The organism is Microbacterium sp. LEMMJ01 (assembly GCF_002114135.1).
Lineage (GTDB): Bacteria > Actinomycetota > Actinomycetes > Actinomycetales > Microbacteriaceae > Microbacterium.
Genome location: NZ_NCTV01000035.1, coordinates 57,672 through 284,341, shown reverse-complemented (window position 1 = coordinate 284,341; position 226,670 = coordinate 57,672). Strand labels below are relative to the sequence as shown.

210 protein-coding genes, 1 tRNA gene and 2 pseudogenes (2 of these 213 cut by a window edge) are annotated in these 226,670 nt (G+C 71.1%); 84 read left to right on the top strand and 129 right to left on the bottom strand.

Annotated features, from left to right (window positions below; translation table 11 throughout):
* From B7W94_RS14630 to dapA, 5 genes are all read right to left on the bottom strand, one after another.
* Positions 1-145, bottom strand: the beginning of a protein-coding gene (locus tag B7W94_RS14630) for a CinA family protein (RefSeq protein ID WP_085607332.1). The gene continues 344 nt to the left of window position 1, outside the view; the window shows 145 of its 489 coding nt (coding positions 1-145); the start codon lies at positions 143-145; the stop codon falls past the left edge of the window.
* A complete protein-coding gene (gene pgsA / locus B7W94_RS14625) occupies positions 142-717 on the bottom strand; it encodes a CDP-diacylglycerol--glycerol-3-phosphate 3-phosphatidyltransferase (RefSeq protein WP_085607330.1) in 576 nt (191 codons plus the stop codon). The genes B7W94_RS14630 and pgsA overlap by 4 nt, the downstream gene beginning before the upstream one ends.
* Positions 717-3,431 carry an FtsK/SpoIIIE family DNA translocase gene (locus B7W94_RS14620; protein WP_085607328.1) on the bottom strand — a complete coding sequence of 905 codons (2,715 nt, stop codon included), beginning with the start codon at positions 3,429-3,431 and terminating at the stop codon, positions 717-719. The genes pgsA and B7W94_RS14620 overlap by 1 nt, the downstream gene beginning before the upstream one ends.
* Before the next feature lie 91 nt (positions 3,432-3,522).
* Entirely contained in the window at positions 3,523-5,199 is a 1,677-nt protein-coding gene (locus B7W94_RS14615) for a ribonuclease J (protein ID WP_025103223.1), read from the bottom strand.
* A 53-nt stretch (positions 5,200-5,252) separates the two neighbouring features.
* Entirely contained in the window at positions 5,253-6,230 is a 978-nt protein-coding gene (dapA, locus tag B7W94_RS14610; protein ID WP_085607326.1) for a 4-hydroxy-tetrahydrodipicolinate synthase, read from the bottom strand.
* A 78-nt stretch (positions 6,231-6,308) separates the two neighbouring features.
* Here dapA and B7W94_RS14605 point away from each other — a divergent pair, with 78 nt between their 5' ends.
* Positions 6,309-6,848: an NUDIX domain-containing protein gene (locus B7W94_RS14605; protein ID WP_025103221.1), complete on the top strand. Its 540-nt coding sequence runs from the start codon at positions 6,309-6,311 to the stop codon at positions 6,846-6,848.
* A 7-nt stretch (positions 6,849-6,855) separates the two neighbouring features.
* On the opposite strand, the gene B7W94_RS14600 is transcribed toward B7W94_RS14605, so the two are convergent.
* From B7W94_RS14600 to B7W94_RS14590, 3 genes are read right to left on the bottom strand one after another with little or no spacing between them, the layout of a single operon-like run.
* Complete coding sequence (locus tag B7W94_RS14600) at positions 6,856-7,617, bottom strand: SDR family NAD(P)-dependent oxidoreductase (protein ID WP_085607324.1); 762 nt, start codon at positions 7,615-7,617, stop codon at positions 6,856-6,858.
* Entirely contained in the window at positions 7,617-8,093 is a 477-nt protein-coding gene (locus B7W94_RS14595; protein ID WP_062634903.1) for a dihydrofolate reductase, read from the bottom strand. Before B7W94_RS14595 ends, B7W94_RS14600 begins: the two co-directional genes overlap by 1 nt.
* Positions 8,090-8,899, bottom strand: a complete 810-nt coding sequence (locus B7W94_RS14590) for a thymidylate synthase (RefSeq protein ID WP_085607322.1) — start codon at positions 8,897-8,899, stop codon at positions 8,090-8,092. Before B7W94_RS14590 ends, B7W94_RS14595 begins: the two co-directional genes overlap by 4 nt.
* A gap of 113 nt (positions 8,900-9,012) precedes the next feature.
* On the opposite strand from B7W94_RS14590, the gene B7W94_RS14585 reads away from it, so the two are divergent.
* The 3 genes from B7W94_RS14585 (at position 9,013) to B7W94_RS14575 (ending at position 10,529) form a co-directional block, all read left to right on the top strand.
* Positions 9,013-9,426, top strand: coding sequence for a thioredoxin family protein (locus B7W94_RS14585; protein WP_085607320.1), 414 nt, complete (start codon positions 9,013-9,015; stop codon positions 9,424-9,426).
* 20 nt (positions 9,427-9,446) lie between these two features.
* Positions 9,447-10,019 (top strand): DUF4395 domain-containing protein, encoded by a 573-nt coding sequence (locus tag B7W94_RS14580; RefSeq protein ID WP_085607410.1) that lies wholly within the window; start codon positions 9,447-9,449, stop codon positions 10,017-10,019.
* Between the two features lie 84 nt (positions 10,020-10,103).
* Positions 10,104-10,529, top strand: a complete 426-nt coding sequence (locus B7W94_RS14575) for an OsmC family peroxiredoxin (RefSeq protein WP_085607318.1) — start codon at positions 10,104-10,106, stop codon at positions 10,527-10,529.
* Between the two features lie 12 nt (positions 10,530-10,541).
* Here B7W94_RS14575 and B7W94_RS14570 read toward each other — a convergent pair whose 3' ends face one another.
* The 5 genes from B7W94_RS14570 to B7W94_RS14550 all read right to left on the bottom strand — a co-directional run bounded on the left by B7W94_RS14570 (position 10,542) and on the right by B7W94_RS14550 (position 15,964).
* Positions 10,542-10,976, bottom strand: coding sequence for a hypothetical protein (locus tag B7W94_RS14570; protein WP_082749918.1), 435 nt, complete (start codon positions 10,974-10,976; stop codon positions 10,542-10,544).
* Positions 10,976-11,716 carry a 4-hydroxy-tetrahydrodipicolinate reductase gene (dapB, locus tag B7W94_RS14565; protein WP_025103213.1) on the bottom strand — a complete coding sequence of 247 codons (741 nt, stop codon included), beginning with the start codon at positions 11,714-11,716 and terminating at the stop codon, positions 10,976-10,978. The genes B7W94_RS14570 and dapB overlap by 1 nt, the downstream gene beginning before the upstream one ends.
* A 55-nt stretch (positions 11,717-11,771) precedes the next feature.
* The gene (locus B7W94_RS14560; protein ID WP_025103212.1) at positions 11,772-12,374 is read right to left on the bottom strand and encodes a histidine phosphatase family protein; all 603 of its coding nucleotides are present in this window, start codon (positions 12,372-12,374) and stop codon (positions 11,772-11,774) included.
* A 73-nt stretch (positions 12,375-12,447) separates the two neighbouring features.
* Entirely contained in the window at positions 12,448-13,476 is a 1,029-nt protein-coding gene (locus B7W94_RS14555; RefSeq protein WP_025103211.1) for an aldo/keto reductase, read from the bottom strand.
* Between the two features lie 214 nt (positions 13,477-13,690).
* A complete protein-coding gene (locus B7W94_RS14550; RefSeq protein WP_062634912.1) occupies positions 13,691-15,964 on the bottom strand; it encodes a polyribonucleotide nucleotidyltransferase in 2,274 nt (757 codons plus the stop codon).
* Between the two features lie 359 nt (positions 15,965-16,323).
* Here B7W94_RS14550 and B7W94_RS14545 point away from each other — a divergent pair, with 359 nt between their 5' ends.
* The gene (locus B7W94_RS14545; protein ID WP_085607316.1) at positions 16,324-17,634 is read left to right on the top strand and encodes a UDP-glucose dehydrogenase family protein; all 1,311 of its coding nucleotides are present in this window, start codon (positions 16,324-16,326) and stop codon (positions 17,632-17,634) included.
* A 13-nt stretch (positions 17,635-17,647) separates the two neighbouring features.
* On the opposite strand, the gene B7W94_RS14540 is transcribed toward B7W94_RS14545, so the two are convergent.
* A complete protein-coding gene (locus tag B7W94_RS14540) occupies positions 17,648-19,588 on the bottom strand; it encodes a GDSL-type esterase/lipase family protein (protein WP_085607314.1) in 1,941 nt (646 codons plus the stop codon).
* Positions 19,589-19,776: 188 nt separating this feature from the next.
* Between B7W94_RS14540 and B7W94_RS14535 the strand changes: the two genes are divergently transcribed.
* Positions 19,777-19,956, top strand: coding sequence for a DUF5302 domain-containing protein (locus B7W94_RS14535; protein ID WP_025103207.1), 180 nt, complete (start codon positions 19,777-19,779; stop codon positions 19,954-19,956).
* Positions 19,957-20,065: 109 nt separating this feature from the next.
* Here B7W94_RS14535 and B7W94_RS14530 read toward each other — a convergent pair whose 3' ends face one another.
* Positions 20,066-20,710, bottom strand: coding sequence for an FMN reductase (locus tag B7W94_RS14530; protein ID WP_025103206.1), 645 nt, complete (start codon positions 20,708-20,710; stop codon positions 20,066-20,068).
* A 1-nt stretch (position 20,711) separates the two neighbouring features.
* Positions 20,712-21,938 (bottom strand): LLM class flavin-dependent oxidoreductase, encoded by a 1,227-nt coding sequence (locus B7W94_RS14525; protein ID WP_025103205.1) that lies wholly within the window; start codon positions 21,936-21,938, stop codon positions 20,712-20,714.
* Between the two features lie 111 nt (positions 21,939-22,049).
* Here B7W94_RS14525 and B7W94_RS14520 point away from each other — a divergent pair, with 111 nt between their 5' ends.
* Together B7W94_RS14520 and B7W94_RS14515 are read left to right on the top strand one after the other, a co-directional pair.
* On the top strand, positions 22,050-23,180 hold the full coding sequence (locus B7W94_RS14520; RefSeq protein WP_025103204.1) for an acyltransferase family protein: 1,131 nt from the start codon (positions 22,050-22,052) through the stop codon (positions 23,178-23,180).
* The gene (locus B7W94_RS14515) at positions 23,177-24,061 is read left to right on the top strand and encodes a serine hydrolase domain-containing protein (protein WP_085607312.1); all 885 of its coding nucleotides are present in this window, start codon (positions 23,177-23,179) and stop codon (positions 24,059-24,061) included. The genes B7W94_RS14520 and B7W94_RS14515 overlap by 4 nt, the downstream gene beginning before the upstream one ends.
* A 6-nt stretch (positions 24,062-24,067) precedes the next feature.
* Here the strand turns inward: B7W94_RS14515 and efeB are convergent, their stop codons facing one another.
* The 3 genes from efeB to efeU all read right to left on the bottom strand — a co-directional run bounded on the left by efeB (position 24,068) and on the right by efeU (position 27,565).
* On the bottom strand, positions 24,068-25,330 hold the full coding sequence (gene efeB, locus B7W94_RS14510; RefSeq protein ID WP_441338632.1) for an iron uptake transporter deferrochelatase/peroxidase subunit: 1,263 nt from the start codon (positions 25,328-25,330) through the stop codon (positions 24,068-24,070).
* Between the two features lie 67 nt (positions 25,331-25,397).
* Positions 25,398-26,630: an iron uptake system protein EfeO gene (efeO, locus tag B7W94_RS14505; RefSeq protein ID WP_085607308.1), complete on the bottom strand. Its 1,233-nt coding sequence runs from the start codon at positions 26,628-26,630 to the stop codon at positions 25,398-25,400.
* A complete protein-coding gene (gene efeU, locus B7W94_RS14500; RefSeq protein WP_025103200.1) occupies positions 26,627-27,565 on the bottom strand; it encodes an iron uptake transporter permease EfeU in 939 nt (312 codons plus the stop codon). Before efeU ends, efeO begins: the two co-directional genes overlap by 4 nt.
* 150 nt (positions 27,566-27,715) lie before the next feature.
* Between efeU and B7W94_RS14495 the strand changes: the two genes are divergently transcribed.
* On the top strand, positions 27,716-28,720 hold the full coding sequence (locus tag B7W94_RS14495; protein WP_062634929.1) for an isopenicillin N synthase family dioxygenase: 1,005 nt from the start codon (positions 27,716-27,718) through the stop codon (positions 28,718-28,720).
* Between the two features lie 99 nt (positions 28,721-28,819).
* Here the strand turns inward: B7W94_RS14495 and rpsO are convergent, their stop codons facing one another.
* Entirely contained in the window at positions 28,820-29,089 is a 270-nt protein-coding gene (rpsO, locus tag B7W94_RS14490) for a 30S ribosomal protein S15 (RefSeq protein ID WP_017203073.1), read from the bottom strand.
* Between the two features lie 185 nt (positions 29,090-29,274).
* On the opposite strand from rpsO, the gene B7W94_RS14485 reads away from it, so the two are divergent.
* On the top strand, positions 29,275-30,570 hold the full coding sequence (locus tag B7W94_RS14485) for an MFS transporter (protein WP_085607306.1): 1,296 nt from the start codon (positions 29,275-29,277) through the stop codon (positions 30,568-30,570).
* Positions 30,571-30,601: 31 nt separating this feature from the next.
* Here the strand turns inward: B7W94_RS14485 and B7W94_RS14480 are convergent, their stop codons facing one another.
* The 3 genes from B7W94_RS14480 to B7W94_RS14470 all read right to left on the bottom strand — a co-directional run bounded on the left by B7W94_RS14480 (position 30,602) and on the right by B7W94_RS14470 (position 33,215).
* Positions 30,602-31,156 carry a YceI family protein gene (locus B7W94_RS14480; RefSeq protein WP_025103197.1) on the bottom strand — a complete coding sequence of 185 codons (555 nt, stop codon included), beginning with the start codon at positions 31,154-31,156 and terminating at the stop codon, positions 30,602-30,604.
* A gap of 177 nt (positions 31,157-31,333) precedes the next feature.
* Entirely contained in the window at positions 31,334-31,702 is a 369-nt protein-coding gene (locus B7W94_RS14475; RefSeq protein WP_025103196.1) for an FKBP-type peptidyl-prolyl cis-trans isomerase, read from the bottom strand.
* Between the two features lie 211 nt (positions 31,703-31,913).
* Positions 31,914-33,215, bottom strand: coding sequence for a PrsW family intramembrane metalloprotease (locus B7W94_RS14470; RefSeq protein WP_025103195.1), 1,302 nt, complete (start codon positions 33,213-33,215; stop codon positions 31,914-31,916).
* A gap of 89 nt (positions 33,216-33,304) precedes the next feature.
* Here B7W94_RS14470 and B7W94_RS14465 point away from each other — a divergent pair, with 89 nt between their 5' ends.
* Positions 33,305-34,174 carry a fumarylacetoacetate hydrolase family protein gene (locus B7W94_RS14465; protein ID WP_025103194.1) on the top strand — a complete coding sequence of 290 codons (870 nt, stop codon included), beginning with the start codon at positions 33,305-33,307 and terminating at the stop codon, positions 34,172-34,174.
* A gap of 62 nt (positions 34,175-34,236) precedes the next feature.
* Here B7W94_RS14465 and B7W94_RS14460 read toward each other — a convergent pair whose 3' ends face one another.
* From B7W94_RS14460 to B7W94_RS14445, 4 genes are read right to left on the bottom strand one after another with little or no spacing between them, the layout of a single operon-like run.
* Positions 34,237-35,697 carry an aspartate ammonia-lyase gene (locus B7W94_RS14460; RefSeq protein ID WP_025103193.1) on the bottom strand — a complete coding sequence of 487 codons (1,461 nt, stop codon included), beginning with the start codon at positions 35,695-35,697 and terminating at the stop codon, positions 34,237-34,239.
* A 51-nt stretch (positions 35,698-35,748) separates the two neighbouring features.
* Positions 35,749-36,678 carry a phosphodiesterase gene (locus B7W94_RS14455; protein WP_085607304.1) on the bottom strand — a complete coding sequence of 310 codons (930 nt, stop codon included), beginning with the start codon at positions 36,676-36,678 and terminating at the stop codon, positions 35,749-35,751.
* Positions 36,679-36,729: 51 nt separating this feature from the next.
* The gene (locus B7W94_RS14450) at positions 36,730-37,065 is read right to left on the bottom strand and encodes a hypothetical protein (protein ID WP_025103191.1); all 336 of its coding nucleotides are present in this window, start codon (positions 37,063-37,065) and stop codon (positions 36,730-36,732) included.
* Positions 37,062-38,426 (bottom strand): inorganic phosphate transporter, encoded by a 1,365-nt coding sequence (locus B7W94_RS14445; protein ID WP_025103190.1) that lies wholly within the window; start codon positions 38,424-38,426, stop codon positions 37,062-37,064. Before B7W94_RS14445 ends, B7W94_RS14450 begins: the two co-directional genes overlap by 4 nt.
* Positions 38,427-38,580: 154 nt before the next feature.
* Here B7W94_RS14445 and B7W94_RS14440 point away from each other — a divergent pair, with 154 nt between their 5' ends.
* Together B7W94_RS14440 and B7W94_RS14435 are read left to right on the top strand one after the other, a co-directional pair.
* Positions 38,581-40,674, top strand: a complete 2,094-nt coding sequence (locus B7W94_RS14440; RefSeq protein ID WP_085607303.1) for a S9 family peptidase — start codon at positions 38,581-38,583, stop codon at positions 40,672-40,674.
* 520 nt (positions 40,675-41,194) lie between these two features.
* On the top strand, positions 41,195-41,911 hold the full coding sequence (locus B7W94_RS14435; RefSeq protein ID WP_231729435.1) for an endonuclease domain-containing protein: 717 nt from the start codon (positions 41,195-41,197) through the stop codon (positions 41,909-41,911).
* A gap of 130 nt (positions 41,912-42,041) precedes the next feature.
* On the opposite strand, the gene B7W94_RS14430 is transcribed toward B7W94_RS14435, so the two are convergent.
* The 6 genes from B7W94_RS14430 to truB form a co-directional block, all read right to left on the bottom strand.
* Entirely contained in the window at positions 42,042-43,070 is a 1,029-nt protein-coding gene (locus tag B7W94_RS14430; RefSeq protein ID WP_025103187.1) for a 6-phosphofructokinase, read from the bottom strand.
* A 204-nt stretch (positions 43,071-43,274) separates the two neighbouring features.
* Positions 43,275-45,419 carry a DEAD/DEAH box helicase gene (locus B7W94_RS14425; RefSeq protein WP_062766558.1) on the bottom strand — a complete coding sequence of 715 codons (2,145 nt, stop codon included), beginning with the start codon at positions 45,417-45,419 and terminating at the stop codon, positions 43,275-43,277.
* A gap of 201 nt (positions 45,420-45,620) precedes the next feature.
* Complete coding sequence (locus B7W94_RS14420) at positions 45,621-46,571, bottom strand: bifunctional riboflavin kinase/FAD synthetase (RefSeq protein WP_085607301.1); 951 nt, start codon at positions 46,569-46,571, stop codon at positions 45,621-45,623.
* Entirely contained in the window at positions 46,568-47,005 is a 438-nt protein-coding gene (locus B7W94_RS14415) for a hypothetical protein (protein WP_231729434.1), read from the bottom strand. Before B7W94_RS14415 ends, B7W94_RS14420 begins: the two co-directional genes overlap by 4 nt.
* 55 nt (positions 47,006-47,060) lie before the next feature.
* Positions 47,061-47,429: a hypothetical protein gene (locus tag B7W94_RS14410; protein WP_085607299.1), complete on the bottom strand. Its 369-nt coding sequence runs from the start codon at positions 47,427-47,429 to the stop codon at positions 47,061-47,063.
* On the bottom strand, positions 47,426-48,319 hold the full coding sequence (gene truB, locus B7W94_RS14405; RefSeq protein ID WP_085607297.1) for a tRNA pseudouridine(55) synthase TruB: 894 nt from the start codon (positions 48,317-48,319) through the stop codon (positions 47,426-47,428). The genes B7W94_RS14410 and truB overlap by 4 nt, the downstream gene beginning before the upstream one ends.
* A 52-nt stretch (positions 48,320-48,371) precedes the next feature.
* Between truB and B7W94_RS14400 the strand changes: the two genes are divergently transcribed.
* Positions 48,372-49,268, top strand: coding sequence for an A/G-specific adenine glycosylase (locus tag B7W94_RS14400; RefSeq protein WP_441338631.1), 897 nt, complete (start codon positions 48,372-48,374; stop codon positions 49,266-49,268).
* Between the two features lie 4 nt (positions 49,269-49,272).
* On the opposite strand, the gene B7W94_RS14395 is transcribed toward B7W94_RS14400, so the two are convergent.
* The 6 genes from B7W94_RS14395 to B7W94_RS14370 all read right to left on the bottom strand — a co-directional run bounded on the left by B7W94_RS14395 (position 49,273) and on the right by B7W94_RS14370 (position 57,376).
* Positions 49,273-51,378, bottom strand: a complete 2,106-nt coding sequence (locus B7W94_RS14395; protein ID WP_172400130.1) for a helix-turn-helix transcriptional regulator — start codon at positions 51,376-51,378, stop codon at positions 49,273-49,275.
* A 106-nt stretch (positions 51,379-51,484) separates the two neighbouring features.
* A complete protein-coding gene (gene rbfA / locus B7W94_RS14390; RefSeq protein WP_025103179.1) occupies positions 51,485-51,913 on the bottom strand; it encodes a 30S ribosome-binding factor RbfA in 429 nt (142 codons plus the stop codon).
* 105 nt (positions 51,914-52,018) lie between these two features.
* Entirely contained in the window at positions 52,019-54,751 is a 2,733-nt protein-coding gene (gene infB, locus B7W94_RS14385; protein WP_085607291.1) for a translation initiation factor IF-2, read from the bottom strand.
* A 94-nt stretch (positions 54,752-54,845) separates the two neighbouring features.
* Positions 54,846-55,100 carry a YlxR family protein gene (locus tag B7W94_RS14380; protein WP_085607289.1) on the bottom strand — a complete coding sequence of 85 codons (255 nt, stop codon included), beginning with the start codon at positions 55,098-55,100 and terminating at the stop codon, positions 54,846-54,848.
* 62 nt (positions 55,101-55,162) lie between these two features.
* Entirely contained in the window at positions 55,163-56,146 is a 984-nt protein-coding gene (nusA, locus tag B7W94_RS14375; protein WP_062634952.1) for a transcription termination factor NusA, read from the bottom strand.
* A 189-nt stretch (positions 56,147-56,335) separates the two neighbouring features.
* A complete protein-coding gene (locus tag B7W94_RS14370; protein WP_085607287.1) occupies positions 56,336-57,376 on the bottom strand; it encodes a TIGR00730 family Rossman fold protein in 1,041 nt (346 codons plus the stop codon).
* A 134-nt stretch (positions 57,377-57,510) separates the two neighbouring features.
* Between B7W94_RS14370 and B7W94_RS14365 the strand changes: the two genes are divergently transcribed.
* Positions 57,511-58,014: a pyridoxamine 5'-phosphate oxidase family protein gene (locus B7W94_RS14365; RefSeq protein ID WP_062634954.1), complete on the top strand. Its 504-nt coding sequence runs from the start codon at positions 57,511-57,513 to the stop codon at positions 58,012-58,014.
* A gap of 18 nt (positions 58,015-58,032) precedes the next feature.
* Here the strand turns inward: B7W94_RS14365 and B7W94_RS14360 are convergent, their stop codons facing one another.
* Entirely contained in the window at positions 58,033-59,793 is a 1,761-nt protein-coding gene (locus B7W94_RS14360) for a proline--tRNA ligase (RefSeq protein WP_085607285.1), read from the bottom strand.
* Between the two features lie 39 nt (positions 59,794-59,832).
* The gene (locus tag B7W94_RS14355; protein ID WP_025103173.1) at positions 59,833-60,603 is read right to left on the bottom strand and encodes an isocitrate lyase/PEP mutase family protein; all 771 of its coding nucleotides are present in this window, start codon (positions 60,601-60,603) and stop codon (positions 59,833-59,835) included.
* 78 nt (positions 60,604-60,681) lie between these two features.
* Here B7W94_RS14355 and B7W94_RS14350 point away from each other — a divergent pair, with 78 nt between their 5' ends.
* Both B7W94_RS14350 and B7W94_RS14345 read left to right on the top strand, forming a co-directional pair.
* Positions 60,682-62,094: a ribonuclease catalytic domain-containing protein gene (locus tag B7W94_RS14350; RefSeq protein WP_085607283.1), complete on the top strand. Its 1,413-nt coding sequence runs from the start codon at positions 60,682-60,684 to the stop codon at positions 62,092-62,094.
* A 98-nt stretch (positions 62,095-62,192) separates the two neighbouring features.
* Complete coding sequence (locus tag B7W94_RS14345) at positions 62,193-62,885, top strand: nucleotidyltransferase domain-containing protein (RefSeq protein WP_085607281.1); 693 nt, start codon at positions 62,193-62,195, stop codon at positions 62,883-62,885.
* Positions 62,886-62,975: 90 nt separating this feature from the next.
* Here the strand turns inward: B7W94_RS14345 and B7W94_RS14340 are convergent, their stop codons facing one another.
* Genes B7W94_RS14340 through ispG form a run of 3 tightly spaced genes read right to left on the bottom strand, consistent with a single transcriptional unit; the run spans position 62,976 to position 65,370 of the window.
* Entirely contained in the window at positions 62,976-63,842 is an 867-nt protein-coding gene (locus B7W94_RS14340; RefSeq protein WP_085607279.1) for a hypothetical protein, read from the bottom strand.
* Between the two features lie 51 nt (positions 63,843-63,893).
* Positions 63,894-64,226 carry a nuclear transport factor 2 family protein gene (locus B7W94_RS14335; protein ID WP_085607277.1) on the bottom strand — a complete coding sequence of 111 codons (333 nt, stop codon included), beginning with the start codon at positions 64,224-64,226 and terminating at the stop codon, positions 63,894-63,896.
* 13 nt (positions 64,227-64,239) lie between these two features.
* Positions 64,240-65,370, bottom strand: coding sequence for a flavodoxin-dependent (E)-4-hydroxy-3-methylbut-2-enyl-diphosphate synthase (ispG, locus tag B7W94_RS14330; RefSeq protein WP_025103167.1), 1,131 nt, complete (start codon positions 65,368-65,370; stop codon positions 64,240-64,242).
* An 81-nt stretch (positions 65,371-65,451) separates the two neighbouring features.
* Here ispG and B7W94_RS14325 point away from each other — a divergent pair, with 81 nt between their 5' ends.
* Positions 65,452-66,078, top strand: a complete 627-nt coding sequence (locus B7W94_RS14325) for a pyroglutamyl-peptidase I (RefSeq protein WP_085607275.1) — start codon at positions 65,452-65,454, stop codon at positions 66,076-66,078.
* A gap of 172 nt (positions 66,079-66,250) precedes the next feature.
* On the top strand, positions 66,251-68,134 hold the full coding sequence (locus B7W94_RS14320) for a chorismate-binding protein (protein ID WP_085607273.1): 1,884 nt from the start codon (positions 66,251-66,253) through the stop codon (positions 68,132-68,134).
* A 15-nt stretch (positions 68,135-68,149) separates the two neighbouring features.
* On the opposite strand, the gene B7W94_RS14315 is transcribed toward B7W94_RS14320, so the two are convergent.
* Entirely contained in the window at positions 68,150-69,463 is a 1,314-nt protein-coding gene (locus B7W94_RS14315) for a M50 family metallopeptidase (protein ID WP_025103165.1), read from the bottom strand.
* A 66-nt stretch (positions 69,464-69,529) separates the two neighbouring features.
* Between B7W94_RS14315 and B7W94_RS14310 the strand changes: the two genes are divergently transcribed.
* From B7W94_RS14310 to B7W94_RS14300, 3 genes are all read left to right on the top strand, one after another.
* The gene (locus tag B7W94_RS14310) at positions 69,530-70,114 is read left to right on the top strand and encodes a hypothetical protein (protein ID WP_085607408.1); all 585 of its coding nucleotides are present in this window, start codon (positions 69,530-69,532) and stop codon (positions 70,112-70,114) included.
* A gap of 91 nt (positions 70,115-70,205) precedes the next feature.
* Entirely contained in the window at positions 70,206-70,880 is a 675-nt protein-coding gene (locus B7W94_RS14305) for a YcnI family copper-binding membrane protein (RefSeq protein WP_085607271.1), read from the top strand.
* 91 nt (positions 70,881-70,971) lie between these two features.
* Entirely contained in the window at positions 70,972-72,588 is a 1,617-nt protein-coding gene (locus tag B7W94_RS14300) for a Mur ligase family protein (RefSeq protein ID WP_172400133.1), read from the top strand.
* A 12-nt stretch (positions 72,589-72,600) separates the two neighbouring features.
* Here B7W94_RS14300 and dxr read toward each other — a convergent pair whose 3' ends face one another.
* Complete coding sequence (dxr, locus tag B7W94_RS14295) at positions 72,601-73,683, bottom strand: 1-deoxy-D-xylulose-5-phosphate reductoisomerase (protein ID WP_085607269.1); 1,083 nt, start codon at positions 73,681-73,683, stop codon at positions 72,601-72,603.
* A 33-nt stretch (positions 73,684-73,716) separates the two neighbouring features.
* Positions 73,717-74,679 (bottom strand): FKBP-type peptidyl-prolyl cis-trans isomerase, encoded by a 963-nt coding sequence (locus B7W94_RS14290; protein ID WP_085607267.1) that lies wholly within the window; start codon positions 74,677-74,679, stop codon positions 73,717-73,719.
* A gap of 124 nt (positions 74,680-74,803) precedes the next feature.
* On the opposite strand from B7W94_RS14290, the gene B7W94_RS14285 reads away from it, so the two are divergent.
* Complete coding sequence (locus tag B7W94_RS14285; RefSeq protein ID WP_085607265.1) at positions 74,804-75,583, top strand: lysophospholipid acyltransferase family protein; 780 nt, start codon at positions 74,804-74,806, stop codon at positions 75,581-75,583.
* Positions 75,584-75,592: 9 nt separating this feature from the next.
* Here the strand turns inward: B7W94_RS14285 and B7W94_RS14280 are convergent, their stop codons facing one another.
* Positions 75,593-76,090: an OsmC family protein gene (locus B7W94_RS14280; protein ID WP_029989208.1), complete on the bottom strand. Its 498-nt coding sequence runs from the start codon at positions 76,088-76,090 to the stop codon at positions 75,593-75,595.
* An 81-nt stretch (positions 76,091-76,171) separates the two neighbouring features.
* On the opposite strand from B7W94_RS14280, the gene B7W94_RS14275 reads away from it, so the two are divergent.
* Entirely contained in the window at positions 76,172-77,167 is a 996-nt protein-coding gene (locus tag B7W94_RS14275; RefSeq protein ID WP_025103158.1) for an asparaginase, read from the top strand.
* A 43-nt stretch (positions 77,168-77,210) separates the two neighbouring features.
* On the opposite strand, the gene B7W94_RS14270 is transcribed toward B7W94_RS14275, so the two are convergent.
* From B7W94_RS14270 to prmC, 16 genes are all read right to left on the bottom strand, one after another.
* The gene (locus B7W94_RS14270; protein ID WP_085607263.1) at positions 77,211-79,985 is read right to left on the bottom strand and encodes an FtsK/SpoIIIE domain-containing protein; all 2,775 of its coding nucleotides are present in this window, start codon (positions 79,983-79,985) and stop codon (positions 77,211-77,213) included.
* 57 nt (positions 79,986-80,042) lie between these two features.
* The gene (locus B7W94_RS14265) at positions 80,043-80,840 is read right to left on the bottom strand and encodes a PP2C family protein-serine/threonine phosphatase (RefSeq protein WP_025103156.1); all 798 of its coding nucleotides are present in this window, start codon (positions 80,838-80,840) and stop codon (positions 80,043-80,045) included.
* Positions 80,841-81,083: 243 nt separating this feature from the next.
* The gene (locus B7W94_RS17970; RefSeq protein ID WP_025103155.1) at positions 81,084-81,893 is read right to left on the bottom strand and encodes a DUF4794 domain-containing protein; all 810 of its coding nucleotides are present in this window, start codon (positions 81,891-81,893) and stop codon (positions 81,084-81,086) included.
* Between the two features lie 139 nt (positions 81,894-82,032).
* Positions 82,033-82,779 carry a YaaA family protein gene (locus B7W94_RS14260; RefSeq protein ID WP_085607261.1) on the bottom strand — a complete coding sequence of 249 codons (747 nt, stop codon included), beginning with the start codon at positions 82,777-82,779 and terminating at the stop codon, positions 82,033-82,035.
* A gap of 75 nt (positions 82,780-82,854) precedes the next feature.
* Entirely contained in the window at positions 82,855-83,115 is a 261-nt protein-coding gene (locus B7W94_RS14255) for a F0F1 ATP synthase subunit epsilon (protein WP_025103153.1), read from the bottom strand.
* Between the two features lie 2 nt (positions 83,116-83,117).
* Positions 83,118-84,572: a F0F1 ATP synthase subunit beta gene (gene atpD, locus B7W94_RS14250; protein WP_025103152.1), complete on the bottom strand. Its 1,455-nt coding sequence runs from the start codon at positions 84,570-84,572 to the stop codon at positions 83,118-83,120.
* Between the two features lie 26 nt (positions 84,573-84,598).
* A complete protein-coding gene (locus tag B7W94_RS14245; protein WP_025103151.1) occupies positions 84,599-85,495 on the bottom strand; it encodes a F0F1 ATP synthase subunit gamma in 897 nt (298 codons plus the stop codon).
* Between the two features lie 19 nt (positions 85,496-85,514).
* Complete coding sequence (atpA, locus tag B7W94_RS14240) at positions 85,515-87,155, bottom strand: F0F1 ATP synthase subunit alpha (RefSeq protein WP_062634989.1); 1,641 nt, start codon at positions 87,153-87,155, stop codon at positions 85,515-85,517.
* Positions 87,156-87,202: 47 nt separating this feature from the next.
* Positions 87,203-87,994: a F0F1 ATP synthase subunit delta gene (locus B7W94_RS14235; protein WP_025103149.1), complete on the bottom strand. Its 792-nt coding sequence runs from the start codon at positions 87,992-87,994 to the stop codon at positions 87,203-87,205.
* Positions 87,994-88,551 carry a F0F1 ATP synthase subunit B gene (locus B7W94_RS14230; protein WP_025103148.1) on the bottom strand — a complete coding sequence of 186 codons (558 nt, stop codon included), beginning with the start codon at positions 88,549-88,551 and terminating at the stop codon, positions 87,994-87,996. The genes B7W94_RS14235 and B7W94_RS14230 overlap by 1 nt, the downstream gene beginning before the upstream one ends.
* A 27-nt stretch (positions 88,552-88,578) precedes the next feature.
* Positions 88,579-88,815 (bottom strand): ATP synthase F0 subunit C, encoded by a 237-nt coding sequence (atpE, locus tag B7W94_RS14225; protein WP_025103147.1) that lies wholly within the window; start codon positions 88,813-88,815, stop codon positions 88,579-88,581.
* A gap of 43 nt (positions 88,816-88,858) precedes the next feature.
* Positions 88,859-89,647 carry a F0F1 ATP synthase subunit A gene (atpB, locus tag B7W94_RS14220; protein WP_036292497.1) on the bottom strand — a complete coding sequence of 263 codons (789 nt, stop codon included), beginning with the start codon at positions 89,645-89,647 and terminating at the stop codon, positions 88,859-88,861.
* A 144-nt stretch (positions 89,648-89,791) separates the two neighbouring features.
* Entirely contained in the window at positions 89,792-90,310 is a 519-nt protein-coding gene (locus B7W94_RS14215; protein ID WP_025103145.1) for a hypothetical protein, read from the bottom strand.
* On the bottom strand, positions 90,307-91,479 hold the full coding sequence (locus B7W94_RS14210; protein ID WP_025103144.1) for an MraY family glycosyltransferase: 1,173 nt from the start codon (positions 91,477-91,479) through the stop codon (positions 90,307-90,309). The genes B7W94_RS14215 and B7W94_RS14210 overlap by 4 nt, the downstream gene beginning before the upstream one ends.
* The gene (locus B7W94_RS14205) at positions 91,476-92,171 is read right to left on the bottom strand and encodes an L-threonylcarbamoyladenylate synthase (RefSeq protein ID WP_025103143.1); all 696 of its coding nucleotides are present in this window, start codon (positions 92,169-92,171) and stop codon (positions 91,476-91,478) included. The genes B7W94_RS14210 and B7W94_RS14205 overlap by 4 nt, the downstream gene beginning before the upstream one ends.
* 52 nt (positions 92,172-92,223) lie before the next feature.
* On the bottom strand, positions 92,224-93,084 hold the full coding sequence (gene prmC / locus B7W94_RS14200; protein ID WP_025103142.1) for a peptide chain release factor N(5)-glutamine methyltransferase: 861 nt from the start codon (positions 93,082-93,084) through the stop codon (positions 92,224-92,226).
* A gap of 97 nt (positions 93,085-93,181) precedes the next feature.
* On the opposite strand from prmC, the gene cysK reads away from it, so the two are divergent.
* The gene (gene cysK / locus B7W94_RS14195; protein ID WP_025103141.1) at positions 93,182-94,120 is read left to right on the top strand and encodes a cysteine synthase A; all 939 of its coding nucleotides are present in this window, start codon (positions 93,182-93,184) and stop codon (positions 94,118-94,120) included.
* An 8-nt stretch (positions 94,121-94,128) separates the two neighbouring features.
* Positions 94,129-94,698, top strand: a complete 570-nt coding sequence (epsC, locus tag B7W94_RS14190) for a serine O-acetyltransferase EpsC (protein WP_025103140.1) — start codon at positions 94,129-94,131, stop codon at positions 94,696-94,698.
* Here the strand turns inward: epsC and B7W94_RS14185 are convergent.
* On the bottom strand, positions 94,686-95,120 hold the full coding sequence (locus tag B7W94_RS14185) for a phage holin family protein (protein WP_025103139.1): 435 nt from the start codon (positions 95,118-95,120) through the stop codon (positions 94,686-94,688). The genes epsC and B7W94_RS14185 overlap by 13 nt on opposite strands.
* Before the next feature lie 31 nt (positions 95,121-95,151).
* Positions 95,152-96,699, bottom strand: coding sequence for a CitMHS family transporter (locus tag B7W94_RS14180; RefSeq protein ID WP_025103138.1), 1,548 nt, complete (start codon positions 96,697-96,699; stop codon positions 95,152-95,154).
* A 147-nt stretch (positions 96,700-96,846) separates the two neighbouring features.
* Here B7W94_RS14180 and B7W94_RS18410 point away from each other — a divergent pair.
* From B7W94_RS18410 to B7W94_RS14170, 3 genes and pseudogenes are all read left to right on the top strand, one after another.
* Positions 96,847-97,317: pseudogene (locus B7W94_RS18410) on the top strand (sensor histidine kinase); the annotation flags it as partial.
* A 355-nt stretch (positions 97,318-97,672) separates the two neighbouring features.
* The gene (locus tag B7W94_RS18405; RefSeq protein ID WP_253247448.1) at positions 97,673-98,491 is read left to right on the top strand and encodes a sensor histidine kinase; all 819 of its coding nucleotides are present in this window, start codon (positions 97,673-97,675) and stop codon (positions 98,489-98,491) included.
* The gene (locus B7W94_RS14170) at positions 98,488-99,141 is read left to right on the top strand and encodes a response regulator (protein ID WP_025103136.1); all 654 of its coding nucleotides are present in this window, start codon (positions 98,488-98,490) and stop codon (positions 99,139-99,141) included. Before B7W94_RS18405 ends, B7W94_RS14170 begins: the two co-directional genes overlap by 4 nt.
* Before the next feature lie 18 nt (positions 99,142-99,159).
* On the opposite strand, the gene prfA is transcribed toward B7W94_RS14170, so the two are convergent.
* The 5 genes from prfA to lysA all read right to left on the bottom strand — a co-directional run bounded on the left by prfA (position 99,160) and on the right by lysA (position 106,080).
* Positions 99,160-100,239 (bottom strand): peptide chain release factor 1, encoded by a 1,080-nt coding sequence (prfA, locus tag B7W94_RS14165; protein ID WP_025103135.1) that lies wholly within the window; start codon positions 100,237-100,239, stop codon positions 99,160-99,162.
* 8 nt (positions 100,240-100,247) lie between these two features.
* Positions 100,248-102,221: a transcription termination factor Rho gene (gene rho / locus B7W94_RS14160; RefSeq protein ID WP_126893919.1), complete on the bottom strand. Its 1,974-nt coding sequence runs from the start codon at positions 102,219-102,221 to the stop codon at positions 100,248-100,250.
* Positions 102,222-102,364: 143 nt separating this feature from the next.
* Positions 102,365-103,330: a homoserine kinase gene (gene thrB, locus B7W94_RS14155; protein ID WP_231729613.1), complete on the bottom strand. Its 966-nt coding sequence runs from the start codon at positions 103,328-103,330 to the stop codon at positions 102,365-102,367.
* 5 nt (positions 103,331-103,335) lie between these two features.
* Positions 103,336-104,640, bottom strand: a complete 1,305-nt coding sequence (locus B7W94_RS14150) for a homoserine dehydrogenase (protein WP_025103132.1) — start codon at positions 104,638-104,640, stop codon at positions 103,336-103,338.
* A 21-nt stretch (positions 104,641-104,661) separates the two neighbouring features.
* Positions 104,662-106,080 (bottom strand): diaminopimelate decarboxylase, encoded by a 1,419-nt coding sequence (lysA, locus tag B7W94_RS14145; protein WP_231729430.1) that lies wholly within the window; start codon positions 106,078-106,080, stop codon positions 104,662-104,664.
* A gap of 146 nt (positions 106,081-106,226) precedes the next feature.
* Here lysA and B7W94_RS14140 point away from each other — a divergent pair, with 146 nt between their 5' ends.
* Genes B7W94_RS14140 through B7W94_RS14125 form a run of 4 tightly spaced genes read left to right on the top strand, consistent with a single transcriptional unit; the run spans position 106,227 to position 109,552 of the window.
* Positions 106,227-107,300 (top strand): YihY/virulence factor BrkB family protein, encoded by a 1,074-nt coding sequence (locus B7W94_RS14140; protein WP_172400129.1) that lies wholly within the window; start codon positions 106,227-106,229, stop codon positions 107,298-107,300.
* A gap of 51 nt (positions 107,301-107,351) precedes the next feature.
* Positions 107,352-108,242, top strand: coding sequence for an alpha/beta fold hydrolase (locus tag B7W94_RS14135; protein ID WP_085607260.1), 891 nt, complete (start codon positions 107,352-107,354; stop codon positions 108,240-108,242).
* On the top strand, positions 108,235-108,816 hold the full coding sequence (locus B7W94_RS14130; RefSeq protein ID WP_025103128.1) for a TetR/AcrR family transcriptional regulator: 582 nt from the start codon (positions 108,235-108,237) through the stop codon (positions 108,814-108,816). The genes B7W94_RS14135 and B7W94_RS14130 overlap by 8 nt, the downstream gene beginning before the upstream one ends.
* 1 nt (position 108,817) lies before the next feature.
* Positions 108,818-109,552 carry an alpha/beta fold hydrolase gene (locus B7W94_RS14125; RefSeq protein WP_025103127.1) on the top strand — a complete coding sequence of 245 codons (735 nt, stop codon included), beginning with the start codon at positions 108,818-108,820 and terminating at the stop codon, positions 109,550-109,552.
* A gap of 12 nt (positions 109,553-109,564) precedes the next feature.
* On the opposite strand, the gene B7W94_RS14120 is transcribed toward B7W94_RS14125, so the two are convergent.
* Both B7W94_RS14120 and argS read right to left on the bottom strand, forming a co-directional pair.
* Positions 109,565-110,413: an LmeA family phospholipid-binding protein gene (locus B7W94_RS14120; RefSeq protein WP_085607258.1), complete on the bottom strand. Its 849-nt coding sequence runs from the start codon at positions 110,411-110,413 to the stop codon at positions 109,565-109,567.
* Positions 110,414-110,421: 8 nt separating this feature from the next.
* Entirely contained in the window at positions 110,422-112,086 is a 1,665-nt protein-coding gene (gene argS / locus B7W94_RS14115) for an arginine--tRNA ligase (protein WP_085607256.1), read from the bottom strand.
* Positions 112,087-112,179: 93 nt separating this feature from the next.
* Here argS and B7W94_RS14110 point away from each other — a divergent pair, with 93 nt between their 5' ends.
* The 4 genes from B7W94_RS14110 to nhaA all read left to right on the top strand — a co-directional run bounded on the left by B7W94_RS14110 (position 112,180) and on the right by nhaA (position 114,688).
* Positions 112,180-112,989 carry an SGNH/GDSL hydrolase family protein gene (locus B7W94_RS14110; protein WP_085607404.1) on the top strand — a complete coding sequence of 270 codons (810 nt, stop codon included), beginning with the start codon at positions 112,180-112,182 and terminating at the stop codon, positions 112,987-112,989.
* Between the two features lie 16 nt (positions 112,990-113,005).
* A tRNA-Arg gene (locus B7W94_RS14105) sits at positions 113,006-113,078 on the top strand.
* A gap of 97 nt (positions 113,079-113,175) precedes the next feature.
* Positions 113,176-113,349 carry a hypothetical protein gene (locus B7W94_RS18145; protein ID WP_172400128.1) on the top strand — a complete coding sequence of 58 codons (174 nt, stop codon included), beginning with the start codon at positions 113,176-113,178 and terminating at the stop codon, positions 113,347-113,349.
* A gap of 61 nt (positions 113,350-113,410) precedes the next feature.
* Positions 113,411-114,688, top strand: a complete 1,278-nt coding sequence (gene nhaA / locus B7W94_RS14100) for a Na+/H+ antiporter NhaA (protein WP_085607254.1) — start codon at positions 113,411-113,413, stop codon at positions 114,686-114,688.
* A 22-nt stretch (positions 114,689-114,710) separates the two neighbouring features.
* On the opposite strand, the pseudogene B7W94_RS18585 reads toward nhaA, so the two are convergent.
* Positions 114,711-115,001, bottom strand: a pseudogene (locus B7W94_RS18585) (DUF7882 family protein); the annotation flags it as partial.
* A 102-nt stretch (positions 115,002-115,103) separates the two neighbouring features.
* On the opposite strand from B7W94_RS18585, the gene B7W94_RS14090 reads away from it, so the two are divergent.
* Together B7W94_RS14090 and B7W94_RS14085 are read left to right on the top strand one after the other, a co-directional pair.
* Positions 115,104-116,252 carry a zinc-dependent alcohol dehydrogenase gene (locus B7W94_RS14090; RefSeq protein ID WP_085607252.1) on the top strand — a complete coding sequence of 383 codons (1,149 nt, stop codon included), beginning with the start codon at positions 115,104-115,106 and terminating at the stop codon, positions 116,250-116,252.
* 2 nt (positions 116,253-116,254) lie between these two features.
* Positions 116,255-116,821, top strand: coding sequence for a hypothetical protein (locus B7W94_RS14085; RefSeq protein WP_085607250.1), 567 nt, complete (start codon positions 116,255-116,257; stop codon positions 116,819-116,821).
* A gap of 30 nt (positions 116,822-116,851) precedes the next feature.
* On the opposite strand, the gene B7W94_RS14080 is transcribed toward B7W94_RS14085, so the two are convergent.
* The 4 genes from B7W94_RS14080 to B7W94_RS14065 all read right to left on the bottom strand — a co-directional run bounded on the left by B7W94_RS14080 (position 116,852) and on the right by B7W94_RS14065 (position 121,770).
* Positions 116,852-118,954 (bottom strand): heavy metal translocating P-type ATPase, encoded by a 2,103-nt coding sequence (locus tag B7W94_RS14080; protein WP_139833335.1) that lies wholly within the window; start codon positions 118,952-118,954, stop codon positions 116,852-116,854.
* Positions 118,955-119,021: 67 nt separating this feature from the next.
* The gene (locus tag B7W94_RS14075; RefSeq protein WP_085607402.1) at positions 119,022-119,282 is read right to left on the bottom strand and encodes a YHS domain-containing protein; all 261 of its coding nucleotides are present in this window, start codon (positions 119,280-119,282) and stop codon (positions 119,022-119,024) included.
* 23 nt (positions 119,283-119,305) lie between these two features.
* Entirely contained in the window at positions 119,306-121,561 is a 2,256-nt protein-coding gene (locus tag B7W94_RS14070) for a heavy metal translocating P-type ATPase (RefSeq protein ID WP_085607246.1), read from the bottom strand.
* Positions 121,561-121,770 (bottom strand): heavy-metal-associated domain-containing protein, encoded by a 210-nt coding sequence (locus tag B7W94_RS14065; protein ID WP_025103117.1) that lies wholly within the window; start codon positions 121,768-121,770, stop codon positions 121,561-121,563. The genes B7W94_RS14070 and B7W94_RS14065 overlap by 1 nt, the downstream gene beginning before the upstream one ends.
* A 156-nt stretch (positions 121,771-121,926) precedes the next feature.
* Between B7W94_RS14065 and B7W94_RS14060 the strand changes: the two genes are divergently transcribed.
* Positions 121,927-122,859, top strand: a complete 933-nt coding sequence (locus B7W94_RS14060) for an HAD family hydrolase (RefSeq protein WP_025103116.1) — start codon at positions 121,927-121,929, stop codon at positions 122,857-122,859.
* Between the two features lie 15 nt (positions 122,860-122,874).
* On the opposite strand, the gene B7W94_RS14055 is transcribed toward B7W94_RS14060, so the two are convergent.
* From B7W94_RS14055 to B7W94_RS14035, 5 genes are all read right to left on the bottom strand, one after another.
* Positions 122,875-123,759: a formylglycine-generating enzyme family protein gene (locus B7W94_RS14055; RefSeq protein ID WP_425375305.1), complete on the bottom strand. Its 885-nt coding sequence runs from the start codon at positions 123,757-123,759 to the stop codon at positions 122,875-122,877.
* 43 nt (positions 123,760-123,802) lie between these two features.
* Positions 123,803-126,136, bottom strand: a complete 2,334-nt coding sequence (locus tag B7W94_RS14050; RefSeq protein WP_085607244.1) for an arylsulfatase — start codon at positions 126,134-126,136, stop codon at positions 123,803-123,805.
* Positions 126,137-126,216: 80 nt separating this feature from the next.
* Positions 126,217-127,563: a hypothetical protein gene (locus B7W94_RS14045; RefSeq protein ID WP_216353901.1), complete on the bottom strand. Its 1,347-nt coding sequence runs from the start codon at positions 127,561-127,563 to the stop codon at positions 126,217-126,219.
* A gap of 28 nt (positions 127,564-127,591) precedes the next feature.
* Positions 127,592-127,942 (bottom strand): SHOCT domain-containing protein, encoded by a 351-nt coding sequence (locus tag B7W94_RS14040; RefSeq protein ID WP_085607242.1) that lies wholly within the window; start codon positions 127,940-127,942, stop codon positions 127,592-127,594.
* 1 nt (position 127,943) lies between these two features.
* The gene (locus tag B7W94_RS14035) at positions 127,944-128,378 is read right to left on the bottom strand and encodes a DUF6325 family protein (protein ID WP_025103111.1); all 435 of its coding nucleotides are present in this window, start codon (positions 128,376-128,378) and stop codon (positions 127,944-127,946) included.
* Positions 128,379-128,519: 141 nt separating this feature from the next.
* Between B7W94_RS14035 and B7W94_RS14030 the strand changes: the two genes are divergently transcribed.
* A complete protein-coding gene (locus B7W94_RS14030) occupies positions 128,520-128,948 on the top strand; it encodes a DUF6325 family protein (RefSeq protein WP_139833334.1) in 429 nt (142 codons plus the stop codon).
* A 12-nt stretch (positions 128,949-128,960) separates the two neighbouring features.
* Here the strand turns inward: B7W94_RS14030 and B7W94_RS14025 are convergent, their stop codons facing one another.
* Both B7W94_RS14025 and B7W94_RS14020 read right to left on the bottom strand, forming a co-directional pair.
* Positions 128,961-131,507, bottom strand: a complete 2,547-nt coding sequence (locus B7W94_RS14025; RefSeq protein WP_253247447.1) for a LuxR C-terminal-related transcriptional regulator — start codon at positions 131,505-131,507, stop codon at positions 128,961-128,963.
* A gap of 78 nt (positions 131,508-131,585) precedes the next feature.
* Entirely contained in the window at positions 131,586-132,209 is a 624-nt protein-coding gene (locus tag B7W94_RS14020; protein ID WP_085607240.1) for a hypothetical protein, read from the bottom strand.
* A 130-nt stretch (positions 132,210-132,339) separates the two neighbouring features.
* Between B7W94_RS14020 and B7W94_RS14015 the strand changes: the two genes are divergently transcribed.
* From B7W94_RS14015 to B7W94_RS14000, 4 genes are all read left to right on the top strand, one after another.
* Entirely contained in the window at positions 132,340-133,467 is a 1,128-nt protein-coding gene (locus B7W94_RS14015; RefSeq protein ID WP_253247446.1) for an AI-2E family transporter, read from the top strand.
* 120 nt (positions 133,468-133,587) lie between these two features.
* Positions 133,588-135,267 (top strand): SulP family inorganic anion transporter, encoded by a 1,680-nt coding sequence (locus B7W94_RS14010; protein WP_085607236.1) that lies wholly within the window; start codon positions 133,588-133,590, stop codon positions 135,265-135,267.
* Positions 135,268-135,939, top strand: coding sequence for a GAP family protein (locus B7W94_RS14005; protein ID WP_085607234.1), 672 nt, complete (start codon positions 135,268-135,270; stop codon positions 135,937-135,939).
* A 122-nt stretch (positions 135,940-136,061) separates the two neighbouring features.
* Positions 136,062-138,404, top strand: a complete 2,343-nt coding sequence (locus B7W94_RS14000; protein ID WP_085607231.1) for an arylsulfatase — start codon at positions 136,062-136,064, stop codon at positions 138,402-138,404.
* Between the two features lie 23 nt (positions 138,405-138,427).
* On the opposite strand, the gene B7W94_RS13995 is transcribed toward B7W94_RS14000, so the two are convergent.
* The 3 genes from B7W94_RS13995 to B7W94_RS13985 all read right to left on the bottom strand — a co-directional run bounded on the left by B7W94_RS13995 (position 138,428) and on the right by B7W94_RS13985 (position 143,849).
* Positions 138,428-140,959 (bottom strand): LuxR C-terminal-related transcriptional regulator, encoded by a 2,532-nt coding sequence (locus tag B7W94_RS13995; RefSeq protein WP_085607229.1) that lies wholly within the window; start codon positions 140,957-140,959, stop codon positions 138,428-138,430.
* Between the two features lie 132 nt (positions 140,960-141,091).
* Positions 141,092-142,072, bottom strand: a complete 981-nt coding sequence (locus B7W94_RS13990; protein WP_085607227.1) for an FUSC family protein — start codon at positions 142,070-142,072, stop codon at positions 141,092-141,094.
* 106 nt (positions 142,073-142,178) lie between these two features.
* Positions 142,179-143,849, bottom strand: coding sequence for a SulP family inorganic anion transporter (locus B7W94_RS13985; RefSeq protein ID WP_172400127.1), 1,671 nt, complete (start codon positions 143,847-143,849; stop codon positions 142,179-142,181).
* A 183-nt stretch (positions 143,850-144,032) separates the two neighbouring features.
* Between B7W94_RS13985 and B7W94_RS13980 the strand changes: the two genes are divergently transcribed.
* The 3 genes from B7W94_RS13980 to B7W94_RS13970 are packed head-to-tail and all read left to right on the top strand — an operon-like array spanning position 144,033 to position 145,737.
* Positions 144,033-144,419 carry an SHOCT domain-containing protein gene (locus B7W94_RS13980; RefSeq protein WP_025103101.1) on the top strand — a complete coding sequence of 129 codons (387 nt, stop codon included), beginning with the start codon at positions 144,033-144,035 and terminating at the stop codon, positions 144,417-144,419.
* Positions 144,420-144,458: 39 nt separating this feature from the next.
* Complete coding sequence (locus B7W94_RS13975) at positions 144,459-145,292, top strand: mechanosensitive ion channel family protein (protein WP_085607225.1); 834 nt, start codon at positions 144,459-144,461, stop codon at positions 145,290-145,292.
* Positions 145,293-145,335: 43 nt separating this feature from the next.
* A complete protein-coding gene (locus tag B7W94_RS13970) occupies positions 145,336-145,737 on the top strand; it encodes a RidA family protein (protein WP_085607396.1) in 402 nt (133 codons plus the stop codon).
* 1 nt (position 145,738) lies between these two features.
* Here B7W94_RS13970 and B7W94_RS13965 read toward each other — a convergent pair whose 3' ends face one another.
* The 4 genes from B7W94_RS13965 to B7W94_RS13950 are packed head-to-tail and all read right to left on the bottom strand — an operon-like array spanning position 145,739 to position 149,309.
* Positions 145,739-146,815 carry a DNA polymerase IV gene (locus B7W94_RS13965; RefSeq protein WP_085607223.1) on the bottom strand — a complete coding sequence of 359 codons (1,077 nt, stop codon included), beginning with the start codon at positions 146,813-146,815 and terminating at the stop codon, positions 145,739-145,741.
* Positions 146,816-146,854: 39 nt separating this feature from the next.
* Complete coding sequence (locus B7W94_RS13960; RefSeq protein WP_085607221.1) at positions 146,855-147,706, bottom strand: CPBP family intramembrane glutamic endopeptidase; 852 nt, start codon at positions 147,704-147,706, stop codon at positions 146,855-146,857.
* Positions 147,703-148,428: a tRNA (guanosine(46)-N7)-methyltransferase TrmB gene (trmB, locus tag B7W94_RS13955; protein ID WP_085607219.1), complete on the bottom strand. Its 726-nt coding sequence runs from the start codon at positions 148,426-148,428 to the stop codon at positions 147,703-147,705. Before trmB ends, B7W94_RS13960 begins: the two co-directional genes overlap by 4 nt.
* A gap of 41 nt (positions 148,429-148,469) precedes the next feature.
* Entirely contained in the window at positions 148,470-149,309 is an 840-nt protein-coding gene (locus tag B7W94_RS13950; protein ID WP_085607217.1) for a DUF3097 domain-containing protein, read from the bottom strand.
* Between the two features lie 612 nt (positions 149,310-149,921).
* Here B7W94_RS13950 and B7W94_RS17965 point away from each other — a divergent pair.
* The 5 genes from B7W94_RS17965 (at position 149,922) to B7W94_RS13930 (ending at position 154,415) form a co-directional block, all read left to right on the top strand.
* Positions 149,922-150,218, top strand: a complete 297-nt coding sequence (locus B7W94_RS17965; RefSeq protein ID WP_139833332.1) for a hypothetical protein — start codon at positions 149,922-149,924, stop codon at positions 150,216-150,218.
* A gap of 56 nt (positions 150,219-150,274) precedes the next feature.
* A complete protein-coding gene (locus B7W94_RS13945; RefSeq protein ID WP_025103093.1) occupies positions 150,275-152,305 on the top strand; it encodes a TPM domain-containing protein in 2,031 nt (676 codons plus the stop codon).
* A 59-nt stretch (positions 152,306-152,364) separates the two neighbouring features.
* Positions 152,365-153,108, top strand: coding sequence for a PspA/IM30 family protein (locus B7W94_RS13940; RefSeq protein ID WP_025103092.1), 744 nt, complete (start codon positions 152,365-152,367; stop codon positions 153,106-153,108).
* 63 nt (positions 153,109-153,171) lie between these two features.
* Positions 153,172-153,975: an arginase family protein gene (locus B7W94_RS13935; protein ID WP_025103091.1), complete on the top strand. Its 804-nt coding sequence runs from the start codon at positions 153,172-153,174 to the stop codon at positions 153,973-153,975.
* Positions 153,972-154,415, top strand: a complete 444-nt coding sequence (locus B7W94_RS13930) for a hypothetical protein (protein ID WP_025103090.1) — start codon at positions 153,972-153,974, stop codon at positions 154,413-154,415. The genes B7W94_RS13935 and B7W94_RS13930 overlap by 4 nt, the downstream gene beginning before the upstream one ends.
* A gap of 1 nt (position 154,416) precedes the next feature.
* Here the strand turns inward: B7W94_RS13930 and B7W94_RS13925 are convergent, their stop codons facing one another.
* The 3 genes from B7W94_RS13925 to B7W94_RS13915 are packed head-to-tail and all read right to left on the bottom strand — an operon-like array spanning position 154,417 to position 156,125.
* Complete coding sequence (locus B7W94_RS13925; protein ID WP_025103089.1) at positions 154,417-154,887, bottom strand: SIP domain-containing protein; 471 nt, start codon at positions 154,885-154,887, stop codon at positions 154,417-154,419.
* Between the two features lie 33 nt (positions 154,888-154,920).
* Entirely contained in the window at positions 154,921-155,652 is a 732-nt protein-coding gene (locus tag B7W94_RS13920; protein WP_085607215.1) for a tyrosine-protein phosphatase, read from the bottom strand.
* Positions 155,649-156,125 carry a carboxymuconolactone decarboxylase family protein gene (locus B7W94_RS13915; protein ID WP_025103087.1) on the bottom strand — a complete coding sequence of 159 codons (477 nt, stop codon included), beginning with the start codon at positions 156,123-156,125 and terminating at the stop codon, positions 155,649-155,651. Before B7W94_RS13915 ends, B7W94_RS13920 begins: the two co-directional genes overlap by 4 nt.
* 177 nt (positions 156,126-156,302) lie before the next feature.
* On the opposite strand from B7W94_RS13915, the gene B7W94_RS13910 reads away from it, so the two are divergent.
* From B7W94_RS13910 to B7W94_RS13885, 6 genes are all read left to right on the top strand, one after another.
* Positions 156,303-157,220: an alpha/beta fold hydrolase gene (locus B7W94_RS13910; protein ID WP_253247445.1), complete on the top strand. Its 918-nt coding sequence runs from the start codon at positions 156,303-156,305 to the stop codon at positions 157,218-157,220.
* Between the two features lie 92 nt (positions 157,221-157,312).
* Positions 157,313-158,830, top strand: coding sequence for an ABC transporter substrate-binding protein (locus B7W94_RS13905; RefSeq protein ID WP_085607211.1), 1,518 nt, complete (start codon positions 157,313-157,315; stop codon positions 158,828-158,830).
* A gap of 16 nt (positions 158,831-158,846) precedes the next feature.
* Positions 158,847-159,797: an ABC transporter permease gene (locus B7W94_RS13900; RefSeq protein WP_071328318.1), complete on the top strand. Its 951-nt coding sequence runs from the start codon at positions 158,847-158,849 to the stop codon at positions 159,795-159,797.
* Complete coding sequence (locus B7W94_RS13895) at positions 159,794-160,663, top strand: ABC transporter permease (RefSeq protein ID WP_085607209.1); 870 nt, start codon at positions 159,794-159,796, stop codon at positions 160,661-160,663. Before B7W94_RS13900 ends, B7W94_RS13895 begins: the two co-directional genes overlap by 4 nt.
* A complete protein-coding gene (locus tag B7W94_RS13890) occupies positions 160,660-161,451 on the top strand; it encodes an ATP-binding cassette domain-containing protein (protein WP_085607207.1) in 792 nt (263 codons plus the stop codon). Before B7W94_RS13895 ends, B7W94_RS13890 begins: the two co-directional genes overlap by 4 nt.
* Positions 161,448-162,236, top strand: a complete 789-nt coding sequence (locus tag B7W94_RS13885; RefSeq protein WP_085607205.1) for an ABC transporter ATP-binding protein — start codon at positions 161,448-161,450, stop codon at positions 162,234-162,236. Before B7W94_RS13890 ends, B7W94_RS13885 begins: the two co-directional genes overlap by 4 nt.
* A gap of 87 nt (positions 162,237-162,323) precedes the next feature.
* On the opposite strand, the gene B7W94_RS13880 is transcribed toward B7W94_RS13885, so the two are convergent.
* From B7W94_RS13880 to B7W94_RS13870, 3 genes are read right to left on the bottom strand one after another with little or no spacing between them, the layout of a single operon-like run.
* On the bottom strand, positions 162,324-162,938 hold the full coding sequence (locus tag B7W94_RS13880; RefSeq protein ID WP_025103080.1) for a GNAT family N-acetyltransferase: 615 nt from the start codon (positions 162,936-162,938) through the stop codon (positions 162,324-162,326).
* Between the two features lie 4 nt (positions 162,939-162,942).
* Positions 162,943-163,662 (bottom strand): uracil-DNA glycosylase, encoded by a 720-nt coding sequence (locus tag B7W94_RS13875; RefSeq protein WP_025103079.1) that lies wholly within the window; start codon positions 163,660-163,662, stop codon positions 162,943-162,945.
* Positions 163,659-164,441: an SDR family oxidoreductase gene (locus B7W94_RS13870; RefSeq protein WP_172400126.1), complete on the bottom strand. Its 783-nt coding sequence runs from the start codon at positions 164,439-164,441 to the stop codon at positions 163,659-163,661. Before B7W94_RS13870 ends, B7W94_RS13875 begins: the two co-directional genes overlap by 4 nt.
* Positions 164,442-164,601: 160 nt before the next feature.
* Between B7W94_RS13870 and B7W94_RS13865 the strand changes: the two genes are divergently transcribed.
* Together B7W94_RS13865 and metX are read left to right on the top strand one after the other, a co-directional pair.
* Positions 164,602-165,924 carry a bifunctional o-acetylhomoserine/o-acetylserine sulfhydrylase gene (locus tag B7W94_RS13865; RefSeq protein ID WP_085607201.1) on the top strand — a complete coding sequence of 441 codons (1,323 nt, stop codon included), beginning with the start codon at positions 164,602-164,604 and terminating at the stop codon, positions 165,922-165,924.
* 104 nt (positions 165,925-166,028) lie between these two features.
* Positions 166,029-167,234, top strand: coding sequence for a homoserine O-acetyltransferase MetX (gene metX, locus B7W94_RS13860; protein ID WP_085607199.1), 1,206 nt, complete (start codon positions 166,029-166,031; stop codon positions 167,232-167,234).
* A gap of 6 nt (positions 167,235-167,240) precedes the next feature.
* On the opposite strand, the gene B7W94_RS13855 is transcribed toward metX, so the two are convergent.
* From B7W94_RS13855 to B7W94_RS13835, 5 genes are read right to left on the bottom strand one after another with little or no spacing between them, the layout of a single operon-like run.
* The gene (locus B7W94_RS13855; RefSeq protein WP_085607197.1) at positions 167,241-167,846 is read right to left on the bottom strand and encodes an NUDIX domain-containing protein; all 606 of its coding nucleotides are present in this window, start codon (positions 167,844-167,846) and stop codon (positions 167,241-167,243) included.
* Positions 167,847-167,855: 9 nt separating this feature from the next.
* Entirely contained in the window at positions 167,856-169,085 is a 1,230-nt protein-coding gene (locus B7W94_RS13850; RefSeq protein WP_085607195.1) for an MFS transporter, read from the bottom strand.
* Positions 169,086-169,094: 9 nt separating this feature from the next.
* A complete protein-coding gene (locus B7W94_RS13845; protein ID WP_085607193.1) occupies positions 169,095-169,427 on the bottom strand; it encodes a thiamine-binding protein in 333 nt (110 codons plus the stop codon).
* A 4-nt stretch (positions 169,428-169,431) separates the two neighbouring features.
* Positions 169,432-170,670 (bottom strand): hypothetical protein, encoded by a 1,239-nt coding sequence (locus B7W94_RS13840; RefSeq protein ID WP_253247444.1) that lies wholly within the window; start codon positions 170,668-170,670, stop codon positions 169,432-169,434.
* Positions 170,667-171,497 (bottom strand): NAD(P)H-hydrate dehydratase, encoded by an 831-nt coding sequence (locus B7W94_RS13835; protein ID WP_085607191.1) that lies wholly within the window; start codon positions 171,495-171,497, stop codon positions 170,667-170,669. The genes B7W94_RS13840 and B7W94_RS13835 overlap by 4 nt, the downstream gene beginning before the upstream one ends.
* 56 nt (positions 171,498-171,553) lie before the next feature.
* On the opposite strand from B7W94_RS13835, the gene B7W94_RS13830 reads away from it, so the two are divergent.
* Positions 171,554-172,621, top strand: a complete 1,068-nt coding sequence (locus tag B7W94_RS13830; protein WP_085607189.1) for an NADH:flavin oxidoreductase/NADH oxidase — start codon at positions 171,554-171,556, stop codon at positions 172,619-172,621.
* A gap of 59 nt (positions 172,622-172,680) precedes the next feature.
* Here the strand turns inward: B7W94_RS13830 and B7W94_RS13825 are convergent, their stop codons facing one another.
* The 3 genes from B7W94_RS13825 to B7W94_RS13815 all read right to left on the bottom strand — a co-directional run bounded on the left by B7W94_RS13825 (position 172,681) and on the right by B7W94_RS13815 (position 176,626).
* A complete protein-coding gene (locus B7W94_RS13825; protein ID WP_025103069.1) occupies positions 172,681-173,742 on the bottom strand; it encodes a hemolysin family protein in 1,062 nt (353 codons plus the stop codon).
* Positions 173,739-175,058: a hemolysin family protein gene (locus B7W94_RS13820; protein ID WP_085607187.1), complete on the bottom strand. Its 1,320-nt coding sequence runs from the start codon at positions 175,056-175,058 to the stop codon at positions 173,739-173,741. Before B7W94_RS13820 ends, B7W94_RS13825 begins: the two co-directional genes overlap by 4 nt.
* A gap of 113 nt (positions 175,059-175,171) precedes the next feature.
* Positions 175,172-176,626 (bottom strand): GuaB1 family IMP dehydrogenase-related protein, encoded by a 1,455-nt coding sequence (locus B7W94_RS13815; RefSeq protein ID WP_085607185.1) that lies wholly within the window; start codon positions 176,624-176,626, stop codon positions 175,172-175,174.
* Positions 176,627-176,787: 161 nt separating this feature from the next.
* Between B7W94_RS13815 and B7W94_RS13810 the strand changes: the two genes are divergently transcribed.
* Positions 176,788-180,471 carry a multifunctional oxoglutarate decarboxylase/oxoglutarate dehydrogenase thiamine pyrophosphate-binding subunit/dihydrolipoyllysine-residue succinyltransferase subunit gene (locus B7W94_RS13810; protein WP_025103066.1) on the top strand — a complete coding sequence of 1,228 codons (3,684 nt, stop codon included), beginning with the start codon at positions 176,788-176,790 and terminating at the stop codon, positions 180,469-180,471.
* A gap of 62 nt (positions 180,472-180,533) precedes the next feature.
* Here B7W94_RS13810 and B7W94_RS13805 read toward each other — a convergent pair whose 3' ends face one another.
* Genes B7W94_RS13805 through B7W94_RS13795 form a run of 3 tightly spaced genes read right to left on the bottom strand, consistent with a single transcriptional unit; the run spans position 180,534 to position 182,730 of the window.
* Positions 180,534-181,835 (bottom strand): GNAT family N-acetyltransferase, encoded by a 1,302-nt coding sequence (locus B7W94_RS13805; RefSeq protein ID WP_085607183.1) that lies wholly within the window; start codon positions 181,833-181,835, stop codon positions 180,534-180,536.
* Between the two features lie 47 nt (positions 181,836-181,882).
* Positions 181,883-182,128, bottom strand: coding sequence for a zf-HC2 domain-containing protein (locus tag B7W94_RS13800; RefSeq protein ID WP_025103064.1), 246 nt, complete (start codon positions 182,126-182,128; stop codon positions 181,883-181,885).
* Positions 182,125-182,730 (bottom strand): sigma-70 family RNA polymerase sigma factor, encoded by a 606-nt coding sequence (locus tag B7W94_RS13795; protein ID WP_200839056.1) that lies wholly within the window; start codon positions 182,728-182,730, stop codon positions 182,125-182,127. The genes B7W94_RS13800 and B7W94_RS13795 overlap by 4 nt, the downstream gene beginning before the upstream one ends.
* A 123-nt stretch (positions 182,731-182,853) precedes the next feature.
* Here B7W94_RS13795 and aroA point away from each other — a divergent pair, with 123 nt between their 5' ends.
* Genes aroA through bcp form a run of 3 tightly spaced genes read left to right on the top strand, consistent with a single transcriptional unit; the run spans position 182,854 to position 185,727 of the window.
* On the top strand, positions 182,854-184,170 hold the full coding sequence (aroA, locus tag B7W94_RS13790; protein ID WP_085607181.1) for a 3-phosphoshikimate 1-carboxyvinyltransferase: 1,317 nt from the start codon (positions 182,854-182,856) through the stop codon (positions 184,168-184,170).
* 3 nt (positions 184,171-184,173) lie between these two features.
* On the top strand, positions 184,174-185,244 hold the full coding sequence (rsgA, locus tag B7W94_RS13785; RefSeq protein WP_085607179.1) for a ribosome small subunit-dependent GTPase A: 1,071 nt from the start codon (positions 184,174-184,176) through the stop codon (positions 185,242-185,244).
* A 9-nt stretch (positions 185,245-185,253) separates the two neighbouring features.
* Entirely contained in the window at positions 185,254-185,727 is a 474-nt protein-coding gene (bcp, locus tag B7W94_RS13780; protein ID WP_025103060.1) for a thioredoxin-dependent thiol peroxidase, read from the top strand.
* Positions 185,728-185,742: 15 nt separating this feature from the next.
* Here the strand turns inward: bcp and B7W94_RS13775 are convergent, their stop codons facing one another.
* A complete protein-coding gene (locus tag B7W94_RS13775; protein WP_085607177.1) occupies positions 185,743-186,129 on the bottom strand; it encodes a hypothetical protein in 387 nt (128 codons plus the stop codon).
* 230 nt (positions 186,130-186,359) lie between these two features.
* Here B7W94_RS13775 and B7W94_RS13770 point away from each other — a divergent pair, with 230 nt between their 5' ends.
* Positions 186,360-186,608, top strand: a complete 249-nt coding sequence (locus B7W94_RS13770; RefSeq protein ID WP_017203224.1) for a WhiB family transcriptional regulator — start codon at positions 186,360-186,362, stop codon at positions 186,606-186,608.
* Positions 186,609-186,666: 58 nt separating this feature from the next.
* Here the strand turns inward: B7W94_RS13770 and B7W94_RS13765 are convergent, their stop codons facing one another.
* Complete coding sequence (locus B7W94_RS13765) at positions 186,667-188,151, bottom strand: sensor histidine kinase (protein WP_025103058.1); 1,485 nt, start codon at positions 188,149-188,151, stop codon at positions 186,667-186,669.
* 24 nt (positions 188,152-188,175) lie between these two features.
* Positions 188,176-188,562, bottom strand: a complete 387-nt coding sequence (locus tag B7W94_RS13760) for an Rv3235 family protein (protein WP_062766506.1) — start codon at positions 188,560-188,562, stop codon at positions 188,176-188,178.
* A gap of 154 nt (positions 188,563-188,716) precedes the next feature.
* On the opposite strand from B7W94_RS13760, the gene B7W94_RS13755 reads away from it, so the two are divergent.
* On the top strand, positions 188,717-189,328 hold the full coding sequence (locus B7W94_RS13755; protein WP_085607175.1) for a hypothetical protein: 612 nt from the start codon (positions 188,717-188,719) through the stop codon (positions 189,326-189,328).
* Positions 189,329-189,332: 4 nt separating this feature from the next.
* On the opposite strand, the gene B7W94_RS13750 is transcribed toward B7W94_RS13755, so the two are convergent.
* Positions 189,333-189,611, bottom strand: a complete 279-nt coding sequence (locus B7W94_RS13750) for a helix-turn-helix domain-containing protein (RefSeq protein ID WP_085607173.1) — start codon at positions 189,609-189,611, stop codon at positions 189,333-189,335.
* 99 nt (positions 189,612-189,710) lie between these two features.
* Between B7W94_RS13750 and B7W94_RS13745 the strand changes: the two genes are divergently transcribed.
* Positions 189,711-190,334, top strand: coding sequence for an SAF domain-containing protein (locus tag B7W94_RS13745; protein ID WP_085607171.1), 624 nt, complete (start codon positions 189,711-189,713; stop codon positions 190,332-190,334).
* Positions 190,331-191,611 (top strand): AAA family ATPase, encoded by a 1,281-nt coding sequence (locus tag B7W94_RS13740; protein WP_085607169.1) that lies wholly within the window; start codon positions 190,331-190,333, stop codon positions 191,609-191,611. The genes B7W94_RS13745 and B7W94_RS13740 overlap by 4 nt, the downstream gene beginning before the upstream one ends.
* Here B7W94_RS13740 and B7W94_RS13735 read toward each other — a convergent pair.
* Both B7W94_RS13735 and secA read right to left on the bottom strand, forming a co-directional pair.
* Positions 191,502-192,728 carry a pyridoxal phosphate-dependent aminotransferase gene (locus B7W94_RS13735; RefSeq protein ID WP_062635128.1) on the bottom strand — a complete coding sequence of 409 codons (1,227 nt, stop codon included), beginning with the start codon at positions 192,726-192,728 and terminating at the stop codon, positions 191,502-191,504. The genes B7W94_RS13740 and B7W94_RS13735 overlap by 110 nt on opposite strands.
* 67 nt (positions 192,729-192,795) lie before the next feature.
* Positions 192,796-195,600: a preprotein translocase subunit SecA gene (gene secA, locus B7W94_RS13730; protein WP_025103051.1), complete on the bottom strand. Its 2,805-nt coding sequence runs from the start codon at positions 195,598-195,600 to the stop codon at positions 192,796-192,798.
* 188 nt (positions 195,601-195,788) lie between these two features.
* Here secA and B7W94_RS13725 point away from each other — a divergent pair, with 188 nt between their 5' ends.
* Together B7W94_RS13725 and B7W94_RS13720 are read left to right on the top strand one after the other, a co-directional pair.
* On the top strand, positions 195,789-196,403 hold the full coding sequence (locus B7W94_RS13725) for a PadR family transcriptional regulator (RefSeq protein ID WP_085607167.1): 615 nt from the start codon (positions 195,789-195,791) through the stop codon (positions 196,401-196,403).
* Positions 196,404-196,483: 80 nt separating this feature from the next.
* Positions 196,484-197,809: a hypothetical protein gene (locus B7W94_RS13720; protein WP_085607165.1), complete on the top strand. Its 1,326-nt coding sequence runs from the start codon at positions 196,484-196,486 to the stop codon at positions 197,807-197,809.
* Between the two features lie 64 nt (positions 197,810-197,873).
* On the opposite strand, the gene hpf is transcribed toward B7W94_RS13720, so the two are convergent.
* From hpf to mtrA, 5 genes are all read right to left on the bottom strand, one after another.
* Entirely contained in the window at positions 197,874-198,530 is a 657-nt protein-coding gene (gene hpf, locus B7W94_RS13715; RefSeq protein WP_085607163.1) for a ribosome hibernation-promoting factor, HPF/YfiA family, read from the bottom strand.
* A gap of 131 nt (positions 198,531-198,661) precedes the next feature.
* Entirely contained in the window at positions 198,662-199,309 is a 648-nt protein-coding gene (locus B7W94_RS13710; RefSeq protein ID WP_085607161.1) for a ComF family protein, read from the bottom strand.
* Between the two features lie 91 nt (positions 199,310-199,400).
* Positions 199,401-201,119: an LpqB family beta-propeller domain-containing protein gene (locus B7W94_RS13705; RefSeq protein WP_085607159.1), complete on the bottom strand. Its 1,719-nt coding sequence runs from the start codon at positions 201,117-201,119 to the stop codon at positions 199,401-199,403.
* Positions 201,116-202,795: an MtrAB system histidine kinase MtrB gene (gene mtrB / locus B7W94_RS13700; protein ID WP_085607157.1), complete on the bottom strand. Its 1,680-nt coding sequence runs from the start codon at positions 202,793-202,795 to the stop codon at positions 201,116-201,118. The genes B7W94_RS13705 and mtrB overlap by 4 nt, the downstream gene beginning before the upstream one ends.
* A 7-nt stretch (positions 202,796-202,802) precedes the next feature.
* A complete protein-coding gene (gene mtrA, locus B7W94_RS13695) occupies positions 202,803-203,483 on the bottom strand; it encodes an MtrAB system response regulator MtrA (protein WP_025103044.1) in 681 nt (226 codons plus the stop codon).
* A 95-nt stretch (positions 203,484-203,578) separates the two neighbouring features.
* Here mtrA and B7W94_RS13690 point away from each other — a divergent pair, with 95 nt between their 5' ends.
* The 5 genes from B7W94_RS13690 (at position 203,579) to B7W94_RS13670 (ending at position 209,079) form a co-directional block, all read left to right on the top strand.
* The gene (locus B7W94_RS13690; RefSeq protein ID WP_253247443.1) at positions 203,579-204,928 is read left to right on the top strand and encodes a glycerophosphoryl diester phosphodiesterase membrane domain-containing protein; all 1,350 of its coding nucleotides are present in this window, start codon (positions 203,579-203,581) and stop codon (positions 204,926-204,928) included.
* A complete protein-coding gene (locus B7W94_RS13685) occupies positions 204,895-205,566 on the top strand; it encodes a DUF4129 domain-containing protein (RefSeq protein WP_085607153.1) in 672 nt (223 codons plus the stop codon). The genes B7W94_RS13690 and B7W94_RS13685 overlap by 34 nt, the downstream gene beginning before the upstream one ends.
* A complete protein-coding gene (locus tag B7W94_RS13680; protein ID WP_085607151.1) occupies positions 205,563-206,750 on the top strand; it encodes a DUF4350 domain-containing protein in 1,188 nt (395 codons plus the stop codon). The genes B7W94_RS13685 and B7W94_RS13680 overlap by 4 nt, the downstream gene beginning before the upstream one ends.
* Before the next feature lie 97 nt (positions 206,751-206,847).
* Entirely contained in the window at positions 206,848-207,771 is a 924-nt protein-coding gene (locus tag B7W94_RS13675; protein WP_231729611.1) for an AAA family ATPase, read from the top strand.
* Complete coding sequence (locus tag B7W94_RS13670) at positions 207,772-209,079, top strand: DUF58 domain-containing protein (RefSeq protein WP_085607149.1); 1,308 nt, start codon at positions 207,772-207,774, stop codon at positions 209,077-209,079.
* An 18-nt stretch (positions 209,080-209,097) separates the two neighbouring features.
* Here the strand turns inward: B7W94_RS13670 and B7W94_RS13665 are convergent, their stop codons facing one another.
* The gene (locus tag B7W94_RS13665; protein WP_025103038.1) at positions 209,098-210,090 is read right to left on the bottom strand and encodes a stage II sporulation protein M; all 993 of its coding nucleotides are present in this window, start codon (positions 210,088-210,090) and stop codon (positions 209,098-209,100) included.
* A 16-nt stretch (positions 210,091-210,106) separates the two neighbouring features.
* Between B7W94_RS13665 and B7W94_RS13660 the strand changes: the two genes are divergently transcribed.
* A complete protein-coding gene (locus tag B7W94_RS13660; RefSeq protein ID WP_025103037.1) occupies positions 210,107-210,916 on the top strand; it encodes an RDD family protein in 810 nt (269 codons plus the stop codon).
* A gap of 43 nt (positions 210,917-210,959) precedes the next feature.
* Here B7W94_RS13660 and B7W94_RS13655 read toward each other — a convergent pair whose 3' ends face one another.
* Complete coding sequence (locus B7W94_RS13655; RefSeq protein WP_025103036.1) at positions 210,960-211,166, bottom strand: DUF3499 family protein; 207 nt, start codon at positions 211,164-211,166, stop codon at positions 210,960-210,962.
* Positions 211,167-211,243: 77 nt separating this feature from the next.
* Here B7W94_RS13655 and B7W94_RS13650 point away from each other — a divergent pair, with 77 nt between their 5' ends.
* The gene (locus B7W94_RS13650) at positions 211,244-211,669 is read left to right on the top strand and encodes a hypothetical protein (protein ID WP_249521541.1); all 426 of its coding nucleotides are present in this window, start codon (positions 211,244-211,246) and stop codon (positions 211,667-211,669) included.
* Positions 211,670-211,687: 18 nt separating this feature from the next.
* Here B7W94_RS13650 and B7W94_RS13645 read toward each other — a convergent pair whose 3' ends face one another.
* From B7W94_RS13645 to manA, 4 genes are all read right to left on the bottom strand, one after another.
* Entirely contained in the window at positions 211,688-213,070 is a 1,383-nt protein-coding gene (locus tag B7W94_RS13645) for a DUF5719 family protein (protein ID WP_085607147.1), read from the bottom strand.
* The gene (locus tag B7W94_RS13640) at positions 213,067-216,123 is read right to left on the bottom strand and encodes a glycosyltransferase (RefSeq protein WP_085607145.1); all 3,057 of its coding nucleotides are present in this window, start codon (positions 216,121-216,123) and stop codon (positions 213,067-213,069) included. The genes B7W94_RS13645 and B7W94_RS13640 overlap by 4 nt, the downstream gene beginning before the upstream one ends.
* A gap of 82 nt (positions 216,124-216,205) precedes the next feature.
* Entirely contained in the window at positions 216,206-216,523 is a 318-nt protein-coding gene (locus tag B7W94_RS13635) for a WhiB family transcriptional regulator (RefSeq protein WP_025103032.1), read from the bottom strand.
* 154 nt (positions 216,524-216,677) lie between these two features.
* On the bottom strand, positions 216,678-217,805 hold the full coding sequence (gene manA / locus B7W94_RS13630; protein WP_085607143.1) for a mannose-6-phosphate isomerase, class I: 1,128 nt from the start codon (positions 217,803-217,805) through the stop codon (positions 216,678-216,680).
* A gap of 68 nt (positions 217,806-217,873) precedes the next feature.
* Between manA and B7W94_RS13625 the strand changes: the two genes are divergently transcribed.
* Together B7W94_RS13625 and B7W94_RS13620 are read left to right on the top strand one after the other, a co-directional pair.
* Positions 217,874-219,289 (top strand): O-antigen ligase family protein, encoded by a 1,416-nt coding sequence (locus B7W94_RS13625; RefSeq protein ID WP_085607141.1) that lies wholly within the window; start codon positions 217,874-217,876, stop codon positions 219,287-219,289.
* Positions 219,286-220,584, top strand: coding sequence for an O-antigen ligase family protein (locus B7W94_RS13620; protein ID WP_253247442.1), 1,299 nt, complete (start codon positions 219,286-219,288; stop codon positions 220,582-220,584). Before B7W94_RS13625 ends, B7W94_RS13620 begins: the two co-directional genes overlap by 4 nt.
* A 10-nt stretch (positions 220,585-220,594) precedes the next feature.
* Here B7W94_RS13620 and galE read toward each other — a convergent pair whose 3' ends face one another.
* Complete coding sequence (gene galE, locus B7W94_RS13615) at positions 220,595-221,584, bottom strand: UDP-glucose 4-epimerase GalE (RefSeq protein ID WP_085607139.1); 990 nt, start codon at positions 221,582-221,584, stop codon at positions 220,595-220,597.
* 146 nt (positions 221,585-221,730) lie between these two features.
* On the opposite strand from galE, the gene B7W94_RS13610 reads away from it, so the two are divergent.
* The 3 genes from B7W94_RS13610 to B7W94_RS13600 are packed head-to-tail and all read left to right on the top strand — an operon-like array spanning position 221,731 to position 225,201.
* Positions 221,731-223,641, top strand: a complete 1,911-nt coding sequence (locus B7W94_RS13610) for a glycosyltransferase (protein WP_085607137.1) — start codon at positions 221,731-221,733, stop codon at positions 223,639-223,641.
* On the top strand, positions 223,638-224,600 hold the full coding sequence (locus tag B7W94_RS13605) for a glycosyltransferase (protein WP_085607135.1): 963 nt from the start codon (positions 223,638-223,640) through the stop codon (positions 224,598-224,600). Before B7W94_RS13610 ends, B7W94_RS13605 begins: the two co-directional genes overlap by 4 nt.
* Position 224,601: 1 nt before the next feature.
* Positions 224,602-225,201 (top strand): hypothetical protein, encoded by a 600-nt coding sequence (locus tag B7W94_RS13600; RefSeq protein WP_085607133.1) that lies wholly within the window; start codon positions 224,602-224,604, stop codon positions 225,199-225,201.
* Positions 225,202-225,223: 22 nt separating this feature from the next.
* Here the strand turns inward: B7W94_RS13600 and B7W94_RS13595 are convergent, their stop codons facing one another.
* Together B7W94_RS13595 and B7W94_RS13590 are read right to left on the bottom strand one after the other, a co-directional pair.
* On the bottom strand, positions 225,224-225,958 hold the full coding sequence (locus B7W94_RS13595; RefSeq protein WP_085607131.1) for an ABC transporter ATP-binding protein: 735 nt from the start codon (positions 225,956-225,958) through the stop codon (positions 225,224-225,226).
* Positions 225,958-226,670: the 3' portion of an ABC transporter permease gene (locus B7W94_RS13590; protein WP_060921738.1), read on the bottom strand. The gene runs 106 nt beyond the window's last position; only the last 713 of its 819 coding nucleotides appear in the window; its start codon lies off the right edge, out of view — the gene reads right to left on this strand; it ends in the stop codon at positions 225,958-225,960. The genes B7W94_RS13595 and B7W94_RS13590 overlap by 1 nt, the downstream gene beginning before the upstream one ends.

Here is a 226,670-nt window from a genome sequence, read left to right as displayed (position 1 = left end):
TGCCGCCGAGGAGCACCGCGGAGGCGCCGGGAACCGCGACGAGCGCCGCGCACACCGCACCGCCGGTGAGCGACTCCGCGACACCGAGGGTCCAGCCGCGCTCACGCAGAGCTTCCAGAGCCTCGGCCGGCGTCGTGCCGCTCATCGGCTCTGACGCGCGCCGCGCACCTGCGCGACGATGTAGTCGATCCCGCTGACGACGGTGAGCACGAGCACGATGACCATGAGGACGGTCGTCACGACGGTCCACGGGCCGAGCCCGATGAACACGTGCAGCGGCAGGAGAGCCCAGCCGAGGGCGACGCCCTGGAAGGCCGTCTTGATCTTGCCCATCCAGGCGGCCGCGACAACGTGCTCGCTCGCGACGACCAGCCGGTGGATGGTGATCCCCCACTCGCGGACGAGGATGATCACGACGATCCACCAGGAGACCTCGCCCAGGATCGCCAACCCGACGAATCCGGCGCCGGTGAGGAGCTTGTCCGCGATCGGATCCCAGAGCTTGCCGAAGTCGCTGACGATGTCGTAGCGACGTGCGAGGTAGCCGTCGACCCAGTCGGTCGAGATGGCGACGATGAAGAGGACGGCGGCGATCCAGCGCACGGTGAGATCGGCGAGGCCGTACGCCCCGCCGACGAGCAGGAGGACGAAGAACACCACGGCGAGCGGGATGCGCACCACCGTGATGGCGTTGGGGAGCTGCCGAGGGATCGCCATCAATCGCGTCCCGTCAGGCCCCAGGCGTCTTCGTCGCCCTCCGCTTCGACGACCGGCAGGCCGTCGTACTGCGCCTCCAACGGGTCCCGTTCGGCCGGCGGCACCGCTGCGGCGGCGGGCGCAGCCGGAGCCGCAGGAGCCGACGGAACGTCTTCGCCGCGGAGCTTCGCCATGACCTGCGGCAACTGCTCGGGGGTCGCGAGCACATCGCGCGCCTTCGAGCCCTCCGAGGGACCGACGACCTCGCGCGACTCGAGGAGATCCATGAGGCGTCCGGCCTTGGCGAAGCCGACCCGCAGCTTGCGCTGCAGCATCGACGTCGATCCGAACTGCGAGGAGACGATGAGCTCGGCCGCCGCGAGCAGGAGCTCGAGGTCGTCGCCGATGTCCTCGTCGACCTCCTTCTTCTTCGCCGGCTCCATCGCCTCCTGGACGTCGGCACGGTACTCGGGACGCGCCTGACGCGTGACGTGCTTGACGACCGCGTCGATCTCCTTCTCGTCGACCCACGCACCCTGCAGTCGGAACGGCTTCGACGAGCCCATGGGCGAGAAGAGCGCATCACCCTGTCCGATGAGCTTGTCGGCGCCGGGGCTGTCGAGGATCACGCGGCTGTCGGTGACGCTCGTGACCGCGAACGCGAGACGGGACGGCACGTTCGCCTTGATGAGGCCGGTGACGACGTCGACGCTCGGGCGCTGCGTGGCGAGCACCAGGTGGATGCCGGAGGCGCGGGCGAGCTGCGTGATGCGGACGATCGAGTCCTCGACGTCGCGCGGGGCGACCATCATGAGGTCCGCGAGCTCGTCGACCACGACGAGGAGGTACGGGTACGGCTTGAGCACCCGTTCGCTGCCCGGGGGCACCTCCACCTCCCCCGAACGCACGGCGCGGTTGAAGTCGTCGATGTGGCGGAAGCCGAACGACGCGAGGTCGTCGTACCGCATGTCCATCTCCTTCACGACCCACTGCAGCGCCTCGGCGGCCTTCTTCGGGTTCGTGATGATGGGGGTGATCAGGTGCGGGACACCGGCGTAGCTCGTCAGCTCCACACGCTTCGGGTCGATGAGGACCATGCGCACGTCGGACGGGCGCGCCCGCATGAGCAGGCTGGTGATCATCGAGTTCACGAAGCTGGACTTACCGGACCCCGTCGAGCCCGCCACCAGGAGGTGCGGCATCTTCGCGAGGTTGGCGACGACGAAGTTGCCGCCGACGTCCTTGCCGACGCCGATCGTGAGCGGGTGCGTGCTCTTCTGCGCGGCCGCCGACCGCAGCACGTCGCCGAGGGCGACCGTCTCGCGGTCGGTGTTCGGGATCTCGATGCCGATCGCGCTCTTGCCGGGGATCGGCGAGAGGATGCGCACGTCGTTGGAGGCGACCGCATAGGCGAAGTTGTTGCTGAGCTGCAGTATCTTCTCGACCTTGACGCCGTGGCCGACCTCGACCTCGTACTGCGTGACCGTCGGACCGCGGGAGAAGCCGGTGACCTTGGCGTCGACCTTGAACTGGTCGAGGACGCTGGTGATCTGCTCGACGATGCGGTCGTTCGCCTCCGAGCGGGCCACCGAGGGCGGTCCCTCGGACAGCACACCCGGCGACGGGAGGATGTAGGGGGCCACGGGGGCCTGCGGACCGCGGTCGCCGGGGCCCTCGGTGCCGAAGCCGTCCAGTCCGGGCAGCTCCGGCATCTCGCCGGTGTCCGACTCGTCGTCCAGCAGCGCGGTTGTCTGCTGCTCCGCGAGCGCGTCGGTCACGGAGCGCACGTCGCTGAGCACCTCGGTCGCCGCGTCGTACGGGTTCGCCACCGTCACGGCCTGGTCGTATGCGGGGGTGGCCTCCGTGGTCGACAGGAGCGCGGTGATGTCGTCGGACGCGAGCGTGCCCTCGTCGGGGTCTTCCTCGCGACCGGTCTTGTTGCGTCGCCACCAGGGCAGTACGTCCGGGTCGTCGACCTTGTCGGCCTCGTCGACCGCGGCCGAGGAGTCCTTCGCCGGCTTCTCCGGGCGCTCGGCGTCGAACATCCACGCGTAGAGGTCTCCCAGGCGCGCACCGATGCGGTTCGGCGGGGTCTTCGTGAGGATGAGGATGCTGAGGGCGGCGAGCAGCCCGAGGATGATGTAGGCCGGGATGTCGGTCAGGTACGTCAGGGGCTGGCCCACGAGCCACCCGAGCAGGCCACCGGACTCGCTCAGCGCCGGCATGCCCTGGTTCGGGTGGGGACGAGGGCCGGCGACGTGGAAGATCCCCGCCAGAGCGAGCACGAACATCCCGAAGCCGATACCGATGCGCCCGTTGTCGTGCACGGACGACGGATGCCGGAACAGCCATCCCGCCAGGAGGAGCAGCAGCACCGGCATGATGAAGGCCACCCGACCGACGAAGAGCCCCACCGAGTAGGCGCTGATGTTCGCGGCGACCTCGTTGCCGATGAAGAACCACTCGTTGACGGCACCGAGCGCCGCCAGGATCACCAGCAGGAACGGGAATCCGTCCCTGCGGTCGTCCTTCTGCAGCGTCTCCGGCCCGAAGGCCCGGAAGAGTCCGCCGACGCCGTGCGCGAGCCCGTTCCATGCGCGCGCGGCGACGGGCGGCTTGTCCGCCTCGTCGATGTACTTCTTGGGTGCGGGCTGCGCCTTCGGAGCCGCCTGCCGCTTGGGGCGCGACGGGGCGCTCGTCGAGGCGCGCTCGGTCTTGGTGCTGCTCCTGGCCATGCCTCCACGGTACGACCCGCGACCGACATCTCCGCGTCACCACGCGGAACTCGACGATCACGGCGCGCGACGGCACGCCGTGATCGGAGGGTCAGGCCTCGATGACGAGAGGGACGATCATCGGGCGCCGACGCAGCTTCTGGTTCACCCAGCGGCCGATCGTCCGACGGACGACCTGCGACAGCGCGTGCGTGTCGCGCACACCGTTGCCGGACGCCTCCTTCAGCGCGGCGACGATCTTCGGAGCGACGTCGTCAAACACGGCGTCGTCCTCGGCGACGCCGCGCGCGTGGATCTCCGGCCCCGAGATGATGCGCCCGGTCGCGGCATCCACGACGACGATGACCGAGATGAACCCCTCCTCGCCGAGGATGCGGCGGTCCTTGAGATCGGCATCGGTGATCTCGCCGACGGTCGAGCCGTCGACGTAGACGAACCCGAGGTCGAGCTGCCCGGCCACCCGGGCGACGCCGTCTTTCAGGTCGATGACGGTGCCGTTGGAGGCGATGATCGTGTTCTGCTCGGGGATCCCGGTGTCCTGGGCGAGCTTGGCGTTGGCGATCAGGTGCCGGTACTCCCCGTGGACAGGGAGGACGTTCTTCGGCTTGAGGATGTTGTAGCAGTAGAGCAGCTCGCCGGCCGCGGCGTGCCCCGACACGTGCACCCGCGCGTTGGCCTTGTGCACGACGTTCGCGCCCAGCTTCGTGAGCCCGTCGATGACGCGGTAGACGGCGTTCTCGTTGCCCGGGATGAGGCTCGACGCCAGGATCACGGTGTCGCCCTCGCTGACCTCGATGGCGTGGTCCATGTTGGCCATGCGGCTCAGCACGGCCATCGGCTCGCCCTGAGAACCGGTCGACATGTAGACGATCTGCTCGTCCGGGAGGTCGCGTGCCTTCTTGAAGTCGATCAGGACGCCCGCCGGCACCTTGAGGTAGCCGAGCTGCTCCGCGATCGTCATGTTGCGGACCATGCTGCGGCCGAGGAACGCGACCCGACGCCCGTGCGCGTGCGCGGCGTCGATCACCTGCTGCACGCGGTGCACGTGGCTGGAGAAGCTCGCGACGATCACGCGGCGCGGAGCCTTGCCGATGACCTGGTCGAGGACCGGGCCGATGGAGCGCTCCGTGGGCGTGAAGCCGGGGACGTCGGCGTTGGTGGAGTCGACGAGGAAGAGGTCGACGCCCTCCTCCCCCAGGCGCGAGAACGCGCGCAGATCGGTGATGCGGCCGTCCAGGGGCAGCTGGTCCATCTTGAAGTCGCCGGTGGCGAGGGCCATGCCCGCGGGGGTGCGGATCGCGACGGCCAGCGCGTCCGGGATGGAGTGGTTCACCGCGACGAACTCGAGGTCGAACGGCCCGACCTTCTCGTGCTGGCCTTCCTTCACGGTCAGGGTGAAGGCCTTGATGCGGTGCTCCTTCAGCTTCGCCTCGACGAGGGCGAGCGTCAGTCCGGAGCCGATCAGCGGGATGTCGCTCTTCAGCCGCAGCAGGTACGGAACCGCCCCGATGTGGTCCTCGTGCCCGTGCGTCAGCACCACGCCCACGATGTCGTCGAGACGGTCACGGATCGGCTCGAAGTCCGGGAGGATGAGGTCGACGCCGGGCTGGTGCTCCTCCGGGAAGAGCACCCCGCAGTCCACGATGAGGATCTTGCCCGCGTACTCGAACACGGTCATGTTGCGACCGATCTCCCCCAGGCCGCCGATCGGGATGACCCGGAGCGTCCCTTCGTCGAGAGCGGACGGTTCGGCCAGGGGAATGGACATGCTGTCTCCTCAGTCGGACACTCCACGCGTCCGTTCGTTCATGGTGACGCGGCTCAGCGCGTCGTGCCGTGCACCTTCGGCAGGGCGCCGCCCGCGGCCGCGTTGCGGTCGGGCCGGAAGTTCGAGAAGTCCGCCCCCGGCACGCCGCTGACGAGATCGAGCTCGTCCTCGATGAGGGCGGCCTCCCACTCCTCCGGGCCGACGAGGGGAAGGCGGACACGCGGACTGGAGATGCGGCCCAGCCCGTGCAGGATGTACTTCGCGGCGACCGTGCCGGGGACGTGCGTCATGACGGCCCGGACCAGCGGCTCCAGTCGCTTGTGCTCGGCGGTCGCGGTGGCGAGGTCGCCCCGGTTCACCGCGTCGATGATGGTCCGGTACGGAGCGGCGGCGACGTTCGCCGTCACGCCGATGAGGCCGGTCGCGCCGATCGACAGGTGCGGCAGCACGTTCGCGTCGTCACCGGAGAAGTACATGAGGTCGGTCTGGTTGAGCACACGGCTCACCTCGGAGAAGTCGCCCTTCGCATCCTTCACGGCGAGGATGTTCGGGTGCTTGGCGAGCCGGAGGATCGTCTCGTACTTGATCGGGACACCGGTCCGCCCGGGGATGTCGTACAGGATGACCGGCAGGTCGGTCGCATCGGCGACGAGCCGGAAGTGCGTGAGGATGCCCGCCTGCGTCGGCTTGTTGTAGTACGGCGTGACGATCATGATGCCGTCGGCGCCGGCCTTCTCGCTGGCCTTGTACAGCTCGATCGCATGCGCGGTCTCGTTCGATCCGCCACCCGTGATGATCTTCGCGCGTCCCGACGAGACGGACTTGCCGACCTCGACGAGCTTGAGCTTCTCCGGGTCCGTCAGAGTCGAGGTCTCGCCGGTCGTTCCCGTCACGACGATGCCGTCCGCGCCTGCGGTGATCACGTCATCGATGTGCTTCTCGACGGCGGGCCAGTCGACTTCGCCGTCGGCCGTCATCGGAGTGACGAGCGCGACGAGAACCTGTCCGAAGGGGTTGCCCGAGTGCGTCATGCGTCCAGCGTATCGGGTCGGATGCCGCTGTCGCGGACGCGTCCGGTCCTCCTCCCCTGTCGGTCGTAGGCTCGCACCATGGGTTGGATCACGCACGCCTCACGCACGACCTACGAGAACGCCTGGATCCGCGTCCGCGAGGACGACGTCACCGGACCGGGTGGCCGGGGCGTCTACGGCGTCATGACGGTGCGGAACCCGGCGGTGTTCATCGTCGCGATGGACGCCGACGACCGGGTCTGCCTGGTCACCGTCGATCGCTACACGATCGGCCCGTCCGTCGAGGTGCCCGCCGGCGGCACCGACGGCGAGGACCCGCGTGCCGCCGCGGAACGCGAGCTCCTCGAGGAGTCCGGGTACCGGGCGCTCCGGTGGGAGCATCTGGGTACGACGCACGCGCTCGACGGCGTCGCGGAGGCCACGGAGCACGTCTTCCTGGCCCGGGAGATCGAGCGCGTCGACGATGCGGTCGACAGCCGCGCGGAGGAGGGCATCGACACCGTGGAGTGGGTGGCGTTCAGCGAGGTCCTGCGGATGATCGCCGACGGCCGCATCACGGACGGCGAGACGATCGCCGCCATCGCCCTCGCCGGGATCCGTCTCGGGAGGTTCCGCTGACGGCGGGTCAGACCCGACCCCGACGGGCGACCGCCGCGGTGAGGGATCGGGGCAGCACCTTCGTCGCGGCAACGACGGCCTTGTAACGCACGGAGGGGATGGACACGGCCTTGCCGCGCGCCGCGTCGCGAAGCCCCTCGCGCACGACGTCTCGGGCATCAAGCCACAGGAAGGTCGGCACGCCCTCCTCGCCGACCGCGAGACCCATCCGCTCGTGGAAGGACGTGTGCGTGAAACCGGGACAGAGTGCCGTCACGCTCACGCCGTCCGGGCCGTAGGCCGTGTTCGCCCACCGGCTGAAGTCGATGAGCCAGGCCTTGCAGGCGGAGTACGTCGACCGCGAGATGAAACCGGCCACCGAGGCGACGTTGATAATCCGACCGCCCCGCCCCCGCATGGTCTGCAGGGCCGCGTGCATCAGGCGCATGGAGGCCTCGACGTGCACACGCAGATGCCGCACCTCGTCCTCGATGTCGTTGTCGGCGAACTGCAACGGCAATCCGAACCCGGCGTTGTTCACGAGCAGGTCGATCGGATCGTCCCGATCACGGAGCCGAGCCGCGACGAGCTCGACGCCGACCTCCTCGGACAGATCAGCCGGGAGCACCTCGACAGCCACTCCCCACTCGCCGCGCAACTCCCCCGCGAGAGCCGAGAGCGACTCCTCCGAGCGGGCCACGAGCACGAGGTCGGCGCGTCGACGAGCCAGCTGACGAGCGAACTCGGCGCCCAGCCCCGCGCTGGCTCCGGTGATCAGTGCGGTGGGCATCAGCGCTCGTACCTCAGGAAGCGATACCGGACGCCGGTGCGGGACGTCTGCCAGTCCCCCTCGTCCACCACGCGCCACCCGGTCTTAGGCGGAGCGAACGTGTCGCCGTCGACCGTGAGGTCGAGCTCCGTGACCTCGAGCCGGTCGGCGTCCGCGATCACCTGACGGAAGATCTCCGCACCGCCGATGATCCACACCTTCTCCTGGCCGCGCACGGCCTCGGACACCGTGGACGCACGGCGGGCGCCCTCCGCCGTCCAGTCCTGCTGGCGGGTCACGACGATGTTGTCGCGACCGGGCAGGGGGCGGAATCGCTCGGGCAGCGAATCCCAGGTCTTGCGTCCCATGACGACCGGAGCGCCCTGCGTGGTCTCCTTGAAGTGCGCCAGATCCTCCGGCACGTACCAGGGCATGCCGCCCTCGGCGCCGATCACGCCTCCGGCGGCCTCGGCCCAGATGAGCCCCACCCAGGTCATACCGCCACCGCCGCCCTGATCGGTGCGTGGTGCTGGTAGTCCTCGACGACGAAGTCCTCGAACCGGTAGTCGAAGATCGACTCCGGCTTCCGCGCGAAGCGCAGCGTCGGGTACGGGTAGGCCTCTCGCGTGAGCTGCTCGCGCACCTGCTCGACGTGGTTGTCGTAGACGTGGCAGTCCCCGCCGGTCCACACGAAGTCGCCGGGCTCCAGCCCCACCTGCTGCGCGATCATCATCGTCAGCAGCGCGTAGGAGGCGATGTTGAAGGGGACGCCGAGGAACATGTCGGCGCTGCGCTGGTAGAGCTGGCAGGAGAGCTTTCCGTCGGCGACGTAGAACTGGAACAGTGCGTGGCACGGTGCGAGGGCCATGTCCGGGATGTCCGCGGGATTCCAGGCGGAGACGAGCAGGCGCCGCGAGTCGGGTGAGCGCCGGATCTGCTCGATGACCTCGGTCAGCTGATCGATGCTGCCGCCGTCGGGAGTCGGCCAGGACCGCCACTGGACGCCGTACACCGGGCCGAGGTCGCCGTCCTCGTCCGCCCACTCGTCCCAGATCGAGACGCCGTTCTCCTGAAGCCACCGGACGTTGGAGTCGCCACGCAGAAACCAGAGCAGCTCGTACGCGATGGACTTGAAGTGGACGCGCTTCGTGGTGATGAGGGGGAAGCCCTGCGCGAGATCGAAGCGGATCTGCCGCCCGAACACGCTCGTGGTCCCGGTCCCGGTGCGATCGCTCTTGTGCGTGCCCGTCTCGAGCACGTCGCGGAGCAGGTCTTCGTACGGAGTCGGGACAGCGGCGCTCATGGTTGTCAGGATACCCGCCCCGCTCCCGGCGGGGGCGGTGGCCGTGACGCGATCCGCACGTCACGGACCGAAACATCGCGACGCTTCTGCGATCACGGCTCTAGCCTCGAGGGATGTCCCCCGCGCTCGCTTTCGCCGCCCTGGCCGCGTTTCTGGTGCTCGCCACCGTGGTCGGGCTCGTGCTCCGCGGGAGAGAGGGTCGCCGCCGCGACGGCGGCGACCTGCGGTTCGATCCCGCTGATGCGGAGGACGCGGTGCTGGGGGCCACGGCGACGCTCGTGCAGTTCAGCACGGAGACCTGCGCCCGCTGCCCCCAGGTGCGTCGTCTTCTCGGCACATTTGCGTCCGAGGACGCCGGCCTCGCGCACATCGAGGTCGATCTCACGCACCGCCCGGATCTCTCGGCGCGCTACCGTGTGCTGCAGACACCGACCACCTTCGTGCTCGACGCCACCGGGCGCGTCAGGGCCCGGTTCGCGGGCATACCCGCTCGCGAGAGCCTGACCCACGCCCTCGCCGCCGTCTGAGACCCCGTCTGGAGCAGATGATGAACCCTCCCCCCGGAATCGATCCGCGCGGGCCCCGCTTCGCCGCCGGGATCACCGCACTCCTGCTCGCCGTCGCGACGTTCCTGGCCCTCATCGGGATCTCCACCGCGCGGACCACCGATGGCTGGTTCGCGCTCACGGCGTCGTCGGAGTTCGCGTTCATCGGAGGAGGCGGGTGGGCGGTCTCGGCCGCGGGGCCGGTCGCGCGTGTCCTCGACCCGGGCTTCCTCCTCGCCACACTGATCGCGCTCCTGTTCCTCTGGGGCGTCGTCTCTCCCGCCACCGCCCCGTGGGGCGTCCTCTACCGCCGCCTCGTCCGTCCGCGCCTCGCGCCGCCCGCAGAGCTGGAGGATCCGCGTCCCCCGCGGTTCGCCCAGGGCGTTGGTCTCGTCGTCGTGGGATTCGGCCTCCTGCTCCACCTCGCCGGGGTGCCGTGGGCCCTTCCGATCGCCACCGGCGCCGCGTTCCTCGCTGCCTTCCTCAACGCCGTGTTCGGACTGTGCCTCGGGTGCCAGCTCTACCTCCTGCTGCAGCGCGTCGGGCTCACCGGCCGACCGCGCCGCGCCGCCTGACGCCGGTTCCCGAAGGCCCGGTCGCTCGGTAGGCTGACGAGCAAGCGACGCCGCTCCCCCGGTGGCGTCAGAACCGGAGGAACCATGCCCGTCACCAGTGAAGCCGCCGCCACCTGGACCGGATCGCTCACGGAGGGTTCCGGCACGGTCGCCTTCTCCTCCTCGCATCTGGGGACGTTCCCGATCGACTGGAAGTCCCGCAGCGAGGGCAGCGAGACGACCACGACGCCGGAGGAGCTCATCGCCGCGGCCCATGCCTCCTGCTTCAGCATGGCGCTCTCGCACGCGCTCACCGAGAACGGCACGCCCCCGGAGCGCGTCGACACCAGCGCCTCGGTCACCTTCAAGCCGGGCGTCGGCATCACCGGCAGCCACCTCAACGTCAACGCGACCGTGCCGGGTCTGACCGCGGAGAAGTTCCAGGAGATCGCCGAGGGCGCGAAGACCGGTTGCCCGGTGTCCCAGGCTCTCGCGGGCATCGAGATCACGCTCGAGGCGACTCTCGCCTGAGCCGCGTGGACCTCAGGCGCGGGAGAGGCTGATCGCCTGTCGGATGCTCGCCCTGGCGTCCTTGCGGCGTCCCGCCGCGTCCTGCACGACGCCGAGGCGATAGCGCGCCCGCCAGTCGGTGGGCGCCGCCTCCGCCTCCGCCGTGTAGCGCGCGACGAGCGCGTCGGCATCCTTGCGGGCGATGCGTCCGCTGGGCGTGAGCTCGGTCTCCACGGGCGGCATGCCGCCCTCGGCGTCGAGCAGGCGTCCCAGACGGTCGGCACCGAACCCGAAGAGCATCTCGCGCACCAGCGCCCACCCGCCCACGGGTGCGAGCACGAGGAGCGTGATGCCCATCCCGATGGAGACAGGCGTGCCCACGGCGAGGAACATGACGGCGAGCCAGCCCGCCACCACGAGGTAGAGCAGGAGGGCCGCGGCCATCAGCCCGACCCCGATCCGCGACATCACGAGCGGATGCCGATGTCGAGCATGTTCTCCAGGCCCACCACGACGCCGGTGGCGGTGGCCGCATAGGGCACGGCCAGGCGAATCCCCGGCGCATACGCCAGGCCCGGGTCGGTGGTGTCATGCGTGAAGGTCAGCGACTCCCCCGGACCGGACAGGATCACCTCCTGCTTGGCGATCACCCCGGGGCGGCGGAGCGAGTGGATGGGCACGCTGCCGACCTGCTGACCTCGGGCGCGCTGATCGGCATGCGGCGCACTCACCGGACCCTGCGTCGCGCGCGCGGCGGCGATGAGCTCCGCCGTGCGGACGGCAGTCCCGCTGGGCGAGTCCACCTTCGTCTCCCGGTGTGCCTCGACGATCTCGACCGAGCCGAAGTAGGGCGCGGCGGCCGCCGCGAGGGCCGAGCCGAGAACGGAGCCGAGGGAGAAGTTCGGGATGAACACCGCTCCCGTGTCGGCGGCTTCGACGAGCGGCCGGACGAGGGCGATCCGCTCCGCCGACCAGCCGGAGGTGGCCACGAGGATGTTGAGCCCGTGCTCCACGGCCGTGCGCACCACGTCGATGCTGACCTGCGGGGTTGAGGCATCGATCACGAGGTCGGCGCCCGCGAGCTCCGAAAGGTCGCTCGCCGACGTCAGGACCCGGCTCACCTCGAAGCCCTCGAGCTCCTCGATCACCGCAGCGATGATCGTCCCGAGCTTTCCGGTCCCGCCGACGAGGGCTACCTTCGTGGTCATGCGTCCAGTCTATTTCCGGGCGTCGGCCGGGGGTCGCGGCGCGCGGAGGCGTCGATCAGACCAGCAGCGCGTCCGGGATGCCCGTCCGCAGCTCCATCGGAAGATGGCCGGTGTCGTTGTGCGTGAGCAGGGTCCATGGCCGTCCCTGCTTCTGCGCGATCACCGTCAACCCGCAGTGCGACTGGTTCAGGGTCATCCAGCGCCAGTCCGGTGCGGCGAGCACCTCGCGCACGAACCACGAGATCACGAAGTTGTGGGTGATGAGCACCTCGTGCACGTCGCCGGTCTTCCGCACGAGGAACTCGTTGACGGCATCGGACATCTGCGCGCGGCCCGCCTCGATCTCCGCCTCGGTCACGGAGCCGAAGAAGGGCTCGAACACGGCCGGCGTCTCCTCCGTCATCCCCGTCGGCACGCAGTCGAAGAGCAGAGCGGAGGGCTCCGGATCCACGGACGGGAGTCGGCCGGCGATCGCTCGCGCCGTCTCCGCGGCGCGGAGGAGCGGCGAATGCCAGACGGCGTCGAGCGGGAGGCCGGACAGGCGATCCGCGATGAGCTCCGCCTGCCGCTGACCGCGCGGGGAGAGGGGTCCGTCGGCGAGGCCGTGCTCGGCATCCTGATGTTCACCGTGTCTGACCAGATATATGTAGTGCGTCACAACTCGCTCGCTCGCCTCGTCGCCAGCATCCGCCGGTCTTCCTCTTCCACCCTATGTCACGGGCGCCGCGAGCTCAGGCGCCCGCGCGGGTGAGGTCGGCGACCTGTACCCGGGACAGCGTCACGCCCGCGCCCTGCATGAGCTCGTCGACGTGGTCGGTCGCGAACGTGTTCACGATCGGCGCGGCGACCGTGCGCTGCGCGAGCAGCCACGCGATGGACACGGCCGCGACAGGCACGGCAAGCTCCGCCGCGACCTGATCCAGCGCACGCAGCACCTTGGTCCCTCGGCGGTTGAGGTGACCCCGGAGCTGCTCGCCGCGGACGCCTCGTGACGCGACCGCCTTCGTCCGGTGACGGCCGGACAGGAATCCGTGCTCCAGCGCGTGGGACGGCGTCACGGCGAGGTTCTGCGCGCCGGCGACGAGCCGCAGGTCGCCCTCGAACGGCTGCCGACGGACGAGGTTGTACGGCGTGTCGATGACCGTGATGCGCGGATATCCCGCCGACGCGAGGATCCGCGCCTCGACGAGCCTCTCCGGCGTGAAGCCGTACGCGCCGAGCGCCCCGATCTTCCCCGCCTCGACGAGCCACTCGACCGTGGCCAGGGTGTCTTCGAGGTTGGTCGTCGCATCCAGCGTGGCGTCCAGGTACAGCACGTCGATGCGCTCGACGCCGAGCCGGGTCAGCGACCCCTCGACGGCACGGACGAGGTTGACCGATCCCAGGCCGGGGTTGTCGGCGTGCGCTCCGATGCGCACGCTCAGGACCACCCGCTCGCGCTGGTCCCGCGACCGCAGCCACTGCCCGAGGATATGCTCGCTCCGCCCGCCGGAGAACCCGTCCGCGGTATGGATGGCGTTGCCGCCGAACTCCACGTAGCGGTCGAGGATGCCGTGGCTCGTCTCGAGATCGACGTTCCATCCGAACTCCGCGGCGCCGAGCATCAGCGGGAACGTCTCGTACCCGGTCTCGCCGAGGGCGGCGCGGATGGACTCCCCCACGCCGGGCCCGACGATCGGGATGGGGGCGGACGGGTGGTCCTCGTGCTCCTGCGGGGCGCGTTCAGCAGGTGTTCCTGCGCCTACGCTGAACAACCGCATACTCTCACCCCCGCCGTGATCGGCCGCAGCCGATCGACATCACTGCTTCGCTGGCACCCCCCGGTGCGTACTTCGAGGGTATGCGACGTGCGCGAACGTCCCGACCAATCCGGGGAACGGCGCGCAAACTTCCCATAACGTTTCGATCACGGCACAGACGACGGAACCCGGGCCCCTCCGACGGAGAGACCCGGGTTCCGTGTCATCCGTTGTCTTACTCGGCGGCGTCCTCGGCCGGAGTCTCGTCCGCAGCGGGCGCATCGTCGAGCACGGGCTCGAGCGACAGCTTGCCGCGGTCGTCGATCTTCGTGATCTTCACGAGGATCTTCTGGCCGACGGAGAGCACGTCCTCGACGTTCTCCACACGCTTGCCACCGGCGAGCTTGCGCACCTCGGTGACGTGCAGCAGACCGTCCTTGCCCGGCAGCAGCGAGATGAAGGCGCCGAAGGTGGCGATCTTCACGACGGTGCCGAGGAACTGCTCGCCGACCTCCGGGTTGGTCGGGTTGGCGATCGCGTTGACCTGGGCACGGGCGGCCTCGGCCGAGGGGCCGTCGGTCGCGCCGATGTAGACGGTGCCGTCCTCCTCGATGGAGATCTGCGCACCGGTCTCGTCCTGGATCGCGTTGATCGTCTTGCCCTTCGGGCCGATCAGCTCGCCGATCTTGTCGACCGGGATCTGGACGCTGATGACGCGTGGCGCGGTGGGTGCCATCTCGTCGGGAGCGTCGATCGCGGCGTTCAGGACGTTGAGGATCGTCAGACGAGCGTCCTTGGCCTGGGTCAGCGCGCCCGCGAGCACCGACGACGGGATGCCGTCGAGCTTCGTGTCGAGCTGGATGGCGGTGACGAACTCGCTCGTGCCGGCGACCTTGAAGTCCATGTCACCGAGCGCGTCCTCCGCACCCAGGATGTCGGTCAGCGCCGCGTACCGGGTCTCCCCGTTGACCTCGTCGGAGACGAGGCCCATCGCGATGCCGGCGACGGGGGCGCGCAGCGGCACACCCGCGTTGAGGAGCGAGAGGGTCGACGCGCAGACGGAGCCCATCGAGGTGGAGCCGTTGGAGCTCAGCGCCTCGGACACCTGACGGATCGCGTACGGGAACTCCTCGCGGCTCGGCAGAACCGGCACCAGAGCGCGCTCGGCGAGGAAGCCGTGCCCGATCTCGCGACGCTTCGGCGAACCCACGCGGCCGGTCTCACCGGTCGAGTAGGGCGGGAAGTTGTAGTGGTGCATGTAGCGCTTGCTGGTCGTGGGCGACAGCGAGTCGATCTGCTGCTCCATCTTGAGCATGTTCAGCGTGGTGACACCCATGATCTGGGTCTCGCCGCGCTGGAAGATCGCGGAGCCGTGCACGCGCGGGATGACCTGCACCTCGGCGTCGAGCGGACGGATGTCCGCCAGCCCGCGGCCGTCGATGCGGGTGCCCTCGGTGAGGATGCGACCACGCACGATCTTCTTCGTGACGGACTTGTACGCCGCGGAGAACTCCAGCGGGGCCGCAGCCGGGAGCGAGCCCGCCTCGGTGGCCTCGATGAGCTCGGCCTTGACGCGGTCCTTGATCGCGTCGTCGGCGTTCTGGCGCTCGGTCTTGTCGGCGATCTGGTAGACGTCGCTCAGCTCGGCGAACGCGCGCTCGGACACGAAGTCGTAGACCTCGTCGCTGTACGCGGGGAAGACCGGGTACACGCCCGGCTCCTTCGACGCGGTGGCGGCGAGCTCGGCCTGGGCCTTGACGAGCTGGGCGATGAACGGCTTCGAGGCCTCGAGGCCCTGGGCCACGATGGTCTCGTCGGGCTTGGTGGCGCCGGCCTTGATCAGGTTCCAGCTGCCCTCGGTCGCCTCGGCCTCGACCATCATGATCGCGACGTCCTCGGAGCCGTCGGCCTTGGTGACCACGCGGCCGGCGACGATGAGGTCGAACACGGCCTCGGAGACCTGCTCGGCGGTCGGGAACGCGACCCACTGGTCCTCGTGCTGACCGTGACCGGGGATGAACGCGAGGCGCACACCGGCGACGGGACCCGAGAACGGCAGACCCGAGATCTGGGTCGACGCGGACGCGGCGTTGATCGCGAGGGCGTCGTAGAACTCGCCCGGCGCGATCGAGAGGACCGTGATGACGATCTGGACCTCGTTGCGCAGGCCGTCGACGAACGACGGGCGCAGCGGGCGGTCGATCAGACGGCAGACCAGGATCGCCTCGGTCGAGGGACGACCCTCACGACGGAAGAACGAGCCGGGGATCTTGCCGGCGGCGTAGGAGCGCTCCTCGACGTCGACCGTCAGCGGGAAGAAGTCGAAGCCCTCACGCGGGTGCTTGCCCGCGCTCGTGGCCGACAGGAGCATGGTCTCGCCGTCCAGGTAGGCGGCGACGGCGCCCTGAGCCTGCTGCGCGAGGCGGCCGGTCTCGAAGCGGATGGTGCGGGTGCCGAAGCGGCCGTTGTCGAGAACGGCCTCGGTGGCGGTGATTTCAGGACCTTCCAAGAGGTCTCTCCTTCTTTGTTTAGACTCGCGAATCCGTGTGACGCGCGAGCGTGTTCAAAGGAGCGGAACGGAAGGGTTCGGGCGCGCGGGCATTCCCGCGAATCTCGCCTGCGCTGGCCACCAGTAGAAAGCCACCCGACCTGCGCCGAGGAACCCACCACAGGGGACCAGCTTCTCCGCCGATCGCTCCATGAGTCGATGTGAAGTTATCGGATGACCGGGGTCACCCTCGACCACACTACCAGCGTGTGCCCGAAGACCCGAGGGCTCCACGCGCGACCCGGTCCCGACACCCGACCGTCACCCGGTGTTCACCGCGCGTGCGCCGGAGCGAGAGACGGCTCGGCTGTGCTGAGCGCATGCGGATGTCAGTGATCGGATGCGGGTATCTGGGAGCGGTGCACGCCGCGGCGATGGCCTCGCTCGGTCACGATGTCGTGGGGATCGACGTGGACGAGGGCAAGGTCGCCGACCTCACCGCGGGTGCCGCGCCCTTCTTCGAGCCGGGCCTCGCCGAGCTCCTCGAGGAGGGAGTGCGGTCAGGGCGGTTGCGCTTCGCCGCGGATCCGGCGGCCGCTGCCGGGGCGGAGGTGCACTTCCTCGCGGTCGGCACCCCGCAGTCCGCCTCCGGGCCCGCAGCCGACCTCCGCTTCGTCGACGCGGCGATCGACGGGCTGCTCCCGCACCTGCGACCGGGGGCGGTGGTGGCCGGGAAGTCGACGGTGCCCGTGGGCACCGCCGCCCGTCTCGCCCGTCGGATCGCGGAGACCGGCGCGACGCTCGCCTGGAACCCCGAGTTCCTCCGGGAGGGCTGGGCCGTCCACGACACCCTCCGGCCCGACCGTCTGGTGGTCGGGGCCGAGGACACCCGGCAGGGCGTCGCCGCCGTCGACCTGCTCCGCCGCGTGTACGCCGCGGCGATCGACGCGGGCGCGCCCTTCCTCGTCACCGACCTCGCCACCGCTGAGCTCGTGAAGGGTGCCGCCAACGCGTTCCTCGCGACGAAGATCTCGTTCATCAACGCCATGGCCGAGATCGCCGAGGCGGCCGGAGCGGACGTCACCCTCCTCGCCGAAGCACTCGGACACGACTCGCGCATCGGCCGCCGCTACCTCGGCTCGGGGATCGGGTTCGGGGGCGGCTGCCTGCCCAAGGACATCCGCGCGTTCGCGGCGCGCGCCGAGGAGCTCGGACGCGGGGAGGCCGTCGGGTTCCTCCACGAGGTGGACGCCATCAACCTCCGCCGACGGGATCGGGCGGTGCGCCTCGTGGTGGATGCGCTCGGCGGCCTCGTCTTCGGGAGGAGGATCGCCGTCCTCGGCGCGGCCTTCAAGCCCTTCAGCGACGACGTCCGCGATTCCCCCGCCCTGGAGGTGGCCGTGCGGCTGCGCGGACTGGGCGCCGATGTCGTGGTGACCGACCCCGCGGCGATCGAGAACGCCCGCGCACGGCATCCGCAGCTCGGGTACGCCTCGTCCAGGGACGAGGCCCTGCGGGACGCGGATGCGGTCGTCGTCGTCACGGAGTGGGACGAGTACCGCCGGGAGCTCCATCCGCAGCACGCCGGCGGGCTCGTGCGGGGCCGCATCGTGATCGACGGGCGGAACTGTCTGGACGCCGACGCCTGGCGGGCTGCCGGCTGGACCTACCACGGGATGGGGCGACGCTGAGGCCTCGCGCCCGTCAGACCACACTGGCGTCCTGCGGCACGGTGGAGCGCCCGAGGTAGACGTAGTCGTCGTGCTTCGCCCGACGCCCGTCTCCCGCGGCGCGGCCGTGCAGTCGTCGCCACACCCACGGGAGCGCGTACTGCCGCCACCAGGCCGCTCGTCCGATCGGCTCGTTCTCGTGCAACGCCGCATCCAGCGCTCCCAGCGCATCGGCGTGCGGTACCCCGAGCACCTCCGCGACGCGATAGGCGAGCACGCGGTGCCCCCGACTGCCGAGATGCACGAGGTCCTCGCCCCAGTGCTGTCGCTCCCCCAGCGCCGGGAGCAGATCGGTGTCGATGAGGATCGCACCGGTCCGCGCAGCGACCCCGGCGAGCGCCGTGGCGAAAGCGGAGAAGCGCCGCGCGTACAGCGCCGCCGCTCGACGGGCGGGCAGGAACGGCGTGACCAGGATCACGTCGGCACCGGTCGCGCGCAGCCGCCGCACCGCGGTCTCCAGGCTCGCGGCGAGCGCGGGCACGTCGACCCGGTGCCTCACGAGATCGTTGGCACCCACCAGGACGGTGACCAGGTCGGGGCGGAGTTCGCGCGCCCGCTCCAGCTGCGGTCCGCACACGTCGGACACCCGCTTCGACCGGATCGCGAGGTTCGCGTAGTGGAGGCCTCCCCGCGCGGCGAGGAGCAGCGCGAGCCGGTCCGCCCACCCGCGGAGCGCCCCGTCGGGTCCGGGATCGCAGAGACCCTCGGTCACCGAGTCGCCGAGGGCGACGATCCGCCGCCAGCGGCGCGCGGGGGCCGGCAGGGCCGGCTCCGGCCGGACGAGGCGGCGAGCGCGCAGACGACGGTCCACGGCATGCAGCGTCCGCGCCTCCTCGAAATGATCCAGGAGCTGATCTCCGAGGTGCGCCCAGCTCCGGCCCTGCACCGCGATCCAGCCCGCCTCCCCGAACGCCCGACGCCGGCGCTCGTCTCCGGCGAGATCGGTCACGCGACGGCGGAGGTCTGCGAGGTCTCCTGGTCGGTAGAGCCACCCGTCGACGCCGGGCCGGACGAGGTCGAGCGGGCCTCCTCTGCCTGTGGCGACCACGGGGACACCGCTCGCATGGGCCTCCTGGAGTGTCTGCCCGAAGGTCTCGCTCTCCCCCGGATGCACGAAGACGTCGAAGGAGGCCAGCGCCGCCGCGAGCGCCTCCCCGTCGAGCCGCCCGAGGAAGAGGGCGTCGGGAAGCTGCTCCTGCAGCCGCTCCCTCCGGGGGCCGTCTCCGATGATGACGAGACGCGTGCAGGGGATGCCGTGCAGCGCGGCGAGATCCTCCACCTGCTTCTCGGGGGCGAGGCGTCCGACGTAGCCGATGACGGTCTCGGCTCCCCACTCGGCCCGGAGCGCGTCGCTGCGCCGCGAGGGGTGGAAGAGCTCGGCGTCGACACCCCGCCCCCAGGGCCGGATGCGGTCGATGCCGAGCCGGCTCAGCTGCTGTGCCGACTCGGTGGACGGCGCGAGCGTGAGAGTGGCCCTCCTGTGCAGTCGGGCGATGTGGGCATGGGCGATCCCGGTCGTCGCCGCGACGCGATATCTCTCCGTATAGGCGGCCACGTCGGTCTGGTACGCCGCGACCGTTCCGACACCCCCGCGTTCTGCGGCGAGCAGGCCCCGCCACCCGAGCGCGAACGGCGACGCCAGGTGGACGACGTCGGGACGGAAGCGATCGAGCTCCGCGCCGATCCTCCGAATGGTCGCCGCGCCCACCCGGACGTCCCGGTACCCCGGGAGCGGGACGCTGGGAATCGCGGTGACAGGCGCGCCGTGCAGCTCCGCCGGCATTCCGATCGCGGCCGGAGCGAGCACACAGGAGTCATGCCCTCGGCGCTCCAGGTGACGGAGGATCTGCATCACGGATCCGGTCACACCGTTCATGTGCGGAAGGAAGGACTCGGTGACGATCGCGACTCTCACACCCTCAGGATGGCGGCGCTCCCCGTCCCCGCCGAGGGGAATCGGCGTCGGGCACCGGATGTTCACCGGATGCTGGATAACGGGTCACCGGCTATCCGCGCTCTGGTTCCCGCTCACCGCCTCGGGGTCGGTCGCGACCGACGCGGCGACCCTCGCCGCTCGTCCGGCCGTGCTCTAGGCTCGGGAGCATGAGCACCGAAGAAGGCGCCGGCTCCTCCTCCGAGGACATGAAGCGCAAGTTCAAGGAAGCGCTCGAGAAGAAGAACGCGCACCACCGGCAGGGCGAGGCTCACCTCGACGGCGATTCCGCCGTGCACGCCGCCCACGCCCCGCAGACGCGGCGCGAGTTCCGACGCAAGAGCGGTTGACCGCGAGGATGCGGGAGCCGGTCTCCTGCTCCCGCATCCCCCTCCGCAGACACGAACGTGCCCCGCGCCGGAAGGCACGGGGCACGTCGCTGTCGGGCGGCCGTTCCGGTCACTCCCCGGCGAGACCGCCGAGCATGTGACCGAAGGAGCGTCCCTCACCCAGGTAGGTGGCGGGGTCGTACGGGTCGACGACCGCGGCGGCATCCCGGCGTGCGACCGCCTCGGCGAGTTCCCTCGCTCCCTTCTCGACCCGCTTCGCCAGCGGCGCGACGTCGTCCCCCGCGCCGCCCCAGTCGCTCGACGCCGCGAAGACGCCCGTCGAGACGGCCTCGGCATGCAGGTAGGCGAACAGCGGACGGATCGCGTAGTCGATCGCGAGGGAGTGCCGTGGCGTTCCCGCGTTCGCTCCGATCAGCACCGGCTTCCCGGTGAGCGCGTCCGGGTCGAGCACGTCGATGAACGACTTGAACAGCCCCGAGTAGCTCGTCGAGAAGATCGGGGTGACCGCGATCAGCGCGTCGGCCGAGACGACGGTGTTGATCGCCGTCTCGAGCGCCGGGGGCGCGAAGCCGGTGAGCATGTTGTTCGTGATGTCGTGCGCGTGGTCGCGCAGCTCGATCACGTCGACGGTGGCCTCGATGTCGCGCTCCGCGAGCGCCTTCACGGTCTCCGCGGCCAGCCGGTCGGCGAGCATCCGGGTGGACGAGGGGTTGGACAGCCCCGCCGAGACGACGGCGATGCGACGCGTGGTCATGTCAGGCCTCCTTCCGGCCGAGTCCGAAGGCGGCTCCCGCGGGCGCCGGCGTGTCCTGGTAGGGCGAGTCCCCGGTGAGGTTGTCTCCGCGGTTCGCACCGGGGCGCGCCTGCCGGGTGGGCCCGTCGCCGTACGTCGCCTGCACGCGCGCGGCGTGGGTCGGCGCGTCGGGCACCGTGGACGGGCGGTCCTTCGCGAGCTCCTTGCGGAGCACCGGCACGACCTCGGAGCCGAGGATGTCGAGCTGCTCGAGGACCGTCTTCAGCGGCAGACCCGCGTGGTCGATGAGGAACAGCTGGCGCTGGTAGTCGCCGTAGTGCTCGCGCATCGCCGCGTACCGGTCGATCACCTGCTGCGGTGATCCCACGGTCAGCGGGGTCATCTCGGTGAAGTCCTCCATGCTGGGGCCGTGACCGTAGACGGGCGCGTTGTCGAAGTACGGGCGGAACTGGTTCACCGCGTCCTGCGACTTCGCGGCCATGAACACCTGGCCGCCGAGACCGACGATCGCCTGCTCGCGCGTGCCGTGGCCGTAGTGCTCGAAGCGCTGACGGTACAGCTCGATGAGCCGCTGGTAGTGCTCCTTCGGCCAGAAGATGTTGTTCGCGAAGAAGCCGTCGCCGTAGTACGCGGCCTGCTCCGCGATCTCCGGGGTGCGGATCGAACCGTGCCACACGAACGGGGCGATGCCGTCGAGCGGACGGGGCGTGGAGGTGAAGCCCTGCAGCGGCGTGCGGAACTTGCCCTCCCAGTCGACGACGTCCTCGCGCCACAGCTTGTGCAGCAGCGCGTAGTTCTCGATCGCGAGCGGAAGGCCCTGACGGATGTCCTGCCCGAACCACGGGTACACCGGGCCGGTGTTGCCGCGGCCCAGCATGAGGTCCATCCGGCCGTCCGAGACGTGCTGCAGCATCGCGTACTCCTCGGCGATGCGCACCGGGTCGTTCGTCGTGATCAGCGTCGTCGAGGTCGAGACGATGAGGCGTTCCGTCTGGGCGGCGAGCGCGGCGAGGAATGTCGTGGGACTCGACGACCAGAAGGGCGGGTTGTGGTGCTCGCCGATGGCGAAGACGTCGAGGCCCACCTCCTCGGCGTGCGTGGCGATGGCCAGCGTCGCCTTGATCCGCTCCTGCTCGCTGGGGGTGACTCCCGTGGTGGGGTCGCGGGTGATGTCGCTGACCGACATGATGCCGAACTGCATCGCCTGCGCGCCTGACTGCTCGCTCATGATTGCTCCGTGTTCTCCGAATCGGATGCCGGACATCCGGTTCTATTCATTTGAATGTAATTGGGTCAACGCGTGCACGGCAACTTTATTCCCGACCGGTAGCCTCGGAGAATGAGCACCACCGGGGTCGGCACCACAGGACCCAGCACCGGACCGGTTCCCCGCAGACGCCGCCGCGTGCCCTTCTGGGACAACGCCCGCTACGCCTGCATCGTCCTCGTCGTGCTGGGCCATGCCATCCAGCGCCTCAGCTACGACTCGGACATCGCCTTCGCCTTCTATCTGGCGCTCTACGCGTTCCACATGCCGGCGTTCGCCATCATCTCGGGCTACTTCTCCAAGTCGGGCTCCCCCACCCGGACGCAGATGGCCCGCGTCATCACCGACATCATCCTCCCCTACGTCATCTTCGAGGCGCTCTGGACGCTCACGAAGTGGCTCGTGGAGGGAGAGACCACCCCGAACCCGACGCAGCCCAGCTGGACGCTCTGGTTCCTGCTCGCGCTCGGGATCTTCCGTCTCGTCCTCCCCTACCTCGCGCTCCTGCGCTGGCCGCTGCTGTGGACGATCGTGATCTCCATCGGCGCCGGCTATCTGCCGAACGTCGACAGCACGTTCTCACTCTCCCGGACCCTGGGCCTGCTGCCGTTCTTCACCCTGGGCTGGTGGCTCCGGGAGAAGAACGTCGTCGACCGCCTCCGCCTCCTCGACGTCCGCCCGTGGTGGAGCCGCGTCCTCGCGCTCGTCGTCCTCGGCACGGCCGGATGGGCGGCGTGGAACTGGCTGCCGCTGTGGCAGGCGGTCGACCTGCGGCACTGGCTGTTCTACGAGGATTCCTACGTCGACCTCGTCGGCGACCAGTGGTGGGCCGGCGGCATCCGCATCCTGCTCATGCTGCTCGCGGTCGTGCTGTGCGCCGCCTTCTTCGCCCTCATCCCCCGCGGCGCGTACTGGTGGACCACGTTCGGTCAGTACACGATGTACGTCTACCTCCTGCACTCCTTCGTGCTCTACCCGTTCCGCGAGAGCGGCGTGCTGCGCGACCTCGAGCCGACCTGGTTCTGGCTCCCTGCGGTCACGGCGCTCTCGGTGGTCCTCGCACTGCTGCTCGCGACCAAGCCCGTGCGACGGGTGTTCCGTCCGCTCGTGGAGCCGCGGCCGCGGTGGCTGTTCGCCGATCCCGAGCTCGCGTCGCGGGAAGGTCGCCGCAACGATCCGACCGGCTCCCGGCGTCCGCGATGACAGCCGCCCACCCCGCGTCCGAGGTCCGGGACCGGCTCGTCGCCATCGCCGACTCCCAGGGGTTCGCCGCGCACGGGCTCCACGTGCGCATCGGCGACGACACCGCGGATCACCGCTGGACGCCCGACGTCCGTGAGGACGTGCACTCGATCGCGAAGGGCGTCTGCGTGCTTGCGGCCGCCCTCGCCGCCGACGACGGACTGATCGGCCTGGACGACACCGTCGCCACCCTCCTGCCGGAGCACGAACTCGGCGAGGGCGTCGCTCGCGTCACCCTGCGTCATCTGCTGTCGATGTCGAGCGGCATCGACCTGCCGTGGTCCGAGACGCTGATGACGGACTGGCCGGATCTGGCCCGCGAGTTCCTGCGACGGCCGTCGCGCGGGCGTGTGTTCCAGTACTCCAACGCGAGCACCTATACCGCGATGACCGCCCTCGCGACCCGCGTGGGCGACGTCGGCGACTACCTCTCGACGCGCCTCTTCGCCCCGCTCGGCATCGACGACGTGACGTGGTCCCGCTGCCCGAACGGACGCATCGAGGCGGGTGGCGGCCTGCCGCTCCGCACCGAGGAGGTCGCGCGCCTGGGGCTGCTCATCCGTGATCGCGGCTCCTGGCAGGGACGTCGACTCGTCGCCCCGGAGTGGATCGACGCCATGCACGAGGACGGCGTCGTCGCGGGCGTCAACCCTGGCTATGACCGCTATGCGCTCGCGGGCTGGCAGGGTCCGGGGCGGGCGTGGCGGCTGCACGGAGCCCACGGCCAGCTGCTGCTGTTCTTCGGCGACGCGGTGGTGACGGTGACCGCTCACGATCACGCCGGAGCGGATGCGTTCGCCGCGGACGCCGTCGCCGTCCTCGAAGACGTCGTCGCCGGCTGAGTCTGCTCAGGCGAACAGCTCCGCCCCCACGTACGAACCCGGTCGCGCTCCCGGCGGGATGGCCCAGATGCCCGAGCCCACGTGACGGATGTACTCGTTGAGTCGGTCGGTCGACAGGCGGCGCTGCAGGCTGATGAACTGGGCGGGATCACGCTGGTAGGACAGGAAGAACAGCCCGGCGTCGAGTCGTCCCAGGGCGTTGTTGCCGTCGACGTAGTTGTACCCGCGGCGCAGGATGCGGATGCCGTCGTTCTGCTCCGGATGCGCGAGCCGGACGTGACTGTTCTCATCGATCTCCGTGTCGCGGAAGTCGGGGGCCGTGAACTCGTCGCCTCCGGAGAGCGGTGCCCCGACCCCCTTGTCCCGTCCGATGATCGTGTCCTGCTCGGCCAGGCGCACCCGGTCCCAGGTCTCGATGAGCATGGCGATCTTCCGGGCGACCAGATACGAACCGCCGGCCATCCAGGACGGCTCGTCACCCTCGGCGACCCAGACGTGCTCGGCGAGCGCCGCGGTGTCGTCGGCGAGGATGTTGGCCGTGCCGTCCTTGAAGCCGAAGAGGTTCCGGGGCGTGGCCTGACTTGCCGTCGTGCGCGAGGTCTTGCCGAATCCGAGCTGCGACCAGCGCAGGCGGGCCCGCCCGAACGCGATGCGGCTGAGGTTGCGGATCGCGTGCACAGCGACCTGGGGGTCGTCGGCGCAGGCCTGGATGCACAGGTCGCCGTGCGACGCCGCCGGATCGAGGTCGTCCCCGAGGAAGGCGGGGAGCCGTTCGAGGCCGGACGGACGCCGAGCGGCGAGACCGTAGCGATCGCCGTCCTCGTTCTCGAACAGCCCCGGACCGAACCCGAACGTGAGGGTCAGGCCCGCGGCGGGGAGCCCCAGCGCCTCCCCCGTGTCATCCGGGGGCGCTTCGGCGGGACCGTTCACCGCGCCGCTCGCACTCACCTCCAGCCCCTGCGTCATCCGCGCCGCGGCGTACGACCAGTCCTGCAACAGGGAGATGAGGTCGTCCCGATCGGTGCGGGGCATCATGTCGAAGCTCGCGAAGTGCAGGTGGTCCTGCACCGGCGTCGTGATGCCGGCCTGGTGCGCGCCGAAGAACTCGTACCGCGACTCGGCGTCCTCGGCGGCACGCGCACGCCCGAGCGCCATGCCTCCGGCCGTCCCGGCCCCCAGCCCGACGGCCAGGCCGGCGACACCACCGCCGACGGCCAGCCCGAGTAGCCCGCGGCGGCTGAGACCGCCGCCGGAGGGCTCCGACGGCAGGGCCGCCGGCGCCTCCCGGGCGACGGATTCCGACTCGTTCACGTCCGTGCTCCTCCGTGTGCCGCCGTCAGTCGAGCACCGTGCCGGTGAGCTGCGAGAGCGGCTCGGCGAGCGCGTTGATGAGGTCGGTGAACTCGCGCTTGTCGGCTTCGGTCAGCTCGCCGTACCCCACGAAGCCCTCGGCGAGCGAGCCGTGCGCGGCGAGGGACTCCTCGAGGGCGGTGTATCCGGTCTCGATCTCGGAGACGAGGGCCTCGCCGTCGTCGCCCTGCGCCGCGGCGAAGTCCTGCACCAGCGAGAAGGCCATCTTGGAGCCCTCGACGTTCGCGGCGAAGTCGAAGAGATCCGTGCCGGACCACCAGTCCTCCTCCCCGGAGATCTTGCCGGTGGCCACCTCGTCGAGCAGCGCGATCGCGCCGTTCGAGATGCCGCCGATCCCCTGGTCGTCCAGCGCGGTGGTGAAGTCGCCCGAGTGCACGTAGTCGTACAGCTCCTGCACGTCGGCCAGGAGCAGGTCGCCGTAATCGGCGCGCTCCGCGGGCGTGGACGGCGCCCAGTCCTGCCATGCCGGGGTCTCTCCGTCGGCGTTCAGCGCGTCCTTCGCCGGCACCCAGAGGTCCTTCTCGATGCGGTGGAAGCCGGTCCAGTCCAGGCCCTCTGCCACCGCATCGACCTCTCGGTAGTCGATCCGCGGGTCGAGGTCTCCAAGCGCCTCGGCGACGGGCTCGATGCGCTCGTAGAACGCCCTCGTCTGCGGGAAGAGCGTGCGGGCGGTCTCGTCGTCGCCGGACTCGTAGGCGGCCACGAGGTCTTCCACGGCCGGCACGAGCTGCCCGACCTGATCCTTCACGAACGCCCCGTAGAGATCGACGGCCTTCTGCTTCTGCTCGGCGTCGGGGCCGTCCACCGCCACGCGGTCTCCGGTCACCGTGAACGACGCCCGGCCGACACCGTCGCCGACCATGCCCGGCTTGCAGAGCGTGAAGTACTCGCCCGGCTGGGCGACCACCGTGAGGGTGCGGGACGCGGCCGGGGCGATGTTCTCGACCTCGCCGACGATCCGCAGTCCGTCCTCGGCCAGCAGGTAGAACTCGGAGACCTGGTCGGTGTCGTTCGTCACATCGAACGTCAGCGTCCCGCTCTTCGCGGTGGACGCGGAGACGGCGCAGTCCGTGGCGGTGGATGAGACGTCGAACGCCGCCGTCGCCTGGGCATCGCTCTTCGCGACGCAGCCGCTGAGGAGGAGGACGGCGGTACCCGCGGCGGCTGCCGCGGCGAGGACCCGGTGCGAGGTGATCATGCTGCTCCTTGCTGTGTGAGGGAGGACGTCGGGGTGGCGGCGGAGGCGCCGCGCGTCGAAGGGCGTGCCGAGCGCAGGCCGCGGAGGTAGAGCCCGCCCACGACGAGGATGTAGAGACCCCAGGCGAGCACCTGCAGCCAGGTCATGGCGGGCATGAAGCCGACCGTGGCCTGCAGGACGGAGGCCAGCGCGCCGCCGGGAGCGATCGCCGCCGACACGTCGAACGCCCAGCCGAACGGGAAGCCGGCCGCGCCCACGGCGACGGCGCCGGTGACCGGGTCGAGCGGAGCGGCGGCGGTGAACGGGCCAGGAAGGGCGCCCGCCTCCTGCAGATCCATCAGCGCGTAGGCGAGGACGCCGGCCGCGACGATCACGAGGAAGCCGCCCGTCCAGGCGAAGAAGCGGCGCAGGTCCAGGCGCAGCGCCCCGCGGGAGATGAGCCAGCCGAGCACGACGGCCACGGAGAGTCCCAGGAGCGCGCCGACGAGGGCCGAGGGGGCGTCGCCGAAGGACTGCACCATCGACCACAGCAGCAGCGTGGTCTCGATCCCCTCGCGGGCGACGGAGACGAAGCCGATCGCGATGAGCGCCCAGAGACCACCCACCGTCAGCGCGCGATCGATGCCGCCCTCCAGAGTCGCCTTCATGGTGCGGCCGGCGCGCTGCATCCAGAAGATCATCCACGTCACCATCGCCACCGCGACGAGGGACAACCCGCCGCCGATCAGCTCCTGCGCCTGGAAGGTCAGTTCGTAGGCCCCGAAGGTCAGGATCGCGCCGATGCCCAGAGCGAGGGCGATCGCGAGACCGACCCCGGCCCACATCTTCGGCAGCGCGTCCCGGCGACCGAGACGGCGGAGGTAGGCGACGAGGATGCCGACGACGAGCGCGGCTTCGAGACCCTCGCGGAGTCCGATGAGGAAGGTGGCGAGCACGGGAGACACTCTCTGACTGACGACTGAGGTAAGGCATCCCTTACCACCGAGACTCTAGCACCGCGACCGGCGCCGCCCCGACACCACCGCCGGAGGTAATGGAGTGCAACAGAGCGTCCTCCGGCCACATCCCCGACATAGCCTCGGTCCATGGCTGAACTCTCGCTCCCCATCCTCGACCTGTCCCAGCTCGACGACGGCCCCGAGGCCGCGGCGCGCTTCCGCGACGACCTCCGCGCGGCCACTCACGACGTCGGCTTCTTCTATCTCACCGGCACCGGGATCTCACCGGAACTCGAGGCGCGGCTGCACCAGGCGGCCCTCGACTTCTTCGCCCTGCCGGAGGAGGACAAGCTCGCGATCGAGAACGTCAACAGCCCGCACTTCCGCGGCTACACCCGGATCGGCGGGGAACGGACGCAGGGCAAGGTCGACTGGCGCGAGCAGATCGACATCGGCCCCGAGCGCGAGCCGGTGGACGGCGGCCCCGCCTTCAACCGCCTCATCGGCCCCAACCTCTGGCCGGCCGCCCAGCCCGAGCTGAAGCAGGTCGTCACCGAGTGGCACGACGCCCTGACGGAGATCGCCCGCAAGCTCCTGCGCGCCTGGGCCCTCACTCTCGGGGCCGAGGAGACCTACTTCGACGAGACGTTCCGCGATCCGTCCACCCTGATCAAGATCGTGCGGTACCCGGGCACGAACGAGCCGGAACCGCAGCAGGGCGTCGGCGCGCACAAGGACTCCGGGGTGCTGACGCTGCTCTGGGTCGAGCCCGGCAAGGGCGGGCTCCAGGTCGAGCGTGACGGTGAGTGGGTGTCGGCTCCCCCGGTTCCCGGCGCCTTCGTCGTCAACATCGGCGAGCTGCTCGAGTACGCCACCGGCGGCTACCTCAAGGCGACGAACCACCGGGTGATCTCGCCGCGGGCGCCCGAGGAGCGCATCTCGATCCCGTTCTTCTTCAACCCCGCCCTCGACCAGCAACTGCCGTTGCTCGAGCTCCCCGCCGACCTCGCCGCCGAGGCCACCGGAGTCACCGAGGACCCGAGCAATCCGATCCACGCGACCTACGGCGAGAACGCCATGAAGTCCCGCCTGCGGGCGCACCCCGACGTGGCGGCCATCCACCACCCAGACCTGGTGCAGGCGACCGCCTGAGCGGATCCACACCGTCCGGACATGACGAAGGCCGCCCCACACCGTGGGGCGGCCTTCTCAAGAATGTTCTGCGCGATTGAACGCTGGGTCCGTGGTGCCTTATCGGCGAAGACCAAGGCGTGCGATCAGCGAGCGGTACCGCTCGATGTCGACGCTCTGGAGGTAGCCGAGCAGACGACGGCGCTGACCCACGAGCAGGAACAGACCACGACGCGAGTGGTGGTCGTGCTTGTGCTCCTTCAGGTGCTCGGTGAGGTCCTTGATGCGCTGCGTCAGCATCGCGGCCTGCACCTCGGGGGATCCGGTGTCACCGGGGTGCGTCGCGTACTCTTCGATGATCGCCTTCTTGACGTCTGCTTCCAGTGCCATAGATTCGATCCCCTCTCTGCTTGTTGCGCGGCGCCCGACGCCTGATGCGTGAGCTCTCTTTATCCGCGGCCGATCGAACGGCAACCTGACGAGTCTACCAGCCCGAACGACCACGGCGGGACACGGGGTCCGGAGCGAAGCGCACCGGTCAACTAGGCTCGGGATGTGCAGAAGAAGATCGCCCTGTGAGCTCCCGACGCGGCCATCTGATCGACCTCACCCCGCTGAAGGCGAGCCCGGCCTTCGCCCGGATGTGGATCGGCTCGACGCTCGCCGGCATCGGCGGTCAGCTCACCATCGTGACCGTGATGCTGCACGTGTTCGAACTGACCGAGAGCACGTTCGCCGTCTCGATGATCGCCGTCGCCGGTCTCCTCCCGATGATCCTCGCCGGTCTGTACGGCGGCATGCTCGCCGACGCGTTCGACCGCCGGCGGGTCGCACTGATCGCGGCCACCGTGACGTTCGCCTCCACCGCGCTCCTCGCCGCGCTCACGTGGACGGGGACGGAGACGATCTGGTGGCTGTACGCGCTGAGCATCGTGAACTCGGCGGCGAATTCGGTCGGCATGGCCACCCGGACGGCGATCGTCCCCCGACTCATCCCCCGCCGCATGCTCGCCGCCGCGTCCGCGCTCAACGGCGTCGCCTTCGGGCTCACGGTCATGGCCGGCCCCGCGCTGGCCGGACTCCTCGTGGCCCTCACCGGGTACGGCTGGACGTACACGATCGACGTCGTGCTCATGCTGTCGATGTTCCTCGGACTGTGGACCCTCCCCGCCCTGCGCCCCGAAGGCGACACCGTGCGCCCCGGTCTCGCCTCACTCGTCGACGGCTGGCGCTTCCTCCGCCGGGCGGGCAACATCCGGATGCAGTACGTCATGGACATCATCGCGATGACCTTCGGGCAGCCGCTCGTGCTCTTCCCGGCGCTGGGCACCGTGATCCTCGGCGGCGGGGCGTTCACGACCGGCATCCTCACGGCGGCGGTCGCCGTCGGCACCTTCTCCTCGAGCCTGTTCTCCGGCCGCGTGGTGCAGTACCGGTGGCACGGTCGTGGGATCGCCCGTGCCATCGAGGCCTACGGTGCCGCGATCGCTCTTTTCGGCGTCGTCCTCCTGATCGGCGCCTTCTCCGCGACGCCCGCCGGTGAGGGCCGGCCGCACGTCCTGCTCATCGTCGCCGCCTGCGTGGCGCTCGCGCTCTCCGGCGCCTCGGACAATATCAGCTCGATCTATCGGAACACCATGATGCAGGCCGCGGTACCCGACGCCATGCGCGGACGCCTGCAGGGGCTCTTCGTCGTCGTGGTGACCGGCGGCCCCCGCGTCGGCGCCCTCTACGCCGGGACCATCGCGACGCTGACGTCGCTGTGGTTCCCCCCGCTGCTCGGCGGCATCCTCGTGATCGTGCTCGTCGCCCTCCTCGCCCGTCGGCACCCGCGGTTCCGCGCCTACGACGCAGAGAACCCCGAGCCCTGACGGGCCCGGGGTTCTCAGAGGTCTGCGCGCGTCAGTCCTGCTGCAGCGCACCCTGGAGGTCGAGCGTGATCGTGACGTCCTTGCCGACGAGCACGCCGCCGGTCTCCAGCGCGGCGTTCCAGGTGAGGCCGAAGTCCTCGCGGTTGATGACCGTCTTGGCGGAGGCACCGGCCTTGTAGTTGCCCCACGGGTCGCTGCCGAAGCCGCCGAAGTCGAGCTCGAACGTGACGGGCTTGGTGATGCCGCGGATGGTGAGGTCGCCGTCCACGAGGAAGTCGCCGCCCTCGACGCGCGCGCCGGTCGAGACGAAGTCCATGGTCGGGAAGTTCTCGGTGTCGAAGAAGTCGGCGGAGCGGAGGTGCTGGTCACGGCCCTCGTCCTTCGTGTCGACGGAGGTCACGTCGACCGAGGCCTCGACCTTGGCGTCGAGCGGGTTCTCCGGAGCCACGAGCGTCGCGCTCTTCACACCGAAGGTGCCGCGCACCTTCGAGATCATCATGTGGCGGACGCTGAAGGTCACCTCGCTGTGGGACGGGTCCAGGACCCAGGTGCCGGGGCGGTAACCGGGGATGTCGATGCTGCTCATGATTGCTCCTCAGGAGACGTCGGCCGCGGCGGCGGCGAAGGGATGGCACCGCGATCGTCCGCGGCACCCTTCCGACAACATACATTCACTCGCATGTATTCCCGTGTCGAGCAGAAAGTCCGGAGACATCGAAAGCGCCCCGCACCACAGGGTGCGGGGCGCTTCCGAACGAGGATGTCAGCCGACGGCGACGAGATCGATGATGAAGATCAGCGTCTTGCCGGAGAGGAAGTGCCCTCCCCCGGCCGGGCCATAGGCGAGGTGCGGCGGGATGATCAGCTCGCGGCGGCCGCCGACCTTCATGCCGGGGATGCCGTCCTGCCAGCCCTGGATCAGGCCGCGGAGCGGGAACTGGATGGTCTCCCCGCGACCCCACGACGAGTCGAACTCCTCGCCGGACTCGAACTCCACGCCGGCGTAGTGGACGGTCACGGTGTCGCCGGGCTTGGCCTCGGCACCGTCACCCTCGATGATGTCGCGGATGACCAGTTCTGCGGGGGCAGGACCGGTCGGGGCGTCGAACTCGGGCTTTGTGCGATCAGTCATGGCTCCATCCAACCCGACCGCCGCGCGCGCGGTCAACGCGACCGCACCTGCTCACAGCGAACACCTCGTCGAGCCGCCGTGGCCGCCCGTCGCGGAGACCCTTGACACATCCCCGGGGCCGGGTGCACCCTGGTGGCAGATCAACTCAGCGCCCGGGAGACATGCAGGCATCGCCGCAGCACCGGGCGCTGAGTCTGTCCGGAGCGGTCCCTCAGTAGGCCAGCAGCGCGGCGCGTGCCGCCCTCGTGCGGATCAGCAGGGCACGCTCGTCCTCGACCGCGAGCGGGTCGCGACCGGTGATCGCCCGCTGGCGAACCGCCGCCAGAGCCGTCGCGTCCTTGATGAACTCACGCATCAGCGGCCGGCGGTCGCCGCGCAGCTGCGCCGCCCACGCCAGCCCGACCTTGCGCCCGGCGGGCGTGGCGAGCATCGTGACCTCCTCCGGCGTGAACCAGCCGGCGGCCGCGTACTCGGCCAGGCGCGCCCGCGTGAGCCGCGCCTCCTCTCGCCGCAGCGCGACGATCCCGAGGATGAAGCCGATGAACAGCGGCACCTGCAGGGTGAAGTAGAGCCCGAAGAAGTCGGCGAAGGTGGCCGAGCCGTTCCACAGGCCGTGCAGGAGGATCGCCCCGACCATGCCAAGCAGGCCCGCGCCGGCGGCCGCTCCCGCGGAGGCGTGCCGGCGAGCCACGAGGCCGATCGCGAACCCGGTCAGCGAGGTGAACATCGCGTGGGCGAACGGCGACAGCACCGCTCGCACGATGAAGGTGACGCCGAGCTGCTCGCCGCCGCCTTCGATCAGGCTGATCGCGAAGTACTGGATGTTCTCGGTGAACGCGAAGCCCGCGCCGACGAGCGCCCCGTAGACGACGCCGTCCACCGGACCGTCGAAGGAGCGCCGCGCAAGCAGGAAGATGAGGAAGACCCCGAGGCCCTTCCAGAACTCCTCGACGATGGGCGCCTGGATCACCGCGGAGAACTCCTCGGAGCGGATGTCGAACAGCATCGTGAGGCCGATGTCGACGAGGAGCGTGAGGCCGACCGCGGCCACGGCACCCCAGGCGATGGCGAACGCCACGAGACGCTTGGGCTCCGGCTCCCACCGGTCGATCATGCGCACCCCGAGGAAGACGATCGTGAGCGGGATCAACGCCAGGACGAGCCCGATCACCGAGGCGGTCGGTCCGAGCGCCCAGCCGAAGTAGCCGATGAGCGCCAGGAGGAGGAACCCGAGGAAGCCGAACAGCCACAGCGAGATCGTCCGGCCCTTCTTGTTCGGCACCGGGAGAGCCGGCAGCGACTCGGCGGGCGACGGCGCGACGGGAGCCGGTGGCGTGTAGGGCGTCGGCTGCGCGAGGGCCGACGCATAGCCCGGCTGCTGTCCGAACGTCGGCGGCAGATACGGCGACTGTGCGTACTGCGCGGCGGAGTACGCACTCGGCTGCGCGGGCGGCGCGGACGGCGGCGTGTACCGGGCGGGCTGCTGGGGGTCGGACGGTCCTCCGAAGGTCATGCTCAAAGCTTATGGGGCACAAGCATCCGCGCCGGGCTCTGGGGGCTTCCTCCACCCGACCGGCCGCACGCACCCGGTAGCGTAGAACCATGCGGTTCGCTCACCTGCGCCGTCCAGACTCCTCCCAGGCGGTTCTCGCCGTGGTGGAGGGCTCGGACGCCATCCTCGTCTCCGATCTCCTGTCCGACGCGCCTGCCACCCTGCAGCAGCTGATCGAGCGAGGAGACGCCGGACTCGACGAGCTCCGCGCCGCCCTGCGCGACAGCACGGCCCCGCGCCACCCGCTGACCGGCTGGGGGTTCGCCTCCGCCGTGATCGCGCCGCCGGCCGTGCTCGCCGTCGGTCTCAACTACGCCGCGCACTCCAGCGAGCTCGGGCTCAAGACCGACGCCGCGCCGACCGTGTTCACGCTGTGGCCGAACTCGCTGACCGGTCACGACCAGACCACGTCCTGGCCCCGGAGCCTCAGCGAGGCCGTCGACTACGAGGCCGAGCTGGGCGTGCTCATCGGCACGCCCGCGAAGGACGTGCCGGAGGCGGACGCCCTGACGCACGTGTGGGGATACACGGTGGTCAACGACATCACCGCACGGAACATCCAGTTCTCCGAGGCGCAGTGGTCCCGCTGCAAGTCGTTCGACGGCTTCACCCCCACCGGCCCGTTCGCGGTGACCGCCGACGAGATCGCCGACCCGCAGGACCTCCACATCTGGACCGTGGTGGACGGACACACCGTGCAGGACGCCAGCACCGATCAGATGGTGCGCTCGGTGGCGAAGCTCATCGCCCACCTCTCCCAGTCGCTCACCCTGCTCCCCGGCACCCTGATCTCCACGGGCAGCCCCGGCGGCGCCGGCTACTCGCGCGACCCGCAGATCTTCCTCCGCGACCGCTCGACCGTCACGGTCGGCATCGACGGCATCGGCGAGCTCACGACGCACTGCCGCATCCTCGACTGACCGGATACGCGAAGGGAACGGGAGCTGCGAGCTCCCGTCCCCTTCGCGTATCCGGTCGACGCTCAGATCTGGATGAGGTCGTCGGGGGTGACGATCGGGATGGCCGCCGTGACCGCCTCCAGGCCCGACAGACGGGCGGGAGACAGCTGCTTGGTGACCTCGTCGCGGGACATGAGTCCGGCCTCGACCACCAGGTCGGCGACGTTGCGGTTGGTCAGCAGGGCCGTCTTGGCCAGGGCGGCGGCCGCCGCGTAGCCGATGAAGGGCGTGAGCGCCGTGATGACGCCGACCGACGCGCCGACCATCGCGCCCAGACGGTCGCGGTTCGCGGTGATGCCCTCGACGCAGTTCACGCGCAGCGTCCACATGGCCTGACGCATCCAGGTGATCGACTGGAAGATCGAGTGCGCGATGACGGGCTCGAAGGCGTTGAGCTGGAGCTGACCGCCCTCGACGGCCATGGTCACGGTCATGTCGGCGCCGACGACCGCGAACGCCACCTGGTTCACGACCTCCGGGATCACCGGGTTGACCTTGCCCGGCATGATGCTCGAGCCGGCCTGGCGTGCGGGCAGATTGATCTCGCCGAGGCCCGCCTGCGGACCCGACGACAGCAGGCGCAGGTCGTTGCAGATCTTCGAGAGCTTGATGGCGTTCCGCTTGAGCGACGAGGAGAACGACATGAAGGCGCCCGTGTCGCTCGTGGACTCGACGAGGTCGGTGGCCGTCTCCAGGTCGAGTCCGGTGATCTCGCGCAGGTGCTTCAGCACGGCGGGCGCGTAGTCGGGGTGGGTCGTGATGCCGGTGCCGATCGCGGTCGCGCCCATGTTGATCTCGAACATGAGGGAGGCGTTCTCGGTGAGGCGGCTGTGGTCCTCGCCCAGGGTCGTGGCGAAGCCGTGGAACTCCTGGCCGAGCGTCATGGGCACGGCGTCCTGGAGCTGGGTGCGGCCGACCTTGAGGATGTCGTGGAACTCCCCCGCCTTGCCGAGGAAGGCCACGCGCAGGGCGTCCAGCTCGTCGAGCAGCGAGCGCAGCGTCAGCGAGAGGCCGATCTTGACCGCGGTCGGGTAGACGTCGTTGGTCGACTGGCTGCGGTTCGTGTGGTCGATCGGAGAGAGGAAGGCGTAGTCGCCCTTCTCGCGTCCGGCCATCTCGAGCGCGATGTTGGTGATGACCTCGTTCGCGTTCATGTTCGTCGACGTGCCGGCGCCGCCCTGGATGACGCCGACCGTGAACTGGTCGTGGAACTCGCCGTCGATGACGCGCTGTGCCGCGCGGTCGATGAGGTCGGCCCGCTCGGCGTCGAGGACGCCGATCTCCTTGTTGGCCCTGGCGCTGGCCTGCTTCACCATCGCGAGGGCGATCACCAGTTCGGGGTAGACCGAGATGGGGCGCTTCGTGATCGGGAAGTTCGCATCGGCGCGGGCGGTGTGGATCCCCCAGTACGCGTCGGCGGGAATCTCCATGCTCCCCAGCGAATCGGTCTCGGTGCGGGTATGGGCGGGCGCGGCAGAAGCCATGTCACATCCTCGTGGGTCGTGGCGAACGGAAAAGTGGGGGATGCGACCAGTCTACGCCGGTCCCTGCGGGGTTTTCCGGGAGAACGCCTCCAGGCGCTCCTCCGGGGTCAGCGCCGCCATCCGCGCGATCCACTCCTCCGAGAAGTAGTCGTCGGTCGGCGCGTCGACCACGGGGACGACCGTGTGCGTGAGGGTCTCCGGCCGCACGTGCACGAGCTGGAACGCCTGGGCGGCGTCCATGCCGTTCACCTCCGCCGCCGGACGGGCGACGTTCATGGTGTAGCAGGTCGCGGACGCGACACTCACCGGGACACCGGCGAACAGACCGTGTGCGGAGTAATGCAGGTGGCCGGCGAGGATGCCGCGGACGTCGGTGCCGCGGATGACGGCGGCGAGCTCGTCCTGATGACGGAGCTCGAGGATGTCGAACAATGGCAGATGGCTGGGCAGCGGCGGATGGTGCATCGCCAGGATCGTCCCGTGCGGCGCGGGCTCCGCGAGGACGTCGGCCAACCATGCGAGCTGCGCCGGGTCGAGGTCGCCGTGGTGCCATCCCGGGACGCTCGTGTCGAGGGCCACGAGGCGCAGCCCGTCGAGATCCCACACCCCGGTGACCGGCTCCTCGGTGGGCTCGCCGTCCAGGAGCGCCTCGCGGAGCGCCGGGCGCTCGTCATGGTTACCCGCGACCCAGACCACGGGAGCGCCCAGTTCGGCGGCGACCGGCTCGATCGCCGCACGCAGCCGGCGGTACGCGTCCGGCTCGCCGAGATCGGCGAGGTCCCCGGTGATCACGATGGCGGCGGGAGCGGGATGCACGGCGCGGATCGCCTCGAGCGTCCGCGCGAACGTGTGCTCGACGTCGTACCGTCCCCCCAGCGCGGCCCCGCCGGCCAGGAAGTGCGGGTCGCTGACATGGATCAGGACATGGGACGCGGGGGCGTATCGGCCGAAGACCGGGGGCGTTCCGTTGGTTGCGGACATGCCCTCAGCCTAGGGGCGGGTGCCGACGCCCGTCCCTGGCGCGCCGGAGGCTCAGTGGCCGACGACGATGAGCAGGATGCCGGCGATGACCGCGGCCCCGCAGAGCACGAAGCAGCCGTAGGCGCCCACGAGGGCGAGGGTCTTCTGCCCCTCGGTGAGCGGGCTCTTCCTCGCCGCCTTCGCCGCCTGCTTGGCGGCCCGCTTGAGCTCCTTCTCGGATATCACCGTGATGGCGTCGGTGAACTCCGCCGGGCTCACCACGGGGGCCCGTCCGCTGCGTACGAGCAGACGCAGGCCCAGGGCGTAGAAGGTGACGATGGCGGCGGCGCCGATGAGCGCGGCGGCGAACACCTGCAGGAAGGCGATCCAGTCGATCGTGACGTTCATGCCGAGTCCCCGTTCTGCGAGGCGTCGGACGAGGAGACGCTGCCGGTCTTCGCGGCCTTCGCGTCGGCCTTGGCCTTGGCCTTCTTCTTCGCCTTGTCCTTGGCCTCGGCCTTTGCCTTCTCCTTGGCCTCGGCGCGGGCCTTCGCCTCCGCCTTGGCCTGAGCGATGCGCTGCTGGCGACGCGTGGGCGGCGGTGTGTCGGGGACCTCGACCGCGAGGTGGGACTCGGCGACGTCGCTCATGGCGTTGGCGGGCGTGACGGCGTTGCGCCGGGAACGCATGTACAGCCCGAGGATGATCACCACGGCGAGCACGGCATCGATGGCCACACCCCAGGGACCGAGCCAGACGACGAGCAGCGCCGCCAGGGCGCCGACCCCTCCGGCCGCGGGCAGGGTCAGCAGCCAGCCGACGCCGATGCGACCGGCCGTCCGCCAGCGCACCGTCGAGCCGCGGCGACCGAGACCCGATCCGATGACCGATCCCGAGGCCACCTGCGTGGTGGAGAGGGCGAAGCCGAGGGCGCTGGAGGCGAGGATCGTCGCCGCCGTCGAGCTCTCGGCCGCGAAGCCCTGCGCCGGCTTGACGTCGGTCAGGCCCTTTCCCAGCGTGCGGATGATGCGCCAGCCGCCGAGATACGTGCCAAGGGCGATCGTGAACGCACAGGCGACGATGACCCAGAGCTCGGGCTCGTGGTGCGCACCGGACTGCCAGCCGATTGTGATCATCGCGAGGGTGATGACGCCCATCGTCTTCTGTGCGTCGTTGGTGCCGTGGGCGAGCGCGACCAGGGACGACGTGAAGATCTGACCCCAGCGGAAGCCGTCGCGCCCGTCGGGCTTGCCGTCATAGCGCCGGGTGATCGAGTAGGCGATCTTCGTCGCCACGAAGGCGATGATGCCGGCGGTGATCGGGGCGATGAGAGCGGGGAGGACGATCTTCGACAGCACGGCGCCGAAGTCGATGCCGCCGAGGCCGGCTCCCACGAGCGTCGCGCCGATCAGACCGCCGAAGAGGGCGTGGGACGAGCTGGACGGCAGGCCGAGCAGCCAGGTCAGCATGTTCCAGGTGATCGCGCCGATGAGTCCGGCGAAGATCAGCGAGAGGAACAGCTCCGCCCCCGCGGCGAGGATCGCATCCTCCTGGATGATGCCGCCGGAGATGGTCTTGGACACCTCGGTCGACAGGAAGGCGCCGACGAGGTTGAGGAGAGCGGCCAGGAGCACCGCGGTCTTGGGCTTGAGCGCCCCGGTCGCGATGGGCGTGGCCATCGCGTTCGCGGTGTCGTGAAACCCGTTCGTGAAATCGAAGAAGAGTGCCAGCGCGATGACGAGCACGACGATGAGGGCTGCGGTTTCCACCGTTCGCTTTCGGTCTTGAGGAAGAGGGAGATGTCGACGGGATCGACGTGACGAACGAAGAGTTCACCGTGGGTTTGACTTCCGTTTACCGGCCCCGGTAAATCCTGCCACCGTCCCCCGTGCCGGTCAACTCGACCTGGGATAGCGTGGGACGGTGACTGACGCCCCGATCGCCGCCCGCCGTTCCACCCTCCGCACGCACCACGGCGACACGGTCGACGACCCGTACGAGTGGCTGCGTGCCAAGGACTCCCCCGAGGTCATCGCGCACCTGGAGGCCGAGAACGCGCACACCGAGGCGGAGACGGCGCATCTGGCGGCGCTCCGCGAGACGCTGTTCCAGGAGATCAAGGGCCGCGTGCAGGAGACGGATCTCTCCGTGCCGACGCGACGCGGAGACTGGTGGTACTACAGCCGCACCGAGGAAGGCGCGCAGTACGGCATCCACTGCCGGGCCGCCGCCGTCGAGGGCGACTGGACGCCGCCGCGTCTCGAGCCGGGGGTGCCCGTCCCCGGAGAGGTGGTGCTGCTGGACGGCAACGCCGAGGCGGAGGGGCACGAGTTCTTCTCGCTCGGCGCGTTCGACACCTCCGACGACGCGACGAAGCTGCTGTGGTCGACGGACTTCGAGGGCGACGAGCTCTACACCGTGCGCGCCCGCGACCTGGAGACGGGGGTCACGCTCGCCGACGAGATCCCGGACACCGGCAGCGCGTTCTTCACCCCCGACGGCACCGGCATCCTCTACACGACCCGCGACGAGGCCTGGCGTCCGGACACCCTGTGGCTGCACCGGCTCGGGACCCCGGTGTCGGACGACATCCAGCTCTTCCACGAGCCCGACGAGAAGTTCTGGCTCGGCGCCGGGATCACGCGCAGCCGTCGCTACCTCGTGATCGGCGTGGGCTCCAGCATCACGAGCGAGGAGTACCTCGTCGACCTGACCGGTGACATCACCGCGGAGCCGCGTCCGGTATGGCCGCGGCGGGAGGGCGTGGAGTACTCGCTCGAGCACGCGGTCGTGGACGGCGAGGACCGCCTGCTCATCCTGCACAATGACGACGCCCTGGACTTCGAGCTCGTCTCCGTGGCGGCGGACGACCCGCAGGGCGAGCGCCGCATCGTCGTCGCGCATCAGCCGGGACGACGGCTGCTCGGCGTGGACGCTTTCCGCGACTTCGCCACGGTGGAGTACCGCAGCGAGGGCCTCGAGCGCGTCGGGCTCCTGGACTACGCGACGGACGCCGTGGAGGAGCTGCAGTTCGACGAGCCCCTCTACTCGGCGGGCGTCAGCGGCAACCCGGAGTGGCACTCCCCCTTCCTGCGCCTCGGCTACACGTCTTTCGTCACGCCCGGCACGGTCTACGAACTCGACCTCGCGACGCGCGAACTCGTCCTCCGCAAGCAGGTGACGGTGCTCGGCGACTACGACCCCGCCGACTATGGACAGCGGCGGGAATGGGCCACCGCGGAGGACGGCACGCGCGTGCCGATCTCCCTCGTCTGGAAGCGCTCCTTCGGAGAGCCCGGCGCGACGCCCCGGCCCGTCCACCTCTACGGCTACGGCTCGTACGAGCACTCCATCGACCCGGGCTTCTCCGTCGCCCGACTCTCGGAGCTGGACCGCGGAGTCGTCTTCGCCGTGGCGCATGTGCGTGGCGGCGGCGAGATGGGCCGGCAGTGGTACGAAGAGGGCAAGCTCCTGCACAAGCGGAACACCTTCACGGACTTCGTCGCCTGCGCCCGGCACCTCGTCGACGAGGGCACCACGACCCCGGCCCAGCTCGTCGCAGAGGGCGGCAGCGCGGGCGGTCTGCTGATGGGCGCGGTCGCCAACCTCGCTCCGGAGCTGTTCGCCGGGATCCTCGCGGGGGTGCCGTTCGTCGACGCGTTGACCACGATCCTCGACCCCTCGCTCCCCCTCACGGTGATCGAGTGGGACGAGTGGGGCGACCCGCTGCACGACCCGGAGGTGTACGCGTACATGAAGTCGTACACGCCGTACGAGAACGTGCGCGACGGCGTGGAGTACCCGCGGATCCTCGCGGTGACCTCGCTGAACGACACCCGCGTGCTCTACGTGGAGCCCGCCAAGTGGGTCGCCCGGCTGCGGGAGGCCGGCGCGAAGGACGTGCTGCTCAAGTGCGAGATGGTCGCGGGACACGGGGGCGTGAGCGGGCGGTACAACTCCTGGCGCGAGCGGGCGTTCGAGCTCGCCTGGCTCCTGGACACCCTCCACCTCGCCTGACGCATCGGTCACGCGCGGCATCAGGCGCGCGGCATCAGGCATTCGCGCGGCATCAGGCGCGAGTGGCTCTCCTGGCCTGATCTCGCGCGGAGGCCTGCACTCCCGTGTCCGACGTGGGCTCAGGCTTCCGCGCGGCATCACGCGCTCGCGTGGCATCAGGCGCAAGAGGCTCTTGTTGCCTGGTCTCGCGCGGACGCCTGTGGTGACCACACGCGACGACTGATCCTGCACAGGGCCAGGATTCCGCGAACGATCTCCCCATCCCGAGTGCAGCGATGGAGAGTGCCGCGCGAGCGCTCAGGGTGGAGGGGTGAGACACACGAGGGTCGAGAGCTGGGTTCGAGAGCAGGGAGGCTCCGCGCATTCGTCGCGCGTACGTGAGGCGGGTTTCACCGAGTACCAGATGCGTCGTGCGGTACAGGAAGGCACGCTCGAGCGTGTGCGCCGGTCGTGGCTCCTCCTCCCCGATGTCGATCCACGGCGCCGGGCGGCTGCTTCGGTCGGCGGGAGAGTCACCTGTGTGAGCGCTGCGGCTCTCGCCGGATGGTGGGACATCGGGGCCACGGACGTGCACGTCGCCCTCCCCCGTACCGCTTCTCGGTTCGACCGCGGCGGCGTCCAGGTGCACTGCGCCCAGGGGCCTGTGCCGGCGCATCAGCGCGCGGCGGTCGATCCCGTCCTGAATGTCCTCTTCCAGGTCGCGCGATGTCGGCCGCCCGTCGAGGCCCGCGCGATCTGGGAGTCCGCCATCCGCCACGGGGCGGTGGAGCTGGATACGCTCGCGCGGGTGCGGTGGCGGTGCCACGCCGCTGACCGCCTCGCTCGAATCGTCCGCGGCCGGTCGGACTCCGGTCCCGAGACGGTCTTCGTCGAACGGATGCGCGCGATCGGCATCGACGTGCGACAGCAGGTGTGGGTGGACGGCCATCCGCTCGACGGTGTCATAGGCGAACGGCTCGCCATTCAGATCGACGGCTTCCGCCACCACAGCGCCGCCGGCGACCGGCGGCGAGACCTCGCGGCGGACGCGAGGCTCGCACTCCGCGGGTATACCGTCCTGCGCTTCGATTACCACCAGGTCATGGTCGATGACACTCACGTGGAGGACACCGTCCTGTCCGCGCTCGCGCAGGGGCTGCATCGCGCACGCCGTCGCGCGACGGCTCGCGCGGAGCAGACCGACCACAAGCTCAGGCACTCGCGCGAGAACAGGCGAGAAAGACAGCAGGACGCCTGAAGCCCCGCGAGAGCCTGACACCGCGCGAGGCCGTGAGAACAGACGAACGCGCGGACACAGGCCCTCACGCAAGTTCAGGCAGGGAAGACAGCAGGACGCCTGAAGCCGCGCGAGAGCCTGAAGCCGGCGGTCAGCCGAAGAGGGCGGCGGCCTCGTCGTAGCGGTAGCGGGGCACGGTGTTGAGCTCGCCCAGAGCGTCGGCGAACGGGACGCGGACGATGTCCGTCCCCTGCATCGCGACCATCTGCCCCCAGGCGCCGTCCACGATGGCATCCGCGGCGTGCAGGCCGAGCCGGGTCGCGAGGACGCGGTCGAAGGCCGACGGCGAGCCGCCACGCTGGATGTGGCCGAGGATCGTGGCCCGCGTCTCGATGCCCGTGATCCGCTCGATCTCGGGAGCGAGCAGATCGCCGATGCCACCGAGCCGCGGACGGTTGAACGCGTCCAGGCCCTTGTCGCTGTAGGCCTCGTCCATGCCGGCGAGCTTGAAGCCCTCGGAGACGACGACGAGCGGCGCGCGACCGCGATCGTGAGCGCTCGTGACGAGCGCGGTGATCTCGTCCAGCGACATTGGCACCTCGGGGATGCAGATGACATGCGCGCCCGCGGCCATTCCGGCGTGCAGGGCGATCCAGCCGACGTGACGACCCATGACCTCGGCGACCATGCAGCGCTGGTGGGAGTCGCCCGTGGTGCGGAGCCGGTCCATGGCGTCCGTGGCGATGTTCACGGCCGTGTCGAAGCCGAACGAGTAGTCCGTGGCCCGGAGGTCGTTGTCGATCGTCTTCGGGACGCCGAGCACCTTGATGCCGTCCTTGGCGAGACGGTCCGCTGCCGCGAGGGTGCCTTCGCCGCCGATCGCGACGATGCCGTCGATCTTGTGCCCGTAGAGGGTCTTCGCGATGTTGTCGGCGCCTCCGCGCTCCCCCTCGTAGGGGTTGGTGCGGCTGGTGCCGAGGATCGTGCCGCCCACCTTGGACAGGCCCTTCACCTCATGCCGCGTCAGGGGCATGAAGTCGCCCTCGACGACGCCGCGCCATCCGTCGCGGATGCCGACGAACTCCAGGTCGTAGGTCGTGGTGCCCTTGAGCACGATGCCGCGGATGACCGCGTTGAGTCCGGGGCAGTCGCCGCCGCTCGTCAGGATTCCGATCTTCATGCTGCTGCCTTCGGAGGTCGAGGGATGGGGGTGCGGCGACAGTGCCTGCGATCGACACTAGCGCGCCGCCGCCTCGCGTGGCCATTCGAGCACGTCGAAAACCGGGGATCTTGACGGCCGCGGCGAGCGATCACGCCGAACTTCGCGTCCCGACAGGATGAGGCCTGGGAATCGCCGTTAAGAACCCGTGTTCTTGACGGCCTCTCAGCGCCCGCCCAGGGCCTCGCGCAGAAGGTGCGTGAGCGCCGCCAGCTGCACCGACTCGCTCGCCGTCTCCTCCGTCGCCTCGCCGTCCAGAGCGCGGGCCGCGAGGCCCTGCTTCTGGTCGATCAGCTCGGCGATCTTCGTGTCGATCGTGTGCGCGGCGATGATCCGCCAGGCGGTGACCGGCTCGTCCTGGCCGATGCGGTGCACGCGGTCGATGGCCTGCGTCTGCTCGGCAGCGGTCCACGACAGCTCCGCGAGGACGACGTTCGAGGCCGCCTGCAGGTTGAGTCCGACGCCGGCCGCCGTGAGCGAGCACACCGCGATGCCGACCTCGGGGTCGCCGTTGAAGTCGTCGATGGCCTGCTGCCGTGCCGTGTTCGTCTGGTCGCCGCGGATGGACACCGCGCGGATGCCCGCGGAGGCGAAGTGCGCCTCCGCCTGATCCATGACGTCGATGTGCTTCGCGAAGAACACGACCTTGCCGACCGACCGCTGCAGCTGTGCGGCGTAGTCGGCCGCGAGGAGGGCCTTCGCCTGACCGATGCGGCGCACCATGGTGAAGACGTTGTCTCCCCCGGTGCCGGCTGCCTTCGACTCCTCGAGCTCGTTCTGCGCCACGAGCCGGACGATGTCGTCGTCGATCTCTCCGGGCGCGAGACCGCGGTCGCCGCGTGCCTCGATGATGCGGCGGTAGCGGGCGGCCAGGCGCTCCCCCAGCTCGCGCTCGGCCTGGCGGATGCTACGACCGAACTCGTCGTCGAGCTGCACCGGCAGATCGGCGACCAGCTTGTCGGGCAGGTCGGCGGCGACGTCCTTCTTCTTGCGCCGCACGATGCCCATCGAGATCACCGCGTCGCGGGCCTCCGGGTAGAAGGCCTTGTCCGCGGGCGTGAGCCCCGTCGCATCGAGCTTCTCCATGAGCTCGGGCCCGGGCTTCTCGCCGTTCGTCCAGCCGAGGAAACGCCAGATGGCGTCGAAGTCCTCGACATCGTTGATGAGCGGGGTGCCGGTGAGGGCCAGCATGAGCGGATCGTGCCCCGGCGTGCGCTCGCGCACCTGCGCCGCGAGCGAGAGCACGTTCTGCGAACGCTGCGACGAGAGGTTCTTGATGAAGTGCGCCTCGTCGACGACCATGCCGCGCAGGCCGATCGACGCGAGCCAGGACATGTGACGGTCGAGGATCTCGTAGTTGACGATGAACACGTCGGCGAAGGCGTCGATGTCGTCGCCGTCGCCCTGGATGACCGTGGCACGACGCTGCGGCGTCCACCGCTCGACCTCGCGCGCCCAGTTCATCTTCACGACGTTGGGCACCACGACGAGCAGCGGATAGGCGCCGGCGACGGAGGCCGCGAGCACCGACTGCGCCGTCTTGCCGAGGCCCGGCTCGTCGGCGAGCAGGAAGCTGCGGTGTCCGGCGCGCACAGCCTCGAGGAAACGGGACTGGTGCACCATGATCTCGCGCCCCTTGGGCGAGATGTGATCGAACTCCGGAGCCGGCGGAAGCTCCATCGACGCCGCCGCACCGCCCGCGCCGGTCTCGAAGGCCTTGTACAGCGGCCCCATGAGCTCCCAGCCGTCGAGGCGGCGGCGGGGCGTGCTGGCCGGACGCGGGGTCAGGTCGGGCGCGAGGAACGGGTTGGCCAGCTGACGGGCCTCCACCGAGGGCGGGGTGACCTGACGCTCGGCGATGGCCGCGGGGACCACCGACACCTGCACGGGCGCGGGGTCGGCGATGATGAGCTCCTCCGGCGGGAGCTCGGCCCCCGACTCGAGCAGCCAGTCGCGCCGCATCCGCTTGGCGACCGGCGAGGTGGCCTGGTCGGCCTCGAGCAGCTGGATGAGCGAGGTGTCCCGCGCGGCCGTCTTCGCGAGGATCGTCGCGACACCGTCGAGCCGCTTGAGCAGCTCGGCGCGGGCCGCGTCGGTGATCTCCGTGTCGGCCTTCACCCTGGCGCGCTCCTCGCGCACCAGGAAAGCGATCACCTGGAACTTCGTGCGGTTCGTGGGACCCAGCTTCCCCCGCTGGGACTTCGCCTCGATCTCGCGCACCTTGCGCGCGAGGATCGGGATGAGGGGTGCCTCGTCATCGCGACGGGACGTCTTCTTGCGCCGCGGGGCGGCGGTTGCCGTGGTCGGCATGCTCCTCCTGAGCCTGAAGGGCTCCGGCGCCCTCAGGGAGCCGTGAGCCGTTCTCGTCGTCCGCGTGTGGCGTGAGCCAGGACCGTGCGGACTGTGGATCGGTGTTCCCGCCGGAGCACGCGATACGTGCGGGACCGGTGGGAGCCTGACCCTATTCTATGTCATCCCTGGCACTGGCCGCGGGAGCACGGCGCCGTCGTGTTACGCGGACACGTCCAGGATGGCCGCGGCCTGTGTGACGTCGGCGGCCATCTGCGTCATCAGCTTCTCGATGCCCTCGAACGCGACCATGCCGCGCAGCCGCTGCACGAACTCCACCGTCACGTCGTGACCGTAGAGATCGAGCCCGGTCTCCCCCAGCACGTGCGCCTCGACCTGACGGACGAGCACGTCGTCGAAGGTGGGGTTCGTGCCCACCGAGATCGCCGACGGGTGCCGGATGCCGGTGTCGTGGTCGACGAGCCAGCCGGCGTAGACGCCGTCGGCGGGGACGAACGCGTCGATGATCGTGGAGAGGTTGGCGGTCGGGAACCCGAGCTCGCGTCCGCGCTTCAGCCCGTGGACGACGACGCCGCGCACGTCGGGATACCGCCCGAGGGCGCGGGCCGCCTCGGCGACGTCCCCCGCCATCAGCAGCTCGCGGATCCAGCTCGACGAGACCCGGCGGCTCGACCCCGGAAGGTAGACGTCGTCGACGACCTCGACCGTGAACCCGTACCGGGGGCCGAGCTCCCGCAGCAGCTCGGGGGTGCCGGCGCCCCGGTGTCCGAAGCGGAAGTCGGCGCCGACGAGCACCGTGGACACGTGCAGCGCGCCGACGAGGATGTCGACGACGAAGTCCTCCGCGCTCCGGGCGGCGAGCGTCTCGTCGAACGTCAGCACCAGCGTCGCGTCGAGTCCGAGCTCGCCGAGGAGCTCCAGCTTGCGGTCCACGGTCACGACGTTCTCGGGACACCGGTCGGGACGGATCACGGCGAGGGGGTTGCGGTCGAACGTGACCGCGACGGCACGGCTCCCCGAGGCCGCGGCAGCCTCCTCCAGGCGACGGATGACGGCGCGATGCCCCTCGTGCACGCCGTCGAACTTGCCGATGGCAACGGCGCTGGGCCCGAAGTCCTCCGGCACCTCCTCCGGATTCCGGAACACGATCACGCGGCGACCTCGACCGGACGCGCGGTCTCGACGGGCCGGTGCGTGCGCAGCCACCAGATCCCGAAGATCGGGAGGACGAGGGGGATGAAGAGGTAGCCGCGCCCGAACAGCGACCATACGGTCTCGTGCTGGAAGAGCTCGGGGAGGACGAGGCTGAGAACGCCGACGACCAGGACACCGGTGAGTTCGAAGACGATCGCCACCCACGCGACGGTGTACCAGCCGCGACGACGCGCGAAGACGAGCGCGAGCGTCGCCAGGACGTAGACGACCGCGGCCAGCGCCGAGAGGCTGTAGGCCAACGGGGCCTCGTCGAATCGACGGACGATCTGCACGAAGCTGCGCCCGGTGGCCGCCAGCGCCATCACGGCGTAGACGATCACCAGGACACGACCGATACCGGTCATCCGAGTGGAGGGGGCGGTGGAGCTCATAGCGCATTCCATCCTAGAGCCGGGCGAGCTGCCCGGCGTCCGCTCCGGGTGCTCCTCAGGCGACCTGCACGGTCCAGATGACCTGCATGCGCCAGAGCATGATCGTGATCGCGAGCGCGGCCACGCCGAGCACGACGGTGCTCCACCGGCTGCGTTCCATCAGCGCCCAGAGCACGGCCCCGATCGGAAGCAGGGCCGCCGAGACGAGGTACACCCAGAGCTCCAGCAGATCCCCGGTGGGCGGGTTCCCCGCGAGCGGCGCGACGATGGCGACGACGATCTGCACGATCAGCAGCACCTCGACGAGAGCGAGCGCGCCGACGGAGAAGTCGCTGGGGCGACGGCCGGCGAACCCCGCGCCGAGGCAGAAGAGCCCGGCGGCGACGGCGACGACGATCTGCACGATCGTGAACCACAGGATCATCGGGAGACCTCCGGCATGTTCATGGCGCTCTTCACATCGGCACCGCGCTTCTCGACGATCCCCACGAGCGTGCCGTCGTCTTCGATGGCCGCCGCGAGCGGGCCGTCCAGCCGCACCGCCTGCCCGGCGAGGCGCTTGCCGTGTCGCAGGTCCCGCGCCTCGTCCGCCGTGACGGGGAGGACGGAGAGCACGCGGCCGGCGGCGGCGCCGGGGGTGAGCACGGGAGCGCCCTCGAGGGCGTCGATCGTCACGGCGTCACGCACGTCGAACGGGCCGACGCGGGTGCGGCGGAGGGCGGTCAGGTGGCCGCCGACGCCGAGCGCGGCGCCCAGGTCGCGGGCCAGCGAGCGGATGTAGGTTCCGGACGAGCAGTCCACGACGACATCGAGATCGATCGCGTGGTCGTCGCGGCGACGCGCGACGACGTCGAACCGGGACACGACGACGTCTCGCGCCGGGAGGACCACCTCCTCCCCCGCACGGACGCGGTCGTAGGCGCGGCGACCGTCGACCTTGATTGCCGACACCGCACTGGGGACCTGGGAGATCGCGCCCGTCAGCGCGGCCACTCCGGCATCGATCGCCGCCTCCTCGATCGTCGCGAGGGCGCTCTCATCCGTGCGGTGGAGGATCTCGCCCTCCGCGTCATCCGTGGAGGTGACGGCACCGAGCCGGATGGTCGCCTCGTACGTCTTGTCCGCGCCCACGATGTAGGTGAGGAGGCGGGTCGCGCCCTCGATGCCGATGACGAGCAGTCCGGTGGCCATCGGGTCGAGGGTCCCCGCGTGACCGACCTTGCGGGTCCCGAAGGCCCGCCTGGTGCGGGCGACCACGTCGTGACTGGTCAGCCCGCCGGGCTTGTCGACGAGGAGGATGCCGGGGGTCGCCATCCCTCCAGCCTACCGACGCCGGGAGCGGCGACCGCTCGCCTAGGCTGGAGGGATGGCCGCGCCCGCACCGTCTCCTGCGACGATGACGCCCCTGCACGGCTGGTACGCCGAGGAGGCGCGCGATCTGCCGTGGCGCCGCCCGGAGTTCCACGCAGACTTCGGCGCCTGGGGCGTGCTGGTGAGCGAGTTCATGCTGCAGCAGACGCCCGTGACCCGCGTGATCCCGCACCTCGACGCGTGGCTGACGCGGTGGCCCACACCCCGCGCGATGGCGGCCGCGTCTCCGGCGGACGTCGTGCAGCAATGGGCGAACCTCGGCTATCCGCGGCGCGCCCTGTGGCTGCACCGTGCGGCCGTCGAGGTGGTCGAACGCCACGGCGGCGTCGTGCCGCGTGACGTCGACGCCCTCCTCGCCCTCTCCGGGATCGGCGACTACACCGCCCGTGCCGTGGCCGTGTTCGCGTACGGCGACCGTCATCCCGTCGTCGACACCAACACCCGGCGCGTGCTCGCCAGGGCGGTCGAGGGACGAGCGCAACCGGGGTCCCCGTCCCGCCGCGACCTCGCGCTCATGGCGGCGCTGCTCCCCGCGGACCCTGCAGAGGCCGCCGTGCTCAACGCCGCGGCGATGGAGCTCGGCGCGACGATCTGCACGTCCCGTGCGCCCCGATGCGACCGCTGCCCGCTGGCTGACGGGTGTGCGTGGCTCGCGGCCGGCCGACCCGACACCGGGGATGAGCGACGACGACAGGCCGCGTACGAGGGCTCGGACCGCCAGGCCCGCGGCGCCGTGCTCCGGCTCCTGCGCGCCGCCGCCCCCGCCGCAGTCCCGCTCACCGCCGTCCTCCCGGACTGGCCGGACGTGCGTCAGCGGGACCGTGCGATCGACTCCCTCATCGCCGACGGGCTCGCGGAAGCCGACGGGGAGGGCCTCTCCCTGCCACGGTGAGCGCTCAGAGGAGCTGCTCGGTGCGGTGGGCCAGCACGGTCAGTTCGACACGGCTGCGGACGTGCAGCTTCGCGAACGCGCGTCCGAGGTGCACCTCGACCGTGCGGACCGAGACCGACAGCCGCTCCGCGATCGCGCGGTTCGCCGTCCCGCCGACCGCGAGCATCGCCACCTCGAGTTCCCGGGGCGTCAGTCGCTGAGCCCAGGCGCTCCGGCAGGCGGGCAGGGCCGCCGTCCCGTCCGCCGTGGTCCCGGACGCCTCGAGCCGTTCCCGCCGTCGTCGCACCGCGCGCTCCCAGGCCCGCGCTCCGGCGACCTCGAACAGCCGCTCGGCCCGCGCGAGGTGCCCGCGTGCCGAGACCACGTCTCCGTGCAGACCGGATCGGACCCCGAGGAGGGCCTCGACCCGCCCGCGGGCGAACGGAGACCGAAGCCGGCTCGCCGCCACCCGCAGCTCCTCCTGGTCCGAGCGCCATGTGGGGCCGGCGGAACCGACGACCGCCCGCCGCAGCGCCGCGGCGATCTCGCTCTCCGGCGGGCGCACGGTCCCCGGCCGGTATCCCCCCGGCGACCAGAGCACGACCTCGTCGACGCCCGGCACCGCGAACAGCGGCTGCGGGGCTCCGCGGTCCCGCCACAGCCCCATGGCGCCGACGGCCACCTCGAAAGAACCGTCCAGAAAGGCCTCGACGGCGCGATCGACCAGCACGTCCGTCTCGGCGGCGGGAGGGAGGACGTCGGTGAGCGCACGCGCGATCGGGCCCAGGGCGCCGAGCACCGCCAGGTCGAGCCGCCGCGCCAGGACGACACCGAGACCGGCGAACGGGATGGCGACGGGGAGCTCGACCGCCGCATGCCGGAGCAGTTCCCTGGCCGGACCGATGTCTCCCCGCCAGACGAGGAGCAGCACCTCGGTGACAGCGTGGTAGGCCCGCACCACCGGGCTGCTCTCGAAGCCGGGGAACACCGGATCGCGCTCCGCTCCGGGAAGGCCTCCCGTGCGCAGCATCCGCAGGCCCTCGTCGATGTCGCCCGCGCATGCCGTCTGCAGCGCCGCCGCTACGCCGCCGAGCCCACCGAGCCCCGCGGTCCCGCTCGCCGGCATGACGTCGCCGGCGAGGAGAGCGCACACCCCCACCACGGCCTCGCGCAGCGCACGGTCCGTCCCCGCGTGGGAGGCTCCGCGGACCTGGGCGAGCCAGCGCCACTCGGCCCCGCGGTCGCGACGTTCCGCGCACAGGATCGCGACGAGCGCCGCGGATCGCGCCCATGCCGTGGCGTCGGCCGCGGAGCCGGAGGCGAGCCGCCGCGGATCGACGGCGGGAACGAGGCCGTGCCGAAGGGTGCGGGCGGCGAGGTAGGGGCCGAGCGCCCGTGCCCGTCGATGCTCCGCGGCGCCCGGGAAGAGACCGCTCAGCCAGGCCTCGGCATCCGCGGCGTAGCCGCAGGCGAGCGCCGCGCAGCCGGCGAGCACCCTGGCCTCCTCGCCCACGACGCCGGTCGCGTGCGCGGCGGCCTCACCGGCCAGGAGCAGCGCGCGCTCGGTGAGCCCCGCGTCGGCCGCGACGCGGGCCCGCGCTGTCAGGACCGCTGCGGCCCGACGATCCCGCGCGGCGCACGATCGCGCGCGATGCCACGCCTCGCCACTCCGGTCGCCGCGTGCGACCGCGGCGTCAGCCAGCCGGGTGTGCACGCGCGCGACCTCCGCCGCCGACGCAGCCGCGTACACCTCCGCGGCCACGCGCGGGTCGGTGAGCCGGATCGAGCCCGCGTGGATCGTCAGATGCGGCGCGGCGGCGCTGGCCCGTATCTCCTCCACGCGGCGTCCGTCGGCCGCGAGGATCGGATCCAGCTCCTCCTCGAGTGCCAGCACCACCGTGAGCAGGAGCAGTCGGTCGGCGCTCGCCAGCCCGCGGATGCCGGCATGGACCGCCGCGGACGGCAGCGGCCACGGCATCCGACTCCATCCGCGGCGCTGCTCCGGTGTGAGGCGGGCCGCGACGGCGAGCACGGCCTCGGCATCGTCAGGCAGCGCGGCGGCCAGCTGCGCCGCCACGTGCGGCGCGCAGCACAGATCCCGCCGTCGAAGCTCATCCAGCAGCGGCTCCACGACGACAGGCGCGACGAAGAGGCCCGCGGGCGTGCTCGTCGCCTGAATGTCGATCCCCCCAGATCCACCGGTTGTCCCGCCGCGGACCTGAGGGTATCAGACGGGATCAGTCCTCGTCGTCGTCGTCCGACCGGTAGGGGTCGGCCTCGCCGGCGTGGGTCGCGGACGAGGCCAGCTTGGCCACCTCCGCGTCGCGCTCCTGCGCCTCGCGCAGCAGAGCGGTGATGTGGTCGGCGTTCTCCGGGAGCGCGTCCGGGATGAACTCGAGCGTGGGGACGAGTCGAGTGCTGAGCTGTCGACCGACCTCGCTGCGCAGCATGCCGGTCGCGGACGTGAGCGCGGCACCGCTGGCGAGGCGCTCCTCTTCCGTGCCGAGCACCGTGTAGAACACGGACGCGTGCTGCAGGTCGCCGCTCACGCGGACGTCGGTGATGGTCACGAAGCCGAGACGCGGGTCGCGCAGCCCCTTCTCCAAGCGCTCGGCGAGGATCACGCGGATGCGATCCGCGAGTCGGGCCTGTCGTTCACCAGCCATTGTTCCTTCTCCCACCTCTGTGCATCGCTGTTCCCAGCGAACCGCGGAGGCGGCTGCCTCCTCCCCCGTCACGGGAGGAGGAGGCAGCCGCCGCAGTCGTGCGGATCAGCCGCGCGGCTTCTCCACCATCTCGGTCGTCTCGATCTCGTCGCCGACCTGGATGTCGTTGTACTTGCCGAGGCCGATACCGGCCTCGTAGTCCGTCCGCACCTCGGTGACGTCGTCCTTGAACCGGCGCAGCGACTCGATGGCGAGGCCATCGGCGATGACGACGCCATCGCGGATGACGCGGGCCTTCGCGTTGCGCGTGATCGTCCCGGACCGCACGATGACACCGGCGATGTTGCCGAACTTCGAGGAGCGGAACACCTCGCGGATCTCGGCGACACCCGACTGGACCTCTTCGTACTCCGGCTTGAGCATCCCCTTGAGCGAGCTCTCGATCTCGTCGATCGCGTTGTAGATGACGGAGTAGAAACGGATGTCCACGCCTTCGCGCTGAGCACGCTCGCGCGCCTTCGTGTCGGGGCGGACGTTGAAGCCCACGATGATCGCGTTGTCGATCGTCGCCAGGTTCACGTCGGACTCGGTGATCGCACCGACACCGCGGTGGATGATGCGCAGCTGCACCGAGTCGTCGACCTCGATCTTGAGGAGCGACTCCTCCAGAGCCTCGACGGCACCGGAGACGTCACCCTTGATGATGAGGTTGAGCGACTCGACCTTGCCCTCTTCGAGAGCACGGGTGAAGTCCTCGAGCGAGATGCGCTTGCGGGCCTTGGCCAGCTGGGCGTTGCGCTCGACGGCTTCGCGCTTCTCCGCGATCTGACGCGCCATGCGGTCTTCCTCGGTGACGATGAAGACGTCGCCGGCGCGGGGCACGGAGTTCAGACCCTGCACCTGGACCGGACGGGACGGCGCGGCCGCCTCGACGATCTCGCCGTTCTCGTCGATCATCGCGCGGACACGGCCGTAGGCGGTGCCCGCCACGATCGCGTCGCCGACCCGGAGGGTTCCGGACTGGATCAGCACCGTCGCGACCGAACCTCGGCCCTTGTCGAGCTTCGCCTCGATGGCGACACCGCGAGCGGCCTTGTTCGGGTTGGCGGTCAGGTCGAGACCGGCGTCCGCCGTGAGCAGCACCGCGTCCAGGAGCTCCTGGATGCCGGTGTTGGCACGGGCCGAGACGTCGACGAACATGACGTCGCCGCCGTACTCCTCGGCCACCAGACCGTACTCGGTGAGCTGCTGACGCACCTTGGCCGGGTTGGCCTCCGGCTTGTCGACCTTGTTGACCGCGACCACGATCGGCACGTTGGCCGCCTGGGCGTGGTTCAGCGCCTCGACCGTCTGCGGCATGATGCCGTCGTCGGCCGCGACCACGAGGATCGCGAGGTCGGTGACCTGCGCACCACGGGCACGCATGGCGGTGAACGCCTCGTGACCGGGGGTGTCGATGAACGTGATCGCCCGCTCGATGCCCTCGTGCTCGGTCCAGACCTGGTAGGCACCGATGTGCTGGGTGATGCCGCCGGCCTCACCCTCGATGACGTTGGTCTGGCGGATCGCGTCGAGGAGGCGCGTCTTACCGTGGTCGACGTGACCCATGACGGTGACGACCGGGGGACGGATCTCGAGGTCGTCCTCGCTCTCCTCCTCCAGCTCCTTCTCGAGGTCGAGACCGAAGCCCTCGAGGAGCTCCTTGTCCTCGTCCTCGGGCGAGACCATCTGGACCTTGTAGCCCAGCTCCTCACCGAGGACCTCGAACGTGGCCTCATCCAGCGACTCGGTGGCCGTGGCCATCTCGCCGAGGTTGAAGAGGATCGTGACGAGGGTGCCCGGCTGCACGGTGTAGCCGGTCAGGGCCTCGATCTTGTCGGCGAAATCCGCGATGGAGGCACCGCGACGCATGCGGATCGTCTCGCCGTTGCCACGGGTGACGTTGACGCCACCGACGACCGGGGCGCTCCGCATCTCGAACTCTTGCCGCTTCGCCCGCCGCGACTTGCGCTGCTTGCTCTTGCCGCCGCCCTTGCCGAAGGCACCGGCGGTACCGCCGCCGGGACCACGGCCACGACCGCCACCACCGGGACGACCGGCGAAACCGCCGCCGGGACGGGGACCCGCACCGGGACCGCCACCGCCGCCGGGACGGCCGGGGCCGCCCGTGCGCTGCTGGAACGGAGCACCGGGACGACCGCCCTGGCCACCACGAGGTGCGCCGGGTCGCGGCGAGCCGGGACGCGGGGCACCCGGACGCGGAGCACCGGGACGGGGCGCCTGCGGACGCGGGATGTTGCCGGGGGTCGGGCGCTGGCCCATCCCCTGCGCCGAGGCGAAGGGGTTGTTGCCGGGACGGGGACCCGCGGGACGCTGGCCCATACCCTGTGCGGACGAGAACGGGTTGTTGCCGGGGCGGGGCGCGCCGGGCTTCGGGGCGTTGCCGTCACCGGAGGACGGTGCGGCCGGAGCCGGAGCCGACGGCTTCGCGGGCGCCGACGGCGCCGGAGCCTTCTCCGCCGCGGGGGCGGGCGCCGGGCCCGGGGCGGGTGCGGCCGGAGCTGCAGGACCCGGCTTGGGGCCGGGCTTCGGACCGGGGGTGGGCGCCGAGGACTTCGGTGCCGGCTTCGCGGCGGGCTTCGCCGCAGCGGGCTCGGAGGCCGCCTTCAGGGACGGGTCGGCCTCGATCGCGGCGCGCAGCTTGCGCGCCACCGGGGGCTCGACCGTCGAGGACGGGCTCTTCACGAACTCGCCGAGTTCCTTGAGCTTCGCAAGTGCGACCTTGCTGTCGACGCCGAGTTCGGCGGCGATCTCATGTACGCGTGGTTTACCAGCCACAATTCTCCTGTCTGGGTCGGTCTGCCCAGACAGGGCAGACCACTAGTCGCGGACGGGTCTCATTTCGAGCCGTTCACTTTGTTTCCATAGCTGTTCAGCCTTTGTTTCTTGGTGGGTGCTGTTCGAAGATCCGTGTGTCCAGCTGAGTGGTCACACGCAGTGCTCTTCCGAAAGCTCGACGCCGCAGAGCGGCTTCCATGCACTCGGGTGTCGGATGCACCCACGCGCCACGCCCCGGCAGGACAGCACGCTCATCGGGGATGAGGGTGTCGTTCTGGGCAACCACCCTGAGCAGAGCGGAGCGGGGAGCACGCGTGCGGCAACCGACGCACGTTCGTACGGGTTCCATCTTACACCTGCGTTCCGTCCGTCCTCGCCGCCACCGGGCGTGGCGTCGAGGACGGACAGGGATCAGTCGAGGACGCTGTCCGGCTGGATGTCGATCTTGGCGCCGGTGAGCTTGGCGGCCAGGCGCGCGTTCTGACCCTCCTTGCCGATGGCGAGCGACAGCTGGTAGTCCGGCACGAGGGCGCGGACGGCCTTGGTGCTCGCGTCGAGGACGAACGAGCTCGTGACCTTCGCCGGCGACAGCGCGTGCGCCACGAACGTGGGCAGGTCGGCGTCGTAGTCGACGATGTCGATCTTCTCCCCCGCCAGCTCCTCCGTGACGGCCCGCACACGGCGCCCCATCTCGCCGATGCACGCGCCCTTGGCGTTGATGGCCGGGTCGTTCGCCTTCACCGCGATCTTGGTGCGGTGCCCGGCCTCGCGGGCCAGCGCGACGATCTCGACCAGGCCGGCCGCGATCTCGGGCACCTCGAGCGCGAACAGCTTGCGGACCAGGCCCGGGTGCGTGCGCGAGACGGTGATCTGCGGACCCTTGAGCCCCTTGGCGACGCTGGTGACGTAGACGCGCAGCCGGGACCCGTGCGCGTACTCCTCGCCGGGTACCTGCTCCTCGGGCGGGAGGATCGCCTCGACGGAGCCGAGGTCGACGTGGATCATGCGCGGGTTCGGACCCTGCTGGATCACGCCGGCGACGATGTCGCCCTCCTTGCCCTTGAACTCCCCGAGGACGGCGTCGTCCGCGATGTCCCGGAGGCGCTGGCTGATGACCTGCTTGGCGGCGAATGCGGCGATGCGCCCGAAGTCGTCCGGCGTCGCCTCCTCCTCGCCGATGATCGCACCCTCGTCGTCGCGGACGACCTGGAGGACGGCGACGTGGCCGGTCTTGCGGTCGAGGTGCACGCGGACGCCCTCCGGCGTCGCGCCGTCGGGCGAGACGTGCTTGGAGTACGCGGTCAGGATCGCCTGCTCGATGATCGAGACGAGCTCGTCGAACGGGATCGCCTTCTCCTTCTCGATCCCTCGCAGCAGACTCAGTTCGATGTCCATGACGGCCTCCCTATTCAGCTCTCGTCGCGCCCGAATGCACGCGCGACATCCGTACAACGATACCGTGTGCCGCACGCCCGGGCCATCCGGCCTCCGCCGGCACAGGCCGTCGCGCGACAGCAGGCGCGCTTGCCGGAACCGGCCTGCCTCCGCGCGGCGGCCTGTCCCGTCGTGGAGTCCGGCGCCTGGTCAGGCCTTCGGCGCGGACGGGAGGGTGTTGAGCGCGCCGATCAGACGGAAGAGGTTGCCCACCTGACGCTGATCCAGGTGCAGGGCGAGGCGCGGGAGGTCGAGGCGGTCGTCGTCGGCGACCTCCGGGGACCGGGGGGCCGTGCGCTCGATCCGTCCGGTCGACAGGAGTGCGGCGAAGGCGGTGTTGAGCTCCTCGATCTCGGCGTCCGTCGGCTCGGCCTTGAGCCGCAGCACGAGCGTGTCCCCGACCCACCGCAGCGAGTCGTAGTTGCGCCAGAACCCGGTGATCTCAGCGCGGGCCTCCTCGACCGAGTCGGTGATGACGACGCGATCGAAGTCCCCCGGGGAGATCACCCCCATCGGGGCGAGGTGCTCGTCGACGAAGCGCCGCATGCCCTGCCAGAACGATCCGCCCTTCTCGTCGAGCAGCACGATCGGCGTCGGCTCGGCCTTCCCGGTCTGCTGCAGGGTGAGCAGCTCGAACATCTCGTCGAGCGTGCCGAAGCCCCCGGGCAGGCAGATGAATCCGCTCGACTCCTTGATGAGCATGAGCTTGCGCGTGAAGAAGTACTTCATCGCGACGACCTGATCGCTGCCCGCGACGAGACTATTCGCCTTCTCCTCGAAGGGGAGCCGGATGGAGACGCCGAGCGACAGCGCCGGCCCCGCCCCCTCGGCGGCGGCCTGCATGATCCCGGGGCCCGCGCCCGTGACGACCATCCAGCCGTCGTTCGCGAGCGCCGCCGCGACATCGCGCGCCTGCAGGTACAGCGGGTCGTCGTGGAGGGTGCGCGCGGAGCCGAACACCGTCACCTTCGGCACGCCGCGGAACGGGGCGAAGAGGCGGAACGCGTCGCGCATCTCGGCCAGGGCGGCGGAGGCGATCTTGAGGTCGAGGCGGTCGGTGTCGTCCTCACCGAGGAGCAGCGCCGTGCGGAGCATCCGCATCACGAGCCGGCGGTCCGAGGACACCCCCGCTTCGTCCAGCACATGGTTGATCTCGTCGCTCAGAGCGGCCGGCAGCGGTTCCTCGGTCATGCCCCCAGCGTCCCATGCGGCCTCCCGCCGACGGGACGCAACGCCGAGGATCCGCGCCCCCGCGCTCCGCAGCATGGGCGGGACACGGTGTCAACGCCCGTGCCCTCGGTCGGCGGTGGCGCCACGATGGCGACATGACAGAGATCACCGGACCCGAGGCCCTCGCCCGCATCAAGGAGCTCGTGGAGGACATCGACTTCACCATGCTCACCACCACCGACCCGGACGGGAACCTCGTCAGCCGGCCGATGTCGACCAGGCAGATGGACGACGCCGGCGCCATCTGGTTCTTCACGGCGGAAGACACGGAGAAGGTCGAGGAGGCGCGCCGTCACCATGATGTCGGGCTGGCCTACTGCGACGCGAAGGGCATGCGCTACGTGTCCGTCGCCGGCACCGCCGAGGTCGTCCACGACCGCGCGAAGATGGAGGAGCTCTACTCCCCCTCCCTCGACATCTGGTTCGAGGACGGGCTGGACACCCCCGGCATCGCCCTGCTCGCGGTCACCCCGGTCGTCGCCGAATTCTGGGAACCGGCGAAGGGCAAGGTGGCGATGGCCGCCGGCGCGCTCAAGGCGTTGGTGACCCGAGACACCCCGGACGACGACATCATGAATCACGGCCGCGTCACCTGCTGAGCGACCGGCGGCGCCGGGTCAGCGCGTGGCGGAGAGCCGCTCCACGGCCTCGGCGACCGAGACCGCCTCGCGCTCGCCCGTGCGGCGGTCCCAGAACTCCACCTGGCCGTCGGCGGCGCCCCGGCCGACGATCACGATCTTCGGGACGCCGACGAGTTCTGCATCACCGAACTTGACTCCGGGCGACACCTTCGGACGGTCGTCATAGAGCACGTCGAGCCCGGCGGCTTCGAGCTGCGCGGAGAGGTCCTCCGCGACGTCGAAGGCGACCTGGTCACGCCCGGCGGCGACGACCTGCACGTCGAACGGGGCGACCGAGGCCGGCCAGATGAGGCCTTTGTCGTCGTTGTTGAGCTCGGCGATGATCGCCAGGATCCGCGTGACGCCGATGCCGTACGACCCCATGGTGACCGTGACGAGCTTGCCGTTCTCGTTGAGGACCTTGAGGCCGAGCGCCTCCGCGTACTTCCGTCCGAGCTGGAAGACGTGACCGATCTCCATGCCGCGGGCGAGCTCGACCGGACCGGAGCCGTCGGGCGCCGGGTCGCCTGCGCGCACGTTCGCGATCTCCACGATGCCGTCCGCCTCAAAGTCGCGTCCGGCGACGATGGAGTGCGCGTGCTTCTGGTCGATGTTCGCGCCGGTGACCCAGCTCGTGCCCTCGCTCACACGGGGGTCCACGAGGTAGCGGATGCCCGTGGCGGACTCCTCGCCGAGCACCGCACCCGTGGGCGACCAGGGACCGATGTAGCCCTTCACCAGGAGGGGGTTGTTCTCGAAGTCGTCCGCGGTGGCGGTCTCGACCTCCGCCGGCGCGAACGCCACCTCGGCGCGCTTCTCGTCCACCTCGCGGTCGCCGGGGATCCCGACGATCACGAGCTCACGGGTGCCGTCGAGGTGCTTCAGGGCGAGGACCACGTTCTTGAGCGTGTCGGCCGCGGTGTACTCGCCGTCGAGCTCGCGGTTGCAGTGCGCCACGAGCGTCTCGATGGTCGGCGTGTCCGGAGAGTCGAAGATCACGGGGGCGCCGTCGGCATCGAACGGGACCGGCGCGGGTACCGGGGTGCTGAAGGCCTCGACGTTGGCCGCGTAGCCGCCGGCACTGCGGACGAACGTGTCCTCGCCCACGGGGGTCGGGTGCAGGAACTCCTCGCTCCGCGAACCGCCCATGGCCCCGGCGTCGGCCTGCACGATGGCGTACTCGAGGCCCAGCCGCTGGAAGATGCGCTCGTACGCGTCCCGCTGCGCCTGGTAGCTCGCATCCAGCCCCTCGTCGGAGGCGTCGAAAGAGTAGGCGTCCTTCATCGTGAACTCGCGGCCGCGGAGGAGCCCAGCGCGCGGCCGGGCCTCGTCGCGGTACTTGTCCTGGATCTGGAAGATCGTCAGCGGCAGGTCCTTGTACGACGAGTACAGATCCTTCACGAGCAGCGTGAACGCCTCCTCGTGCGTCGGCGCCAGCAGGTAGTCCCCGCCCTTGCGGTCCTGGAGGCGGAACAGCAGGTCGCCGTACTCGTCCCAGCGCCCGGTGGCCTCGTACGCCTCGCGCGGCATCAGCGCGGGGAAGTGCACCTCCTGCGCACCCGCGGCGGCCATCTCCTCGCGGATGACGGACTCGATCTTCGCCTTGACGCGCAGGCCGAGCGGCAGCCACGCGAAGATGCCCGCCGCCTGCGGTCGGATGTACCCGGCGCGGATCAGCAGCTTGTGACTGGCGACCTCGGCACCGGCAGGATCTTCGCGGAGCGTACGGAGGAAGAAGTTCGAAAGACGAGTGACCACGGCTCAAGTGTAGTGAGCCGCGGTCACCCGCCTCGTCGCTCAGTTGAGGGCCGGGAGTCCCTGCGGCACGACACCGCCGCGGTAGAGGCTCTCCGCGAGCTCCTGCAGAGCCGTGAGCGCCACGCGCTGCGGCAGCGGACCGTAGGAGATGCGGGTCACGCCGAGCTTCTCGTACTCGGAGGCGGCGAGCGCGCCGGGGATGCCGATCACGCTGACCTTGCGCTCACCGATCCCCTCGACGAGCTGACGCGTGACGTTCGCGTCCAGGATGCCGGGGACGAAGACCGCGGTGGCGCCCGCATCGAGGAAGGCGCGACCGCGCTGGATGGCATCCGCGATGCTCTGCTCCACGGGGCGCGACCCGGCACGCACGAACGCGTCGGTCCGGGCGTTGAGGGCGAACGGCACGCCCTCCGCCTCCGCGGCCTTCACGATGGCCTCGACGACGGCGACCGATTCGTCGAGCGGCTTGAGGCGGTCCTCGACGTTCGCGCCGACGACGCCGGCCGCGATCGCGAGGCGGGTGGTCTCCCCCGCGTCGCCGTACCCGTCGTCCAGGTCGGCGGTGACGGGAACGGACACGGCCGCCGCGATCCGTCCGACCATGTCGATCATGACGTCGCGCGGGGTGTCCCCGTCGTCGTAGCCGAACGACGCGGCGATGCCGTGACCGGCGGTGGCGATCGCCTTCGTCTCCGGCAGCGCGGCGACGGCGCGTGCGGAGACGACATCCCACACGTTCACCACGCGGAGGATCTCCGGGGCGTCATAGAGTCCGACGAGGGTCTGAGCCTTGGCAGCAGTGGTCATGTCCCCACGCTAGCGGCCGATGCGGGCACGCGGGCCGGCTGCGGCGGATCGTCCCGGTGCTCGACCTAGGCTGGCGGCATGCCCCAGCGCCGCTCGCATGTCGCCCCCTCCGCCGCCCAGACCGAGCTCGCCGCGGCGCTCTCCGCGCTGCGGGAGGCCCTGGACACGCCGAGCGCGTTTCCCGCCGACGTGCTCGCCGAGGCGGAAGCGGCCTCGGCGACGACCCCGGAGCTCGACCTCACGGACATCCCGTTCGCGACCCTCGACCCGGCGGGCGCCCGTGACCTCGACCAGGCCTTCCACCTCGAGCGCGACGGCGACGGCTATCGGGTGCGGTACGCCATCGCGGACGTGCCGGGTTTCGTCACCCCCGGTGGTGCCGTGGACGCGGAGGCCCGCCGACGGGGACAGACCCTGTACGCCGCGGACGGCACGATCCCGCTGCATCCGCCGGTGCTGAGCGAGGACCACGTCTCCCTGCTCCCCGATGTCGACCGTCCCGCTCTCGTGTGGACGTTCGCGCTGGATGCCGCGGGCACCGTGACCGACTTCCGGCTGGAGCGCGCCCTCATCCGGTCCCGTGCGCAGCTCGACTACGCGTCCACCCAGGAGGCGCTGGACCGGGGCGACGGCGGCCACGCGGCCCTGCTGCCGGAGATCGGTGCCCTCCGTCTCGAACAGGAGCGTGGGCGCGGTGGAGCCAGCCTCAACGTCCCGGACGAGGAGGTCGTGCGCACCGAGGACGGCTCCTATGCGATCGAGCGCCGCAGCCCCCTGCCCGTGGAGGAGTGGAACGCGCAGCTGTCGCTCATGACCGGGATGGCGGCCGCGACGCTCATGATCGACGCAGGCGTGGGCATCCTCCGCACGATGCCGGAGCCGGACGAGGCGGCGTTCGCGGCCTTCCGTCACCAGACGGACGCGCTCGGGCGCCCGTGGACCGACGGCACGTACGGCGAGTACCTCCGCGGCCTCGACCGCTCCGACCCGATGACCCTCCCGGTGCTGGAAGCCGCCGCCTCGCTGTTCCGCGGTGCGGGGTACCTCGTGTTCGACGGGGAGCGGCCCGCCGACGCCGTGCAGGCCGCGATCGGCGCCCCGTACGCACATGCGACCGCTCCCCTCCGCCGGCTCGTCGACCGCTGGGTCCTCGCGATCTGTCTCGCCGTGTCGACGGGACAGCCGGTGCCGGAGTGGGTGCGCTCCTCCCTCGGCGACCTCCCCGCGCTCATGCAGGACTCGGGCCGACGGGCGTCGCAGCTGGACGCGGACACCGTGAACCGCGTCGAGGCCGCCCTGCTCACACCTCTGGTGGGACAGACGGTCGAGGCCACGGTCATCGAGCTCCGGGGCGAGCGGGCCGCCGTTCAGATCGGGGACCCTGCCGTGACGACGATCGCGCCGGTGGGTCTCGCCAGGCCCGGGGACGTGGTGCGGCTGCGCGTCGTGCGCGTGGACATCGCGACGGGCGAGATCGAGCTCGCCGTCTGACTCCGCCGGGTCAGGCGAGGACGCCGGATCAGGCGCTTACCGGCACCAGCGCCTGTGCTGCCGCGATCGCCTGTGTCCCCTCCGGATACCCTGTCGAGATGGATCAGGCCGAGCGCGTCGAGCGCTTCCTCGTGGAGCGGTATCCGCGCGCACGCATCTCGATCGTCGCCGGGAGCACCGCCCGCGGCGAGCGCACGCACACGAGCGACATCGACCTCCTGCTCATCGACGACGACCTCTTCGCCGACGACGCCCAGGCGAGCGAGGCCGCCACCTTCGAGTTCGAGGGCGAGACCTTCGAGGTGTTCGCATACACGGCGGCAGGGTTCGAGACATGGGCTAACCGCGGCATTGCACAGCACCGGCCCGTCATCGTGCACATGCTCGTGGAGGGCGTGCCGGTGCGCTCCGGACCCGGGCTCGACGACCTGCGGGCCCGGTGGGGCGCCGTGCTCGCCGCCGGCCCCACAGTGGAAGACCGCGAGTCACGGTTCCGGCGGTACGTGATCACCGATCTCCTCGACGACCTGGGCGACGCGACGGATCCTCTCGAACAGCGCGTGGTCGCAGGCCTGCTGTTCGAGCGCATGGCGGAGCTGATGCTGCTGGCCGACGGGCAGTGGATCGGCTCCGGGAAGTGGCTCCCCCGACGTCTGCGCGCGTGGAATCCCGAGCGCGCGGAGCAGCTCAGCGCTCCGCTGCTCGCCGGAGACATCCCGGGGTTCGCGGAGCGGGTCAGTGAGGAACTGGAACTCGCAGGGGGTCGGATGCAGGCGGGCTTCGTGCGCTGACGTCATCGCGGGAACAGGCAGGCATGCGACAGCAGGCGACACCGGCCGCTGTCGCCTGTCCTCGCGCGAATGCCTGAGGCGGGCGAGGGCTCAGGAGGCGGGAGTCGCGGTCGTCGTCATCACGAGGAGCTGCGGGTCGGACAGATCCAGAGTCACCGCGATGGCGGCGAATTCCGCGAGGGAACGGACGTGGGTGCCGCCGCAGAGAATCACGGCCTCGCCCTCGGGGAGGTCGCAGTGCCAGCGTCGCCGGTCGACGATGGTCGGTCCGTCCACCTCGATGCGGCTCGCGGCAGCGGAGGCGACCCACGCGGCGAGCTGTGCGTTGATGCGCTGCTCGCGGTCGGCCAGCGTGGCCGCGAACGTCTCGGTGTCGAATCCCGCGCGGCGCAGGCTCTTGCCGAGGCGGTACTCGTCGACGGCGCCGTCCTCGTGGATGCGGCTGAACTGGTTCGCCCGTCCCTCGAAGTCCGGGTTTCCCAGCGCATCCTCCCCCGGGTCCTTGCGCCAGAGGTCGGCGACCGCGAGATCCAGGGCCAGGGAGGCGAGGTGGCACGCGGTGTGACCGCGGCTGAGGCCGGCACGGTGCGCCTCGTCGACCGAGAGCGCCACGCGCGTTCCCTCTGCGAGCCAGGCGGGCGCGGCACCATCGAGCCGGTGGCCCACCAGCCAGGTCCACCCCTCGGCCCCGCGCTTGACGGGGATCGCGCTGCCCACCGCGAACGCGCCGTCATCCGAGACGGCCGCCATGAGCGCCTCGGTCACGGGGACGGCTCCGTCCTCGCCGGAGATGTCGCCGGTATCGCCGGGCTGATCGGGCCAGGTGTGATCGACGGGGTGGAACGGCGTGGCGTCGACGACGACCACGGTTCCGTCGGCGTCGTCGGCCACGCGGGTCACGACGGCGTCTCCGCGGAGGCTGCCGTCCGGGAAGGTGACGATCGTGGGCGTGGTCATGGGGCTCCTCGGAGAGTCGACGGAACGATGGTGCCGATCGGGCACGGGGTGTCAGTGGGACGGCGGGATCGTGAAGCTGGCGAGCCGGTCGCCATCGACGACGAAGATCCCATCGGACTCGCCGTTGAAGACGCGACTGCTCCACGCGAACCGGATGCGCGTCGTGTCGCCGTCCGTGGCGGCCGAGAGCACGGTCATCCGCGCCCCGGCGCCGATCGCATCGCTGTCCGCCCAGCCGCGCACGCCGTCGGCACCGGCTTTCACGGTGCCCCAGTCGCTCACGAAGCCGTCCGCGGTGAAAGCGGCGACGAAGGCGTCGGTGTCCCCGGCGTTGATCGCGTCGATCATGGCCTGGACCGGCGCAGGCAGCAGGATGTCGGACACAGCACTCCTCGGATCAGGCGGTGACGACCTGGGCGGTGCCGAGCGGAGCGTCCGGTCCCATCTCGGCGGCGATGCGGTTCGCCTCCTCGATGAGGGTGGCGACGATGTCGGCCTCCGGGACGGTCTTGATGACCTCGCCCTTGACGAAGATCTGGCCCTTGCCGTTGCCGGAGGCGACACCGAGGTCGGCCTCGCGTGCCTCACCCGGGCCGTTCACGACGCAGCCCATGACGGCGACGCGCAGCGGCACCGTCATCTCCTTGAGCCCCTCGGTGACGTCTTCCGCGAGCGTGTAGACGTCGACCTGAGCCCGACCGCACGACGGGCACGAGACGATCTCGAGCTTGCGCTCCCGGAGGTTGAGGGACTGGAGGATCTGGTGACCGACCTTGACCTCCTCGGCCGGCGGCGCGGACAGCGAAACGCGGATGGTGTCGCCGATGCCCTCCCCCAGCAGGATGCCGAAGGCGGTCGCGCTCTTGATCGTGCCCTGGAAGGCCGGTCCCGCCTCGGTCACGCCGAGGTGCAGCGGCCAGTCGCCCCGCTCGGCGAGCTGACGGTAGGCCTTGACCATGACGACCGGGTCGTTGTGCTTGACCGAGATCTTGAAGTCGTGGAAGTCGTGCTCCTCGAACAGCGACGCCTCCCAGACCGCACTCTCGACGAGGGCCTCCGGCGTGGCCTTGCCGTACTTCTCGAGCAGGCGACGGTCGAGCGAGCCCGCGTTCACGCCGATGCGGAGCGAGACGCCCGCGTCCTTGGCGGCCTTCGCGATCTCGCCGACCTGATCGTCGAACTTGCGGATGTTGCCCGGGTTCACGCGCACGGCCGCACAGCCGGCGTCGATCGCCTGGAAGACGTACTTCGGCTGGAAGTGGATGTCGGCGATGACCGGGATCTGGCTCTTCTTGGCGATGATGTGCAGCACGTCGGCGTCGTCCTGCGAGGGAACGGCGACGCGGACGATCTCGCAGCCGGAGGCGGTGAGCTCCGCGATCTGCTGCAGCGTCCCGTTGATGTCGGTGGTCTTCGTCGTCGTCATCGACTGCACGCTGACGGGCGCATCGCCGCCGACGAGCACCTTGCCCACCTTGATCTGGCGGGACTTGCGACGCGGGGCGAGGACTTCGGGGACCTTCGGCATCCCAAGATTCACTGCTGGCACGATCCCAGCCTACGCCGCCAGGATGCAGAAGGGCTGGATGCGGGCGCTTACGCTGAGGGCATGGCGGTCATTCTTCTCACCGGCTTCGATCCGTTCGACGGCGCGGCCCGCAATCCCTCGGCGGAGGCTGTGGAGAGGGTCGCCACCGGATACGACGGCCCTCACGACCTGGTCGTCGCGACGCTGCCGGTGTCGTTCGCCCGATCGGCCGCGCTCCTGCGGGAGCGGATCGCCCAGCACTCCCCCGACGCGGTCGTGTGCACGGGTCTCGCCGGCGGAAGCGATCGGATCGCGGTCGAGCGGGTCGGCCTGAACCTGATCGACGCACGGATCCCCGACAACGACGGTGCACAGCCGGTGGACCAGCACAGCGATCCCGACGGTCCGGCCGCCCGATTCACCACCCTCCCCGTGAAGCGCCTCGTGCGCCTGCTCGACGATGCGGGTCTCCCCGCACGCCTCTCGCTCTCCGCCGGCTCGTACGTGTGCAACCACGTGCTGTACACGGCGCTCTCCGCCGTTCCCGCGCACGTGCCCGCCGGCTTCGTCCATCTGCCCTGGTCCCGCAGCACCGCGCCGGCCGGCGCTCCGCACCTGGACGACGAGGAGATCGCGCGCGGCGTCCGTCTGCTCGTGGATCACTGCCTCGACGACGAAGAAGCGGGAACCGGCGGCTCGCTCTGGTGACGTCACGCCGCCCGGCCGGCAGGGCGGGGTGTGGTAGTTTCGCCCCAATGATCGCGCACATCACCTGGTGGCCCGCCTCCTAGGCGGTGTGTTCGCGTTCCCTCGAATCCAGACCGCCTCCGGGGCGGTCTTTTCGTTGCGCCGAGCCGGAGCCCTCGCACAGGAGACATCGATGACCCTCTCTCGCCTCGACGAGCTCAGCGCCGACCCCACCGCGTCCTTCGTGCTGATCGCCCGGGACGGCGCGGACACCGTCGAGCTGCTCACCGGAGACGTGACCGACGTCGACCTGCTCGCCGACATCCCCCTGACGGTCGGGGGAGAGCCGCGGGAGGTGTTCGCGCTCGTCCCGTATCGGCAGGTCCGCGAACGCGGCTTCGTGGCCCAGGACGACGGGGCGCCGCTGCGCTGCCTCGTCGTGGTGGAGCACCTCCACCTGCCGACCGGCGCCGTGCTCGACGCGCTTCCGACCGCCCCGATCCCGCTCCGCGATGAGGGCTTCGACATCGCGGACGAGGAGTACGCGCGGATCGTCGAGACCGTGATCGCGGACGAGATCGGCCGCGGCGAGGGTGCGAACTTCGTCATCCGCCGCGATTTCACCGCGACCGTCGACGCCGACGAGCGCCAGGCGGCGCTCACCTGGTTCCGGGCTCTGCTCGCCCACGAGCGCGGCGCGTACTGGACGTTCGCGGTCGTCACCCCCGGGCACATCGCGGTCGGGGCGAGCCCCGAGGCGCACGTCGTGGCCCGCGACGGTGTCGTCACCATGAACCCCATCTCGGGCACCTTCCGGCATCCGGCCGGCGGCGCGACGAAGGAGACGCTCACCGACTTCCTGGCGTCGACCAAGGAGACCGAGGAGCTGTTCATGGTCGTGGACGAGGAGCTCAAGATGATGAGCGCCGTCTGCGCCGACGGCGGACGCATCACCGGCCCGCATCTCAAGGAGATGTCGCGGCTGACGCACACCGAGTACATGCTGCGCGGACGGAGCGGGCTGGACCCGCGGGACATCCTCCGCGAGACGATGTTCGCCCCGACCGTCACCGGCTCCCCCATGCAGAACGCCTGCGCCGTGATCCGGCGGCACGAGCGCAAGCCCCGGGGCTACTACTCGGGCGTCGCGGCGCTCTTCACGCCCAACGCCGATGGCGGGCACGACCTCGACGCGCCCATCCTCATCCGCACCGTGTACCTGCGCGACGGCGAGCTGAGCGTGCCCGTCGGCGCGACCCTCGTCCGCCACTCGGACCCGCACGGCGAGGTGTCCGAGACCCACGGCAAGGCCGCCGGCGTGCTCGGCGCGATCGGCGCGATCGATCGGGACCGCGTCGCCGAGGCCCGCAGCGACGCCGACGCCCCCGGTGAGCCGCGGCGTCTCGCGGACGACCCGGACGTCGCCGCGCTCCTCTCCTCGCGCAACGCCCGCCTCGCCGAGTTCTGGCTGAACCCGCAGGGCGAGGACTTCACCGGTCCGTTCTCCGGCCGCTCCGCCCTCGTCGTCGACGCCGAGGACCGCTTCACGACGATGCTCGCGCATCAGCTGCGGCACCTCGGGCTCGACGTGACCATCGCGTCCTGGGACGAGGTGGACGACGAAGCGGTCGAGACGGCCGATCTCGTCGTCGCCGGCCCCGGCCCCGGCGACCCCCGAGACGACGCGAGCCCGCGCATCGCCCGGATGCGCGAGGTCGTGGCGGCCCGCCTGCAGGCGCATTCGCCGCTGCTCGCGGTCTGCCTGAGCCACCAGATCCTGGCGGACCGGATGGGGATCGCGCTGACGCCCCTCGACGCTCCGCACCAGGGGCTGCAGAAGGCCGTGCCGGTGTTCGGCGAGGACGCCTCGATCGGGTTCTACAACACCTTCACGGCACGGGTCGACCCCGGAGCGACCACGGTGGGCGCGGCCGAGGTCTCCGCGGATCCGGTGACCGGAGACGTCTACGCGCTCCGCGGCGACGGCTTCGCATCGGTGCAGGGCCACCTCGAATCGATCCTGTCCCGCGACGGCATCCGCACGCTGGAGCGCCTGGCGGCGCACGCCCTGCGCTGAGCGCGTTCCGGCCGCTCAGCCCAGGAGCTTGACCGGGTTGAACAGGTCGGCCACGAGCAGGAGCGCGCCCATCGCGATCAGCAGCGTCGCGACGACGACGGTCAGCGGCACGAGCTTGGTGGCGTCGACCGGGGCCGGGGGCGGCCGCCGGAACAGCTTCGCCCACGCCCGCTTGATCCCCTCCCACAGCGCGACGACGATGTGCCCGCCGTCGAGCGGCAGCAGCGGGATCAGGTTGAAGACGAAGAGCGCGACGTTGAGCGAGCCGAGAAGGCCGAGCAGCACGGCGAAGCGGTTGAGCACCGGAGCGTCCGTCGCGGCCACCTCGCCCGCGAGACGCCCGACGCCGACGACGCTCAGCGGCCCGTTCGGATCGCGTTCCCCTCCCGTCACGAGCGAGACCCCGACGTCCCACAGGCGCACCGGGAGCGTGACGATCAGCGAGCCGACCCGGGCGACGGTGTCCGCCGCCAGCTGGGGTCCGGCGGTCAGCGGCTGCTGCACGTAGCCCATCTGCGCGATCATCCCCGCGTAGCCGACCTCCTTCACGACGGGATCGCCGTCGTCGTCGAGCACCGGCTGCCCGCTCGCGTCCGTGATGGTGCGCTCCGCGGCGATGGGGGTGAGGGTCAGCGTCCGCTCGGTGCCGTCCCGGCGCACAACGAGGGCGAGGGGCTCGCCCGGTGAGGCCTGGACGATGGCGGTGGCCTCCGCGAAGGTCGACACCGGCTTCCCGTCGATCGACACGAGGACGTCGCCCGGCTGCACATCGGCCGCAGCGGCCGGGGACTCCGGATCGTCGGCCCCGCACTCGGTCGCCGTCGACGACGCGGGGACCACGCACTCGTTCACCGCCGCGACCGTCGTGGTGCCCTGCTGCACGCCGATCCCGCTGACGAGGACGGTGAAGATCACCACGGCCAGCACGAGATTCATGAGCGGTCCGCCGAGCATCACGATCACGCGCTTCCACACCGGCAGCTTGTAGAAGACCCGGTCCTCGGCGCCTTCCGCGATGGTCTCGTCGTTGGCAGAACGCGCGTCCTGGATGAGCGTGCGGAACGCCCCGGAGGCGGGCCCGCTGTCCTTCGACGACGGATACATCCCCGACATGGAGATGAAGCCGCCCAGGGGCAGGAGCTTGAAGCCGTACTCCGTCTCCCCGATCCGCTTCGACCACAGGCGCGGCCCGAAGCCGATCATGTACTGGCCGACACGCACGCCGAAGAGCTTCGCGGGGACGAGGTGGCCGACCTCGTGCAGACCGATCGAGAGGCCGAGGCCGATCAGCATGAACACGATGCCGCCCAGATAGAGCAGGAATTCCACGAGCCCACGCTACTGCCCGCCGCCTAGGAATCCGCCCGGCTCGCGCAGCGTCGCTAGGCTGGCATGATGACGTCCCGGCAGCTGCGATTCCTCCGCGCCGCCGCCGTGTCCGCGATCGCCACGCTCCTCGCGGCCGTCTCCCACACGCTCGCCGGCGGGGCCGCCCCGCACCCGCTGCTCATCGCCGCCGTCGCGACGCTCTTCGTGCCGCTCTCCGCCGCCGTGGTCGGCCGGCGGTCCTCGCGCGCCCGAGTCGCGGTGGCCGTGATCCTGGCGCAGGGCGCGTTCCACCTGCTCTTCCAGCTCCTGGGGGCGCCCACCGCCGAGGAGGCGCCGGGACTCGGCGTCCACTCCCACCACCTCGACCTGAGCGCACTCGGCCCGCTGTCACCGGCCGCAGGGCCAGGAGCGCTGATGCTGTCGGCGCACCTCGTCGCCGCCCTGCTGACGACGGTGCTGCTGTGGCATGGCGAGAGCGTGCTGCGCACGATCGCCCGCTGGTTCCAGGCCGCCCTCCGACGCACGGCGACGCCCGCCTCCACGCCTCCGGCACCGCCGCGTCCGCTGCGCTCCGCCCTCCTCCCTCCGCTCGACGTCGCGACGACAGCCGTGGTCTCGCGACGCGGTCCTCCGGTGCTCGTCGGCGGCTGAGCCGCCCTCGATCCGGCCGTCGCCGTTCGACGGCCCATCCTTCCGGGCTGCGCTGTTCCGGCGCGCCCGCACACGAGCATCTGGAGACCCCATGTCGAACACCACCATCCGTCCCCGTCGTCCACGCCGCACCCTCCTCGGAGCCACCGGCGTCGTCGGCGGACTCGCCCTCGCCCTCGCCGTCCCCGCGATGGCCGGGGCACACGTCAGCGTCAGCCCCGACGAGCTCGCCGCGGGTGACCACGGCGTGCTGACCTTCTCGTTCTCGCACGGCTGCGGCACCTCGCCCACCACCGCCCTGCGCATCACCATGCCGGAGGGTCTCGCCTCGGTCGCCCCCACGCTCGACGGCGACTGGACCATCCAGGTCGAGCGCGGCGACGACGGTCTCGTGAGCGCCGTCACGTACACCGCCCTCACGCCGGTGCCGACCGACCTGCGCGGCGCCGTGAGCATGTCGGTGGGCCTGGATGAGGACACGCCCGAAACGCTCGCCTTCCCGGTGGTCCAGCAGTGCGTGGACGGCGCGACCGAGTGGACGCAGCTCGCCGAGAAGGGTGAGGACCCGCACGACCTCGACTCCCCCGCGCCTGTCGTGACGGTCACGGATGGCACCGCGGACGGTCACGGCACGAGCGCCGCGCCGCAGCCCGCGACGGCGGACGACGGCGACGACGCGCTGGGCATCGCGCTGGGTGCCGGCGGTCTGCTCGCCGGCGTCGCGGCGCTGGTGGTCGCGGTGCTCGCGTTCCGCCGCCGCGCCTGACCCCCGGTCCGCCGCGCCCGGCTCCAGCGCGCGGCGGACCGACCCGCCCGGGCTGACACCGCGGCCGTGAGAACATGGAGACGACATGTCGATGGAACAACAGCCGACCCTGCCCCCCGTGCTCCGCCCGGCGAACCCGCCCCGGCGCGAGCTGTCCGAACTCGCCTCCCTGTTCGCCCGCTCCGTGCGGGGCGACGTGGAGGGCGTCGCTCTCAGTGGCATCACCCTTGCCACGGCCGATCTGCGCCCGGGCGAGGCCTTCGTCGCCATCCGCGGCGTGAACCGCCACGGCGCGGACTTCGCGAAGACCGCCGCCGAGAAGGGAGCGGTCGCGGTGATCACGGACCAGGCGGGTGCCGACATCGCCGCCGACGCAGGCCTCCCGATCCTCATCGTCGACGACCCCCGCGGCGTGCTCGGCGCGCTGAGCGCCTGGGTGTACGGCACGGGCGCGGAGGATCCGCTCCCCCTCCTGTTCGCGACCACCGGGACGAACGGCAAGACGAGCGTCTCCCACCTGCTCGAGGGCATCCTCGAGCAGATGGGCGTCGTCACCGGGCTCTCCTCCACGGCTGAGCGGCACATCGCGGGCGAGGTCATCGTCTCGCGGCTCACCACCCCCGAGGCTTCCGAGATGCACGCCCTCCTCGCGCTGATGCGGGAGCGCGAGGTCGAGGCCGTCGCGGTCGAGGTCAGTGCCCAGGCCCTGTCCCGTCACCGCGTCGACGGCATCCGGTTCGACGTCGCGGGGTTCACCAACCTCAGCCACGATCACCTCGACGACTACGCCGACATGGAGGAGTACTTCGAGGCGAAGCTGCCGCTCTTCCGTCCCGACCGCGCCGTGCGCGGCGTCGTCTGCCTCGACTCGTCCTCCGGCGCCCTCGTCGTCGAACGCTCCGAGATCCCCGTCGTCACCGTCGGGACGCCCTCCATCGCCGCCGACGCCGATCAGGCATCGCGAGCGGACTGGGTGGTCGTCATCGACGACGAGCGGGCGACCGGCACCACGTTCACGATGACGGGACCGGCCGGCACGCTCACCACGACCGTCCCCGTGATCGGTCCGCACATGGCCGCGAACGCGGCGCTGGCGATCGTCATGCTGCTCGAGGGCGGCTATGCCTGGGAGCGGATCGTCGGGGCCGTGCAGCGCGACGGCGGCATCCGGGCCTACCTGCCCGGTCGCACGCAGCTCGTCTCGGGCGCGCAAGGGCCGGCCGTCTTCGTCGACTTCGGCCACTCGCCCGACGCCTTCGAGAAGACCCTGGCCGCCGTGCGGCGGGTGACCCCCGGCAAGGTGCTCATGCTCTTCGGGGCCGACGGGGACCGCGACGCCAGCAAGCGCTTCGACATGGCCCGCACCGCGGTGGAGGGCAGCGACATCCTCGTCGTGACCGATCACCACCCCCGGTTCGAGGACCCGGCGTCGATCCGCGCGACGCTCGTCGAGGGCGCGCGTCGCGCCCGTCCCGACGCCGAGATCCACGAGTACTCCCCGCCGGAGGCCGCGATCGTGGCCGCCGTCGGACTCGTCGGCGACGGCGACGCGATCCTCTGGGCGGGACCCGGCCACCAGGACTACCGCGACATCCGCGGAGTGCGGACGCCGTACTCCGCCCGCGAGCTCTCCCGGCGTGCGCTGAAGGCCGCCGGATGGCCCGTCCCGGAGCCGCGCTGGCCCGTGCCGTACCCGGACGAGGACTGACCCCGCGCCGCGTCAGGCGGCGGCGATGAGCTGGTCGGCCTTCCGCCGCGCCCAGTCCTCCGCCGCCGCGAGCGATTCCACGGTCAGCGTGTCCGGAGCGTCGTGCGCGTCGACGACCCGCTGCACGGTGTCGACGATGCCGAGGAACGGCAGGCGCCCCTCGTGGAACGCGTCCACGGCCTGCTCGTTGGCGGCGTTGTAGACCGCGGGGAAGGTGCCTCCGGCACGCCCGACCGCCTTCGCGAGTGCCACCGCGGGGAAGGCGTCGTCATCGAGCGGCTCGAACGTCCACGACGTGGCGGTGGTCCAGTCCAGCGGGCGGCCCACACCGCCCACCCGGTGCGGCCAGTCGAGGCCCAGCGAGATCGGCAGCCGCATGTCCGGCGGAGAGGCCTGGGCGATGGTGGATCCGTCGATGAACTCCACCATGGAGTGCACGATCGACTGCGGGTGCACGACGACGTCGATGTCGTCGTAGGGCACGTCGAACAGCAGGTGCGCCTCGATGATCTCGAGGCCCTTGTTGACCAGCGTGGCGGAGTTCGTGGTGACGGTGCGTCCCATGTTCCACGTGGGGTGCGCGAGCGCATCCTGCGGCGTGACAGCGGTGAGCTCGTCGCGCGACTTCCCGCGGAAGGGCCCGCCCGAGGCCGTGACCACCAGCCGACGGATCTCGTCGTGCGTACCGGAGCGCAGAGCCTGCGCGAGGGCGGAGTGCTCGGAGTCCACGGGGACGATCTGACCGGGCGCCGCCGCGGCGAGCACCAGATCACCGCCGACGATCAGCGACTCCTTGTTCGCCAGGGCGAGCGTCCGCCCCTCCTCCAGCGCAGCCAGCGTCGAGCCCAGACCGATCGAGCCGGTGATCCCGTTCAGCACCACATCGGCTTCGACGTCACGGACCAGCTGCTCCGCCTCCGCGGCGCCCAGAGCGGTGTGCTCCACCTGGAACTGCGCCGCCTGCTCGGCCATCATCGCCGCGTTCGATCCTGCGGCGAGACCGACGACCTCGAAGCGTCGAGGATTGGCACGGATCACATCCAGCGCCTGGGTGCCGATGGAACCGGTGGAGCCGAGGATGATGACGCGACGCATGACGCCAGCCTAGGACACGCCGCGACGGCGGCCCTACTGCTGCGGCTGGACCGGGGTCGTCGCGAGGATGTCGACGACGAACACGAGGCTCTCGTCCTGCAGCTCGTGGCCCTCGCTCGCGCCGTAGCCGTCGGACGGCGGCATGACGACGAGGACCTGCGAACCGACCTTCTGCCCCTCGAGCGCCTTCTGGAAGCCGGCGACGACCCCCGTGGTCTGGAACTGCGCGGGGGCGGCGTCGCGGCTCCAACTGGAGTCGAACTCCTCGCCGTCGGACCACTTCACGCCGAGGTACTGCACGACCACGAGGTCGCCGGACGCGACCGTCGCACCGTCGCCCTGCTTGAGGACGGAGACCTTCGTCTCGGTCGGCGCGTCGCCGTCCGGGATCGTGACGGACGGCTTGCCGTCGTCGTCGAGCTCGACCTCGGGCATGCCGGCGGTCGGCTCGACGGGCTCACCGGTCGCGACCTCGGGGAGTCGGTCGACGGCCTCCGCGTAGACGACGATGTTGCTCTGCCCCTCACCGAGCGCGCTGCCGGGGATGGCGAGGACGACGCGGGATCCGACCGGCTCGCACTCCAGCGCGGCGACGAACAGCGACGACTGGTTCGGGTCGAGGAGCACGGGGAGCGTGCCGTCCTCGCCGCGCGCCGACGAGTCGACCACGTCGCCGCTGGCGGCATCGACGATCTGGTACTGGACGGAGACGAGGTCGTTCGCCGCGAGGTCGTCTCCCTCGCCCTCGGACACGACGGTCCGCTCGACGTTCGCGAACTCCGCATCGTCGGGAACCGTGATCTTGGCGTCGAGGCCTTCGCCGTCCACCTCGATGGCGTCCGAGGTGTCGCCGGCCTTCGCGTTCACGAGGCACTGGCTCGACCCGGAGGCGTCCGGGGAGGACGTGCTCTGCGGATCGCCGTTCCCGGAGCAGCCCGCCAGCAGCAGGGTCGCCGCAGCGACGGTGGACAGGACGAGCAGCGGACGGGTGCGCACAGGAAGACCTCACGATCGCGGGCGGGAGCTTCCATCCTGCCTCATCGCCCTTTGCTCGCGCTGGGAAGCGGCGGCGCGAGTCTTCATTCCCACGTCGGCATGGATCCGGGAGTAGCCTGCTCTGATGAGCTCTGAGCAGTCCGCGGACCCCGAAACCCCCTCAGAGGACTCCCCGAAGCCCCGGCACGCCGGCTTCACCTACGCCCTGGGCCGCAGCCTCATCGCCCCGCTCGCCCGGCTCGTCTACCGGCCGCACATCGAAGGACGCGAGCACGTCCCCACCACCGGCCCGGTGATCTTCGCCAGCAACCACCTGTCGTTCATCGACTCCATCGCCATCCCGGTGGCGGCTCCGCGGCCCGTGCACTTCCTCGCCAAGTCGAGCTACTTCGAGGGCACCGGCATGAAGGGCTGGGCGTCCAAGACGTTCTTCGAGGCGATCGGTGCGATCCCGGTCCGCCGCGGCGCCGGCCAGGCGGCGCTCGACGCCCTCGACCTGCAGCGTCAGCTCCTCGACGAGGGCCTCGCCGTCGCGCTGTACCCCGAGGGCACCCGCTCCACCGACGGCCGGCTGTACAAGGGCCGCACGGGCGTGGCGTTCCTCGCCCTGCAGACCGGCGCCCCCGTCGTCCCCGTGGGACTCATCGGCACCGACAAGGTGATGCCGGTCGGCGCCAAGATGCCCACGCTGTCCGAGCGGATCACCGTGCGCTTCGGGGAGCCCCTGGATCTGTCGCCGCACGGACCGGCGACGAGCGGCCGCGCACGCCGACTCGCGACCGACGAGATCATGGCCGCGATCCACGCCCTCTCCGGTCAGGAGCTCGCGGGCACCTACAACGAGGCGCCGGCGCAGAACGCGATCGAGAAGATCAAGCAGGCGCTCCCGCACGAGCGCCGCTGAGCGCCCCGTTCAGCCGGCGGCCGTCACCGTCGCCTCGTGCCGGACGGGGAAGTTGACCGAGTTGGCGATGAAGCACCACTCGTTCGCCTGGGCGTGCGCCCGCTCGGCCGCCTCGATCATCGACGCCTCGGCGACGACGACCTCCGGTCGCAGCAGCACCTCGACGAAGGACCCGCCGCCGGCGCCGTTCTCGCGCATCAGGCCGCTCGCGGTGTCGCGATAGGAGACGACCACCACGCCGGCCGTCACGCACGCGTGCAGATAGGACAGCAGGTGGCACTCCGAGAGGGAGGCCAGCAAGAGGTCCTCCGGATTCCAGCGCGACGGATCGCCGCGGAAGGGCTTGTCGGACGACGCGAGCAGCTCGGGCTTCCCCTCGACCTCGATCGTGACGTCACGGCGGTAGTCGCGATAACCGCTCGTGCCGGACCCGGCGTTGCCGGTCCAGGTGGAGGTGAGGGCGTAGCGGTGCTCGCCGAGGGCCCGGGGAGTCGTCTGCTCTGGCATGCGCCCAGTCTGCCAGGCGGCGCCGACACCCGGGCTCCGCCCTCGACGGAGCCGCGCCGCACCCGCCGGTAGAGTTGTCGGGTGCTGGAGACTCTCACCGTTCAGGATTCCGTCGAACTCGCCGTCGTGGAGCGGAGCGGCTTCATCGAGTCGCGTCATGCCGGTGCGGCCGTCGTGCTGTCGCCCGAGGGCGAGGTGGTCGCGCGGCATGGGAACGCGGAGGCACTGATCCTCCCCCGCTCCAGCCTCAAGCCCCTGCAGGCAGTCGCCTGCCTCACGGCGGGCGCCGTGCTCGAGGGAGAGCAGTTGGCTCTGTCCACCGCCAGCCATTCCGGAACCGACCGGCACGCCGAGGTCGTTCGCGAGATGCTCACCGCCGGCGGCCTCAACGAGGACGACCTCGCCTGTCCCCCGGCGTGGCCAAGCGACTCCGCGTCCCGCGACGAGATGGTGCGCGAGCACGGCCAAGAGGCGCGGGTCCGGATGAACTGCTCGGGCAAGCACGCCGCGATGCTCCGCGCCTGCATCGCGACCGGCTGGCCCGTCGAGGGCTACCTCGAACCGACCCACCCGCTCCAGGCCCACATCCGTGACGTCATCGAACGCCTGACCGGCGAGAAGATGGCGCACACCGCGATCGACGGCTGCGGCGCCCCGGTGTACGCCCTCACCCTCACGGGCCTGGCCCGTGCGATCCACCGCGTCGGCACCGCCTCCGAGCGCTCCCCGTTCGCGCTGCATCGGGTGGCCGGCGCCCTGGTGAAGGCCGTCCGCGAGAACCCCTGGACCATCGATGGTCCGGGGCGCCCTGACACGATCGCGATCGAGCGGCTCGGCGTCTTCGCGAAGGGCGGCGCGGAGGGCGTCATGGTGATGGTGGCTCCGAACGGGACCACGGTCGCCCTCAAGATGCTGGACGGCGGTGCCCGGGCATCGACGATCGTGGCCGCCACGCTGCTGGCGCGCGCCGGCGGCCTCAGCGAGGCCGACGTGACCGCGCTGGCCGAGGCCCTGCCGCTCGCGGTGCTCGGTGGCGGCTCCCGGGTCGGCGTCGTCCGGCCCGGCGCGGGTATCTGACCGCATATCCGCGGCACGGGATCCGTGTGCCGCCGTCGGGTGGTCATCGACGCCCCAGAGCATCGATGACCACACGCCGGGGTGCGCGGTCGCCGATCACGGACCACGCGCGTCCGGCGTCGGGTCGGGCGTACGGCGGGCGGACGCGGACGCCGACGAGCTGACGCAGCTCGCTGGGCCGCTCCGCCCGGATCAGCACCTCCCCGTGCGACCGCACCCGCTGCCACAGCGCCCAGTGACGTTGCCAGCTCTCGGCATCGGCGACGAGCACGAGCGGCTTGCCGTTCCGGCTCGTCTCGGCACCCGCGGCCTGCACGTCCCACTCCGGGTGCGCCGAGGCCAGCGTCTCGACGACCGAGGCCGCGCCCGGGGTGACCAGCGCCGTCAGCTCCCCCGCCGGTGCCCAGGCCGGCGCCACCTTTCGGAGGGGCTGCACCGGCCGCACGGGCACGCTCTCGGTGTCGATCCACGCGAACTGCATCTCCCGCTCCTCGAGGACCGCCCGCCCCGGCGGCCGGTCTCGTCGGAAGGCCGCCAGCTCGCCACCGGCGGCGAGGTGCTCGACCCGGGTGGGCATCCGGAGCACCGCTCGTCGCGGAAGCGCATCGAACACGCGCGCCAGAGGGCCCACGGCCCGGCTCGCGGCCAGCACCCAGGTGACGGCCGCCTTCGATCGCACGAGGTGCTCCCAGCGCTGGACGAAGTCCTGACCGTCTTCGAGAGGCAGCGTCGCATGGAGAGCGTCGAGGTCGTCGGCGAGCACGACATCGGAGGGAGCGCCGTCCTCCTCCGTCCATGCAAGGAGCTGATCGACGGCGCTCTCGGGGTCATCAGGGAACCACGTGCATTCCGGATACTGCGCGGCGATCACGCGCAGCGCTGTCGTCCTGCCGGTCCCCGGAGCGCCGAGCACAGCGAGGCCGCGCTCGCGCCCCGGACGCAGGACCTCCAGCGGCTGCGCCTGGTGGTCGGGGTCGTCGGCGCGTCCGAGCACGATCAGCGGCCCCTCCTCGGTTCTCCGGTCGCCCGTCCTCGACCCGGCCCGCAGCGTCTCGAGCGGCAGGTGCGTGGGGAGGGCCGGGTGCCACGGCGGTGCGGACGGAGTCGTACCGGACCACCGCTCCCCGATGCGACGGATGTGCTCGTCATCCGCGAGCGCTGTGCGCACGGGGTGGGGCTCCTCGTCCTGGGGGCGTCGGAGCAGCGCCCGACCGCGCCCGTCCGCGCCCCCGGGCAGATCCGCCGCTTCCCCGGTCCCGATCACCGCTCGACTGTCGGCGGCCTCCGCGACGCGGAGGCTGATCCGCAGCGGGCAGTTCGTCGCGAGAGCGTCACGGATGACACCGGCGGCGCGCTGGGTGCCCAGGATCAGGTGCATGCCCAGCGCACGCCCCCGCGCCGCGACATCGGTGAACACCGCCGCGAGCTCCGCGTGCTCCTGCAGCAAGGCGGCGAACTCGTCGACGACGATGACCAGACGGGGCAGGTCGGTCTCGCGCACGTCCCGGGCGCCCATCGCGGCGAGGGCTGCCTCGCGACGCCGCATCTCGGCGGCGAGGCTGGCGACCCCGCGTCGCGCCTCCGTCTCATCGAGGTCGGTGATGACGCCGACCACCTGCGGCAGACCGCGCAACCGGTCGAAGGCCGTTCCTCCCTTGAAGTCCGCGAGGAGGAAGCTCACTCGGTCAGGGCCGTGTCCCGCGCAGACCGCGACGACCCAGCTGACGAGGAGCTCGCTCTTGCCCGTGCCCGTCATCCCCGTCACGATGGCGTGCGGACCGTCCTCGACGATGTCGGCTCCCACGGGCGCGCCATCCCTCCCGGTGCCCAGCGCGACGCGGAGGCCCGGCCCTGCCGGCGGCTGCGGAAGGTCTCGCAGGGCTGTCGCGGTGACGGCGGGCCCCGCCCCGTCCCGGGCGCCGCACAGCTCCGCCGCGGCCGCTGCCTGGGCGGACGACAGGAACTCCACGGCGAGGTCGGCCTCGCCGTCGGGGGTCCGCAGCGTGGCCGCGCCCGGTTCCTCGATGTCGATCACCGTCGTGATGCCCTCCGGGACCTCGGCGCCGGACGGAACGGTCCAGATCACGGCATCCGCACCGGCTCCCGCCCCGCCGGCCGAACCGGTGGCGAGGGCGAGACGGAATCCGCCGCGTCGCGCCCGCTGCGCATGCGGAAGCGCTCGGAGCGCCGGGTCGCACCCCTCGTCGCCGACGAGGGACAGCACGCTCGGCGAGAAGCGCAGGCAGAGCTGGATCACGAGAGCGCGAGCCGCGGCCTGCACGAGCGGCTCCCGGCCGCGGAGGCACACCCCACGGCCGAGGGCGACGACCCACGGCGCGTCCTCCAACACCGCGCAGCGGCGGCGGAAGGCGTGAGCACGGGCGTCGTCACCGCCTTCGCAGCGCACCCCGCTCGCCCGGGATCCGCGTCCCACCACCAGCGGGGTGTCGTCGCCCGGCGGTCGGGCATCCCGCAACGGTCGGTCGCGGATGCAGGATGCCGCATCCGGATGACGGCGTTCCCCCTGCGCCCGCTCCTGCGCGTGGCGACGATGCAGCTCGGCCTCGATGTCGGCCCAGGCGGTGCTCACCCTGAGCGCGTCGGCCTTCCGTTCCCGGCGGCGCCCCCGGGCCGTATCGAGGAGAGAAGCGCCCAGCATCAGGGGACCGAGAGCCGCGAACCACAGCGCGTGCACGGCCCCCGTCGTCATCCAGAGCGCGAGGCCGGCCGCCACGGGGACGACGGCGGCGACGAGGGGAAGCGGGCGGCGGCGGAGCGGTGTCGATGCGGACGGCAGGAGCAGCGGCGAAGGGTCCATGCCCCCAGTGCATCCCACCCCCGGTGCCGATGCGGCCTCTCCACAGGCTGCGGGGCGCTACTCCGCGGAGTCGTCGGATGGGGAGGAGGAGTCCTCGGGGTCGCTGACCTGCAGGACGATCACGGTGACGTTGTCGCGACCGCCGTTGTCGAGAGCCGCGGCGAGCATCGCGTCGACGCTCTCCCCCGGATCGGCGTGCGCGCGGAGGAAGTGCTGGATGCCGTAGTCCGTGAGCTCCTTCGTGAGTCCGTCGGAGCAGATCACGAAGCGATCTCCCGGCCGCACGTCGATGGTCACGTAGTCCGGCGCGGTGAGCTCACTGGCGCCGACGGCGCGGGTGATCACGTTGCTGTACGGGTGTCCCTCGGCCTCTTCCGGGCTGAGCTTGCCCGCCGTGATGAGCTCCTGCACGACGGAGTGATCCGTCGTGACCTGCAGCAGCCGGTCGTCGCGGAGGAGATACACGCGGGAATCGCCGATGTTCAGCGCCACCCAGTGCGGTTCCCCCTCGCGCTCATCGAGATACACACCCGTGAGCGTGGTGCCGGTGCCTTCATCGGTGGTGTCCGGGTGCCCGGCGATGTCGTCCACCGCGAGAGCGAGCGCCTTCTCGATCGCGGACGGAGAGACCTCGTCCGCGTCCACCACCGCGCGCAGCCGGGTGACGGTGCTCTGGCTGGCGATCTCCCCGCCGGCGTGGCCGCCCATGCCGTCCGCGACGATGAACAACGGGTACTCGGCGAGCAGCGCGTCCTGATTCGTCTCCCGGCGTCGCCCCTGGTCGGTGACCCCGGCCCAGGACAGCAGCAACGGACGATGCGCAACCGTGACGGTGTGCGTCTTGGTCTCAGCCACGAACTGCCTCCGATGGACCTGCGGCGAAGGGGACGGGCGCAGGATACTCACACATCGTAGTGGAACTCGCTCTCCTGCTCCGCACCGGGATCCTTGTGAACGGGGCGCGGGACGAAAGGAGGAGAGTGCACGGCCCTCCGGTGCGACGAGTCCATGCCTCCACGTTAGCGGCATGTCGGGGCGTGCCGGCACCACGGACGCGAAGAACCCCCGGTCCGGAGACCGGGGGTTCTTCCACCGTCATCACGCAGGAGGCTGCGTGGGATCGTTCGGCGTGGTCGGCGGAGCCGGAGGCGCCGCAGGCGGAGCCGCCGGAGGCGCGGGAGGCGTGGTGGGCGGAGCCGCGGGCGGAGCCGGCGGAGTGGTGGGCGGCACCGGAGGGATCGGCGCTCCCGTCGCCGGAGCGGTCGGCGCGGCCGGCGGTGCGTAGCCCGGAGCGGCGGGCGGGGTGTACGGCTGCGTCGGAGGAGCGTACCCCTGCGGAGGGGTGCCGTAGCCCTGCGGGGCACCGTACCCCTGGGGCGCGCCGTAGCCCTGCTGCGGCGCGGCCGCGGCGGGCTGGACGGGGATGCCGTCCCAGACCGTGCGGTCGCCGAGGAATCCGTTGCCCGCCCACGGTGCCGGCTGGATGTTCGGGTTCCAGCGCGACTTGTCGAAGGCGTTGATGCCGAGCCAGACGACGGCGAGGAAGACGTAGAGGACAACCCAGACGGCGTCCTTCTGGAGCTTGAGACCCACGCGCCACGCGGCGATGGCCGAGAGCACCCCGAGGGCCAGCGAGAACAGGAAGCCGATGCCGATCCAGCTCAGCAGCGCGGCGCCCGCGATCCCGTAGAGGACGAGCCACGGACTCAGGTCGCCGAGCTTGAAGAAGATCATGGAGTTGTAGACCGGCACCCAGGCGCGCCAGTTCCCCTGGACTCCGGCCTTCTGGAAGATCTTCATGTAGAAGAGCGACACCAGGACGTATCCGGCGACCGCGATCAGCAGAATGACGAAGAAGTAGGCGAAGAGCAGGCCGAGATAGCCCGCTCCGTAGTCGTCGTAACCCATGAGGCTCACATTCTCTGGTCAGGGGAGACGGCTTTCGTCCCCCACCACGAGACTCCCCGCCTCGCATTGGACATGGTAGCGGTGCGCCCAGGGGGCGGCAACGACCGCCGGAGGCGATTCGCCGGGCTCGGGGCGGGCGTCAGTCGGCGACGACCAGGTCGACCTCGCCGGGCACCTTCCCGTCCCGGAGCACGACGTCATGCGCCTGGGCCCACCGCTGCAGCGCACGGAGAGAGCCGAGCCGCGGACGATCCTCCGCCAGCGCGCGCACGAGCAGCCCCTTGCTCTTCTTGTTGAAGTGGTTCAGGGCTCTCCCCTGCTCCGTGACGACCCGCACGTACGCCGACGACACCGCGCGCGGGACCGGACCGAGCGCTGCGTAGGCCTCGCTGCGCAGATCGAGGACGAACGCGGGGGCGTCGGCCGCGATCGCCGCCGACGTCGGATCGGCCCAGTGACGGCGGAGCGGCGCCACTCCGGGCAGCGCCGTGCCGGCAGCGAGCCGATACGTCGGAACCCCGTCCAGGGCGGCGACGGGACCGAACGGGGCGCTGTGGATCCACACATGGGAATCCAGCCAGCGGCGGGACGCGGTGGACAGCGATCCCGCGTCGAGGGCGTCGAACAGCACCCCGGTGTAGCGGTCCACCGCGGGCATCGTGGGTGCGCTCCGCAGAGCCCTGTTGTGTGCGATGTCTCCTCGCTGCCGTTCGCTGAGCTTGAGCACGCGGCGCGCCGAGTCCTCGTCGTCCGCGAGAGCGATGAGCGCGTCGATCACGGCGTTCCGTTGCGGCGCGAGATCGGGAAGCGCGAGCGCCGACACGTCCAGCGGGCTGCCGTCACCGCCCTCGCGCTTGGTCTCGGACGGCGGGAGCAGGATCTTCATAGGACCTCGGGGAAAAGAGACGCGTCCGCCTCGGCACCCGGGCGGGTGTCGAGGCGGACGCGATGTACAGGACTGTCAGGAGATGAGTGCCGCGTTGCCGGCCACGATCGTCAGGACGTCGCCCTCCATCGAGAGGAATCCGTCCTGCGCGTTCGCCAGCACCTTGGCGCCATCCGTCTGGGTGATCCGGACCTGGCCCTCGGCGAGGATGGCCAGCACCGGCTCGTGACCGGACATGAAGCCGATCTCGCCCTCGACGGTCTTGGCGACCACGAGGCTCGCCTCTCCCGTCCAGACCTCCGCGTCGGCGGAGACGAGGCTGACGTGCAGCGCCATGGTCAGGCGTTCTCCTTCTGGATCTGCGCCCAGCGCTCCTCCACGTCGGAGATGCCACCGACGTTGAAGAAAGCCTGCTCGGCGACGTGGTCGAAGTCACCGCGGGTGATCGCATCGAACGACTCGATGGTCTCCTTCAGCGGCACGGTCGAACCCTCGACGCCCGTGAACTTCTTCGCCATGTAGGTGTTCTGCGAGAGGAACTGCTGGATGCGACGTGCACGCGACACGACGATCTTGTCTTCCTCGGAGAGCTCGTCGACACCGAGGATGGCGATGATCTCCTGCAGCTCCTTGTTCTTCTGGAGGATCTGCTTGACCGTGGTGGCCACGCGGTAGTGGTCCTCGCCCAAGTAGCGGGGGTCCATGATGCGCGACGTCGAGGTCAGCGGGTCGATGGCCGGGTACAGACCCTTCGACGCGATCTCACGCGAGAGCTCGGTCGTCGCGTCGAGGTGCGCGAAGGTCGTGGCCGGAGCCGGGTCGGTGTAGTCGTCGGCCGGCACGTAGATCGCCTGCAGCGAGGTGATCGAGTGACCGCGCGTCGAGGTGATGCGCTCCTGGAGGAGGCCCATCTCGTCGGCGAGGTTCGGCTGGTACCCCACGGCGGAGGGCATGCGGCCCAGCAGCGTGGAGACCTCGGAACCGGCCTGCGTGAAGCGGAAGATGTTGTCGATGAAGAGCAGCACGTCCTGCTTCTGCACGTCACGGAAGTACTCCGCCATCGTCAGAGCCGACAGGGCGACGCGCAGACGCGTCCCCGGCGGCTCGTCCATCTGGCCGAAGACGAGGGCGGTCTTGTCGAAGACGCCCGCCTCCTCCATCTCGTGGATGAGGTCGTTGCCCTCACGGGTGCGCTCACCGACACCGGCGAACACCGACACGCCACCGTGGTCCTGCGCGACGCGCTGGATCATCTCCTGGATGAGGACGGTCTTGCCGACGCCGGCACCACCGAAGAGACCGATCTTCCCACCCTGCACGTACGGGGTGAGGAGGTCGATCGACTTGATGCCCGTCTCGAACATCGTGGTCTTCGACTCGAGCTGGTCGAAGTTCGGGGCCTTGCGGTGGATGGGCCAGCGCTCCGTGACCTCGATGGTCTCACCGGGCTCGCCGTTGAGGACCTCGCCGATCACGTTGAAGACCTTGCCCTTGGTGATGTCACCGACGGGGACCGAGATGGCCTCACCGGTGTCACGCACCTCCTGACCGCGGACGATGCCGTCGGTCGGCTTCAGGGCGATGGCGCGGACCAGGTCGTCGCCGAGGTGCTGCGCGACCTCGAGCGTGATCTCGGTGGACTCCTCGCCGATCGTGATCGTCGTCTTCAGCGCGTTGTAGATGTCGGGGATCGAGTCGTGCGGGAACTCGATGTCGACAACCGGACCGTTGACGCGGGCGACGCGCCCGACGACCGCGGTCGCCGGCTGCTCAGCCGTGGCGGTGGTGGTCATTTCTTCGTCTCTTTCCTGAGGGTCTGTCAGCTCGATGCGAGAGCGTCGGCGCCACCGACGATCTCGGCGATCTGCTGGGTGATCTCGGCCTGACGCGCGTTGTTGCGCAGGCGGGTGTAGTCCGTGATGAGCTTGTCGGCGTTGTCGCTGGCCGACTTCATCGCCTTCTGCGTCGCGGCCTGCTTGGCGGCGGACGACTGCAGGAGGGCGTTGAAGACGCGGCTCTGGATGTACACCGGCAGGATCGCGTCGAGCACCGTCTCGGCGTCGGGCTCGAACTCGTACAGCGGGTAGACGGTGCTGCCCGCCTCCGAGTCGTCGGCCTCCGCGATCTCCAGCGGCAGCAGGCGCACGGACTCCGGCGACTGCGTCATCATGCTGACGAAGCGGTTGTACACGAGGTGGATCTCGTCGACGCCGCCGTCCTCTCCCCCACGGTTGAAGGCCTCGAGAAGCGTCTGCGAGATCTCCTCCGCCGTGTGGAACGAGGGGGTGTCGGTGTCGCCGGTCCACTCTGCAGCGGCCTCGATACGACGGAACTGGAAGTACCCGACGGCCTTGCGGCCCACGAGGTAGAACACCGGCTCCTTGCCCTGCTCACGCAGGAGCTCCGCGACCTCGAGACCCTCACGGAGGATCTGCGAGTTGAAGGCTCCGGCGAGGCCGCGGTCCGACGAGAAGATCACGACCGCGGAGCGGCGGATCGTCTCGGGCTCGCGGGTGAGCGGGTGGTCGACGTTCGAGTGCGTCGCGACGGCGGACACGGCCCTCGTCACGGCCCGCGCGAAGGGAGTGGACGCCTTGACGCGTGCCATCGCCTTCTGGATGCGCGAAGCCGCGATGAGTTCCATCGCCTTCGTGATCTTCTTGGTCGTCTGAGCAGAAGAGATCTTCTGCTTGTAGACCCTGAGTTGAGCGCCCATGAATCAGTACCTCACGCGATTACGCGCGACGACCCTTGACGATCTTCTCCTGGTTGACGTCCTCGGCCTCGGCCGCAGCGTGCTCCTCGTGACCAGGGGCGCCGATGGCGTGGCCCTTGCCGCCCTGGAACTCCAGGAGGAAGTTGTCGGTCTGCTTGTCGAGCTCGGCGACGGTCGCGTCGTCCAGCACGTTCGTCTCCCGCAGCGTGTCGAGCACCTTGGTGTTGCGACGCAGGTAGTCGAGCAGCTCGCGCTCGAAGCGGAGCACGTCCTCGACCTCGATCGAGTCGAGCTTGCCGTTGGTGCCGGCCCAGATCGAGACGACCTGCTCCTCCACCGGGTACGGCGAGTACTGCGGCTGCTTGAGCAGCTCGGTCAGACGGGCACCGCGCGAGAGCTGACGGCGCGACGCGGCGTCGAGGTCCGACGCGAACATCGCGAACGCCTCGAGCGAGCGGTACTGCGCCAGCTCCAGCTTCAACGTTCCGGAGACCTTCTTGATCGACTTCACCTGGGCGTCACCACCGACACGCGACACCGAGATACCCACGTCGACCGCGGGACGCTGGTTGGCGTTGAAGAGGTCGGACTGCAGGAAGATCTGGCCGTCGGTGATCGAGATCACGTTGGTCGGGATGTACGCCGAGACGTCGTTCGCCTTGGTCTCGATGATCGGGAGACCCGTCATCGAACCGGCACCGAGCTCGTCGGACAGCTTCGCGCACCGCTCGAGCAGACGCGAGTGCAGGTAGAAGACGTCGCCCGGGTAGGCCTCGCGGCCCGGCGGGCGGCGGAGCAGCAGGGAGACGGCACGGTAGGCCTCGGCCTGCTTCGACAGGTCGTCGAAGATGATCAGGACGTGCTTGCCGCCGTACATCCAGTGCTGGCCGATGGCCGAACCGGTGTACGGAGCGAGGTACTTGAAGCCGGCGGGGTCGGACGCCGGAGCCGCCACGATGGTGGTGTACTCCAGAGCGCCGGCCTCTTCGAGCGCGCCCTTCACCGAAGCGATGGTCGAGCCCTTCTGACCGATGGCGACGTAGATGCAGCGGACCTGCTTGTTGACGTCGCCGGACTCCCAGTTGGCCTTCTGGTTGATGATCGTGTCGATCGCGATGGCCGTCTTGCCGGTCTGACGGTCGCCGATGATGAGCTGGCGCTGGCCGCGGCCGACCGGGATCATCGCGTCGATGGCCTTGATGCCGGTCTGCATCGGCTCGTGGACCGACTTGCGCTGCATGACGCCGGGGGCCTGGAGCTCGAGCTCGCGGACACCCTCGGTCGCGATCGCGCCGAGGCCGTCGATCGGGTTGCCGAGCGGGTCGACCACGCGGCCGAGGTAGCCGTCACCGACCGGGACGGAGAGGACCTCACCCGTGCGGGTGACTTCCTGACCGGCCTCGATGCCGGTGAAGTCGCCGAGGACGACGACGCCGATCTCGTGCTCGTCGAGGTTCAGCGCGAGACCCTTGGTGCCGTCGGCGAAGGTCACGAGCTCGTTCGCCATGACGCCGGGAAGTCCCTCGACGTGAGCGATGCCGTCGGCGGCGTCGATGACGGTGCCGACCTCGGTCGCCGCGGCCCCGGTGGGCTCGTACGCGGCGGCGAAATCCTTCAGCGCGTCACGGATGACGTCGGGGCTGATCGATAGTTCTGCCATTGTCTTCCCTTTGTATCTGGGTGCGCGGTTCCCCGCGCGAAGTCGTGTTAGCCCGCGAGCTTCTGGCGAAGGTCGGCGAGTCGTGCGGAGATGCTGCCGTCGATGACGTCATCGGCGATCTGCACGCGCAGGCCTCCGACGACGCTGGGGTCGATGACGACGTTGAGGGACACCTGGCCGCCGTATCGCTGCGAGAGCGTCTGGCCGAGTCGCGTGCGCTGGGCGTCGCTGAGCTCGGTCGCCGTGTGCACCGTGGCCACGAGGCGGCCGCGCTGGCTCGAGACGATGCGCATCGCCCGGCTCAGCAGCTGCCGCACCCGGCGCTCGCGCGGCTGACGCACGAGGGACGTGACGATGAGGGCCGTCGGAGCGCTGGCGGAGGCGTCGGCGAGGAGACGCTCGACCAGGGCGGCCTTCGCGTCCTCTCCCCCGAGCCGGCTGCCGAGAGCGAGTTCGAGCTCCGGGTTCGCCGCGATCACGCGCGAGAAGCCGAAGAGCTCTCCCTCGATGTCCGCGCCGGGCTCGGCGATGGTCGCCGCCCGGATCGCGAGCTCTTCGAGGCCGTCGATCAGCTCGGACGCGTTCGACCAGCGCTCGGCGACCGCGGTGCGCAGGACGTCCTGCGCTGCGGAGCCGTACTGGCCGAACACCGCGGACACGACGTTCTGCCGGGCCGTGGTCGGAGCCGAGGGGTCAGCCAGCGCGCCGCTCAGCTGAGACGATTCGCCCACGGCCCGCGCGGCCGCGAACAGCTCGCGCGCGGTCTCGAGGGTGACGTCCTTCGCTGCGGCAAGCGTCTGAGTGGATGCCGCGAGTGCCTGAGCGGTCGCGCTGCCCATTACTGAGCCGCCTTCTCGGATGCTTCGAGATCGGCGAGGAAGCGGTCGACCACGGCGGCCGCGCGAGCGTCGTCGGAGAGCGTCTCGCCGACCACGCCGCCGGCGAGGTCGAGAGCGAGCGAGCCGACCTCGCTGCGCAGGGAGACGAGAGCCGTCTGGCGCTCGGCCTCGATCTGCGTGTGCGCGGTGGCGGTCAGACGCGCGGCCTCGCTGGCTGCGGTCTCCTTCGCCTCGGCGATGATCTTCTTGCCGTCCTCACGGGCGGCCTCACGGATCTCACCGGCCTCGGTACGCGCCTCGGCGAGCTGCCGGGTGTACTCCTCGAGAGCCGCTTCCGCCTGCTTCTGCGCCTCATCGGCCTTGGCGATGTTGCCCTCGATGGCGGCGGACCGCTCGTCGAGCATCTTCGTCAGACGGGGAAGGGCGACCTTCCACACGACGGCGAGGATGATGAGGAACCAGAAGCCCGACCAGATGATGTCGTACCACGCGGGGATCAGCGGGTTGTTCGCCGCCTCACCCTCAGCCGCGAGGTTCGTGACAAGAGCGTTCAGCATCCTGTCTCCTTCAGAAGTCGGTGGGGATTACGGGAAGGGGATGAATCCGACGGCGATGCCGACGAACGCAAGCGCCTCGGTGAAGGCGATACCGATCCACATGAGGACCTGCAGGCGACCGGCCAGCTCGGGCTGACGGGCGACGCCCTCGATGGTCTTGCCGACCACGATGCCCACACCGATGGCCGGGCCGATGGCCGCGAGGCCGTAGCCGACCGCCGCGAGGTGGCCGTTGATTTCAGCGAGAACCGTAGTTGCGTCCACGGGTTTTTCCTTTCGTTGGGTGGGAGGGCTGTTGCCCGCCCGCTCAGTGCTCTTCTGCGACCGCGAGCTGGATGTAGACCGCGGTGAGGACGGTGAAGACGTATGCCTGCAGGACGGCCACCAGGATCTCGAAGAGAGTGAAGGCGCCACCGAAGGCGAGGGTTCCGATACCGAGGGCGGCCCAGCCGCCACCCGCGGTGAAGAAGAAGAACTGGGTCGCTGCGAAGCAGAGGACCAGGATCATGTGGCCGACGACGAGGTTCATCAGCAGTCGCAGGGTGAGGGTCACCGGGCGGATGATGAACGTCGAGATGAGCTCGATCGGCGTGACGATGAAGTAGACCGGCCACGGCACGCCCGACGGGAAGAGGGCGTTCTTGAAGAAGTTCTTCGGGCTCTTCTTGATGCCGGCGTAGATGAACGTGACGTAGCTGACCACGGCGAGCGTGAGCGGCACCGCGATGATCGCCGTTCCCGGCATGTTCAGGAACGGGATGATGCCCGTGATGTTCATGAACAGCACCATGAAGAAGATCGTGGTGAGGATCGGCAGGAACCGGTCGCCGTCCTTGCGGCCCAACAGGTCGTGGGCGATGCCGCCGCGGACGAAGCCGAGGCCCATCTCGACGAGGCTCTGGAACCGGCCGGGCACGACCTTCATGCGGCGGGTGCCGAGCCAGAGGATCAGGACGACGGCGATCACCGAGAGCAACTGGATCAGGTGGATCCGGTTGACCGGGATGGGTCCGACGTGGAAGAGGATCTCCGGGAAGAACTCATCGATCGAAGGGCCGTGGAACTCGCCATCAGAGGACGCGAGTCGGGGGGTCAGGGTCGCAGCAAGATTAAACAGCGCGGGCTCCAGCTTCGGGGCACCGGTCAGAACCGGGGCGACGATGGTCGGTGTGCTACACAGCGCAAGCGCTCGCGGGCGAGCGGCGGGCACTCCTCAACACTATCAGAATCCAAGGGTGCCCTAAGACCGCGGGGCCGTGTCCGCCGGGCCGTCCGGGGCATCGTTCGCTGCTCCCGGGGCGCGGTCCTCCGGCACCTCGGTGGGCAGCGTGGTGTCGCTGACGTTCGGCAGGCGCATCTGGGTCAGGACGACCACGTCGATGATCAGCGACATGAGCACGCCCGCCACGATCGACAGGAAGAACACCATCGGCTCGATCCACGGCTGTCCCGCGAGCAGGATCATCACGACGACGAAGACGCCGAGCTTCAGCAGCCAGCCGCCGAGCACGATCGCGAAGAAGAGCTGCACATAGAGCGGGTCGCCGTACCACCGGTTCGCGATGAGGATGCTCAGCCCGGTGATGCCGAGGAAGAGCGCAGCGAGGAGCACGCCGAGCAGTCCGCTGATCAGCCCCTCCCCCTGCGCGACGGCGAATCCGATGCCGCCGGCGACGAGGGCGAGCACGACGGTGGCCACGGCCGACCAGATGAGCGTGCGACGCAGGATCGGGGTGCTGGAAACGGGGCTCGGGCTCATCGGGGCTCCAGAGGGATCGGGTCGGGCGCGGCGCCCGCGGCGGTCTTGCGTCGGCGGGTGGGACTCAGGGTGATGACGAGGCACGCGGCGATGCCGACGACGCCGAACACGACGCCGGGGATGTACTGGCCCGGCCAGTCCTCCCTGGCGCCGACGTACATCAGGAGGACGGCGAGCGAGATGACGGCCGTCCAGGCGTAGAAGATGAGGACGGCGTCGCGGTCGCGGTGACCGAGGTCCAGCATCCGGTGGTGCAGGTGCTTGCGGTCCGGGGAGAACGGCGAGCGGCCGGCGCTCATCCGGCGCAGCACGGCGAGCCCGAAGTCCAGGAGCGGCAGGAGCACGACGAGCAGCGGAAGCAGGATGGGCAGGAAGGCGCCGATCAGCTGCGAGCGTCCGAGGCGCTCCGGGTCCAGCGCCGAGGGGTCCATCTGTCCGGTGATCGCGATGGCCGACGTCGCCATGAGCAGGCCGATGACGAGCGCACCGGAGTCGCCCATGAACAGCTTCGCCGGGCTCCAGTTCAACGGCAGGAACCCGAGGCACGCCCCGATGAGGACCGCGGCGAGGAACGTGGAGAGGTTGAAGTAGCTCGAGGCACCGGAGTCGCGCGTGAAGATGTACGAGTAGGCGAAGAACACCCCGTTGGAGATCAGGCAGACGCCGGCGACGAGACCGTCGAGGCCGTCGATGAAGTTCACGGCGTTCATGACGATCACGATCGCGAACATCGTGATCGTGATGCTCAGCCAGCTCGACACCACGATGAGGTCGCCGAACGGCAGGGAGAGGATCTGCAGGCCGCCACCCACGGTGATGATGCCCGCGGCGAGGAACTGCGCGCCGAGCTTGATCATCCAGTCGATGTCCCAGAGGTCGTCCATGACCCCGATCACGGCGATGAGGAGGGCGGCCGCAAGGATGGACCACATGGTCTGCGGGGGCGTCCAGATGCTCTGGAAGAAGGGGTTGGCCGCCGAGATCGCGAAGGCGGCCACGATGCCGAAGAAGATCGCGACGCCGCCGAGGCGGGGCGTCGGCGTGGTGTGCACGTCGCGCTCGCGGATGCCGGGATACAGCTTGAAGCGCAGGCTCAACCGCCACACCGCCCACGTCAGCACGAAGGTGATCGCGGCGGTGACGATGATCGTGAAGAGGTACTGCTTCACGAATCCCCGTCCTGCGGCTCCGGCTCGAGCAGATCGCCCAGGACCTCGCGCAGCTGCTCTCTCGTCACCACGCCGTCCCGCAGGACCCGGACCACGCCCGGCTCGGCGTCGGAGGCGCGGCGGACGAGCGAGGTGGCGTCGATGATCGTGGACGCGACGCCGTTCCTGCTCATGCCGTCGTCCAGATACACCGCGACGCTGTCGCCCAGCATCTTCTCGGCGTCGAGCGCGGAGATCGCCGCCGCCTTGCCGGTGAGGTTGGCGCTGGACACCGCGAGCGGCCCGGTCTCGGCCAGCAGTTCGAGAACCACGCGCCCCTCGGGCATGCGCACGGCCACGGTCCCCCTGGTCTCCCCCAGGTCCCACACCAGCGAGGGCTGCGCGGGAAGGACGATCGTGAGGCCGCCGGGCCAGAAGGCGTCGACGAGGCGCTGGACCGGCTCCGGGACCTCCTCCGCGAGGGCCGTCAGCGTCTCCTTCGTGCCGACGAGAACGGGCGGCGGCTGATTGCGGCCGCGCCCCTTGGCATCCAGGAGGCGCTGCACCGCGGGCGGCGAGAAGGCGTCGGCGGCGACGCCGTAGACGGTGTCGGTGGGGATGACGATGAGGTCGCCGCGGCCGATCGCCTGACGCGCGTTGCGCATCCCGGCGAGCAGCTGCGCCTCGTCGCTGCAGTCGAAGATGGGGGACATGACGGTTCGATTCTACGCGGGGCGGGTTCGGGACGACCTCGACGTCTGCTGATCAGGGACGCACGGCGGTGGTGGCGCGATCGCGCAGCGTCAGATCGCGATGGGTGGCCGCGGCCCGCCAGCCGTCCGCCGCGAGCAGCTCCCGGATCGGAGCGCCCTGCAGCTCACCGTGCTCGATCACCAGCGTCCCCCCGGGCCGGAGCAGTCGCAGTGCGCGCGTGCTGAGGACGCGGACGACGTCGAGACCGTCCTCTCCGCCGTAGAGGGCCAGCGCCGGATCGAACAGCCGGACCTCCGGATCGCGGGGGATCGCCTGCGCCGGCACGTACGGCGGGTTGGAGATGACGACGCTCGCGGTGCCATCGAGCTCGGGGAACGCGTCTGCCAGGTCCGAGAGCACGAGGGTGAGGTTCTCGACGCCCGCGACGTTGCGTCGGGCCCAGGCGTGCGCCTCCGGAGAGAGCTCAGCGGCGTACACCCGGGCGTGCGGCACCTCGGTGGCCATCGCGAGCGCGATCGCGCCGCTGCCGGTGCCGAGGTCGACCCCGATCGGTGACGGCTCCCCCGAACCCAGGAGAGCGTCGATCGCGTACTGCACCACCGTCTCCGTCTCGGGACGCGGGACGAAGACGCCAGGGCCGACCGCGAGCTCCAGGTGCCGGAACGGCGCAGTTCCGGTGAGGTGCTGCAACGGCTCCCTGCGCGCGCGGCGGTCGACGAGGGCGTCCAGCGCCGCCGCGTCGTCATCGGTGAGCCGGTCGCCGCGGATCACCGCCGCCTGCACCTCTCCCCTGCGCTGTCCGCGGACGTGTCCGGCGAGCAGCTCCGCATCGACGAGGGGGTCGGGCACGCCGGCGTCGGCGAGACGCTGCGCCGCGGCGCGCACGGCGGCGGCGAGGGAGAGGTCGGGCATGGCTCCAGCGTAGAGTGCGCGACCGTCACAATGCCCCGTCCCCCATCGCGCTCGCCTAGGCTGGATCGGCAGCGCACCCGCACAGGAAGGCTCCCCCATGTCCGGCATCCACCCCGACATCACCACCGCTTTCGGGAACACCCCGCTCGTCCGCCTCAACCGCGTGACCGAGGGCCTCGGCGCCACCGTGCTCGCGAAGCTCGAGTACTACAACCCGGCGTCCAGCGTGAAGGACCGCATCGGCATCGCCATGATCAACGCCGCCGAGGCCGCCGGCGAGCTCGCCCCCGGCGGGACGATCGTGGAGTCGACGAGCGGCAACACCGGCATCGCCCTCGCCATGGTGGGCGCCGCGCGCGGCTACCGCGTCATCCTCACGATGCCCGCCTCGATGTCGAAGGAGCGCCGCGTGCTGCTCAAGGCGTTCGGCGCGGAGATCGTCCTCACCGACCCCACGAAGGGCATGAAGGGGGCGATCGAGGAGGTCAAGCGCATCGTCGACGAGACCCCGGGCGCCATCTGGATCCGCCAGTTCGAGAACGCGGCGAACCCGCAGATCCACCGCGAGACCACGGCGCAGGAGATCCTGCGCGACACCGACGGCGCGGTCGACATCTTCATCGCCGGCGTGGGCACGGGCGGCACGGTCACCGGCACCGGCCAGGCCCTGAAGGCGGCGAAGCCCGAGGTCCAGGTCATCGCCGTCGAACCCAAGGACTCCCCCGTCCTGACCGAAGGGCACCCCGGACCGCACAAGATCCAGGGCATCGGCCCGAACTTCGTGCCCGACGTGCTCGACCGCGAGGTGCTCGACGAGATCATCACGGCGGAGTTCGAGGACTCGCTGCGCGTGGCCCGCGCGCTCGCGGCGAAGGAGGGTCTGCTGGTCGGCATGTCCTCCGGTGCCGCCGTCTCGGCCGCGCTGACCGTCGCCGCGCGCCCGGAGAACGCCGGCAAGACCATCGTCGTGATAATCCCGGACACCGGCGAGCGGTACCTCTCCACCGCCCTGTTCGAGGATCTGCGCGAGGACTGAGGTCGTCGATGGGCATGATCGGGCGAATGCGCGAGGACATCGCCGCCGCGCGCCTTCGCGACCCGGCCGCGCGCACCGCGGTCGAGGTCGCGCTGCTCTACCCGGGGCTGCACGCCATCTGGGCGCACCGCATCTCGCACGCGCTGTGGCGGCGGCGCCTCCGGCTCCTCGCCCGCACCGGGTCGCAGGTCGCCCGGTGGCTGACGGGCGTCGAGATCCATCCCGGCGCCCGGATCGGCCGACGCTTCTTCATCGATCACGGCATGGGCGTCGTCATCGGCGAGACGGCGGAGATCGGTGATGACGTGCTGATGTACCACGGTGTGACCCTCGGCGGCCGGACCAGGGACGTCGGCAAGCGGCACCCCACCCTGCAGGACGGCGTGGCCGTGGGCGCGGGGGCGAAGATCCTCGGCCCCGTCACGGTCGGAGCCCGTTCGGTGGTGGGCGCCAACGCCGTGGTCACCAAGGACGCCCCCGCCGACAGCGTGCTCGTGGGTGTGCCGGCGAAGCCGCGTCAGCGGACCGCCGGTGAGGACACCAGGGCGCTGCTGACCGCCCCGGACTACTCCATCTGACGCGCAGCCCTTCGACCCGAGCGACGGCCGCTGCGGCCCTCCATCCGGCGCCGCAGGAAGATGAGCGGCAGCAGCACGCTGCCGAGCGCCGTCACGAGCCAGACGATGACGGCGCCCAGCAGCCACCCGGTCAGGTCGACGATGCGCAGGCCCCCGATGGGAAGCAGCACGACGACCATGAGGGCGATGAGCGTGGAGAAGATCCCGATGCCGCCCATGAGCACGGGCGCATAGCGGTCGGCGAGCCTGCTGACCCACGGCGACAGAACGCTCTGCAGCACGGCGAACACGACGATGCACACGACGAACCCCCACCACTGGTCCCACTGGATCTGGAAACCGTCGAGGAGGAGGTCCGCCGCCAGCAGACCGAGGCCGGCCGACACGAGGTACATCAGGCCGCGATACAGGAGTGTGATCACGGGGCGAGCCTAGCGCGGCACCGGGGCGCGGTCACTGCGCGACGAAGAACGGGACGGCACCGACCAGGATGCCGATCCCCAGCATCACGAGCGACACGATGACCGCGCGCCACAGCACCTTGCGATGGTGGTCTCCGAGGTTCACCCCGGCGAGGGAGACGAGCAGCAGGATCGCGGGCACGAGCGGGCTCTGCAGATGCACCGGCTGCCCGGTGATCGAGGCCCTGGCCATCTCGACCGGATCGATGCCGAAGTTCGCCGCGCTCTGGGCGAGCACGGGGAGGATCCCGAAGTAGAAGGCGTCGTTCGACATGAAGAACGTGAACGGGATGGACAGCACGCCCGTGATCGGGGCGAGGAACGGGCCGAGTGCGGGCGGCAGCACGTTCGTGATCCACGTCGCCATCGCGTCGACCATGCCGGTGCCGGAGAGGACCCCCACGAGGACGCCGGCGGCGATGACCATCGACACGACGCCGACGATGCTCGGGGCGTGCGCGACGATCTCCGCCGCCTGGTCCTTGATGCCGCGGAAGTTGACGACGAGCGCGATGCCCGCGCCGACCATGAACACGTAGGGCAGCGGCAGGATGTCGATCACCAGGAGCACCATGACCGCGACGGTCAGGAGGAGGTTGAACCAGATCAGCCGCGGACGCAGGGTCGGGCGGGCGGGATCCAGCATGGTGTCGGCCATCGCCGTGTCCGCGGGGTCGACGCTCCCGGCGGCGACCGGAGCGTGTCCGCCGGCGACGACGACGAGGTTGCCGGTGCGCAGCGAGGCACGAGCGCCCGGCTTGAGCTCGGCGCCGCGGAAGATCCGGGGCACCGAGGAGAGGACGCCGCCGTCGGCTCCGGTGAGCCGGCCGTCCGCGTCGATCCGCCCCAGACGCCGCCGCTCCCCCAGCCCGAGGAGCCAGGCGAAGCCGAGCGTCACGACGATGCCTGCGCCGAGGGCGGGGAGCATCGGCACGAAGATCTCCGTCGGCTGGACACCGAGCGCGGTCGCGGCGCGCACGGTCGGGCCGCCCCACGGGACGATGTTGAGCGTGCCGTTCATGAGGCCGGCGACACAGGTGAGGACGACGGGGCTCATGCCGAGGCGGAGGTAGATGGGCAGCATCGCGGAGGTCGTGATGATGAAGGTCGTCGAGCCGTCGCCGTCGAGGGACACCGCGCCCGCGAGGATCGCCGTCCCGAGCACCACCTTCGCGGGGTCGTCGCCGAGCACCCGCGTGATCAGCCGGATGAGGGGATCGAAGAGGCCGACGTCGATCATGATGCCGAAGAACATGATCGCGAACATCAGCAGCGCGGCCGTGGGCGCCATGGTGCCGATCGAGTCGAGGATCATGTCGCCGAGCCCGAGCCCTGCTCCCGCGAAGAGCCCGAAGGCGGTCGGCACGAGGATCAGGGCCACCATCGGGGTGAGGCGCTTGGTCATGATCAGCGTCATGAACACGAGGACCATCGTGAAGCCGAGGATGACGAGCACACCCTCCGGCGGCACGAAGGCCACGTCGTAGGTCGGTGCCTCCTCCTCGGCGGCAGCGATCAGCGCGGTCGATGCGTGGAACATGCGTGACTCCTTCGTCGTCGCTCCGTCATCGCTGACGGATCCTGACGAGGCTAGGGAATCCGGAGACGCCGAGCGCGGTATGCCGCATAACCGCGCCTTGTGCGCGTACCGTGACTTCTGCGCATATTGCGCGTCGAGGAGGTGTCGATGTCCCCGCGGAGACGGGTCCGGTTCGCGACCCGCGCGCTGCTGCTGCACCTCGCCGCCGTCGCCCTCGTCGTGACGCTGTGCACGGGCGTGTACCTCGCCCTCGCGGTCCAGCAGCTGCGCGCCGAGGCGGAGTCGACCGCGCTCGGCATCGCGAGGACCCTGGCCGAGGACGCGCAGGTGCGGGCGGCGGTCGCCGCCATCTCCGCGTCGGACGACGAGCCGGACGCGGAGGCGCTGCGCAACGGAGACCTGCAGCAGATCGCCACCGACGTCATGGCCCGCACCGGGGCCCTGTTCGTCGTCATCACGGACGATGAAGGCATCCGACTCGCCCATCCGCTGCCCTCGCGGATCGGCGAGGTCGTGAGCACCCCGTTCGCCGCGGTGCTGGCGGGACGCGAGGTGGTCGACTGGCAGACCGGCACGCTCGGCGAGTCCGCCCGCGCGAAGGTGCCGGTGCGCGACGACTCCGGCACGCCGGTCGGCGAGATCAGCGTCGGGTTCGAGCGCAACGGCGTCTTCGACGACCTGCCGCCGCTGCTCGCCGCTCTCGGTCTGACCGCCGCCGGCGCGCTCGCCCTCGCCCTCCTGACCTTCCTCCTCCTGCGCCGGCGCTGGGAACGGTTGACCATCGGCGTGCAGCCCGAGGAGCTGGTCGCCCTCGTGCAGAATCAGACGGCGGTGCTCGACGGCGTCGGCGACGGCGTGCTCGCGGTCGATCAGGACGGCGTCGTGCGCGTGAGCAATGCCGCGGCGGACCGGCTTCTCGGGCTCCACGATCCGGTCGGCCGCACCGTGGACGCGCTTCCCCTCCCCCCCTGTCGTGCGCGACACCGCCACCGGGGCTCGCGACCGCGCGGAGGCCGTCGTGGGCGACCGGATGCTGTACCTCGAGTCGCGCGCGGTGCGACGCGACGGGCGCGCGCTCGGCGATGTGCTGATCGTGCGCGACCGCACCGACCTCATCGCCCTGACCGAGCGGCTGGAGGCCGTCCGGACGATGACCTCCGCGCTGCGTGTCCAACGCCACGAGTTCGCGAACCGCCTCCATGTGGCCGCGGGCCTCATCGACGCCGGTCGCGTCGACGACGCCAGGGCGTTCCTCGACGAACTGGTGAGCCGCGGTCCGGTGGCGTTCCCCGTCACCGGACTCGACCTCGTGGGCGACCCGTTCCTGCACGCCTTCCTCGGAGCCAAGGGCGTCGAGGCCGCCGAACGGGGCGTCGCCCTGCGGATCGCGGCGGACACCCAGGTGATCGGCACCGTCCGTCGAGCGGAGGACGTGGCCAGCGTGCTCGGCAACCTCGTGGACAACGCGGTCGTGGCCGCCGTCGCGGGCGCGCGGGAGCCGCGGTGGGTGGAGGTCTCGGTGCTGAGCGACGGTGACGCGCTCGTCGTCACGGTGGCCGACTCCGGCGAGGGGCTCCGCCCGTCCGACCCCCGGCCGCACGCCGACGACGGGAGCGCGGACTCCGTGCACGGACACGGCATGGGACTGCCGCTCGCGACGGAGATCGCCCGCCGCAGCGGCGGCGACCTCTGGATCATCGACTCCGGCGGTCCCGATCACGGCGCGGTCTTCGCCGCCCGGCTCGGGGATGCCGTCGACCCCGCTCCGCGTGTCCCGAAGGAGGACCGATGACCGAACCGCTGCGCGCGCTCATCCTCGACGACGACTTCCGGGTGGCTGACCTGCACCGGACGATCGTGGACGATCAGCCCGGATACACCGTGACCGGGACCGCGCGGTCCTGCGCCGAGGCGCGCGACCTCGTGCGCTCGACACGCCCCGACCTCCTGCTCGCCGACGTCTACCTCCCCGACGGGGACGGCATCGGACTCGTCCGCGAGCTCGGGGTCGACGCGATCCTCATCTCCGCCGCGGACGACGCGCCCACCGTGCGCCGCGCACTGCGAGCCGGCGCCGTGGGCTACCTCGTGAAGCCTTTCGACCGACGTGCTCTCACGGGACTCCTCGACCGGTACACCCGCTACCGCAACCTGCTCGCGGGTGATCGGCCCGTCACGCAGGAGGACGTGGACCGCGCGCTGGCGATCCTGCACGGCGGCGGCGAGCCGGTCTCCCTGTCGCGCTCGGCCACCGAGCAGCGCGTGCTCGCGGCGCTCGGCGACGGCGAGGCTTCAGCGGCGGAGGTCGCCGAGCGGGTCGGCATCTCCCGGGCCACGGCGCAACGGCACCTCGCGGCGCTCGCCACACGGACCATCGTCGAGGTGCGCTTGCGCTACGGGTCGACCGGGCGTCCCGAGCACCGGTACGCCGCGCGCACCTGACGCCGTCGCGGCGGCCGCTCAGCCCTCGGAGCCGACGGCGGCCAGACGGGCCTCTTCGTCGGCGGCGATGGCGCTCTCGATGATGGGGTCGAGCGCGCCGTCCATGACCTGATCGAGGTTGTACGCCTTGAACCCGGTGCGGTGATCCGCGATCCGGTTCTCGGGGAAGTTGTAGGTGCGGATGCGCTCCGAGCGGTCCATGCCGCGGATCTGCGACTTGCGCGCGTCCGAGGCGGCCGCATCGAGCTCCTCCTGCTGCTTGGCCAGCAGCCGGGCACGCAGCACCCGCATCGCCGCCTCGCGGTTCTGCAGCTGCGACTTCTCGTTCTGCATCGACACGACGATCCCGGTGGGCACGTGCGTGATGCGGACAGCGGAGTCGGTGGTGTTCACCGACTGTCCGCCGGGGCCCGACGAGCGGAACACGTCGATCTTCAGATCGTTCTGATCGATCTGGATCTCCTCGGGCTCGTCCACCTCGGGGAACACGAGCACGCCGGTCGTGGAGGTGTGGATGCGGCCCTGCGACTCCGTGGCGGGAACCCGCTGCACGCGGTGCACGCCGCCCTCATACTTCAGATGCGCCCAGACACCCTGTGCGGGGTCGGACGAGGAACCCTTGATGGCGACCTGGACGTCCTTGTAGCCGCCGAGGTCGGACTCGTTGCGCTCGAGCAGCTCGGTCTTCCACCCCTTCGACGCGGCGTACTGCACGTACATGCGCAGCAGATCCGCGGCGAACAGGGCCGACTCCGCGCCGCCCTCCCCCGCCTTGATCTCCATGATCACGTCGCGGGCGTCGTCCGGGTCGCGCGGGATGAGGAGGCGCCGCAGGCGCTCCTGCGCCGCCTGCACGCCCTCTTCGAGGGCGGGGACCTCCGCGGCGAAGGCCTCGTCCTCACGGGCCAGTTCCCGCGCCGCCTCGAGATCGTCGACGGCAGCCGTCCACGCCTCATGCGCCGCCACGATGCGCGACAGCTCGGCATACCGACGGTTCACGCGCTTGGCGCGAGCCGCGTCGGCGTGCACCGCCGGGTCGGAGAGCTCCTCCTGGACCCGGCGATGCTCGTCGATCAGAGTCTGGACGGACTCGAACACGTCGGTCCTCAGCGGATGTTGTTGTCGTGCCCGTGAGCGCCCGAGGGCAGCGTCGGGATGGACTTCTGCATCTGCACGAGGAACTCCACGTTGGAGTGGGTCTCCTTCAGCTTGCCGAGCACGACCTCCAGGGCCTGCTGCGGGTCGAGGCCGGCGAGAGCACGGCGCAGCTTCCAGGTGATCTTGACCTCGTCGGCCGAGAGCAGCATCTCCTCGCGGCGGGTGCTGGACGCGTTGACGTCGACCGCCGGGAAGATCCGCTTGTCGGCCAGCTGACGCGACAGCCGCAGCTCGCTGTTGCCGGTGCCCTTGAACTCCTCGAAGATGACCTCGTCCATCTTGGAACCGGTCTCGACGAGCGCGGTGGCGAGGATCGTGAGGGATCCGCCGTTCTCGATGTTGCGCGCGGCACCGAAGAAGCGCTTCGGCGGGTAAAGCGCGGACGCGTCGACGCCGCCGGTGAGCACGCGGCCGGACGCCGGAGCGGCCAGGTTGTACGCGCGCCCGAGGCGGGTGATCGAGTCGAGCAGCACGACCACGTCGCGGCCCAGCTCGACGAGGCGCTTGGCCCGCTCGATCGCGAGCTCGGCGACCGTCGTGTGGTCCTCCGCGGGGCGGTCGAAGGTGGAGGCGATGACCTCGCCCTTCACGGTGCGCTCCATGTCGGTGACCTCTTCGGGGCGCTCGTCGACGAGCACGACCATGAGGTGGACCTCGGGGTTGTTCTGCGCGATCGCGTTGGCGATCTGCTGCAGGACGATCGTCTTGCCGGCCTTGGGCGGTGCGACGATGAGGCCGCGCTGGCCCTTGCCGATCGGCGCGACGAGGTCGATGATCCGCTGCGTGAGCTTCTCCGGAGCCGTCTCCAGCCGCAGACGCTCCTGCGGGTAGAGCGGGGTGAGCTTGCCGAACTCCACGCGGGTGGCCGCATCGTCGACCGAGAGGCCGTTGATCGAGTCGACCTTGACCAGGGCGTTGTACTTCTGCCGACCCTGCTGCTCGCCCTCGCGCGGCTGCTTGATGGAGCCGACGACGGCGTCGCCCTTGCGGAGGTTGTACTTCTTGACCTGGCCGAGCGAGACGTAGACGTCGCTCGGGCCGGCCAGGTAACCGGTGGTGCGCACGAAGGCGTAGTTGTCGAGCACGTCGAGGATGCCGGCGATCGGGATGAGGACGTCGTCCTCGGTGATCTCCGTCTCGAACTCGTCGACCTGGCCGCCGCTGCGACGCTTGTTGCGCTGACGGTTGCGGCCGTTGCCGTTACCCGACTGGTCGTCGTCGGCCGGCGCGTTCTGCGCCTGCTCCTGACCGCCGCCCTGGCCACGGCCACGGTTGCGGTTGCGGTTGCGGCTGCGGCCCCGACCGCCCTGCTCCTCGCCGTTGTCGGCCTCGCCGGACGAGTCCTTCGAGGGAGCGTCCGCCTCGGCCTCGTTCTTCGCGGCAGCGCCGTCGTTCTTCGACTCGCTCTTCGCCGCGTCGTTCTTGGCGCGGCCGCCCTGGGCGGTGCCCGCGTCGGCGGTCTCCGCCGCGCTGTCGGCCGGTGCGGCCTCGGCCTTCTCGGTCTTCGCCTCCGAGGCCTCGGCATCCGCCTTCTTCGTGCGACGGCCGCGGGCGGACTTGGGGGCCTCGGCGGGCGCCTCGGTGGTCTCGGCAGCCGGTGCCGCTTCGGCCGGTGCGGCCTCGGCCGGAGCCTCGGCGTCCGCCTTCTTCGCCCGCGTGCGGCGCGGAGCCTTCGCCTTCGGGGCCGCCTCCGCCGCCTCGGCGGAGTCGCCGGCAGCCGCAGGGGCCTCCGCCGAGCCGGACTCCTCCGCGGCCTTGGCCGCCTTGGCCGCAGCCGTAGCGGTGTTCGCCCGACGCGGTGCGCGCTTCTTGGCCGGAGCGGATTCGGTCGCCTGCTCGGCGACGGGGGCATCGGCGGTCGGAGCCGCCTGATCGTTCTGGGTCTCGGAGAGGTTCTCCACGAGTACTCCCTTATAGGTCATGGGAAATGAGCGTGAACGCGCACAACGGGTGCTGCGCACGATCGCACGGGCTGACGCTCGGCGTCAGCCAGCCTCGGCACTTGGGCCTCAGGGGTTCGCGTGCGGGTCTTGCAAGAGATGCAATGGGGCCAGATTCACGAATGCTACGTGGAGCCCTCCGCTCGATCCCCCACTGTACCACCACGGACGTCGACGGCGAGCAGGAGCGCCTCCCACGGGGTGTCGGTCACCTGATTGGCCACCTCGACGGCGTCCAGACGGCTGCCGGGACCGTCGGCGAGCACGAGCACGCTGGGTCCGGCGCCGGAGACGACCGCCGCGAATCCGGCGGCACGCAGAGCCTGCACGAGGCGCTGCGTCTCCGGCATGGCACCAGCGCGGTAGTCCTGGTGCAGGCGGTCGGCGGTCGCGTCGAGCAGCAGCTCCGGGCTCTGCATCAGCGCGGCGATGAGCAGTGCGGACCGGGACACGTTGAACACCGCGTCGGCCGTGGAGACGTGCGGCGGCTGCAGCGACCGGGCCTGCGAGGTGGACATCGTGTACGCCGGGACGAGGACGAGCGGGGAGACGCCGCGGTGCACGAGGAGCTTCTTGTGCTGCGGGCCGCGCTCCCCCATCCACGCGATCGTGAGCCCGCCGAACAGCGCAGGGGCCACGTTGTCCGGGTGGCCCTCCAGCTCGGTCGCCAGGCGCAGCAGATCGGTGTCGGAGATGTCGACGTCTCCCGCCAGCAGCCCCTTCGCCGCGAGCACACCGGCAGCGACGGCCGCGCCGGAGGACCCGAGGCCTCGGCCGTGCGGGACGGCGTTCTCGGCCACGATGCGCAGACCGGGCATCGGCCGGCCTGCGTCGGCGAACACGTGGGCGATCGTCCGGACGATGAGGTTGGAGGCATCCCGCGGGATGTCCTCGGCACCGGAACCGGAGACCTCGATCTCGAGCTGCCCCTCGGGGAGCGCCGTCACCTCGAGCCGGTCGTAGATGCTGAGCGCCAGGCCGAGCGTGTCGAAGCCGGGGCCGAGGTTGGCGCTCGTCGCCGGCACCGTCACCTCGACCGTGCGACCCACACGCGCACCGTGCTCCTCGGGGGCGGGAGCCGTGGCCGTCACGGTGGTCACTCGCCTTCCACCCGGAGGACGGACACCACGCGGGCGACGACGTCGCTGCCCGCGAGCACGTCCACCGTGTCGCTGAGGGCCTGCTCCGTCGCGCGATGCGTGCCGATGATGAGGCGTGCGGTCGGCTCGTCCTCCCCCTCGACGGTCTGGACGACGGTCGCGACGGACACCCCGCCGTCGCTGAGGATACCGGCGACGGTCGCAAGCACGCCGGGGGCGTCGGAGACCTCGAGGGTGATCTGGTAGCGCGTGGTCACGTGGCCGATGGGCACGACGGGGAGGTTCGCCCGGGTGGACTCGCCCACGCCGACGCCGCCGGCGATGTGCCGACGAGCGGCGGAGACCACGTCGCCGAGCACGGCCGAGGCCGTCTGGATACCGCCCGCGCCGGCGCCGTAGAACATGAGGGAGCCCGCCGCCTCGGCCTCGACGAAGACGGCGTTGTTGGCACCGTGCACGGAGGCGAGAGGGTGGGCGACCGGCACGAGGGCGGGGTAGACCCGCACCGAGATGGACTCGGCGCCGTCGGCCTCGATGCGCTCGCAGACGGCGAGCAGCTTGATCACGAAGCCCGCCGCGCGGGCCTCCTCGATCATCGACGCCGTGATGGTGGTGATCCCCTCGCGGTGCACCGCCTCCAGCGGCACCGCGGTGTGGAAGGCGAGGCTGGCAAGGATCGCGGCCTTCTGCGCGGCGTCGTAGCCTTCGACGTCCGCGGTCGGGTCGGCCTCCGCATATCCGAGGCGCTGCGCGTCCGCCAGCACGTCGGCGAAGTCGGCGCCCTCGGTGTCCATCCGGTCGAGGATGTAGTTCGTGGTGCCGTTGACGATGCCCATGATCCGCACGACGCGGTCGCCCGCGAGCGAGTCGCGCAGCGGACGGATGATCGGGATGGCACCCGCGGCCGCCGCCTCGTAGTACACCGAGGCGCCGACGCGATCCGCCGCCTCGAACAGCTCCGGTCCGTGGGTGGCCAGCAGCGCCTTGTTGGCCGTGACCACGTCGGCTCCCGAGCCGATCGCCTGGAGGATGTTGGTGCGGGCGGGCTCGATGCCGCCGATGAGCTCGATCACGATGTCGGCGCCGAGGATGAGCGACTCGGCGTCGGTCGTGAAGAGCTCCTTCGGGAGCTCGACGTCGCGGGGCGCGTCGAGGTCACGGACCGCGATTCCGGCCAGGTCCAGCGCGGCACCCGCGCGGTCGGCCAGCTCGTCGCCGTGGCGGAGCAGGAGGGCCGCCACCTGGGAGCCGACGGCCCCGGCGCCCAGCAGCGCCACGCGAAGTCGTCTGTAGTCAGTCAATGGGTGCTCCTTCGGGGTGGGTCATCGTGCTCCCTCGGGGGCGTGCGCCCCGTCGATGCCCGCGTCGCGGGCCAGCAGGTCGTGGACGGTCTCGCCGCGGACGATCACCCGCGAGCGCCCCTCCCGCACCGCCACGATCGGCGGCCGCGGGACGTGGTTGTAGTTGCTCGCGAGCGAGGCGCAGTAGGCGCCGGTCGCCGGGACGGCCAGCAGATCGCCCGGTGTCACGTCTCCGGGGAGGTACTCGTGGTCGACGACGATGTCGCCGGACTCGCAGTGCTTGCCGACCACTCGGCTCAGCTGGGGCTCGTCCGTCCCCGTCCGCGAGGCGAGGCGGGCGGAGTAGCTGGCGCCGTAGAGAGCCGTACGGGCGTTGTCGCTCATCCCGCCGTCGACGCTGACGTACCGCCGCGTGGCCCCGGAGGCGACCGTGACGTCCTTCGTCGTGCCGACCTCGTAGAGGGTCACACCCGCCGTGCCGACGATCGCGCGCCCGGGCTCGAACGAGAGCGCGGGCACCGCGATGCCCCGCGCCGCGCAGCCCTCGGCGACCGCCGCCACGATGCCGTCGGCCAGCTCGTCGATCGGCGTGGGGTCGTCGACGCGGGTGTAGGCGATGCCGAAGCCGCCGCCGAGGTTTAGCTGCGGCACCGGGCCGTCCTCGAGGAGGGCGGCGTGCAGTTCGAGCACGCGCGACGCGGATTCGCGGAAGCCGGCCACGCCGAAGATCTGGGAGCCGATGTGGCAGTGCAGGCCGGCGAACTCCAGCCCCGGGATCTCGCGGATGCGGGCCACGGCGACCTCGGCCTCGGCGAGCGGGAAGCCGAACTTCTGGTCCTCGTGGGCCGTGGCGAGGAAGTCGTGGGTCTCGGCGTGGACGCCGCTGATGACCCGGACCATGACGCGCTGCACGGTGTCCGTCCGGGCCGTGATGGCGGCGAGGCGCTCGATCTCGATCGCGCTGTCGACGACGATCGTGCCGATGCCGAGAGCGACAGCGCGCTCCAGCTCGGCGACCGACTTGTTGTTGCCGTGGAAGCCCAGCGAGGCCGGTGCGACCCCCGCGGCGAGGGCGACCTCGAGCTCGCCGCCGGTGCACACGTCGATGCGCAGCCCCTCGTCGACGACCCAGCGGGCGACCGTCGTGCATAGGAAGGCCTTGCCGGCGTAGTACACCTGCGCGGTCGTGCCGTGCGCCGAGGCGGCGCGGTCGAACGCGTCGCGGAAGGCCCGGGCGCGGCGCCGCACCTCGTCCTCATCGAGCACGAGGAGCGGCGTGCCGTAGGTGCGGGCGAGCTCGGGCGCCGGCACTCCGGCGAGCACCAGGCTGCCGTCGTCGTCGCGCGTGGCCGAAGCCGGCCAGACACCCGGCGCGAGATCGTTCGGATCTTCGGGGACGACGAGCCAGTCCGGAGCGAGCGTGGCGGCAGAGTCGAGCACGGAACACCAATCGTGGGACGGATCTCGGGCGGAGGCGCACATCGAGTTGCCCCGATTCTAGGGCACCCTCTGTCGCTGCCTGGTCACGGTGACACGCCGCGTCAACCCCCTGGGGAGCGGTACCGCCCGGCTCGTAGGGTGGGCACGTGGCAGACACCGACAACCGAGACTCCGAGAACCACTCCGCAGCCCCGGCCCGCCCGGGGCTGGTCGCCCGCATCACGGGTCCGGTGATCGCCTGGGCCCTCGCCCGGCGCCCGGTCAGGGCCGTGCTGCTGTACTCCGAGCGCCGTGGCCCGATGCTCGCCGACAGCGTGACCTACCGGGCCCTGTTCAGCGTCTTCGCGGGCGTGCTCCTCGGCTTCTCCCTCGCGGCCCTCTGGCTGTCCGGCAACCCGGAGGCCTGGCGCGCGATCATCGACGCCGTGCAATCCGCGGTCCCCGGGCTCATCGGCGAGGGCGGTGTCATCAATACGAACGACCTCCGGACTCCGGCCTCGTTCTCGATCGCCGGCATCATCTCCCTCGTCGCGCTGGTCGGTGCCGCTCTCGGCGCCATCGGCTCGCTCCGCACGGCCATCCGGACCATCGCCGGCACGATCCAGGCGGACATCCTGTGGATCTGGGTCATCGTCCGCAACCTCCTGCTCGCCGTCGGCATCGGGCTCGCGTTCGTGCTCGCCGCCGGGATCACCTTCATCGGACAGCTCGGGGTGACCTGGATCGGCGATCTGCTCGGGGTGCCGTCGGATTCGCCGCTGCTCGCCTGGACGGTCCGTCTCCTGTCGCTGCTCGTGGTCTTCATCCTCGATGCGGCCCTGATCGTCGGCGCCTTCCTCCTGCTGTCCGGCGTCCGGCCCGCCGCGCGCTCCCTGTGGAGCGGCGCCTTCCTCGGCGCCTTCGGCCTCATCGTGCTGCAGCAGCTCTCCGGACTGTTCGTGGGCGGAGCGACGAGCAACCCCCTCCTCGCGTCGTTCGCCTCGCTCCTCGCGCTCCTGATCTGGCTCCAGCTGTCCACGCAGGTCATCCTCGTCGCGTGCGCCTACATCGTGACCGCCGAAGAGGAGCGCGGCGACCGCCTGCACGAACGGTTCGGTGCGCGGACGTTCGTGCAGCGACGGCTGCAGCGCGCCGAGGTCGACGTGAAGATCGCGACGGCCGAGCTGCGCGACGCCCAGCGCGCGGCGGCCGAGGAGAACGGCACCGCCGCCCCGGAGTGAGGTCCTCGTTGTGACCGGAATCGATAGGATGGTCACAACGAGAGGGGACGCATGTCCGCACCACGACGGCACACCGTGACCGTTCCCGGCGCCGCGGTGTCGGTCCTGGAATGGCGCCCCTCCGGCGAGACGCAGACACCCGTGCTGCTGCTGCACGGCGGCGGGGCCGACAGTGCGGAGCTCTCCTGGGGCGAGGTCGGGCCGGCGCTGGCGGCGGCCGGACACCGCGTCCTCGCGCCGGACCACCCCGGCTTCGGACGCAGCCCACGCCTCGATGCGTCGCTGACCCAGGAGCGCCTGGTGCAGTACGTCGGCGACCTCGTCGACGCCCTCGAGCTGCACGCGTATGCCATCGGGGGTCTTTCGATGGGCGCGGGGATGGCGCTGGGCCATCTGCTCGACCGCCCGGACGGAGCACACGCCGCCGCCCTCCTCGGCAGTTACGGCCTGATGCCGCGCCTGACGGACGGCACCTTCGGGCCCCTCTCGCACCTGTCGACGTTCCTGCTCCTGCGTTCGGGCCTGCTCGGTGCGATGAAACGCGTCTACGCACGCGACCGGAAGGCGATGACGCGAGGCCTCCAGGATCTCGTGCGCTCCCCCGACGCCCGCACCCCTGGTCTCGTCGACGCGGTGCTCGCCGAGGCCGCGACCGGCTCCGGTCTCACGACGTTCGGCGACTGGCAGCGGGATCAGGTGCGGCCGTTGCGACTCCGCACCGACTACCGTGATCGACTCGCCGAGATCCGCGTCCCGGTCCTCCTCGTGCACGGCGACCGCGACTCCGGTGTCCCTCTCCGGCGGGTCGAGGAGGCCGCGGAGATCCTGCCCGCCGGGCAGCTCCTCGTGGCCCCCGGCGCCGGGCACTGGGTGCAACGGGACCGTCCCGACCTCGTGATCCCCGCCCTGCGCGACTGGTTCGCCCGAGGCTCCGATGCCTAGGCCGCTCGTGCCCGACCGTCGGGGACGCATCCTCGACGCGGCGGAGCGCATGGTCCTGGCCGAGGGCTTCGACGCGATGAACGTCGCCGCGATCGCGCGCGCGGCCGGTATCGGCAAGGGCGCCGTCTACCTGGAGTTCGCGGCGAAACGCGACATCCTCGATGCCCTGCTCCAGCGCGGCACCGCGCGGATCGCCGACGCCGTCGCCCGCACCGCGGGACCGCAGCCGTCGCTCAGCGCCCTCTACCGCGCCACGGCGGCGGCGCTGCTCGGCGACGAGCTCATGACGGCCGCGTTCCTCGACGACGCGGGAGTGCTCGGCGCCCACGTCGCCGCGCAGCCGACCTCCCGGTACCGGACGCGTCACGAACGGGTCGTCGCCGGGATCCGTGACCTCCAGCGCCAGGGCCGGATCGTGCCGGATGTGGAGCCCGAAGCCCTGGCCCTCGCTCTCTCCAGCGCCACCCTCGGACTGCTCTCGGCCGCACGCACGCTGGGACCGCTCGACCGGGGCACGCTGAAGAGCGCCATCGACACGGTCGGCCGCATGGCCGCGAGCTTCGAGACGGAGTGACATGCATCACGAGACATCGGGTCCCCCGGGGACACCACCGCTTCTGCTCCTGCACGGCGGCGGCGTCGCCGGCTGGATGTGGGAGCCGCTGCGCACGCACCTCGATCCTGCGCGGCGGGTCATCGTCCCTGATCTTCCCGGTCACGGCCGCAGCGCGACCGAGGACTACGCGTCGCACGAGGAGACGGTGGCGGCGCTCGTCCCCCTGCTGGAGCAGGAGACCGGACCGGCCACGGTCGTCGGCTTCTCCCTCGGCGCGCAGCTCGCCGTCCTGCTGGCGGCACGACGCCCGGACCTCGTCGCCGACGCCGTCGTCATCAGCGCTCAGGCGGAGCCGATCCGGGCCGTCGGGCCCACTCTGGCGCTGCTCCGCCTCACCGCCGGACTCGCCAGGAACGAGCGCTTCGCCCGTCTGCAGGCGCGCGAGCTGTTCATCCCGGACGCACTGCTCCCCCGCTATCTGGAGACCTCCGCCGCCCTCTCACGCACGACCCTGCTGCGCGCCGTCGAGGAGAACCTGCGTTTCACGCCGCCGCCCGCGTGGAGCACGCACCCCGGCTCGGCACTGGTCCTCGTCGGAGGCGACGAGAAGCCGCTCATGCGCCGTTCCGCCGCGCTGCTGAACCGTGTCCATCCCCGCAGCACCCTCGAGGTCCTCCGTGGTTGCGGTCACGGCATCCCCCTGCAACGGCCGGCGGAACTCGCCGCGCGCCTGCAGGAGCGCCTGCCCGGGTGAACCGGGGTGCGCTCAGCGGTCGCAGGTGCCCTTCGCCTGGAGTGCCTCGTCGGTGACGATCGCGCCGTCCGCATCGACGTCGATCACGGCGTCGTCGCCGACGATCTCGACCCCCGTCAGCGTGAGACCGGCCGGGAGCTGGTCGGCGACGCACACCCGTCGTGGCTGGGTGATCCCCTCGCCGAGGGAGCCGAGCGACGACCCGACGCGGTCGAGGTCGACCTCCACGCCGCCGACGCTGGCCGCCACCGGCGTGAGTTCGAGGTCCCCCTCGACGGCGCCGGGGGTGAACGTGACGGACACCGGGACCGCCGTCCCGAGCACCGCGAAGGAGCCGCCGAGCGTCGCGTTCGGCGCGGCGAACTCGACCGTGTCGACGGGCAGGTCGGTGTCCGAGAGCAGAGCGGTGAACTGCTCCTGGTCGATGCGGATGGTGCCGTCGGCGCCATCGAGGTCGCCGCCGCGCAGCGGGACGCCCGTCGCGGTGACGTCGGCCGCCCCCGTGATGCCCTGCAGCGTCACGGCGTCGGTCGACAGGCGCAGGGTGTCGAGGCGGCCGGCGAGCAGCTGCGGCAACAGGATCCCCTCGGTCTCGACATCGAGCTGCTGGTCGGCGGGCAGGTCGAGCTGCTCGATCACCATCGACCGCACGACGCCGGGGAGCACGGCACGGGCGACGAGCTCCGCCGCGACCACGAGGGCGGCGAGCACGACCACGACGATGAGGACGACCCAGGGCCACCGGCGCCGCCGCGGCGCTGCGCTCTTCCGCCCACGACCGTCCGCCGGGTCGGGGACCACGAGCGTCGGGTGCTCGTCCGAGGGCTTCGGGTACGGGAGGGTCGGGTTGTCGTCGCTCATGGCGCTCCCTACATGCGCTCGGGCGCGGAGACGCCGAGCAGGTCGAGCCCGTTGCGGAAGACCTGGCCGGCGGCGTCGTTCAGCCACAGGCGCGTGCGGTGCACGTCCTCGACCGGGGCGTCGCTCAGGGGGATCACCCGGCAGTTGTCGTACCAGCGGTGGTACAGCCCGGCGAGCTCCTCCAGGTAGCGCGCGACGCGGTGCGGCTCGCGCACCTCGGCGGCGAACGCGACGATGCGCGGGAACTCCTGCAGCGCGCCCAGCAGCGCCGCCTCGGTCTCGTGCGTGAGCGTCTCCGGGGCGAAGACCGAGCGGTCGATGCCGGAGTCGGCGGCGTTGCGCGCGACGTTGTGGGTGCGGGCGTGTGCGTACTGCACGTAGAACACCGGGTTGTCGTTCGTGCGCTTCTGCAGCAGCTCCGGGTCGAGGTCGAGCGGCGAGTCGGCGGGCGAGCGCTCCAGCGAGTACCGCAGCGCGTCCGTGCCGAGCCAGTCGAGCAGGTCGTCCATCTCGATGATGTTGCCGGCGCGCTTGCTGAGGCGGGCACCGTTGATCGAGACCATCTGGCCGATGAGCACCTGGATGTTCTTCGCGGGGTCGTCGCCCGCCGCTCCCGCGACCGCCTTGAGACGGTGCACGTAGCCATGGTGGTCGGCGCCGAGCAGGTAGATCTTGTCGCGGAAGCCGCGGTCGCCCTTGTTCAGGTAGTAGGCGGCATCGGCGGCGAAGTACGTGTACTCGCCGTTCGAGCGGCGGATCACGCGGTCCTTGTCGTCGCCGAAGTCGGTGGTGCGCACCCAGACGGCGCCGTCCTCGTCGAACACGTGGCCCTGCTCGCGCAGACGGTCGACGGCCTGGTCGATCAGGCTGGAACCGGAGGCGTCCTTCGCGTGGAGGGTGCGCTCGGAGAACCACACGTCGAACGGCACGTTGAAGCGCTCGAGGGAGTGCTTGATCTCGGCGAGCTGGTACTCGTAGCCGAGCTCGCGGGCGACGGCGAGCTGCTCCTCCTCCGGGAGGTCGAGCAGGTCGGGGCGGGCCTCGAGGACGCGGCCGGCCAGCGTCGCGATGTACTCGCCCGGGTAGCCGCCCTCCGGCGTGGGCTCTCCCTTCGCCGCGGCCAGCACGGACGCGGCGAAGCGGTCCATCTGCACGCCCGCGTCGTTGATGTAGTACTCGCGCACCGCACGGGCGCCGCTCGCGAGGAGCAGGCGGACGATCGCGTCGCCGAGGGCCGCCCAGCGCGTGTGCGCGATGTGCAGCGGCCCGGTGGGGTTCGCCGAGACGAACTCGACGTTGACGCTCACGCCCTCCTGCGAGGAGTTCGTCCCGTAGGCGGGGCCGGCGTCGACGATGACCTTCGCGAGCGCGCCGGCGGCCGCCGCGTCGAGGCGGATGTTGAGGAAGCCGGGGCCCGCGACCTCCACACTCGCGATGCCGTCCACATCGGCCAGTCCGTCGGCGATCTGCTGGGCGAGTTCCCGCGGGTTCGTGCCGAAGGACTTGGCCAGGCGCATGGCGATGTTCGAGGCCCAGTCGCCGTGATCGCGGTTGCGCGGGCGCTCCAGCACGATGTCGGCGGCGGAGAGGTCGAACGGCTCGCCCGGACGTCGTTCCTCGGCGATGGGGGCGAGGACGGCGAGGAGGGCGTGGGCGAGCGTTTCAGGATTCATAGACCCCCCAGTTTACGGGGGTGCGCAGGCCCGTTCCGTCGCCCCGTGTCCCGCCGAGTTTGCGATCCGTCCTCCGTGATCTACTCTCACACCATGAACGCCCCCGCCGCCCCTCGTCGACGGCGCATCGCGGGCGTCGCCGCCGCCCTCCTCGTCGCCGTCGCCGCGGGCGTGATCGGGGTCTGGCGACCGTGGGTCCCGGCGCCGTCGTCCCTCCCGGTCGGCGCTGCGGCCGGAGACGAGTCCGCCGCGGTGATCGCTCCCGCACCGCTCGCGCTCCCCGACGAGCCGACCGTCCTCGTCTTCGGCGATTCGTGGACCTACGGCTCTGCCGCGTCCGACCCCACCCTCGGCTACGCGTACGTGCTCGCCGACCTGCTGCACGGCACGACCATCGTGGACGGCGTGCGCGGCAGCGGCTACCTCAAGCCCGGCATCGACGGCCCCACCTTCGGCGAGCGCATCGCGGCGCTGGACCCGAGTCTCGACCCGGACCTCGTCATCATCCAGGGCTCCATCAACGACCGGGCACAGGGCGCTGCCGGCTACCGCGAGGCGGTGACCGGCGCGTGGGACGCGCTGACGGCGCTGTACCCGGAGGCGGCGATCGTCGTGCTCGGCCCCGCGCCGCACGAGCTTCCGGTCGGCGCGCAGACGGCACGGATCGACCGGGATCTCGCGGCTCTCGCCTCGGCCCGCGGCTGGTGGTACATCTCCCCCGTCGCGCGCGAATGGATCACCGAGGACAACTATCTCTCCGTCATCGACGTGGAGGTCGGACGCAAGCATCCGTCCACCGACGGCCACCGCTATCTCGCCGAAAAGCTCGCGGCGGCGCTCGACGAACTGCGCGCCGCGCCGGTCACGGAGGCCGGTGGGTCGGAGACCACCCCCGACGAGTGATATTGTCGATCGGTACGCCTCCGTAGCTCAGTGGATAGAGCGCCGGTTTCCGGTACCGTAGGTCGCAGGTTCGACTCCTGTCGGGGGCACGTACAGCAAGAGGGATCGTCCAGACGGACGGTCCCTCTTCTCGTTCCCCCGGAGGTTGCTCAGCGGGCCCGCCGCCCGGACCGGTAGCCTGGATCCGTGCCCTCCCTCCACATCGCCGGTTCGACGCGCGCTCCGCGCCGTCTGTCGTCCGCGACGCCGATGACGGAGTGGATGCGCGTGGTCCTGCACCCCGGCACCAACGGGTGGACGAGCGTCTGGGGCACCCTCTCGCACGGCGAGATCGCGGGCTGCCCGCCGCCACAGGGATAGGCCGCGCCCGGACGGGTGCGGCGCCATCGCGTCACCCATCCATCTGCCGTGAGGTATCCCTGTGTCTTCTTCGTCGTCCCCTGCCCGTTTCCGTCTCGCGCCGCATGAGCTCTGGCGCGGCATCCGTTCCACCGCCCGGAGCGACGTGCTCGGCGGCGGTCTGCTGCTGACCGCCACGCTCGCCGCCCTGATCCTCGCCAACTCCCCCGCCGCCCCCTGGTACGAGGCCGTCAGGGACTTCCGTCTCGGGGTCCCGGAGTGGCACCTCGAGCTCAGCGTGGGCGCCTGGGCCGCCGACGGCCTGCTCGCCGTGTTCTTCTTCGTCGTCGGACTGGAGCTGAAGGAGGAGTTCGTCGCCGGGCGGCTGCGCGACCCGCGCCGGGCCGCGCTTCCGATCGCCGCCGCGGTGGGCGGCGTCATCGTCCCCGCCCTCTTCTTCGTCGCGATCAACGCCGCGTCGGGCGCCGAGGTCCTCCGCGGATGGGCGATCCCCACGGCCACGGACATCGCGTTCGCGATCGCGGTGCTCGCCGTCGTCGGCCGCTTCCTGCCGCCCGCCCTGCGGGTGTTCCTGCTGACCCTCGCGATCATCGACGACCTCATCGCCATCACGATCATCGCCACCTTCTACACCGAGACCATCAGCTTCCCCTGGCTGATCCTGGCGCTCCTCCCCCTCGCGGGGTTCGCACTCGCTGTGCAGAACGGCATCCGGTCCTGGTGGATCCTGCTTCCCCTCGCCCTGGCCGTCTGGGCGTTCGTACATGCGTCCGGGGTGCACGCGACGGTCGCGGGGGTGCTGCTCGGCTTCATGGTGCCGGTGCGTCCGACGGAGCGCGCGCGGGTGCGGACCGGGACGGACGCCGACGGCGCCCCGGTCTACGACGGTCTCGCCGCGCACTTCGCGGATCGCTGGGGCATCGTGGCGACCCTCGTCGCCGTGCCGGTGTTCGCCTTCTTCGCGGCCGGGGTCGAGATCGGCGGCGTGGACGGCCTCGTCTCGGCGCTGACCGACCCCATCACGATCGGTATCATCGTGGGGCTCGTGCTCGGTAAGCCCGTCGGCATCCTGCTCACGACCTTCCTGTTGAGCCGCATGCCGGCCCTGCGCCTCGATGAGTCGCTGCGCTGGCCGGATCTCGCGGGCATGTCCCTGCTCGCGGGCATCGGGTTCACGGTCTCGCTGCTGGTGGGCGAGCTCGCGTACGGCAGCAGCAGCGTCGCGGACGATCACGTGAAGATCGGCGTGCTCGTCGGCTCCCTCCTCGCCGCGGTCCTCGGCGGACTCGTGCTCGCAGCACGAAGCCGGCGCGCGCGCGGGGCCGCCTCGGCCGGCTGATGCCCCGGCGCGACGGCCGGCCTCAGGCGATCTCGAGGTTTCCGGCCGTCGCGCTGCCCGGCGGTTCCGGTACCAGGTAGAGCCCGGTGGGGCTGTTGGCCGTGTAGGCGAGCGCGTCGACCCACGCGCGATTCACCTCGGGTCTCCTGCTGCCGAAGTACTGGAAGACGATGCTGCTGTAGGCGTGGATCCAGACGGTGTTCTTCCCGCCGCCGACGCTGGCATCCTCCCGCCAGCTGAACGCGAACGGCTCCCCTCGACGCAGCTTCGCGGTGATGACGAGCTGGATGTGCAGGAGCGCGCGGTCCTCGAGTTCGCATCGTTCGTACGCCTCCCCGTCTCATCCGTCAATGCCCTGAGTCATCCCCGAGGCGGTGCCTAGCGTCGGTCACTCCACGTAGCGAAGGAGCACCCGATGAAGGCGATGACCTACCGCGGACCGTACAAGATCCGCGTCGAGGAGAAACCCGATCCGACGATCCAACACCCCAACGACGCGATCGTGCGGGTCACGAGAGCCGCCGTGTGCGGGTCGGATCTCCACCTCTTCCACGGCATGATGCCCGACACCCGTATCGGGCACACCTTCGGTCACGAGATCGTCGGGGTGGTCGAGGAGGTCGGCTCCTCCGTGGAGACGCTGCGCCCGGGCGACCGGGTGATGGTGCCTTTCAACATCTACTGCGGCTCGTGCTACTTCTGCCGCCGCGGTCTCTTCTCGAACTGCCACAACGTGAACCCCAACGCGACAGCGGTCGGGGGGATCTACGGCTACTCGCACACGACGGGCGGGTACGACGGCGGGCAGGCGGAGCGCGTGCGCGTGCCGTTCGCCGATGTCGGCCCGTCGGTGATCCCGGAGTGGCTCACCTCCGAAGACGCGCTGCTGCTCACGGACGCGTTCTCCACCGGCTACTTCGGCGCGCAGCAGGCCGACATCGCCGAAGGGGACACGGTGGTCGTGTTCGGCGCCGGGCCCGTCGGCCTGGCCGCCGCCCGCTCGGCCTGGTTCCTCGGCGCCGGACGGGTCATCGTCGTCGACCACCTCGACTACCGGCTCGAGAAGGCACGGGACTTCGCCTTCGCCGAGACGATGCACCTCCACGAAGCCGGTGACATCGTGCTCGCCCTGAAGAAGGCGACCGGCTACCTCGGCGCGGACGTGGTGATCGACGCGGTCGGCGCGGAGGCGGACGGCAGCGTCGTCCAGCACGTGACCGCCGCGAAGCTCAAGCTGCAGGGCGGCTCCCCCGTCGCGGTGAACTGGGCCATCGACAGCGCGCGCAAGGGCGGCACCGTGTCCATCCTCGGCGCGTACGGTCCTCTGGTGACCTCGGTGCGCCTCGGCGACATCATGAACAAGGGGCTCACGGTGCGCGGCAACCAGGCTCCCGTGAAGAGGCAGTGGCCGCGGCTGCTCGAACACATCCAGGCAGGGCACATCCGTCCCTCCGAGCTGCTGACGCATCGCTTCCCGCTGGAGCACATCGCGGAGGCCTACCACGTGTTCTCGTCCAAGCTCGACGACTGCATCAAACCGCTCATCGTCGTCGGAGAGGAATGACCATGCCGTACGAAGGATCTCGCCCCATCCCCGCACCGACCCCCGAGGAGCTGCGTGCACGGATCCCGGGCTGGGGCGCCGACCTCGCCCCCGAGCACCGCCGCACCTGGCAGCAGCTGGAGGATGTCGGCGACACCGGCGCGCACTGGGACCTCCCCGAGCGTCAGGGCCCCGACCGCGGCCGCGAGCGCTCGATCGAGCACGGCATGCTGCCTCCCGTCTGGGGCACCGCGCAACCGCTGCACGGCGTGTCGGGTGCCATCAGGCGCGTCGCCTACGACCGGTTCAGCGAGACGAAGAACAGCCGCTGGCTGCTGCTCGTGCTGGGCGACCGCGTCGATGCCGTGACCGCGCACGCCCGCTCCCTTATCACCCGGCGGCCGGACGACCCCATCACGCAGACCGGCGTCCTCGCGGAACCGCAGCATCGTCCGCTCGCGTCGCGGTTCGGACGCGGCCGCATCGATCTCCGGCACACCTGGCTCGACCCGATCATCGTCGTGGGGCCCTGGGTGCTGACGGCGGTCCTGGGCGTCCGCGCTCTCCGCCGCCTCGGCCGTCGGCGCTGAGCCGGGACCGAGACGGCGGCGTGGTGGCGCTCAGCGCTGCAGGATGCCCGCGGTGACGACCTCCGGACGGAGATCGAGCCGCCGCAGCAACTGCGCATTGAGCGCCACCACGATCGTCGACAGCGACATGAGCACCGCGCCGACCGACATCGGCAGCACGAAGCCGATCGGAGCGAGCACACCCGCCGCGAGCGGGACGGAGAGCAGGTTGTACCCGGCCGCCCACCAGAGGTTCTGCCTCATCTTCCGGTACGAGGCGCGGGAGAGCTCGATCACCGACAGCACCGCACGCGGGTCGTCTCCGGCGAGGATGACCCCGGCGGAGGCGATCGCCACGTCGGTGCCGGCGCCGATCGCCAGGCCGACGTCGGCCTGAGCGAGCGCGGGCGCGTCGTTCACGCCGTCGCCCACCATCGCGACCCTGCGGCCCTCGTGCTGCAGCTCCTGCACCTTCGCGGCCTTGTCCTCCGGCCGGACGCCCGCGAACACGCGGTCGATGCCGAGGTCGGCCGCGACGGTGTGCGCGACGGCCTCCGCGTCGCCGGTGATCATCACGACCTGGACACCGAGCGCGTGCAGGGCGTCGACCGCGTCCCGCGACTCCGGGCGCAGCTCGTCCGCGAGCTTGAGCGCCCCGATGACGTGTCCATCCCGCAGCACATGCAGGATGATCGCGCCGTCCGCACGCCAGCCCTCCGCAGCGGGGAGCTCGTGGGCATCCTCCTCCGTGAGCAGGTGCGGGCCGCCGACGCGGATCACCGCACCGTCCACCGTCGCGGTCACCCCCACCGCCGGCGAGGACGAGAAGTCGCGGCTCGCCGGCACGCGGAGTTCCTTGTCGCGCGCGGCGCGGACGATGGCCTTCGCCAGCGGATGCTCGCTGTCGGCCTCGGCGGCCGCGGCGAGCGCCAGCACCTCCTCCGCGGTCTCCGCACCGGCCACCGACACCGCGGAGACGACGGGCTCACCCTTGGTCAGCGTGCCGGTCTTGTCGAACAGCACGGTGTCGACGGTGCGCATGCTCTCCAGGGCCAGCCGATCCTTCACGAGCACCCCGCCACGGGCCGCGCGCTCGGTCGCGATCGAGACGACGAGCGGGATGGCCAGGCCCAACGCGTGCGGGCAGGCGATCACGAGGACGGTGATCGTGCGGATGACGGCGTCGTCCGGCAGGCCGACTGCGCTCCACACCACCGCGGTGATCGCGGCAGCACCGAGCGCGAACCAGAACAGCCAGCCGGCTGCCGTGTCGGCGAGACGCTGTGCGCGGGACGAGGAGTTCTGCGCCTCCGTCACGAGCCGCTGGATCCCCGCGAGCGTCGTGTCGTCTCCGGTCGCCGTGATCTCCACGCGCAGCCCCGAGTCGGTGGCGACGGTCCCCGCGGTCACAGGGTCGCCGGTCGCCCGGGTGACGGTGCGGGACTCCCCCGTCACCATGGATTCGTCCATCGAGGCGCGGCCGTCGACGATCCGCCCGTCGGCGGGGATGCTCCCGCCGGGGCGCACCACCACGACATCGCCCACGCGGAGGTCCGACGGGGAGACCCGCACGACCTGATCGCCCTCCACACGCTCCGCCTCGTCCGGCAGCAGCGCGGCCAGCGAGTCGAGGGCGGAGGTGGTCTGCGCCAGAGAGCGCATCTCGATCCAGTGCCCGAGCAGCATGATCACGATGAGGAGAGCGAGCTCCCACCAGAAGTCGAGCTCATGATGCAGCAGGCCGAGGCTCGCTCCCCAGGACGCGACGAACGCCACCGTGATCGCGAGCCCGATGAGCAGCATCATGCCGGGCCGCCGGGCACGGATCTCGCTGACGGCGCCGGTGAGGAACGGCTTCCCTCCCCATACGTACATGACCGTCCCGAGGACCGGCGACACCCAGACCAGACCCGGGATGTCGGGAAGCGGGTAGCCCACGATCATCGCGAACATGCCCGAGAGCAGCACGGTGGGCACGGCGAGGACGAGCATGATCCAGAACAGCCGCCGGAACTGGGCGACGTGGTCGCCGTGATCGCCATGGCCCCCGTGACCGCCGTGTCCCGCGTGATCGTCGTGCCCGGCGTGCCCACTGTGTCCCGCGTGGTCCGCGAGGTGACCGTGCGCGGAATGGTCGTGATGCGAGGTGCTCATGTCTTCCCTCCAACGTCGATGATGCCGTGCGGGGCCGGATCTGTCGCGGCCCCGCACGGGTGGGGGCTCAGGCCGCCCTGGTGTACTTCGCGGGATCGGCGTCGAATGCCGGCCCGCAGCCCGCGCAGCAGAAGTAGTAGCGGGTGCCCTCGTGGTCGCGGTACAACCCCGCGGCCTCGGCGGTCGCGATCACGACGGGCGTTCCGACCATCACCGGGCATTCGGCCATGCCCTCGGCCGGCACGGCGAGCAGGTCGGTGCGCCCTTCGGCGGAGACGCCGCTCTGGCGCGGGACGCTGCAGCAGGATCCTGCGGGGGAATCGGACATGTCGGTACTCCTCTGTCTCTCGTTCACGGGGTGTCCACCGCCCTGCTGCGGAAGGACCGCAGGCGGAGGCTGTTGCCGACGACGAAGACGCTGGAGAACGCCATCGCCGCACCGGCGAGCATGGGGTTGAGCAGGCCGAGCGCCGCCAGCGGGATGGCTGCGACGTTGTAGGCGAACGCCCAGAACAGGTTGCCCTTGATCGTGCCGAGCGTGCGGCGGGACAGGCGGATCGCGTCGGCCGCGCTGCGGAGGTCGCCGCGGACGAGCGTGATGTCGCTCGCCTCGATGGCCGCGTCGGTCCCGGTCCCCATCGCCAGCCCGAGGTCCGCCTGGGCGAGGGCCGCGGCGTCGTTCACACCGTCTCCCACCATCGCGACGACCTTTCCTTCGCCCTGGAGCCGGCGCACCACCTCGACCTTGTCCTGGGGCAGCACCTCGGCGATCACCTCGGTGATCCCCACCTCGCGGGCGATCTGCTCGGCCACCGCACGGTTGTCTCCCGTGAGCAGGACGGGCGTCAGTCCCAGCGCCCGGAGCTGCGCCACCGCCTCCGCGCTCGTGGCCTTGACCGTGTCGGCGACGACGAGCACCCCGCGGGCACGACCGTCCCAGCCCACCGCGATCGCGGTCTTGCCCTGGGCCTCCGCCTCGGCCTTGACCGCAGCCAGCCCCGCGGACAGGTGCTGCGACCAGTCGGCGAGCAACGAGGCGCGTCCCACGACGACGGCGTGGCCGTCCACGATGCCCTGGACGCCCCTGCCCTCGACGTTCGCGAACTCCTCGACGCTCGGCAGGGTGCCGAGCTCCCGGGTGGCCGCGGCCGCCACGGCCTGCGCGATGGGGTGCTCGGAGGCGTCCTCGAGGGCCCCGGCGAGCCGCAGCAGCTCCTCGCGCTGCACGCCGTCGTCGGTGTGCACCGCCGTCAGCGTCATGCGACCGGAGGTGACGGTGCCCGTCTTGTCGAGCACGACCGTATCGACCTTCCGGGTCGACTCGAGCACCTCGGGGCCCTTGATGAGAATGCCCATCTGGGCGCCGCGACCCGTGCCGACGAGGAGAGCGGTCGGCGTGGCCAGACCCAGAGCGCAGGGGCAGGCGATGATGAGCACCGCGACCGCGGCGGTGAAGGCGGCGGCAGCCGGGTACCCGGCCGCGAGCCAGGCCACGAGCGTGCCGAGGGCGATCACGATCACGATCGGCACGAAGATCCCGGAGACACGGTCGGCGAGCCGCTGGACCTCGGCCTTCCCCGTCTGCGCCTCCTCCACGAGCCGCGCCATCTGCGCGAGCTGGGTGTCGGCGCCGATGCGGGTCGCGCGGACGACGAGGCGTCCCCCGGCATTCACGGTGGCGCCGGTGACGACGTCGCCCTCCCCGACCTCGACGGGCACCGACTCGCCGGTCAGCATCGAGGCATCGACGGCGGACGTGCCGCCGACCACCACCCCGTCGGTGGCGATCTTCTCCCCCGGGCGCACGACGAACTCGTCCCCGACCCGCAGCGCGCTCGTCGGGATGCGCGTCTCGACGCCGTCGCGGAGCACGGCGACCTCCTTCGCGCCGAGCTCCAGCAGCGCGCGGAGCGCCGCACCGGCCTGCCGCTTGGAGCGCTTCTCGAAGTAGCGTCCGGCGAGGATGAACGTGGTCACCCCCGCTCCGACCTCGAGGTAGATGTTCCCGGCACCGTCGCTGGGCGCGACGGTGAACTCGAACGGGTGCGTCATGCCGGGCATCCCGGCGGTGCCGAAGAAGAGCGCGTACAGCGACCACAGCAGCGCGGCGATCGTGCCCATCGAGATGAGCGTGTCCATCGTGGCCGCACCGTGCCGGAGGTTGATCCACGCCGCCTTGTGGAACGGCCAGGCCGCCCACACGATCACGGGACCCGCGAGCGCGAGCGACAGCCACTGCCAGTACGTGAACTGGAGCGCCGGGATCATCGCCATCGCGATGACCGGGACGGTGAGCACGACGGAGGCGATCAGCCGCTGCCGCAGCGCCGTCAGCTCCGGATCCGGCTGCTCTCCGTCGGGCTGCGCTCCCTCCGGCGCGGGAGGCGCGGGGACGACGGCGGTGTATCCGGTCTTCTCGACCTCGGCGATGAGCACGGCGGTGTCGACGCCCGCCGGCACCGTGACGCTCGCTTTCTCGGTCGCGTAGTTCACGGTGGCGGTGACGCCGTCGAGACGATTGAGCTTCTTCTCGATCCGCATCGCGCACGACGCGCAGGTCATGCCGCCGATCTCCAGCTCCACGCTGGTCGCGGACGGAGTGTCCATCAGGACCGGACCGCCTGGTAGCCCGCCTCGTCCACGGCGGCCAGCACGGCCGTGTCGTCGACGGGGGCGGAGCTGCGCACCACGAGTCTCCCGCTCTGCGCGCTGACATCGATACCCTCGACACCGGGGATGCGCGACACCTCGTCGCGGATCGCCATCTCGCAGTGGCCGCACGTCATTCCGGTGACCTGGTACTCGCTCGTGCTCATCATGCTTCCTTTCCTCGGGATACCCCCCTGGGGTACTCCTTCGGCACAACCTTATACCCTCCGAGGGTATTCCCGCACGCCCGGCCGCAGCGGGACTCGTCCGCTCCGGGTGAGGGACGCTCGGCATCCGGCGTCGCGCCTGGGAGGATCCCGGTCATGGACTCCTCACCTCTGTCTTCCTGGCGGGACACCGGCACGCGGCGCACCATCGAGGCGTTCGTCGCCGCGGTGACGGAGGGCCCCGACGCCATCCCCGTCGACGAACGCATCGCGGTGTTCGACAACGACGGCACTCTCTGGTCGGAGAAACCCATGCCCACCCAGCTGCACTACGTCGTCGAGCGCTGGCGCGAGGAGGCGACCCGCGACCCCTCCCTGGCCGACCGGCAGCCCTACCGCGCCGCGGTCACCGGTGACCTCGCCTGGCTCGGCACCGCGATCGACAAGCACTACGCCGGCGACGACTCCGACCTCGGCGTCATCATCCAGGCGCTCCTGGGACTGACCGATGGCGTGAGCGTGGAGGACTACGCCCGCTCCGTCGCGGAGTTCTACCGCACGGCCCAGCACCCGCTCCTCGGCCGCCCCTACGCCGAATCGGTGTACCGCCCGATGGTCGAGCTGCTGCGGTACCTCGAGGGCCACGGCTTCACGTGCTACATCGTGTCGGGCGGCGAGCGCGACTTCATGCGGCCGATGACCCAGGCGAACTACGGCATCCCTCCCGAGCGCGTGATCGGCTCGGCGCTCGGACTCGCTTACGACGAGAAGGATGCCAGCGTCCGCTACTCCTCGGCCCTGGCGTTCTTCGACGACGGACCGGAGAAACCGGTGCGGATCTGGAGTCGGATCGGGCGGCGCCCGCTGCTGGCGGCCGGCAACTCGAACGGCGACCTGCCGATGCTCGACTTCGCGCACGGCGGCCCTCGGCCCGGACTCGCCCTGCTGATCCATCACGACGACGCTGACCGCGACGACACGCCCTACGACACGGGAGCGGAGCAGGCCCTCCGCGCAGCCGCCGACCGCGGGTACACCGTGGTGAGTGTCCGCGACGACTGGGCGTCCCTGTTCCCCGACCCCATCTGAGTCGGGGATCACCGGTCACAGGGCGCAGCGGAACCCGATGTGGGTCATGGCGGTGTCCTCCGCCTGCGCCGATCGCGCCGCGGGGCGGTAGCGGAGGCAGTACTCCGGAGCGCACAGGTGCGATCCCCCCTTGAGCACGCGGCGAGGGATGGGCGACCCGGGCTCGGAGGACAGCAGGCTCGCGCGTTGACCGGCGTCGACCCCCACCGCGCCCGGCGGCACGTGCCGGTGCGTCCAGTAGTCCGCCGTCCACTCCCAGACGTTGCCGATCATGTCGTGCAGGCCGTACCCGTTCGCGGGGAACGAGGCGACCGGCGCGGTGCCGATCCACCCGTCGGCACCGTCGTTCCGGTACGGGAAGGCGCCCTGCCAGGTGTCGGCCATGAGGGTGCCGTCCGGCTTCGTCTCCTGACCCCAGGCGAAGCGGGCGCCGACGAGGCCGCCGCGCGCCGCCCATTCCCACTCCGCCTCCGTGGCAAGGCGCTTGCCTGCCCACGCGGCGTAGGCGACGGCATCGGGGTACGCGACCTGCACGACCGGATGATCGAGGCGGTCGTCGATCGACGAGGCCGGTCCGAACGGGTGGCGCCAGGACGCCTCGGGCTCCCACCGCCACCACTGCCGCCAGTCGCGCAGGTCGACGGGGCCGCGAGTCGGCGTGAACACCATGGCGCCGGGGACGAGGTCGTCCGGATGCACCCCGGGGTAGTCGGCGGGGTCCATCGGCCGCTCGGCGATCGTGACGTAGCCGGTGTCCTCGACGAACGCGGCGTACTGGCGGTTCGTCACGGGGTGCTGATCCAGCGCGAACGCCTCCACGCGCCGTTCGTGGACGGGGCCTTCCTCCGGGTAGAACTCGTCCGACCCCATGAGCAGCGTTCCGCCGGGGACCTCGATCATCGCCGTCATGCCCTCATGCTAGGCCGCCGCCCGCTCCGCGCGGTCACTCGCGCGACAGCATCGCGGCCGCCTCGAGCTCCATATCGAGATACTGCTCCGCGCTCACGTCGACCGCCACGCCCAGGAGCGTGCCGCCGGTGAACGGGAACGGGTTGGCGTACTGCGCACTCACCGGGTCGGCACTGTCCCACCCGACGCAGAGCCCGTCGCCGCAGAGCGTGAACTTGCCGACTTGGGCCCGCATCGGACCGGACGCCACGGCGCGATCATCGACGTACAGCGTGGCGGTGCCGACGGACTCGCCGTGCTCCCCCGCTCCCTCCCGCACGAACTCCACGCCCAGGGTGTGCGGGCCGGGGGCGAGCTCGTCCGAGGTGAACGACTGCTCCGGCGGGATGCCGAGGAAGTTGTACACGTAGACGAGCCTGTTGTCCTTGAGGAACAGCGAGTGCCCGCCGAAGCGGGAGCCGTGCGCGAAGAGCACTCCCTCGGCGCCCTGCTCCAGGATGACGTCGGCGATGATCTTGTAGGAGCGCCCGCGGACGTTCACCGCGACGCTCTCCGGCACCGCCGCGGTGCCGGGGAAGTAGACGTACCGCTCCCGGGGCGCCTCGGCCTGAGGCCGGGGAACCGTGAGGATCTCGCGGGCCGACCGGTCGTCGAGGGGAAGGGCGAAGTTCGCCTCCGCCTCCGCGAACCACGCGGCGATGAGCTCCTGCAGCTTCTCCGGGTGCGTCGCGGCGAGGTCGTTCGACTCGGAGCGGTCCTCCGCCACGTGGTACAGCTCCCACACGTCGTCGTCGAAGTGGCCCTTGCCGCTCAGCGGCGCGTGCACCGCCGCCGCCTTCCAGCCGTCCTTCCAAATGCCCCTGGTGCCGAGCATCGAGTAGTACTGCACGCTCTTCCGCGTCGGCCCGTCCGGCGCGGCGTCGAAGGAGTACTTCATCGAGACGCCGTCGAGCGGTCGCTGCGGCACTCCGCGGTAGGACTCCGGCATCGCGATGCCGATCACGTCGAGCACCGTCGCCACGACGTCCACCGAGTGGTGGTACTGGTGGCGCAGCTCCCCCTTCGCCGCGATCCCCTTCGGCCAGTGCACGACCATCGGGTCGCAGGTGCCGCCGGAGTATTGGGAGTACCGCTTGAACATCTGGAAGGGCGTGGAGAACGCCGCCGCCCACCCCGTCGGGTAGTGGTTGTAGGTGTCGGCGGACCCGAGCGTGTCGATCATCGCGAGGTTCTCGGCGAGGTCGTCGGGGTAGCCGTTGAAGAACTTGTTCTCGTTCACGGAGCCGTCCGGCGATCCCTCCCCCGAGGCGCCGTTGTCGGCGCAGTAGAAGATGATCGTGTTGTCCAGCTGCCCCGTCTCCTCCAGGTAGTCCACGATCCGGCCGACTTGGGCATCCGTGTACTCGGAGAAGCCCGCGAAGACCTCCGCCATCCGCGCGAACAGCCTCCGCTCGTCGTCGTTCAGCTCCGCCCACGGGCGCACGTGATCGGCCGGGTTCGCCGCTTCTTCCGGCAGCGGGTTGAACGGCGTCATCTGCGTGCCCTCCGGCAGCACGCCCTTCTCGATCATGCGGGCGAGCACCCACTCGCGGTAGGCGTCGTAGCCGTCGTCGAACGCCCCCTTGTACTTGTCGATGTACTCCTGCGGCGCGTGGTGCGGCGCGTGGTTCGCGCCCGGGCAGAACCACATGTACCAGGGCTTCGAGGGATTCGAGGCCTGCTGGTTCCGGATCATCGCGAGCGCCTGGTCGGCGAGGTCCTTCGACAGGTGGTAGCCGTCCTCCGGGCGGTACGGCTGCTCGATGAAGTGGTTGTCCTCGACCAGGTCGGGGTACCAGTTGTTGGTCTCCCCGCCGAGGAAGCCGTAGAAGCGGTCGAAGCCGAGCTGCAGCGGCCACATCGAGCGGCTGCCCCCCGGCGCGATGTCCTCTTCCGGGACGTTGTGGTTCTTGCCGAGCCAGAACGTGCTGTACCCGTTCTCCTGCAGAACCTGTCCGATGGTCGCGCACTCGGCGGGGAGCCGCCCCGCGAAGCCGGGGAAGCCGTTCGTGCCCTCCATGATGACGCCCGCGCGATTGACGTGGTGGTTACGGCCCGTGAGCATGGTGGACCGCGTGGGAGAGCACAGCGCCGTGGTGTGCCACTGCGTGTAGGTGAGACCCCCGGCGGCCAGACGGTCCATCGTCGGCATCGCGATGCGGCCGCCATACGGCGACCAGGAGGCGAGGCCGGTATCGTCGTACAGCACCACGAGGACGTTCGGCGCTCCGTCCGGTGCCTTCCGCAGCTCGTACGGCGACCAGTCGGGACGGGAGTCGCGGACGTCCAGCGTGATCTCGCCCGAGAAGTCTGCGTTGAATTCCGACATCGTCTCTCCTTCGTTCCTGGCGCGTCCGCGCTCTCTTCGGCCTGAGTCTTCCGACCCCGCGCGCGTGCCGACAGGGGTCCTCACCCGCGCCGGGTGATCTCCGCGTCGCTCGCGTCCGCGCCGACGGCGGCGTCCTGCTCCTCCGGCGCCGTGGCGGGGACCGGCCGTCGCAGCAGCTCCACGAGGATCGTCAGCACGAGCACGCCGATCGCCACGCCGAGGACGGCGCCGAAGGTGACCGGACGCGTCGCCAGGAGGATGAGCACCCCGATCGCCATCCCGGCGATGAGGATCGCACCGCGATAGCGGTCGACCGCCCGCCCGAACCGCCCGGTGGAGATCCCCCGTGCCTCCGCCGTCTCGCGCAGCGCCCCGAACCCGCTCTCCGTGACGCCGCGCACCGTGCGCGCGCTGCGGCTCGACCCGGCGAGCCAGGCCCACAGCGCGATGAGGACCCCGACCAGAGCGAGCGCGACGATGGTGGACCCGAGGAGGGCCGTGAGCTGATCGAAGAGGGATTCGGCCGCCGACGCCGTCATGATCGACGGGCTGACGGCGCTGACGAAGAACCCGCGTCCGATCCCCATCCCGGCGGCGAGGAGGAGGAAGACGACGGCGAACCCGGCGCTCGTCCAGAACAGCGCCCGCGGCCGGTTCACCGCGAGCAGCACACCGAGGACGACGAGACCGAGCACGACCCACGGCAGCCAGAAGCCCGCCGTCACCGCGATCTGGTAGACCGTGCGGACCAGCACCAGGGCGTCGGCCTGCACCACCGGGATGGTGCGATCGATCACCGGGATGAGGTCGGCGACCCCGGCCCCACGCTCGGCCAGAGCCTCCTTGACGCGTTCGACGACCGCCCCCACGTCCACCGAGAGGACCCCGTCGTCGCTGAGGTCCAGCGCGGTGCCGGGCTCGTCCTGCAGGATGGCGACCGCGCGCTCGTGGGTGAAGCGGAGCGTCTCCGCCCAGATGTCGGCGAACTGCTGCGACGACACCACCTCGTGCACGACGCCGTCGATCAGGGACGACAGGCCGGAGGCGGCCGGCGCTTCCAACAGGCCGAGGGCGGCGGCGGCGCGCGGCGGGAGGTCGAGGGCACGCAGGCCGTCGAAGAGCTCGCCGACCACCGCATCCAGGTCGACCTGCTCGTCGATGGCGGCCGTCACCTGATCGGCGACGAAGTCCTGCACGTCCGGATCCTCGGCCAGCGGGGCGAAGGTCGCGACGAACCGGTCCGCGTCGACGAGCTGCAGCCGCGCCCATGTCCCCATCGCCGCGATCGGCGCGAGGAGCACGGCGACCACGAGCACGATCCCGGCGATGATGCTGCGGGCGGAGATCCGGCGTCGAGGGCGTCGGAGCGCCTCGTTCTCCTGCTCCAGCGCACGCAGCCGTGCCCGCAGGTCCTCGATCTCGCTCATCGCCGCCTCGTCTCGATCGTCGCGACGCTCAGCTCAGCAGCTTCTGCTTCGCGGCCGTGAACTCCTCGTCCGTCAGCACGCCGGAGGCCTTCAGCGATCCGAGCTCCTGCAGCTTGGCGATCAGGTCGTCCGCCGCTGCGGGCGGCGCGGCCGGCGGGCTCGTCGGCGGCGCATACTGCGCGGCCGCGGTGCGGGCCGCATCGTCCATCTGGGCCTGTTGCTGGGCGGCCTCGTACTGCTGCTGCTCGTACTCGCTCTGTGCGCGGCGCTCCTGGTGCCGCATCGCGGCTCCCTGCACCGCGGTCGCCGTCCCGGCGACCACCGCGGTCCGCGCGGCGAGACCGATGAGCCCCGGCCGGCCGAATCTCCGCAAGGGCATGTCATTCACCTTCCTGTTCGAGGATGTCCATCACCGCGTTCACGACGGGTGCCGGAACGCGCTCGCTGCGCAGCACCTGGCCTCCCGCGGCGGCCACATCCTGGGCGAGGGTCCGGGCGAACAGGAGCTCCAGGACCACGACCGCCGCCGACCGTCCCGGCGGCACGACCTCCGCCAGGGCGCGGACGTCGTCCTCGCTCGCGAGCCCGGCGACGATCGGCTCGAGGCCGTCGAGGACGGCAGTGCCGTCGTCCTCCTCGACCTCGAGGATGTCGAGATCCCCCTCCGCCGTCCGCGTCACCAGCACGAAGTCCAGCACGCGCACCACGCCCTTCGACACCAGGTCGGTCAGCGCGCCGAACGTGGACGGATCCGGCCGATCACCGTCGAAGCCCACGAGATAGAACTCGACGGGCCCGAATCGGAACTCCTTCATGTCGCCACCCTTCATCCGCGGTCCAGAATGGCACCGCCGTCGTCGCCCGCGCGCCGGTCCTCACCCGCTCCGGGTGAGGATTCGGGACTCCCTCTCCGTGCGGCTGTCACCATCGGAGGACGGGACGAATCGAGGGTGGCTATGAGGAGCCGGGTGCTGGGCGACGTGGCGTTCGTCGTGGTCGAGCTCCGCAGCGCACACCCGGGACCGCCCGTCCTCGAACCGCTGCTGCGTCAGGTCGAGGACGGCACGCTGCGCGTGCTCGACTTCCTCATCGTCCGCCGCGACGCCGCCGAGGGGCAGCGCATCACGGAGGTCGACGGCGACGACTTCTCGCTCGCCGGCCTGCCCCTGTACGCACCGGGACTGATCTCCCTCGACGATGTCCGGCATTTCCTCCCGTGGGTGCCTCCCGACGCCGTCGCGGCCGTCATCCTCGTCGAACAGCGCTGGGACGTCCGCTTCATCCGCGAGGTCGAGGACGCCGGGGACCGGATCCTGGCGACACAGGCGATCCCCTCCGCGGTCGCGAACGCCGCGCTCGTCGCCACCCTCGGTGCGGGCCCCTGACGCCGTGCCTGCTCACACGGTCGCGTGGACGGCCTCCCGCCGGGACGAGACCCCGAGCTTGCGGTAGATCGCTCGTTGATGCGTCTTCACCGTGTTCACCGACACGGAAAGCTCCTGGGCGATCTCCGGCAGCGTGCGCGCCGTCTGCATCTGGTGGAAGACGTCGCGTTCCCGCTCCGACAGCCGATCGGTCACGGAGCCGACCGCGTCGACGGCGAGGCATGTCTCGATGAACTCCTCGAACTGCGTGCCGTGATGCACATGCGCCTGCAGCAGCCGGCGCACCGCGACCTCGCGCGGGCCGAAGAGCACGACGAGATTCTCCGCGGACGCGACCGAGAGGGCGGCCTCGCACAGGTCATGCGCGTCCTCCTGGTGCCCCGTCGCCCTCCGGAGCGTGGCCGCGGTGATCAACGTGGCGGCTTTGACGTACGACAGCTCGGACGCACCCCGCAACGACCGCAGCATCTCCAGCGCCGCCGCATGCTCCTCGGCGCGACGCAGGATCCCGGACAGGGCGACGCCCACGAGCGGGAGGTCGATACCGCCGGCATACTTCTTCGCGATGCGCAGTGCGCGCTCCCTCCGCCCCACCGCCTCTTCGAGCAGGGCCACCGACGACTCCCGGAACGCCGGCCACTCCACCCCCTGGACGACGTCGATGGGGAGCTCCTGCACGCTGATGGCCGCTCGGCGGCAGATCGCGGGGTCTCCCGTGAGCGCGGCGGCATAGGCTCCCATCATGCGTGCATGTCCGGCCAGATCGCGGCCGGACGCGGCTTCCTCACGCGCCGCGTCGAAGATCCGGACCGCCTCCTCCGCCTCGCCCGACCAGTACGCCACCCACCCCGCGGCGGCCACGGCGCTTCCGCGCGCGAAGGTGTTCCGCGGAAGAAGAGCCTCCCGGGTGGTCTCGGCCTCGGCGAGCACGGCCGCGGCCTCCGTGAGCCGGCCGGAGGTGGCGAGGCCGTAGGCGAGATGTCCGACGGCGCGGGACGTGAGCTCCCGATCGCCGGCCTCCCTCGCCTCGCGCGCCGCCGCCGAGAAGTACTCGATCGCGAGGTCCGGCGATTCGCGATTGCGCAGCGCGGTCCACCCCAGCAGATGGTTGAGCGCCACCCGACCGCCGTACATCCTGTCGTCCTCGGCATCCAGCAGCGCACGGATCTCCGGACCGGATGCGGCCACCTCGACGGACGACTCCGCGAGCAGCAGGCGGACGATGAGCAGGACGGCGGGGTCGGCCTGCCCCGGCGTGCGATCGAGGAGTGCCTCCGCCCGTCGACACAGCTCCCGCGCGACGCGATGGTCCCCGAGGACGTCGCTGGCTCCGGCCCGCACGAGCAGCAGGTGCGGATCATCCGGGTTGTCGCGCAGGAGAGCCGTCGCCGTCCGCTCCACGTCGACGGCCGAGGAGCCGACCACGAGGCCCAGCCAGTGCCGCAGGAGGATGGCCCTGGCACCGGCCCGATCCCCGGCGCGCCGCGCGTGCGTCACGGCGGCGATCGGATCCGTGTGCTCCAGAGCACGAGCGGCCCGGCGGTGCACCGTGGCGAAACGCGCCGCATCCGTCCGCGCGAGGTCGGCGCACCGACGCGCGAACGCGGGGTGCCAGCGGTACGTCGGGCCCTCCGGGCCGTCGAACCGGTCGAGGAACAGCCCGAGCCGAACGCAGGTCTCCAGGAGGTCGGCGGCGTCGTCTCTCGCCGTGACCTGTGCGGCGGTGTCGGGCGTGAGCTCCGCGCAGGCCGTCCCCTCGAGGACGAAATCCGCGAGCGCGGGCGGCAGCGCGTCCAGGACGTGCTCACGGATGTACGCGCCGAGGAAGGACGAGGCCGTCGACGCCGGGCTCGACGGCAGGGAGCCGCCGACGAGGACCAGCCGCACCGCGATGGGCCAGCCCCCGGTCTCGTCGCGCACCGCGGCCGCATCGAGCCCACCGGGCGCCGACCGCGTCAGACTCCGGATCTCGTCCGCCGAGAACCGGAGGGTGTCCACGCCGACGAAGGCTCCCGGGTTCATGAGGCGGTGGCGGGACAGGGTGACCTCGATCAGGGTCGTCCCCACCAGGAGGAGCCGCAGTCCGTCCGGAGGCTGGTCGGCCAGGAGCCCGAGGAGACCATCGCTCCACGCCTCCCCGGCACGGTGGGCATCGTCGACGACGAGGTGCACCGGGTGCTCGGCGTCCTGGAACGCCGCACAGATCTGCCGGTAGGCGCGCACCGGATCCTCGATGTCCCGCGGCGCGGCGAACACGCGCCCCGCACGCTCCCCGGCGAGCGCCAGCGCGTTCAGGACACCGGCGGTCAGCAGTGCGGGGTCGTCGTCGGACGCGCTCAGCGCGAGCCAGGCGACGTCGTCGCGCGATGACGCCCAGGCAGCGACGGCGGTGGTCTTTCCATAGCCGCTGGGCGCGCTGAGGACCGTCACCCCGTCCGCCTCGATGGCAGCCGCGATCGCCGCGGTCACACGTTCCCGCGGCACGACGCCGATGGGCGTGGCGGGCGGCCGGAAGCGCATCGCCGGTCCCGGCCTCGTGGAACGTACGGGAGGCGACATGGCAACACGAAACCACGCGTCCGCGCCCCCTTCCAGGGCACCGACGCGCAATCACCCGGATGAAAGTGCTCTCTCGGGTCAGATCTTGACCGGGAAGGTGGCGAGCAGGACGACGCCGGTCACCGCGATGACGCCGCTGAGTGAGAAGAACACCGTGCGCCGCCACAGGGCGTGTTGATTCTGCGAGAGCGCGGCGAAGAACAGCACGAGCGCGAAGAGCACCGTCAGGAGGGAGTAGTCGTCGCCCCGCTGGTTGTTGCGCAGGGCGTCGGCGAAGCGCGCGTCGGCCTCGGCGGAGAGCTCCTCCGCCTCCCGTGCTCCCGGCGGGACGTACTCGTCCATCACGAACGGCCCTCGTTCGCTCCTGCCGTCCGCCACCCAGGCGTCGAAGGCGACGGCGAACTCGTCGGTGAACCGCTGTTCGACGAACTCGACGAGGTCCTCTCGCCCATCCGCCTCGGCGAGCACCCACTCGGTGAAGAGGGTGAGGTCGTACTGACGTGCGGCCTGTGCGGTCGCCTGCGCCGATGCCGCCTGCACCCGCGCGGAGGACGCCTGGCTGAAGGCGATGGACATCTCGCCACCCCACTTCGACGCCTCGAACCCGCACCAGGCGGTGAGCACGGCCGTCACCGCCAGCAGCGACACCGTGGCGATCTCGAGGAACCGATGGGGCCTGCGGGTCTCGCTCTGCGCATCCATGCGCTCATTGTGCGGTCCCGAGGGAGCGGGCGGTCGCGCGCTCACCCGAGTCGGGTGAGCCGTCCACTCATCGGCAGCGGGACCGGGCATGCCGCGGAACGGCCGTGCGTTCGGCGGTTACGCTGGCGGCGTGACCTCGCTCCCGTCTGCTCCCGGCCCCGCCGGTCCCACGCCGTCTCCGGCCCTGCGGATCCTGCTCATCCTGGCGGCGAGCGCGATCGTCCTCGCCGGGATCTCGCTGGCGCGCGAGGTGTTCGGCCCGCTGGCCCTCGCGATCGTCATCGTGGTGATCTGCGAACCCGTCCGTCGTCCCTTCCAGCGCCCCGGTCGGCCCGCCTGGATCGGGACGACCGCCGTGATCGTGCTCGCCTACGTGATCCTGCTGGCGATGGCGGCGCTGCTGTGGCTCGCCGGCACCCGGTTCGCCCGGCTCGTCGGCGACCTCGCATCGCAGGACGGCCTGGTGCGCGCCGCCGATCAGATCGTCGCCTGGCTGCAGTCCCTCGGGCTGGACCAGGAGGCGGCGGATGCCGCGGCCTCGATCCTCGACCCCGAGACCCTCCTCGGCCTGGCCGGGAGCCTGGGCAGCGCGGTGCTCGGGGTGGCGACAGCGCTGTTCTTCGTCTGCGCCTACATCATCTTCCTCGCCGCGGACGCCGCCCGCTATCGGACGGCTCCGGCCCTCTTCGGCGCCACGCACGGCCCCGCCCTGCAGCGCATCGCCCGGCTGCAGACGGGGGTCCGTCGCTACTACGTCGTGAACGCCGCGTTCGGCGCCCTCGTGGCCATCGTCGACGGTCTCGCCCTGTGGTGGATGGGCGTCCCCGCCCCGGTGGTCTGGGCGATCCTCGCGTTCGTGACGAACTTCATCCCGAACATCGGGTTCGTGCTGGGGCTCATCCCGCCGGCGATCCTGGCCTTCGTGGTGGGCGGCTGGCCACTGCTGCTCGGTGTCATCGCCGTGTACTGCGTGGTCAACGTCGTGCTCCAGGTGCTCGTCCAGCCCAAATTCGTCAGCGACGCCGTCGACCTGAGCCTGACGCTGAGCTTCTTCTCCGTCATCTTCTGGACCTTCGTGATCGGCCCGCTCGGCGCCATCCTGTCGATCCCGCTGACCCTGCTCGTGCGCGCCGTCGTGCTGGAGGGCGACCCGGGGGCGACCTGGGCGCGCTGGGTCAGCGGCGACCGCACGGCCGTCCCCGAGCCGACACCGGAGCCGTCCGCGGCGCCGACCCGGCGCCGGTTCCGCCGACGCTGACGCCGCTCCGCCGGCACCACACCGCGAAATCACCAGGGCGAGGTTGCCCGCCGCGCTGGTCGTCGCCGTCCGACGATGCCATCGTGAAGCCGGACACCATCGGCGACGAAGGGAGAGCGCATGCCGCGTCCGCTCGCGGGCCTGACCCGACGCACCCTCGTGACCGAGCTCACCGCGGGGGTCACCCTCCTGGCGATCGCCATCCCGCTCAACATCGGCTACGCGCAGATCGCCGGGCTCCCCGCGACCGCCGGACTGTACGCGCTGATCGTCCCGACCGTCGTCTACGCGCTCGTGGTGTCGTCGCGCCAGCTGGTCGCCTCCCCCGATGCCGCCGCCGCGGCCCTCGTGGCCTCCTCCATCGGCGGTCTGGCCGTCGCCGGCAGTGCCGACTACGCCACCCTGGCCCTCGCCCAGGCGATCCTCTGCGGTGGGATGTTCGTGCTGCTCGCCGTCTTCAAGCTCGGATTCCTGGCGAACTTCCTCTCCAAGCCGATCCTCGTCGGCTTCGTCGGCGGGCTGGCCCTGGACATCATGATCAGCCAGATCGCGAAGATGCTCGGGGTGAAGATCGACTCCGGAGCCGAGTTCGTGGACAAGGTCGTCGCGTTGGTGACCGGCCTGCCCTCGCTCAACGGCTGGTCGGTGCTCCTCGCCGCCGTCTCCGTCGCCGTGCTGCTCCTCGGACAGCGCTACCTCCGTGCCGTTCCCTGGGCGCTGATCGTGCTCGTCGCCACGACCATCACGGTCGTCCTCACCGGCCTCGACGGACGGGGCGTGGATGTGCTCGGCGAGGTCCCCGCCGGCCCTCCCGCGCTCACCTGGCCGATCATCGACTGGTCGCTGTGGCTCGCTCTCGTGCCCTCCGCGATCGCCCTGACCCTCGTCACCACCGCGGAGGGCCTGCTCGTGTCGCGCTCCTACGCCGAGAAGCATCGCTACCCGTTCCACGCCAACCGCGACCTGCTCGCCTTCGGCGTCGCGAACGTCGCCGCCGGCGCGCAGGGCAGCTTCGCCGTCGGATCCTCGACGTCGCGCACCGCGGCGATGGACCAGGCCGGCTCGCGCACCCAGCTCCCGGCGCTCGTGCTCGCCGTCGGCACGCTCCTGCTGCTGCTCTTCGGCACCGCGCTGCTCGCCGACATCCCTTCCCCCGCCATCGGCGCCATCGTCGGCGTCGCGATCATCCCGCTCCTCGGCATCCGCGACTTCATCCGCCTCTGGCGCCTCGACCGGTTCGAGTTCGTCATCGGTGCGGTCTGCTTCCTCGTGACCCTGTTCGTCGGTTCGATCGCGGGAATCCTCGTGGCGTTCGTGCTCGCCCTCGTCAACCTCGCGCAACGCGCCTCCCACCCCGCCATCGACGTGCTGGAGACCTCGGGCGACCCCGGCGAGTCCCTCCTGGAGGACGCTCCCGCCGGCACGACGACCGCGCCGGGAGTCATCGTCGTCCGGCTCGCGGCACCCCTGTTCTTCGCCAACGGCGCCGTGTTCTCGGCCGCCGTGAAGGAGGCGGTCCGCGCCGCAGGCCCGTCCGCCGTCCAGCACGTCGTCGTCGACATGGAGGCGGTGACGGACGTCGACGTCACGGGCGCCGAGGCCTTCCAGGCGCTGCGGGAGTGGCTCGACACGCAGTCGATCTCCCTCGCCTTCAGCCGCGTCCGGCCGAACACGCTCCGCCGCCTCCGCTCGCTGGGGATCCTCGACCGGGAACCGGTCTACGCGACCAACCGCGCCGCCATCACCGGGCTCGCGCCGACCGATGCCGCTTCGCCGGCTCCGAACAGGAAGGGCAGCTGAATGGGTGCCGTCATCGGGGAGATCCTCCCCCTCGCCGTGGGCGTCGCGATCAGCCCCGTGCCGATCATCGCCGCGATCCTCATGCTCCTGTCCCCGAAGGCACGGGTCACGAGCGTCGGATTCCTGCTCGGCTGGATCGCGGGCATCGTCGTGGCGGTCGGCCTCTTCACCCTGCTGTCGGCGGTGCTCCCCGAGGAGGATCCGGATGCCTCCCGCCCGATCCGCGGCGTCATCCAGCTCGTCCTCGGACTCCTGCTGCTGGTGCTGGCGGTCGGTCAGTGGCGCAAGCGCCCGCAGGCGGGGCAACCGGCGGCCCTGCCGTCGTGGATGAAGGCGATCGACACAATGTCGTTCGGCACGGCGCTCGGACTGGGGTTCCTGCTGTCGGCGGTGAATCCGAAGAACCTGCTCCTGGCCGCCGGAGCCGGGGTCGACATCGGGGGCGCGGCGCTCGACGGGGGGTCCACGATCCTCGTGATCGCCGTCTTCACCCTGATCGGGGCGTCGACCGTGCTCGTGCCCGTCGTCGGCTACCTCGTCGCCGCTGCACGGCTGCGCGCCCCGCTCGACGCCCTGCGCGGATGGCTCGCCGCCGAGAACGCGGTCATCATGGCCGTGCTGCTGCTCGTGATCGGCGTGTCCCTGATCGGCAAGGGCATCGGCAGCTTCTGAGCGCGCCGCCGCCGCGCCATGGAGATCACCCGGATGAACGCATCACGGGACCCGTGACCCCGGCCCTGACCCGGCAGTACTGTGCGGGGAAAGGCGGTTCGGCAGAGATGAAGGAGATGGACATGGCCCGTGACTTCCAGGGCAGAATCGAACTCGACGTCCGCGATTCGGAGGCCGACTGGGAGGCGTTCCTCCCGGCGAAGCCCCGCGAGGGAGCACCCAACGTGCTGGTCGTCCTCTATGACGACACCGGCATGGCGGCCTGGTCCCCGTACGGCGGACGCATCAACATGCCGACCATGGATCGCCTGGCGCAGAACGGTCTGACGTACTCGCAGTGGCACACGACGGCGCTGTGCTCCCCCACCCGCTCGACGTTCCTCACCGGACGCAACCACCACCTCAACGGCTTCGCGACGATCTCGGAGTCGTCGACCGGCTTCCCCGGCTACAACTCCCACATCCCCGACTCGAACACCACGATGGCCCACGTCCTCCGCGACGCCGGCTGGTCGACGTTCTGGGTGGGCAAGAACCACAACGTCCCGATCGACGAGTGGACGGCCGGCGCGTCCAAGAAGCACTGGCCGCTGGCGCAGGGGTACGACCGCTTCTACGGCTTCATCGGCGGCGAGACGAACAACTGGTATCCGTCCCTCGCCGAGGACAACCACTACATCGACCAGCCCTACCTCCCCGAGGACGGCTACCACCTCTCGAAGGACCTCGCCGATCGCGCGCTGTCGATGATCCGCGACGTCAAGCAGACCGAGCCGGACAAGCCCTGGTACATGTGGTTCTGCCCCGGCGCGAACCATGCCCCGCACCACGCGCCGCAGGAGTACATCGACAAGTACAAGGGCGTGTTCGACGACGGCTACGAGGCCTACCGCGAGTGGGTCCTCGCCCGGATGATCGAGAAGGGCATCGTCCCGGAAGGCACCGAGCTCACCGCGCTCAACCCGATGCCGGAGGGCACCTTCACACCTGTCGACGAGGTGCGTCCCTGGGACACCCTGAACGACGAGGAGAAGGCACTTTTCTCGCGCATGGCGGAGGTCTACGCCGGCTTCAGCGAGTACACCGACGCCCAGGTCGGCCGCATCGTGGACTACCTGGAGGAGTCCGGGCAGCTCGACAACACCCTCATCATCTACTGCGCCGACAACGGCGCGTCCGGCGAGGGCAGCCCCAACGGCTCCGTCAACGAGGGCAAGTTCTTCAACGGGGTACCTGACGACATCACGCAGAACATCACGATGAGGGATGCGCTGGGGTCCCCTGACACCTACAACCACTACCCGACCGGATGGGCCGCGGCCTTCTCCACGCCCTACAAGATGTTCAAGCGCTACACCTACCAGGGCGGCGTGTGCGATCCGCTGGTGATCCACTGGCCCGCCGGCATCAAGGCCCGCGGCGAGGTGCGTCATCAGTACCACCACTCCACCGACATCGTGCCGACGATCCTCGAAGCCTGCGGCGTCGAGTTCCCGGAGGTCTACAACGGCATCGAGCAGACGCCGCTCTCCGGCGTCTCGATGGCCTACTCGTTCGACGCCGCCCCAGACGCGCCGACAGCGAAGGAGACGCAGTACTACGAGATGCTTGGACAGCGCGGCATCTGGCACAACGGGTGGAAGGCCGTGGCCGTGCATGGCCCGATGAGCGGGGGCGGCCACTTTCTCGACGACGAGTGGGAGCTCTATCACACGGACGTCGATCGCGCCGAGGCCGTCAACCTCGCCGCCGAGCATCCCGACAAGCTGGAGGAGCTCAAGGCCCTCTGGATGGAGGAGGCGAAGGCGAACGCGGTGCTCCCACTGAACGACCTCCAGATCATCGGCAACCCCGAAGACCTGCAGACCTTCCTCAACATGGAGTTCCACCAACCCGTACCGCCGTCCGGTCGATTCGTCTACTACCCGGGCACCAGTGAGGTGCCCGAGCGATCGGCGGCGAACACCCACGGCGTCTCCTTCAAGATCGCCGCGGAGGTCGAGTTCACGCCAGACACCGAGGGCGTCATCTTCGCGCACGGCTCCCGCTTCGGCGGACACACACTCTTCGTCAAGGACGGCGAAGTGCACTACGTCTACAACTACCTCGGCATCCCTCCTGAGAATCACGTATCTGCACCGATTCCGGCACCCGGTTCCCACATCGTCGGGATCGAGTTCACGAAAACGCACACTGGAGACTCGCTGGAGGCCGTGGGCCCCCTCCGACTTCACATCAATGACGCCGTCGTAGGCGAAATGGAACTCCACACCACTCTCGGCCACTTCTCGCTCTGCGGCGAAGGCCTGACGATCGGGCGGGACAGCGCCGACCCCGTGTCGTCCCTGTACGGCTACGGGTTCGACTTCCGCGGCGGCCACATAACGCAGGTCGTTTTCGACGTCGCCGACGACGCCTACATCGACCTGGAGGCGCACCTGGCGGCAGCAATGGCCCGCGACTGACGGCCCCGCGGCCGCCCGGGCCCTCAGAGCAGTCCGAGGGCCTGGGCGGCCGCCGTCACGCCGTCCCGATCCGAGACGCCGAGCTTGCGGTAGATGTTCCGCACGTGCGTCTTCACCGTGTTCGGCGAGATGTACTCCTGCTGTGCGATCTGCCGCAGCGTCGCATTCCGGCTCAGCGCGCTCAGCACGATGCGCTCCCGCTGCGTCAGCTCCTCCTCGACGAGGACTCCGGCGGCGGACAGCCGCTCGCGCACCCGATCGGCGAAGTGCGTGCGCGCGCCCGCCGTCGCCCGTGCCGCGAGCAGCCGCGACACGATCGGGCCGGCCTCGGCGACGCGGCGCACGTGGTCCTCCGGCTCCGCGAGGGCGAGCGCGGTGGCGAGCGCGAGCTGCGCCCGGTCCGGCTCCCCGTCGTGCACGTCGAGCTCGGCCTCGACCAGCCACGCGTCGATCATCGACGCCGGGAGCAGACACGGGATGGCGCCCTCCAGCACCGGCGCCAGCGCGCCACGGGCGATGCCGTCACGGCGGTCGTGCACGGCGGCGATGGCCCGGAGCAGAAGCACGTCTCCCGTGTCCCCCAGCGCATCCTCGATGTCGGCGATGAGCCGGTCGCGGAGCGTCGGCTCCCCCAATCGGTCGAAGGCGTGCACCGCGAAGGGCCCCATCATGGCGTACCAGTGCGGCGGAAGCGGCAGATCGTCACGGGGAGTCAGGGTGTCGAGGAGCCGCACGGCCGCGTCGTGGGGATCGCCGCCCTGCTCCGCGCCGAGCAGCACGCGCATCCCCTGCAGGCCCCGCGCGATCGCGGTCTCTCCGCCCGCGGCGATCACCTGCGCCGAGGACTCCAGGGTCTCGGCCTCCTCCAGGACCTGCATGCCCTCGTAGGGGCCCCAGAAACGCCACACCCTGGTCACCTCGAAGAACGGGCTGTCCGGCTCGCCGAACTCGTGCCAGCGGCGCTCCAGGGCGGCTCCCGCCTCGATCGCGTCACGGAGCCGGCCGCGGAACAGCACGCTGGTGGCGAGGACCGCCTCGGCCTGCAGCTCCGCCGCGCGGGCACCGATCGCTCGGGCGAGGTCACCGGCACGGCGCGCTGTCGCCTCCGCCTGATCGAGTCGTCCCACATAGAGCTCCGCCGTCGCGGTCTCCAGGAGGGCATAGGTGTCGAGCTGCTCCTCTCCGCTGAGATCGCGGAGGTCGGCTCCGGCGCCGTCGAGGGTCTCGGCGATCCCGCCCCGCCGCAGCGCCGTGTGCATCTCGATCCCGCGGCGCCAGCGTCGGTCGGCGTCGGACTCCCCCGCGCCCACGGGCGGCACGATCACGGCGGCCGACGGATCTCCGCAGGACAGCTCCGCCGCGGCGACGAGCATCCGGACGGTGGGCACGGCGCGCAGGGCGGTCGGCAGCTCCGCCATCATCCGCCGCACCGTGTCCGCCCGGCCGTCCAGCACGAGCTGCATCCCGCAGCGCCGCAGGACGCCGGCCGTGCAGGCCGTCTCCCCGCCACGGACGGCGTGCTGCAGCGCGCGGAGGGGCTGCCCCTGCTGCGCGAACCAGTCGGCGGCCCGCCGGTGGAGCCGCTCCTCGCGTCCGGCACCGCCTTCCCGCAGCCGGCCGAGGAGGAACTCCCGCAGCAGCGGCGGATAGTGGTAGCGGGACGGATCCTCGGCGTCCGGGCCCACGAGCACGTTGAGGCGGAGCAGCCGGTCGATCATGGCGGTCACGGAATCGGCCCCGGAGAGCACGGCGGCGAGCTCGGGAGTGAAGCGGTCCACGACCGCGGTCGCCTCGAGGAAGGAGCGCAGTTCGCCGTCGAGGTCGGCGAGCACCTCCTCGACGAAGTAGTCCGCGACCTCGGGGGCGTCCCCGCGCAGCGTGGGCCCGAGGACGGTCTGCGCCCCGGCGGCGTCGAGCATCATGAGCTGCAGCCCGGTCGCCCACCCCTCGGTACGGGCGAGCACGGTGCTGACCTCGCCCTGAGAGAGCCGGAGACCTCGCGCGCCGAAGAAGGCGCGGATCTCGGCCGGGGTGAAGGCGAGCGCACGGGCGTCGAGTTCGAGGGCCACGCCGGCGATGCGGCGTCGTGCCAGCGGGATCGCGCGCGTCCCGCGTCCGGAGAGCACCACGTGCACCGTGCCGGGAGCGCTCTGCACGAACGTCGAGATCAGTTGGGCGGTGTGCTCGTCCTCGACGCGGTGCACGTCGTCGACGATGAGGACGATCCGGTTCCTCGCCTCTCGGAGGGCCCTGGCGAACGCACGCGCCGTCGTCGCGGAGCGCACGGCGGGCACGGCCGCGAGCGCGTCCTGGAGTCCGGGATCGTCGATCCTCTCGAGGGCGGCACGCAGGAGCGGCAGGTCCGCCTCGCCGCGTTCCAGGGACACCCACACGAGGTCGATGCCGGGATCGGCACGCAGACCCTGCGCCCACTGCGACAGCAGCCTCGTCTTGCCGGATCCCGCCGGCGCGCTCACGAGCGTGAGCGTCCACGGCCCGTCCATCGCGGCCGTCAACCGCGAGAGCAGGCGCTCTCGACGGACCTCGCCCTTCACCGCCGCGGGTCCCGGGCTCTCGCTCGTTCCCGCCGTTCTTGCACTGTGCAGCACTCGAAACCCCCCGATTTCGATCTTGCTCCCCCTCGCGGGCAGTCTATTGCAAGGTGGGAGCGGTCCCGCAAGAGGGGCTCACTCGGAGACGTCCGCCCGCGACGGCCGCCGCATCGCGAGAAGCGCCGGCACGAGGGCGCCGAAGAACAGGGCGAGAGCCACACCGAGCAGCGTCTCGAGGGTCCGCTCCAGGAACCGCGACGTCGGCGATTCGTCCGACGTCGACAGCAGCAGGGAGAGCACGAGGAAGGTCGTGAAGGCCGGCGCGACGTACCACCGACTCTCCTGGACCGCGCCGAGGCCGCCCACCACGACACCGATCGCGAGCGCGACCACCACGCCGCTCGGAGAGAGCAAAGCGAAACCGGCGGCGGCCAGGGCCCCGATGAGCACCGATGCCGCCCGACCGACGCTGCGCAGGACGAGCTGCCCGCGCACCGGACGCATCACGAGCAGCACGGCGCCGGTCGCCCAGCCCACGTGCTCGACCCCGGTCGCGAAGCCGATCGCGGCGGCCGTCCCCGCGGCCGCACCCAGCAGGACGCCGTAGACCAGCAGAGCTCGTCCCTTGGGCATGGCGGCCGGGACCCGCGCGCCCGCCCCGTGCTCCGGCCACAGCAGGGCGATGAGCCACGCGTACACCGAACCCGCGACGATCGCGCCCGCCAGGAGGATGGTCGTCGCCGAGAGAGGAAAGCTCAGACCGAGCCCGACCATGGGCAGGACCAGGGTCAGCGCGAGCGGGCCGGCACGCTCGCGGGCGGCGAGCATGCTGGCCAGCACCGCCAGCACCGCGAGGGCGGGCACGGCGAGGACCGGTGCGAGCGCGAGGGTCGCGCCGAGCAGGAGCCCCAACGCGACCAGCGTCCCGAGCACCGGGATCGCCGACCGGGCCCGCCGCCGCGCCGGCAGTCCCATGGCGGCCGCGGGAAGGACGCCGATGCTGAGGGCCAGGGCGACGGCAGGGTCGAACGGGGCGACCGCCATCGAGGGCAGGGCGTACAGGAGGCCGAGACCGAACCGCGACCACCGCCAGGTCAGTCCCCCGCGCGCCGCCATCACCGTCTCGCTCTCCGGCTCCGGCTGCGGTCGGGCATGCGCTCCCCGTTCTCGATCGCCCCTCGGATCCTCCGTGCCGTCAGCCTAGGCAGGCGATGACCGCACGTCACCGCTCGTCGGCCACTTCACCCGGGTGAACGCCTCCGCTCCCCTCCCGATCCGCAGCGGCCCGGAGCCCGATGTCGACGGTGGGGTGCACCCGGCCGGCTTCCACCAGCCCGGAGTACCACGGCGTCCGCGCCGCGACGGCCGCCGCCGCCTCCGGCACCGCCGCGAGGTGGAGCAGCACGCCGAGTTGGGACAGCTCCCGGTCGAGCGCCTCGAGGGTGTCGAGCACGGTGATGGACATCACCACCTGCTGCGGCAGCCCGAGGACGAGCGTCCGGACCGGCTCGGCCTGAGCCGAGACGGTCTGGACGATGAGCCGCTGGTTGGCGAGCGCGTTCGCCGTGTACAGGCCCCGCTCCGGCTCCACCCCGAGGGCGCTCCCCCTCCTTCCCACCACCCGGATCCGAGGGATGTTGAGCTCCCGGAGGACGAGCACGAGGGTCACCACCACCCCGACGGCGACAGCGGGGAGGAGTCCCGCGGTGAGCCCGATCGCCGCCACGGCCGTCGCGACCCAGAAGTCGATCCGGCTGATGCGCGCCCACCGCACGAGTTCCGGGATGTTGACGAGTCCGGCCACCGCCGTGAAGACCATCGCCGCGAGCGTGGCCTCGGGAAGCAGGCTGAGCACCGGGGCGAGGAAGAGCGCGACCGCCACGGCGAGCGCGACCGTGGTCAGCGTCGCCAGCTGGGAGCGGGCTCCGGCCCCCTGGTTCACGGCGCTCTGCGAGAATCCCCCCGCCGCGGGCATGGCCGAGAAGAGCGCGCCGACCGTGTTCGCCGCGCCGGTGGCGAAGAGCTCCTGGTCGCTGTCGATCTGCGGCTCTGTCGCCTGACGGAGGCTGCGCGCGACGGCGGCGGACTCGAGGAACGCCATGACGGCGATGGCGAGCGCTCCCGGCACGAGAGCCGCGGCCGCGGACAGGTCCGGGATCCCGGGAACCGGCAGACCGCCGGTCACCGGGGCGATGAGGTCGACCCCGAGATCATCGATCCCGCCGACCCCGACGAGCAGCATGCCGGCCGCGACGACGACGAGGGTGCCCGGCACCCGAGGTGCGAAGCGCTTGAGGAGCAGAAGGGTGGCGATGGAGCCGATCGAGAGGAGCAGCGTGGGGATGTTGACGCTGCCGAGCGCCTCCCCCACGGCGACCAGAGAGCGGAGGAAGCCGTGGCCGGAGAAGTCGAAGGACTCCCCCAGGAGCTTCGGGAGCTGCCCCACGGCGACCGTCGCCCCGACCCCGATCTTCAACCCGAGAACAGTGGCCCCGCTGATGTTCTCGACGAGCGAGCCCAGGCGGCACGCCCGGGCGAGCAGCAGCACCACCCCCACCAGGAGGGTGAGCATCATGAGCGCCCCGATGGCGTCGTCCGCGCCCGCGGCGACCCCCGCCGAGACCAGCGTGGTCGCCGTGAGGGTGGCGATGGTCGACGTCGTCGAGACGCTCATCGCCCGGCTGCCGCCCAGAAGGGCGTAGACGAGCATCGGCACGATGCAGGTGTAGAGGCCGACCTGCACCGGGAGATCGGCGATCGTCGCATACGCCATGGCCTGCGGCACCACGACGGCGCCCGCGGAGAGGCCGGCGAGCACGTCGCGCACGATCCAGCGGCGCTGGTACCCGTCCAGCGTGCTCAGCAGCCAGGACGGTCTGCGCGCTGCGCTCATGGGGGCTCCTTCCGCCGTCGAGGGAAGCGTACTGCCGACGCTCCCGCAGCGGCCCGCCGGGGACTCCGGACGGGCCGTGAGTCACCCGGGTGAACTCCCGACGGAAGCGGTGCGCAGCGACCGCGCCCGCCGGTATGGTCCGAGCGTGCCCCCGGAGACGGCGGCACCGAGAAAGGAGCAGTCATGGGATTTTGGGCATCGTTCTGGGACATCATCTGGTGGTTCCTGTGGATCTTCGCCTTCACCGCATACCTCTTCGCTCTGTTCGCGATCATCGGAGACCTGTTCCGCGATCACAAGCTGAGCGGCTGGTGGAAGGCCGTGTGGATCTTCTTCCTGATCTTCGTGCCGTTCCTCACCGCCCTCGTCTACCTCATCGCCCGCGGCAACGGCATGGCCGAACGCAGCAGCGCCGAGGCGCGTCGGGCGCAGGAGGCGGCGAACGCCTACATCCAGCAGGTCGCCGGCAGCAGTCCGAGCGAGGAGATCGCGAAGGCGAAGGCGCTCCTGGACGCCGGAACCATCACGCCGGACGAGTACTCCCTCATCAAGGCGAAGGCGCTGCAGTAAGGCGCAGCCCGGACCGCACCATCGCGAGGAGCCCGCGGCATGGACCTGCAGGATCTCCTGCCCACCGACATCGACTGGTGGCAGCTGCTGCTCGCCCTGCTCGTCGCCCTCGCGACCTGGATCATCTCGCGGTTCGCGCGCCGGGGCACCACCGCCCTGCTCCGGCGTGCACCCGGGATCTCCGCCGCCGTCGGGACGGCCATCGCGCAGTTCGTCGGCTACGCCATCCTCCTGCTGGGCTTCGGCATCGCGCTCGCGATGCTCGGCGCCAACGTGCAGCCGCTGCTCGCGATCGTCGTCATCCTCGGCGTCGTCGCGATCCTCGTCCTCCGCGGTGTCGCCGACAACTTCGCGGCCGGCGTGCTGCTGCAGGCACGGCAGACGGTCCGCATCGGAGACGAGATCGTCGTGGAGGCGCTGGACTCCGTGATCGCGGGGACGGTGACCGAGCTCAACGCCCGCGCGGTGATCCTGCACACGGTCGACGGGCGCACCCTGCACATCCCCAACGCGCGGCTGCTCTCCGACCCCGTGGTCAACGACTCCACCCGCGGAGCCCGGCGCAGCGAGGTGGAGGTCAGGGTGCGACGGGACGGGACGACCGGGATCGACGGCGTGCTCGCACCGCTCGTCGACGCCGCGCGGACGGCGGAGGGCGTGCACCGGCACGAGGGCGTGCGGGCGCTCGTGGTCGGCGTGAGCGGAGACCGGCTGATCGCCCGCCTGCAGTTCTGGCACCACCCGCTGCACGGCGCCCTCGTCAGCGCCGCGGTCGTGGTCGCCGTCTTCGACGCCCTCGGCGCTCTCGGCACGACCGGCACGGTCACCAGCGTCCCGGCCCCGCCACCCCTCGTGCCGTCCGACGCCGTGTGAGAACGGGGTGCGCGATGTCGGTGCCCTCGGGCATGATCTGCGCATGGACATCACCTTCCTGCAGCCGGACGGCCTCGTCCGCAGCCCCGCCTTCAGCCATGCCGCCGTCATCCCTCCCGGGGCGACCACCGTCTACATCGGAGGGCAGAACGGCGTCGACGCCTCCGGCGCCGTCGTCTCCCCGGACGTGGGGGCGCAGGCGCTTCGCGCTCTCGACAACGCCCGGGTCGCGCTGGAGTCGGCGGGGGCGACGCTCGACGACGTCGTGAGCTGGACCATCCTCATCGATCAGGATGCCGATCTGCGCGCGGCGTACGGCGCCGTGGCCGCCACCGTCGCCAGGGACGGCGCCCCGCCACTGGTCACCGCCGCCCGGGTTGCGGGCCTGGGCGTGCCCGGAGCCCTCATCGAGGTGAGCGCGATCGCCGCGACCATCCGCGACTGAGTCAGATACGACCGCGCACGGGGGTGCGTTCGACGCCGTCCGGCTCGTCGGGCATGGTCATCTCGGCACGGACGCCGAGCAGACGCACTTCCCGGGCGGGGTCGAGGGTCTCACCGAGCGCGAGCGCCATCGCGACTACGTCCTCTCGATCCGCCGTGGGAGCCGGGAGCTTCCGGCCGAAGGTCCTCGTCTCGAACGGGGCGTACCGCACCTTGAGATGCACCCGCATGACCGGGCGCCCCTCGGCGGCGCAGTCGTCGAACGCGTGTCCCGCGAGCTCCCGCAGCGCGTCCTGCACCGCCTCAGGCGTCGTGAGGTTCTGCTGATACGTGGTCTCCCGGCTGTGGCTCCGAGCCACCCACGGAGTGTCGTCGACGATCCGCGGCCCCAGCCCGGAGCCCAGGCCGAGATACCACCGCCCCATCTTGGGGCCGAACTCCGCGACGAGGGTCTCCTCGTCCGCCGCCGCGAGTTCGCGCACCGTGGCGATGCCGTGTGCCGCGAGCCGCTTCTGCACCTTCGGCCCCACGCCCCAGAGATCGCGGGTGGGCCGGTCGCCCATCACGGCGAACCAGTTGTCGGCGGTCAGCCGGAAGACGCCGTGCGGCTTGCCGAACTCCGTCGCGATCTTCGCGCGCACCTTGTTGTCGCCCACGCCGACCGAGCAGTGCAGGCCCGTGGCCTCCTCCACCGCCCGCTGCGCGGCCCGCGCGACGCCCTCCGGAGCGTCGGTCGCGACGCCGAGGAAGCACTCGTCCCATCCGAGCACTTCCAGCACCACGTCCGGCAGGGTCCGCAACGCCGTCATCACCTCCTCGGAGGCCCGCTCGTACTCCGCGTGATCCACCGGCAAGAACACCGCGTCCTCCGGTGCCTTGCGCGCCGCGATCTTCAGCGGCATCCCCGACCCGATGCCGAACGCACGCGCCTCGTACGACGCCGTCGAGACGACCGCTCGCTCGGTCGGATCACCGCGGCCCCCGACGATGACCGGACGTCCGGCCAGCTCCGGGCGGCGCCGCACCTCGACCGCGGCGATGAACTGATCCATGTCGACGTGCAGCACCCACTCGGCCATGCATCGAGTGTGGCCGCTGACGCCCGGGAAGTCACCCCGTCAGACGAGGAAGATCGGCAGGAGCCCGGGGTTGTGGGCGTGGACGAGGACGGCGAAGACGACCGCGTCGAAGAGGAGGTGCACCGTGACGACGTAGGCCAGCGAGTGCGTCCGGAGGAAGATGAATCCCTGCAGGAGCGCGAACGGGATGGTCAGCAGCGGGCCCCATTCGCGGTACCCGAGCTCCCACAGGAAGGAGACGAACACGACGGCCTGCAGCACGTTCGCGAGCGCATCGGGGAAGTGGCGCCGCAGCAGCGCGAAGACGGTGCAGATGAAGAACAGCTCATCCCAGATGCCGACGGCGCCGACGCCGACGAACAGCCGCGCGATGAGATCGGGCGTGTCCACCACGGGCCAGTTCTGATAGACGCCGCTGGTGATGAAGTAGAAGGGCAGGATCAGCCAGCCGAGCACCAGCACCGCGACGAGCCAGCCCCAGTGGAGCACTCCCCAGCGCTGCCCGGTGCGCCAGGGGAACCGGATCGCCCGGTCGCGATAGACGAACCGCGAGACCAGATACGGCACCAGCACCGCGCCGCCGAGCGCGAGCGTGAACCGCAGCATGGCCAGGTTGTCCAGCTCCGCCGCGAGCGGGATGACACTCACGATGAGCATGCCGAGCGCGATCAGCGAGAGGTCTCGCGTGAGCGACGGCCGCCGGGACCCGTCGGCCCCGGTGAGCGGCTCGCCGCGGCGCTCCACGAGCAGGGCGGCGCCGACGCCCAGCGCCAGCAGCAGCCAGCCGAGCCAGGGCAGCGCTGCGACGAAGAAGGCCGGGGCGGCCGCACACACCAGCGCCGCCGGGACGAGGCGCACCCCCACGGGCGCGCTCGGAGGGGCCTGCGTCATGCACGATCCCGTCGGCGGTACACGAGGTCGCGGATGTCGCGCCCCTTCGCGAGACCCTTCCGCTCGAACGCGGTCATGACCCGACCGTCGAACCGCTCGGCCCAGTCGCCCTCGAAGGCCCGCTCGAACAGGGGCTCGGCGTCGAGCACCTCCCGCATCTGGAGCGCATAGTCCTCCCAGTCGGTCGCGAGCCGCAGGAGGCCGCCGTCGCGCAGCGCCCTGGCCGCCGTGTCCCCGAACCCGGGCCGGATGAGACGCCGTTTCGTGTGGCGCTTCTTGTGCCACGGGTCGGGGAAGAAGATCCACACCTCGGCCGCCGCGGCCTCCGGCAGGTACGAGGAGAGCACCTCCGGCGCGTTGGCCTCCACGACGCGGAGGTTCTGTGCACCCGCACGGTCGGCGTCGAGCATGGTCCGGGCGAGGCCCGCGCGGAAGACCTCGACGGCGAGGAAGTCGTCGTGCGGCCGGCTCGACGCGGCGGCGACGATGGCATGCCCCTGGCCGGAGCCGATCTCGACGAAGAGGTCCGCCTCCCTGCCGTACTCGGCGGCGACGTCGAACCGCGCCTCGGGGTGCACGGAGGTCCATGCCACGGCGCGCGGCACATCCAGCAGATAGCGCGGGGCGAGGTCGCTGAAGGCGCGCTCCTGCGCCTCGGACATCCGGCCGCTCCGACGCACGAAGGACACCGGCTCGTCGCGGAAGGTACGCGGTTCGGGCATGGATCCAGGGTAGCCGCCGGGGCCGCCACCGCCGGACGCGGTCAGCCCGCGGGCTCGGTGACGAAGTCGATCAGCTCTTCCACCCGGCCGAGGAGCGCGGGCTCGAGGTCGCGGTAGGTCGTCACCTTCGACAGGATGTGCTGCCAGGCCCTGGCCGTGTCGGCCTGCGTCTCGTGCGGCCAGCCGAAGGCACGGCAGATGCCCGTCTTCCAGTCGACGCCGCGCGGGATCTCGGGCCACGCGGCGATGCCGAGGGCTCGAGGGGTGACGCACTGCCAGACGTCGACGAACGGGTGTCCGACGATACGGACATGGCGACCGTGCGGTCCGCGGGCGACCGCCTCGGCGATGCGGGACTCCTTCGACCCGGGCACGAGATGGTCGACGAGGACGCCGTACCGCCGGCGCGCACTCGGCGGCTCCGCCGCGAGGAGTTCGTCGAGGAGGTCCACGCCCTGGAGGTACTCGACGACGACGCCTTCGACACGCAGGTCGGCCCCCCATACCTTCTCCACGAGCTCGGCGTCGTGCCGCCCCTCGACGAGGATGCGGCTGGGCAGCGCCGTCCGCGCCCGCTGATCCGCCACGGCGAAGGAGCCGGAGGCGGTGCGACGAGGGCCCTGTGCCGACGCCGCCGGCGCCGTGAGGCGCACCGGTGCCCCGTCGATGAGGAAGCCGCCGCCGAGGGGGAACAGCCGCCGTCGCCCGACGCGGTCCTCGAGCTCCACGGCACCGCCCTGCACCTTCGTCACGGCGCCGCAGAATCCGTCCGCCGCGACCTCGACCACGAGGTCGACCTCGGCGGGCACCTGCGGCACCGGCTTCACGCCGCGCTCGCGCCAGCCCGCTGCCAGCACGTCGGATCCGTACCTGTCGTCCATGCCTTCCAGCGTATGTGTCTCCGCTGAGGGCGAACGCTGAGACGCGCGCGAGTGTTGTCGCGTCGGACTAGGCAACTCGCTTCTGTCCCCCATTTGCCCTACAGCCACTCGCGGCTTCCCTCGCTAACATTTCACTCATTAGCTTCCAGCTCTCAGTGAGGGGAATCATTATGGAACTCGTTTCGGATCTCGTAGCTTCTAAGCGCAAAAGGCGCGGCGGGATCGCTGCTGCTCTTGCCCTTATCCTGTCAATCTCAGTGCTCGCGGTTCCAGATACTGCTGTCGCCGGCTCGGGCATCGTGCACGTCTGGGGGCAGCGGTGCACAGCCAGTAATGGCGGCCACTACGTGGCCTTTCACGGCAGCACGGACGGAGCGCGAAAGAACGCCTCTCTACCTGCGTACTATTCGGTGAACAACGGAGCCTGGCACCGGACCTCAAACGTCTCCACGAATGGGAGCTTCGGGATCGGCTCCACGGGTACCATCACGTCAACTTGGCCGAGCGGCGCAGGCTCAGTAATGGTGCGAGTGAAGATTGACGGAATCATCGGTTCAGCATCGGTGCCCTTTAGCCCCACCCGCTGCCGGCCAGGAGGACAGCATTTCTGACATGCGCGAATCTACATGGAACCTGCCCGCGCCCGAAGCAGGCCTGCGACCATGGGAGGACAAGGGTCACACAAGAGAGCTCTTCGACGACCTCTGCTTGTTGATTCAGGCGTCGCAAGCAGGAGAGGCGATCGACCAACTTCTCGCCGGAGAACCACTGTCCGACGAGCGTCTGGCCTCCCTCGGGCGGCTGAACTACCACGCCTTCATCAAGCGATATGAGCCGATTGTTGCACTGTGGGACGCGACTCCGCGATTAGATCCCAACGCCGAGGCCCTCCTCGCAATGCGGGGGTAGTTCATCAACGCATAGACTCATGGCATGGGGCTCTGCTGCCAGTCGGAGGGAACACGATGACGAAACGGTGGCTTACGCTGGCTGCACTTGCCATGGCCGCCGTGACGGGAGTTTTCAGTGCTTCCGCCGCTTTCGCAACTGATCCGCTCACGCTCGATTCCGGATACGTCACCGACCAAGCCGACGTTCTCAGCGCCGATGAGGAAGCCACGGTAGAAGCCAGGCTCAAAGACCTGACGGCCAACTCCAACACCGACCTATTCGTGGTGCTCGTCGACGAATTCACCAAACCGAGCGACGGCCCCGCCTGGGCAGACACGGTCGCCGAAAAGAACGGTATCGGTACCGAGCAGTATCTCCTCGCGATCGCGGTCGAAGGGCGCAGCTACTACATCTCCGCTGCACCCGACGGCCCGGTGAGCTTCAGCCAGCTCGACAGCATCGAGGACAAGATGGTCCCCCTCGCGGCTGACGGCGACTGGGTCGGCGCGATCACGCTGGCCGCGGACGAGATCCAGGGGGACGGGGGCGCCGGAGCGCTCCGCGTCACGCTGATCGTCGTCGGGGTGGTCGCGGCCGCCCTGCTCGTCTGGCTCGTCGTCGCTCTGGTCCGACGCGCACGCCGCACCGCAGCCATCCGCGAGCGAGGCGCCATGCCGGAGACCCCGGATCCCGCCGATCCGTTCTCCACGCTCACCGATGCCCAGGTCGAGCAACAGGCCGGCGTCGCGCTCGTGCGCGCGGACGACGCCATCACCTCCAGCCGGGAGGAGCTGGGATTCGCCGTGGCGCAGTACGGCGAGGGCGCGACCGCGGAGTTCTCCCGCGCCATCGACGAGGCGAAGGCGAAGATCGCCGAGGCGTTCGACCTCCGGCAGAAGCTCGACGACGAGATCGAGGATTCCGTCCACGACCGCCGTGCGTGGCACATCCGCATCATCAGACTGGCCGACGAGATCGACGAGATCCTCGACGACAACACCGAGGCCTTCGACGAGCTGCGCCAGCTCGAGCAGAACGCACCGAAGGAGCTGGAGCGGGTGCGACGAGAGCGCGCCGACCTGACGCCGCTCCTCGCCTCGGCCGCTCCCTCCCTCGCTGCTCTCACCGCGACCTACGACCCGGCCGCCCTGAGCACCGTGACGGACAACCCGGCGCAGGCCCAGGAGCGCGCGGCGTTGGCCGATCGAGCGATCGATGCCGCAGCACAGGCGCTGACGAGCGGACGCTCGGGCGAGGCGGCGTTCGCGATCCGCACGGCCGAGCAGGCCGTGGCGCAGGCCGCGCAGCTGGTCCAGGCGATCACCGCGCTCGGCACCGAGCTGACCGGGGTCGAGGCGCAGGCGCAGGCGCTCGTCACCGAGCTCCAGGGCGATGTGGCTGCGGCGGCGCAGCTGCCCGACCCGACCGGCGCCCTGGCGAGTGCATCCCACACGGTGACCGCACAGCTGCAGACGGCGCAGGCCGACCTCGTCGCCACGCCACGCAACCCGCAGCGGGCCCTCGACGCCCTCACGGCGGCGAACGCCCAGATCGACGGCGCGATCGCGCAGGGACACGAAGCCGTGGAGCGCGCCCGACGGGCCCAGCAGCTCCTGGAGCAGACCCTGGCCCAGGCGGCCTCCGAGATCCGGGCCGCCCGGGAGTTCATCGAGACGCGCCGCGGCACCGTGGGCTCCACCGCCCGCACGCGCCTGGCGACCGCCGACACCGCGTTGACCCAGGCCCTCACCCTGCGCACGTCGAATGTCGAGAACGCCCTGGCCGAGGCCCAGCGCGCCCTCGACCTCGCGCGCCAGGCCACGTCCGCCGCGGAGGCCGATCTCCGCGCATACACCCCCGGCGGCTATCCGGACGACGGCTGGGGCGGAGTCTTCGGCGGCTCCGGGTCCCGTTCCGGCGGCTCCGGCATCGGCGGGGACATCCTCGGCGGGATCATCGGCGGACTGCTCGCCGGCGGCGGGGGCGGCGGCTCGTCCCGGCGCAGCAGCGGCTGGCGCTCCTCGGGCGGCTTCCGCAGCTCCGGCTTCGGCGGAGGCGGATCCCGCGGCGGCGGACGCGGACGCTCCGGAGGTCGACGCTTCTGATCCCCCGCACAGACACATACGCCAAGCTCTCGAAGACGCCCCTCTGAAAGGAACCACGCATGACCAAGCAGTCCATCTTCGGACGGATCTCCACCCTCGTCCGCGCGAACATCAACGCCCTCCTGGACTCTGCGGAGGACCCGCAGAAGATGCTCGACCAGCTCGTCCGCGACTACACCAACAGCATCGCCGACGCCGAGTCCGCCATCGCGGAGACCATCGGCAACCTGCGGCTGCTGGAGCGCGACCACGAGGAAGACGTGCAGGCGGCCAACGAGTGGGGCAACAAGGCCCTCGCTGCCAGCCGCAAGGCCGACGAGATGCGCGGCGCGGGCAACACCGCCGACGCCGACAAGTTCGATAACCTCGCGAAGATCGCCCTGCAGCGCCAGATCAGCGCCGAGCGGGAGGCGACGAGCGCCGAACCGCAGATCGCGGCCCAGACCGAGATCGTCGACAAGCTCAAGAGCGGCCTGAACGGCATGAAGGACAAGCTCAACGAGCTCAAGAACAAGCGCAGCGAGCTGCTCGCCCGCGCCAAGGTCGCCGAGGCGCAGACCAAGGTGCAGGACGCGGTCAGCTCCATCAACGTGCTCGACCCCACCAGCGAGCTCGGCCGGTTCGAGGACAAGGTCCGCCGCCAGGAGGCTCTCGCCCAGGGCAAGGCGGAGCTGGCCGCGTCGAGCCTCGACGCCCAGTTCGAGAGCCTCGAGGATCTCGGCGAGCTGACCGAGGTCGAGGCGCGCCTCGCCGAGCTGAAGGCCGGCGGCACCGCGCCGCGCCAGGCGCTCGAAGGCAACTGACACCGACGCGGATGCCCGGGCGCACGCCCGGGCATCCGCGGTTCCGTCTCCGGGAGGTCTCCCATGGTGCGTTTCCTGGTCGTGCCGCAGTGGCAGGGTTCACCCGCCGCGCGCGCGATGCTCCTCGTCGACGGCGCGTCGGCGATCGCCGGCGATCTGCCGCGTGCGGCGACGACCGTCCTCGACGTTCCGGTCGAAGCCGGCGAGGCGCTGGGCACGGGCGTCCGGCGGCTCAGCGCCCTCGCACGTACGCGGGAGCTCGTCGCCGGACATCTCGAAGCCGGAACCGTGCTGATCGGCGGCGACTGCAGCATCACCGTCGCCGCACTCGACACGCTCCCCGGCGGGACCGACGACCTCGCCGTGGTCTGGTGCGATGCGCACGGCGATCTGCACACGCCGGACACCTCGCCGTCCGGGGCCTTCTCCGGCATGGCGCTGCGTGCCGTCCTCGGTGAGGGAGAACCGCAGCTCGCCCTGTCCCCCGGCATCCCCCGGGATCGTGTCGTCACCGTGGGTGTCCGGAACCTCGACGAGGCCGAGACCGGCGAATGGGACCGCCTCCGGAATCTCGGGGTGGCCGATCTGGACGACCCGGCGGCGCTCGCCGACGCCGTGCAGGCCACGGGGGCGCAGCGGGTGTGGGTGCACATCGACGTCGACGTCCTCGACCCGGCGTCGTTCACCGGAGTCTCCGCCGCCGTGCCCTTCGGCGTGACCCCCTCGTCCCTGAGCACGGCGATCCGAGAGCTCCGGAGCCGCGTCCCCCTCGCCGGGGCGACCATCGCGGGCTTCGCCCCTCGCACGCCGGCCGACGCCGTCGACGACCTCGGCGCGATCCTGCGTCTCGTCGGAGCCGTCGCGTGAGCCCGGCGCCGGGGTGGGAGGCCGTCGCGGCGGAACGCCTCGCCCGCGGACGACGGTCGGACCGCCGCATCCCCTCCTTCCTGCTGCGCTCCCCGATCAGCCGCCTGGGCTACCTCTGGGGCACGGCCGTCGGCTGGATCTGGGGCGCTCTGTGGAGCACCGGCCCGATCGAACGGCGCGGCGGTCTCTGGGTGTTCCGGGGCATGCCCCGATGGACCTTCCACCGCGGCGGCGTCTGCGTGGGCGGGTGCTTCCTCACCGGCGACGCGCGGCCCACGGACGCGGTGCTGCGCCACGAGGCCGTGCACAAGCAGCAGTGGCTGCGCTACGGCTTCCTGATGCCGGTGCTCTATCTGTTCGCGGGACGCGACCCGCTGCGGAACCGCTTCGAGATCGAAGCGGGGCTGGAAGACGGCAACTACGTGCGCCGCCCCCGCTGACTCAGCCCTCGACGGGGAGCAGTCCGAAGCGCTCCGGCACGCGGATCCGGTTCACGGCCACGCCGAGGCGGTCGGTGAGGTGCTCGACGATGTCGGCCGTGCCGAGGTAGCCCCCGAGCAGCGTGACGTGCGTCTCGACCTCGTCGTCGACGAGCATCTCGTCGGCCCATGCGCAGGTGGCTCGGGCCAGGGCCTGCCCTGGCGCGCAGCCGCGACCGCTTCCCGGGGCTCCGGAGCGGGCGGAGCGGGCGAGCCAGGTGACCGTCATGCGACCGGGAGCATGGATGACGCCGATGTCGGAGACGTCGGGAACCTCGATGAAGATGCGACCGGACGCGCACAGCGGGAGGGTCGCGAGGAACGCCTCGAGGTCGAGCAGGGAGTGCTCGTCGGCGGTCACCAGGTGGTGTGCGCGACGGCGCGCCGCGCGGCGAGCCGCACGCGTGCCTCGGGTGTCGAGCGTGGTGTCCATGGTGATCCCATCGTACACCAAGCGAAGGCTTGCCTAACCTTCGACGCCTTCTTCCGTCACGGGCTCGACGAGGGCCTCGCGCAGCGCAGTGAGCTCTTCCTCTGTCATGCCGTTCGCACGCAGGTAGCCGGCGGCCGACCCCCACCGCTCGTCGACCTGGGCCAGCAGGCGACGCATCACCTCGGCGGGCGAGCGGGTGGCCAGATCCACCGCGTGCAGCGCCTCAGGATGCTGGCTCCGCAGATAGGCGGCGATGCGCCGCGACCGTTCGGCGGGCAGCTGCGACTCGGTGAGGGCGTAGTCGGCGATGACGGCATCACGATCGGCGCCGACCGCCGAGAGCGCCAGCGCGACCGTCACGCCCGTGCGGTCCTTGCCCACCGTGCAGTGCACCAGGGTCGGCTCGCCCGCGGCGATCACCCGGACAGCGGCGACCAGGCGCTCCCCGCTCTCCTCCAGGAGATGCAAGTACAGGTCGTCGAGACTCGTATCGGATTCGAAGAAGGAGCGCACGGACCCGAGGAACAGCGGCAGGTGAGTCGTCTCGGGACCCTCGATCTCGCTCGGTTCCGCGGCGACCTCCTCCCCGTCACGGAGGTCGACGATGCGACGCACCGTCGCCCGCAGGAGCGCCGCGCCGTTCGTGGTCGCCGTGGAGAGCTGGCCGGAGCGCAGCAGCACGCCGGGGCGGATGCGTCCACCCTCCGCGGGGATCCCGCCGACGTCCCGGACGTTCGTGACGCCCTCGACGTCGAGGATCGTCACGCCCCCGCCTGGGGGCCGCGCGGGGGCACGGGGTAGCGCCCGGCGATGACGATGCGGTTGAAGGCGTTGATCGACACGCACGCCCAGCTCAACGCGGCGTACTCCTTCTCGGTGAACACACTCCCGACCAGGTCGTAGACCTCGTCCGAGATGCCGTCCTCCGCGATGAAGGTGAAGGCTTCCGCCAGTTCGAGCGCGGCACGCTCCCGATCGCTGAACACACCGCTCTCGCGCCACACGGCGATCTGGCTGATCGTGTCGACGTCCAGCCCGGCGGCGACCGCCCGGTCCACGTGCACCCGCGTGCAGTAGCTGCAGCCGTTCAGCTGCGAGCAGTGGATCATGACGATCTCCTTCAGGCGGTCGTCGATCCCGTTCTCGGCGCAGATCGTGCCGACCGTCTTCGAGAAGGCGTCGAGGGCCTGATAGGCCGCAGGCTCCGTCTTGGACAGGTGCACGCGCTGTTCGGTCATACCTCCATGATATTCGGCGCCGGGCGCGGGAGACGGTATGGGAGCGGCCTCGCCGAAATGCACACTGCCAACCTTTGGGTGCGATCCTGCTGCATATCGCCCTGTTGGTACCCCTCACACCTTGTCACTTTGCTCCGGCATTTCCCGCGAGGTCGAAACGGGGCGCAGAATAGCCGCGTGGCGATCGACACCAGCGAGTTCTCCTATCTTCCCGCGCAGGCCGACGCGCTCGGCGTTCCGCTTCCGACCGTGGAGCGCCTGACGCTCCCCCTCCCCGAGGGTCGCGTCGTGAGCGGGTTGCGCTTCGGGTCCGAGCCGCCGCGCATCACCCTGCTGCACGGCGCCGGTCTGAACGCCCACACCTGGGACACGACGGCGCTGGCGCTGGGGCAGCCGCTCCTGGCGATCGACCTCGCCGGCCACGGCGACTCCTCCTGGCGCGACGACGCGGACTACTCCCCCCGCACCCTCGCCGCCGACGTCGTCGCCGCTCTGGACGCGTGGGTCTCCGCACCGCAGATCCTGGTGGGACAGTCGCTCGGCGGTCTCACCGGCGCCGCCGTCTCCGCGGCGCGGCCGGACCTCGTGGCCGCTCTGATCATCGTCGACATCACGCCCGGGATCGACGTGTCCGCCGGCCCCGCGGCGCTCCGGGAGTTCTACGCCGGGCCCACGGACTTCGCGACCCGCGACGAGCTCGTCGACAAGGCGATGGCCCTGGGGTTCGGTGGCACTCGCCCCGAGACCGAGCGCGGTGTCTTCCTCAACACCCGTGTCCGCGCGGACGGCCGCGTCGAGTGGAAGCACCACTTCGCCCACCTCGCCGCCACCGCTCTGGCCGCCCACGACCCCGGCACCCCGACGGCGCCGTCGGTCCTGCATGAGACCGGCTGGGACGATCTGGCGGCGGTCACCGCGCCCGTCACGCTCGTCCGCGCCGAGCGGGGCTTCGTGAGCGCTGCCGACGCGGAGGAGTTCCAGCACCGCCTCCCGGAAGCGCGGGTCGTCGCGATGGACGCCACGCACAACGTGCAGGAGACGGCGCCCCGAGACCTCGCCCTGCTCGTCGGTTCGGCGACCGCGGCCGGAATATGACGCTCCGTTCCACGTCCGCCGCGCCGAATCCCGCCCGACCCTAGGCTCGTCCCACCGGCACACAGCACCTGCCGCACCGAGAGGAAACACCCATGTTCCGACGTCATCGACGCCTCGCGCTGATCTCCGCGCTCGCGGCCACCGCCGTGATCCTCAGCGCCTGCTCCGGCTCCGCCGAGCCTGCCCCGTCCACGGGCGGCGAGCCCGACCCCGACGCCACCCTGCACGTCGGTCTCGTGCTCGAGCCCACCAACCTCGACATCCGGCACACCAGCGGTGCCGCGCTGGAGCAGATCCTCATCGACAACATCTACGAGGGACTGGTCAGCCGCACCCAGGAGAACGAGATCGTGGAGCGGCTCGCCTCGGAGTATGAGGTGTCGGACGACGGCCTCACGTACACCTTCACCCTCAACGACGGGATCACCTTCCACGACGGCTCGCCCCTGACGGCGGCCGACGTCGTCTCCTCCTACGAGACCGTCCGCACCGATGACACGGTGCAGGGCAACGCGGAGTTCGCGTCCGTCTCCTCGATCTCGGCTCCCGACGACACGACCGTCGAGATCGTGCTGTCCGAGCCGAACCAGAACTTCCTCTTCGCCCTCACCGGCCCCGCCGGGCTCGTGTTCAAGGACGGCGACACCACCGATCTGAAGACCGCGGAGAACGGCACCGGTCCGTTCACCCTCACGCGCTGGAACAAGGGCAGCACGATCACCTTCGCCCGCAACGACGAGTACTGGGGCGAGCCGGCCGGCGTGGCCGAGGTCGAGTTCCAGTACATCCCCGACTTCACGGCGGGGGTGAACGCGGCGCTCGCCGGCGACGTCGACGTGCTCACCGCCGTCGACCCGAACCTGGCTCCGCAGCTCGAGGACTCGGGCGACTTCACGCTCACGACGGGCCGCACGACCGACAAGGCCACGCTCGCCTTCAACAACAAGAAGGCGCCGCTGGACGACGTGCGCGTGCGCGAGGCCCTGCGCCTGGCGATCGACCATGAGGCGCTCATCGAGGCCGTCGGCGCCGGTACCCCGCTGTACGGCCCCATCCCCGAGCTCGACCCCGGCTACGAGGACCTCTCCGACGTCATCTCCTACGACCCCGAGCGGGCCAAGGAGCTGCTCGCCGAGGCCGGCCAGGAGGACCTCGACCTCACCCTGACGATCCCGTCGTTCTACGGCACCACCGTCCCGAAGGTGCTCATCTCGGACTTCGACAAGGTGGGTGTGAACCTCGAGGTCGACTCCGTGGAGTTCCCGACCTGGCTCGAGGACGTGTACACCAACAAGGACTACGACCTCAGCTTCGTCCTGCATGTCGAGCCGCGGGACTTCGGCAACTTCGCCAACCCGGACTACTACTTCGGCTACGACAACGCCGAGGTGCAGGACCTCTACACGCAGGCGCTGGCCGAGGTCGATCCCGAGGCCTCCGCGAAGCTCCTCGCCGAGGCGGCCCGGATCGTCTCCGAGGACCACGCGGCGGACTGGCTCTACAACGGTCAGACCATCACCGCCGTGAATCCGGTCGTCAGCGGCTTCCCGGAGGACTCGATCAACTCGCGCATCAACCTCGCGGGTGTGACCGTCTCCGCCGCGAGCTGACGACGGTCGACGCTCCGTGCTGCGTTACGCGCTCGTCCGAGGAGCCCTGCTGATCGCAGGGCTCCTCGTGTCGAGCGCGCTCATCTTTCTCACGTTGCGCGTCTTCCCCGGCGACGTGGCCCAGCTCATCGCCGGCACCCAGGCCTCCCCCGCCGAGGTCGAGGCGCTGCGGGAGTCGCTGGGGCTGAACCAGCCTCTGCTCGCGCAGTACGCCGACTGGATCGGCGGCATCCTCCGCGGCGACCTGGGCACGTCGCTGCTGTCCGGCGCCTCCGTCGGCGAGGAGCTGCTGCTGAAGGCACAGGTCACGGTTCCGCTCGGGATCATGTCGCTGGTGATCGCCGTGCTCATCGCCGTGCCGTTCGGGATCCTCGCCGCCCTGCGTCGCGGCCACCGCGACGGCACGGCGCTCAGCGTGGGCGCGCAGGCTCTCGCGGCCGTCCCCGTCGTCTGGGCGGGCATGATGCTGATCGTCGTGTTCTCCGTGTGGCTCGGCTGGCTGCCGCCCCAGGGCTTCCCCCGCACCGGGTGGTCGACACCGGGCAGAGCGATCGAGGCGCTGCTGCTGCCCGCCCTCACGATCGGCATCGTCGAGGGCGCCATGCTGATGCGCTTCGTGCGCAGCGCGACCCTGCAGGCCGCCGGACAGGACTTCGTCCGCACCGCGGCCGCCAAGGGTCTGACGAAGACCCGCGCCCTCATCCAGCACGGCATCCCGGCGGTCGGGCTCTCCATCATCACGGTCCTCGGCCTCCAGGTCGCCGGGATCATCGTCGGCTCGGTCGTGATCGAGCAGCTGTTCACGCTTCCGGGCATCGGCCGCATGCTCGTGACCGACGTCGGCACCCGCGACCTCGTCAAGGTGCAGAGCGAGCTGCTCGTGCTGACCGGCTTCGTGCTGGTGGTCGGTTTCCTCGTGGATCTGCTGCACCGGGCGATCGACCCTCGACAGCGGGAGGCCGCATGAGCGCGCGCTGGTTCCCTCGGCTCTGGCGGACCTCGACCGGCCGCTTCGGACTGATCGTCATCGCCATCGTCGCCCTGGCGGCCGTCGTGTCCCTCTTCTGGACGCCGTTCGACCCGCGGGCCTCGAACATCGGCGACCGCTGGCTGCCGCCGGGCTGGCCGCACCTGCTCGGGACGGACGACACGGGACGCGACATCCTGAGCCTGCTCATGGCGGGCGCGCGGACCACGGTCTTCGTCAGTGTCGGCGCGGGACTCGTGGCCACCGTCGTCGGCATCGCCCTCGCCGCCCTCGGCGCCCTGACCACCCGGCTCGTGCGGGAGACGGTCGCCGTGTTCGTCGACATCCTCATCGCCTTCCCCGTGCTGCTGATCGCGATGATGATCTCGTCGGTGTGGGGCGGATCGCTCTGGGTCGTGATCTGGGCGGTGGGGATCGGGTTCGGCGTGAACATCGCGCGGGTCACGCGGCCGGAGCTCCGCCGCGTGCAGCAGAGCGACTTCGTGCTCGCCGCGCGCGCGTCCGGCCTCACCCCCGCGCAGAGCCTCGTCCGTCACCTCCTGCCGAACGTGGCTCCGGTGTTCATCGTGCAGCTCTCCTGGTCGATGGCCGTCGCGGTCCTCGCGGAGGCCGGCCTGTCGTACCTCGGGTTCGGGGCCTCGGTTGTGGAACCGAGCTGGGGGCTGCTGCTCGCGGATCTCCAGCGCTACATCGGCGTGCACCCTCTCACCGTGATCTGGCCCGGGCTCGCGATCACCCTGACCGTGCTCGCCCTCAACCTGCTCGGCGACGGGCTCCGCGAAGCCACGGACCCCACCCTGCGGCACCGTGCCGCCGAGACGCACACACCGGCGGTGGTCGCATGAGTCTGACGGTCGAGGATCTCGTCATCGAGATAGACGGACGCCGCGTGGTCGACGGCGTCTCGCTCCAGGTCCCCGACGGCACCCGCCTCGGGGTGATCGGCGAGTCGGGCTCCGGCAAGTCCCTCACGGCGCTCGCCGTGCTCGGGCTGCTGCCGGAGGGGGCGACGGCACGCGGGAGCATCCGGTGGGACGGCACCGAGCTGATCGGGATGCCGGACCGTGAACTCGCCCGGCTGCGCGGCGACGACATCGGCATCGTGTTCCAGGAACCCCGGACGGCGCTCAACCCGATCCGGACGGTCGGCCGCCAGATCGCGGAGTCCATCCGCATCCACGAAGGCCTGGGCCGGCGCGAGGCCCGTGACCGGGCGATCGCGGAAGCCGCACGCGTGCGACTCCCCGACCCGGAGACCATCGTCGACCGGTATCCGCACCAGCTCTCCGGCGGCCAGCGGCAGCGCGTCGCGATCGCGATGGCCCTCGCCTGCCGTCCGCGGCTGCTGATCGCGGACGAGCCCACGACGGCCCTCGACGTGACGATCCAGGCCGAGATCCTGTCGCTGCTGCTCGGGCTCGTCGCCGACGAGGGCATGTCGCTCCTGTTCATCACGCACGACCTCGCGGTGCTGTCCCAGGTGGCGACCGAGGGAGTCGTGCTGGAGCACGGTCGGGTCGTCGAGAGCGCACCGGTGTCGCGGCTGCTGACCGCGCCGACCTCTCCTGTCACGCGGGGGCTGCTGCGGGACGCGACCGCGACGCTGTGGCGGCCCGAGGGAGGAGAGGCATGAGCCTCATCGAAGCGCGCGGGCTGCGACGGGACTTCGTCGTGCCGAAGCGGACGGCGTTCGAGCGCGCGCGGCGGCAGACGGCGCTCCAACCGACCGACCTCGACGTGCCCGAGGGCGCCTCCCTGGGGATCATCGGCGAGTCCGGCTCGGGGAAGTCGACGCTCGTGCGACTCCTGCTGGGCCTCGACCGACCGACCGCGGGCACCGTGTCGGTGGACGGTCGGCTCGTCGACGCCGGCGCCTCCGCGCGATCGCTGCACTGGTTGCGCCGGCAGACGGGTCTCGTCTTCCAGGATCCCTATGCCTCGCTCGACCCCCGGATGACGGCGGGGCAGATCGTGCGGGAGCCGTTGTGGGCCCTCGGCATCGACGGCGACCATCGGGCACGGGTGCGCGAGGTCATCGCCCGGGTCGGCCTGGACCCGGAGATGGGCGATCGCTATCCGCACGAGTTCTCCGGCGGGCAGCGGCAGCGGATCGCTCTCGCCCGCGCTCTCGTCCATCGTCCGCGGATCCTCGTGGGCGACGAGCCGCTGTCGGCGCTGGACGTCACGGTGCGCGCGCAGATCCTCGAGCTGCTCGCGGAACTCCGAGTCGCGGACGAGCTCACGCTGCTGCTCGTGTCACACGACATCGGCGTGGTGCAGAATCTCTGCGACACGGTCGTCGTCATGAAGGACGGCCGCATCGTCGAGCGCGGTCCGACCCGTGACGTGCTGCTCCACCCGACCGCCGACTACACCCGCACGCTGCTCTCCGCGATCCCCGTCATCCCCGACGCCTGATCGCCGACCCACCCCTTTGCGGCCGCCCCGGCCCTTTGCGTGCGCCCGCAACGGGGTGGCAGGCACGCAAGGGGGTGGGGCGAGGGGTCAGCGCGGGAAGAGCGAGAGGCGACGGCGAGGGCGGGATGGGCGGAGCACCCGGCGCAGGTAGACGGTGCCGAGGTCGCGGCCGAACTTGTGGCCGACGCGCCCCATGCGACCGGCCTCCACGAAGCCCAGCTTCTCGTGCAGCCGGATCGAGGCCTCCGCACCCTGGTCGCTGATGACGGCGACCATCTCCCGGAGCCCCCGCTGCTCGCACGCCGCGATCAGCGCCTGCAGAAGGGCCGACCCGAGACCCTTGCCGGCCGCGCCGGGACCGAGGTAGATCGAGTCCTCGACCGTGTACCGGTACGCGTTCTTGCCCGCCCACGGCTGCGCGAGCGCATACCCGAGGATGGCGCCGGAGGGCGACACCGCCACGAGGAACGGCAGCCCGAGCCGCTCCAGCAGGGTGAACTTGTCCCGCCAGTACGGGATGCTGCTGCGGCGCTCGTCCAGGGTGACGGCCGAATTGCTGACGAAGTGGTTGTAGATCTCCCGCACGTGCGGCAGATCGGCCGCGCGTGCCGGTCTGATGACGTAGGAGAACGTGTCCGGCGCTGTCGCCGGTCGCAGATGACGCGGGAGAACGCGGCGGCGGTCCCCCGGCTCGAACTGCATGCGCTCAGCTTAGAGAGCCGGACGCCTCGCCCTCCACCCTCCAATCCACCGGAGCACTGCCGAGTCCCTCCAGGAGCGCGTTCGCGCGGGAGAAGGGCCGGGAGCCGAAGAAGCCACGGCTCGCGGAGAGAGGGGACGGATGCGCGGAGGCGATCACGGGGGTGTCGCCGAGAAGGGGCTGGAGGTTCGCCGCGTCACGCCCCCAGAGGATCGCGACGAGCGGCTGCTCCCGGGCCACGAGGGTGCGGATCGCGAGCTCCGTCACCTGCTCCCATCCCCAGCCGCGGTGGGAGGCGGCCGCTCCGGGGCGCACCGTCAGGACGCGGTTGAGCAGCAGCACGCCTTGATCGCTCCACGCGGTGAGGTCTCCGTGCGGTGCGGGCGGGAGGCCGAGGTCGGCCTCCCGCTCCTTGTAGATGTTCGTCAGGCTCCGCGGCAGGGGCCGCACATCGCGGTCCACGGCGAACGACAGCCCGATCGGGTGCCCGGGAGTCGGATAGGGGTCCTGGCCCGTGATGAGCACACGCACGTCGGCGAGTGGACGCTGGAAGGCGCGCAGCACGTTCGGCCCCGCGGGAAGGTATCCGTGACCGGCCGCCTGCTCGGCGCGCAGCCGCTCCCCGAGCGCCGTGATGGTGTCCTGCACCGGGGCCAGCGCCTCCGCCCATCCCGCGTCGATCAGTCCCTCGTCGGCGAGCTCCGCGAGGGTGCGTCCTCCGCTCACTCGACGGGCCGGACCCGCAGCGGGCCTCGCGCGAGCAGGTGCTGCGCCGACTGGGCGACGGGCCGCATCGTGACGAGGTCGAGGTTCACGTGGGCGGGAGCGTCCAGAGCGTAGGCGATCACGTCCGCCACGTCCTCGGCGCGAAGGGGCGCCTCGACCCCGGAGTACACGGCCTCCGCGGCGACGGCGTCGCCCCCAAGCCGGTTCAGCGTGAACTCCTCCGTGTGCACCATCCCGGGAGCGACCTCGGCCACCCGGAGCGGCTCGCCGTTCAGCTCCTGACGCAGCGCACGGACGAGCATCGCCTCGGCCGCCTTCGCCGCGTTGTAGCCCGCGCCGCCCGGGTAGGCGGTCTGCGCGGCCGTCGAGGTCACGAACAGGAGGTCGGCATGGCCGTCCACGTCCGCGGTGCGACGGAGCATCGGGAGCAATCCGGCGACGAGGCGCTGGGTCGCGAGGACGTTCGCGTCGTACATCCACTGCCAGTCGGCGAGCGCGGCATCCTCGACGCGGTCGGTCCCCCGCGCGCCACCGGCGACCTGGACGAGGGCGTGCACGGGTCCGGTGCGCTCGAGCTCCCCGAGGAGCGCCGCCACCGCCGCGTCGTCGGTCAGATCGCAGGCGATGGTCGACGCCCCCGTCTCCGCGGACAGCGCGGCGAGCCGGTCGGCACGGCGCGCGACGCCGACGACGTCCCACCCGCGCGACCGCAGCACCCGCACCGTCGCCTGACCGATCCCGGAACTCGCACCTGTCACCACTGCACGTCTGTTGGCCATGTCCTCCACCGTACGATGTCCGCGCGGGTTCCGCCCGTTCCCGGCCCCCTCGCCGTGTTACGTCACATTTCCCGGTCGTTGTTGACACGGACCGATATTCCGTACTCTCGCTGCAAGGGCACCAGCCCATCCGACCTTCCGACCGTTCCAGGGGGAACACATGTCCGCACCCGAGACCTGGCGTTTCGAGACCAAGCAGATCCACTCGGGCGCCGCCCCCGACCCCGTCACCAAGGCCAGGGCGACGCCGATCTACCAGACCACGTCCTACGTGTTCGACAGCGCCGACCACGCCGCGAACCTCTTCGCGCTCGCCGAGTTCGGCAACATCTACACCCGCATCCAGAACCCGACCCAGGACGTCCTGGAGCAGCGCCTCGCCGCGCTCGAAGGGGGCACCGGCGCCCTCGTCCTCTCCAGCGGCCAGGCCGCCTCGACCTTCGCGATCCTCAACATCGCGCAGGCCGGCGACCACTTCGTCGCGTCGAGCTCGATCTACGGCGGCACCTACAACCTCTTCAAGTACACCCTCGCCAAGCTCGGCATCGAGGTCACCTTCGTCGAGAACCAGGACGACCCGGAGGAGTGGCGTCGCGCCGTCCGCCCGAACACGAAGCTGTTCTTCGCGGAGACGATCGGCAACCCGCAGATCAACGTGCTCGACATCCGCACGGTCGCCGACATCGCGCACGAGAACGGCGTCCCGCTGATCGTCGACAACACGATCGCGACCCCGTACCTCATCCGCCCGTTCGAGCACGGCGCCGACATCGTCGTCCACTCGATCACGAAGTTCCTCGGCGGCCACGGCACCACGATCGGCGGCGTCGTGATCGACGGCGGTTCGTTCGCGTGGTCGGAGAACGTCGAGAAGTTCCCCGGACTCACCGAGCCGGACCCGTCGTATCACGGCGCCAGCTACACGGCCGCGGTCGGCGACCCGCTCGCCTACATCATCAAGGCCCGGGTCCAGCTGCTCCGCGACCTCGGCTCGGCCATCGCCCCGCAGAGCGCGTGGAACCTCATCCAGGGTGTCGAGACGCTGTCGCTGCGCATCGAGCGCCACGTGCAGAACGCTCAGGAGATCGCCGAGTGGCTGGACAGCCGCGACGACGTGGCCGCGGTCAACTACTCCGGCCTGCCGTCCTCGCGCTGGTACGCCAAGGCGAACGAGTACGCCCCGAAGGGTGTCGGCGCCGTGCTGTCGTTCGAGCTCAAGGGCGGTGTCGAGGCCGGACGCGAGTTCGTCAACAGCCTCTCCCTGTTCAGCCACCTCGCCAACATCGGCGACGTGCGCTCGCTCGTCATCCACCCGGCCTCCACGACGCACGCCCAGCTCACCCCGGAGCAGCAGCTCACCGCGGGCGTGACCCCCGGCCTCGTGCGCCTGTCCGTGGGACTCGAGAACATCGAGGACCTCAAGGCCGATCTGGACCAGGCACTCGCCGCCGCCCGCGCCGTCTCCGAGGCCGCGCGCGCCTGAGCACCCTCTCCGCGAAGGCCCCGGACCGCACGGTCCGGGGCCTTCGTCGTCCCCGGTGTCGTAACCTGCGGGCCGGGACCGACCGGCCAGGCGAGAATGGAGACATGGACTGGCAGACGACCTCCGAGGACACGGTGCCGTCGGCACCGGTGACGGAGGCCGACGTCCGGCTGCTCCGTGCCCGGCCACCGGCCACCGGCGCCTGGCGCGACGGCGACCCCGTCGGCGGCCGCCGGTTCGCCGCGTTCGGCGCCTTCGACACGGAGAGCGGAGCCCGGCTCCCCGGCATCCGCCTCGCGTACGAGAGCTGGGGCGAGCTCAACGCCGCACGCGACAACGCCGTGCTCGTCCTGCACGCCCTCACCGGGGACAGCCACGTGCGCGGAGACGCGGGTGCCGGCCACCCGACCGCCGGCTGGTGGGAGGACGTCGTCGGCCCCGGTGCGCCGCTCGACACCGACGAGTGGTTCGTGATCGCGCCGAACATGCTCGGCGGCTGCCAGGGATCGACCGGCCCCGCGAGCATCGCCCCGGACGGCTACGAGTGGGCGTCGCGCTTCCCCTACCTCACCATCCGCGACCAGGTCGCCGCGCAGGTGCGCCTGGCCGACGCGCTCGGCATCGACAGCTGGGCGGCGGTGATCGGCGGCTCGATGGGCGGCATGCATGCGCTCGAGTGGGCCGTGACGCAGCCGGACCGCGTGCAGCGCCTCGCCGTGCTCTCCTCGCCCCCGGTCACGACCGCCGACCAGATCGCGCTCAACACCGTGCAGCTCGAGACCATCCGCATGGACCCGCGGTTCCAGGGCGGCGAGTACTACGACCTCGCGGACGGCGACGGCCCGCACCGCGGCCTGGCCCTCGCCCGCCGCATGGCGCTGCTGAACTACCGCAGCCCGATCGAGCTCAACCAGCGCTTCCAGCGCTCCTGGCAGTCGGACGTGTCGCCGCTCGGCCACGGCGGACGCTTCGCCGTCGAGTCCTACCTCGACTTCCACGGGAACAAGTTCACGCGCCGCTTCGACGCCAACAGCTACATCACCCTCGTCGAGGCCATGAACTCGCACGACGTCGGCCGGGGCCGCGGCGGCGTGGAGGAGGCCCTGAAGGCGGTGACCGCGACGACCCTCGTCCTCGGCATCGACAGCGACCGCCTCTTCCCCGTCGACGGTCAGCAGCGGATCGCCCGGAGCATCCGGAACGTGCTCGACGGCGAGGCGGTGGTGCTCACGAGCGACTTCGGCCACGACGGGTTCCTCATCGAGACCGAGGCCGTCGGCACGCACCTGCGGCGCCTGCTCGACGCCTGACCCGCGTCAGGCCGGGTCGAACCGCCACGGCAGGGTGTGGGCGTGGAGGGTCCCCTGCGCCCAGCCGAACGCCCGACCCCCGTCGCGCACCTCCGTCTGGAACAGCTCGACCGCCCCGCCGGAGGCCAGCGCGGCCTCGACGTCGGTGAAGGCGGAGAGCCGGTGCAGCGTGAGCCAGGTGGGCGGGAAGAGCCGCCACTCCCCTGCCGCGTGCCGCTCGAAGGCCGTGTCCGGTGACACCCAGGCGAGCTCGACGACCTCGTCGGCGGCAGGCGACGGCTCGACGTCCGGCGCGAGGGCGAGGAAGAACCAGGTGCGGATCCGCACGGGCGCCTCCGCGGGCGGGCGCCACTCCGACAGAGGCACCAGGTCGTCGACGACGAGTCCGACCTCCTCCGCGGTCTCCCGGGCGGCGGCCCGGCGCGCGTCCTCGACGTCCGCCGCGCCCGCCCGCCGATCCTCCGGCTCGACCTTCCCCCCGGGGAACACCCAGGCGTCCGCGAAGGAGCCTCGCGACGGACGGCGCAGCAGCAGCACCTCGAAGCCACCGGGACTCGGGCGCAGCAGCACGACGGTTCCGGCGAGCGGGAGGTCGTCGTCGGGAGCGGTCACCCCGTCACTCTACGACGCGAGGACCGGCGTCTGCGCGACCCGCCGTGTCTCCACGCGGTACGACACCAGGGCGATGAGGAGTCCGGCCACCGCGAGCACCGCCCCGGTCCACGCCGGTGCCGTGAAGCCCCAGCCGATCGCGATCACGATGCCGCCGAGGAAGGCGCCGAGGCTGTTGCCGATGTTCAGAGCGGAGTGGTTCATGGCCGCCGCGATGGATTGGTTGTCGCCGGCCACGTCCATCAACCGCGTCTGGATCGTCGGGCTGAGCACGGACGAGACGAACCCGACGAGGACGACCACGAGGCTCAGGCTCACGATCCAGAACGAGAGCACGGCGAGGAGGGCGAACACGACGGCCATCGCGGCGAGGCCCAGCAGCAGCGTCCGACGGAGGTCGATGTCGGCCAGATGACCGCCGACGAGGTTCCCGCCCGTCATGCCGAGCCCCATGAGCACGAGCACGATCGGCACGACCCAGTCCGGCGATCCGGCCACCTCCGTCACGAGCGGGGCGATGTAGCTGTAGACGGCGAAGAACCCGCCGAAGCCGATCGCCCCGACGCCGAGCGTGAACCAGACCTGACCGATGCGGAACACCCCGAGCTCCGCTCGCATCGTGCGTCCGGGGTTCCCCGGGTGCGCGGGCACGAACAGCGCGATGAAGACGGTGGCGAGTGCGAAGACGAGCGCGACGACCGCGAAGGCGGCCCGCCAGCCCCACTCCTGGCCGAGGAAGGTGCCCAGCGGCACGCCGACGACATTGGCGACCGTGAGACCGGTGAGGATGAACGCGACGCCCTTGGCACGGTTTCCCGGCCCCATCACGTCGGCGGCGACCAGCGCGCCGATGCCGAAGTAGGCGCCGTGCGGGAGCCCGGCGAGGAAGCGCGAGACCCCGACGAGCTCGAACGTCGGCAGCACCACGGTGAGGGCGTTGAAGACGGTCAGCGCGAGGGCGAGCACGATCATCACCCGATGCCGCGGATAGCGGGCGACGAAGCCGGCGATGGTCGGGGCGCCGATGACCACGCCGAGTGCGTACAGCGAGATCAGCCAGCCGGCCTGGCTCAGCGCCTCCTCCTGGCTCGACGCCCAGACGGACGGGAGGAGGTCGGCGGCGATGTTCGGCAGCAGGCCCATGACCACGAACTCGGTCATGCCGATGCCGAAACTGCCGATGGCGAGGGAGAGGAGCGCCCACTTCGCCGCACCCCTCGAAGGTGTCGAGGGATTCACCGGTTCAGCTTACCGGTCGTCGGACTCCTCGATCGCCGCCTCCAGGCGCTCGACCTTGGCGTCGAGCTCTCCCGTGTACCCGGGGCGGATGTCCGCCTTGAGGACGAGCGACACCCGGGAGCCGAACGGCATCACCGCCTCGGTCGCGCGCTTGACCACGTCCATGACGGTGTCCCAGTCGGGCCCCTCGATCTCGGTGAACATGCTCGTCGTGCGGTGCGGGAGGCCCGACGCGCGGACGACGCGCACGGCCGCGGCGACCGCGTCGTGCACGGAGGCATCGGGGCGCTCGGCACCATCGGCGGGCGTGCCGCTGGGGGCGACGGAGAAGGCGATCAGCATGGGTTCACTCCTGGGTTCGGGGACGACGGACGGCGGGGACCCGCGCGAGCGCGACGGCGCTCACGGCGGCGAGGACGACGAGCAGGGCGTTGCGCATCGTGAGCAGCAGGACGGGGGCGGCTTCGGCACGCAGCAGCCCGTCATAGCTCAGCGGATACACGAGACAGGTGAGCAGGCACAGCGCGAGCACGAGGGCGGCGGCGGTGCGCGCCCGGCGGCGGTCGAGCACGAGCCACAGGATCACGGGGGCGAGCAGCCAGGTCTGGAACTGCGGCGAGCCGACCTTGTTCAGGGCGATGAGCACCGTCACCAGGAGCAGGGCCAGCGGCGGGAAGAGTCGCGCGAACGACGCGCCGCGGGCGGCCTTGACCCCGCCGACGACGGTGACGACGGCGGCGGCGAGCACCAGGAGCGGGGTGAGGATCGTCGCGAGGGCCTCCGCGCCCGGCGCGACGATCTGGAAGGTGAGGATGTCGTAGCTGTACTCGATGCGGGCGGCCCCCGTCACGGCCATCCAGAGGAACGGGGTCGCGGCGACCGCCTCGATCTGGAGTCCCCGGCCCGTCTGCGCGGTGAGGACGCCGAGGATCTCGGTGTCGGCGCCGAGCAGCAGGAGCACCACCACCACACCGGCGGTGACGACCGCGGCGGCCAGGAGCATCCGCAGCCGCGCCCTCCCGGCCACGACCGCCGCGAGGAGGAGGGCACCGGGCCAGATCTTGATCCAGGCGCCGATGGCCAGCAGCGCCGCGGCGATGGTCGGGCGGGTCACCAGCCAGAGGCCGGCCACGACGGCGATCGGCACGGTGACGGCATCGATGCGGTACAGCGCGATGGGTCCGAGGAGCAGCAGCGCGGCGCACCAGAACCACGCGGCGGTGCGCCGCGACCGCACGTGTCCACGCCCGACGAGGACGGCGAACGCGACGGCGTCGAGCACCGTGACCAGCAGCGCCCAGCCGATGAGGTAGGCGCCCGAGACGCCGAGCAGCGGGAGGAATGGGGCGGCGAGCACGGCCGCGAGCATCATCGGCAGGAGCGCGAGCTGCGGATACACCCAGGACTCCGTGACGCCCACGATCTCCCCGCCGCTCCACGCGGCCGTCGCCCAGGGCTCGTAGACCAGCACGACGTCCCCCATGGGCTGGCTCGGGTAGACCCAGCCCAGCCATGCGGTGAGGACGTGGACGAGGAGGAAGGCGATCCACAGCGCGAGCACGCTCCCCCGGGCCGTGGTCCTCACGACAGGAGGTCCGCGACCGCGCGGGGCAGCGCCTCCGCGACGTCGAGCGCCACGATCGGATGACCGCTCGCACCCGCGGTCGCCGCGGCGGCGAGGCGGGCGGCGTGCCCGTGCAGCCAGACGGCCGCCGCGGCGGACTCGACGAGCGGGCCGTCCGGATTCGCGGCGATCACGGCGGCGACGATCCCGGCCAGCACGTCCCCCGTCCCGGCCGTCGCGAGCCAGCCGGTCCCCGCCTCGACGGCGATGAGCGTGCCGTCAGGTGCGGCGAGGACGGTGCGCGCGCCCTTGCGCAGCACCACGCCGTCGATCGCGGCGGACACGTCGCGGACGTCGGCGAGGTCGTCCGAGGTCCCGTCGATGCCGACACGCTCGCGCAGTCGCGCGAACTCGCGGCCGTGCGGCGTGGCGACGAACGGGGCGCGGGCGGTCGGCGCCAGATCGAGCGCTCCGGCGTCGATGACCACGGGGACGTCGCCGTCGACGATCTCCCGGAGCGCCTGCGCCTCCGCGGCGCTCCGGTCGTCCGGATCGGTCCCGGAGCCGATCACCCAGGCGCCGATCCGCGTGCGTCCGGCCTCCGGCCCACCGACGGTCTCCGGGCGCCGGGCGAGCACCGCCGCCACCGCCGACGGCGCGCCGACGTAGCGGACGAATCCGGCGCCGGTGCGCCAGGCGGCCTCGACGCCCAGCACCGCCGCGCCGGGGTAGGCGGCCGATCCGGTGCGGATGCCCACGACGCCCCGCGAGTACTTGTCGTCCTCGGCGGTCGGCGCGCGGAAGAAACGCGCCGCGTCGCTGCGGGACCACTCGCGCACGTCGCTCATGACTCCACGTTAGCCCGACGGCCCTGTCCCGTCCGCGTCGGCGGTACCGTCGAACGGTGAGTCTTCTCTTCTCCCCGCTGACCGTCCGGTCCACCACGTTCCGCAACCGCCTCTGGGTCTCCCCCATGTGCATGTACAGCGCCGTCGACGGCGTGGCGCAGGAGTGGCACCACACCCACCTCGCGCAGTTCGCCTCGGGCGGCGCCGGGCTCATCGTGGCCGAGGCCACGGCCGTCGTGCCGGAGGGGCGCATCTCCCCGCGCGACCTCGGGCTGTGGGACGACGCCCAGCGCGACGCCCTCGCCCCGATCGTGCGAGCGATCCACGACCGCGGGGCCGCCGCGGGCATCCAGCTCGCGCACGCCGGGCGGAAGGCCTCCACCTGGTGGCCCTGGGCCGACGAGCGCGGCTCGGTCCCCGCCGACGCGGGCGGATGGACGACCACCGCCCCGTCCGCGGTGGCCTACGAGGGGTTCGCCGCGCCGGTCGCGCTGGACGCGGCGGGCATCGACCGCGTGGTCGACGGGTTCGCCGCGGCGACCCGTCGGGCGCTCGAGGCCGGCTTCGACGTCATCGAGATCCACGGCGCCCACGGCTACCTCCTGCACCAGTTCCTGTCGCCGCTGTCCAACCTCCGCGAGGACGAGTACGGCGGCTCGCTGGAGAACCGGGCCCGGCTGCTGCTGCGCGTCGTGGACGCGGTGCGCGAGGCAGCCGGCGAGGGCGTGCCGGTCTTCGTCCGGATCTCGGCGACGGATCACGCCGAGGGCGGCTTCACGCCCGAGGAGGCGGCGACGGTCGGCGGCTGGGCGACCGCGCGCGGCGCCGACCTCATCGACGTCTCCAGCGGCGGCCTCGTCGCGCACCAGCGCATCAGCGTCTCCCCCGGCTACCAGGTCCCGCTGGCAGAGACCGTCCGCCAGGGCGGGCGGATCCCGGTGTCGGCCGTGGGCCTCATCACCGCCGCCGCCCAGGCCGAGCAGGTGCTCGCCGACGGGGCGGCCGACGCGATCTTCGCCGGACGGGAGTGGCTGCGCGACCCGCACTTCGCGCTCCGGGCCGCGCACGAGCTGGGCGACGAGGTCGCCTGGCCGCCGCAGTACGAACGCGCGCACTGGCGCTGACGCCCACGACGACGGCCGCCGGTCCCCGAGGGAGCCGGCGGCCTTCGCGTGTCCGGATGTCAGTGGCCGCGGACGCGACGGGTCGCGTCCTGCACTTCGCCGACGAGCTCCTCGAGGATGTCCTCCAGGAACAGCACGGCGGTGGTCTCCCCCCGGGCGTCGCGGACCTTGGCGAGGTGGCGACCCGCCCGGCGCATGACGGCGAGCGCGTCCTCCAGATCGGTGTCCTCCTGCACGGGCACCATGTGGTGGATGCGCTTGCCGGGGATCGGCTCGAGCACCTTGGCCTCGGCATCCGGGCCCTCCGAGGCCCGCAGGATGTCCTTGAGGTGGACGTAGCCGATCGGGACGTCCTCGTCGTCGACGATCACGTAGCGCGAGAACCCGTAGCGGGCCACCGCCTTCTCGATGTCGTCGGGCGTGGTCGTCTGCGGCAGCGTGACGAGGTCGCTCAGCGGCACGGCCACGTCGCGCGCCTTCTTGTCGGTGAACTCCACCGCGGCCGTCACCGTGCCCGCGGTGTCCATGAGCACGCCCTCACGGCGCGACTGGTTGACGATGGTCGCGACCTCGTCGAGGGTGAACGTCGACGCCGCCTCGTTCTTCGGCTCCACCCGGAAGAGGCGCAGCACGCCGTTCGCCGCCGCGTTCAGCAGCCAGATCACCGGCATGAACACCTTCGACACCCACACCAGCGGCGTCGCCAGCAGCAGCACGGCCCGGTCCGGAATCGAGAACGCGAGGTTCTTCGGCACCATCTCGCCGAACACGACGTGCAGGAACGACACGATGAGCAGCGCGATCGTGAACGACACGACGTCCACCGCGCCGTCCGACCAGCCCAGCGCGTGCAGCGGCACGGCGAGCAGATGGTGGATGGCGGGCTCGGACACGTTCAGGATGAGCAGCGAGCAGATCGTGATGCCGAGCTGCGAGGTCGCGAGCATGAGCGTCGCGTGCTCCATGGCGTACAGCGCCGTCTTGGCCGGGCGCGACCCGCGCTCCGCCTTCGGCTCGATCTGGGAACGCCGCGCGGAGATCACCGCGAACTCGGCGCCGACGAAGAACGCGTTCGCCGCCAGCAGGACGACGAGCCAGGCGAGGCCTCCCCAATCGCTCACAGGGACACCCCCTCGATGACGACGGCATCCGGTCTCGGGACGTAGCGCACCCGATCCACGCGGCGGCCGTCCATGCGGACCACCTGCAGCGTGCCGCTCTCCAGGGGCACCTCGTCGCCGACGACCGGCACCCGCTCGAGGACGCTCATGACGTAGCCGCCGACCGTGTCGTACACATCGCCCTCCGGCACCTCGACGCCTGCGCGGCTGCGCAGCTCGTCCGGACGCAGCTCGCCGGGGAAGGTCACCCCGTCGCGGTTGCGGATGATGCCGGCCCTCGTCCGGTCGTGTTCGTCGGACACCTCGCCGACGAGCTCCTCCACGAGGTCCTCCAGCGTCACGATCCCCGCCGTCCCGCCGTACTCGTCGACGACGACCGCGAGCTGGTAGCCGCGACCGCGGAGGTCGGAGATCAGCGCGTCGACGTGGGCGGTCTCCGGCACGCGGAGCGGGTCGGTCGCGAGGGCCCCGACGGGCACCTCGGCCCGGCGTTCCCGCGGCACCGAGATGGCGGCCTTGAGGTGCACGACGCCCGTGATGTCGTCGAGGTCCTCGTCGAAGACCGGGAAGCGGCTGTGGCCGGTGCGCCGCGCCAGCTGGATCACGTCGTCGACCGAGTCGCCGGCGGCGATCGCGTGCATGCTCGGGCGCGCCGTCATGACGTCGGCCGCCGTGAGCCGCGAGAACGTGAGCGTGCGGTCCAGCAGCGTCGCGGTGTCGGCCTCCAGCACTCCGGCGCTCGCCGACCGTCGCACGAGGGAGGAGAGCTCCTCCGCGCTACGGGCGCCGGAGAGCTCCTCCTTGGGCTCGATGCCCATGCTGCGCAGCACCCCGTTGGCGCTGCCGTTGAGCACGACCACCGCCGGCTTGAACACGGTCGTGAAGGCGATCTGGAACGGCACGACGAGCTTCGCCGTGGCCAGGGGCAGCGCCAGCGCGAAGTTCTTCGGGACGAGCTCGCCGAGGATCATCGAGAGCACCGTCGCGACGAACATCGCCACCACGGTCGCGATGGGAGCGACGGCGGCTTCCGGGATGTTCCAGGCGACCAGCGTGGGGCGCAGGAGGTTGGACAGCGCCGGTTCCATCGTGTATCCGGTCAGCAGCGTGGTCAGCGTGATGCCGAGCTGTGCGGAGGAGAGATGCGTCGAGGTGTGCCGCAGGGCGCTGATCGTCAGGGAGAGGCGGGACTCGCCTCGCGCCTGCCGCGCTTCCAGATCCGCGCGGTCGAGGTTCACGAGGGCGAACTCGCTCGCGACGAAGAGGCCGGTGCCGACCGTGAGCAGAAGCCCCACGCCCAACATGATGTAGTCCATCAGATCTTCCTCTCCGGGGAGAGAACGGGACGGTGGGGCGATGTTCGGCAACTGGGAGGGTCGTCCATAGTGCGCTCGATTCTACAGAAGCGGACTGTGGTCGCGGCAGGTGATCACCAGCTGACCGGCAGCGCCTTGCCCTCCTCGTAGCCCGCCGCCGACTGCAGTCCCACGAGAGCGCGGTCGTGGAACTCCGGCACGGTCGCGGCCCCGGCGTAGGTGAAGGACGACCGCACGCCCGACGTGATCATGTCGAGCAGGTCCTCGATTCCCGGGCGCAGCGGGTCGAGGTAGATCTTGGAGGAGGAGATGCCCTCGGCGAACAGCTCCTTGCGCGCGCGCTCGTAGGCGTCGAGCCGACCGAACCGCGCCTGCACGGCCTTGGTCGAGGCCATCCCCCACGACTCCTTGAACAGACGACCGTCCGTGTCGCGCTGGAGCTCGCCCGGGGCCTCGATCGTCCCGGCGAACCAGGAGCCGACCATGACGGAGGCCGCACCGGCAGCGAGCGCGAGGGCGACGTCCCGCGGGTAGCGCACCCCGCCGTCGGCCCAGACATGCGCTCCGGCCTCGGCGGCGGCCTGCGCGGTCTCCAGCACCGCGGAGAACTGGGGACGACCGACCGCCGTCATCATCCGCGTCGTGCACATCGCCCCTGGTCCGACGCCGACCTTGAGGATCGAGGCGCCCGCGTCGACGAGATCCCGCACGCCGTCCGCGGTGACGATGTTCCCCGCGACGATGGGGAGCCCGAGCCCGAGGGACGCGACCTCCTGCAGCGCCCGGAGCATGCCCTCCTGGTGGCCGTGCGCGGTGTCGACGACGAGCACGTCCACCCCGGCCGCCGCGAGCGCCTTCGCTTTCGCCCCGACGTCGCCGTTGATGCCGACCGCCGCGGCGACGGCGAGGCGCCCGCCGGCGTCCACGGCCGGCCGGTACAGCGTGGCGCGGAGGGCGCTGCGGGCGCTCAGCGTCCCGACGAGGTGGCCGTGGTGGACGACCGTGACGACCTCGACGTCCGCCTCGGTGATGACGTCGAAGGCGTGCCGTTCGGAGCCGATGTCGTCCGCGTCGATGGACGGCGTGCCCCGGTGCACGAGGTCGCCGAGCTGCGCGTCGGGCAGCGCGGTCGCGAGACGGGTGGCCGGGAGCACCCCGACGATGCGGTCGACGGGGATCGGCGCCGCGCCGGAGGCCACGACGATGCCGTGGCCGGGGGCGGCGGGGAGCAGGCGGAGGGCGTCGGCGACGGTCGCCTCCGGGGGCAGCACGAGCGGCGTGTCCCAGAGCACCGGCTGCCCCTTCACGTCGCGGATCGCGGCGTCGAGCTCCTGGAGCGGGAGGTCCTGCGGCAGCACGCCCAGCGCCCCTCGACGCGCGAGCACGGCGGCGATCCGCGGCCCGGTCACCGAGTTCATGTTCGCGGCGACGAGCGGCAGCGTCGCCGGGGTGCCGTCGTGCGGAGCGAGATCGACCTGGAGGCGACTGGTGACGGCCGAGCGGCGCGGCACCAGGAAGACGTCCGAGTAGGTCAGATCGACGGTCGGCTGCGCACCTGAGAACTCCATGTCTCCACGGTACCCAGATCGGCGCGCCACGGGTCGTGCTGTTCGACGTCTCCTCGGTCGAAACAGGTTAGGCTTGGTGGTCGAGAGTGTGCGGGCCCGAGCGCATCCTGCGTCGTGCGTCCGCATCGGAGATCTTCAGCGATGAAAGAGGGCGATAGAGCGTGTCGAACCAGGTGACCGGCGTCGGTGGCGACGGGGGGTTCGGAGCCAATTCCTGGCTCGTCGAAGAGCTCTACGAGCAGTTCAAGGAGAACCGCGACTCGGTCGACAAGGAGTGGTGGCCCATTCTGGAGAAGTACCACTCCGAGACCACGGCCGCCGGAGGCGCTGCCGCTCCCGCCGCGACCGCGGCCCCGGCGCACCCCGTGACCGCTCCCATCCCCGTGATCGGAGCACAGCCCGTCGCCCGCACCACCGCGAAGCCGGCGGCGGCCGCGCCGATCCCCGCCCAGGCGCCGAAGCCGAAGCAGGAGTCCAAGGAGACGCAGCAGCCGTCCGAAGAGGACAAGGTCACCCCGCTGCGCGGTCTGCCGAAGACCCTCGCCGCGAACATGGACGAATCGCTCACCGTCCCCACCGCGACGAGCGTCCGCACGGTCCCGGCCAAGCTGATGATCGACAACCGCATCGTCATCAACAACCACATGGCCCGCACGCGCGGCGGCAAGGTCAGCTTCACCCACCTCATCGGCTGGGCGCTCATCCGCACCCTCGACGAGTTCCGCAGCCAGAACGTCTTCTACGCCGAGATCGACGGCAAGCCCTCCGTCGTGGCCCCGGCGCACGTCAACCTCGGCATCGCGATCGACCTGCCCAAGCCGGACGGCACCCGCGCCCTCATGGTCCCGAGCATCAAGCGTGCCGACACCATGACCTTCACCGAGTACCTCGCCGCCTATGAGGACCTCGTCACCCGCGCCCGCGCCAACAAGCTCACCGCCGCCGACTTCCAGGGCACCACGGTCTCGCTCACCAACCCGGGCGGCATCGGCACGGTGCACTCGGTCCCGCGTCTCATGAAGGGCCAGGGCTGCATCATCGGCGCCGGCGCCCTCGAGTACCCCGCCGAGTTCCAGGGCGCGAGCGACAAGACGCTCAACGAGCTCGCGATCGGCAAGACCATCACGCTCACGAGCACCTACGACCACCGCGTCATCCAGGGCGCCGGCTCCGGCGAGTTCCTGAAGAAGGTGCACGAGCTGCTCATCGGGCAGCGGGGCTTCTACGACGACATCTTCGCGGCGCTGCGCATCCCGTACGCGCCCATCCGCTGGAACCCCGACATCGCGGTCGACCTCGCCGAGCGCGTCGACAAGCAGTCGCGCGTGCAGGAGCTCATCAACTCCTTCCGCGTGCGCGGCCACCTCATGGCCGACATCGACCCGCTCGAGTACCGTCAGCGCTCGCACCCCGACCTGGAGATCGAGAGCCACGGCCTGACCTTCTGGGACCTCGACCGCGAGTTCGTCACGGGCGGGTTCGGCGGACGCCGCGTCGCCAAGCTCCGCGACATCCTCGGCGTGCTGCGCGACTCGTACTGCCGCACTCTCGGCATCGAGTACATGCACATCCAGGACCCGGAGCAGCGCCGCTGGTTCCAGGAGAAGGTCGAGGTCAAGTACCAGAAGCCCGGCCATGACGAGCAGCTGCGCGTGCTGCGCAAGCTCAACGAGGCCGAGGCCTTCGAGACCTTCCTGCAGACGAAGTTCGTCGGCCAGAAGCGCTTCTCGCTCGAGGGCGGCGAGTCGCTGATCCCCCTCCTCGACGAGATCCTCCAGGGCGCGGCCACGGCCGGTCTGGAGGGCGCCGCGATCGGCATGGCCCACCGCGGCCGCCTGAACGTGCTCACCAACATCGCCGGCAAGACGTACGGCCAGGTCTTCCGCGAGTTCGAGGGCACGCAGACCCCCGGCAACCAGCGCGGCTCGGGCGACGTGAAATACCACCTGGGCACCGAGGGCACGTTCGTCGCCGACGACGGCTCCGCGCTGCCGGTGTACCTCGCCGCCAACCCCTCCCACCTGGAGACGGTCGACGGCGTGCTGGAGGGCATCGTCCGCGCCAAGCAGGACCGCAAGCCCATCGGCACCTTCGCCTGGCTGCCCATCCTCGTCCACGGCGACGCGGCCTTCGCCGGCCAGGGCGTCGTCGTCGAGACCCTGCAGATGTCGCAGCTGCGCGGCTACCGCACGGGCGGCACGATCCATGTGGTCGTCAACAACCAGGTCGGCTTCACCACGACGCCGAGCGACGCCCGCACCTCGGTCTACGCCACCGACGTCGCCAAGACGATCCAGGCGCCGGTCTTCCACGTGAACGGCGACGACCCCGAGGCCGTCATCCACGTCGCGCAGCTCGCGTTCGAGTACCGCGAGCGCTTCCACCGCGACGTCGTGATCGACCTCGTCTGCTACCGCCGACGCGGGCACAACGAGGGCGACGACCCCTCGATGACGCAGCCGCTGATGACCGACCTCATCCAGGCGAAGCGCTCCGTCCGCCGCCTGTACACGGAGTCCCTCGTCGGTCGCGGCGACATCACCGAGGAGGAGTACGACGAGGCCAAGGCCGACTTCCAGAACCGTCTGGAGATCGCCTTCGCCGAGACGCACGCCGCCGAGACCGGCGCGACCCCGATCGCCCCCGAGGAGGCCCCGCAGGTCGAGGACCAGGTCGGAGCCCCCGAGGTCACCGGTGTCCCCGCCGAGGTCATCCGCCTCATCGGCGACGCGTTCGTGAACAAGCCCGAGGGCTTCACGGTGCACCCGAAGATCCAGCAGCTGCTGGAGAAGCGCCTGGACATGAGCCGCAACGGGAACATCGACTGGGGCTTCGGCGAGCTGCTCGCCTTCGGCTCGCTCCTGGTCGAGGGCACCCCGGTGCGCCTCGCCGGCCAGGACTCGCGACGCGGGACCTTCGTGCAGCGGCACGCGGCGCTCCACGACCGTGCGAACGGCCAGGAGTGGCTGCCGCTGTCGAACCTGTCCGACGCGCAGGGCCGCTTCTTCGTCTACGACTCCCTCCTCAGCGAGTACGCCGCGCTCGGCTTCGAGTACGGCTACTCCGTGGAGGCGCCGGAGGCCCTGGTCCTGTGGGAGGCGCAGTTCGGCGACTTCGTCAACGGCGCCCAGTCGGTCATCGACGAGTACATCTCCGCCGCGGAGCAGAAGTGGGGTCAGCAGTCCAGCGTCACGCTCCTGCTCCCCCACGGCTACGAGGGCCAGGGACCGGACCACTCCTCCGCACGCATCGAGCGGTTCCTGCAGCTGTGCGCGCAGGACAACATGATCGTGGCCCGTCCATCGACCCCGGCGTCGCACTTCCACCTGCTGCGCCGGCAGGCCTACGCCCGCCCGCGCAAGCCGCTCATCGTGTTCACGCCGAAGGCCATGCTGCGTCTGCGCGGCGCGACGAGCCCGGTGGAGGCGTTCACCGGGGGCCGCTTCGAGCCGGTCCTCGACGACGACCGCGGTCTCGACCGTTCCGCCGTGAAGCGCGTGCTCGTGCACAGCGGCAAGGTGCACTGGGACCTCCGCGCCGAGCTGGAGAAGAACCCGAACCCGGAGATCGCCCTGGTGCGTCTGGAGCAGCTCTACCCGACGCCTATCGACGAGCTGAAGAAGATCACCGACTCGTACCCGAACGCCGAGCTCGTGTGGGTGCAGGAGGAGCCGGAGAACCAGGGCGCCTGGCCGTTCCTGGCTTTGGCCTTCGCGGACGTCCCCGGCGACCGCTCGTTCCGCCCGGTCTCGCGTCCGGCGTCGGCCTCGCCGGCGACGGGATCGTCCAAGGTGCACGCGACCGAGCAGGCCGCGCTCATCCGCGCGGCGGTCACCCTGGGCTGACCGCCTCTCTGACGACGAAGGGCGCCCCGGCTTCGGCCGGGGCGCCCTTCTCGGTCCGTGGGTCAGTACCAGATGTCGAGGGAGGGCGCCGGGAAGGCGACGAACGCACGGTCCAGTGCCTCGACGGCGTCCACCGGGCCCGTGATCCGGCCCGCTCCGTGCAGCGCGGCGACGCGGATGCTGCCGGCGTAGATCGACGAGAGCGCGGAGACGTCGAGGACGAGGTCCGCCTGGGCGCCCGGAGCGTCCTCGATGTGCGCTCGCCCCTCCGCGTCGACGCGCAGGCGCCAGGTGCCCGCGGCGAATCCCAGGGGGTCCTCGATACGGAGCACGGTGTCCAGGGGCGCGGCGTAGGTCCGGGCCGTGAGCGCGGCGGGGACGTCCAGGACGCGGAGCCAACCGTGGTCGTGAACCTCCTGGGTGACGCCGCGCGGGTCCGCGACCAGCCACGGCAGGGCGTCGTCGAGCGGTCGGAGATCGGCGGTCACCTCGTCGACGAGGTCGTGCTGCAGCGCGAACCGCCACAGCGCAGCCGTCGCTTCCGCCGTCTCGCCGACGAGCAGGCGCACGTGCGCTGCGAACCGGAACGTGCCGCCGCGCTCGCTGAGGTGGAAGGCCATCACGCCGCGCACCTGACCGGACTCGTCGCGATAGCGGACGCCGCGCACCCGATCCCGGTCGGTGTCGGTGCTCGCGAGCCCGCTGATGCCCGCCCAGCGGGCCGCCCACCCCGGGACCTGACCGGACCGCGCGGTACGGGCGCGCTCGTGCGCCTCCGCCAGCGCCTCGGCGAGCTCCTCGCGCTCGAGGTACTCCACGCGGCCGGCCGGGACGGGGCCCGCCCAGCCGGCGCGGCGCACATCCACGGTGAACCGCGCCACGGGGACGGCGGAGCCGAAGCCGTACCGGCCGTAGATCGTCGCCTCGGACACCGTGAGGCCCGCGACGGGGAGGCCGGCATCGACGGCGGCGCGCAGCTCCCCCTCCAGCAGGGCACGCGCGATGCCACGGCGGCGGTGCGTGCCGGCTACGGTGACCCCGCTGATCGCCCACATCCCGATCTCGCCGCCGGGGATCGTCAGCGGCGTCACCCAGGAGTCGATGGTCGCCACCGGGAAGCGGTCGGCCGGGGCGTCGGGCTCGTACACGCCGATGTTGCGCCGGCTCCTCAGCGTGCCCACGCCCTCCTCACGAGCCGCCTCCGAGGGGTCGGCGCCGAGGAACCCGCGGGCCATCGCCCGCTGGAAGGCGGCGACGCGCGTGGAATCCGTCGTATCGAGGACCCGGTACTCGAGGCCCTCCCCCGCGAGGCGGTCGACGGACGTCTGGTCAGCGGGGATCCCGCGCGCATCGATGAGGGCCATGCACACAGCCTACGGGCGGTCTCCGACGCTCCGCGCCCCGGGGGCGCTCAGTGCTGCGCGGCCTGGACCTCGCGGAGCCGGGCGAACACCTGGTCGCGCAGCTCCTCCGGAGCGGTCTCCTTGCAGGCGCGGGCGATGACCTCGGTGAGGGTCGTCGCCACCAGAGCCTCGTCCCGGCACGCCGGGCAGTTCTCCAGGTGCTCGCGGATCTCGGCGTGCTCGGTCTTGCACACCTCGTTGCGGAGGTACTCCTCCAGATCCTGACGGGCCTTGTCGCAGCCGCAGTCGCTCATTTCTTGCTCCTCGGGTCAGCCGCGGCGATTCCCCGCTCCGCGGCGTAGTCGGCCAGCAGCTCCCGCAGCATCCGCCTGCCACGGTGCAGACGGCTCATCACGGTGCCGATGGGGGTCTTCATGATGTCGGCGATCTCCTGGTACGCGAAGCCCTCGACGTCAGCGAGGTACACCGCGAGCCGGAAGTCCTCCGGAACCGCCTGCAGCGCGTCCTTCACGACCGACGCCGGCATGCGGTCGATGGCCTCCGCCTCCGCCGACCGGCTGTGCGAAGCGGTGGTCGACTCCGCGCCGCCGAGCTGCCAGTCCTCGAGCTCGTCGATGGTGCCCTGGAAGGGCTCGCGCTGCCGCTTGCGGTAGATGTTGATGTACGTGTTGGTGAGGATGCGGTACAGCCACGCCTTGAGATTCGTGCCCTGCGCGAACGTCGACCACGAGCCGTAGGCCTTGACGAAGGTCTCCTGCACGAGATCGGCAGCGTCAGCGGGATTGCGCGTCATGCGCATCGCGGCGGCGTAGAGCTGGTCCATGAAGGGGAGCGCCTGCTCCTCGAACTCGCGCCGAGGGTCGCCGACGGTGGCTGCGGTTGCGGTGTCGTCCATCACCGGCCAGTCTAGGCGGCTGAGGTCGATCACCTCGCGTTCCAGCGTCGCAGGCATCCTCTTCCCTTCGCACGGGGGCCGCCTCTCACGAGGACGGCGTTGCGTTTACTAAGGTGAGAACCGATGAGCGCCAAAAGGTATTCCCCCACCCGTGTGCAGGGCGCCTACCCCGCGCCCACGATCGACGGCCCGGTGCACGCCGAGCTCACGATCCCCGGCTCCAAGTCCCTCACGAACCGCGAACTCCTCATCGCGGCGATCGCGGACGGCCCCGGCCGCCTGATCGCGCCGCTGCACTCCGACGACTCGCAGCGCATGGTGGAGGCCCTCCGCGCACTCGGCGTCGGCATCGAGGAGGTCGACGCCGGTCATGAGTTCGGTCCCGACCTCGTGATCACGCCCGGCAAGCTCCGCGGCGGCACGACGATCGACTGCGGCCAGGCCGGGACCGTCATGCGCTTCATCGCGCCGCTGGCGGGCCTCGCGGAGCAGGACGTCCACCTCACCGCGCACGAGACGGCTCTGCACCGGCCCATGGGCGGGCTCATCAGCGCCCTGCGCGACCTCGGCGTCGACATCGACGACGAGGGCACCTGGGCCCTCCCGTTCACCATCCGCGGCCACGGCCACATCCGCGGCGGTCGCGTGGAGATCGACGCGTCGGCCTCCAGCCAGTTCGTGTCCGGGCTGCTGCTCGCGGCCCCGCGCTTCGACGTCGGCCTGCACCTCGTGCACACGGGCGAGCGGCTGCCGAGCCTGCCGCACATCGACATGACCATCGAGGCCCTGAGCCGCCGCGGCATCCGCATCGAGCGCCCCGCCGTGGGCGAATGGCTGGTGGAGGCCGGAGTCCCCCGTGCCAAGGAGATCCCGATCGAGCCGGATCTCTCCAATGCCGCCCCGTTCCTGGCGGCGGCCCTCGTCGCCGGAGGCTCCGTCGCGATCACCGGCTGGCCGGCGCACTCGACCCAGCCCGGAGCGCTGCTCCCCGAGATCCTGCAGGCGGCGGGTGCACACGTCAGCCGTCACGCCGGCGTGCTCACCGTGCGGGCCGGATCCGGAATCCGTGGACTGGATCTCGATCTCTCCGCCGCCAGCGAGCTGACGCCGACCCTCGTCGGTCTCGCGGCCTTCGCCGACGGCCCCACGACCATCCGCGGCATCGGACACATCCGCCTCCACGAGACCGACCGGATCGCGGCGCTCGTCGGGAACCTGCGCGCGCTCGGCGGAACCGCCGAGGAGCTCCCCGACGGCATCCGCATCGTTCCCGGTCCGCTCCGGGGCGGCACCTGGGCCGCGCACCACGACCATCGGATGGCGACGACCGGCGCGCTGATCGGCCTCCGCGTCCCCGACGTGGTCATCGACGACATCGGCACCACCGCCAAGACCCTCCCGGAGTTCACGATGCTCTGGGAGCGGATGCTGCGAGGCTGACGGGTGAGCTGGCTGAACGACGACGACGACCTCGAGGACGACTTCGAGGACTACGACGAGAGCAGCATCCGCACCCGACCGAACCCGAAGGCCAACCGGCCGCGCACCAAACGCCGTCCTGCGCACGAGGATGCGCAGATCGGCCGCGTCCTCGGCGTCGACCGGGGCCGGTACTCCGTCCTCCTCGACGAGGACACCCCGCAGGAGCGCACGATCACGGCCGCCCGCGCACGAGAGCTGCGGCGCACGCCGATCGTCACGGGCGACCGGGCCCGCGTCGTCGGTGACACCTCGGGCGACGAGGGCACGCTCGGCCGGATCGTGGGCATCGTCGAGCGCACCTCGCTCCTCCGCCGCAGCGCCGACGACACCGACGAGGTCGAGCGGGTGATCGTCGCGAACGCCGACCAGATGCTCGTCGTCGTCGCGGCGGCCGACCCCGAGCCCCGCGCCCGTCTCGTGGACCGCTACCTCGTCGCCGCCCTGGATGCCGGGATCCGTCCCCTCCTCGTCGTGACGAAGACCGATCTCGCCGACCCCGCGCCGTTCCTCGCGCACTTCGAGGGCCTCGATCTCCGGGTCTTCACGAGCGCACAGGACGAGATGCCGGTCGACGAGATCGGCGCCGCGCTCATCGGCCACTCGACGGTGTTCGTCGGACACTCCGGTGTCGGCAAGTCGACGTTGGTGAACGCCCTGGTGCCCACCGCGGGCCGCGCCACCGGACACGTGAACCAGGTCACCGGCCGCGGGCGACACACCTCCTCCTCCACCGTCTCGCTGCGCTACGAGAGCGCCGACGGCTCCGGCTGGGTCATCGACACCCCCGGCGTCCGCTCCTTCGGCCTCGGGCACGTCGACCCCGCGAACATCCTCGCCGCCTTCACCGAGCTCGCCGTCATCGCCGAGGACTGCCCGCGCGGCTGCACCCACCTCCCCGACGCGCCGGACTGCGCCCTCATCGAGGCGGCGGAGCGCGGCGAGCTGAGCGAGACGGGGCGCGCCCGGCTGGACTCCCTGCAGCGCCTCCTGCAGACCTTCGCCGACAAGGCGGAGCAGCCCCCCGGACGATAGGCTGGACGGGTGACCGAACGCCTGGAAACCGGAACCGCCGCCCCCGACTTCTCCCTGCTCGACCAGGACGGGAACACCATCCGCCTGGCCGACCTCCGCGGCACGAAGACGGTGCTGTACTTCTACCCGGCTGCCATGACGCCGGGGTGCACGACGGAGGCCTGCGACTTCCGCGACAGCATCTCGTCGCTGCAGGGCGCCGGGTATCAGGTCGTCGGCGTCTCGCGGGACGAGCCGGCGAAGCTCGCCGCCTTCCGCGACCGCGACGGCCTCACGTTCCCGCTGCTCAGCGACCCCGACCACGCGGTGCACGAGGCGTACGGCGCCTGGGGCGAGAAGATGAACTACGGCAAGCTCGTCGAAGGTGTGATCCGCTCGACGTTCGTCCTCGACGAGGAGGGCATCATCACGAGCGCGCAGTACAACGTGAAGGCCACGGGCCACGTCGCGCGGCTGCGCAAGCAGCTCGGCATCGACGCCTGACGGGTCGGGTCCCGCTCACTCCGCTTCGCGGCGTGAGCCCTCCCGGCGTGCGCTCGCGATGAGGAGTGCGAAGCCCGCGACGGCCGGGATGCCGAGTCCGAGCACGAAGGCCCACGGGATGGGCGGCAGCGTGAGGGCTCCGAGCGCCAGGGCGATCGCGAGGACCTGGAACACCACGCCCCCGGATCGCGCCCAGGAGCGTCCCGCGCGGGTGCCGAACGCGAAGGCCGCGAGTGCGGCGGCGCCGATCAGCGTCAGGACGATGAGAGCGATGGCCGTCGGCAGCGACGCGGCGTCCCCCGCCCCGAGTCCGGCCATCTCGATCGCGGCGAACACGAGCAGGGCGACGGCTTCCACCGCCAGCACGGCGGCGGCGGCGCGGGCGATTCCCGGTGCGCGCACGGGTGTCCTCCCGGGGATCGAATGACGAGAAAACCCTTGATTTCAGGGTATTCATGTAACAGAATAGAGAAAGTCATGTGCTCCCACAGCGGCGTGGGGCGAACGTTCGCGTTCGCATCACAATCAGCGGGCATCCGCCCGTATCTCAACAGGGTAGCGGAACCCGAACCGTCACCCGAATCGAGAGGTCGCATCGCGACATCTCATGAAATCCACACCGAGGAGCCCCCATGGACTGGCGTGACAAGGCCGCCTGCCTGACCGTCGACCCCGAACTGTTCTTCCCCGTCGGGAACACCGGCCCGGCCGTCGACCAGATCGAGAAGGCCAAGACGGTCTGCGCGACCTGCACGGTCACCGAGATCTGCCTGCAGTACGCCCTGGAGACCAGCCAGGACTCCGGCGTCTGGGGCGGCCTCTCCGAGGACGAGCGTCGCGCTCTCAAGCGTCGCGCGGCCCGCGCCCGCCGCGCCTCCTGAGATTCACGGAAGCGGCCTGAGACCCGGTCTCAGGCCGCTTCTGCGTGCACGGGCGGGCTCAGCGCTCCAGCCAGCGCAGCGGGATGTCGATGACCACCTCGGTGCCCTCGCCCTCGCTCCCCTGCCAGTCGATGGTGCCGCCGAGCTCGCCCTGGATGAGGGTGCGGATGATCTGCGTCCCCAGACCCTGCCCCACCCGACCCTCGGGAAGCCCGTGACCGGTGTCGCGCACCGTCACCCGGAGGTTGTCCTCCGTGCGCTTCGCATCGATCGTGACGACGCCCTCCTGTCCGGCGAGACCGTGCTCGACGGCGTTCGTCACGACCTCCGTCAGCGCCAGCGCCAGCGGGGTGGCGTACTCGCTGGGGAGCACACCGAAACGCCCCGTGGACTGCGTGCGCGCTCGGGTGTTCGGCGCCGAGGCGACCTCGGCGACGAGCTTGAGGACCCGGTGGAAGACCTCGTCGAAGTCGACCTTCTGCGTGAGGCCCTGCGCGAGCGTGTCATGCACGACCGCGATGGCGTCCACGCGGCGCATGGCCTGGGTGAGGGCGTCGCGCGCCTCGTCGGAGTGCGTGCGCCGCGCCTGGATCCGCAGCAGCGAGGCGACCGTCTGCAGATTGTTCTTCACCCGGTGGTGAATCTCGCGGATCGTCGCGTCCTTGGTGATGAGCTCCTGCTCCTGGTGACGCAGCTCCGAGACGTCGCGGCAGAGCACGATGGCGCCGATGCGCGTGCCGTGGTCCTTCAAGGGGATGGCACGGAGCGAGACGGTCACGCCCCGCGCCTCGATGTCCGTGCGCCAGGGCGCCCGTCCGGTCACGACCACGGGCAGGGACTCGTCGACCTGACGGGACGGCGGCACGAGCCGGGTGGTCACCTCCGCCAGGGACTCCCCCTCCAGCTCGTCGTCGAATCCCATCCGGTTGAACGCGGAGAGCGCGTTCGGGCTCGCGAACGTGGTGATGCCGTCGACGTCGATGCGGATCAGGCCGTCCGACGCACGGGGCGCCCCGCGTCGAGGCGACGTCGGCGCGGCCGGGTCGGGGAAGCTCCCGTCGGCGATCATCCGGAACAGGTCGTTGGCGCACTCGTCGAAGGTGATCTGCTGACGGGAAGGGGTGCGGACCTCTCCGAGATTCGTGTGCCGCGTCACCACGCCGATCACGCGGGGAGCCTTGTCCTCTCCGCGACGCTCGATCACGATCGGCACCGCACGCACCCGCGTCGGCGTCTCCTCGAACCAGTCCGGCGAGGACGAGTCCACGATCTCCGCGGACTCGAAGGCGCCCTGCACCTGCGTCCGCCACTGGGGCCGCACGCGCTCGCCGACGATGTCGCGGTAGAACAGCGTCGCCGCGCCACTGGGCCGCGCGTGCGCGACGGCGATGAAGGAGCCGTCCTCGGTCTGGATCCACAGGACGATGTCGGCGGAGGCGAGGTCGGCGAGGAGCTGTCCGTCACCGGCGAGCCGATGCAGCCACTCCACGTCGTCGTCGGTCAGAAGGCCCTGGGCCTGGGCGAGATCACTGAGGGTTGACACCTCCCCAGCCTAGAGTCCCGCACCTCAGAGGATGGCGAGCGACGTCGCGCGCCACCGGTGGTCGAGCCCTTCCAGCCGGAGGGCCACCGCGCGCGTGCGCCCCGGCCCCGCCACCACGACGACCGCCTCGACGATGCCGTCGCGCGGATGGGTCACCCGAACGGTGCGGATGACGAAGGTCGGCCGGGCCGGCGGCACCCCGCGTGCGCTGCGGGCGCGAGCGGCGAGGTTCGCACGGGTGACGAGGCTGCGGTACGCCTCCTCGCTGAACCACCGCGCCAGCTGATCCACCTCGCGGATCCCGGCGAGCGCCTCGAGCGCGCCCCGTGTGAGGCTCCGGACCAGGAGCGCGGGGTCGGGAAGCTGATCGGCGGGGGTGGGCTGTGGTCCGAAGAACTCGGCCAGCATCATCGGGTTCTCCCCTCGAAGGCGTCGGCGAGACGTCAGTAGACCACGGCGTGGACCGCCGGCGGGGACGACGGCGAAGGTCTGTGGACAACCCGTACACGACGGTGCCGATGTGGATAACTCGGGTGCGGCAGCGCGCGGCCGTACGCTCGGTCGGATGCACTGGGAATCCCTCTTCGACGACCTGGAAGGGCAGCTCGCCGCGGAATGGGAGGCGGAACGCGCCGCTCGCGACGCCGAGTCCGAGCGCCTCCGCATCGCCCGGCTCGATCTCCGCTCGCGTCTGCGGCACCTGTGCGCGGCGCAGGCCGAGGCGATCCTCCACCTCGCCGACGGCGCCAGGGTGCCCGTGGGGCTGCGGTCGCTGGGGGTGGACTGGGTGGCCGCGCTCCCCCGGGTGCCGCAGGGCACACGGCTGCAGAGCGCCGTCCTGCTGGTCCCGGTGGCGGCGGTGCGCGGGCTCACGGTCGACCACGGGGCGATGCTGGCGAGCCTCGCCGCGGAGAGCCCCGGCGCGCCGACGCTGCGCGAGCGGATGACCTTGGGCTTCGTGCTCCGCGACCTCGCCCGGCGTCGCCTCCCCGTGCAGCTCCGGCTACTGGTCGGGGACGACCTGCACGGCACCATCGACCGTGCCGCCGTCGATCACCTGGATCTCGCCGAGCACGACAGCGGCGCTGCCCGCCGCGCGGATGCGGTGCACGGCTTCCGGATGGTGCCGTACGCCGCGCTCTCCGCGGTGCGCGTCCTCGGCACCGCGTCGATCTGAACGCTCACGCGAAGGGCGTGACCGAACGACCCCAGAGCTCCGGGAAGCTGGCCGCCTGCGACTGCCGCCACAGCGCCATGCGCCGCGCCTCCTCCGTCTGCGCGGCGAGATACTCCTCGATGCTCGGCTCCTCGATGCGCCACCGGGCGGGTGCCCCGAGCGGGGCGCCGCGCAGATGCCCGGCGTGCACGAGGGCGATCACCTCGTCGATGTCGATGCTCAGCAGCTCGGCGACCTGGGCGGGCGCGAGGAAACGGGGGGTCTGCGGGTGCGGGGGTGTCATGCCCTCATTCTGGGCGGCCGTCCGGCACGGTGTCGGGGATCGGCGGGACCTTGTGGATAACTCGGTCGCCCCGGACGGCGTTTCTGTGACGATGTCGCCATGGCCCCGCTCTTCCGCTCCCCTCGTCGCCGCCTCCGGGGTGACCTCCGCTTCGCGGTCGGCATCGTCCTCGTGCTCGCCTCGGTCGCCGGCGTCTGGTCCATCGTCACCGCTGCGGACCAGGCGAGTCCCGTGCTCCAGGCCCGGCGCACGATCGTCCGCGGCGAGGTCCTCCGTGCCTCCGACTTCCAGACCGTCGACGTGGCGCTCGGGGCGGTCTCCGACGACTACCTCCGGCCGGAGCAGCTCGCCGCGGGGCGGATCGCGGCCCGCACCCTGACGAAGGGCGAGCTCCTGCCGCGGACAGCGACGGCCGGAGCGGAGAGCAGCCGCACGACCACGGTCGTCGTCGAGAGCAGCGTCGCTCTGCCGGAGGATGTGGCGACCGGCACGGAGGTCGAGGTCTGGCAGGCGCCGCTGCGCGACGACGGCCGCTCCCACGATGAGCCGCGCATCCTCGTCGGGGACGTCGCCGTCCGCACCGTCCTCGAACCGGACGGGCTCCTCGCCGACGGGGCGGCGGAGGTCGAGATCGTGATCGACCGCAGCGACGTCGCCGCCGTGCTGGGCGCGGTCACCGGCGGGGCGGCGCTCTCCGTGATCCCCGTCGGGTCCGGATCATGAGCGTCGTCCTCCTGGCCGTGGCCGCGCCCCGCGTGGATTCGCTCGTGGCGGAGCTGGAGTGGGAGGGCATCACGGGGATAGCCTTGCCGTCCGCCGCGCCCGCGGCCCTCATCGCGCGCCTGCAGCCGGACGTGGAGGCGGTGGTGGTATCCGCGACCAGGGAGACGCTGACGGCCGAGCTGCGGGCGGCCTGCGACCGCGCGGGCGTCCGCATCCTCACGCTCGGCGACCCGGAGAGCCGAGCGGTGGCCCGGCTCGGGCTCGCCCCGCCACTGCGCACCGATGCGGCGGGCTGGGAGATCGCCGCGGCGCTGTCCGCGGATGCGCTCGACGCCCCGCGGCTGCCGGTCTCCCCGTCGCGCATCACGACGGTCTGGGGCCCGCACGGGGCGCCCGGACGGTCGACGGTCGCGATCCAGCTCGCCGTCGAGCTCGCCCGTCGCGGTCGGCGGACAGCCCTGGCCGATGCGGACACCGTGGCTCCCTCGCTCGCCCTGCTCCTGGGCATGGACGACGACGCCCCGGGGCTCGCCGGAGCCTGCCGCCGCGCGGGAACCGGGGCGCTGGATCCCGCGGAGCTCTCCCGGCTCTCGGTCCGGCTGCTCGCCGGCGGCACCGAGGTCGACGTGCTCGCCGGGCTCAACCGTCCGAGCCGCTGGCCGGAGCTGTCGGATGCGCGGCTGCGGGCGACCCTCGAGGCCTGCCGCACCTGGCGGGACGAGACGATCGTCGACGTCTCCGCGGCGATCGACGCCGACGACGAAGCCACCCACGATGTCGTCGGCCCCCGTCGGCACGCCGCGACCACCGCGGCCCTGGGCGCAGCGGACCGGGTCGTGGCGGTGGCTCCCGCCGACCCGGTGGGGATCAGTCGTTTCCTCCGCGACCACGCCGAGGTCCGCCGCCTCGTGGGGCGGACGCCGATGACGGTGGTCGTGAATCAGGTGCGACCGGGACCCCTCGGCCTCGACGCCCGGAGTCAGATCCGTCGCACGCTGGAGCGGTTCGCCGGCCTCACCGACATCGCCTTCCTGCCCTACGACCGTCGTGCCGTCGATGCGGCGCTGCTCCACGCCCGGCCGATCTCCGACGTCGCCCCGCGCTCGACGATGGTCGCCGCCGTGCGCCGGCTGGCGGCCGACCTCGATGCGTCCGTGCCCGGGGAGGCTACTGCCGGTAGCTCGACAGGAAGTTCCCGAGGCGCTCGACGGCTTCGCTCAGCACTCGCGGCTCTGGCAGGGTCACGAGGCGCAGGTGATCCGGCGTCGGCCAGTTGAAGCCCGTCCCCTGCACGAGCAGGATGTGCTCGGATACTAGCAGGTCGTAGACGAGCTTGGCGTCGTCGCGGATCTCGTGCACGTTCGGGTCCAGTCGCGGGAAGGCGTAGAGCGCACCCTGGGGCTTCACGCAGGACACGCCGGGGATGGCCTCGAGCCCCTCCCAGGCGATGTCGCGCTGCTCGTGGAGCCGCCCGGTCGGGGCGATCAGGGCGTCGATCGACTGGACCCCGGACAGCGCCGCCTGGACGGCGTGCTGCGCCGGGACGTTCGGGCAGAGCCGGGTCGAGGCCAACAGCGTGATGCCCTCGATGAAGCCCTTGGCGTGGTCCTGCGGTCCCGTGACGACCATCCAGCCGGACCGGTAGCCGGCCACGCGGTACGTCTTGGAGAGCCCGTTGAACGTGAGGCAGAGCAGGTCGGGGGCCAGGGTCGCCGTCGGGATGTGCACGGCGTCGTCGAACAGGATGCGGTCGTAGATCTCGTCGGAGAGGATGAGCAGCTGGTGCTCGCGCGCGATCTGCACGAGGCCCTCCAGCACCTGCCGGGAGTAGACCACGCCGGTGGGGTTGTTCGGGTTGATGATCACGAGCGCCTTGGTCCGCGGCGTGATCTTGGACCGGATGTCCTCGAGGTCGGGCTGCCAGCCCTGCTCCTCGTCGCAGAGGTAGTGCACGGGCGTGCCGCCCGCGAGGCTCGTCATGGCCGTCCAGAGCGGGTAGTCGGGAGCGGGGATGAGGACCTCGTCCCCCTCGTCCAGTAGCGCCTGCATGGTCATGGTGATCAGCTCGGAGACGCCGTTGCCGAGGTACACGTCGTCGGGATCGAAACGGGGGAACCCGTCGATCTCCTCGTACCGGCTCACGACGGCACGCCGGGCGGAGATGATGCCCTTGCTGTCGCTGTAGCCGTGGGCCGTGGGGAGCGCCGCGAGCATGTCGTGCACGATCTGGTGCGGGGCGTCGAAGCCGAAGATCGCGGGGTTGCCGGTGTTGAGCTTGAGGATCCGGTGGCCCTCTGCTTCCAATCGCGCCGCCTCGACGAGGGCGTTTCCGCGGATCTCGTACAGGACGTTCTTGAGCTTCGACGACTGGTCGAAGGTGCGCGATGGTGTCATCGATCAAGCCTACAGGGACGACAGGAGGGCCAATCCGCACGGACTGGCCCTCCTCGTCACCCGAAGGCTACTTCTTCTTCTTGCTCTGCGCGCGCCGCTGCTCGCGGTTGCCCGCCGCCGGGGCGGCCGGCTCCGTGCGCTGGCCGAAGGCGCCGCGCGGGGCCTCCTCCGGCTCGGCCTGCTGCGGAGCCTGCGCCCGGGCCGCGGCCTGGCGCATCCGGTCGGTCGCGGCCTGCTGGACCTGCCCGCGGTCGTTGCGGACCTCGACCTCGCCGGCGTCGTTCGCCGCCGAGTACTCCAGGCGCTGCTCTCCACCGTCGGTGGCGAGCCCCTTGGCCTCGACCTCCGCCGTCTCGGCGTCGCCGGCGCGACGGACCTCGACCTCGAGGTTGTAGAGGTAGCCGACCGACTCCTCCTTGATCTGGCCCATCATCGACTGGAACATCGCGTAACCCTCGCGCTGGTACTCGATGAGCGGATCGCGCTGCGCCATCGCCCGGAGGCCGATGCCGTCCTTGAGGTAGTCCATCTCGTACAGGTGGTCGCGCCAGCGGCGGTCGAGCACCTGCAGGACGACGCGACGCTCGAGCTCCCGGGTCGCGGCCTCGCCCAGCGACTCCTCGCGCTTCTCGTAGGCGATCTTCGCGTCCGACAGCAGCTCACGCGTCAGGCCCTCGGCGGTGATGCCGCCCTTGCGTCCTGCGGCCTCCGACACGACCTCGTCGATCGTGACGCTCACCGGGTACAGCGTCTTCAGCTCGGTCCAGAGGGCGTCGAAGTCCCAGCTCTCGTTGTGGCCCTCGCCGGTGTGGTCCTTCACGACGCCGCTGATCGCGTCCTCGATGAAGTGCTGCACCCGATCGGCGATGTCGTCGCCCTGGAGGATGTGGCGGCGGTCGGCGTAGATCGCCTCGCGCTGACGGTTGAGGACGTCGTCGTACTTGAGGACGTTCTTGCGCATCTCGGCGTTGCGGGCCTCGACCTGCGACTGGGCGCTGCGGATCGCCCGGGACACGAGACCCGACTCGATCGGCACGTCGTCGGGGAAGTTCGTGCGGGCGAGGATCGCCTCGGCGGCGCCGGACTGGAACAGCCGCATGAGGTCGTCGGTGAGGCTCAGGTAGAAGCGGCTCTCGCCGGGGTCGCCCTGACGACCGGACCGACCGCGCAGCTGGTTGTCGATGCGGCGCGACTCGTGGCGCTCGGTGCCGAGCACGTAGAGGCCACCGGCCTCGATGACCTTCTCGGCCTCCTCCTCGACGACCTTCTTCATGGTCTCGTAGGTCTCGTCCCAGGCGACCTCGTACTCCTCCGGCGTCTCCACCGGGTCGAGTCCCTTCGCCTTCAGCTCCTGCACCGCGAGGAACTCGGCGTTTCCGCCGAGCATGATGTCGGTGCCTCGGCCGGCCATGTTCGTCGCGACCGTGACGGCGCCGAGGCGGCCGGCGCGGGCGACGATCTCCGCCTCACGGGCGTGGTTCTTCGCGTTCAGGACCTCGTGCTTAACGCCCTTCTTGGCGAGCAGGCGCGACAGGTACTCGCTCTTCTCGACGCTGGTGGTGCCGACCAGCACCGGCTGCCCGCTCGCGTGGCGCTCGGCGATGTCCTCCACGACCTGCGCGAACTTCGCCGCCTCGTTCTTGTACACCAGGTCCGGCTGGTCCTTGCGGATCATCGGCTTGTTGGTGGGAATCGGGATGACGCCGAGCTTGTACGTCGACATGAACTCGGCGGCCTCGGTCTCGGCCGTACCGGTCATGCCGGCGAGCTTGTCGTAGAGGCGGAAGTAATTCTGCAGAGTGACGGTGGCGAGGGTCTGGTTCTCGGCCTTGACCGGCACCCCCTCCTTCGCCTCGATCGCCTGGTGGATGCCCTCGTTGTAGCGGCGTCCGACGAGGATGCGTCCGGTGTGCTCGTCGACGATCATGACCTCGTCGTTCATGACGACGTAGTCGGTGTCCTTCTTGAACAGCGCGAGCGCCTTGATCGAGTTGTTCAGGAACGAGATGAGCGGCGTGTTGGCGGACTCGTAGAGGTTGTCGATGCCGAGGTAGTCCTCGACCTTCTCGATGCCCGGCTCCAGGACGCCGACGGTGCGCTTCTTCTCGTCGACCTCGTAGTCCTCGCCGGCGACGAGCGTGCGCGCGATCTTGGCGAACTCCGCGAACCAGCGGTTCGCCTCGCCGGACGACGGTCCGGAGATGATGAGCGGCGTGCGGGCCTCGTCGATGAGGATGGAGTCCACCTCGTCGACGATCGCGAAGAAGTGCTCGCGCTGGACGAGGTCCTCCTTGCGCCAGGCCATGTTGTCGCGGAGGTAGTCGAAGCCGAACTCGTTGTTCGTGCCGTAGGTGATGTCGGCCGCGTACTGCTCGCGGCGCACGGCGGGTGTCTGGCCGGAGACGATGATGCCCGTCGTCATGCCGAGGGCGCGGTAGACGCGGCCCATGAGCTCCGCCTGGTAGCTCGCGAGGAAGTCGTTCACGGTGATGACGTGCACGCCCTTGCCCGCGATGGCGTTCAGATAGGCGGGGAAGGTGGCGACGAGGGTCTTGCCCTCACCGGTCTTCATCTCGGCGATGTTCCCGAGGTGGAGGGCGGCACCACCCATGATCTGCACGTCGTAGGCGCGCATGCCGAGCGTCCGCTTTGCGGCCTCGCGCACCGCGGCGAAGGCCTCGGGCATGAGCTGGTCGAGCGTCTCACCCTTCTCGTAGCGGGCGCGCAGCTCGGCGGTCTCGTTGCGCAGCTCGTCGTCCGTGAGCTGGGAGATGTCCTCCTCGAGGGCGTTCACCGCCTTCACCACCTGGTTCAGACGGCGGATGATCCGCCCCTCACCTGCGCGCAGCAGCTTCTCAAGAGGATTCGCCACGGATGTCATCTCCCTGTCATTGGGTCATTCGCCGGCCGCCGTGAGGCGAGCGCCAGGCATACTTTGCCATGTTACCGGCCTGTGACCTCCACGTCGCCTGCATGGGTCCGCCGCGCCGCGTCCGGGAAATTGCCGGGTATGCATATACTCGGCACTGCTTTCCATCCGCCATCCTCGGGAGACCGGTCATGTCCGTACGCCAGAGCCTGCTCGCCATCCTCGACCAGGGCCCCTGCTACGGCTACCAGCTCCGCCACGAATTCGACCGCCGGACCGGATCGACCTGGCCGCTCAACGTCGGCCAGATCTACAACACCCTGGAGCGGCTCGAGCGGGACGGACTGGTCCAGCGCGGGGAGGCCGACGACCACGGTCACGTGTACTGGCGCATCACGCCCGCGGGCTCGGCCGAGGCGGCACGCTGGCTCACCACCCCCGTGCTCCGCGCTCCCGCGACGCGCGAGGAGCTCGCCGTGAAGCTCGCCGTCGCGGCCACGCTGCCCGGAGTCGATGCCGCCGCCATCCTCCGCAGCCAGCGGGACGCCTCGCGGCAGCGGCTCGAGGACCTGCGGCGCACGCCCTCCCCCGGCCTCGCCGCCGGCAGCCCCGAGGATCTCGCGTGGTCCCTCGTCCTCGACTCGCTCGTCTGCGCCGCGGAGGCCGAACTCCGGTGGCTCGACCAGGCGGAGGCCCGACTCGCGCAACACCCCCATCCCGAGATGGCCCTGGAGCTGACCACCGAACGCCCCAAGCGAGGACGCCCCGCGAAGGCGACGCCCTCCCCCGTCGCCCTCCCCGCCTGACGCACCAGCCGACGATGCCCGCCGTTCGCCTGGAGCGGATGCTCAGCCCGCGCACGCGCCCGGGAAACTAGGATCGGCACATGGCTGGATTTTGGGGCAGACGCAAACGCGAACAGGAAGAACTCGCCGCACAGGACGCGGACCTCGCCCGGCGTGCGGAACAGGCACTCGTCGCCGCCGACGAGCGCATCCGCACCACCTCCGACGAGCTCGTCTTCGCGGAGGCTGAGCTCGGCGAGTCCCTGACCGCCGACCTCAAGGCCGCGCTGCTGTCGGTGCGCACGCACCTGCGGGAGGCCTTCCAGCTCCACCAGCTCAACCACGACGAGATCCCGGACACCGACGAGGAGCTGCGCACGCGGAACGCGCGCATCCTGCAGCTCTGCGACTGGGCCCAGGACCTCCTGGACGAGAAGACCACCGTGCTCGCGGAGTCCGTCGCGAAGGTGCGGCGCGCGCCCGAGATCATCGCCCAGGTCCGCGCGGACGCCGAGGCGCTGAGCGCCCGCATCCCGCAGACGGACGAGACGGTGTCCCGGCTGTCCGCCCGCTACTCCGACTCCGCCATGCATCAGATCACCGCCAGCGCGGCCGAGGCGGAGCAGCTGATCCGTTTCGCGACCCACAGCGCCGACATCTCGGAGCGTCGCCGCGCGGCGAAGCAGAACGAGGAGGCGAACCTCGCGCTGGAGACGGCCACCGAGGCGACGCGTCGCGCCGCTGCCCTGCTCGACGCGGTGGAGGACTTCGAGATCGAGGCCCTGCGCGCCGAGTCGACCCTGGCCGAGGTCATCGCCGACTCCCGTAACGACCTCATCGCCGCCCGGACCGCTCCCTCCACGCCCGCCGTGGCGGAGGCCGTCGCCCGGCTGCAGGCGGCCCTGGCCTCCCTCACCCCCTCGGGCCAGCCCAACGACCCGTTCGCCGAGCTCTCGCGTCTGCGCGAAGCCAACGCCGGCCTCGACGACGCGATCGCCACGGCCCGGCATCGCGCCGAGAATCCGCTGCCGAGCATCGCGCAGGTCCAGCACGCGATCGACGACGCCGACCGCCAGCTGGGCGTCGCCCGCGGGCTCATCGCCGGGCATCGCGGATGGATCGGCGCCGATGCGCGCACCCGTCTCGCCGAGGCGGAACGACTCCGCGTCGATCTCCCGGCCCTGCTTCCTGCCGAAGAGACCCGCGAGGCGGCGCTCGCCCAGGCCCGCCGGGTCGCGCACCTCGCCGCGGAGGCCCTCCAGCTCGCGCAGCGCGACATCGACTCGTCCCGCCCGCAGGATCAGGACTGGGGCGGCGGCTGGGGCGGCGGTCCTCGTCGCGGCGGCGGGATGGGCGGCGGCGACCTCGCCTCCGGCATCCTCGGCGGGCTCGTCATCGGCAGCATCCTCGACGGCATCTTCGACTGACGCCGTCCGGTCTTCGCACGACAACGGCCCGACCCCCGCGGGGGTCGGGCCGTTCTCGGTCGTATCAGGAGGCGAGCGCCTCGGCGGGCGGAGCCTGCGTGCTCAGGGCGATGACACCGTAGTCCCAGCCCTTGCGGCGGTAGACCACGCTCGGGTGGTCGGTGCGCGCATCGACGAAGAGGAAGAAGTCGTGCCCGACGAGCTCCATCCGGTCGACGGCCTCCTCCACCGTCATCCACTCCGCCTCGAAGCTCTTCGTGCGGATGACGACGGGCGAGTAGTCCTCCTCCTCCTCGCTCTGCACCGGGATGCTGCCGGTCGCGACGGCGTGCAGCACCTCGGCGGAGGCCGGCTGCACGTCGATGCCCTCGAGCGAACCGCTGCCCTTCTCGAAGTGCGGGCCGCGCGGATGCTGTCGTCCGTCGACGCGCTTCTCCTTCGCGCGGCGCAGCTGCTCCGTCATCTTGTCGATCGCGAGGTCGAGAGCCACGAACTTGTCGCCGTCGACGGCCTCGGCACGGACCACGGGGCCCTTGCCGACCAGCGTCAGCTCGACCGTCTCGTCCGGGACGCGCCCGTTGCGGTAGACCCGGTGCGTGACCTTCACGTCCAGACGTTGCGCCTTGGCGGCGAGTGTCTGGATCTTGGCGATCTTCTCTTCGACGACGGTGCGGAAGCGATCGGTGATGCCCACTCCGACGCCCACGATGCTCGTTTCCATTGCTGCCTCCTTGTCCCGGTCCACCCGGCCAAGGGCGGACCGTGGTCGCCTTGTGACACCCCACCGTAGTCCGACGCGCGGCGGATGTCACGGCCCTCGACCCTGTGTCTCCGGTGAGTCTTCGATGAACCTCATCCGGATTCCGGCGACTTCGGCGTGGCGGCGAGCGCGACGGCCCCGACGACCACGAACCCGGCGGCGACGAGCGCCCGGACCGCCTCGTCGAGCGTGGCTCCCGTCGTGACCACGTCGTCCACGACCACCGCCGGGGCCCCGAGCCCCCGGCGCCGCGAGATCATCGCCCCGCGGACGTTCGCGGCGCGGTCCGGGGCAGCCAGCTCGCGCTGGTCGCGCACCCGGCGCGTGAGGGTCAGGACGCGCTGCGGATCGGCTCCGGCGCGCCGGACGAGGAGCTCCGGAACGCGGGTACCCCGACGACGGAACGCGGCGCGCGAGGTCGGCACCGGGACCACCCAGACCCCGGGGACGAGGACGGGCGTCAGGACAGCGGCGAGCGCGGCGCCGAGCGGCCGGGCCAGGAGCGTGTCGCCCTCCCCCTTCATCCGCCGGATGCAGGACGCTGCGGGACCCTCCAGAGCGAGCGCGGCTCGGACCCGCAGGCCCGCCGGCGTGCGCACCTCGCGCGGCGACGGATCGAGCGCGTTCCGGCAGTCGTCGCAGAGCAGCGTCCCCGGACGCTCGCACCCGGCGCACCGCGCGGCGAGCAGCAGGGCGCCGATCTCGGCGAGGAGCGCGTGCGTCCGTGTCGTGATCCCCATGCGGGCATCCTGTCGCCCGGAGCCGCCGCGCGGGCCACGAAGGGGACGAGGTGGGGGCGGACGGACGTCATCCGCCGCTGTGCAGGAGTGGTCACTCCCCGGCGCGGGTGGCGAGGATCGCGACGCCCTCCGTGACCTCACGCCACGCCGAGCCGGCGTGAGCGAACAGCTGACCATCGGCATCGAGGATGCGCACGCCCGCGGGAGTGCGGGCGCCGGCGACCGAGGCGGCGTCGCTGGGTGCGGTCTCCGCCGACCCGGGACCGCCGACCGGCTGCACCAGGAGCCGCGGGGTGGACGAATCGGTCAGGACGGCCAGGCGATCCGGACCCAGCCAGGCGAGTCCCGTCGACGCCTCGGTGAGCTGGAGCAGCGGGCGCATCTCGCCGAGGTCCGTCGGCACACCGGACCCGTCCCGCACCACCGACGCGACCGCGAGCCAGCGCTGGCCGCCGACCACGATCACCGCCGCCACGCGGGCGCCGTCCGCCGCCACCCGCAGGTCGGAGATGGAGGAGGCGCTCGGCCAGGCACCGGCGACCTTGTGGGGGACCACGTCCGGACCGACGGCCTGCACGGTCTGCGGCGCGCCCGCGGGGACCGACCACACGTAGCCGTAGGGGTCGAGGGACGGATGCACCAGGCCCGGACGAGCATCCAGCTCGTCGCGCGAGCTCTTGCCCACGAGGTACACATGGCCGTCGTCGAGCTGGAGCGCGGCACTCGCATCGTCCGCGGCGACGTCGATCGCCTCGATCGGCTGCGACACGGACTGGATCTGCGGGCTGATGGCGGGGATCGACGCGATCTCGTCGCCGACGATGCGCCCGAACACGCCGTCCTTCAGCACCAGCGTCCCCGGTTCCGGCGTGGAGTCGGCGAGCTCGACGACCCCCGCGTCGAGAGCCCTCCCGTCGACACTGAAGCGCACCTGGGTGACGTTCACGCCGGCGGCCCTCAACGTGGCCTGCAGCTGGGTGCGCATGCGCGCCAGGGTCGTCCGGTCGAGACCAGCCGCGGGACGGGTCAGCGACACCTCGGCGACCTGCGCCGTGATCAGCACCGCGTCCTGCGCCAGCTGCACGTCGGCGGGGAAGGCCGTCTGGACCGCCGGATCGAGCCACTCCGCCGGGGTTCCGGCGACGAGCGCCTGGGTCACCGTGGTCGCCGGGCTCTGACGGCGGGGGAACCACCGTATGTCCGGGACCAGCCGCGACCAGCCTGCATCGAACCACTGCAGCGAGTACCCCTCGAAGACGTTGGGGAACCGCGCCTCGTCGATCACGACGCCGTCCGGCGCCTGGGTGATGCGCCACTCGCCGTCCTCGCCCCGGGCCAGGGCGAACGGGATGCTCGAATCGCCGGGGGCACCGCTGTACGCCCCGGAGTCGTCCACGCTCGCGACCAGCTCGAGCAGTACCTGCACCTCGGCCTCGTCGGCGTCCTCGACCTGGTCATCGGCGACGTTCGAGGTCAGGGTCCGCGCCTCCGCTCCGGCGTCGATGGAGACGCCCGCCGACGGGCGCCAGCTCCGCTGCAGCGACGGCGCCAGGAACTCGCGCGCCGTGGCCCAGTTGTCCGAGGTCGTGATGCCCGCCTCGAGGAAGCCCTCCACGATCTCCTCCGGCCCCGCACCCGCGATCGGTCCGGAGGCGACGGGGAGGACGTCGACGTCGTCCGGCGACTCCCCGAGCTCGAGGCCGACCGCCACGTCTCCGCTCGTCGGCAGCCCCGCGCAGGCCGGCAGCAGCAGGGCCACGACCGCCACGGCAGCGGCGCGGAGGAGGCGACGTGACGCGCGCGTGGTCATGACTGGTCCTTCCCGTCGAGGAGATCAGAGTACGTCTCGGCGATGGAGATCGGCTGCGTGGCATCACCGAGCTCGGCGAGGGGCTCCTGCGGCTCCACCGGGATCGGACTGGGTCCGTCGAGCACCCGGTCGTGGCGGGGCACGGTGAGGACGAAGTGGGAGCCGACGCCGAGCTCGGACCAGACCGCCAGGGTCCCGCCGTGGAGGGTGGCGTCGCCGAGGGCGATCGACAGCCCGAGCCCGGTGCCGCCGATCGTGCGCTGACGCGACGGGTCCGCCCGCCAGAATCTGTCGAACACCCGCTCCGCGTCTCCGGGGTCCATGCCCAGCCCGAAGTCCCGGACGCCGGCCGCCACCGCGTGCTGGTTGCTGTCCACCGTGACGACGACCGGGCGTCCCTCGCCGTGCTCGATCGCGTTGCCGATGAGGTTGCGCAGCACCCGCCGCACGCGGCGCGGGTCCATGTCGACCGGCGAGTAGCCGCCGGGTGCCACGAGACGGATCTCCGTGCCGTGCCCTTCCGCGAGCGGCCGCATCTGCTCGATCACGTCCTCCGCGAGCTGCGCGAGACTCGTGGCCTCCAGCTCGAGCTGCACGGACCCCGCGTCGTAGCGACTGATCTCCAGCAGGTCGGCCAGCAGCGTGTCGAACCGCTGCACCTGCGCGTGCAGGAGCTCGGCGGTGCGTGCGGTCGTGGGATCGAACTCGTCACGCTGGTCGTTGAGCATGTCGGCGGCGAGGCGGATCGTCGTCAGCGGGGTCCTGAGCTCGTGCGAGACGTCGGACACGAAGCGCTGCTGCACCATGGACAGCTCGCCGAGCTCCTTGATCTGCGCCTCGATGCTGTCGGCCATCGCATTGAAGGAGCGGCCGAGGGTCGCGAGCTCGTCCTCGCCGTGCACCTCCAGCCGCACACCGAGATCGCCCGCCGCGAGCCGCGCGCTCGTCTCCGCCGCCTGGACGATCGGGGTCGACACGGTCCGCAGCACGATCCAGGAGATGGCCGCGACGATGGCGACCAGCCCGATGCCGGCGATCCACAGGGTCCTCTGCACGAAGACGAGGGTCTGGTCGGCGTCGGCGAGGTCGTAGGCGAAGTAGATCTCGAAGGATCCGGCCTGCGGCACCTGGAGCTGCTGCCCCACGACGATGCCCGGCACGACGCCGCCATCCTCGGTGAGCAGGGCGACGGACTGCCAGGCCTGCCGGTCGTCGAACTCGCGGACCCGGGCCTGCAGCTCGGGGCTCAGCAGATCCGGCGTCAGCCCGGCGGTGAAGCCGTTGAGCCGTACCGTCCCTGAACCGTCCTGGATCTTGAAGCCGGCGAGCTGGTCGGCACTCGACGTGCGCGAGAGGGTGTCCGGGATGCCGTTCCAGAGATCGGTCAGCGCCGCGGGGTCGTCGCCCACCTCCGCCACGTCCAGGAGCGACTGCGCCTGGTCCACCGCCCGGCGGGCATCCTCCAGCGCGACGTTCTTCCGCGACACGAAGAGGTCGTTCTGGATGACGAGCGCCATCGTGACGCACGTGATGAAGATCGCCAGCGACGTGGCGACCAGGGTGATCGCGAGGGTGCGGAACCGGAGCGACCGTCGCCACAGCGCCGCCAGCACGTCCGGCCAGCCGCGCCAGTCGCGGAGGACGGCGACGGCCGTGGTCGCTGTCGTCGCGGCCATGGGGTCTCTAGGTGACGCTGCCGGCGCGGTAGCCCACGCCGCGGACCGTCATGACGATCTTGGGGTTGTCCGGGTCGAGCTCGACCTTCGCCCGCAGGCGCTGCACGTGCACGTTCACGAGCCGCGTGTCGGCCTTGTAGTGGTAGCCCCAGACCTGCTCGAGGAGCATCTCGCGGGAGAACACCTGCTGCGGCTTGGAGGCGAGGGCCACGAGGAGCTGGAACTCCAGCGGCGTGAGGGCGATCGGCGTCGTCCCGCGGCGCACCTCGTGCGCGTCCACGTCGACGGTGAGGTCGCCGATCCGCAGCTGCTCGCTGGAGGCCTGCGGTGTCGGCCGCAGCCGGGTGCGGATGCGGGCCACGAGCTCCTTGGGATTGAACGGCTTGACCATGTAGTCGTCGGCGCCGACCTCGAGACCGCGCACCACGTCGGCCGTGTCGCTGCGTGCCGTCAGCATGATGATCGGCACCCCCGACTCGGCGCGGATCCGCGTGCAGATCTCGATGCCGTCCATACCGGGGAGCATCAGGTCGAGGAGCACCAGGTCGGGACGCTGCGCGCGCCACTCGTCGACGGCGCGCGCGCCGTCCGCGCAGAACACCGGCTCGAATCCCTCCGTGCGCAGCACGATGCCGATCATCTCGGCGAGCGCGGTGTCGTCGTCGACCACAAGGATGCGTGAGGTCATAACTGTTACCTTATGGCACCGAGTCCCGCCCTCCGCAGGTCTGCGCCTCAGCGCGAGGATATGACACGATGGGAGCGCACGACGGAGGGAGGCCCGTGAGCGGCCAGACGTGGACCCCAGCTCCCCGGAAGGGCATCATCCCCCTTCACCCGCTGACCTTCGGCATGCTGCTGGGCAAGGCCTTCGCGGCGCTGCGGCACAACCCCAAGGTCCTGTTCGGGTTCGCCGTCGTCATCCAGCTCATCGTGGTCATCGCCACGGCCGGGGTGATGGGCGTCGTCCTGTTCACGACGTTCTCCCGGTTGGAGACGGTCTCCCCCTCCTCCCCCGACTTCGAGGCCGTGTTCGCCGGCACGATCGCCATCAACCTCCTCGCCGGGCTCCTCGTCGGGCTCGCGTCCATCGCGTTCACCGCGATCATGCAGGGCGTCGTGGCCGCCGAGGTCGGCTACGCCACGGTCGGCGTCAAGGCCACGCTGCGCATGCTGTGGCGCCGGATGGCCCCGGCATTCTGGCGGCTCGCGGGATTCGCCTCCCTCTCGGTGCTCGCCCTCTTCGGCGGCCTCGCCATCGTCGCGGGCGTCATCGGCGCGCTCATCGCCGGCGGCCTCGGCGGCACCCCGGAGATGATCGGCATCGTCGTGCTCGTCGTGGTCCTCCTGGGCCTGGCCGCGATCCCGCTCACGGTGTGGCTGTCGACCAAGCTGCTGCTCGTCCCGTCGATCCTCGTGCTGGAGCGCGCCCGGTTCCGCGAGGCGTTCGTGCGGTCCTGGCGCCTGACCCGCGGCCGCTTCTGGGTCGCATTCGGCGTGACCTTCCTCATCAGCCTGATCATGGGCCTGGCGATGCAGGTGGTCAGTTTCCCGACCGCCATGCTCTCCTCGTTCCTCGGCACCGTCATCGCGCCCACCGGCGCCAGTGAGCCGAGCGCGGTGGTCGGGTACGTCTTCGCCCTCCTCGCCCCGCAGGTTCTCCTGCTGATCCTGCAGGCGATCGCCATCGTCGTGCAGAGCACCGGCGGCGTGCTCGTCTACCTCGACTGCCGGATGCGCTATGAGGGTCTCGACCAGGCCCTCCTCTCCCATGTCGAGCGCCGCGACCTCGGCGTCCCCGAGGATCAGCTCGGCGATCCCTTCGCGGTCGATCCCTCGCGGGCCGTCACCAGCGCTCCCCCGCCGCGTCAGGTGCCGGAGCACGTCATGATGACGCAGGCGTACGGCGCCCCCGGATACGGCGCCCCCGGGTACGGCGCGCCCGGATACGGGGCTCCCGGATACGGGGCTCCCGGATACGGGGCTCCCGGATATCCGGCGCCGGGTGCGCAGACGGCGCCTCCCTCCTTCGCCCCGCCGCCCCCACCCGCGCCGGCACCCCCGGCCTCGCCCCCCGCCGATGCCGATGCGGGAGGCGGATGGACGGCTCCGGGCAGCTCCCCGCAGCCATGATGCGGCGCTTCGACGACGTCTTCGTCCCGGACGGGGAGGAGGCACGACGCTGGGCCGAGGAGGAGCTGTCCAACCCGCGGTACGCGGACGCGAAGCCCACCTGGTTCGATCTGTTCGCGCGCGACGTGATGCGCTTCCTCGGCGACCTCTTCAGCGGGGACAACGGCGCGAACGTCGGCCCCACCGCGCTCATCGTCGTCACGGTGCTCATCGCGGCGGCCCTGGTCACCGCTCTGCTCGTCTGGGGACGTCCCCGACGGTCGCGAGCGATCCGCCGCCCCCAGGGCGACCTGCTCGGCGCCGCCGACGATCGCAGCGCCGCGCAGCTCCGCGCCGATGCCGAGCGCAGCGCACGGCAGAACGACTGGGACACGGCTGTCGTGCTGCGCTATCGGGCCATCGCCCGCAGCCTGCTCGAGCGCGATCTCATCGATCCGGCACCCGGCGCGACCGCGCAGTCGATCGCCCGGTCCGCGAGCGCGGTGTTCGCCGAGGAGGCCGAGTCCCTGCGCCGCGCCGCCGCGTCCTTCGACGATGTGCGGTACCTGCGCCATCCCGCCGCCGAAGACGACTACCGCCACCTCGCCGCGACCGACGAGCGGCTCCGCGCCCACCGCCCAGAGGCGGTGCCGGCATGACGACGACCGCCCCTCCCGACGAGGCCGTCGACACCACCGCGGAGCGGCCGAAGCGTCGCACCGCGTCCCTGTGGGGATGGGTCCTCGTCGCGGTGCTCGTGATCGCCGTGGCCCTCGCGGCTTCGCAGCTCGCCGCGACCGGTCCCGGTGCGCGGGGCGCGCTCGACCCGGAGAGCCGGTCCGACACCGGCGCCCTGGCGCTCGCCGAGCTCCTCCGGGATCAGGGCGTCGAGGTCGAGGTCGTCCGCTCCCGGGCGGCAGCCGCGGCCGCCCTCGACGAGGACAGCACGCTCGCCCTGACCAACCCCTACACGCTCTCCGACGAGGCTCTGGCGGATCTGCTCGCGCCGGCCGACCGTGTGGTCTTCCTCTCCACCGGCACGCACCTCCTCTCCGAGCTGGCGATCGGCGAGAATGCCTCCGGCTCGGCGGCCCCCCGGCCGGCCGCGTGCGCCGTGCCCGCGTTCGCCGAGGTCGGCGACATCCGTCCCGATCGACTCTTCGCCCCCGCCGACGGTGTCACCGGCTGCTTCGCCGACGGCGATGCGGCCGCCGTGCTGGTGGACGACCGTGACGGACACCGAGCCGTCGTCGAGGGCGTCAAGCTCTTCAGCAATGCGACCCTCGCCGAGGACGGCAACGCCGCGCTCGGTCTCGCCCTGCTCGGACAGACCGCGCGCGTGGTCTGGTACGTGCCGTCCTACGAGGACACCGACATCCAGGGCGCGACCCCCGATACGCTCGGCACCCTCACCCCGGACTGGGTCACCCCGGCGATCCTGCTGCTGCTCACCGCGGGCCTGGCCGTGGCCGTGGCCCGGGGCCGACGATTCGGTCCGCTCGTCGCCGAGACCCTGCCGGTCACCGTGCGCGCCTCGGAGACGATGCACGGACGCGCCCGTCTGACGGCGAGGGCGGCCGACGCCCCGCACGCGACCGAGGCGCTCCGAGAGGGAACCCGTCGGCGGTTGGCGCGGCGGCTGGGCCTGGCCGTGCACGCGAGTGCGGACGAGGTGGCGGACGCCGCCGCCGACCGGCTGCGGATCCCGCGCGGCACGCTGCAGAGCCTGCTGGCGGGACCGCCGCCCACCGACGACGCGGCACTGGTCACCCTCGCCCGACGCCTCGACGAGCTGGAGACCGCCGTGGAGACGAGCGCGCAGACCCCACGGAGCGACGCATGAGCACCTGCCCACCCCGCATCCTTTTCCCGACCGAAGCCGAGGAGACCCCGTGACCGACGAGAACAGTCCCGCCGACGACGCCGCGCTGCGCCAGGCCATGCACCGCGTCCGCACCGAGGTCGACAAGGCGGTGGTCGGCCAGGCCGGTACGGTCACCGGCCTGCTCGTCTCGCTCCTGGCCCGCGGCCACGTCCTGCTCGAGGGGGTGCCCGGAGTGGCGAAGACCCTCGTGGTGCGCTCGTTCGCGCGGGCTCTGGGGCTCGACACCAAGAGGGTCCAGTTCACCCCCGACCTGATGCCGGGCGACGTCACGGGATCCCTCGTGTACGACGCCAGGACCGGGGAGTTCGACTTCCGCGCCGGACCGGTGTTCACGCACATCCTGCTCGCGGACGAGATCAACCGCACGCCTCCCAAGACCCAGGCGGCGCTCCTGGAGGCGATGGAGGAACGCCAGGTCTCCGCGGACGGCGTCAGCCGCGCGCTGCCCGATCCCTTCCTCGTCGCGGCGACGCAGAACCCCATCGAGCACGAGGGGACGTACTCGCTGCCGGAGGCGCAGCTCGACCGCTTCCTGATGAAGCTCGTCGTGGGCATGCCGGAGCGGGACGCGGAGGTGTCCGTGCTGCGACGCCACGCCCAGGGCTTCTCCCCGCGGGAGCTCACCGGCGTCGAGGCGGTGATCGGCGCCGACGAGATCCGTGCCGCGCAGCAGGCGGCTGCGCGGGTCGACGTGACGGACGATGTCCTGGGCTACGTGGTCGACCTCGCCCGCGCGACCCGGCAGTCCCCCTCCGTCGAGCTCGGCGCCAGTCCCCGGGCCTCGACCGGCCTGCTCGCCGCGGCGAAGGCATGGGCGTGGCTCAACGCCTCCACCGCCGTGACCCCGGACCACGTCCAGACGATGCTCGTCCCGGTGTGGCGGCATCGCCTGCAGCTCCGCCCCGACGCCCAGATGGAGGGCGTGTCCGCCGACGCCGTGCTGACGTCGGTGGTCCAGCAGACCCGGGTGCCGATCTAGGTGTTCGTCACGGGCCGCCTCGCCGTCGCCCTCGCCGTCGGCATCGTGCCGCTGGTCCTCGCGGGACTGGCGGGGTACCCGCCGTACGCCATGCTGGGCGGATGGATCGGGCTCTGCGTGCTCCTCGTCGTGGTCGATCTCGTCTTCGCGGGTGACCCCCGCGCGGCGACCGTCACCCGGCGCGTCCCGGCGCGTGCGCGTCTCGGCGAGCAGATCCCGGTCAGCGTGGCGGTGGAGAACCGCGGGGCCCGACTGCTCGACGTCCTCCTCCGCGACGCCTGGCAGCCCACCGCCGGCGCGCCGGAGTCGCGACAGCACCTGCGCATCCCGCCTGGCGAGCGCCGGCGCGTGGACATCCCGCTCCGTCCGCGACGCCGCGGCGAGCTGGTCAGCGCCTTCGTCGTGCTCCGCTCCCGCGGCCCGCTGGGCCTCGCCGGCCGCCAGGCGCGGCACCCCGTCCGCGGCGCGATCCGCGTGCTGCCGGCGTTCTCCTCGCGCAAGCACCTGCCGTCGCGGCTCGCGCGCCTGCGCGAGCTCGACGGGAACACGAGCATCCAGGTACGCGGCCAGGGCACGGAGTTCGACTCTCTGCGCGAGTACGTGCGCGGCGACGATGTGCGCTCGATCGACTGGCGGGCGACGGCACGCGCGGGCACCACGATGCTCCGCACCTGGCGCCCGGAGCGCGATCGGCACGTCGTCCTCATCGTCGACACCGGACGGACGGCGGCCGCACGCGTGGGCGACGGCACGAGACTCGACGCCGCGCTGGAGGCGGCCCTGCTGCTCTCCGCGCTCGCCTCCCGCGCCGGTGATCACGTGCACCTGCTCATGCACGACCGTGTCACCCGGGCGCGGGTCACCGGCGTGGACGGCACCGGGCTCCTGCCCGCGCTGACCGACGCCATGGCCCCGGTGCACGCCCGTCTCGTCGACACGGACTGGCACGCGGCCTTCGCGGCGGTGCGCACCCTGACGACCCGCCCCTCCCTCATCGTCGTGCTCACCGCTCAGGACGCGGCCGAGTCCGCCCGGGGCTTCCTCGGGGCCTTCCCCGACGCCTCCCGGGCCACCACGGTGCTCGTCGGGTCGGTGACCGATGACGGCATCGCCGCGCTCGCCCGTGCCCGGGGGTCCCGCGAGGAGGTCTACCTCGCCGCCGCCGCCGAGCGCACGCTTCGCGACGCCGAGAACGTCGCGGACGCGATCCGCCGGGCGGGCGGGGAGGCCATCGCCGCCGACCCGGAGGATCTGCCGCCCCGGATCGCCGACCGCTACCTCGAGCTCAAGGCGGCGGGACGGCTCTGACCGCGGTCCGCGGAGGCGTCAGCCCGCGACGAGCCGTGGCGTGCCCGACTCGTACTCCACCAGATCGCCGGTCTCGCCCCGCAGGTGCGCCCGGCGGCCGACGACGAGCATGTAGATGAGGAACACCGCGAGCGCCGCCGCACCGATGCCGATCTTGACCGGCCAGGGCAGCGCCCAGCCGGTGACGAAGCCCTCCACGAGTCCGGAGAGGAAGAGCGCGAACACGAGTCCGAGGGCGACCGTGGCCAGCGCCCTGCCCTCCGCGGCGAGCGCTTCACCGCGCGTGCGGGGGCCGGGCACCACCCACGCCCAGAACATGTGCAGGCCGGCGGCCGCGGCGACGAAGATGCACGTCATCTCCAGCATGCCGTGCGGCAGGATGTAGAGGACCATGAGGTCGGCCTTGTCGTGGATCGCCATCACGGCCCCGGACGTGCCGAGGCCCAGGGCGTTCTGCACGAGCATGTAGACGGGCCAGATCCCGGTCACGCCGAACAGCACGCATTGCATCGCGATCCAGGCGTTGTTCGTCCAGACCATGCCCATGAACACCGCGGCGGGGTTCTCCGTGTAGTACCCGGTGAAGCTCTCGTCGGCATACTGCTGGAGGGCGTCGGGCGGCCCGAGGGTGGCGACGAGGGCGGGATCGCTCGCGATCCAGGCGGCGGTCCCGACGGCGACGGCCACGAAGGCGAGAGCGATGACGAGGGTCGTCCATCGCAGCCGGTACAGCGCCGCCGGCAGCTGCAGCCGGAAGAAGCGCGCCGTCTGGGTGAGGATGCTGTCCGCGGCGCCGGTGAGACGGAGTCGCGCGCGCACGAGGATCGTGGAGAGGTAGGCGCCCTGCGGCGACTCGCCGATGGAGGTCTTCAGCTCCGCGAGGTCGGCCGAGGCGGCGCGATAGCGCACGATGAGCTCGTCGACGCCGGCGCCGTCGAGACGAGCCCGGCTCAGGGCGTCCAACCGCTCCCATTCGGACCGGCGCGCATCGGCGAGGGCATCGGCATCCACCTGATTTACTGTACTCATGTCCGCGCAGATCGACGTCTCCGACGAGGTGCTCTCCGGAGAGGCGGTCGCGATCGACGTGCAGCCCGTGGGGTTCCTCCTCCGGGCGGCGGGGGCCGTGATCGACATGCTGCTGGGCTACGCCGTCTTCGTCGGATCGATCTTCCTGCGCCTCTGGCTCCTCGACATCGGCGTGCTCGACCCGGCCACGGATCGCATCGCCCTCGTGGCCTCCCTCGTCGTCAGCTTCGTCGTCCTGCCGATCACGATGGAGGTGGCCCTCAAGGGCCGCAGCCTCGGCAAGCTCGCGGTCGGCGGGCGGATCGTGCGGATGGACGGCGGCGCGGCGGGGTTCCGGCATGCGTTCATCCGCGCCCTGCTCGGTGTGCTGGAGATCTACCTCACCTTCGGCGGCCTCGCGGTCCTGGTCGGCGCCTTCACGGCGCGATCCCAGCGGCTGGGCGACCTCGTCGCCGGGACCTACAGCCAGCGGGTGCGCACGCCGAAGCTGTTCACCCCGGCTCCCGTCCTGCCTCCCGCGCTGGCAGGGTGGGCGCAGGTCGCCGACGTGGCCCGTCTCCCCGACCGCCTCGCCCGCCGCATCTCGCAGTTCCTCGTGAGCGCCCCGCGCATGCTCCCGGCGGCGCGCGAGCGCGTGGCGGCCGATCTGCTGGCCGAGGCGACACCGTACGTCTCCCCCGTGCCGGCCGCGCCCGCGGAGCTCGTCCTGGTCGGCGTCACCGTGCTGCGGCGGGAGCGGGAGCGGCGGGCGCTGGAGAACGCCGACCGTCGGGCGGAGAAGCTCACCGGGCGGCGCCTGGGCGTCTGAGGGCGGCCCGCACCCGTGGTTCTCCTCGAGCGGCGGTCTTCGGTCAGGCGCGGAGGGCCTCGTGACGCACGACCAGCCAGCCCGCGGGAACCGACAGCCGATCGGCATGCGGCGCGCACAGATCGTGCGCCTGCGGGTCGTTGGCCGCGCCGAGCGGGCCGAGCGCGGCCATCTGGTCGCCGTAGTCATATGTGAGGGTGGCCACGGCCTCTCGCGCGCAGCCGACCTTCGAGCACAGTCGTCCGTCCATCACCGTCAGCGTACGGCTCCCGGCCGCGCGGGCGGCGGTGCCGCGCCGGGCGGGTACGCAGCGCCTAGACTTTCGGCATGCCCCGTCGTCGATCCGCCTCCGTCTCCGGTGTCCGTCGCGGCGCGCGACACGGCCGGCACGGACGGCTCGGCCGCAGCGAGGTCGTGAAGCCCCCGCTCGCCCCGCTGGACGGGCGCATCGACCGCTTCGACCTCACCGTCGGGACCGCCGTCGAGTTCCTCCGCGGCACGTGGCCGGAGCTCCAGGACGTCCGCTTCGAGATCGGTGCGCTGCCGAGCGCCGAGGCCGACGGCGAGGTGCCCCGCTGGCACCTGGACCGGGACCGGCGGAGGATCGTGCTCTTCCGCATCCCGATCGAGCGCCTCCTTCCCCCCGGCCACGACGACGCCACCCATCGCCGGCTGGCGATCGAGAGCGCCGTCTTCCGTGCCGCGGCCGAATACGTCGGCCGCGAGCCGTGGGACCTGGGGCACGATCACTGAACGCGCCGCCCTCCCTGCTCAGGGATAGACGGTGATCGAGCTCTCCACCCCGGCGGGCGCGGGGACCGGCAGGACGGCCAGCGCCCCGGCTCCCGTCAGCGTCACCGCCGCGTGCACCGGCCCCGCGGGCTGGAGCAGGTAGGACCGATCGGCGCGGACCTCGACCGCGCGGGTGCCGCCGGCCGGAACGGTGATCTCCTGCGGAGCGTCTCCCTCGATCGTGCGGAGGGTGACCGTGACCTCCTCGTCCGCGGGGTTGGCCAGCTGCAGCTTCGGGCTCGGCCCCGCGGGGACCGCGAAGGCCACCTCGGTGTCGATCTGCGGTGCGGGCGTCACCCAGGCGAAGTCGGAGTCCGCCCCGAAGCCGTCCTGCTGCCGGACTCCGGCGACGACCGGTGCGTCCGCATCGATCTCCACGGTGTAGGTCCCGGGCTCCAGTCCGCTCAGCGACACCTGCGTCGGCTCGTCCGCGGTGAGCGGCACGACGAACTCGTCGAGTCCGGCGGCACCGCTCTGCCCCGTGACCCGCACGCGCGCCGTGGCGTCCGCTCCGGGGGCGAGCAGGCGGAGGACGGTCATGTCGCCCTGGTCGCCCTCGGTCTCGAAGGCCTGCACCCCCGGGAGGACGAGGTGCTGCTGCGGGCCGGCGACCGCCTCCTGCTGGTCCGCGCCCACGGGGTCGAGCACCCGCATCAGGGCGGACTGCAGCACAGCACGCACGGGGGCTCCGACGGCGCTGACCTTGACGACGGGCACGTCGTTGCCCGCCGCGACGGAGGTCAGCGGAAGGGCGGTCTGCGTGCGCGGCGGCACGATCACTGTGCGGCCGCCCCGAGCGGTCCCGTAGACGGCGAGCGTCACGGTCGCCGCGACATCGGAGGCGTTCGCGAGCAGGACGACGTCCTCCGCACCGGTGCCGACCGACCCGCCGATCAACCACGACTCCAGGCGCGGCACGCCGCAGGGCGAGGCCGCGAGGCCCGCGAGGTCGTCGGCGGCGAGCCTCACCGACTCCGCTCCGGCGATCAGGGGCGCCGACCGGCCCTCCACCGCGCCGGTGAGCACGGGGACGTCGTCGCCGTCCACGAGGTCAGGGGCGGCGAGCCCCGACGACGTCGGTGCACCCGACGTGCCTCCCGCGGTCACCCGTGGCGTGCCCGCGGCGCGCATCTCCAGCGGCGCCGCCGTGTTCCGACCGAGGGCGCGGAAGTCGCCGGAGCACAGCAGGACGCTGTCCCCGGGAAGCGGCGTCACCTGTTCCTGTGCGGGCTCATGGGTCACGGTGGGCCACGGGGCGTGCACCGCCGCGACCACCCCGACGACGCACGCCGCCGCGACCACGACGCCGGTGGCGAGGCGCGCGCTCGTGGCGACGACTCGGAATGCGCGCGTGCCGGTCATCGGTCCTCCTCCGCCGTGCGGGCGTCGTCCTGGCGTGCGGCGACCGGGCCGCCGTGCGCGTCGGGAGCACCCGTGGTGTCGTCCTCATCCGCCGCCTGCGGCGGATCCGCGCCGTCGTCCCCTGGTTCGGCGTCCGCGATCGGGGCAAGGGCCTCGTCGCGGAGAGCCGGTTCGTCCTGCGGGTCCTCCACGGCACCCACCGGGGGCTCGTCCACGGTCTCCGGCTCGCGATCCTCGGCGTGCCGCGGGAGCACCAGCGGCTCCTCGGGCGCTCGGCCGACGATGCGGGACCGCGCCCGCGCGGCGCGCCGCGACGCACGGGTCGGGATGGACAGCAGCAGGGCGGCGAGGACGACCAGCAGCTGGACGGTCACGACGAGGCGCGCCGTGCCCTCCGCGCTCCCGCTCAGCTCGGCGGGCGCGGCGGGCTTCCCCTCGAGACGCCACAGGACGCCGCGGTCGGTGGACCCGGCCTGCATGAGACCGGCGCGCTGGTCGATGGCCGCCACGGACGCGGTCCGCAGCGACCGGGCCCGATCCCCCTCATCGTCCACCGCCGCGAGGAGCACGTAGCTGATCCCCCGGTCGAGCAGTTCCGAGGGCGCGTCGAAGTCGCGGGCCGAGATGAGGTCCACCGCGAGGGTGGAGACGTCGTCGCCCTGGGGCTCGACCGCGGTCGAGAGCATCGTCGTCTGTGCGCCCAGGGTCTCACTGGCGCCGTGGACGACCTCGACGGCGAGCCCGCCGTCGTTCTGCGGCGTGAGGATGAGGGTCGCGACGGGCTGGTCTCCGGCCGCCTGTGCGCGCACGTACGCCGGAAGCGTCGATTCGGGACCGTTGGTCAGCGCGGATCGATCGGTGTGGAGCGCGGTGAGGGCAGGTACGGCGCAGGCGACGAGTGCGAGAGCCGCCACACCCGTCGCGGCGACGCGGAGCCGAGGCAGCGGGAAGGCCGTGTCCAGGGTGACCGTCGCGGCGCCGACCACGCCGATCCACGCGAGGCTCAATCCGGTGCCCGGCCAGATCGGGACGGCGGTGCCCTGCGTGAAGGCGACGCTGACGCCCACGGCGAGGAACGCGGTCGCCAGGCCGGTCAGGGCGACGACCAGGAGAGTGATGCCGGCGCGCCACCGCGGGGACACGGCGGACCCGAGGGCGAGCAGCGCGAGCGGAGCGCACAGCAGTGCCGCCCAGGTGCCGGGGACGACCGTCGCCCAGCCGGCGAGATCCTCGGTCGGGAACCCGGTGGCGAGGGCGAGACGCCCGGCGGCATCGGCCGCGGCCTGCGGCCCGAGCCAGGTCAGGCCGGGGTCCGCGAACAGGCCCAGGGGGGTGCCGTGGGCGAGCTGCCAGAAGACCAGCGGCGCGAACAGGGCAGCCGTGGGCAGGGGCAGCCAGAGAAGGCGGCCGGCGCCGCGGAACTGCGCGGTGCCGAGCACGATCCCGAGCGCCACGACCCACAGCACGGCGAGCGCCGGCGCGAGGACCGGTGCGCACGCCACGACGGCGGCGAGGAGCAGGGACGCGCTGCCGGCGGCGCCCCAGGAGCGGTGTGCGACGACCGCGGAGTGGAACAGCCACGGCAGCAGCAGATGCACGAGGACCGCGGCCGGTCGGCCGTCGACGAGCGCGGTGAGGAAGGTCGGCGCGAGGGCCCACGCGATACCGGCGAAGATGCGCAGACCGGCACGATCGGTGACCCGGGTGGCGGCGAACCACCCGCCGAGGACGGCGAGGGGAAGCGCGAGGATCCACAGCAGGACCACCGCGAAGGAGGGCGCACCGGGCCACAGCGAGCCGAGCAGGGCGACGACGGCGGCGAACGGATCGGCGGGGCCGCCGACGTCGAGACCGACCCCGCGCATCCCCCAGGCCGCGTCCCGCCACAGCGCGCCGACGGTCTCCCGCAGCGGAAGCAGGCCGCCCCCGCCCAGCGCCGGCCAGGCGAGGAGGCTGGTGAAGGAGGCGATGCTCACCACGAGAGCGGCCAGGACCGCCCACGCCCCGCCGCCGGAGAAGAAGCGGAGCTCGCTGACGGCTCCGTGCTCGCTGCCGTGCCCGTCGTCGAGCCGGCGTCGCAACTGCGACGGCGTGACCCGCAGCGGGGCGATGCTCGCCCAGGTGGAGGAGCGGAAGGACCGGATCCGAGCCCGCGATCGGGCGACGGCCCCGAACCGGAGCATGGCGGTGAGGGCGGCTCCCCACTCCGGGAACACCGCCTCCGGCCGCTTGCCGACGAGATGGGCGAGGGAGCGCCAGAGCGCGAGGGGCAGGAAGGTCAGCCAGTGCAGGGGGACTGCGGCCGCCGGGGCGTAAGCGAGACGCCGATGCAGTTGCGCGAGACGGGTGACGAAGGCACGGCGGGATCGTCCTGTCGGCAGTGCCGCCGGACCGTCCGGAGCGGCGGAGACCCGCGCCGCCGGGGCGAGCACGACCCGACCGCCTCCGAGCCGAGCGCGCACGCCGAGATCGAGACCCTCGTCCGCGCCGGCCAGGGCGGGATCGGGGCGCAGGGTCTCGCGCACCTCGCCGCGGATGAGCAGGCCGCGGATGTCGGCGCCGAGAGCGTCGTCCATCCGATCGTGCTGGCCCTGATCCAGCTCCCCCGCCGCGAGCTCCACCGCGCGGCCGAAGGTGGTCATGCTCACACCCAGGGACACGATCTCGCGGTCGTTGTCGGTGGCGACGAGCTTCGGCGCGACGATCGCGGCGGACGGCGAGCGCTCCAGCATGCCGGTGAGGCGCTCCAGGGCGCGCGGGTGCGGCGCGGTGTCCTGCGCGAGGATCCAGATCGCGGAGCCGTCGAGGATGCGGGGGCGCGCCAGGTCGATGGCCTCGGCGAAGGACGTCGAGGGCCGCGCCTCGATGATGCCCTCGACCGTGGCGGCGACCGCTTCGCTCTCCCGAGCGGTGGCGGCGTCGCCGCACATGATCAGCGTGACGGCCGCGGGCGGGACGGTCTGGGCGCGCACGGCGTCGAGCGTGCGGAGGAGCTGGGCGCGTGCGGAAGGGCCGGGGCGCGCGACGATGAGGGCATGAACTCGGGCTGGCATGACGTGGTCAGCCTATGCGCGCTGTCACGCCGGGTAGCGCACCGCTCCCGGCGCGCCCACGAAGCCGCGCGGCGGAGAGGCGTCAGCTGGCGCGGCGCTTGAGCTTGCGACGCTCGCGCTCGGAGAGGCCGCCCCAGATGCCGAAGCGCTCGTCGTTGGCCAGCGCGTACTCGAGGCACTCGCCACGCACGTCGCACGAGGTGCAGATGCGCTTGGCGTCGCGCGTGGAGCCGCCCTTCTCCGGGAAGAAGGCCTCGGGGTCGGTCTGCGAGCACAGGGCGTCGCTCTGCCACGCGAGGGCGTTGTCGTCGTCCGGGTCGGACCGGCGGACCCCGGGGACACCGAGGTTGACCGGATCGACGAACCAGTTCTCCGGCACATCGGAACGGTATCCCGTCATCTCGACCTCCAACCCTTCAAAAACCGCCCCCCTGGCGGGCCGTGCTCACCTAATTACACCCGTGTCATTCGCTGCGGTCAAGTCGCGGATCGTAAACCCTCAAGCGATTCTTGAAGGTTCATGGACGTCTCTCGGCGTGTCGCGCCCGCGCGGATCAGTGCCCGGGGGTGGCCACGAAGGCCTCCCCCGTGCCCGAGAGCGTCAGGCGGCGCTCCTCGGCATCGGCGAAGGCGACCGCACCGACCCGGAGCGCGATGTCCGCTCCCGACTCCGTGGCCACGCGGACCGCACCGCCGGTGGCCAGCACCATCGTCGGGCCGTCCACCTCCACGGCGATCGGCTCGCCGTCGAGGCGCACCCGGCGGAGGGCGAAGTCCGGCACCGGCACGGAGTACGTCGTCACGGCCTCGTCGCCCTCCGGCCGCAGCACCGGCACCTCGCCGGGCGTGGTGTCCAGGATCGCGAGCAGCTCCGGCACGTCGATGCGCTTGGGCGTCAGGCCGCCGCGGAGCACGTTGTCGCTGGCCGCCATGATCTCCACGCCGAGACCGGAGAGGTACGCGTGCAGCAGGCCCGCCCGCAGGAAGACGCCCTCGCCGCGACGCAGCACGAGATGGTTCATGAGCAGAGCGACCACGACCCCCGGATCTCCGGGCGAGGTCTCGGCGATGGCGGCGACGGCGCGCAGCGACGGGTGCTCCTGACCGGCGGGTCCGTCCGCGGCACGGCGGACGGCGGCGATGACCTCGTCCACCGCGGTCTGCGCCTCTCCCCCGAGCAGCCACCCGATCGCGTCTCCGAGCGGGTCCGCCGCGCCCGTGAGCCGCTCGCGCAGGGACCGCACCCCCGGGACGTCGTCGAGGGCGTCGAGGAGACGCAGGGTGTCGGCGACCGGACGCAGACCGCTGAGCGATTCGAAGCGCTCGCTGAGGGCGACGAGGAGCTCCGGCTTGTGGTTGTCGTCGCGGTAGTTGCGTCGCGGGTCGTCGAGCGGCAGGGCGCTCTCCCGCGCCCAGCCGGCCCTCGCCTGCTCCTTCGTCGGGTGCACCTGGATCGACAGCGGCCGCGCGGCCGCGAGCAGCTTCAGCAGGTAGGGCAGCGTGCCACCCGTCACCTCGTCCAGCGTCCCTCCGCCGTCGAGGTCGGCGGGGTCGCCCGGGTGGTCGCCGAACCACACCTCGGCCTCGGGCGCCCCGGACGGCACGCGCCCTTCGAGTTCGGCGAGGAGCGACGGCGACCCCCAGGCGTAGTCGCGGGGCACGTTCGTGAGGCTGCGCAGCATGCCCCCAGCGTAGAGCCCGGGGCGACGGACGGGTCGGATCCGGGCCCGTCGAGGTAGCCTGAGTCGCGATGGCCCAGTACACCAAGCACCCGGTGGCCGCCCCGCCCACCGCGCCCGAGCGCGAATCCACGGGGCACCTCCTGCTGCGCGGGTACGTCATCGCCGTCCTCTTCGTGGCGTTCGCCCACTCCGCGGTCTACAACCTGCTGGGAGAGGTCGGCGCGGCGATCACGCTCGCACTCTTCACCGCGGCCACGCTGGCGATCGGGATCCCGATGCTCGCCCGGAACCGTCCGCAGCCGTTCCGCTGGCGCCGGCTGCCGTGGGCGGCCCTCGGCTACGCGACCCTCGCCCTCCTCTCCGTCGTCTGGTCGCAGTGGCGTGTGCCGACCGTGGCGACGGGCGTCCTGTTCGCCGCGGTCACCGTGAACGGCCTCTTCATCGCGCACGTGCTCACGTGGCACGAGATCGTCCGCGCGCTGTCCTCCGCGTTCAAGTGGATCCTGGGGCTGTCCCTCGCCCTCGAACTCTGGGTCTCGCTCGTCCTGCACGGCCCGCTGCTGCCGAACTTCGTCGACCTCCCGCCGGGGAAGATCGACCCGCAGTGGTACTGGGTCCGCGACAACCTCTTCGACGGAGGGCGCATCCAGGGCATCCTCGGCAACGCGAACCTGCTCGGCATCGTGTCGCTCTTCGCCCTCATCACCTTCGGCGTGCTGTTCGCGGCGAGGTCGCGCTGGCGCACGACGCTCGCGCTGTGGATGCTGCTGGCCGCGTACTTCCTGTTCCGCACCGCGTCGGCCACGGCCCTCGCGTGCGCCGGGGCCGCCGCCGTCGTGCTCCTCGTCGCCCTGCTCATGCGGCGCGCCGCCTCACCGGGGGCGCGCACCCGGATCTACGTCATCGCGATCGGGGCGTCCGCCGCGGGCGCCCTCGTGCTCTGGCTGCTGCGCGAACCGCTGCTCGGCCTGCTCGGCCGCAGCGCGGATCTGACCGGCCGGTCGAGCAAGATCTGGGAGAAGGTCCTGGAGCGCGTCGCGGAGCACCCCGTGATCGGCAACGGGTTCTCGAGTCCCTGGGTGCCCACCGACCCGGCCTTCGACGGCTGGATCGTCGACCACGGCATCACCGTCTTCCACGCCCACAACATGTGGTTGGACGTGCTGCTGCAGCTCGGCATCGTCGGCCTCGTGCTGATGGCCGTCGCGTACGGCAGTCTGCTCTGGCGCTCCTGGTTCTTCGCCGTCGACCGGCCGCGATGGGATCTCGACGCGCATCGTCCCTACTCTCCGCTGACGCTGCTGCCCAGCCTGTTCACCGTGGTGCTGCTGGTGCAGGGGCTCACGGAGTCCACCCCGATCATGCTGTGGGGCTGGCTGCTCCTGGTGCTCCTGTCCTTCAAGCTCAAGTCGGTGCCGCTGGTCGGCGTCGGCGAACGGGACCTCGTCTTCGAGCGCGGCGCGACGCCGCGGCGGGTGCCGTGACGACGGGGCATCGCCTCGCCCGCCTCCTCGGCTCGGCGGAGATGGCCAGGGCGTTCACGCTCGCGGCGCTGCTGGCGGTGTTCGGCTCGTTCGCGATCGAGCGGATGACGTCGGCGGTCACGCTCGCCACCGTCATCACCGCGCTCTGCCTGCTCGGCGCGGCGATCCTGTGGGTGCGGCGGGAGGAGCTGTCCGCGCTGCGGATCGCGCCGTCCTCGCTGCTGGCGTTCCTGGCGTGGGCCCTCGTGAGCCTGCTGTGGACGACCGACCGCTCCGACACGATCCTGGGCTGGCTGTCGCTCTTCGGCTACGCCTTCCTCGCCATCACCATCGGGCACGTCCGCGACACCCTGCAGACCGTGCGGGCGCTGGGCGACACCCTCCGCGTGCTCCTCGGCATCTCGCTCGGGGTCGAGATCCTGTCCGGGATCCTCCTCGACCTCCCCTTCGCGTTCCTCGGCATCCAGGGCAACCTCGCGGACGGCGGACCCATCCAGGGCCTGTTCGGCAGTCGCAACATGCTCGGCTTCATCGCCGTGCTCGCCCTCATCACGTTCGTGATCGAATGGCGCACGCAGTCGGTCGACCCGCCCCTCGCCGTCGGCTCTGTCGCCCTCGCCGGCGGCCTCGCGTTCCTGTCCGCGTCGCCCACCGTGCTGGTGCTCGCCGGCGCGGTCGGGGTGGTCACGGTCGCCCTCACCATCGTCCGCCATACCCCGCCGGCGCGTCGCAACGTCGTGCAGTGGGCGCTGGGGGTGCTCGTCGCGCTCGCCCTCACGGTGGCGTTCGCGTTGCGCCACCAGATCATCGCCCTCCTCGACGCCGGGTCGGACTTCTCCATGCGCGCGGAGCTGTGGAACATGATCCTGGACTTCGTCGCGGTCAAGCCGATCACCGGGTGGGGGTGGTTCGGCGACTGGGCACGCGGGGAGTACCCGTTCACGTTCATCAACTTCCAGCTCGACGACCGCCACCAGAGCGCGCTGAACGCGTTCTTCGACGTGCTGCTGCAGCTCGGCGCCGCGGGTCTGGTGCTCTTCCTCCTGCTCGGCGGCATCGCACTGATCCGCTCGTGGCTGGTCGCGAGCGTGCGCCGCTCGGTCGTCTACGCGTGGACGCCGATCACGCTGGTCACCCTGGCGGTCGACTCGATGTTCGAGAGCTTCACGCTCGTGGACGCCGGCTGGTTCATGCTCGTGCTGTGCGCCCTGCGGGCCGGACAGTCCCGGTCGTGGCGCGAGAACATCGACGCCGCGCATACCGGCGCCATCCCCACACTGCGCCCGCAGGAGTGACGGCGTGCCGTCAGCGGACGGTGGGGAGCTTCTGCGCCCAGGCGAGGGCATCGCGGACGCCGTCTTCGACGGAGCGCTCCGCACGCCACCCCAGCATCTCGCGCGCCCGCTCCACGATCGCGAAGGCGCCGGCCTGGTCCCCGGGCCGGCGATCGGTCTCGACGACGGGCAGCGGGTCCCCGGTCACCCTCTCGAAGGCCCGTACCAGCTCGCGGACCGTGACACCGTCGCCGGTGCCCAGGTTGATCACCTGATACGGCTGCTCCGGCGTCGCGACATCTTCGAACCGGGTCACCGCCGCGACGTGCGCGAGCGCGAGGTCCCAGACGTGGATGTAGTCCCGCAGGCCCGATCCGTCGCGGGTCGCCCAGTCGGTGCCGGTGATCGTGAACGGCTCCCCCGCCGCCCGCGCCTGCATGATCTTGCCGAGCGCGTGCGACGGAGTCGGGTTCTGCAGTCCGGTCCGCAGCTGCGGGTCGGCGCCGATCGGGTTGAAGTAGCGGAGCGCGATGGCGCGGAAGTCGCCTGCGGCGGCCGCATCCGCGAGGATCTGCTCGACCATGGCCTTCGTCGCCGCGTAGGGGCTCGAAGGGGCGAGGCGGCCGCTCTCATCCACCCCGTCGCCGGTCTCCCCCGCGTAGATCGACGCCGACGAGCTGAAGACGATTCGCGCGATACCGGCGTCGCGCAGGCGTCGGAGCAGAGTGATCGTCTTGCCGACATTGCTGTCGTAGTAGCCGAGCGGATCGGCGACGGACTCCGGCACGACGATCCGGGCGGCACAGTGCACGACGGCATCGATGTCGGGGTGCTCCGCCAGCAGCCGGTCGAGGACGGCGGCGTCGGCGATGTCGCCGACGTAGAGGTTGCGCCCCTCGCCGAAAGCCGCCAGCCCGGTGGACAGGTCGTCGAGGACCACGACCTCGATCCCGGCTTCGATGCATGCCGTCGCCACGGTCGATCCGATGTAGCCGGCCCCGCCGGTGATCAGTACCTTCATCGCGGTCAGTCTAACCAGCCGCGCCGAGCGCCAGGGGTCGGCTCTCCGCAGATCCGAAGGCGACCACCGGTAGGCTACTCACTGCTCGTCGAGTCCCGCGCTGCCCTCCGGCAGCGGCCGCGGCACCAACAACGGAGAACCTCCCTGTGGCCCATGTCCTTCAGAACGTCGTCTTCCCGCTCGATCGCGACCCCGACCTGCTCCCGCTGTACGCGGACCCCGAGACGTGGTCCGTGATCGAGGAAGAACCGGTCCGGGTCTCCAGCCGCGCACACCTGGGCAACATCCTCGGTCGGCACCGCGCACGCATCGTCGCAGGACGGCGCGTCTCGCTCGGCACCTACTTCAACGCGTTCCCCGCGTCGTACTGGCAGCACTGGACCAGCGTCCGCGAGGTGCAGCTCACCGTCAGGACCACAGGGCCGGCCACGATCCTCGTCTATCGTTCCAACGGCTCCGGGGTGCGTCAGCGCGTGGCGACGCGTGAGGTCACCGGCGAGGCGACGACCTCCTTCGACCTCGACCTCACGCAGTACAGCGACGGAGGCTGGATCTGGTTCGACATCGTCGCCGACGAGAAGCCCGCCGTGCTCGAGGGCGCGGAGTGGACCACCGAGCACGAACCTGCCCGCGCCGGCAAGGCCTCGCTCGGCATCACGACCTACAACAAGCCCGACTACTGCGTCGAGACCCTCCGGGCACTCGCCGCCTCCCCCGATGCCCTGGAGTTCGTCGACCGCATCTTCCTGGTGGACCAGGGCACGCAGCTCGTGGCTGACCAGGACGGCTACGCGGAGGTCGCCGAGCGTCTCGGGGAGACCCTGCAGGTGATCCGCCAGGGCAACCTCGGCGGCTCGGGCGGCTTCGCCCGGGCGATGCACGAGTCCCTGCAGCGCCCGGAGAGCGACTTCGTGCAGCTCCTCGACGACGACGTCCGCATCGAGCCGGAGTCCCTGCGCCGTTCCATCGTCTTCGGCCAGTTCGCCACGACACCCGTGCTCGTCGGCGGGCACATGTTCGATCTCCTCGATCGCCCCAAGCTGCACGGCTGGGCGGAGGTCGTCGACGAGGGTCCGTTCATGTGGCGCAACCTCTACCAGGAGAAGATGCCGCACGACTTCGGTGCTTCCAACCTGCGCCAGTCGCCGCTGCTGCACATGCGCATGGACTCCGACTACAACGGCTGGTGGATGTGTCTCATCCCGCTCGATGCGGTCCGCGAGGTCGGACTCTCCCTTCCCGCGTTCATCAAGTGGGACGACGCGGAGTTCTGTCTCCGCGCCGGTGAGGCCGGTTTCCCCACCGTGGCGATGCCCGGGGTCGCGCTGTGGCATGTGTCCTGGGTGAACAAGGACGACTCGATCGACTGGCAGGCCTACTTCCACGCCCGGAACCGCATCGTCGCCGGGCTGCTGCACTCCACGGCGCCGCGCGGCGGGCGCCTCATCGTGCACAGTCGGCGCGTGGATCTCAAACACCTCATGATGATGCAGTACTACCCCGTGGCGCTGCGGGCTCGCGCGCTCCGGGACGTGCTCTCCGGCCCCGCGCACATGCGCAGGAACCTCGCGACGGCGATGCCCGCCGCGCGCGCCCTCGCAGCCGAGTATCCCGAGACCGTGATTCACCGCGATCCGGCCAGGGTGCTGCACTCGCGCCGCGGCCGTCAGGTGTTCAAGCGGCTGCCGAAGAACGAGTTCGACAGCCCGACGGGTCTGCGGCTGCGCATCTTCACCCTGAAGACACTCGTCTCGCACTGGCTGCACCGCCCCGACCCCGCGAACATCGCGCAGCCGGAGGTCGAGTTCGGCAAGGAAGACGCGCACTGGTGGCGCGTCCCGCCATACGACAGCGCGCTCGTCAGCGCTGCCGACGGCTCAGGGAAGAACATCTACACGCGCGACCGTGCCAAGTACCGCCGCATGCTGCGGGAGTCCGTCCGGCTGCATGCCGAACTGCGGCGGCGATGGCCGGAGCTCCAGCGGCAGTACCGCGATGCCCTTCCAGACCTGGTCTCGCCCGAATCCTGGCAGCAGATCTTCGAGGAGAAGGCATGACCACCGAGGCCTCACCCTTCGATCCGGCGTCGGCCGCGATCGTCATCGTCACCTTCAACCGTTCGCACCTGCTGACGGGCCTGCTCACCAGCATCACCGCGATGGACCCGAAGCCGGGCCGCGTGATCGTGATCGACAACGCTTCCTCGGACGATACGACCGACGTCGTCGAGTCCTTCCGTGAGGACATCGGCACCGAGCTCGTCTACCGTCGCCTCGACGTCAACACGGGCGGCTCGGGGGGTTTCAGTGAGGGCATGCGCACGGCGTACGACCTCGGCGCCGAGTGGATCTGGATGATGGACGACGACGTCGAGGTGCTCCCGGACGGCCTCGGCCGGATGGGGGCGTGGGCGCCGCGCTTCAAGAGCATCCAGGGACGGCGCTACGACTACGACGGCAGCGAGTTCTACTGGCAGTACCGGATCGCGGAACGCATGGGCATCCCGATCCCCTTCGCTCCTGCGGGATTCGATTCCTCGGGATACAAGGAGATGAACAGCGGCTGCTTCGAGGGCATGTTCATCCACCGCTCGATCGTGAAGCAGATCGGACTCCCCGACCCCCGCTTCTTCATCTACTGGGACGACCAGATGTACGGCTGGCTGGCCTCGCGCCTGACCACCGCGGTCATCGTCGACGAGTTCGTGCTGCGCCGCACCCGCGAGATCCGACAGTGGGACATGGGAATCCGGCACATGAACGCGTCGAGCAACGCGTACCGGTACTACATCATGCGCAACCGGGCGTTCATCAAGCAGTACTACCGCGCGCACGGTGTCTACAACCCCGTGCTGTTCGGCCTCGGGACGACCGCGACGTTCTTCAAGGAACTGATCCGGCTCGTCTTCGTCGAGCGCACCGTCCGCGGCACGAGCAACCTGTTCCGCGGGCTCAGGGACGGTGGCCGCATCGGTCGCGACCGGACCTGGGAGCCGATGAGCCCTCTGGAGGCCTGAGATGGACGAGCCGCAGCCCGAGGTACGGTGGGCCCCGCTTCCCCCCGCGCCGAAGCGCACCGGCCGGGTGTGGCTGATCGTCGGGCTGAGCGTCGCGGCGCTCGCGATCGTCGGACTCCTGCTGTTCTTCCTGCTTCCGCGCGACGGTGACCCCGAGCCCGTCGACAGCACGAGTCCGACTCCGACCGCCACCCCCTCGGAGACGGCCGCCGCCACTCCCGCTCCGACGACGACCCCGTCCGCGACCCCGGAGCCGACTCCGATCACGACGGCGCCCCCGATCGGCGATCCGACAGTCGAGGTGTTCCGCGACAAGGTGTCCGGGTGGCTGAACTCCGCCGATCGGGGTCTCGACATCGTCGCCGGGGCGAGCGGTCAGGATGCGCTTCCCGTCGTGGACTCGCTCCAGGAGGACGCCCAGCGCCTGGGCGACGCCCTGCCGCCGTCCTCCATCCAGGACTCCTGGCGCTCCGGCGTGGAGACCTACGCCCAGCGGCTCACGGCACTGCGCGCGGCGATCGAGGGCGGCTCCGGCGTGCCAGGGGTCATCGACAGCGCGCGCGCTGCGGCGGCAGACCTGCGCAGCCTCGTGGGGCTCTGACGCCCCGGGGTCCGAGCACGATTCAGACGGAGTAGTCCGCGTTGTAGCGGTCGAGCACCTCGTTGATCGGGGCATCCAGGGCGAGCGTGCCGCGGTCCAGATAGAGTCCCCTGGTGCAGAAGCGGCGCAGGTCGCGCTCGTTGTGGCTGACGAAGAACAGCGTGCGACCGTCGGAGAGCAGCTCGTCGATGCGCTTGTAGCACTTCTCACGGAAGGCCTTGTCGCCCACCGCGAGGACCTCGTCGACGAGCAGGATGGGCTCGTCGAGCTGAGAGACGACGGAGAACGCGAGACGCACCTTCATTCCGTTGGAGAGGTGCTTGTACGGCGTCTCCTCGAATCCGGCGAGCTCGGCGAACGCGATGATGTCGTCGTATCGGCGGGCGACCTCGTCCTTCGACATGCCGTGCAGCCCGGCCGTCAGCCGGACGTTCTCCCGGACCGTCAGATCGCCGACGAATCCGCCGGTGATCTCGATGAGCGGCGCGACCCCGCCGTTGACGCTGACAGAGCCCTCATCGGGCAGCAGCACGCCCGCCACGAGGCGGAGCAGCGTCGACTTGCCCTGACCGTTCCGCCCGACCACGCCGATCGATTCGCCCGGTTGCACGGTGAACGAGACGTCGCGGAGCGCCCAGAACTCTCCGGGCCGCGAGCGTCGGGACGCTCCGGCGAACAGGTCCTTGAAGCTGCGCTGTCCACGACGGTTGCGGCGGAAGCGCACACCGAGGCCCTGCACGTCGATCGCGGCGTCCATCACAGCTCCTTCAGCACGGGGCGCTCGAGGCGTCGGAACGCCCAGACGCCGAGCGCGAGGATGAGCAGGCACATCACGGCGCTGACCGTGAGCGTGAACGGGTTCCACTGGTCGGGGAAGAACGGCATGCGATACAGCATGAAGATCCCGGCGAGGGGGTTGAAGGCGCCGAGCGTCTGGAAGACACCGGGCAGGTCCGTGACGTTGTAGATGATCGGGGTGGCGTAGAACATCGCGCGGAGGATGAGCGCCGTGGTGCGCTCGAGGTCCGTGTAGAGCACGCACAGCGGCGCGACCAGGAGGCCGAGGCCGACAAGCAGCACCGTCTGCATGAGGATCGCCACCGGCACCCAGAGCACGCCCCAGCCGATCTGCACCACCTGGTCCGGATGGCTCTCGAACAGGAGGTTGACCACGATGAACAGCACAAGCACCGGGAGCGAGAACAGGAACTCCATGCCCTTGCTGAGCACGATGCGGTTCACCCAGATGGAGCGCGGGATCGACGTCGAGCGGACGAGACGGGCGTCCTTCTTGAACGCCCGCGTGAAGTCCGACACCGAGCTGTTGAACCACACCCACGGCAGCAACGCGCTGATGAGGAAGATGATGTACGGCTGCTCACCGACGTCACGACGGAACACCTGGGTGAACACGAACCAGTAGATCGCGCTCATCACCAGCGGGTCGAGAACAGACCACACGTAGCCGA

Bases quoted from the DNA above. Each gene is read 5' to 3' on its own strand.
- pgsA (WP_085607330.1), bottom strand. From the start codon at position 717: ATGGCGATCCCTCGGCAGCTCCCCAACGCCATCACGGTGGTGCGCATC.
- B7W94_RS14620 (WP_085607328.1), bottom strand. From the start codon at position 3,431: ATGGCCAGGAGCAGCACCAAGACCGAGCGCGCCTCGACGAGCGCCCCG.
- B7W94_RS14615 (WP_025103223.1), bottom strand. From the start codon at position 5,199: ATGTCCATTCCCCTGGCCGAACCGTCCGCTCTCGACGAAGGGACGCTC.
- dapA (WP_085607326.1), bottom strand. From the start codon at position 6,230: ATGACGCACTCGGGCAACCCCTTCGGACAGGTTCTCGTCGCGCTCGTC.
- B7W94_RS14605 (WP_025103221.1), top strand. From the start codon at position 6,309: ATGGGTTGGATCACGCACGCCTCACGCACGACCTACGAGAACGCCTGG.
- B7W94_RS14600 (WP_085607324.1), bottom strand. From the start codon at position 7,617: ATGCCCACCGCACTGATCACCGGAGCCAGCGCGGGGCTGGGCGCCGAG.
- B7W94_RS14595 (WP_062634903.1), bottom strand. From the start codon at position 8,093: ATGACCTGGGTGGGGCTCATCTGGGCCGAGGCCGCCGGAGGCGTGATC.
- B7W94_RS14590 (WP_085607322.1), bottom strand. From the start codon at position 8,899: ATGAGCGCCGCTGTCCCGACTCCGTACGAAGACCTGCTCCGCGACGTG.
- B7W94_RS14585 (WP_085607320.1), top strand. From the start codon at position 9,013: ATGTCCCCCGCGCTCGCTTTCGCCGCCCTGGCCGCGTTTCTGGTGCTC.
- B7W94_RS14580 (WP_085607410.1), top strand. From the start codon at position 9,447: ATGAACCCTCCCCCCGGAATCGATCCGCGCGGGCCCCGCTTCGCCGCC.
- B7W94_RS14575 (WP_085607318.1), top strand. From the start codon at position 10,104: ATGCCCGTCACCAGTGAAGCCGCCGCCACCTGGACCGGATCGCTCACG.
- B7W94_RS14570 (WP_082749918.1), bottom strand. From the start codon at position 10,976: ATGTCGCGGATCGGGGTCGGGCTGATGGCCGCGGCCCTCCTGCTCTAC.
- dapB (WP_025103213.1), bottom strand. From the start codon at position 11,716: ATGACCACGAAGGTAGCCCTCGTCGGCGGGACCGGAAAGCTCGGGACG.
- B7W94_RS14555 (WP_025103211.1), bottom strand. From the start codon at position 13,476: ATGCGGTTGTTCAGCGTAGGCGCAGGAACACCTGCTGAACGCGCCCCG.
- B7W94_RS14545 (WP_085607316.1), top strand. From the start codon at position 16,324: ATGCGGATGTCAGTGATCGGATGCGGGTATCTGGGAGCGGTGCACGCC.
- B7W94_RS14535 (WP_025103207.1), top strand. From the start codon at position 19,777: ATGAGCACCGAAGAAGGCGCCGGCTCCTCCTCCGAGGACATGAAGCGC.
- B7W94_RS14530 (WP_025103206.1), bottom strand. From the start codon at position 20,710: ATGACCACGCGTCGCATCGCCGTCGTCTCGGCGGGGCTGTCCAACCCC.
- B7W94_RS14525 (WP_025103205.1), bottom strand. From the start codon at position 21,938: ATGAGCGAGCAGTCAGGCGCGCAGGCGATGCAGTTCGGCATCATGTCG.
- B7W94_RS14520 (WP_025103204.1), top strand. From the start codon at position 22,050: ATGAGCACCACCGGGGTCGGCACCACAGGACCCAGCACCGGACCGGTT.
- B7W94_RS14515 (WP_085607312.1), top strand. From the start codon at position 23,177: ATGACAGCCGCCCACCCCGCGTCCGAGGTCCGGGACCGGCTCGTCGCC.
- efeO (WP_085607308.1), bottom strand. From the start codon at position 26,630: ATGATCACCTCGCACCGGGTCCTCGCCGCGGCAGCCGCCGCGGGTACC.
- B7W94_RS14495 (WP_062634929.1), top strand. From the start codon at position 27,716: ATGGCTGAACTCTCGCTCCCCATCCTCGACCTGTCCCAGCTCGACGAC.
- rpsO (WP_017203073.1), bottom strand. From the start codon at position 29,089: ATGGCACTGGAAGCAGACGTCAAGAAGGCGATCATCGAAGAGTACGCG.
- B7W94_RS14480 (WP_025103197.1), bottom strand. From the start codon at position 31,156: ATGAGCAGCATCGACATCCCCGGTTACCGCCCCGGCACCTGGGTCCTG.
- B7W94_RS14475 (WP_025103196.1), bottom strand. From the start codon at position 31,702: ATGACTGATCGCACAAAGCCCGAGTTCGACGCCCCGACCGGTCCTGCC.
- B7W94_RS14470 (WP_025103195.1), bottom strand. From the start codon at position 33,215: ATGACCTTCGGAGGACCGTCCGACCCCCAGCAGCCCGCCCGGTACACG.
- B7W94_RS14465 (WP_025103194.1), top strand. From the start codon at position 33,305: ATGCGGTTCGCTCACCTGCGCCGTCCAGACTCCTCCCAGGCGGTTCTC.
- B7W94_RS14460 (WP_025103193.1), bottom strand. From the start codon at position 35,697: ATGGCTTCTGCCGCGCCCGCCCATACCCGCACCGAGACCGATTCGCTG.
- B7W94_RS14455 (WP_085607304.1), bottom strand. From the start codon at position 36,678: ATGTCCGCAACCAACGGAACGCCCCCGGTCTTCGGCCGATACGCCCCC.
- B7W94_RS14450 (WP_025103191.1), bottom strand. From the start codon at position 37,065: ATGAACGTCACGATCGACTGGATCGCCTTCCTGCAGGTGTTCGCCGCC.
- B7W94_RS14430 (WP_025103187.1), bottom strand. From the start codon at position 43,070: ATGAAGATCGGAATCCTGACGAGCGGCGGCGACTGCCCCGGACTCAAC.
- B7W94_RS14425 (WP_062766558.1), bottom strand. From the start codon at position 45,419: ATGCCGACCACGGCAACCGCCGCCCCGCGGCGCAAGAAGACGTCCCGT.
- B7W94_RS14415 (WP_231729434.1), bottom strand. From the start codon at position 47,005: ATGAGCTCCACCGCCCCCTCCACTCGGATGACCGGTATCGGTCGTGTC.
- B7W94_RS14410 (WP_085607299.1), bottom strand. From the start codon at position 47,429: ATGATCCTGTGGTTCACGATCGTGCAGATCGTCGTCGCCGTCGCCGCC.
- truB (WP_085607297.1), bottom strand. From the start codon at position 48,319: ATGGCGACCCCCGGCATCCTCCTCGTCGACAAGCCCGGCGGGCTGACC.
- B7W94_RS14400 (WP_441338631.1), top strand. From the start codon at position 48,372: ATGGCCGCGCCCGCACCGTCTCCTGCGACGATGACGCCCCTGCACGGC.
- rbfA (WP_025103179.1), bottom strand. From the start codon at position 51,913: ATGGCTGGTGAACGACAGGCCCGACTCGCGGATCGCATCCGCGTGATC.
- B7W94_RS14380 (WP_085607289.1), bottom strand. From the start codon at position 55,100: ATGGAACCCGTACGAACGTGCGTCGGTTGCCGCACGCGTGCTCCCCGC.
- nusA (WP_062634952.1), bottom strand. From the start codon at position 56,146: ATGGACATCGAACTGAGTCTGCTGCGAGGGATCGAGAAGGAGAAGGCG.
- B7W94_RS14370 (WP_085607287.1), bottom strand. From the start codon at position 57,376: ATGACCGAGGAACCGCTGCCGGCCGCTCTGAGCGACGAGATCAACCAT.
- B7W94_RS14365 (WP_062634954.1), top strand. From the start codon at position 57,511: ATGACAGAGATCACCGGACCCGAGGCCCTCGCCCGCATCAAGGAGCTC.
- B7W94_RS14355 (WP_025103173.1), bottom strand. From the start codon at position 60,603: ATGACCACTGCTGCCAAGGCTCAGACCCTCGTCGGACTCTATGACGCC.
- B7W94_RS14350 (WP_085607283.1), top strand. From the start codon at position 60,682: ATGCCCCAGCGCCGCTCGCATGTCGCCCCCTCCGCCGCCCAGACCGAG.
- B7W94_RS14345 (WP_085607281.1), top strand. From the start codon at position 62,193: ATGGATCAGGCCGAGCGCGTCGAGCGCTTCCTCGTGGAGCGGTATCCG.
- B7W94_RS14340 (WP_085607279.1), bottom strand. From the start codon at position 63,842: ATGACCACGCCCACGATCGTCACCTTCCCGGACGGCAGCCTCCGCGGA.
- ispG (WP_025103167.1), bottom strand. From the start codon at position 65,370: ATGCCGAAGGTCCCCGAAGTCCTCGCCCCGCGTCGCAAGTCCCGCCAG.
- B7W94_RS14325 (WP_085607275.1), top strand. From the start codon at position 65,452: ATGGCGGTCATTCTTCTCACCGGCTTCGATCCGTTCGACGGCGCGGCC.
- B7W94_RS14320 (WP_085607273.1), top strand. From the start codon at position 66,251: ATGACCCTCTCTCGCCTCGACGAGCTCAGCGCCGACCCCACCGCGTCC.
- B7W94_RS14310 (WP_085607408.1), top strand. From the start codon at position 69,530: ATGACGTCCCGGCAGCTGCGATTCCTCCGCGCCGCCGCCGTGTCCGCG.
- B7W94_RS14305 (WP_085607271.1), top strand. From the start codon at position 70,206: ATGTCGAACACCACCATCCGTCCCCGTCGTCCACGCCGCACCCTCCTC.
- B7W94_RS14300 (WP_172400133.1), top strand. From the start codon at position 70,972: ATGGAACAACAGCCGACCCTGCCCCCCGTGCTCCGCCCGGCGAACCCG.
- dxr (WP_085607269.1), bottom strand. From the start codon at position 73,683: ATGCGTCGCGTCATCATCCTCGGCTCCACCGGTTCCATCGGCACCCAG.
- B7W94_RS14285 (WP_085607265.1), top strand. From the start codon at position 74,804: ATGAGCTCTGAGCAGTCCGCGGACCCCGAAACCCCCTCAGAGGACTCC.
- B7W94_RS14280 (WP_029989208.1), bottom strand. From the start codon at position 76,090: ATGCCAGAGCAGACGACTCCCCGGGCCCTCGGCGAGCACCGCTACGCC.
- B7W94_RS14270 (WP_085607263.1), bottom strand. From the start codon at position 79,985: ATGGACCCTTCGCCGCTGCTCCTGCCGTCCGCATCGACACCGCTCCGC.
- B7W94_RS17970 (WP_025103155.1), bottom strand. From the start codon at position 81,893: ATGGGTTACGACGACTACGGAGCGGGCTATCTCGGCCTGCTCTTCGCC.
- B7W94_RS14260 (WP_085607261.1), bottom strand. From the start codon at position 82,779: ATGAAGATCCTGCTCCCGCCGTCCGAGACCAAGCGCGAGGGCGGTGAC.
- B7W94_RS14255 (WP_025103153.1), bottom strand. From the start codon at position 83,115: ATGGCGCTGCACGTCAGCCTCGTCTCCGCCGACGCGGAGGTCTGGACG.
- atpD (WP_025103152.1), bottom strand. From the start codon at position 84,572: ATGACCACCACCGCCACGGCTGAGCAGCCGGCGACCGCGGTCGTCGGG.
- B7W94_RS14245 (WP_025103151.1), bottom strand. From the start codon at position 85,495: ATGGGCGCTCAACTCAGGGTCTACAAGCAGAAGATCTCTTCTGCTCAG.
- atpA (WP_062634989.1), bottom strand. From the start codon at position 87,155: ATGGCAGAACTATCGATCAGCCCCGACGTCATCCGTGACGCGCTGAAG.
- B7W94_RS14235 (WP_025103149.1), bottom strand. From the start codon at position 87,994: ATGGGCAGCGCGACCGCTCAGGCACTCGCGGCATCCACTCAGACGCTT.
- B7W94_RS14230 (WP_025103148.1), bottom strand. From the start codon at position 88,551: ATGCTGAACGCTCTTGTCACGAACCTCGCGGCTGAGGGTGAGGCGGCG.
- B7W94_RS14215 (WP_025103145.1), bottom strand. From the start codon at position 90,310: ATGAGCCCGAGCCCCGTTTCCAGCACCCCGATCCTGCGTCGCACGCTC.
- B7W94_RS14205 (WP_025103143.1), bottom strand. From the start codon at position 92,171: ATGTCCCCCATCTTCGACTGCAGCGACGAGGCGCAGCTGCTCGCCGGG.
- prmC (WP_025103142.1), bottom strand. From the start codon at position 93,084: ATGCCCGACCTCTCCCTCGCCGCCGCCGTGCGCGCCGCGGCGCAGCGT.
- cysK (WP_025103141.1), top strand. From the start codon at position 93,182: ATGTCCGGCATCCACCCCGACATCACCACCGCTTTCGGGAACACCCCG.
- epsC (WP_025103140.1), top strand. From the start codon at position 94,129: ATGGGCATGATCGGGCGAATGCGCGAGGACATCGCCGCCGCGCGCCTT.
- B7W94_RS14180 (WP_025103138.1), bottom strand. From the start codon at position 96,699: ATGTTCCACGCATCGACCGCGCTGATCGCTGCCGCCGAGGAGGAGGCA.
- B7W94_RS14170 (WP_025103136.1), top strand. From the start codon at position 98,488: ATGACCGAACCGCTGCGCGCGCTCATCCTCGACGACGACTTCCGGGTG.
- rho (WP_126893919.1), bottom strand. From the start codon at position 102,221: ATGACCTATAAGGGAGTACTCGTGGAGAACCTCTCCGAGACCCAGAAC.
- B7W94_RS14135 (WP_085607260.1), top strand. From the start codon at position 107,352: ATGTCCGCACCACGACGGCACACCGTGACCGTTCCCGGCGCCGCGGTG.
- B7W94_RS14130 (WP_025103128.1), top strand. From the start codon at position 108,235: ATGCCTAGGCCGCTCGTGCCCGACCGTCGGGGACGCATCCTCGACGCG.
- B7W94_RS14125 (WP_025103127.1), top strand. From the start codon at position 108,818: ATGCATCACGAGACATCGGGTCCCCCGGGGACACCACCGCTTCTGCTC.
- B7W94_RS14120 (WP_085607258.1), bottom strand. From the start codon at position 110,413: ATGAGCGACGACAACCCGACCCTCCCGTACCCGAAGCCCTCGGACGAG.
- argS (WP_085607256.1), bottom strand. From the start codon at position 112,086: ATGAATCCTGAAACGCTCGCCCACGCCCTCCTCGCCGTCCTCGCCCCC.
- B7W94_RS14110 (WP_085607404.1), top strand. From the start codon at position 112,180: ATGAACGCCCCCGCCGCCCCTCGTCGACGGCGCATCGCGGGCGTCGCC.
- B7W94_RS14090 (WP_085607252.1), top strand. From the start codon at position 115,104: ATGAAGGCGATGACCTACCGCGGACCGTACAAGATCCGCGTCGAGGAG.
- B7W94_RS14085 (WP_085607250.1), top strand. From the start codon at position 116,255: ATGCCGTACGAAGGATCTCGCCCCATCCCCGCACCGACCCCCGAGGAG.
- B7W94_RS14080 (WP_139833335.1), bottom strand. From the start codon at position 118,954: ATGAGCACCTCGCATCACGACCATTCCGCGCACGGTCACCTCGCGGAC.
- B7W94_RS14075 (WP_085607402.1), bottom strand. From the start codon at position 119,282: ATGTCCGATTCCCCCGCAGGATCCTGCTGCAGCGTCCCGCGCCAGAGC.
- B7W94_RS14070 (WP_085607246.1), bottom strand. From the start codon at position 121,561: ATGGACACTCCGTCCGCGACCAGCGTGGAGCTGGAGATCGGCGGCATG.
- B7W94_RS14065 (WP_025103117.1), bottom strand. From the start codon at position 121,770: ATGAGCACGAGCGAGTACCAGGTCACCGGAATGACGTGCGGCCACTGC.
- B7W94_RS14060 (WP_025103116.1), top strand. From the start codon at position 121,927: ATGGACTCCTCACCTCTGTCTTCCTGGCGGGACACCGGCACGCGGCGC.
- B7W94_RS14055 (WP_425375305.1), bottom strand. From the start codon at position 123,759: ATGATCGAGGTCCCCGGCGGAACGCTGCTCATGGGGTCGGACGAGTTC.
- B7W94_RS14050 (WP_085607244.1), bottom strand. From the start codon at position 126,136: ATGTCGGAATTCAACGCAGACTTCTCGGGCGAGATCACGCTGGACGTC.
- B7W94_RS14045 (WP_216353901.1), bottom strand. From the start codon at position 127,563: ATGAGCGAGATCGAGGACCTGCGGGCACGGCTGCGTGCGCTGGAGCAG.
- B7W94_RS14040 (WP_085607242.1), bottom strand. From the start codon at position 127,942: ATGCCCTTGCGGAGATTCGGCCGGCCGGGGCTCATCGGTCTCGCCGCG.
- B7W94_RS14035 (WP_025103111.1), bottom strand. From the start codon at position 128,378: ATGAAGGAGTTCCGATTCGGGCCCGTCGAGTTCTATCTCGTGGGCTTC.
- B7W94_RS14030 (WP_139833334.1), top strand. From the start codon at position 128,520: ATGAGGAGCCGGGTGCTGGGCGACGTGGCGTTCGTCGTGGTCGAGCTC.
- B7W94_RS14025 (WP_253247447.1), bottom strand. From the start codon at position 131,507: ATGTCGCCTCCCGTACGTTCCACGAGGCCGGGACCGGCGATGCGCTTC.
- B7W94_RS14020 (WP_085607240.1), bottom strand. From the start codon at position 132,209: ATGGATGCGCAGAGCGAGACCCGCAGGCCCCATCGGTTCCTCGAGATC.
- B7W94_RS14010 (WP_085607236.1), top strand. From the start codon at position 133,588: ATGCCGCGTCCGCTCGCGGGCCTGACCCGACGCACCCTCGTGACCGAG.
- B7W94_RS14005 (WP_085607234.1), top strand. From the start codon at position 135,268: ATGGGTGCCGTCATCGGGGAGATCCTCCCCCTCGCCGTGGGCGTCGCG.
- B7W94_RS14000 (WP_085607231.1), top strand. From the start codon at position 136,062: ATGGCCCGTGACTTCCAGGGCAGAATCGAACTCGACGTCCGCGATTCG.
- B7W94_RS13990 (WP_085607227.1), bottom strand. From the start codon at position 142,072: ATGGCGGCGCGCGGGGGACTGACCTGGCGGTGGTCGCGGTTCGGTCTC.
- B7W94_RS13985 (WP_172400127.1), bottom strand. From the start codon at position 143,849: ATGAGCGCAGCGCGCAGACCGTCCTGGCTGCTGAGCACGCTGGACGGG.
- B7W94_RS13980 (WP_025103101.1), top strand. From the start codon at position 144,033: ATGGGATTTTGGGCATCGTTCTGGGACATCATCTGGTGGTTCCTGTGG.
- B7W94_RS13975 (WP_085607225.1), top strand. From the start codon at position 144,459: ATGGACCTGCAGGATCTCCTGCCCACCGACATCGACTGGTGGCAGCTG.
- B7W94_RS13970 (WP_085607396.1), top strand. From the start codon at position 145,336: ATGGACATCACCTTCCTGCAGCCGGACGGCCTCGTCCGCAGCCCCGCC.
- B7W94_RS13965 (WP_085607223.1), bottom strand. From the start codon at position 146,815: ATGGCCGAGTGGGTGCTGCACGTCGACATGGATCAGTTCATCGCCGCG.
- B7W94_RS13960 (WP_085607221.1), bottom strand. From the start codon at position 147,706: ATGACGCAGGCCCCTCCGAGCGCGCCCGTGGGGGTGCGCCTCGTCCCG.
- trmB (WP_085607219.1), bottom strand. From the start codon at position 148,428: ATGCCCGAACCGCGTACCTTCCGCGACGAGCCGGTGTCCTTCGTGCGT.
- B7W94_RS13950 (WP_085607217.1), bottom strand. From the start codon at position 149,309: ATGGACGACAGGTACGGATCCGACGTGCTGGCAGCGGGCTGGCGCGAG.
- B7W94_RS17965 (WP_139833332.1), top strand. From the start codon at position 149,922: ATGCGCGAATCTACATGGAACCTGCCCGCGCCCGAAGCAGGCCTGCGA.
- B7W94_RS13945 (WP_025103093.1), top strand. From the start codon at position 150,275: ATGACGAAACGGTGGCTTACGCTGGCTGCACTTGCCATGGCCGCCGTG.
- B7W94_RS13940 (WP_025103092.1), top strand. From the start codon at position 152,365: ATGACCAAGCAGTCCATCTTCGGACGGATCTCCACCCTCGTCCGCGCG.
- B7W94_RS13935 (WP_025103091.1), top strand. From the start codon at position 153,172: ATGGTGCGTTTCCTGGTCGTGCCGCAGTGGCAGGGTTCACCCGCCGCG.
- B7W94_RS13925 (WP_025103089.1), bottom strand. From the start codon at position 154,887: ATGGACACCACGCTCGACACCCGAGGCACGCGTGCGGCTCGCCGCGCG.
- B7W94_RS13915 (WP_025103087.1), bottom strand. From the start codon at position 156,125: ATGACCGAACAGCGCGTGCACCTGTCCAAGACGGAGCCTGCGGCCTAT.
- B7W94_RS13905 (WP_085607211.1), top strand. From the start codon at position 157,313: ATGTTCCGACGTCATCGACGCCTCGCGCTGATCTCCGCGCTCGCGGCC.
- B7W94_RS13895 (WP_085607209.1), top strand. From the start codon at position 159,794: ATGAGCGCGCGCTGGTTCCCTCGGCTCTGGCGGACCTCGACCGGCCGC.
- B7W94_RS13890 (WP_085607207.1), top strand. From the start codon at position 160,660: ATGAGTCTGACGGTCGAGGATCTCGTCATCGAGATAGACGGACGCCGC.
- B7W94_RS13885 (WP_085607205.1), top strand. From the start codon at position 161,448: ATGAGCCTCATCGAAGCGCGCGGGCTGCGACGGGACTTCGTCGTGCCG.
- B7W94_RS13880 (WP_025103080.1), bottom strand. From the start codon at position 162,938: ATGCAGTTCGAGCCGGGGGACCGCCGCCGCGTTCTCCCGCGTCATCTG.
- B7W94_RS13870 (WP_172400126.1), bottom strand. From the start codon at position 164,441: ATGGCCAACAGACGTGCAGTGGTGACAGGTGCGAGTTCCGGGATCGGT.
- B7W94_RS13865 (WP_085607201.1), top strand. From the start codon at position 164,602: ATGTCCGCACCCGAGACCTGGCGTTTCGAGACCAAGCAGATCCACTCG.
- metX (WP_085607199.1), top strand. From the start codon at position 166,029: ATGGACTGGCAGACGACCTCCGAGGACACGGTGCCGTCGGCACCGGTG.
- B7W94_RS13845 (WP_085607193.1), bottom strand. From the start codon at position 169,427: ATGCTGATCGCCTTCTCCGTCGCCCCCAGCGGCACGCCCGCCGATGGT.
- B7W94_RS13835 (WP_085607191.1), bottom strand. From the start codon at position 171,497: ATGAGCGACGTGCGCGAGTGGTCCCGCAGCGACGCGGCGCGTTTCTTC.
- B7W94_RS13820 (WP_085607187.1), bottom strand. From the start codon at position 175,058: ATGGACTACATCATGTTGGGCGTGGGGCTTCTGCTCACGGTCGGCACC.
- B7W94_RS13815 (WP_085607185.1), bottom strand. From the start codon at position 176,626: ATGGAGTTCTCAGGTGCGCAGCCGACCGTCGATCTGACCTACTCGGAC.
- B7W94_RS13805 (WP_085607183.1), bottom strand. From the start codon at position 181,835: ATGGCCCTCATCGATGCGCGCGGGATCCCCGCTGACCAGACGTCCGTC.
- B7W94_RS13800 (WP_025103064.1), bottom strand. From the start codon at position 182,128: ATGAGCGACTGCGGCTGCGACAAGGCCCGTCAGGATCTGGAGGAGTAC.
- B7W94_RS13795 (WP_200839056.1), bottom strand. From the start codon at position 182,730: ATGGACGACACCGCAACCGCAGCCACCGTCGGCGACCCTCGGCGCGAG.
- aroA (WP_085607181.1), top strand. From the start codon at position 182,854: ATGAGCGCCAAAAGGTATTCCCCCACCCGTGTGCAGGGCGCCTACCCC.
- B7W94_RS13770 (WP_017203224.1), top strand. From the start codon at position 186,360: ATGGACTGGCGTGACAAGGCCGCCTGCCTGACCGTCGACCCCGAACTG.
- B7W94_RS13760 (WP_062766506.1), bottom strand. From the start codon at position 188,562: ATGATGCTGGCCGAGTTCTTCGGACCACAGCCCACCCCCGCCGATCAG.
- B7W94_RS13755 (WP_085607175.1), top strand. From the start codon at position 188,717: ATGCACTGGGAATCCCTCTTCGACGACCTGGAAGGGCAGCTCGCCGCG.
- B7W94_RS13750 (WP_085607173.1), bottom strand. From the start codon at position 189,611: ATGACACCCCCGCACCCGCAGACCCCCCGTTTCCTCGCGCCCGCCCAG.
- B7W94_RS13745 (WP_085607171.1), top strand. From the start codon at position 189,711: ATGGCCCCGCTCTTCCGCTCCCCTCGTCGCCGCCTCCGGGGTGACCTC.
- B7W94_RS13740 (WP_085607169.1), top strand. From the start codon at position 190,331: ATGAGCGTCGTCCTCCTGGCCGTGGCCGCGCCCCGCGTGGATTCGCTC.
- B7W94_RS13735 (WP_062635128.1), bottom strand. From the start codon at position 192,728: ATGACACCATCGCGCACCTTCGACCAGTCGTCGAAGCTCAAGAACGTC.
- B7W94_RS13725 (WP_085607167.1), top strand. From the start codon at position 195,789: ATGTCCGTACGCCAGAGCCTGCTCGCCATCCTCGACCAGGGCCCCTGC.
- B7W94_RS13720 (WP_085607165.1), top strand. From the start codon at position 196,484: ATGGCTGGATTTTGGGGCAGACGCAAACGCGAACAGGAAGAACTCGCC.
- hpf (WP_085607163.1), bottom strand. From the start codon at position 198,530: ATGGAAACGAGCATCGTGGGCGTCGGAGTGGGCATCACCGATCGCTTC.
- B7W94_RS13710 (WP_085607161.1), bottom strand. From the start codon at position 199,309: ATGGGGATCACGACACGGACGCACGCGCTCCTCGCCGAGATCGGCGCC.
- B7W94_RS13705 (WP_085607159.1), bottom strand. From the start codon at position 201,119: ATGACCACGCGCGCGTCACGTCGCCTCCTCCGCGCCGCTGCCGTGGCG.
- mtrB (WP_085607157.1), bottom strand. From the start codon at position 202,795: ATGGCCGCGACGACAGCGACCACGGCCGTCGCCGTCCTCCGCGACTGG.
- mtrA (WP_025103044.1), bottom strand. From the start codon at position 203,483: ATGACCTCACGCATCCTTGTGGTCGACGACGACACCGCGCTCGCCGAG.
- B7W94_RS13685 (WP_085607153.1), top strand. From the start codon at position 204,895: ATGGACGGCTCCGGGCAGCTCCCCGCAGCCATGATGCGGCGCTTCGAC.
- B7W94_RS13680 (WP_085607151.1), top strand. From the start codon at position 205,563: ATGACGACGACCGCCCCTCCCGACGAGGCCGTCGACACCACCGCGGAG.
- B7W94_RS13675 (WP_231729611.1), top strand. From the start codon at position 206,848: ATGCACCGCGTCCGCACCGAGGTCGACAAGGCGGTGGTCGGCCAGGCC.
- B7W94_RS13660 (WP_025103037.1), top strand. From the start codon at position 210,107: ATGTCCGCGCAGATCGACGTCTCCGACGAGGTGCTCTCCGGAGAGGCG.
- B7W94_RS13655 (WP_025103036.1), bottom strand. From the start codon at position 211,166: ATGGACGGACGACTGTGCTCGAAGGTCGGCTGCGCGCGAGAGGCCGTG.
- B7W94_RS13650 (WP_249521541.1), top strand. From the start codon at position 211,244: ATGCCCCGTCGTCGATCCGCCTCCGTCTCCGGTGTCCGTCGCGGCGCG.
- B7W94_RS13645 (WP_085607147.1), bottom strand. From the start codon at position 213,070: ATGACCGGCACGCGCGCATTCCGAGTCGTCGCCACGAGCGCGCGCCTC.
- B7W94_RS13640 (WP_085607145.1), bottom strand. From the start codon at position 216,123: ATGCCAGCCCGAGTTCATGCCCTCATCGTCGCGCGCCCCGGCCCTTCC.
- B7W94_RS13635 (WP_025103032.1), bottom strand. From the start codon at position 216,523: ATGACGGGATACCGTTCCGATGTGCCGGAGAACTGGTTCGTCGATCCG.
- manA (WP_085607143.1), bottom strand. From the start codon at position 217,805: ATGCTGCGCAGCCTCACGAACGTGCCCCGCGACTACGCCTGGGGGTCG.
- B7W94_RS13625 (WP_085607141.1), top strand. From the start codon at position 217,874: ATGGCCCAGTACACCAAGCACCCGGTGGCCGCCCCGCCCACCGCGCCC.
- galE (WP_085607139.1), bottom strand. From the start codon at position 221,584: ATGAAGGTACTGATCACCGGCGGGGCCGGCTACATCGGATCGACCGTG.
- B7W94_RS13605 (WP_085607135.1), top strand. From the start codon at position 223,638: ATGACCACCGAGGCCTCACCCTTCGATCCGGCGTCGGCCGCGATCGTC.
- B7W94_RS13600 (WP_085607133.1), top strand. From the start codon at position 224,602: ATGGACGAGCCGCAGCCCGAGGTACGGTGGGCCCCGCTTCCCCCCGCG.
- B7W94_RS13595 (WP_085607131.1), bottom strand. From the start codon at position 225,958: ATGGACGCCGCGATCGACGTGCAGGGCCTCGGTGTGCGCTTCCGCCGC.